Source organism: Croceibacterium selenioxidans (assembly GCF_018599195.1).
GTDB lineage: Bacteria > Pseudomonadota > Alphaproteobacteria > Sphingomonadales > Sphingomonadaceae > Croceibacterium_A > Croceibacterium_A selenioxidans.
Genome location: NZ_JAHFVK010000001.1, coordinates 1,294,152 through 1,520,222, shown reverse-complemented (window position 1 = coordinate 1,520,222; position 226,071 = coordinate 1,294,152). Strand labels below are relative to the sequence as shown.

Sequence of the window (226,071 nt, the reverse complement as noted above, 5' to 3'; positions counted from 1 at the left end):
GAGCAGCTCCCGAGTTTGGCGCTGCTGATCCGTGACCAGAGCTTCGTACGACAACTGCAGTACCCGTCCAGGAAACAGACGCTCCCATAACTGCATCAGCCCGTCGAAGCGCGCGTAATAGCAAGCCGTATCCATCAGGTCGTAGGAATAGGCGTAATAGGCGGACTGGCTGGCGAAGAGGTTCTTGTAGTTGCTCCACACCGTATCCATCGGATTGCGGCGCAGGCAGACGATACGGGCATTGGGCAAGGCGCGCGCAATGTGGCCGATATAGAGGAAGTTCGCTGGTAGCTTGTCGGTAAAGCGCGAGGTCCCCGCGGGCCGATGATGGACGGCACGCGCGAGATAGGCATCGCCAATTGCCGCCGGATCAAGGGGTCCGCTCGCCGCGATCGTGGCGGGATCGATCACCGCGCGCGACTGCGTGCCGGCGAGCTGTTTGACGGCCAAGGGCATGGCTTGGAGCTCCCCCGCCGAACCGACATCGCGGTGCGACGAGAGGATACGGTCGACCAATGTTGTGCCGGTCCGCGGCATGCCGACCACGAAGATCGGCGCCGGGTCCGGGTTGCCCGGGACGGCGGCAAGAGCGTTCCTGTCGTCCGCGAACAGCGTTTCGATCGCGTCGAATATCGCGGCGTCCAGCGCGAAGCTGTAGCCGATCGTGCGCTTGTGCGCGACATTGGCAGTCCAGAGTTGGTCGAAAGCGGCGGGATCCCCGAGATCCTCCAGTTCCTTCGCCAGGGCATAGCGAAGGCGCAACGCATCTTCTGGCTTGTCAGCCGCAGCCACCGCGGCTTGCAGTCGGGGAACGTGATTGGCCAGGGATGTCTGGCGGGAGAGAATGGCGAGCGCATAATGTGCGCGGGCATTGCCCGGGTCCTTCGCCAGAATCGTTTCGTAATGCGTGCGGGCTTCGTCCACTCGGCCGGTGAAGCCGTTGGCTGCCGCCAGATTGTAACGATACTCCAGATTGCCCGGTTCGCCTGCGACGGCGGCAGTGAACGGTGCGATCGATTCCTCATGGCGTCCCAGTCGGGCCAACACGCATCCAAGGGTGTCGAGCGTCAGGGGGTCGTCCGGCGCCAGCGCTATAGCCTTATCCGTTGCATCCGCGGCTTCGCCATCGCGGCGGAGCAAGATGAGCAGCTTGGCCAGTTGCGCCAGATGCTCCGCCTGCGGCCCGCGCTCCAAGGCGGCCTCGATGAGAGGGACCGCCTTGGCGATCTGCCCCGCTTCTGCAGCCACGATGCCTAGCACGAAGAAACCGGCGGCTTGATCTGGGGCCGCCAAGACAAGCGCTTGTGCAGCGACTGCGGCGGCCGGCAGGTCACCACGCTTGAGCGCCGCCCTCGCTTGCGCTTCCAAGCTCATCGATTGGCAGTGAAGGAAGATACGCCCAGGAATGGATTTGTCGTCAGGTCTTCCGTTGCGACAATATCCATAGGCCCATCATATGGAGCGCCACTTGCCTTGGCAAACGCAAGATCGTGGGCGGCTGTCGGCCACCTGCCTTCTCGCGCAAAGAGTGCAACGAGGTGCAGGTGGCGGTAAGACTTAGCGGGCCGAAGCGAGCTGTGTCTGGCCCGCGCGAGCGGCGACCGCTGTCCGGGCTTCGATCTCGGTCCGAATGTCCGCAAGCACTGCCGTACGGCATTCGCGCGCGCGCGCGTCCATGTTGAGATGCACGCTGGCCAAGCGATCACCGCACACGGTGCGTGCGGCCTGGTCCATGCGAATGGCAAGACGCTGCTGCCCTTGGGCGGTCGAGAGGTCGAGACCGTCGAGGCGAAGGACTGCTTCATCCCTGGCGAACGGATTGTCGGTGGCGGCGGCGGACATCGAAGTCGCCAAGGCGCACGCGCCCAACACCAGAAGGCCTTTCTTCATTATCGTCTCCTGCACAAATATTCACCGCACTTCGGCGGTCTGCAGGTGCCATAGGCCCGGGAACAGGGTCTGACAAGACTTGAAAAGGCCAATATGTCTTGGCGGAGTATTTAATATTACTACTTATATGAAGTATATTAATAGCCTTATTACTGAAGGTGCAAAGTATATTACCGATTTTCGAAGACTAGTGCACGTTGATCACCAGCGAGGCGAGAACGGTCCCGTCCGCCAGTAGGCCGATCGGCAGGTCGACGCTGGCGATAGTCTCTTGCGCCATTTCGGGGTTGCCAATCGAGACATCGATCGTGCGGGCATTTGGGGCCGACCATTCGCGCACCACATCGACTGGCAGATGGACCGTCCATTTGCTGTCACCTTCGGCGGGCACGGCATAGCCGTTGATCCGCACGATCGAAGCCGGATTGTCGCGATGCCCAGAAACCCGCAGGCAGCTTTGCTCGCCGCAGCGGACGAGCTTGGCGCTCGGCTCCCGCGCGGCGAGCGCAGGTGAAGCGACACTTCCGGCAACGATCCCCACCGCCAAGGCCAGCAAACGACCGTGAAAGCGAAGTCTATCGAGGAAGCCAGGATGCCCCTGCGTGCCTGGCGGTGCGACCTTGCGTCGGGGTTCGTGACTGTTTGAATAGCTATCCAAGCGAACTGCACTGAAGGCCGCGATACGGTCCATGAAGGTCCTCCGACAGCGCGCCGCCAATCGGCGCGTTGCTTTCAGACCTCTCCCTGTGACGTTTCTGCTCTGAGGCTGAGACTATCGAAATTACTCAAGGGGTCAAGGCTGGGCATAGAGGGTTAAAAGCCCGCTTTGGAGTTCCCATTGATTTCATCTATGCCTAAGCCGTGTCCATCAATCGACCAGGGAACAAGCATGAGCGACGAGCCGCCGATGACCGACAAGAAGTTCGCAAGTCGGGTGGATTGGAACCTAATGCGTACCTTCGTCGATATCGTGCGCGCGGGGGGGATCGGTGCCGCCGCGCGGCAACTCAATCGCCAGCAACCCAGCATCAGCGCGGCCCTGAAGCGGTTTGAGGAGCACGTCGGGACCACCCTGCTGTACCGCACTGCAACCGGCGTCGAGGTCACGGCGGCGGGCAAAGCCATCTTGGCGCTGTGCGAGGACATGCTGGAATCGGCGCGATTGATGCCGCACCAGATCGCGCAAGCAACCAAACGGGTCGAAGGCATTGTCCGTATCCAGATCGTGTCGGGCCTTGTCTCTCCCGAGCTGGACGAGGCTATCGCCAGCTTTCACCGGCGCCATCCAGCCATTCATATCGAGATACGCGTTTCGCCTTGGCGCCAAGTGCTCGATGCGCTTGAGCGAGGCGAAGTGGAGATCGGTGTAGGCTACGACAGCAGCGTTCGCGGAAGCCTGATGTACGAGCCGATGCTGGTGGAGCGACAGCAGCTCTATTGCTCGCGGAGCAGCCCCCATTTTGGCCATCGCGTCAGCCGACTGCTCGAACTCAAAGACGAGGGCTTCGTGCTTACGGGGGAAGACGAGATCGAACTGATCACTCACTTGCGTCGACGTTATCGACTGGGCACCAACGTCAGCGGATTGGCCGAGGACATCAACGAAGCGCGGAGGCTCATCGTGCAGGGGGTGGGGATCGGCTTTCTTCCAATCCTTGCTGCCGAGAACGAGGTGGCCAAGGGCCGGCTTTGGCCCTTGCTCCATGCCGACTTTGAACCATCCTACGACATCTTCCTCCTGGCCCGTTCAGAACCGGCCAGGGACACGGCGACCCAGCTGTTTTGGGACGAGGTAATTCGACGTATTCGTGCCCAACAAAGGGCATAGGTCCAATCTATGCCTTTCATTGAAACTTTGCCTCTGCCTTTATGACGCAACGCAGCGCACTGTGACCGCATTGAGCGGAGCAGGGGCATGCAAGTCATTATTAAAGACCGAATATTCAACCATATTCCCCCCGCGATGATCGCCATAGTTCTCGCCTTTTGGGCTTTCGCGCCCAAGAGCTTGCTTGAGAATCCCTGGACTTTCACCGTGGTGTCCCCGCTCATTATTATTGTCGTTTTGCTGCTTGAGTTTGTCCACGAACGGCATGCCGGCTGGCGCATGAACCGCCAGGAATTCTTCACCGACCTGTTCTACGTCGTGCTCAGCGCGACGGTGATTTCGTGGTTCACCGAACTGTTGGCTGAGGACCCGTTGAAAGCGGCCAAGGCCTCGCTCGGCATCACCACCCAGTGGGCCAAGCAATTGCCGTGGCTGGCCCAGGTCGCGCTGGTGATCTTCCTCATCGAATTCGGCCAATACTGGATGCACCGGTTGATGCACAACTGGACCCCGTTCTGGCTCACCCACGCACCGCATCACCATATCACTCAGTTGAACGCGGCAAAGGGTGCCGTGGGCAACCCGGTCGAACTGTTCCTGATCAGCCTCAGCGTGGTCGCGCTGTTCGATCTGGAGGTGACCGCGATTTTTGCTGCGATCAACACCATGGGTGTCATCTCCGTCTTCGCCCACGCTAACGTGCGTTCAGATCCGCCCAAGTGGTACTCGTTCTTCTTCACGACCATCCGGCACCACAGCCTGCATCATTCGACCGACTATGAATCCACTCGCTGCAATTTTGGCAACTCGTTGATCCTGCTCGATCGCGTGTTCGGTACCTATCGCGAGGGCGAAAGCGTGATCGTCGGTCAAGACGACCGCAAGCGGCTGTCTATATGGGAGCAGACGATGTTTCCGTTACAGCCGATGATCGACGCGTACAAAGCCAGGCGCGACAAGCGGCTATCCGGGGGAGGCGACGAGGCGACGGCAGCATGAAGATGACAGCCTCGCCAAAGTGAAACCCTCAGATCGAAGGCTGCGCCACATTCCAAGCCATCACCAACGCGAGAAACACGCTCCCCGCATTGTCCCGATAGTCGAACTTGGCTGCTACTTTTTGGATTGGTTCGAGGAGCGTTGAATGGCGAGTCCTTCGCTCGGCGGGCTGCCCGTGATCGCTTCCGCTCGTGATGAGATGCCTTCGAGAAGCCACTGCAGCGCGTTGGCGAAAGTCACGGCCAGCCACTGCGAAAGTTTGCGGTTGGAGCTTCTAGAAGTTTGCATGCCGAGTTCCCCTGAGAGTCCTCATGCTGCTCGGCAGCGCCATGTCAGGGCAGGTACAAATGCATGATGAAAGGCATAGACGAATACTATGAGCGATGCTTGGAACTAGCGGCCCATCCCGAGCGGCGTCGGCGCCGCCGAGACGTAAGGGACTGGCTTTCGCTTATACCCCCGGACGTCCCACACTTTCGCTGAAGACGGTAGAGCGCAGAACCGGTCTCGCGCGAGATGGTGTCCCCCAAGATTTGACGAACAGAACGACGGAGAAGCAAATGTCGGTTGAAATTGTTGCGAAACCAAACGGTCCATACGTTGTCAGCGGTGACTTAAGTCTTCTCGAGCTGCGAGACGGCACGGGCAAACTTTACGACCTGGAAGGGAAAAAGCGCGTCTTCCTTTGCCGTTGCGGTGCATCCACGACCAAGCCGTTCTGCGATGGACAGCACACGAAGATCGGCTTCCAAGCTGCCGAGGAAGCCTTGGCTTCGGAAGAGTAACGCATCCCGCGCCGCGCCGCTGTCATCCTGAGCGGCGCGTTTTTGTCATCCTTCCCGACGATGCTGCGCGCTGATCATCATCTAGAAAATTCGAGGAGTTGCGAGTTGTGCCTGAGGTTATCGTAAAATCCCGGGATGGGTATGAGCACCGTGTGCCTTTCCAACATGGCCTGAGCCTGATGGAAGCTATCCGCGAAGCTGGACTCGATGAGCTTCTGGCGCTTTGCGGAGGATGCTGTTCCTGCGCGACCTGCCATGTTTACGTTGACCCGGCATTTGCTGATCGCTTGCCATCGATGAGCGAGGACGAAAACGACCTACTCGACAGTTCCGATCATCGCGCACAGGTTTCGCGCTTGTCCTGTCAAATTCCCCTTTCGGACGAACATGACGGTCTATCTGTGAGCATCGCGCCCGAAGACTAATGCCCCAATTCGGCATAGTCATCATGGTCGGCACTGGTCAGGTCGGCGCACGAGCGGCGATCGTTCTGCGTCTGCAGAGCTTCGAAAGCTCGCAATATCTGCATAGAACGGAGGATTTCAGGCCCTCACGTAAGCTGACCGTTTTGGAGCAGCGACCCGTTTGTTCGTTGTGCCCAACTTGGGCGCAGAGCAGAATGGCAGACAGTGGCCGATAGCGGACGGTCCGGTTTCGGGACGATTGCGAGCGAAAGCCGACGTCAGCTTCTCGATGCCGGATCTCATTTCTCGGAGCCGTTAGATCTGAGTCACCGAGGTTCTAAATCAGCCATCGCATCCGAGTGTCCGAGGTCCCGTCCCCGTCAATTCGACATTGGCGCCAACCTGATTAAGGCGCCATTGCCCGGGCGTCATCAGATATTTGCGCTTGAAAGCCCGCGTGAAGTGGGCGGCATCCTCATACCCATTGGAGAAGGCTATCTGCGCTGCCGACAGGGTTGCCATCCGCGGGTCGTGAAGATCTGCAGCTGCCCGTTCCAGCCTGCGTTTCCAAAGTGCCGCGACGATCGACTGGCCAAGCACTTTGTGCATGATCTGGTCCAGCCTGCGCCGGCTGATGTGCTGATCCTGCGCCACACTTTCGGCCGTGAGGCCGCCAATACCCAGATTGAGTTCAATAAAGTTGAGCGCCCGACGGACTCGCCAATCGGCGGCCATTGGCGACGCTGATCGAGGCACAGCCACACCTAACATCTGAATAATGGCGTCCATCATCGAAGCGCGCTGCAATTCATCCAGGAATGCTATGTCATCGAGTAGGCGCAGGAGCGTATCCGCCAGAAGACGCGTGCCGATCTCTTTTGCTGGGAAGGTACTGGCAAACTGGCGCTCAAGCTGTGGATGGCGGTTAAGGGCCGCTGCTCTCGGCAGGCGCAAGAAGAGGATCGCACTGCATTCTTCTCCAACCAATCGGAACCCACTACCTTCGTCGAGCATGCAAACGTCACCTTCTGCCAAGCGGCAGTGACGGTCGTTCTGACTGATACTTGTAGATCCGCGTGATTGAACCATCAGAGATAAATGAGCAGGTCCGCATTTCGACGGAGACGGACGGTACGACACTTCGACCGGAGCGGACTCGATGCTGAACAACTCGCCTGTCCCCATCGGAAATCGATTGATCGAACCGATCGCGGGCACCCGGGACGATAGTTTTAGCGACAATCCCGGAAATGCGCCGGATGCGGCATCCTGCCATACGAGAGCGCGTTTCGCGCTGTCGACATTGCGCAAGTCGACCACGCGTGCGGTCGACTGGACATTTCCAAATGTGGCAAGCGACTTCGCCATCTCGGTCAACGCCCACTTCCTGCGCTAACGATATGAACCTGCGAGAGAATGAGCAAGCCGACGCATCCCGTTTCACGGGGGAACGACCGGCGAAGCGCCGAGCGTGACGAGTTGGCCCAGTCGAAAAATCGGCAGGTGTCACGGAGCGGTAAAGGGACAGGGAGAAGAAATGTCTTATTACAACGCCACGAAGCGCGCGTCGGGTGCGCGTGCATCGCTCTTGGCTCTCGCCTCGGCCGTCGCGCTGACGGCCCACCCTGTGGCCGCCCAGGACGGGCTCGACCCCGAGGCTCCTCTTCCCGGCAGTACCAACGAGATCGTGGTGACAGCGCAGTTGCGCGAGCAGAACCTGCAGGAAGTGCCGCTGTCGATAACCGCCGTAACCGGTGACCAGCTCGAGCAGCGTAGCCAGACCACCATCACCGACATTACCGCGCAAATCCCGAACCTGCTGTTGCAGAAAAACCCGGCTGGGCAGGGCAATTCGATCCGCGTGTTCATTCGCGGCGTTGGCCAGTCAGACCAGAGCCCTTCGGTCGAACCGGGCGTCGGCACCTATATCGACGATATCTACTACGGGACCGTCTTGGCGAGCGCTTTCGACTTGACAGATATCGACCGCATCGAAGTGCTGCGCGGACCGCAGGGTACCCTTTCAGGCATGAACACGCTGGGCGGGGCAATCAAGATTTACTCCCGCAAGCCAGAGGGCCAGGGTGGCTATCTCGAGGCCACGATCGGCAATCTCGGTCGACGGGACATCAAGGCCAGCGCCGATTTCACCGTCATCCCGGACGCTGTCTTCGCCCGCGTCACTGGCGTGACCCGCAACCGTGACGGCCACGTCACCCGCTATGACTATGGGTGCCTCAATCCTGACGATCCAGACGTCGTCTCCGGAGCTTTGCCGAGCGTTGCCAGTGGGGGGCATTGCAAGATCGGCGAGATGGGCAACATCCAGATGTACGGCATGCGCGGATCGCTGCGCATCGCGCCCAACGGCGGCCCGCTCGAGATCAATCTCATCGGCGACTACACCAAGGACAGCTCAGAAACCCAAGCGTCGGTACTCATCGCCAGTGCCGAATCCGCAACTGCCGGTTCCGCCAATCCGATCGACCGGTCGGGATTGTCTATCCCGTACCAGGGTGTCGCGTATGACGACCGCTTTGTGACTTACGGTCCCTACCGAAGAGCAAACGCGGTTCTCAACGACCCCTATGCAAGTTACGCCAATTTCTACGACCCCGGCGTCATGTACTCGGCCATCGGCGCGCCTCCAGGACCGCCCTCAGGCTATATCGCGGGTGAACCGCTCGGACCGTTCATTGCGCCCTCGGCCGCAGGGGCCGAAGCCTGGGGCGTGTCAGGTACGATCGACTACGAACTCAACGAAAACCTTGAGCTGAAGTCCATCACCGGCTTCCGCCACATGTTCAGCCATACGGGCTCGGACAACGATCACTCGCCCGTGGTCTTCATCCAGGACGCCTCGGATTACACGCACGAACAGTTCAGCCAGGAAGTGAGGCTGGCGGGTCAGTTCCTCGATGACACGCTCGATGTGATCGTCGGCGGTTTCTTCTACGATGCATCGACGCGCTACGACGCGCGCATTCACACGCCGTTCTCAGGCTTTTGTCCGGCGGCCACTCCCTGCTTCTCGTTCATCAACGACGATACGGCGGACCTCACAAGCTACGCCGGCTTCGTCAACGTCGCCTGGTCGGCGACCGAAGCTCTTGTCCTCGAGGGCGGCTTCCGGCTGACGCACGAGAAGAAGGAATATCTCTACAACCGCCTCAACCCGGACGGGAACGGAGACTTCCTGCCCCTGAGCAACCCGACCAACCCGCTGACCGGCTTCGTCGGCACTTACGAGGAATCCATACCCGACTACCGAGCCGTCGTTTCCTACAAGATCACGGACGATATTATGGGCTACGCCCAGTTTTCGACCGGATTCAAGGGCGGCGGCGTGGCGCCCAGGCCCTATGTCTACCAGCAAATCCGGCCGTTCGGAGCGGAGAAGGTGAAGGCCTACGAACTGGGCTTCAAGGCCGAATTGTTCGACCGCGCAATGCGACTGAACGGCAGTATCTTTCACATGGATTATACAGGTTATCAGGGCACGCCCACGACGTGCCTTGGTCCCGACGACCAGCCCCTGCCAATCGACGGTGGCGGCATCCCGGGGCTATGCGGCCAGTATCTTAACATCGGTGATGCACGGGTTCGCGGGTTCGAACTGGAAACCACGATCAATCCGGTGGAGGGCCTGACCATCGACGGGGCCATGAGCCTGACCGACTTCGAATTCACTTCGATCAACTACCCGACGACGCAGATCATCGTCGGCGCGAACCGCCCAGGCATCGGGGAGTTCAAGTGGAGCGCGGGTATCCAGTACGAAATCCCCCTTGGTGGCGATAACGGGTCCCTGACCCCAAGGTTGGACGTCGCTTACACGCCGGGTTACTGCGGCAACTTCAACTGCGATCCGAACGTGACCGTCGAAAATTATACGCTCGCCAATGTGCGCCTTACCTATCATTCGGTAAATGATGATTGGTCAGTATCTTTAGAAGCTACGAACCTGTTCGATGACTTTTACTATTTGAACAAGTTCGCCACTTTCTATGTTAACGGGCAGCCGGGCCGGCCGCGCGAGGTGGCCTTAACGGTTCGGCGCAATTTCTGAAATTGCAGAGGCTAGTCGGGTTCGAAGTCTTCTGAAGCTAGATTTTGCCCCAACGGTCTTTGGCCATGACTGGCTGAAAGCAGACGGTCCGGTTTCGGGCGTCGGTGCGATGAAAGCGGTCTAGCCTTTGGGCCGTGCGCCTAAGGCAGATATGGGTGGAAAGCGGACATGACGGTAGGATTGCGATGTCGCCCAATGTTGCCCTGACTTCGCTTAGCTGCACTCGCGCTGGGCCGCAGCAGAATAGGGCTTCCCAAAGCAGCGGACGAGCGAGTCCGTCGCCTCGATGTTCCTGGGCCACTTCATATCCTGGCCTGCCTGCTCCTTGTAGGCGCGCTGCTGCTCGGCCCAGTTTGGCGGCTCCGGCACGGCCAGAAGCCGATCGCGCGCGGCGATGAGCGCGTCCCGGTCGGAGCGGAGGAAGGCCAGCAGCGCGTCTACGTAGGCTTGGCCGGCTGGGTCAGCGAACGCAGGGCGTCCCGCCTCGATCAGCGGTATCGCGCCCGCATAGTCGCCGCCCTGGGCGCGGATCTGGCCTTCGTGGAAGGCCATGAAGCTTTGCAGGGTGGGATGAAGACCGGCGCTGTGGCGATCGCGCCACTGGGAAATCAGCATGGCCGCCGCGGCCTGGCAGCCCTCCTGGTTGTTTATTTCGCGCCAGCCCGCCTCCTGCCGCGAACCATCGGCGAGTGGACGGATACCTTGGTCAAAATCCTGGAAGGATAAAGCCAGATAGCTTTCAGGGTCCGGGACGCACTCCGAATACGACTTTTGCGCAGCACGGTCTAAAGACGAGGCGTTCGCCGGCACTTGAGCCGCCGCCGGAAGAATTGCCGCCCATGCGAGAAGAATAGCCGATCCAACCACGCGCATCCCGCTGCCTCCATCCCTGGCCCAGGCTAAGTTCGCCGGAAGTCGAAGTTGCCTCGTTTCCGGAATGTCCGCAATGGGTCGATAGCGGACAGTCTCATTGGCCAACAATCTCGAGATTGCCGTGACCGCCTGGATCGGTACACTGAGCCCATGGTCGCGCCGATTGTCTCGGAGGCCTCATGCGCGCTCTATCGATTGCCGCTCTCTCGCTGATATTCCTCGCTTCGCCTGCCTTGTCGCAGGACAAGCTGTCCAACGCCGAAAGCGCGGCGGCTTTTCGTGCGGCGGGGTTCAAGCAGGAGGGCGGGCAGTGGCGCGGTTGCGAGGACCCCGGCACCGCGAGCTACACTCCGGGGGAGATCGCCGAAGTGCGCGATCTCAACGGCGACGGGCAGCCTGAGGCGATCATCACCGAGGGGAGCGTGTTTTGCTTTGGCTCGACGGAGGTCGGCTATGTGATCGTCAGCCAGCAGCCGGACGGCGCGTGGAAGCAGGTCACCAGCGGGCCCGGGATCGTCAGCGTCTTGGAGCAAAAGGGGGCAGGGGGCTGGCCCGACCTCGAGATCGGCGGGCCGGGGTTCTGCTTCCCGGTCGAGCGCTGGAACGGCACCGCCTACGAGCTGAACCGCTTCCAGTACGAAGGGAAGCGCTGCACGCCGAACGAGTGACGCGGCGCCTTCGTACGGGAAAATCGGGGGATGGAATTGGGCGCGCGGGTGCGTCGGGCACCGTCGTCGGTTAATTGCGTTTCTCGCACCATGGACAAGCTATTCACTCATATAGCGACGCGAATTTCCGGGTGGGCCGGCCAACCGCTGGCATTCCTCCTGGCGCTGACGATTGTCGTGGTTTGGGGCGTTACCGGTCCGCTGTTCAAGTTCTCCGACACCTGGCAGCTGGTCATCAACACCGGGACGACAATCGTCACCTTCCTGATGGTTTTCCTGATCCAGAATTCGCAGAACCGGGACGCGGCGGCGATGCAGGCCAAGCTCGACGAACTGATCCGCGCGGTCGAACAAGCGCGCGGTCAGTTCATCGGGATCGAGCACCTCACCGACGTCGAGATCGAGCGTATCCGCGAGGCGCTGGAGCTAGAGGAGATCGAGATGGAAAGCGGCAAGTCAGCCACGACCAGCGAGACAGTCACCCGGCTGTTGCTGAGGCGCTAGCCAGCCTCAGCTTTCCCGCCGCTCCATCCACTCCTCAAGCCACTTGATTGAGTAGTCGCCGTTGAGCACGTCCGGATCGCGGAGTAGCGCCTGGTGGAGCGGGATCGAGGTCTTCACGCCCTCTACCACCATTTCTTCCAGCGCCCGGCGCAGGCGCATGATGCAGCCTTCGCGGGTGCGGCCGTAGACGATGAGCTTGGCGATCATGGAATCGTAATACGGCGGGATGCGGTAGCCCGCGTAGAGCCCGCTATCGACGCGCACATGCATGCCGCCGGCCGCGTGATAGGCGGTTACGAGGCCCGGGCTCGGGGCAAACGTGAACGGGTCTTCCGCGTTGATGCGGCACTCGATCGCGTGGCCCTTGAACTCGATCTCTTCCTGGCGGACCGAGAGCGGCTTGCCGTCGGCGATGCGGATCTGTTCGCGCACCAGGTCGACACCGGTGATCGCTTCGGTCACCGGGTGTTCCACTTGCAGGCGGGTGTTCATCTCGATGAAATAGAACTCGCCATTTTCCCACAGGAACTCAATCGTCCCCGCGCCGCGATAGCCCATGTCGGCCATGGCCTTACTGACGATACCGCCCATGCGGGCGCGCTCCTCGGGAGTGATGACCGGGGACGGCGCCTCTTCGAGGACCTTCTGGTGGCGGCGTTGCAACGAGCAGTCGCGCTCTCCGAGGTGGATGGCGTTGCCGTTGCCGTCGCCGAAAATCTGGAACTCGATGTGGCGCGGATTGCCGAGGTACTTTTCGAGATAGACCGTGTCGTCGCCGAACGCGGCCTTCGCCTCGTTGCCGGCCTGCTTCATCAGGGAGGCGAGTTGGTCGGGTGAGGTGCACACCTTCATCCCGCGCCCGCCGCCGCCCGACGCGGCCTTGATGATCACCGGATAGCCGATTTCATCGGCGATCTTGGCGGCTTCTTCCGGATCCGAGACAGCGCCTGCGGAACCAGGCACCAGCGGCAGGCCCAGAGCCCCGGCCGTGCGCTTGGCCTCCACCTTGTCGCCCATCGTGCGGATGTGTTCGGGCTTGGGCCCGATCCAGGCGATGCCGTGGGCCTCGACGATTTCGGCGAACTGCGCGTTCTCCGACAGGAAGCCGTAACCCGGGTGAATGGCGTCCGCACCCGAGATTTCGGCAGCCGAGATGATCGCCGCCGTATTCAAGTAGCTGTCGGTTGCCGGGGGCGGGCCGATGCAGATCGCATGGTCGGCCAGCCGCACATGCATCGCGTCGGTATCGGCCGTCGAATGGACCGCTACCGTTTCGATGCCCATCTCGTGAGCCGCACGGTGAATGCGCAGCGCGATTTCGCCGCGATTGGCGATCAGGAGCCGGGAAATAGGCATGGTATCAGGCGACCACGATCAGAGGCTGGTCATATTCGACAGGCTGGCCATTCTCGACCAGGATCTGCTTGACCGTGCCGCCCGCGGTGGCGGTGATCGGATTCATCACCTTCATCGCCTCGACGATCAGCAGCGTGTCGCCGGCCGAAACCTTGTCACCCACCTTCACGAAGGCATCGGCGGTGGGTTCCGGCGAAAGATAGGCCGTCCCGACCATCGGCGACTTGATGGCGTTGGCGGCGCTTTCGGCCACCGCTGCCTGTGCAGCCTCCGCCGCGGCGGCAGGCGCAGGAGCGGCAGCGACCGGCGCGGGAGCCGCAAAGGCCTGAACCGGGGCAACCGATCCGCGAGAAACCTTGATCTTCCGGTCCCCGTCTTCAACTTCGATTTCAGTAAGGCCGGTTTCGGACAGGAGCTCAGCTAGCTCGCGCACCAGCTTGGTGTCCACGTTCATGCCGCCTCCACGTACGCGATTGTTACTTTCGGCCATGCGATCCCTCTATGCTGGTCGAACAAGCCCGGCGCTATGCGCGCGGTGTTCGGCGCTGGCAAGTACCAGCGATATGTCTCTTTACAGCCTGGCTGCCGCTTCCAGCGCCATTTCATAGCCATACGCGCCAAACCCCGCGATCGTGCCCTTGGCCGCCATCGCGACATAGCTCTTGTGGCGATAGGCCTCGCGCGCCTGGGGATTGGAAATGTGCACTTCGATCACCGGAGTCTTGATCGACCGGATCGCATCATAAAGCGCCAGGCTGGTGTGGGTGAGGGCCCCTGCGTTGAGCAGCACGGCCTTCACACCCTCTGCCTGGGCTTCGTGCAGCCAGTCGCACAAGTGCCCTTCGTGGTTCGACTGCCGCAGCTCTACCTCGAGGCCGAGCTCTCTGGCGCGGTCTTCCAGCCGACCGGCGATGTCGTCGAGTGTGTCGGAGCCGTAGATCTCCGGCTCGCGCAAGCCGAGCAGATTGAGATTGGGTCCGTTGAGGACGAGAACTCTATTCGACATGCTGCTCCCCCTTTGGCGTTGGCCGGCCCCATAGCGCCATGGCGAGGCGAGCGCGAGAGGGTTGAGGCTTACGCATCCCTGCAGCATTGCCAAATGGCCATCTTTGCCCCATACGGTGCCATATGGAGATTAGCCATGCCCTCGCTGCAGCCGATTGATACCGGACCTTATGCGTTCATTCCCGCTCCGCTGACTCAGGATGAGGCGGCGGCCATGTTCCGCGCGGCCCTCAACCTGTTTACCAAATGGGGCCTGACCGACGAGCAAGCCGCGACCTTGCTCGACATGCCGGTACGTACCTATCGCCGCTGGAAGGCGGAGGGGCCCGGCCGGGTTTCGCGCGACGGACGGGCGAGGCTGTCCAACCTGATGGGAGTCCACAAGGCGCTGCGCATCATCTTTGCCGAGCCGCAGCGGGCTTATGGTTGGATCCGCGCCGCAAACGCAGCCTTTGGCGGGGCCAGCGCGCTCGACGTCATGCTCGGCGGCGAACTGACTGACATCATGCGCGTGCGCCGCTATCTCGACGCGGAGCGTGGCGGCTGGTGACGCTGCCGGAAATCATTCCGGTCTCGCGAGTGAATTGGGGCGGCGCGGTGCGGATCATCCGCAGCGTCTTTCCTCCGATCGACTTGTTCGAGGATATCGCGGACCCGGCCGACTGGCCGTTGCTGATCTCGGCCGAGCAGAAGACCAATCCGCGGATCATGGAGACGATCGGCCATCTCGACCTCGTGCCGGTTGAGCGGCGGGTCGGCGGGGCCGGCGCGTCGTACTTGATGGCCCCGTTCACTCATATCGCTCCAGAGAGGCGCAGCCGGTTCTCCGACGGAACCTTTGGCGTGCTCTATGCGGGGCGCGTGTTCGAAACTGCGCTGTTCGAGACAATCCACCACCACGCCCGTTTCATGGCCCGGACCGCAGAGGCGCCGGGATGGACTTCGCAGTTCCGGGAGATAGTGCTGTCGGTCCGGGCCGATCTGCACGACTTGCGCGGCCTGGAAGACCCCGCGCTCGCTCCGGACAGCTACGAAGCATCGCACGGATTGGGCAGGGCGCTTCGAGGGGGCGGCTCACAGGGAGTGGTTTATCCCAGTGTGAGGCACGCCGGTGGGGAGTGCGTTGGACTCTTCTATCCGGATTGCGCCTCTGAGCCGGTCCAGGGCCGGCATCTCGACTATCACTGGGACGGCACGAGGGTCGACCTGGTTCGTGATGCAGGGGTAGGGACCGTGTTTCGTGTGGTGGAGGCCACCTGAGAAACGCGGGCCTCAGTCGACCGGCGCGGTGGCGGTGCCAAGCTGGGGAAGCGAGACAGACCGTCTTCCGCTGAAATCGGTCCGCACCACGATGAAGCCGCTTTTTTCGAGGAATTCGAGCAATCGGCGAATTCGGCCCGGTGAGGTCGTGCCGTAGACCCGGCCCAGCTCTTCGTCTTCGGGGCAGGGCTCACCCCCCTGGGCCGCCCGGGCGAGCAGGAGGAAGGGCGCCAGCAGATCGTCGGGCACGTCCTGCGCTGCTTGCGCGATTTCGGCCCATTCGTCGTCAGGCGGACTGCCCAGGCCCGCCAGCGCAAAGGCGAAGCGGCGGCGGAAGTCGGTAAGGCCGATGGCTCGCACGCCTATCTTCTGCATACGGCAGCGCATCGAGAAATCCTGGAACAGCGCCGCCGAGTTGCGGAACGGCGCTTCCTTATCGGACGCCATCTCGGCGAAAATCCGCGCAATGGCCTGCTCGCTGTCGTTCGGTACCGCAGCCCCTGCCGGCTCGGCGGACGCGGGACCCGGTGCATCGATCGCGGCGATCTCTTCGATCCGGCCGATCAATTCTTCCGCCGCGACGACCGGCGCCGCCGGAGCGGGAGGTGGGGCGCGGGTATGGGCATCCGCTTCGTGGAGCAGCGCGTGCAACTCCTCGCTCGACACGGTGGGAGGGGGCTCCATCGCATGGGAGACCGCCTGCGAGCCCGTGCGCACGGGTCCGATCTTGACCTTTATCGGCCGGCGGCTGATCGCCGGGCCGAGGCCGAGAAAGTGTCCGCGGTCGAGGTCGCGAATCTCTTCGGCGCTGCGACGTTCCATGCCGAGAAGGTCCGCGGCGCGGGCCATGTCGATGTCGAGGAATGTGCGGCCCATCAGGAAATTGGACGCTTCGGCAGCGACGTTCTTGGCGAGCTTCGCCAGCCGCTGGGTCGCCACGATGCCCGCAAGTCCGCGCTTGCGGCCACGGCACATGAGATTGGTCATGGCTCCGAGCGAAAGGCGGCGCACCTCGTCGGTGACATCGCCCGCGGCCGAGGGCGCGAACATCTGCGCTTCGTCGACAATGACCAGGGCCGGAAACCAGTCTTCGCGGGGGGCATCGAACAAGGCCGAGAGAAACAGCGCGGCGCAGCGCATTTGCGCTTCGACCTCAAGGCTGTCGAGCGTGAGCACGACCGAAGCGCGATGCTTGCGGATGCGAGTGGCGAGGCGGGTGAGCTCGGCGCCGGTGTAAGCGCCGCCATCGACCACCACGTGGCCGAACTGGTCCGCCAGGGTAACGAAATCGCCCTCCGGATCGATCACGACCTGCTGCACCATCGCCGCACTCTCTTCGAGCAAGCGGCGCAGAAGGTGCGATTTGCCTGAGCCGCTGTTGCCTTGCACCAGCAGGCGCGTCGCCAGCAGTTCCTTGATGTCGATCGTGACAGGACGCCCGTCGGGGGCAACGCCGATTTCAACTGATGCACTCACAACCGTGCGCATAAGGGTCTGCGGAAAGGCAACAATCCCCTGGCCGCCGTTTTCCAGAGTTGTGAGATGAGGAGCCGCTCAGGCGGTGCGCTTCTCCGGAGGCCGGCGGGTCTTGAGGGCGATCATCGCACCGGACAGCGCCACGATGATCATGCCCAGGATCGTCACGCCGTCGGGCACGTCACCGAACACGATCCAGCCGAGCAGACCCGCCCAGATAAGCTGCAGGTAGTTGAGCGGCGCGATCAGCGAGGCCGGCGCGTAGCGGAAGGCGGCGGTGAACATGAAATGGCCGAGACCGCCATAGATGCCCAGGCTCGCGAACAGGACGACCTCGAACCCGGAGGGAGCCGCGTCTTCGAGATACCAGGGCAGGCCGATGCTGAAGAGAATCGAACCGACCAGGGCGGTGTAGAACAGCAGGGCGGCGGTCTTCTCTGTCGTAGCCAGAACGCGCGACAAGGCCTGGTAGCCGAGGTTGCACACTACCGCGCAGAGCACGAACACGACACCGCTCAAGGGAAGGCCGCTTCCCGGGCGGACGATCAGCATGACGCCGGCGAAGCCCCCCAGGGTCGCGAGCCAGCCGATCCATCCGACTCGCTCACCGAGAAGGGGCCCGGCAATGGCGACCAGCAGGATCGGAGCGAGAAAGGTTATCGCCGTCATCTGGGCCACCGGCATGCGTTGCAGCGCGAGGCCGATGAGCAACGACGCCATGGCGAGGCACAGCGCCCTGACCAGCACCAGCCCGGTGCGTTGGGTGCGAACCATCTCCATTTTGTGATGCGGCGCGAAGACCACGATCATCATCAGCAGGTTGCCGAGGTAGCGAACCGCCACGATCAGCGGCACCTCGTGACTGGCGGACAAATACTTTGTCGTCGCGTCCATGCAGGCGAACAGCAACAGCGCGGCTACGCATAGGAGCGCTCCGCGAACTGGGTGGGGTGCTGTCATGGGGGAACTCACGGAATTGGCCGGATTGAGGTCCAATTCGTTTGCCGATCCGGCGATGAAATCGCCGGTAATCCACTGGTCGGGACGACTGGATTCGAACCAGCGACCCCCACACCCCCAGTGTGATGCGCTACCAGGCTGCGCTACGTCCCGATCCAGTGGAGGCCGGGCCTATAGGCAAGGGTCTTCGGCAACGCAAGCGGCGCTGATTGCACCCCCTTTGCTTTGCTGCTAGCGGGACCGCCTTAGTTCGGGAGAGGGGAGTTGTAATGGGGTTTGCGCTCCACAATATCTCCGCCTTCGTTGCCGATTGGATGGGCAGAAAACATGCTTGAAATTCTTGCCGCAGGGTCAACTGCGGCCACCGCCCCCGGATGGGTCCAGTTCCTGCCGATCGTCGGCATGGTCGCCATCTTCTGGTTCCTCATCATCCGCCCGCAGATGCGCCAGCAGAAGGCCCAGCGCGAAAAGATCGCCGCGGTGAAGAAGGGCGATCAGGTCGTCACTGCCGGCGGGTTGCTCGGCAAGGTGACCAAAGTCGACGATCTCTATGTCGAGGTCGAAATTGCCCAGGGCGTGAAGGTCAAGGCGGTCAAGTCGACCATCGGCGACATCGTCCCGCCCGGCGGCACCGCCGCTAACGACTGATCCGCCAAGGTCCTGCCCAAATGCTTGAATTTCCAACCTGGAAGCGCGTTTATCTCTGGGCGATCACGCTCTTCTTCGCGCTGGCGGCGGTCCCCTCGCTGGTTTCGCTGACGAACGCTCGCTGGCCCGAATTTCTTCCCAGCCCGATGATCAACCTCGGGCTCGACCTTGCCGGCGGGAGTCACATCCTCCTCGAAGGCGATCCGCGACAGGTTGCCAAGCAGCGCCTGGAAACGATGGAAGAATCGGTTCGCACGGCGCTCCGCGATGCCAACCCGCGAATCCGTATCGGCGACATTTCCACCGCCAACGGCCGCTTGTCCTTCATGCTCGAGGATCCGAGCCAGGTCGACGCCGCCCGCGGCGTGATCGAGCCGCTGACCACGGGCGCGGGGCTGACCGGCCAGCGTGATTGGCAAATCCAGGTTGTCGACGGCAGCCGCTTCGTTCTCACGCAGACCACCGCCGGCCTGAACCTCGCGGTCAAGAATGCGATGGAAAGCGCGACGGAAGTGGTGCGCAAGCGCATCGACGCGCTCGGCACGCGCGAGCCAACAATCATCCGCCAGGGTGACAACCGCATCGTGGTGCAGGTTCCCGGACTGCAGGATCCGCAGCAGCTCAAGGAGTTGCTCGGCCAGACGGCGGAACTCGAATTCAAGCTGGTCGACCAGACCGCGCTGCAATCCGACATCCAGCAGGGCATCGCCCCGCCGGGCAGCCAGATCGTCCCTTACGCTGAAGGCACGATCGGCCAGGGTACCTCCATCGCGGTCAAGCGGTTGGGCGGCATTCGCGGCAACTCGCTGACCAATGCCCAGCAGTCCTTCAACCCGCAGACCAACGAGCCGGTGGTGTCGATCCAGTTCGACTCCGCGGGCGGTCGCCGCTTCGGCATCCTCACGCGCGAGAATGTCGGCAAGCCTTTCGCCATCATCCTCGACGGCGAAGTGCTGTCGGCTCCCAACATCAACGAGCCGATCGACGGAGGCCAGGCGCAGATCAGCGGTGGCTTCACCGTGGAGACTGCCAACCAGCTCGCCATTGCGCTGCGTTCGGGCGCGCTGCCGATCGACCTGACCGTTATCGAAGAGCGCACGGTCGGTCCGGACCTCGGCGCCGACTCGATTCAGAAGGGTGCCATCGGCCTGCTCGTCGGCCTCGGCCTGCTGATGGTCTTCATGATCGTGACCTACGGCCGCTTCGGCGTTTACACCTGTATCGCGCTGATCATTAACCTGCTGATGATCCTCGGCACCATGGCCTTGCTCGGCCCGCTGGCGGCCCTGACGCTGCCGGGTATCGCGGGCCTCGTTCTCACGGTCGGTGCCGCGGTCGACGCCAACGTGCTGATCAACGAACGAATACGGGAAGAACGGGCGCGGGGCCGGCGTGTCGTCCAGGCGGTCGAGATGGGCTACAAGGAAGCGAGCCGCGCGATCATGGACGCCAACGTCACCAACGTCATCGCGGCGGTGATCATGTTCATGTTCGGCACCGGTCCGGTCCGCGGCTTCGCGGTCGTGCTGATGATCGGTATCGTCACCTCGGTGTTCACCGCTGTGACCCTGACCCGCATGTGGGTCGCCGGATGGCTGCGCAAGAAGCGGCCGACGGACATTGTGTTGTAAGGTGCTGTCGCGATGAAACTCCTCAAGCTCATTCCCGACAACACGAACATCAAGTTCCTGCGCTGGCGCGTGCCGTTCTACGCGTTCAGCATCCTGCTGATGGCGGCGTCAGTCGGCCTGGTGTTTACCAAGGGCCTCAACCTGGGCGTCGATTTCATCGGCGGCCAGATGATCCGCGTGACCTTCACCGAAAGCCCGTCTGCTCCTCTCGCCGAAGTTCGCGAAGAGGTAGATCAGCTCGGCTACGGGGAGCCGATCATCCAGCAATTCGGCAAGCCGAACGAAATCTCGATCCGGATGAAGCTTCCGGAAGGCGAAAATCAGACGGCGCTGGCCAATGTCATGTCGGAACGGATCGTCTCCACACTCAAGTCGAACCACCCCGACGTCAGGGTCGACGGTGTCGATTCGGTCTCGGGCAAGGTTTCCGGCGAGTTGTTCCAGTCCGGCATGCTGGCCCTCGCGCTCGCGATGGTGGGTATCTCGATTTACATCTGGGTGCGGTTCGAATGGCAGTTCGGTGTCGGCGCGCTGTTCGCGCTGGTTCACGACGTGACGCTGACCGTCGGTCTGTTTGCGCTGACGCAGATGGAGTTCGACCTCAACATCGTCGCCGCGCTTCTGACGTTGATCGGCTATTCGCTGAACGACAATATCGTGGTCTATGACCGCGTGCGCGAGAACCTGAAGAAGTACCGCCGGATGCCGCTACCCGAGCTGCTCGACCTGTCGGTGAACGAGACGCTGTCGCGCACGATCGTGACGTCGACCTCGCTGCTGATCACCCTGGTCGCGCTGCTGATCCTGGGGCCGGACGTGATCTTTGGCTTCACCGCTGCGATTACGCTGGGCATCTTCGTGGGTACCTACAGCTCAATCTACATGGCGACGCCGGTGCTGGTGTGGCTCGGCGTCACGTCGGACAGCTTCGTGCCGAACGAAAGCCGTGCCGACCAGCAGGATCGCAAGGCGCGCGGAGAGGCGTAAGGTCGTCGACGGGCGAGTCTCTCGACTCGCCCGGATTTGATTCTTGCCGAGACGCAGAGGGCGCAGAGAAGGGGTGCTCGCGGTGAAGTTCGGGTTTGACCTGAGCCCCTTCCTTGCGGCTCGCTTGCGAGCAGTGACAGGTTTCGTCGCCTTCTCTCTGCGTCTGTGAATGAATCGAGATCGCGGCAACGCCGCACGAAGCCCTTAGGCCGAAACCAGCAGGCGCTCGTAGTACTCCGCCAAGGCCGCCGCATTCGCTTCCCAGCTGAAGCGGGCGGCGCCTTCGGCGACGGCCGAGCGGGGAGGGGGATTGTCGAGCAGTTCGCGCACCGCCGCGGCGATCGCCTCGGCGTCGCGAGTGACGATCCGGCCCTGATCGGCGCTGGTCAGCAATTCCCGGGCGCCACCAGCGTCGGTGATGACCAGCGGACAGCCGCAAGCCAGAGCTTCGACCCAGGCATTGGCGAGCCCCTCGCTCGCGGAAGGCAGGACCATCGCGTCGGCCGCCGAAAGGACCGCCGGAAGCAAGCCGTGATCGAGTGAGCCCAGGAAGTGGACCCGGTCGGCATAGCCGCCGCCCCTGGCCAGATCGCCCAACATACCGCGATCGGGCCCGGCGCCGACCAATAACAGGTGCGTCTCCGGAAGCCGGGCGAGTGCCCGGACCACGAATTGCTGGCCCTTACGGGGGATCAGCGCCCCGACGCTAGCCAGCAGGGGGGCCCCGGACGGTACGAGCACTCCCAGGTCGACGGCGAGGCGCGCCCGGCTCACTTCGCGGCCCAATGGCCGGAACAGGTTTCGATCGAGGCCGGTGTAATGCACGGTGATCTTCTCGCCGGGAAAGCCCTTCTGCGCCATGTCCGCTGCCAGAGCCTCGCTCACGGCGAGCAGGCCAGTTGCCTGTGCCGCGGCGCGCAACATCCGGCGCCGCGCGTAGCCTTTGGCAGCCCAGAACGAAATGTCGGCACCGCGCGCCTTGATCGACAAGGGCACGCCGAGTTCCCCGGCGATCCGCGCGGCGGCGGGGCCGTCCGGGTAGAAGAATTGCGCATCGACCACGTCGAACGGGGCGAGGGTGTGAAGCCGCCGGGCGAGCGGCAGAACTGCACGGACGATCATCGCCGGGTTCACCGGCCCGCCTACCGCGGGGACCAGTGTGAAGCGCGGCCGATGCACGGTCACTCCGCCTTCGACGTCGGTGACTGCGGCTTTCGCCAGGGATTTGTACCGGCCCATCGGCACGGGCGGCACGCCTATGGGATTGATCACCGTGACGTCCCAGTCGCCACGAGCGGCGAGGGCTTCCATCTGCCGCGCGACGAAAGCGCCAAAGCGCGGTTGGTACGCGTTTGGGTAAAGCGTCGAGATCGAAAGGACGCGCATCACAATTTGCGGACCAGCATCTCCGCCACCGCCAGCCAGGCCGGCTTGTCGACCACGATCTGCCGCTGCCCGCTTCCCGGAGGGAGCAGGCCGACGAGTGTTCCCTGCCGATCGATCAACCGGCCGAACGCGAACCGTCCGCCCGATCGCGGGACCAGCACGTCACGATTGATCAGCTTGGGCGCCTGGTCGGCATCGACTTGCCGCAGCCACAACTGATCGCCGGCGCGATATTCGCCCTGAGGCGCGTCGACCGTCAGGCAGACGAGCGCGCCCTCACCGCCAAGGTCGGTCGGCAGGATCGCGTCGCGCGGGGAGGCCAGCGGCTCCGCCCCGCTCTCGGTCAGGCGAGCGACGATCATGGTTGTCTCGGCCACGTCGCCCTTGACCAGCAGTTCCGGATCGACACCCAGCGCCGCCGCAATCCGGTTCATCCACACGAGAGAGAGGTTACGCATGCCCGTTTCAAGGCGCCCAATCGTCTGGGCCGTGGTCGGCGGATCGCAGGCAGCGGCGACTTCCGACAAAGTCATGCCCTTCTGCTTGCGAATATCTCGAATGCGATTGATCACGATCTGACCCCTATAACCATTTAGGTTTTTTCACTTTCCTACAACCATGCGGATTTGGCAAGGTCCGATTCGGCTTTGCAGGAGATTCGCATGCGTCGCAAATTGGTAGAACGAGAACTTACCCCGGAAGGTCCACGCCGCCGCAACGGTGCTGCGCGGCGCCGGCGTAGCGTCACCGTGAACGTCGGGGAATCACCGCTCGGCTGGCTTCACGCGCATGGCCACCTCGAAGACCGGCTGTTCGATGCCGGGGAAAGGCTGCGGTCCGATTATGAGCGGGCTAGTCTCTCGCCCTCGATCACGATGAGTTGGAGCCCTGTGCGGATCAAGGGTAGCGGATCTGGCGGCATGGCTCCCACTGAAAGGCAGCTCGCGGCCCGCGATCGCTTCGACGGAGCCGTGGCAGCGGCCGGCAAGGGACTTGAAGACATTCTCTGGCGCGTCGTCTGTGCTTGCGAGACCTTGCCCACCGCGGAAAAGGCCCTCGACTGGCCCGCGCGCAGCGGCAAGCTCGTCCTCAAGCTGGCGCTCGACAGGGTGGCGGACTTCTATCGTATCCGTTGACGTCGATCGAAAAGGAGCCGCGCGAGATTGAGCGACGCGCGGCAACCTGTCAGAACTCGGGGCACGGCCCTTTCTCTTCCAATTCGAATTTGGGGTGGCACATGAAAAGACGGCAATTCCTGGTCAGCACCGGCGCAGCGGCCATCGCGGCCAGCGTTCCCTGGCCGGCCTTCGCGCAGACCCAGGGCGATGCAGCCCTGCGGGATGTCATCGACCGCACGTTCCGTGGCGACATGCTGCTCAGTCCGCAAGCGATGACCTCGCTCGGGCTCGATACCGGAGTTGACGCCGCGATGCGGTCGCGGCTCGATGAGACGGGGCCCGCTTCCGAGCGCGCCGCGGCCGATCATGCGCGCAAGATGCTCGGCGAGGTCAAGGCGATCTCTCCCGAGGGTCTGTCGGAAACCTGGCAGGTGCGGCGCGAGATTGTCGAATACTTGCTGGGCAAGCGTTTGATATCCGAGCCGTTTGGCATCCAGCACGTCGGCGCGCCCTATCGCATCAGCCAGCAGGACGGGATTTACTTCCAGATCCCCGACTTTCTCGATTCCACCCATCCCGTTGAAACCGCCGCCGACGCCGAAGCCTATCTTTCGCGGCTCGAAGCTTTTCCCCAACGCCTCGACGAGCAAAGCGAGAACCAGCGGGCCGATGCGGCGCGCGGCTATCTTGCGCCCGGCTGGTCGCTCGACTTGGCGATGGGCCAGATCGAAGCGCAACTCCGGCCCGCGCCAGGCGAGAACAACATGGTCCGCTCCTTGGTCCGCCGCACCGGGGAGAAGAACCTGTCTGGTGATTGGCAGGCCCGTGCCACCAAGCTGGTCGAAGGGGAGGTCTATCCCGCCTTGCGGCGGCAGCTCGAATTGCTGAAAGGCCTGAGGCCGAGCACGCCTGCCGGCGACGGCGTATGGCGCGTGCCGCGCGGCGACGAGATCTACGCCCAGGCCCTCGACTATTTCACTACCACGCCGCTCTCGCCCGAGGAGATTCACCGGACCGGGCTGGAGCAGGTCGCGGAAATCAGTGCCGAGCTCGACAAGCTGATGCGGGCGGACGGATTGACCAGCGGTACGGTCGGCGAGCGCCTGATCCAGCTAAGCGAGCGCCCAGACCAGCTCTTCCCCAACGACGACGCGGGGCGCGAGGCCCTAATCGCGTCGCTCAACCACGGCGTGGAGGCGATGCAGGCCAAGCTGCCGAAGGCTTTCGCCACGATCCCCAGTCAGCCGCTCGTCGTCAAACGGGTGCCGGTGGAGATTCAGGACGGTGCACCCAGCGGCTATTACAATATCGCCTCGCTCGATGGTTCGCGGCCGGCGATTTACTGGATCAACCTCAAGGACACGGCCGAATGGCCGAAGTTCACTCTTCCGGCGCTGACCTATCATGAGGGCGTGCCGGGGCATCACTTGCATCTCAGCCTGCTGCAGCAGGACGAGGACCTGCCGTTGCTGCTCAAGAACTACTGGCTGTCTGCACACGGTGAGGGTTGGGCGCTTTATGCCGAGATGCTGGCCGACGAGCTGGACGGGTATACCGGAATCGAAAAAGCCGGAGCGCTGCAGAGCTGGCTGTTCCGCGCGGCGCGGCTGGTGGTCGATACCGGCCTCAACGCCAAGCGCTGGACCCGCGAGGAGGCGACCGATTACCTCGTGGCTAACACTGGTTACGCTCGGCCAATGGCCCAACGCGAAATCGAGCGGTACTGCGCTTCGCCTGGGCAGGCCTGCAGCTACAAGATCGGCCAGAACGAATGGGTCCGCCTCCGCCGTCGCTCCGAACAGGAGCTCGGCGCGAAGTTCGACCTGCGGCAATTCCACGAGATTCTGAAGGAAGGCAGCATGCCGCTCGAATTACTCGACCAACGAGTGGCGGCCTGGGCCGCGCGGGTGAAGACGGCCTAAATCTCCCCTCCCGCAAGCGGGAGGGGGACTAACCTTCGACCATCTCCGCCAGCACTAGCCACCGTTCCTCGGCTGCGTCCTTCTCCGCCCGAAGCTTGTCGAGCTTCTCGGTCAGGCGGCCGAACTGCGCCGGGTCGCGAGTGTAGAGGTCCGGGTCGGCCAGGGCATGCTCGCCCTTGAGGATCTCGGCATCGAGTTCCTCGATCCGCGCGGGGAGCAGGTCGTAGTCGCGCTGGTCCTTGTAGGTGAGCTTGGTCTTCCTGGCAGGGGCCGACGAACTTGGTGCGGCCGTGGGCGCGGTGTCGCGCACGGGTTTCTTTGCGGCGGGCGCCGCGGGCTTCTTCCGTTTCGCCTCCCAGTCCTCGTAACCCCCGGCGACGATGTCGACCGTGCCCGAGCCGTCGAGGCCGAGCGTGACCGTCACGGTCCTGTCGAGGAAGTCGCGGTCGTGGCTGACGATGAGGACGGTGCCGTCGTAGTCGGCGATCACTTCCTGTAGCAGGTCGAGCGTTTCGAGATCGAGATCGTTGGTCGGTTCGTCGAGCACCAGGAGGTTCGACTTGCGGGCAAACTCACGCGCCAGCAGCAAGCGAGAGCGCTCCCCGCCTGACAGCGAGGCGATGGGCGCGTCCACCAGCGAAGGCTCGAACAGGAAGTCCTTGAGATAGGCCTGCACGTGCTTGCGCACCCCGCGCACGTCGAGCCAATCGCCGCCTTCGGCCAGGATATCGCGCACCTTCTTGTCGGCGGCCAGCAGGCTGCGCTGCTGGTCGATCATCACGCCGTGCAGCGTCTTGGCGATCGTCACCGAGCCCTCGTCGGGCGCGAGCTCGCCGGTCAGGAGCTTGAGCAGGGTGGTCTTGCCCGCGCCGTTCGCGCCGACCACGCCGATCCGGTCACCGCGCTGGATACGCAGGGTGAAGTTGCGGATCACGGTGCGTTCGCCGAAGCGTTTGGTCACGTTCTCGGCCACGATAACCGACTTGGTGCGTACATCGGCCTCGGACTCCAGCGCGAGCTTGGCGGTACCGGCCTTGCCGATCATGGCCGCACGCTGCGCCCGCATGCGATGGAGCGCTTCGAGCCGGCCCTGGTTGCGCTTGCGCCGCGCGGTCACGCCGCGCTCGAGCCAGTGAGCTTCGAGCTTGAGCCTCGCGTCGAGCTTCTCGGCCGCGCGGGTTTCCTCGGCGTAGACCTGCTCTTCCCAGGCCTCGTAGCCGCCGAAGCCGACTTCCTTGCGCCGGATCGAACCTCGGTCGAGCCACAAGGTCGCGCGCGTGAGGCGCTTCAGGAAAGTACGGTCGTGGCTGATGGCGATGAAAGCGCCCTTGAAGCGGTTGAGCCAGCTTTCAAGCCAGTCGATCGCCGCCAGGTCGAGGTGGTTGGTCGGCTCGTCGAGCAAGAGGAGGTCGGGATCCTGGGCCAGCGCGCGGGCAATCGATGCGCGGCGTTTCTCGCCCCCGCTGGCCGTGGCTGCCGGGCGGGTCATGTCTATCCCGAGCTGGCCGGCGATGGCTTCGACCTCGTGCTGTTTCGGGGCGTCTTCGCCCGCGAGCGCGAAGTCCATCAACGTCTCGAAGGGCGCGAAGTTCGGCTCCTGCTCCATCAGCACCACGCGGGTGCCGGGCTGGATCGAGCGCTTGCCCTTGTCGGCTTCGATGAGGTTCGCGACCAGCTTGAGCAAGGTCGTCTTGCCCGCGCCGTTGCGCCCGATCAGCGCGAGCCTGTCGCGCGGGCCGATGTGCAGGTCGAGGTCGCGAAACAGCCAGCGGCCGCCTTGCTGTAGTCCCAGGCCTTCCCAGGAGAGGATCGGTGCTTCCGCCATGGGCGCGGCGCTTAGAGCCTTTCCCGCGACTTACGCAATCACGACGTTTCTCGCCCGGTGAGAAAGGCTCGGGCCGGTCGGCACCGTCTTGGGAAGGAACCCCACGGTTAAGGTGCGCGTAATCGCCAGACGCCCAGCCAAGGCGCATTCGAACGGAGAAACCCCGATGAAACAATACGTCCTGCCTGTTCTTGCTTCCGCCGCGCTCGCTGCCCCTGCCGATGCCCAGGTGCAGGTTGCTTCCAGCGGTCCGGTGGTCGAACTGACGGTCAATGAAAGCGTGGAAATCGCGCCCGACATCGTCACCGTCAGCGCCGGCGTGACGACGCAGGCGCCCACTGCGAACGAGGCCATGCGGGCGAACGCCCAGGCGATGACGGCGGTGACGGCCAGGATCAAGCAACTGGGCGTGCCGGAGCGCGACATTCAGACGACGGGGATCAATCTCGGCCCGCAATACGATTTCGACCCCGCCACGCAGCGGCAGGTGTTCCGCGGCTTCCAGGTGTCCAACCGGGTCAGCGTGAAGCTGCGCGACGTCTCGCGCACGGGAGAAGTCCTCGATGCCCTCGTAGCCGCCGGAGCCACGGACATTGGCGGACCGGAATTCTCGGTAGATGACAATACGGGCGCTCGGGCTCAGGCCAGGCAGACGGCGATGGCGACCGCGCGGACGCTGGCGCTCGACTATGCGCGCGGGGCAGGTTTCTCCGACGTCCGCCTGTTGCAGGTCCGCGAGGGCGTCTCGCAGCAACCGCCGATGCCGATGTTCCGGATGCAGGCCCAGGCAGCGGCCGATGCCTCAACGCCCGTGCAGCCGGGCATGGTCCAGGCCGGAGTCACCGTTACGGTGACTTATGAGTTGACCCGATAGCCACACTCCAACCTGAATTGCACCGCACAGCGGCATTCACACCTTGTTCAATGCCATAGCCCTAGGCACAGAGAGGTCATGCGCAAGCTCATCGCCTCTCTTGCCGCGGCTGCACTCTGCGCCGGCGGCCTTACCGCTCCTGCGGCCGCGCAACACCGCGGGGACAGGGGGAGAGGCGATTCGTCGCGCAGCGATCAGGCGACCGCGCGGGAGGAAATGAACGCCGGCCGCAATATGTCCTCGCGGGATATCGAGCGCCGTATCGTTCCACAAATGAGGGGCAGCGACTATCTTGGTTTCGAGTACGATTCCGCGGCGAGCGCTTATCGCCTCAAATTCATCAAGGAAGGCCAGGTCACCTGGGTCGACGTCGACGCCCGTACCGGCCGCGTGCTGCGCGTATCCAAATAGGCTTCCGGCACTTGCCGGAAACGGCCACCCCGTTGACGCGTTTCGTTCAAAAGCCCACATCGTGGGCCGCGTCAAAGCAGGGGAATATGAATGCGCATCCTGATCGTCGAGGACGAACCGACGCTGGGCCAGCAGTTGAAATCAACGCTGGAACAGACCGGCTATGCGGTGGATCTATCCACCGACGGCGAGGACGGGCATTTCCTCGGCTCGACCGAACAATACGACGCCGCCATCCTCGATCTTGGCTTGCCGGAGATCGACGGGCTGACTGTGCTCGGCATGTGGCGCCGGGAAGGGCGGAACTTCCCCGTCTTGGTGCTGACAGCGCGCGATTCCTGGTCAGACAAGGTGGCCGGGCTCGATGCCGGTGCGGACGATTATCTCGCCAAACCCTTCCAGACCGAGGAGCTTATCGCCCGTCTGCGCGCGCTCATTCGCCGCGCCTCGGGCAATGCGAGTTCGGAGCTGACGGCAGGGGGCGTAAGGCTCGATACTCGTTCGGGCCGCGTCACGCTGGCCGGGGAACCGGTCAAGCTCACAGCGCAGGAATACAAGTTGCTCAGCTACCTCATGCACCACAAGGGCAAGGTAGTCAGCCGCACCGAACTGATCGAGCACATCTACGATCAGGATTTCGACCGCGATTCGAATACGATCGAGGTTTTCGTCACCCGTATTCGCAAGAAGTTGGGTGCTAATGTCATCACCACCATCCGTGGCCTCGGCTACAGCCTCGACGACCCCGACGACCCTTCGCGCGGCGAATGAAGCGCCTGGTGCGGTGAAGGCCGCGCCGGCGGACGCGCCGCCGGTGGGGCCGGACAACGGGAAGGGGCCGCCACAGCACACCGGCAGTCTTGCTCGCCGGATGATGGTGATCGCGGCCGGCTGGATTTCAATCCTGCTGCTGCTTGGGGGCGTGGCGCTCAACCAGACAATTACCGGCCTGCTGACCAACGAGTTCGACGAGCGGCTCCAATACATGCTGACGGCGATGATCGCCTCGGCGGAAGTCGGGCCGGAAGGCGAGATCTACTTCAACCGCGCGCTCGGCGATCAGCGTTTCCTTGAGCCGAACAGCGGTCTTTACTGGCAGATCAACGGCAACGGGCACGAACCCATGCCCTCGCGCTCGTTGTGGGACCGCACTCTCGAAGCGAGCGGCAAGGTCTCGCGAGACGAACCGATCTATTACGATTCCAGACAGTTTCCGGACGAAACCCTGCGCATGGTCGAGCAGACCATTCGTGTGCCTGGCAGCGACAACGACTGGCAATTCATCGTCGCCGGGGATCGCAACGAACTTGACCAGCAGATTTCAGCCATCCGCTCGATCCTGGTTTGGAGCTTCGCGGTGCTCGGGATCGGCTTGTTCATCATGGCCGGGCTGCAGACCTGGTATGGCCTCGGACCCTTACGCCGCATTCGACGGGCGATAGCGCATATCCGGACCGCCAGGGCCAATCGCGTCACCGACGCTTTGCCGCTTGAGGTTCAACCGATGGTCGACGAATTGAACGCCTTGCTGGCTCACTCGGAGCGCCAGGCCGAGGAGGCCCGGACCCACGCCGGGAACCTGGCCCACGCGCTCAAGACCCCCCTGACGGTGTTGACCAACGCCGCCTCGGCTCATTCCCCGGACCTGGATGCGACAGTCCTGCGAGAAGCGGCGACCATGCGCAGGCAAGTCGATCACCATCTGGCGCGAGCTCGCGCGGTCGGCCGCCGGGCGACGGGACATTCGCGCACCAACGTCCTGCAATCAGTCGAGGGCGTGGAGCGCGCCGTGGCGCGGCTCTATCCCAAAGTGCGATTCGATACCGATGGGTCGCAAACCGCGGCGGTGGCGATGGAGCGTCAGGACCTTGACGAGGTACTCGGCAACCTCATCGAGAACGCCGCCAAATACGGTGGTGGAAGCGTATTTGTGACGGTGGACGCAGTGCCGAACGCCCGGTTGTGCGACATCTGGATCGAAGATGATGGCAACGGCATTTCGGAGACCGATCGAGCCAAGTTATTTTCACGTGGGGCTCGCCTTGACACCGAGAAGCCCGGTACCGGGCTTGGCCTCGCCATCGTGCGCGACGTGGTCGAGATCTATGGCGGCGAAGTCGAATTGGGCGAGAGCGAGGATCTGGGCGGCCTGATGGTCATGCTCAGGCTCCCGAGGGCGGGATGACCATTCCGGGCGTTGCCCCACCTGTTTCGAGTCGGTAGGATGTGTCTGTAGCTGGATGAAATTCAGCGAGAAACTTGAGCAACGACCGGCGGCAGGTGGGGCGTGTCCCTGACCTACCGGATCAGGACTCAAGGGGTAGGGGAGATAAGTTGATGCGGTATTTGGTGGCGGGTGTGGCAATCGTTGCCTTGGCTTCGGTTGGGGCCCAGGCGCAGAATTCGGCCTGGGGTTTCTTCGAGGGGGCGGACGGTTCGTTCGGTGCCGGTGTGCAGGGCGCGGACGGTTCTCAATTGATGCTGAAGTGCGACAAGCCCGGCAAGGGCACCGTCTACGCGGCGATCATTTCCAAAGAAAAGCTGGTCCCGCCCAACAACACCAAGTTCGAGATGCGCCCCATCCAGCTTCGCTTTGATACCGGAGCCACGGTCGAAGAGCGCTATCGCTTCTATGAACAGATGGCGACTGCCGTGAACCAGACGACGGAGAAGACGCTGCAACGCCTTCTCTCGGGGCTTTCCGGGGCACAAACGCTTAGCGTGCGAATGAACCCGGAACGCCGCCGTTGGGTGGAAACGTCATTCACCGTAACCGGCGGGAAGGACGCCATCGCGCAAGTCTTTCAAAAGTGTCAGGACGACATCCCGACCGCATAGTCGGAGATTGCAGAAGCGGCGGCCGAAGCGGCCGCCGCCCAGGGACCGATCACTTCTCTGCCGCGCGCCGGTGGTGGCGGATGACCTCGTCGATCACGAAGCGAATGAACTTTTCGCTGAATTCAGGATCGAGATCGGCGTCAACGGCGAGGGCCCGCAATCGCTCGATCTGGCGAGCTTCACGCGTCGGATCGCTTGCCGGAAGCCCCGACTCCGCCTTGTATTCGCCAACAGCCTGGGTGATGCGAAACCGCTCCGCCAGCATGTGGATCAGGGCGGCATCGATGTTGTCGATCGACTTGCGGTATCCCGCAAGGACCGCATCCGGTTTTGGAGTTTGCGCTTGGCTGGCCATAGGTTTGCAGGGTTAGCAGGGATTCCGCGCTTGCCAAGCGGGCGCCGGGTCGCCATCTGCGCCGCATGAGCGCAGAGGTCGTCCCCTTACCCGTCAAGGAGCCGTCGCTCACTCCCATCTTGTCGCTGACGGCGACGGCGATGAACTCCGTCAATGCCATCATCCTCGACCGCATGCAGAGTGAGATTCCGCTGATTCCCGCGCTTGCCGGTCATCTGATCGCGGGCGGCGGCAAGCGCATGCGGCCGATGCTTACGCTCGCAGGGGCCGATCTGGTGGGTTATCAGGGCGCGCGACACCATAAGCTCGCCGCTGCGGTTGAGTTCATCCACACCGCGACTCTTTTGCATGACGACGTTGTCGACGGATCGGAAACCCGCCGCGGCAAGGAAACGGCGAATATCGTGTTCGGCAATCCGGCCACGGTCCTCGTCGGCGACTTCCTTTTCGCGCGCGCGTTCGAGCTTATGGTCGAAGACGGCAGCCTCAAGGTGCTCAAGATCCTGTCCTCGGCGAGTGCGATCATTGCGCAGGGTGAAGTCGATCAGTTGACGGCACAGCGCAGGATAGAGACCAGCGAAGAGCGCTATCTTCACATCATCGGCGCCAAGACCGCGGCGCTGTTCGCCGCTGCCAGTCGTATTTCGGCGGTTGTCGCCGAATGCAGCGAGGCTGAAGAACGGGCTCTAGACGATTACGGCCGCAACCTGGGCATTGCCTTCCAGCTTGTCGACGACGCGATCGACTATGACAGTTCGGCTGCTGAAATGGGCAAGGACCGGGGTGACGATTTCCGTGAAGGCAAGATGACCTTGCCGGTCATTCTCGCTTATGCGCGCGGCGACGACCAAGAGCGGCGCTTTTGGCAGGAAGCCATTGCGGGCTTCCGTACCGAGGATGAAGATCTCGCGCATGCCGTGGACCTGATCCGTCGCCACGATTGTGTCACGGCGACACGCGAACGCGCACGCCATTTCGCACAGCGCGCTTGCGACGCCCTGTCGATCTTTCCGGACGGCAGCGCGCGCCGGGCGATGGTCGAAGCGGCCCAGTTCGCGGTCAGCCGGGGATATTGATCCCGTGGCGATGATGAAGGCGGCCGCCAATCCGGACGCCTTCATCGCTGAGCTGATTGGCTGGCAGGCCGCGCTCGTGACGGCGTTGAGAGCGGCCGTGAACTCGGCCGCGAAGTTCGATGAGATCATCAAGTGGGGCAACCTGGTGTTTGTCCACAATGGGCCGTGCATTCTCATTCATGTCGAGGAAGAGCGGGTCGTGTTCGGATTCTGGCGCGGCAAGCGCCTCACCGGGATCGAACCGCGAATCAGGCCAAGCGGGAAATATGAACTGGGGAACATCGTCTTCCGGCAGGGCGAGGCGATGGACAGCGCGATTGTCCGGCAACTGGCCAACGAGGCCGCGCGGTTGAACCGCGAGGTGGGCGATCCGACGATACTCGGCACAGACTGACCTCCAACCCACTGGGCCCGCTTTCGCGGGAAAGGCTAAGACGGTAGGGGCTTTGACGTGAGCCTGGACCTCCCCATACACGCCGTCCTGCCCGACCTTCTGGGTGCGTTGCGCTCGCGCAGCTCCGCCGTCCTTGTTGCGCCCCCCGGCGCCGGCAAGACCACCGCTGTCGCTCCGGCGCTGATCGACCAGCACTGGTGCACCGGCCAGGTCATCCTGCTCAGCCCGCGCCGCGTCGCCGCGCGTGCGGCAGCGGAGCGAATGGCCGAGATGCTGGGGGAGCCGGTTGGCCAGCGTGTCGGCTACCTCACACGGCTCGATAGCAAGCAATCATCGGCCACGCGCATTCTCGTCGTGACCGAGGCAATCTTCGTCTCCCGCATCCTCGGCGACCAGGAATTGGAGGGCGTCTCCGCGGTCCTGTTCGACGAAGCTCACGAACGTCATCTGGACAGCGACCTGGGTCTGGCGTTGGCGATCGAAAGCCAGTCCGTCTTGCGCGAAGACCTGCGTATCCTGGTCATGTCCGCTACAATCGACGGAGCCCGCTTTGCCCGCCTGCTCGGTGACGGCGCCCCGGTGATCGAGAGCGAGGGGCGGGCCTATCCTTTGACGATCAAATGGCTCGGCAGCCGGCCGGAGCTGCGCACCGACGAAGCGATGGCGAGCGCCATCCTCTCGGCCTGGCGCGAGGAGGAAGGCGATCTTCTCGCGTTCCTCCCCGGGGTCGGCGAAATCGAGCGTACCCGTGAGCGCCTGGCTGAGCGTCTGCCGCAAGTGCCGATCTTGCCTCTGCACGGCCAGGTCGAACCTACGGCGCAACGTGCCGCGATCCGCCGTGATGGGGAGGGCCGCCGCCGGATCGTGCTCGCCACCAGCATTGCCGAAACCTCGATCACCCTTGAAGGCGTCTCGGTGGTGGTCGACAGCGGGCTCTCGCGGCGGGCTGAATTCGACATTGCCGCCGGGGTCACGCACCTCGTGACCCGGCGATCGAGCCAGGCGGCGGCTGCGCAAAGGGCTGGCCGTGCGGCCAGGCAAGGGCCCGGCGTTGCCTATCGGCTGTGGGAAGAGGCCGCGCATGCGGGCAGGGAGGCTTTCGATCCCCCCGAGATAGTGGCCGCCGATCTCGCGCCCCTGTTATTGGCGTTGGCGCAATGGGGCGTGGGCGACCCGGCGACTCTGGCCTGGCTAGACCCGCCGCCGCCCGCTGCATCAAGCGCGGCTCGCGAGCGGTTGGCCAAGCTGGACGCGCTAGACGCCCAAGGGAAGATCACCGAACGCGGCCGCCGTATCGCGGCGCTGCCGATGGAGCCGTGGCAGGCTGCCATGCTCTTGTTCGGCGCCGAGCATGGGGCGGGCCTGGAGGCGGCCAAGCTTGCGCTGCTGCTGCAGGAGCGAGGGCTTGGCGGGAAGGGCGAGGACTTGGCACAGCGCCTCAGCCGGTGGGATGGCGACCGGTCGCCGCGCGCCAAGGCTTCAGTCAAGCTGGCAGAGGGGTGGGCGGCAAAGGCGCGTGGCCTTCGCAAGTCTCACGCGGAAGGAATTCCGCCACCGCTTGGCATCCTCCTCGCTTTCGCACTACCCGACAACCTCGCACGACGTCGTGACGTCACTGGCGAAAGCTGGCTCTCAGCCGGAGGGCGCGGCTACTCGCTCGATCCGGGCTCCCCACTCGCGTCGGCCGAGTGGCTGGCCATCGGCGATGCGCAGGGCAGGGCGCAGGCGGCGCGGATCACGGCCGCCTTGCCGCTGACGACTACGGATGTCGAGCAATGGCTGGGAGATAAGATCGAGCGCCGATCGGTGTTGCGCTGGACGGGTGAGCGGGTCGAGGCGCGGCTTGAGCGCAGGCTCGGCACGGTCACCCTGGTGAGCGGCCCCGATCCGAAGCCCGACGCTTCTGCCGTGACCGCGCTGCTTGTGGAAAAGGCGGTGCAAAACCTTGAGGACATCCTGCCGATAGACCTCCGCGCCCGTGCTGCTTTTGTCGGCGTCGAGGCGCTCGATCCCGCGCGACTTGCCGAAACCGCGGAGGAGTGGCTCGTTCCCTTGCTGCAAGGTCGGAGGGACCTGGACATTCCGAAGGGCAAGCTGACCGACGCCCTGTTGGCCTTGCTCGACTGGGACGCGCGCCAGCGGCTCGATAAGCTGGCCCCGCGCGAGTTTGAGACACCCGCCGGCACAACCCATCCGATCGACTACTCAGGCCCAGACGCCCCTTGCGTCGAGGTGCGGGTGCAAGCGCTGTTCGGCCTCGAGCGGCATCCGATGATCGGCGACACTCCGCTGTTGCTCAAGCTCACCAGCCCTGCGGGACGTCCCCTCCAGGCAACCCGCGACCTCCCGGGATTCTGGCGCGGCAGCTGGGCCGACGTGCGCAAGGAAATGAAGGGTCGCTACCCCAAGCATCGCTGGCCGGAGGAGCCGTGGGCCGAAGCCCCTAGCCTCAAGACGAAAAACGCCTTTCTGCGCTCTTGATTTCCCCGCCGTTCCGAAGGAAAGGCGTGATCCATGCACGCTCGTATCTACCAGCGCCCGAAGAACGCCATGCAATCGGGCAAGGCGCTCACCAGTCAGTGGATTCTCGACTTCGTTCCGGCGGAGGCGAAGAAGCCCGACCCCCTGATGGGCTGGGCCGGCAGCGGCGACACACGCCAACAGCTTTCGCTGCGCTTTCCGAACAAGGAAGCCGCGATCGCCTATGCCGAGAAGTACGGCATCGACGCCAAGCTCCACGAAACACCTCCCAGGCGCCTCAAGCTGCAGGCTTACGCGGACAACTTCCGCTAAACCTCTGCGCGCAAGCTCGCTCTAGCAGCTTGCAATCTACCAGAGTGCCCGCCATATGCCCGCCCGGGAGTCGGGTGGACGTTCGCGTCCGCCAACCTGGTCAGGTCCGGAAGGAAGCAGCCACAACGGATGGCAGCGGGTCGCCCGGCTCCTATTTCTTGAAATGTTAGTCGAATGACACGCCCAACCGGGCGGCCTCCGCAGTCATCGCGGCTTGCGACGCTTCGGTCTGTTTCAGTGTCAACGCATCGACGCGGGCGAACCAGTCCTGCAACTGCACCAAGGTGCGGCAGAGTGCGGCGGCATCGCCCGCCTCCTCGGCCTGAGCGACGGGACCTAACAGTTCGAGCATTTCCTGGATCATGCCGAACTGGGCAAATGGATCGCCGCCCGGCGTCGCGCTCCCGATTGATGCAAAGCCCAGATCGATCAGCGCTTCGGTTGAGATCTTCCCAGACTGCTCCAGCTTCCAGGTCATCCAACTCGTAAGCCGGTCGCGATAAGTGGTCCGCGCAACCATGGAGGCCATGAAGCCATCCGTTGATTCGGTCGCGAAGACCCTGGCGATTTCCGCAGCGACGTCGGGCTTTCCGCAATCGGCCTCGCTGAGCAGGGCCGGTATCGGGACTTCGGGCGCCTTGGGGCGTGGCGTACCGGGCGGCAAGTCGCCGAACGCTTCGCGTGCATGAACCTCTGCCAGGTCCCCGCGACCACAGGCGAGCGTCATGCCCAGTGGCGAATTGCTGAGGCCAAGCACCAGCTGGATCGGTCCCTGTTCCGTATCGATGGAGCGCAGCCACGTCTGATCGCCCGCGAGTGTCAGCATGTAGAGCGGGGGGTCGAAGTCCTCTGGCTGCAATTCCCAACCCTTTGGCGCGAGCACGTCGCCAAGCCCACGCGCGAACTCGGAGAACGCGTCCTCAGTCTCCTTGGCAGAGGTGGTGTATTCCATGCCGAACAAGCGATCGGACCACTCGGTCGACCACGGTTTCGCATGATCAAACGGCGCGGCCGATGCGGGAAGGGGAAAGCCCTTGGACAGCGTCCGCAGCAGGCGGTCGCCTCCAGGAACACCAGTCTCTCCGAAGGTGTATTGCAGAGCCCCGACCGACGAACACATCTGTTCAATGACTGCCGCGTCGGGCAGCGGGATCGTTTCCTGGGCCCGTGCGGGCTGCGCGATCAACGCCGGCGCGACAAGCAGGCACAATCCTCGCAAGCGCATGCGCCGTTCCCCCCTAGTGATTGAAGTGGGAGATAAATTGCCCCGGCCCCTTCGACAAGCCAGGCCTTCGGTCCTAGATTGGGTCCATGTCCGATCGACCTGAGGTGCCTGACGAGGAAGAATTCCTCGAGACCCCGCCGAGCGCAGCCGAGCTTGAGGCCGCCGGTCAGTCTTCGATGTTCGGCGCTCCTCCAGAGCCGCCGGCCGCGTCTCCGCCGACGCCCGAGAAGACTGCCACAGCTCCAGCTGCTGCACCCGAGCCAGCGCAGCCATACCGCGTCCTCGCACGCAAGTACCGTCCGCAGACTTTTTCCGAGCTCATCGGCCAGGAACCGATGGTCCGCACACTCGCCAATGCAATAGAGCGTGACCGGCTGGCCCATGCCTTCCTGATGACGGGCGTGCGCGGGGTCGGGAAGACTTCGACTGCGCGCCTGATTGCCAAGGCGCTCAACTGCGTCGGTCCCGATGGGCAAGGGGGCCCGACAATCGACCCCTGCGGCCAATGCGAGCCCTGCGTCGCCATCGCCGAGGGGCGTCATATCGACGTGATCGAGATGGACGCTGCCAGCCACACGGGCGTCGACGACGTGCGCGAGATCATCGAAGCGGTGCGTTACGCGGCGGTTAGCGCGCGCTACAAGATCTACATCGTGGACGAAGTTCACATGCTGTCCCGCAATGCTTTCAATGCCTTGCTCAAGACACTTGAGGAACCTCCAGCGCATGTGAAGTTCCTGTTCGCGACCACCGAGGTCGACAAGCTGCCGGTGACGGTGCTCAGCCGCACTCAGCGGTTCGACCTGCGGCGGATTCCCACTCCCATGCTTCAACAGCACTTCGCCAGCATCTGCCGCCAGGAAGGTGTCGAGGCTGAAGAAGAGGCGCTGCACATGATCGCGTCGGCCGCGGAAGGCTCGGTGCGCGACGGGCTGTCTATCCTCGACCAGGCCATCGCCCATGCCGACCTCGACACCGACGGCAAGGTCACCGCCGACCGCGTGCGCGACATGCTTGGCCTGGCGGACAAATCCGCTCGTCGGCGGTTGTTCGGCGCGATCCTGGAAGGTGATCCGCAGGCCATGCTCGCTGAGGTCGAGCGGCAATATTCGCTCGGCGTCGAGCCGCTGGCCTTGCTCCGCACACTCATGGACGTGGTTCACCGGGTCGCTGTGACCCAGGTCGGAGGCGCAGGGGCCGACGCGCCGACGCAAGAGGAACGGCAGGCGATCGAGGAATGGGCCGGCCGTCTATCGGCCGGCCAGGTTCATCGCCTGTGGCAGCTCCTGCTCAAGGGGCACGACGAAGTGCGTGGCGCACCGGACCCGCTGGTTTCGGCCCAGATGGCACTTCTTCGCGTGCTCCACGCCGCCGACATGCCCGATCCGGGCACTCTTGCGAAACAACTTGGCGAGCTGGTCGCGAGCGGTGTGGGGACTGGTGGGAATGGGGGTTCGGCTCCGGCGACCGCCCCCGTTGCGAAAGTCGACTGGGCCGAATTGTGCGAGACAGTCGATCGCGCGGGCATGCTTCGTGTCGCCGGCGTAATGCGCGACTGGATCCGGGTGATTGACCTCGCACCGGGACAATTGACCTTCGCCCCTGCGCCGGGTTTCTCGGACGATCCGAGCCCCGAACTGCGCGATGCCCTGCTCAAGGCCACAGGCCAGCGCTGGCTGGTGGAACGCGGATCGGGTGAGGGCACACCGACCTTGCGCGAACAGGCGGAAGCGGCAAAGGCGGCGGAAGCCGAACGCATCCGGAAGACCCCGCTCGTCGAAGCGGCGTTTGCGGCCTTTCCCGATGCCGAGATCGTCGACGAGGCCGAGATTTCCGGCCACCGCGGCGAGAAGAATTGGAGCAGAGCATCATGAAGTCGATGGAAGAGATGATGAAGGCCGCCCAAGCCGCGGCCGAGACAATTCAGAAGCAGATGGGCGAGGCGCAGGCCAAGCTTGATTCGCTTGAAGTCGAAGGCGTCTCTGGCGGCGGCCTGGTAAAGATTCGCTGCACAGCCAAGGGTCGCCTGCTAGGCGTGTCGATCGACGACAGCCTGATCGTGCCCGAAGACAAGCAGATGCTGGAGGACCTCGTCGCAGCCGCCTTCAATGATGCCCGCACCAAGGCCGACCAGGCCGCCAATGCAGAGATGCAGCGGGTTCAACAGGGCATGGGCCTGCCGCCGGGATTCAATTTGCCTGGGCTTGGGTAGCCTCAACCCGGGGGGGCCGAACTTGGCTCGGCAGATCGCGCGTGCAAGTGCGGGCCTTCTCGTGCTCACGCTCGCGAGTGTCGCTAACGCCGAGGTGGAGGTCGAGACGCTCGACCCTTCATCCAGATGGATCATGGATTACGCCGACGACAGTTGCGCTCTGCGGCGTTCCTTTGGCGATCCGACACGGTCCATGTGGCTCGAGCTTCGCCAGTTTGCTCCGGGTGACGAATTCCTGGTCACGCTCGGCAGCAGCCTGCTGACGAGCCAGAAGCGCGTCCCGAAATCGCGCTTCGGGCCGAATGGACCGTTGCGGGTACAGCACCTCGCCGCATACGGGGATTACGGATCGGATAGGCGAGCGCTGTCTTTCCCGGACAGTCTGCGCGAGCTGTTGGCCGGCGACACACGAGAACCGCTTCCCGACTGGAGTAGCGAGGACCGCGCGGCTCGCGAAGGCGCGGTGACCGATCTCTATGTCGAAGATGGCTCGGATCATGGATTCTTGCTCAAGACCGGAGAGCTAACCAAACCGATGGAGGCCATGCGCGCGTGCCTTGCGGACCTCCTGTCGTCGTGGGGTATCGATCCTCACGTCGATGCTTCTCTTTCGCAGCGCGCGCTCCCCAAGGACATGATGGGGTGGTCGCGCCCGATTCAAAGTCGGTTTCCCGCTGGGCTCCTGGCTGTAGGTCGTAACTCGCGAGTCACGTTTCGTCTGATCATCGACACGGAGGGAAAACCGGAGTCTTGCCGTGTCATGAGGCCGGTTGTGGACGAACGTTATGAAGGCGATATTTGCGGAATCCTCATGGCGCGGGCTCAATACGAGCCCGTCAAGGACGCGAGCGGAAGGCCGGTTCGTAGCTACCACCTTCTGACGGTAGCCTATCAGGTGCTCGGCTGAATCTGGATGCCTGCGTTGAGGCCCAAGACCAGCGCCTGAAGGCCGCGTTCAAAGCTCCGGTCGATATCGATGATGTCTTCAAGGAAGGCGTGCATCGGTCCGTTCGCCTCGAAGCTTGCCCAGCCAAGCGCCAGCGAGGTTACCGAGCCGATAGCTTCGAGGGCCGCTTCCGATTCCATTCCCCGCGTCGTGAGGGGCAGGGCGATAGACGACGCGGCGTCTTTCGAGCTTGGCTCCAGCGGCACGGCATTGACGCAGAGCCGCGCCGCATCGCGTTGCGTGGCGAGGCGATGGTGGAGCGCTCGGCCATAGGCGAGCAGCCAGTCGCTGGCCATCCCGCCAGACGTGACGGCGCTGCGGGCCTCGTCGTAGATGGCGCGGGTCATCAGGCTGGTCAGCTCGGCCTTGTCTGAGAAGTGCCAGTACAGCGCCGGGGCCTGCACATCGAGCCGTTCGGCCAAGGCGCGCATGCTCAGCCCGGCGAGACCGCGCTGGTCCAGCAAGACGAAAGCTTCCCGAAGCACCTCGTCTCGATTGAGCGTCTTTTCCTTGCGTCGCGCCATGGGCGCATCTTGACAATTTAACACTGTTAAAGTCAACTCGCTTCGGAGAGCCAAGGGAGTTGGCGATGAATTACGTCCGTAACGCCTGGTATGTCGCGGCCTGGTCCAGTGAGATCGAAGGCATGAAGCCGTTCGCGATCACCATTCTCGGCGAACCTATCGTGATCTACCGTGGCGAGAGTGGCCGTCTTGCCGCGCTGGAGGATCGCTGCGTCCATCGGTTGGCACCGCTGTCGCTCGGGCGCTGCGAGGGGGACCGGCTGCGTTGCATGTACCACGGGCTTCTCTATGCGCCCGAAGGGAAGGTCGTCGAGATCCCCGGTCAGCAGCAGATTCCCCCGCGTGCCGCGGTACGTAGCTATCCGATTGTCGAGCGGCACAGTTGGGTCTGGATATGGATGGGCGCGGCCGAGGCCGCGGACGAAACCCTGATACCACCGGCCGTCGGGCTCGATCACCCCGATTTCATCCTCGGCCATGGCCAGCTCGATTACGAAGCAGAAGCCAGGCTGATCAACGACAACCTGCTCGACTTCAGCCACCTGACATACGTTCACGCCGAGAGCTTTGGTGCGGGGGAGGAGTTTGCCTCGACACAGGCCAAGATCGAGCCGGTCGAGCGGGGCATCCGCTATCAGCGGTGGATCGAGAACTCGCTCGGCTCATCCTCGCGCAAGAGTGCGACGCCGATGGATAGCTACATGGTCTATGACTTCCTGATCCCGGGCGTGCTGCTGATGACGGGGGGCGTCTTTCCCCTCGGGACTGCGGCGGAGTGCGGCTACGGCACGCCGGATTTGTCGCATGCCGTCAGTGGGACGACCTTCACCAGCCAGGCCGTCACTCCCTTGACCGCCAAGACCTCGCGCTACTTCTTCTCTTGGGGGCCGCATCGCGACCATGGCGATGAAGCGGTGCGCGACATCCTGATGGGTATCGCCGGCAAGGCTTTTGCCGAAGACAAAGTCATGATCGAAGCGCAGCAACGGGTGATCGATCGCTCGCCGGGCGCGCAGATCATGCCTACCGCGCACGATAAGGGGGTCACCCTGTTCAATCGGCTGATCGAGAAGCTCTCACGGGAGGAGCGGGAGCGGGTCGGTATCGCGGCTTGATCGCGGTCCTGTCGCAAGCGGGGAAATAGCGTCGCCTCCGCGCGTTGAGGGTTCGTTCCCACCCAACAGGAGGATGCGATGGCTCTCGAAATCGTCACGCGCAAGGATGGCCCCTATCTCGTGACCGGCGATCTCAGCCAGCTCGAGCTGCGCGATGGGGATGGCAATCTCTACGACCTTTCGGGCAAGAGCCGCGTGTTCCTGTGCCGCTGCGGCGGGTCGACGACCAAGCCGTTCTGCGATGGGCAGCACAGCAAGATCGGGTTCCAGGCGGCCGAGGCGGCGGTCTCGGTCGAGGGGTAATCATCCTCCTCGATAGTGGCGCGGGCGGACTTAGCTTCCCCCGTTGTCCGTGACTCCGGCTTCCGCCAGCTTGCGCTCGTTCTCCGCGCGCCAATTAGCATAGCGGGGGCTGGTCGAGCGGATATTGGCCCAGACCAACGTGTTGCCTTCATGGCAGGCATATTCGAAAGGCTCGTAAGCGTTGTTGCGCGTCCATGGGTAGCCGATCTTGAAGGGCCCGGTGAGCACCACCGGGTCTTCGACCCAGGCTTCGTAGTAAAGACCGTTGGGGCCCGGGGTGAAATGCTCGACGATCTTCATCGAGGTGCTCGTGGGAATGCCCGAGGTCCCATTGCTCGGGCCGACGATGACCATTGGCGAGAGGCCGTTGAAATTGGTCGTCTCGACCACCAGCGTATCGCCTTCGAAATGACCGCGCGAACTGCCGAGCCAGGACTTCACATCCTCATGGGGCTGCGGCCGCCCGTCCAGCGGGATGAAGCGCTGTTCGTGGATCATCTCGTGGTTGATCACGACCCAACCGGGCGACTGAAAGATCCGCACGCCGTTGTTGTAGGGGAAGGGCAGCATCGTCGCCGGCATCCCCCGGGTGATGCAGCGGTCGAGCGAGTTGAAGTCGCCCAGTTTCTCGAACACTTCACCATTCCAGCTACTGCGCATCCTAGTTTGGAGGCGCTTGCCTTCGCCGGTCAGTGCCGGAATGCGGCCGGTGTCGGCCGGCTCGACGATCAACGCGGTCTGCCGCAGCGCGGTGCCGTATTCAAACCAGTTACCTGCACCGAGCTGGTTGTTGGCATCCTCGCGATCGGCACCCGCTTCGACATCGGCGGCGGCATCCACAGCCTTGCGGTATTCCTCGTCGGTCATCAGCAGACGGTTGCCGTATTCGGGGCGGCGCTGCATCGGCGTGCGCCCGACCTGGTCGAGGGGGTAGGTGCCGCGCAAATCGGGATCGCCCCACTCGGTTCTGGCCGCGCTCCATCCGGAAGGGGAAGGTGGAGGTACGCCCACCGCTTCCTGTGCGCCAAGCTGCGTGGACGCCGCCAGCGCCGCCAGCAGCGCCAAGGTGCGAAGGGCCTTCCTCTCCATCTCAGTCCCCCGTGTGTTCTGTTGTTTGGCGCTATCCTGACCCCTTTTGCGAGCGTCGGCAATGGGTTGCCGCGAGAAGAGAGATCTCAGGACGAGGTCTCGGCTTGCCAAGGCGATCCAGGCCGGCCGGGGTGTCACCCCGTCACCCCTTGCGCGCTCCTTCCACAACGAATCCATTCTTGGCGTTGCGAGCGGCGGACGTGGTACCCATATTCAGTTCCAAACCTCGGCGCGGCCCCACTTTTGCTAGCGCGCGTTAAGACGGACGGACACGATATTTCATGACTATTTCGTACCCTCTCCTCCCCCTCCGCGACATTGTCGTCTTTCCCGGCATGGTCGTTCCGCTGTTCGTGGGACGCGAGAAGTCGGTGGCGGCGCTCGAGGCGGCGATGGAAGGCGACAAGGACATCTTTCTCGTCGCCCAGCTCGATCCGAGCTGCGACGCTCCGGAACGCAGCGACGTCTACGACATCGGCGTGGTCGCGCAGGTCCTCCAACTGCTCAAACTGCCTGACGGCACCGTCAGGGTCCTGGTCGAAGGTCATTCCCGGGCGCGTCTCGTGGCGATGGATGAGGTGGAAGGCTTCGTCTCCGCCCTGACCGAGGCGATCGACGAAGACTCGGTGGCCGGCAATCAGGTTGCGGCGATGATGCGCTCGGCGATCGAGCAGTTCACCGACTACGCCAAGCACAACAAGAAACTGCCCGAAGATATCGAAGAAGACCTCGGCGGTATCGACGATGCGGGCCGTTTGGCCGACGCTATCGCCGGCGCGATCTCGGCCAAGGTTGCCTCCAAACAGGCGCTGCTGGCCGAGACCGACCCGCTCAAGCGGCTCGAGATGGTCTATTCGGTGATGGAAGGCGAACTTTCCGTCCAGCAGGTCGAACGCAAGATCCGCGGTCGCGTGAAGCGGCAGATGGAGAAGACCCAGCGGGAGTACTATCTCAACGAGCAGCTCAAGGCGATCCAGTCCGAGCTGGGTGGCGGCGATGACGAGGGCGGCGACGAGATCGCCGAACTCCAGACCAAGATCGAAACTCTCAAGCTTTCGAAGGACGCCAAGGCCAAGGCCACGGCGGAGCTCAAGAAGCTGAAGACCATGCAGCCAATGAGCGCCGAGGCGACGGTCGTTCGTAACTATCTCGATGTGTTGCTCGGCTTGCCCTGGGGCAAGAAAAGCCGCCTGAAGAAGGACATCGCCAAGGCGCAGGAGATTCTCGACGAGGACCACTACGCGCTCGACAAGGTGAAAGACCGGATCGTCGAGTACCTGGCCGTGCAGGCGCGTACCAACAAGCTGAAGGGTCCGATCCTGTGCCTCGTCGGCCCTCCGGGCGTGGGCAAGACCAGTCTGGGCAAGTCAATCGCCAAGGCGACCGGGCGCGAGTTCGTGCGCCAGTCGCTGGGTGGCGTGCGTGACGAGGCGGAAATCCGCGGCCACCGCCGGACTTACATCGGATCGCTGCCGGGCAAGATCGTCACCAACCTCCGTCGCGCTGGGGCGAGCAATCCGCTGTTCCTGCTCGACGAGATCGACAAGCTTGGCCAGGACTTCCGCGGCGATCCGGCCTCGGCGCTGCTCGAAGTGCTCGATCCGGAACAGAACGCCAAGTTCCAGGACCATTACCTGGAACTCGACATCGACCTTTCCGACGTGATGTTCGTGTGCACCGCGAACTCGCTCAACTTGCCGCAGCCCTTGCTCGACCGCATGGAGATCATCCGGCTCGAAGGTTACACCGAGGACGAGAAGGTCGAAATCGCCCAGAGGCACCTGATCGCCAAGCAGGTCGAAGCTCACGGGCTCAAGAAGGGCGAATTCGAGCTGACCGAGGACGGCCTGCGCGATTTGATCCGCTACTACACCCGCGAAGCCGGCGTGCGCACGCTCGAGCGTGAGATTGCGCGCCTGGCCCGCAAGAGCCTGCGGCAGATCCTCGAGAAAAAGGTCACAGGCGTAGTCATCACGCCGGAAAACCTGGGCGACTTTGCCGGTGTGCGGAAGTTCCGCCACGGCATGTCCGACGAAGAGGCCCAGGTGGGCGCCGTCACGGGCCTCGCCTGGACGGAAGTGGGTGGCGAATTGCTCACGATCGAGAGCGTCACCACTCCGGGCAAGGGCGAGATACGCACTACCGGCAAGCTTGGCGAAGTGATGACCGAGAGCGTCGCGGCGGCCTTCAGCTTCGTGAAGGCGCGGGCGCCGGCCTACGGCATCAAGCCGTCGATCTTCCAGCGCAAGAATATCCACATCCACTTGCCCGAAGGGGCGGTGCCCAAGGATGGTCCGAGCGCGGGCGTCGGCATGGTCACCTCGATCGTCTCGACCTTGACCGGCGTCCCGGTGCGTCCCGACGTAGCGATGACCGGCGAAGTGACCTTGCGCGGGCGGGTCCTGCCCATTGGCGGCCTAAAGGAAAAGCTGCTCGCGGCCTTGCGCGGTGGCATCAAGAAGGTCCTCATCCCGGTGGAAAACGAAAAGGACCTGGCTGAGATTCCGGCGAACGTGAAGGAAGGTCTCGAAATCGTTCCGGTTGCGCACGTTGACGAGGTGCTGCGTCATGCCCTCACGGACTTGCCGGAACCGATCGAATGGACGGAAGCGGACGACCTTGCCAGCCAGCCGAATCCGCATGGTCCCGGCCCAGCCTTAACGGGCGTCGCGCACTGAGGAATTGTCCGGGCCGAGTCTGCTGCATCGCAGCGACTCGGCCTTCGGAATAGGCGGGATTGAGCCGTTTTGTGTGCCATCATTGGCACGAACGGCGGTTTCATTCGAAATGTTGCGAAATTTGGCTCAATTCCGCGCCGCGCGCGGCTTTGCCCTTGCCAGTTGTCCGAAAACTCGCTCAATTCCCCGCTTCGCCCGGCGCGATTCATAACTTCGAACCTGAGAAACTGGAGGGGGGTTTTCCGGAATGAACAAAAACGAGCTAATCGGTGCAGTCGCCGATGCCAGCGGTCTGTCGCGGAGCGACGCGACCAAGGCGGTGGAAGGTGTGTTCGACACAATCACGGGAGCGCTCTCCAAGGGAGATGAGGTGCGCCTGGTTGGTTTCGGCACATTCTCGGTCGCGAAGCGCAAGGCTTCCACCGGTCGCAATCCGCGGACGGGTGAGCCGATGACGATCAAGGCGTCGACGCAGCCGAAGTTCAAGGCCGGCAAGGGCCTCAAGGATTCGGTCAACTGAGACTTTGAGGTTCGCCCCTGAGCAGAAGGGGCGCGAAGAAGGGCCGCCAGGCATCCGCCCGGCGGCCCTTTCTTTTTGGCCGTTCAATTGCCGAGCTGGATCAACGCCATCGGCGGAGACTGCGTCCTCCGGTTCACTTTCCACTCGAGTACCTGGCCCGTCGTTCCAGCCTGCGGGCCTTCGTCGGTGTTGTTGGCCAGGATCTTGCCATCGGTCACGATGCGGAAGGTACCCTGCATTTCGGGCATGTTCTCCAGCCCGGTTTCCTCGGCCGCGCCAGTGGTGCTGTAGGCGCTGGCGAGACCCGCCATGCCGGTCATCATGCTCTGCAGCGGATTACCGTTACCCTGGGTTGAGAATCCGGGCGCTTCGATCCGCAGCTGGTTGCCTTGGCGCAAGTTGGCGAGGACGAAGCTGTTCGACATCGGCAGGCGTTCGAAGGTCGGGAAATTGAAGTCGTGGCTCATGCGGCTGGTGATGGAGAACTCCACCTCGAATAGCCCGTCACCCCGATAGTCGACCCTTTTCCAGCCTTCCTGTCGGCGCAGACGTTCGGCGAGTTCTTCTGCAGCTTCCGGATCCGTCGGGTCGATGCCGCCGAGAAGGGCGCTCATCATTTCCGAATCACGCTTGGCGGCAGCGGCGCGGCTTTCGGCCTGGCTTTCCCAGACCTGGCGCTGCTCGGCTATTTCCTCGTCAGTGCAGGGCCGCTCCTCGAAATCGTCGTCGTTATAGCAAGTGGACGCGACGAACTCCTCGTTGCCCGTCTCCGCCTTGTTGGCCGCATCGGCGAGCTGGGCGAGGGCGAGAAGGTAGATTTGCCCATTGTAGGTGAAGGTGAACTCGCCGTCCCTGCGCAAGTCCAGGGTCGCATCGAAAGTACCGGGCGTGATGATGCAGGCGCTCAGGGCCAGCGTTGCAACGGCAGCCACAACACTTGCCGTGGCCACGCGCCAACGTCGCATAAATTCCATTTTGTGATCCCCCTGTAGGCGCGCCCCGTAACCCCGTGAGTACTCCCTCTATCGCGTCGCCACCGCATAGAGCGCGATCGCCGCTGCGTTGGAGACATTGAGGCTTTCCATAGCATCGCTGATCGGCAAGCGCGCCAGGGCATCGCAGTGCGCGGTGATATTGTGCCGCATGCCTTCGCCTTCGGCTCCCAGGACGAGTGCGACTTTGCCGGTTGGCAAGGCTTCGCCGAGCGTGGCCTGGGCCTCTCCGGCCAGGCCGATCCGCCAGTATCCGGCTTCGGCCATCTCCTCGAGCGCGCGCGCGAGATTGACCACTCGCACCCACGGCACGACTTCAAGGGCGCCCGAAGCTGACTTGCCCACGACACCGCCCTCGGGCGGGGCATGACGATCCTGGGTGACTATGGCTGCCGCACCGAACGCGGCGGCGGAGCGCAGAATCGCGCCCACGTTGTGCGGGTCGGTGACCTGGTCCAAGACCAGCAACAGGCCGTCGGGATCCTCGTCGAGGATTTCGGACAGGTGGACGTCCTCGAGCGGCTCGCACTCAAGAACCAGGCCTTGGTGCGGCGCATCGCGTGCAACCAGCCGGGCGAGGTCGGCGCCGTCGGCATATTCTACTGGAAAATCAGCCGGCAATTCGCCGTCGAGCGAGGCGATTCCCTCGCGTGTCGCCCACAGCTTGCGGTGCCGTCTTGCCGGATTCTTGAGCGCGGCCTCCACGGCATGTCTGCCCCAAAGTCGCACCTGGCCCTGCGAGGCGCGGCCCGAGCCGCGTCCGCCTTGCATCCGTCCCGCCCGTCCGCGCAGGTTTTTCTTGCCGTCTCGTTTGCTCATTCAGTCCCCCTGCCAGCGGCACCATTGACAGGCAAGCGTCGCTTCGCCATGGACCCCCGCACTCGGCCGGGCGGCCCCACCAAGTGGGCCAAACGATGCGGGATTTCCCGCCTTCCGGCAATCGGTGGACAGGTGGCCGAGTGGTTAAAGGCAGCAGACTGTAAATCTGCCCGTGAAAGCGTACGCTGGTTCGAATCCAGCCCTGTCCACCAGCCGGCCCTCAGCAGAGACTCAGCCCGATCCGGGCGCGTACTTTGCAATTGCTGCCCGGATAAGCTGACGCGCCGGGTTGTGGCGCACTCCGCAAGGCCTTAGATGGCTCGAATGGCCGGAGAATTAAGAGACAACCGGGGACGCGGCGAAGCCGAATGGTCCTGGCCCACCATCCATCCGGAAGGACGCAAGTTCGGCCTGATCGCGGTCGGCATCGCGCTGGTGGTGCTGCTCCTGCTCGATTGGGAGATTCTCGGCTGGCCACTGCTCGCCTTGTCCGCCGGTGTTTTTGCCTTCTTCCGCGACCCCGAACGCGTGGTCCCGCAAGGTGAGGATCTGGTACTCGCACCGGCCGATGGGCTGGTGTCGCTGATCGTGCAGGTCGCTCCGCCGCCGGAACTGCAGGGGCCCGACTCAACGGGTAACCCCGGGCTTGGGCCCGATCCGGTTACCCGGGTTTCCATCTTCATGTCGGTCTTCGACGTTCACATCAATCGAGCGCCCGTCGGCGGAACGATACGCCGGGTGGCCTATATCCCCGGAAAGTTCATGAACGCCGATCTCGACAAGGCGTCCGAAGACAACGAGCGGCAGCACATCCTGATCGAGCGGCCTGACGGGCGGGCGATCGGCTTTACCCAGATCGCTGGGCTGGTGGCGCGCCGGATCGTACCGTTCGTCAAGCCGGGTGACATAGTCGCTGCGGGCCAGCGGGTCGGCCTGATTCGATTCGGCAGCCGCGTAGACGTTTATCTGCCGCAGGGTACGGATTCGAAAGTTCTACTGGGCCAGAAGGTCATCGCCGGGGAGACCGTGCTCGCCCAGATCGGGGCACAGCAACTGATAGAGGGTGTCAGCCAGTGACGCCGTCCGACCTGGACGACGACAACGAGCCTGATCTCGCCTCCGGGTGGGTGGGCCCCAGGGCCAGCGAGGACGAGGTGGTCACGCCGTCAAAGGGCGTCAAAGGACTGACTCTTCGGGCCGTGCTGCCGAACGCGATCACCGCGGCGGCGCTTTGTTCGGGCCTGACGGGGATCAGGTTTGCCATCGACGGGAATTTCGAAAAGGCGGTTCTGGCGATCATCCTGGCAGGGATGCTCGACGGGATCGACGGCCGGATCGCTCGTCTGCTCAAGGCTCAGTCGCGTTTCGGCGCGGAGTTGGACAGCCTTGCCGATTCGCTGAGTTTCGGAACGGCCCCGGCCATCGTGCTGTTCCTGTGGTCGTTGCACGATTTGCCGCGCTTTGGCTGGTTCGCGGCGCTCGCGTTCGCCATTTGCTGCACGCTTCGGCTGGCCCGTTTCAATGCGCAGATCGACGTGGAGCATCAACCGCACAAATCAGTTGGGTTCCTGACGGGCGTACCTGCGCCAGTGGGGGCCGGTCTCGCCTTCCTGCCTATGTTCCTCTGGCTGGCCAGTGGCGAGTCCATCTTCCGTGAGCCCGCCGTAGTCGCGGTTTGGGTGGCGGCGATTGCGATCCTGATGATCTCCAACCTGGCGACACTGAGCTGGGGTTTGATCCGACCGCGAAGGAGTATCCGGCTTGGCGCGATTGCGTTTGCGGGCTTGGTCTTCGCCGCCTTGCTGACCGAACCCTGGTGGACGCTCGCCGGTGTTTGCGTCCTCTACCTTGCGCTCATGCCTTACAGCATCTTGCGGTACGCCAGAATCAAATCGCAGCGTGCTGCAGCTTTGGTCCCCGCTGCAAATGGGGCAGCCTCAAGGGTCGAGTAACGGGCGCGAAATCGACGCCCCATTGCCGTTCCAGTTCGTTCCGGATGACATGCCCCCGACGGACGCCGGTGACGATTGAATTCCGAATCGCGGCCATTGCACTCACGGCGATGATGCCAAACAGGATCGAGAAGGCGACTGCGACCATCGGATCAACCTTTCCATTGCGGTCCGCACCCACCCGAAATCCCCGGGGCGCCGCCGCCTGATAACTGCGAAACCTGGTGACGGGTTCCGCTTGAAGTGCATATGTTCGTTATTTGTTCTCAAGTCAAGGAAGTTCTTGGTCTGTTCCGATACGGATCGGATTGGGGGTGGATTTCCCCCTCATCCTCATCTAAGGGCCCGCCCGTCGAACTGTTAGCGTTCCATTCGGGGCGCGGCGATTCGGCAAATCCACATGGGAAACGCACATACCGGTGCCGCAGGCGGGATCTCCGCCGGGTTCCAGTTTCCCAGAGGCCTAACCGGAAAGGAATGACTTATGGCGGTTCCCACCGTCTCCATGCAGCAATTGATCGAGGCCGGCGCTCACTTCGGCCACCAGACCCACCGCTGGAACCCGCGGATGAAGCCGTACATCTTCGGCTCGCGCAACGGCGTTCACATCCTCGATCTGTCGCAGACCGTGCCGCTGTTTGCGCGCTCGCTCGACTTCATCGCCGCGACTGTCCGTTCGGGCGGCAAGGTGCTGTTCGTCGGTACCAAGCGCCAGGCTCAGGAGCCGATCGCCCAGGCTGCGCGCGCTTGTGGCCAGCACTTCGTCAATCATCGCTGGCTCGGCGGCATGCTGACCAACTGGAAGACCATCTCGGGTTCGATCAAGCGCCTCAAGTCGCTCGAAGAGCAGCTCTCGGGCGACACCACTGGCCTGACCAAGAAGGAAGTCCTTCAGCTCACCCGCGAACGTGACAAGCTCGAGCTTTCGCTCGGCGGCATCCGCGACATGGGTGGCATCCCGGACGTGATGTTCGTGATCGACGCCAACAAGGAAGAGCTGGCGATCAAGGAAGCCAACGTGCTGGGTATTCCGGTCGTGGCGATCCTCGACACCAACGTCGACCCGAACGGCATCGCGTTCCCGGTTCCGGGCAACGACGACGCTAGCCGTGCCGTGCGTCTCTACTGCGATGCCGTGGCCCAGGCGGCCACCACTGGGCGTAACGAAGGCGTAGTCGATTCGGGTGCCGACGTCGGCGCGCTCGACACCCCGCCGGAAGAGACTGTGGCGGCCGAAGCTCCGGCCGCCGACGAAGCTGCTGACGTCCAGGCGTAAACCGCCCGTCACATTCGTATTGCAGGGCGCCGGATCACGTTGAGCGGTCCGGCGCCCGGGATATTTCAAGAGGAACGTACAATGGCTTACACCGCCGCAGACGTGAAGAATCTCCGTGAGCGCACCGGCGCCGGGATGATGGACTGCAAGAAGGCGCTGGACGAAACCGGGGGCGATTTCGAAGCCGCGGTCGACGCACTGCGCGCCAAGGGCCTCGCTGCCGCCGCCAAGAAGTCGAGCCGCACCGCGGCCGAAGGTCTGGTTGGCGTTGCCGTGAGCGGCACCAAAGGTGTCGCGGTCGAGGTTAACTCGGAAACCGACTTTGTTGCCAAGAACGACCAATTCCAGGATTTCGTGCGCAGCGCTACGGAAGCGGCTCTGTCGCTGGCCTCCGATGAAGTCGAAGCACTCAAGGACGCGGCCTATCCGGGCGGCGGCACCGTGGGCGAGAAGCTCACCAACAACGTCGCCACTATCGGCGAAAACCAGCAGCTGCGCCGCATTAAGAGCGTCTCGGTGAGCAAGGGCGTTGTCGTGCCTTACATGCACAACGCACAGGCGCCGAACCTCGGCAAGATCGGCGTGCTCGTCGCGCTGGAGAGCGAGGCTGATGCCGCCACTCTCGAAGCGCTTGGCAAACAGCTGGCGATGCACATCGCGGCCGCGTTCCCGCAGGCCCTCGATGCTGACGGTCTCGACGCCGAGGTGATCGAGCGCGAGCGCAAGATTGCCGCCGAAAAGGCTGCCGAGACGGGCAAGCCGGCCGACGTGCAGGCCAAGATGGTCGACGGCGCGGTGAAGAAATACGCGAAGGAAAATGCCCTGCTGAGCCAGGTCTTCGTGATGGACAACAAGACCGCCATTTCCGACGTCGTCGCACAGGCTGGCAAGGCCGCCGGTACGCCGATCGTGCTGAAGGACTATGTCCGCTTCCAGCTCGGCGAAGGCATCGAGAAGGAAGTCACCGACTTCGCGGCGGAAGTCGCCGCGGCTGTTGCCGGCTGATCCCTTTCGCCTGCTTTAGGCTTTTCGAGAGGCCGCCGGACTTCGGTTCGGCGGCCTTTTTCGTGCCTCTGGATGCCAGCCGACAGATTTTGTTCGCGCCCGGGTCCAAGCGCCATCGGGACTCGGTGCAAACTGCTTCTCCAGGTAAGCCCCTTCGCCCCTTGGCACCGCTTCGCCGCGCTCTATAAGGGCGGCAAATCCCAACCTTCCGGAGAGAACCCCGCCCCATGACAATGCCCAGCGTCAAGCGCGTCCTGCTCAAGTTGTCGGGCGAAGTGCTTATGGGCGGGCAGCAGTTTGGGATCGATCCGACGATCGTCAGCGAACTCGCGCGTGAGGTGAAGGCGGCCAAGGACAGCGGGCTTGAAATCTGCCTCGTCATTGGTGGCGGCAACATCTTCCGCGGCATGGCCGGCGCGGCGCAGGGAATGGACCGGGCGCAGGCCGACTACATGGGAATGCTGGCTACGGTGATGAACGCTCTGGCGATGCAGAACGCGCTCGAGCAACTGGGCGTCCATACGCGGGTCCAGTCAGCGGTTCAGATGGATCAGGTGTGCGAACCTGTGATCCGCCGCCGGGCCGAGCGTCATTTGGAGAAGGGACGCATCGTGATCTTTGCCGCGGGGGTCGGCAGTCCCTATTTCACCACTGACAGCGGGGCGGCCTTGCGAGCGGCTGAGATGAAATGCGATGCCCTGCTCAAGGGCACCAGCGTGGACGGCGTCTACGACGACGATCCCAAGAAGAATTCGAATGCTACGCGTTTTGAAACAGTCAGTTATGACAGAGTCCTCGCAGATAACCTCAAGGTCATGGATGCCTCCGCAGTGGCGCTTTGCCGCGATAACGATATCCCGATCGTGGTCTTCTCGATCCGCGAAAAGGGTAATCTCGCGCGCGTGCTGTCGGGCGAAGGTGTACAGACGATAGTGCAAAAGGAAGCCTGAGATGCCGAAGTATGACAAGGCCGATATCGAGCGCCGCATGGTCGGCGCGGTCGAGAGCCTTAAGAGCGACCTTACGGGCTTGCGCACGGGGCGTGCCAACGTGGCCCTGCTCGACCCTGTGATGGTCGAGGTCTACGGTTCGATGATGCCGTTGAACCAGGTCGCCACTGTATCCGCACCAGAGCCGCGCATGCTGAGCGTGCAGGTGTGGGATCGGTCGAACGTGACACCGGTGGAGAAAGGCATTGCCCACGCCAATCTTGGCCTCAACCCGATGATCGACGGCCAGACCCTGCGACTGCCGTTGCCGGACCTGACCGAAGAGCGTCGCAAAGAACTGGCCAAGTTGGCTGGCAAGTATGCCGAAGGGGCAAAGATCGCCATTCGCAACGTCCGTCGTGACGGCATGGAAGCGCTCAAGGAAGATGAGAAAAAGAAAGACATCTCGGAAGACGACCGCAAGCGGATGGAAGAGGAAGTCCAGAAGCTGACCGACCGTTTCGTGGCCGAGGTGGACGCTGCCGCGGCGCATAAGGAAAAGGAAATCCTGCAGCCGTGAACGTTTCTCCCCCGTCTTCAATTGCGCCGGGCGAGGGCGGTTCGGCCTCGCTCGAGACACAAGGTTCGGTGCAAAAAGGCGGAAAATCGTACGGTGCGCGCCACGTGGCGATCATCATGGACGGCAACGGCCGATGGGCGAAGCGGCGCCACCTGCCTCGCGCCCTTGGGCATCAGCGCGGCGTAGAGGCCGTGCGCCGGCTTGTGCGCGCGATCGGGCCGTTGGGCATCGACTGCCTGACGCTTTACGCCTTCTCATCCGAGAACTGGAAGCGGCCGGATGAGGAGATCTCCGATCTCATGGGTTTGATGCGCAAGTTCATCCGCAGCGACTTGCCAGAGTTCATTGCAAACGACGTCAAGTTGAAAATCCTTGGCGATTACAAGGCCATGGCACCGGATATTGTCGAAATGCTCGAGGACGCGCTTGCCCGGACTTCGGGTGGAAGCAGGACCTTGGCGGTCGCGCTCAATTATGGTTCGCAGCAAGAGATCGCCCGTGCTGCCGGCAAGGCCGCGGCCGAAGGGGCGGTGACGCCCGAGACCATTGCGGCCAACCTCGACACGGCTGACTTGCCCCCGCTCGACTTGCTGATCCGCACCTCAGGCGAGGTGCGGCTGTCGAACTTCCTGCTCTGGCAGGCGGCGTATGCCGAAATGTGGTTTACCGACGTCTTGTGGCCGGATTTCACTCTCGCGCATTTAGAAGAGGCGCTGGCGAATTTTGCCGGCAGGGAGCGGCGATATGGCGGACGATAGGCCTGCGTCTCAATCATCGGGTGATTTTGATCCCGTGCCGCTGAACGTGCGGACGGCGGATTTGCCGCTCAGACTGGCTTCGGCGGGAATGATGCTGGCGGTGTTGGTCCTGGCATTGTGGCTTGGCGGCGCGGCGCTCGATACGTTCATTTATCTGGTGGCCTTGATTGGCTTCATCGAGTTCATGCTGCTGGTCTTCAAGGCGACGCCTCGCTTTGTGGTCCGTTTCCCTGCGGTGATTGCCGGTGCGTTCTATTTCGGTTGCGCGGCTTCGATCATGACGGGAGCCGGGACCTTCCTGCTGGTTCTGGTCATCGGCGTGACGATCGCCACGGATACCGGCGCCTATTTTGCCGGCCGTGCGATCGGCGGGCCGAAGATCGCCCCTTCGATCAGTCCGTCAAAAACCTGGGCTGGCCTGGCCGGCGGGATGATAGCGTCGGCGGGCTGGGTATTCGCCTGGGTTCTGGCGATCGATGCGCCGCTCGACGACTGGCTGGGACCCAGGTTCGAACTGGGGCTCAACATGTCGCTGCAAAATCTCCTGGGGGCGGTGCTGGTCGGGGTGGGGCTCGCAGTCGTGGCCCAAGCCGGAGACTTCTTCGAGAGCTGGCTGAAGCGGCGCGCGGGCGTGAAGGATAGTTCACGCCTGATCCCCGGTCATGGCGGCGTATTCGATCGGATCGACGGTCTGGTCCCGGTGGCGATCGTGGCCGGGTTCATAGCCACGCAGATGGTTGTTTAGGCCGGGTAGCGATGCGCGCGATCACGATACTTGGCGCGACCGGCTCGATCGGGGCCTCAACGCTCGACCTGATCCGGCGCAACCGGGCGGAATGGCGCGTTGTGGCGCTCACCGCCCATTCCCAGGCCAGTGAACTCGTTCGGCTGGCTCGGGAGTTCCGGCCCGAGATCGCGGTTATCGCGGACGAGAGCCGCTTGGCTGAATTGCGGGAAGGCCTTGCCGGAACGGGGATCGAGGCCGCGGGCGGCGGGCAGGCGCTTTGCGAGGCCGCTGGCCGTGCCTCCGACCTTACCGTGTCGGCCATCGTCGGCGCGGCGGGACTGGCCCCAACCATGACGGCGATCGAGCAGGGCGGGGTCGTCGCCCTGGCCAACAAGGAGGCGCTGGTTTCGGCCGGTGACGTGATGACCGCCGCGGTGGCCCGGTTCGGAGCCACTCTCCTGCCCACCGACAGCGAGCACAACGCGATCTTCCAATGCCTGCAAGCGGGCCGCATCGAAGATGTTCGCTCGATTACGCTTACCGCGAGTGGCGGGCCTTTCCGCGAATGGACCTGGGACCAATTGCGTACGGCAACCCCCGCCCAGGCGCTCAAGCACCCGAACTGGAATATGGGCGCGAAGATCACGATCGATTCCGCGACAATGATGAACAAGGGCCTCGAATACATCGAGGCGCACCGCCTGTTTCCGGTGGGGCTGGAGAAGATTCGCATCCTGGTGCACCCGCAAAGCGTGATTCATTCGATGGTCGAATACCGCGACGGATCGACCCTGGCGCAACTCGGTCCTTCGGACATGCGAGTACCGATCGCCTCATGCCTTGCCTGGCCGGCGCGCATGGACACGCCGTGCGCACCGCTGGACCTGGTCGGGCTCGGCACGCTGAGCTTCTTTGCGCCAGACGAGGAGCGCTTTCCGGCGACCAGGCTCGCGCGGGAGGCTGCGCAGGCCGGCGGGGCGGCCCCCGCCGTGCTGAGCGCAGCGAACGAAGTCGCCGTGGCGGCATTTCTCGCCGGTCAGATAGCGTTCACCGATATTTCGGCATTGGTGGCGCAAACTCTCGACAGTGACCTGCCACCCGCACCGCAGTGCCTCGACGACGTTCTTGCCGTCGACGCCGTGGCGAGGGTGCGGGCCGCCGAAATGCTGGAGACTACCCGAGTTGCTTGATAGCGTTCCCTGGTGGATGTGGATTGTCGGCTTCCTGCTAGTGCTGGGGCCGCTGGTGACGGTGCATGAGCTCGGTCACTACCTGGTTGGCCGCTGGTTCGGCGTAAAGGCCGAGAGCTTCTCCGTCGGCTTCGGCAAGGAACTGGCAGGCTTCACCGACAAGCGCGGTACGCGCTGGAAGCTCTCGGCGCTCCCGCTCGGGGGTTACGTGCAGTTCGCTGGCGACATGAATCCGGCAGGCCAACCGAGCGAAGAATGGTTGGCGTTGCCCGAGGAAGAGCGGGCCAAGACCTTTCAGGCCAAACCGCTTTGGCAGCGCGCGCTGATTGTGGCCGCTGGGCCGGTTACCAACCTCCTGGTGGCGATCGCGATACTCGCCAGCTTTAATCTTGCCTATGGTCGCCTCGAGATCCCTCCAGTCGTCGCAATGCTGGTGGACGATGGTGCGGCCGCGAAGGCAGGGATCAAGGTCGGCGATCGCATTCTGGCGGTGAACGGCAAGCCTATCGAAGGCTTCAACGAGGTTCCGGCCATGGTCGCGGCCTATCCGGGAGACGACATCGTTTTCGAAGTCGAGCGGGGCGGGGAGCGGCTGACATACGAGTTCGAAATTGCTGCGGTGAAGCAGCGAGATCGCTTCGGCAACGAGTTCCTGACCGGGCAAGTCGGCATAGGGTCTGGTTCGGGGCGTCTGGTTCCCGTCGGTCCAGCCGAAGCTGTCGCGCTGTCGGTCCGGCAGACGGGCGACATAGTCAGCATGATGGTGACCGGAATCCAGCAAATCGTGACAGGGCGCCGGCCCATCACGGAGCTCGGCGGCCCCATCAAGATTGCTAAGTTTTCGGGCGAGCAACTGAGCTTGGGATGGCGCGAATATGTGTGGTTCGCGGCCATGGTCTCGATTAACTTGGCATTCATTAACCTGCTGCCAATTCCGGCCCTAGACGGTGGGCATCTGGCTTTCTACGCGGCCGAAGCGGTCCGCCGGAAACCGGCCAGTCCGCGCAGTCAGGAATGGGCGTTCCGCACCGGTATAGCCTTCGTGCTGGCCTTGATGCTGTTCGTTACCATCAATGATGTCGCGTCGCTGTCGTTGTTCGGCGGCTAGGCGAAAGGTGAGTGGCTCCACCTCGCGGCAGCGGGGCGGGGATAAGGAAGGCACTGCAGCGTAAATCCCGGCAAGTTTGCTTGAACGCCTGCCTCACTTGGGGCAAGGCCGCACCTCGCGCTTTTGCGAGACCTGTCGACTTCGCCGGGATGAAGTCACTGCAGCAACAAATGGGACGTGGCGCGTTAGAATGGATGGGGACATGAGCGGTAAGGCAAAGTCGATCGGCGCCTCGCATTTCGTTGTGGCCCTCCTTGGGTGCACTGTCCTGGCGGGAGTGCCGGTTGCGGCGTTGGCTCAACAGGCTCAGTCGCCTGCCCCGCCGGCTCAGCCCGATGCGTCCGCTGCTCCGACCCCGGCGCCGGCCCAAACGCCGGCACAACCTGAAGGCGGCGTGATCCGGTCGATCGCCGTTGCCGGTGCCCAGCGGCTCGAGCCTGCGACGATCGTGTCCTACATCCAGATGCGGGTCGGGCAGAACTACACCGCCGCGCTGGCCGACCAGGCGCTCAAGGACCTTGCCGCGACCGAACTGTTTTCGGACTTCAATATCGACTTCGACCCCAATACCGGCAACGTCGTTATCACGGTCGTCGAAAGCCCGGTGATCAACCGGGTCGTGCTGGAGGGTAACAAGCGTCTCAAGGACGAGAAGATCCTTCCGGAGATCAAGCTCGCCCCGCGGCAGATATTCACCCGTTCCAAAGTCCGTGCGGACGTCGCGCGCATCATCGAACTCTACAAGCGGCAGGGCCGCTTCGCGGCGACTGTCGAGCCGCAGATGGTTCAGCTCGACCAAAATCGCGTCGACGTGATTTTCGAGATCAACGAAGGGCCCAAGTCAAAGGTCCGCCAGATCAACATCATCGGCAACGAGAAGTTCAGCGACGGCGAACTTCAGGGCGAGATGGTGACCAAGGTGGCCGGCCTGACGAAGATCTTCAGCTCGACCACCAGCTACGATCCCGACAGGCTCGCGTTCGATCAGCAGCAGCTTCGCGCGTTCTATCTCAAGAACGGGTATGTCGACTTCCGCATCGTTTCCGCGGTTGCCGAGCTGACGCCGGACAAGAAAGACTTCATCATCACGTTCGTGGTGGAAGAGGGCGAACGCTACAAGTTCGGCAACGTCGAGGTGGAAAGCCAGCTGCGCGATTTCGACAGCGCGGTCATGACCAAAGCGCTGCCGATGAAGACCGGCGACTGGTACGACGCCAAGCTGGTCGAAGATACCATCGAGAACATCACTGAGACCGCTGGCACTTTCGGTTACGCCTTCGCCGAAGTGCGCCCCCAGTACGTGCGCAATCGCGAAAACCTGACGATGGACCTCAAGTTCGTCATCAACGAAGCGCCCCGCGTGTATGTCGAGCGGGTCGACATCAACGGCAACACGCTGACGCAGGACAAGGTCATCCGCCGCGAGTTCCGCTTGGCCGAAGGCGATGCGTTCAACTCGCTAAGCGTCAAGCGTTCGACCGCGCGCATCAACTCGCTCGGTTACTTTCAGGAGAACTTTGAGATCGAACAGGTCGACGGCAGCGCGCCCGACCGGATCGTTCTCGAAGCCAATGTCCAGGAACAGGCGACTGGTGAACTCTCACTGTCGGCGGGCTTCTCCAGCCTCGAGAGCTTCGTGTTCCAGGGCTCGATCCGCCAGAACAACTTCCGTGGCCGCGGGCAGACCGTAGGGCTGCAGCTCAACTACTCGCGCTATTCACAAGCGTTCAACGTCAGCTTCACCGAGCCTTACGTGTTCGACAAGAACATCTCGGCCGGCGCCGATATCTACCGGCGTGACTACAACAACGGCTACTACAAGGATTCCACGGCAACCTACGACTCCTCGACCACCGGTTTTCAGGGGCGTCTGGGTATTCCGTTGACCGAGACGGTTTCGGCACTCGCGCGCTACACCTTCAATATTGAAGACGTCACGATCGACGAGAACATCTATTACGCCGACCTTGACGGCGATGGCGTGCGGACCTGCGAACCTCTGCTGGCAGGCCGTTACCTTTGCGACGCCATCGGCAAGCGCACCAGTTCGATTCTCGGTCTGTCCGTCATCCAGAACACGCTGGACAACGGCGCGCGCCCGACACGGGGCCAGCGGGCCATTGCCAGCGTGGACCTCGCCGGTCTCGGAGGTGATACCTATTACGTTCGCGGACGCGCGGAGGCGAAGCGGTTCTGGCAGCTTCGTCCGGGCTTCATCTTTTCGCTCGGAGCCGAGGTTGGCTACATTCACGGGTTGAAGGACAAGGGCCCGGACACCGACAATGTCCAGCTGACCGACCGGTTCTTCCTCGGTGAGCCCGATATTCGCGGTTTCGACATTCGCGGCATCGGTCCGCGCGTGGTCCGTCGCTTTTACGATACCTCCGATCCCAACAACCCGGTTCTCCTGCCGATCGACGATGACACCACCCAGGATGACTCTCTGGGTGGGCATGCCTACTATCTCGGCCGTGCGGAGCTCGAGATTCCGCTCGGCTCGGGTGCTCGTGAGATGGGTATTCGTCCGTCGATCTTCGCCGACATTGGGTCGGTCTTCGGAGTTACCGCGCCAGAGCTGACTATCAGCCCGTACCCCAACGGCATCTTCCTGCCTTCGCGCAATGCCGACGGTGACGCGCTCTACACGCAGATTAACGCGGCCGCTCCCAACACAAGTGGCGTTTGCGTGCCGACCTCCACGTCGATCGTGACAAGCCCGACCAACCCCAATCCGCCTGCCTGTCTGACGAACAACGCCAACACCGCGATCGGCACGACGTTGCCGCCGTTCGTCGAGCAGTTCCTGGGCAATTCCGCGATGCCTCGCCTTTCGGTTGGTATCGGCGTAAACTGGAATTCGCCCTTCGGACCTTTCCGTATCGACTTCGCCTATCCGATCCTCAAACAGGAAGGCGACGACACCAAGCGTTTCTCCTTCAACGTAGGGACCCAATTCTGATGAAGAACCACCTTTTTGCGACTGCCGCGTTTGCTCTGGCCGTCGTAGCAAGCCCAGCTTCCGCGCAGGTCAACGGCATCGCCGTGGCTGAACCGGCGATCGCCATCGCCGCCTCGCAGGCCCTGCAGACTGCTTTCGGGCAGATCGGCACAACCTACCAGGCACAGCGCACCCAGCTTGAGCAGCTCCAGGTGCAACGCCAGACTGCCCTGAAGCAGTTCGATACCAACAACGATGGCCAGCTGAACGAAGCGGAAGCGACCGCGGCCCAAAACAACGCCGCCGCCCGGAGCCAGATTGAAGGCCTCGATCAGCAGATCAATCAGGCTCAGGCGCCGATCACGCAGGCGCGTGTCTATGCTCTTGAGCAAGTGGCGCAGCAGTTCGGCCCAGCGGTTCAGCAGGTCGTCACGCAGCATAGCCTGCAGCTGATCCTCTCGCCCGGTCAGGCCGTTTACGCCAGTCAGGCGGCGGATGTGACCGACGAGATCGCGACGGCGTTGAATACGCTTGTCCCGACGGTGTCGACCACCGTGCCGGCGGGCTGGCGCCCGCAGCAGCAGACGGTTTCTCTGTACCAGGAAGTGCAGCAGGTCCTGGTTCAGGCGGCGATGGCCCAGCAGGCTCAGCAGCAGCAAGCCGCTCAGCCGCAAGCCGCGCAGCCGCAGGGTCGCTAAGCGGGCGTCCGGGGGCAGGGCATGACAGAGGCAAGTACGGCCGTGGATGAGCGCGCTTACGACATCGCGCAAATCCTCAACGCCCTGCCGCACCGCTATCCGCTACTCCTCGTCGATCGGGTCAAGCGCCTGAAGATCGACGAGGAGATTCACGCGGTAAAGGCGGTCAGCTTCAACGAGCAGTTCTTCCAGGGCCACTTTCCTGGCCGGCCGATCATGCCGGGCGTGCTGCAAATCGAAGCGCTGGCCCAGGCGGCGGCGATCCTGGCCATCGAAACGCTTCAGCTCGCCGGTTCGGGCAAGCTGGTCTATTTCATGGCCATCGAGGAAGCGAAGTTCCGCGCCCCTGTGGAGCCGGGCTGCTTGCTCGATCTCAATGTCGGTTTCGTCCAGAAACGGGCCCGCGTGTGCAAGTTCTGGGGCAAGGCCAGCGTCGAGGGCAAGGTGACTTGCGAGGTGCAATTCACTGCGATGGTCGCAGATCCGCCCAGCGCGGCCTGAGCCAGGTTGCAATTACTCGCGCCCATCTGTAAGGGCGCGCCTTTCCCGATATTGCAGGGCCGGTCGGAACCGGTCAAACGCGCGAAGGACTAATGCGATGAAGGCCGATACCCATCCCGATTACCACATGATCAAGGTGCAGATGACCGACGGCACCGTGTTCGAAACGCGCTCCACCTGGGGCAAAGAAGGCGACACGCTGCACCTCGACATCGACCCGACCAGCCATCCGGCATGGACCGGCGGTCAGCGCCAGGTCGACCAGGGCGGCCGCGTTGCGCAGTTCAACAAGCGCTTCGGCGGGCTCACCCTCAAGAAGAGCTGAGCAAAGCCTCGAATTCGAGACAAGCGAAGGGCGGTCCACTGGGCCGCCCTTTTTCGTTCGTCCCCAAGCTTGTTTCAGGGGGAAGATCTAGTCTTCCGAAGGTTCGAACTTCAGCCGGCCGGCGAGCCTGGCCTTGCCGGTGTCGCGCACATGATGTCGACCATCGACCACTGCGACGTTCGGAAAGTCATGGTACGGATTGAGGCCGAGGCAAGCCACGTTGACGCCGTAGGTATCCGGGTCGGATCGGCGTTGATGGAAGGTGTAGGTACCGCAGTTCGAGCAGAAGTAGTGCTTCGCGACTTTCGTGTTGAACTGGTAGCAGCTGAGCCGGTCTTCACCCTCGACGATCCGCAAGCCTTCGAGCGGGGTCCCTACCGTCACCGCGCCTTTGATCGAACAAATCGAGCAATCACAGCGAGCGCCACGGAGCGGCTCCTCCACCCGGACGGTGAACCTAACCGCCCCGCAGTGGCACGATCCCGATCGTTCAACCCCAGCCTCGCTCACCATCCCCAGGGCCTTTCACGATACCACTTGGTAATCACGTACTTCACGCCCTTGCGTACCTTCATGCCATGATGGAGTGTCGCTGGGTTGAGGCTGCCGTCGGGGCGATGGTTATTCCAGCATAGCAGCTTGCCTTCCTGCGGCCGGAAGATCTTGTCGATCACCTTGAAGCGCGTCGCACCACCTGCCTCGACGTCGTTGAGATAGATCATGAAAGTCCAGGTTCGCTGGCCTGAGACCGAACAATACTTCTCGAAGTCCTGGCCCGAAGGCTCGAAATAGTCCGTGTGGTTCTTGAACTCTTGGCCGATTTCGTAGCGCTGGCCCTGTACCGGCTCCCCATAGGCGGCATCGATTCCGTTCAGGGCGAAGAGCAGCGCCTCAAGTTCCTGTACGGCCGGCTCCTCGGGGCTGAGGTCGCAAGTCTCGCTAGTGCGGAAGTAGTGGTCGCCGTTGGGGTCGGCGATGGTCGAAGGTCGCCGATCCTTGTCGATCAGGGCGATCAGGCGTGCGCATAGTTTCGGCGGGAGGAAGTCGGGTAAGTCGTACACCTCTGCCCTCGGAGTCGGAACGCGTCGCAGCCCGGGCCAGGCAGACAGGTGATCGCCAGTTGTCTCTCCAGGATTCGCCATGAGCTCGAGATAGCCGGGGAGCTTGAGGTAATAAAGTTGCGTTCGTCTTCCCCAAACGAAGTTTTCACTTTGCTTGGCAGGTGACCTGTGCAACAGGCTCGCGCCCGCGCCGATCTGGCTTGACCGGTTGGTGCGACTGCCTGACAGCCACCTCGACACAGCGTAAGGTGGCAGAGGCTGTGGCGATTGTAGCTCAGTTGGTTAGAGCGCCGGTTTGTGGTACCGGAGGTCGCGGGTTCAAACCCCGTCAATCGCCCCATTCCCCTTCATGCCCTGGCGCTTTTGCAACCCATTGCGCGAGGCCTTTCGCATGGCGGCTTTCTGGACAGAGGCGGACTGGGACGATCACGAGCTCGTCCAACTGGTGCACGACAAGGCCTCGGGCCTGACGGCGATCCTCGCGCTTCATTCTACTCATCTTGGCCCCGGTGCGGGGGGGACGCGCTTCTGGCACTACGCCGATCCGCAAGGCGCGATGCGCGATGCCCTGCGACTGTCGCGGGGAATGAGTTACAAGAACGCCATGGCCGGCCTCCCGATGGGCGGCGGCAAGGCAGTGGTCCTCCTCGACAAGGACCGGACCAAGACCGCCGCGATGCTGGCCGCCTTCGGTGATGCGGTGAACGCGCTCGGCGGCCGGTACGTAACGGCGGAAGATGTCGGCGCAAGCGAGGCTGACATGGTCGCGATCTCCAAGCGGACGCCGCACGTTTGCGGTCTGCCGGCGGAAGAAGGGCAGTTGGGGGGCGATCCGGGACCCTTCACGGCCATGGGCATATTCCTCGGCATCAAAGCGGCGGTGGCACACAAGCTCGGGCGCCAAGACCTCGACGGCGTTCGCGTGGCCCTGCAAGGTTGTGGAAGTGTCGGCGGCGGGGTGGCCCGGCTCTTGGCGGAGGAAGGCGCGCGGCTGACCCTCGCCGATATCACCGCCGCGCGCGCGAGGGCTTTGGCCGCCGAACTGGGCGCCGAAGCGGTGACCGCTGACGAAATCATGGCGACCTCTTGCGAGGTCTTCAGCCCCAACGCGCTCGGAGCGATTCTCGATGAAGAGGGGATCGGCCGCCTCGACTGCCGGATCGTTGCGGGCGGGGCGAACAACCAGTTGGCGCGGCGCGAGCACGGCACCCTGCTGGCGGAACGCGGAATTCTCTATGCCCCGGACTATGTCATCAACGCCGGCGGCATCATCAACGTGAGCCTCGAGTACCTGTGCCGCCAGCATGCCGAGCCCTGCGACTTGAATGAAGTCCGGGCACGCATCGAACAGATTCCCGAGCGGCTGCAATCGATCTGGCGTGAGAGCGACGAGAGCGGACTATCGGCGGACGTCGTGGCCGACCGCATGGCGCAACGGTTGATCGGGCGCGGATAGGCGATGGGTCTAGGCGTGGTGGTTCGACAAGCTCACCACGAACGGGTTCGGGGACACTGGCGCTCCAGAGCGAGTATTCGCTTTGTTGATTTTGTCCGAAACGCCGCGTGTCGCCCCTTGCTCGCGGAACCCTGACCTGCCAAAGCCGCGCGCGGACCATGCACGGCTTCGCTAATCCTGCCCGCTTCCTGCGGATCGCCCGCTGGCTGACCCCGGCTTTGCTGGTGGCCGGCCTGGCGTTGACTGCGGGTTCGCTGGCCTGGGGCCTGTTCGCCGCTCCGGCCGAACGGTTGCAAGGCGACACCGTCCGCATCGTTTTCATCCACGTCCCGTCAGCCTGGCTCGGCATGGGGGGCTGGACGGCCATTGCCGTCGCCAGCCTGGTCGAGCTGGTCTGGCGTCACCCGTTGGCGGCGATTGCCGCCCGGGCAACGGCTGTTCCCGGCGCGGTATTCGCAGCTATCTGCCTTGCGAGCGGATCGATCTGGGGGCGTCCGGCCTGGGGAACCTGGTGGGTCTGGGACGGGCGCCTGACGAGCATGCTCGTGCTGCTGTTCCTCTATCTCGGCTACATCGCGCTCGCCCAGGCGTCCGACCGCGAAGGGGCATCGAGCCGCATTGTCGCCATTTTCGGCCTCGTCGGCGCGGTGAACATTCCGATCATCCATTTCTCGGTTCTCTGGTGGAACTCGCTCCACCAGCCTCCGAGCCTGACCACCGGCGGCTCGGCCATGGCGGCAGAGTTCCTCATTCCCCTCGCCGTGGCGACCTTGGGGTTCTCGTTCATCTTCGGCGGGGTAGTGCTCGCGCGGATGCGGGCGATCCTGGCCGACGTCCAGGCAGAAGCGCGGCTGCGTCGGCGCGCGCTGGAGGATTAATGCGCGAAGCACTCAACCATTGGGATTTTGTGATCGCAGCCTATGCCGTCGGCGTGCTGGGCACCCTCGCACTGGTGGCGTGGAGCTGGCTCTCCATGCGCGCGGCGGAAAGCCGGCGAGACAAGGCACGCGGCCGATGACCAGCGCGCTTAAGCCCAAACATCAGCGGTTGGTGCTGATCCTGGTTGCGGTCGCAGCGTTGATCGCTGCGGCTCTGCTCGCTGCCTGGGCGTTGCGCAACCAGGCGAGCTATTTCTACGTGCCGAGCGATATGGCCGCCAATCCGCCCGAGGCGGGCCAAGCGGTCCGTCTTGGCGGAATGGTAGAGGCCGGCTCCCTCAAGACCTTGGCCGATGGCGTGACGATCGAGTTTGTCGTCGGAGACGGCACGGCCCGAGTTCCGGTCATCTTCTCGGGTATCGTGCCGGACTTGTTCGTGGAAGGATCGGGCGTGGTCGCCGAAGGCTCGCTGCGGCCTGACGGTACTTTCAAGGCCGACAACCTGCTCGCCAAGCACGACGAGAACTATATGCCACGCGAACTCGAAGACATGTCTGCCGCTCAAAAGCGGGAAGCGGTCGCGGAAACCCAATGATCGCTGAATTCGGCCTCGCCGCCCTGTGGCTTTCGGCGGCTCTTGCCGGGCTGCAGTTGCTCGCCGGCTTCCTGGGTCTGCGGCAAAGCGGATCCGAACTCTCCGCGCTGGTGCGGCCCGCGGCGGTAACCCAGGCGCTGCTGTGCGCTCTCTCTTTTGGCGCGTTGCTTTTGCTGTTCGCGCGCACCGACCTGTCGGTCGCACTGGTCGCGAAGAACTCCCACTCGGACAAGCCCTTCATCTTCAAGCTCGCCGGAGCATGGGGCAATCATGAAGGCTCGATGCTGCTGTGGGTGACCGTGATGGCGCTGGCTGGCGGGCTTATCGCCTTCCTCGAACGCCGCCTTCCGGAACGGACAATGCTGGCCACGCTTGCCTCGCAGGCGTTTGTCGGGCTCGGCTTCTATGCTTTCCTGCTGATTTCCTCGAATCCGTTTGAGCGGCTCGTGCCGGCAGCAGCGGAAGGGGCGGGGCTCAATCCGCTGCTACAGGATATCGGCCTCGCGCTGCATCCACCGACGCTCTACTTCGGCTATGTCGGACTTTCGATCGCGTTCAGTTTTGCGGTCGGCGCCCTGCTGACACGGCAAGTGACGCCCGACTTCGCCAAGGTCATGCGCCCCTGGGTGCTGGGCGCCTGGATATTCCTCACGCTCGGTATCACCGCGGGCAGCTACTGGGCCTATTACGAACTCGGCTGGGGCGGCTGGTGGTTCTGGGATCCGGTCGAGAATGCGTCTCTGATGCCCTGGCTGGCGGCCACGGCGCTGCTCCATTCGGTAAGCGTGCTGGCCTCGCGCGATGCGCTGCGGGCCTGGACCATCATGCTCGGCGTGGTGGCCTTCTCGATGAGCATGATTGGCACCTTCCTGGTGCGATCGGGTATCCTCACCAGCGTCCACGCCTTCGCGGTCGATCCGGAGCGCGGGACGTTCATCCTCGTCCTGCTTGCGATTTATATCGGCGGCGCGTTGGCGCTGTTCGCGTTCAGGGCGGGCACGATTGCCGAAGGTGAGCGCTTTTCGGTGCTGAGCCGCGAGGGCGCATTGGTGGTGAACAACGTGGCCCTTTCGGCGATCCTGGGGATCGTGCTGCTGGGTACGCTCTATCCTCTGCTGACCGAAGCGTTCGATGTGCGGGTCTCGGTCGGGCCTCCGTACTTCAACCCGGTCGGGGCGATCTTCTTCCTGCCGATGCTGGTCGTGCTGGCTATCGGGCCGTTGCTCCGATGGCGGCGCGACAGCTTCGCCCGCATTCGCCTGCCGGTGATCGCGATTGCCGTCGTGGGCTCGGCCGTGCTCCTTGCCGGATGGCTCATTGCCGGGATCGCGCTGATGCCGCTGCTGGGCATGTCGCTTGCCGCGGCCGTAGCGGTCGGGAGTTTTCTCCCATTGCGCGGGCGGTCGCTGCGTCGTTTGCCACTGCCGGTCTGGGGCATGGTGATCGCACACTTCGGGATTGCAGTGGCGCTGTTCGGAATGGCGGCGGACACCGCCTTTACGCGCGAAAAACTGGTAGCCGCACAAGTGGGGGAAACGGCTCGGGTGGGTCCCTGGTCGGTCAAGCTGGCCTCGGTAGATCCTGTGGCGGGACCCAATTGGACCGCGCTCGAAGCGCGCTTGCTGGCGAGCTATCGCGGCGGCGGCGAACACGAGCTCAAGCCTCAGGCGCGCAGTTTCTGGACGCCGCCACAGCAGACCAGCGAGTCCGCGTTGCTGACCCGCTGGAACGGCCAGCTCTACGCCGTGATCGGCGGAGAGGCTGAAGGCGGGCGCTGGCAGCTGCGCCTGTGGTGGAAGCCGTTCGTGACGTGGATCTGGTACGGTGGTGTGCTCATCGCATTGGGCGGTTTCCTGGCGTTGCTTGGCCGCCTTTCAGGCGACCTGCGGCGCCGTTCGGCCCAGGCCAAGATCGCAGCTCGCCGGGCACCTGAGACAGTGAGCGAGCCGGTAGAGGTGGTGGCGTGACCTGGCTGCGTTGGGTCCTGTTGGCGCTTGTCGCCGCCTTGTTCGGGCTGTTCGCCTGGCAGCTCTCGCAGCCGAAGGACGAGTTCGTCCACAGCGCGATGATCGGGGAGCCGATTCCCGAGTTCGATCTGCCTGCCGCGGTGACGGAGAGGCCGGGTCTGTCGAGCGCCAATCTCGCCGACGGTCAGCCCAAGTTGCTCAACATCTTCGCCAGCTGGTGCGTCCCCTGCCGGGCCGAGGCGCCGCAACTGGCGCAACTGGAGGCCAGTGGCGCAAACATCGTCGCAGTCGCCATCCGCGATCGTCCCGAAGACGTCGCGGCTTTCCTCGAAGCCTATGGCAATCCGTTCAGCCGTATCGGCAAGGACGACATTAGCGCCGTTCAGCTCTCGATCGGTTCGTCCGGGGTGCCCGAAACCTTCGTCATCGATGGTCAGGGCGTGATCCGCTACCAGCACATCGGCGACATCCGGGACAGCGACATTCCAAAGCTGCTCGAAGAGTTGCGGAAGGCTGGCGCATGAGCGTGCGACTGATCCTTGCGGCGCTACTGCTGGTCTTTGCCGGGCCTGTGGCAGCGCAGGATACGCTTCCGCCCGCGCCCTACGCCTATCGTCAGCTCGACGACCCCGCGCTCGAAGCCAAGGCTCAGGCGCTGATGGAGACGCTGCGCTGTCTCAAGTGCCAGAGCCAGTCGATCGCCGACAGCGACGCACCGATGGCCGGAGACATGCGTCACCAGGTCCGCACTCGCATTGCCGCGGGTGAGGACCCCGAGCAGGTCCGCGCCTGGCTGATCGAACGTTACGGCGACTACGTCAGCTACAAGCCCGAGATAAGCGCGACCACTTGGCCATTGTTCGCCATTCCCGTAGCGCTGCTGGCGCTTGCGGTTCTCATCATTGTGCGTCGGCTGAGGAAAGCGAAATGACCTGGCTGGTCGCCGTTGCCATCGCCCTTGCGGCATTTGCCCTGGCCGCTTTCGTTCTCGGGGTCCCTAGGCAGGGATGGACTTCCTTTGCCGCCGCGCTCGCCCTGGGCCTCGCAGGCTACGCCCTGCAGGCAAGCCCCGGCGTTCCCGGCGCTCCCGCGGCGCCGCGCGCTGCGGGAGAGATCGATTCCGGCTTTTCCTATGTCGATGAACGCAAGGAAATGATCGGATCGGCCGCCAGGTCGGGAAGCGACAAGCTGTTGATTGCCGATGCGCTCGCACGAAAGGGCCAGTTCGCCAACGCGGCCGCGATGCTGCGCGGGGCCGTGCACGACAACCCCCGGGACGCCGAGGCCTGGTTGGCGCTGGGCAATGCCCTGGTCGAACATTCTGGTGGGGTACTGACCGAACCGTCCCTGGTCGCCTATCGCCGCGCTTCGGAACTTGATGCCAAGGGAGTTGGCCCGGGCTATTTCCTCGGTCTGGCCCTGATCCGGCAAGGCCAACTGATGGAGGCGCGTGGCGTTTGGCAGGCGACTGTCGAAAATGCCCCTGAAGATTCAGCCGGCCGTGCCCTGCTTGAGCAGCGGCTCGCCCGGCTCGATGCACTGATCACCCAGATTTCCGGTCAAGCACCTGTCCCGCAACAGGAATGACCGCTGGCCGCGGATTGCGGCGTCATGGGACCGCTGCTAAACGCCGCGCTCCGCACGACTGAGTCGTGCAGGGGGCCTTAATTCCCGATGACTGACGTCTCGAATTCTCACCACTCCGACAGTTCCAAAGCAGGATTGGCCAAGCTGGCTGTGGGCGCCGTCGGCGTCGTCTTTGGCGATATCGGCACCAGCCCGCTTTACGCGATGAAGGAGACCTTCGTCGGCCATCATCGCCTGGCCGTCGACCTCGTCCATGTATTTGGGGTGGTGAGCGTCATGTTCTGGTCGCTGGTGATCCTGGTGACCGGCAAGTACGTGTTCCTGACCTTGCGAGCGGACAACAAGGGCGAAGGCGGCAGCCTGGCGCTTCTGGCCCTGATCCAGCGCAAGACCGGCAGTGGGGGTCGATGGAGCAATGGCCTCGTGCTGCTCGGGATCTTCGCCACGGCGCTGTTTCTCGGCGACTGCATGATCACGCCAGCGATTTCGGTGCTGTCGGCCGTGGAAGGCCTGACCGTCGTCCAGAGTCACTTCGCTCCTTACGTTTTGCCGGCGGCCGCCGGGATTCTGATCGGGCTGTTCCTGATCCAGAAGCGGGGGACGGATCGTGTGGGCAAGTTGTTCGGTCCGGTCATGATTGTCTACTTCGCGACACTGGCAGTGCTGGGCGTGTCGAGCATCGTGCATCGGCCCGACGTGCTCCAGGCCCTCAATCCGGTGTGGATTTATCACTTCTTCGCCAACGACCCCTACCGCGCTTTCCTCGCGCTGGGCTCCGCCGTCCTGGCCCTGACGGGAGCGGAGGCGCTTTACGCGGACATCGGACATTTCGGGCGCAAGCCCATCCAGCTCGCCTGGCTTTACCTGATCTTCCCGGCGCTCCTGCTCAACTACCTGGGGCAGGGGTCGCTGTTGCTCCGCAATCCGGCCGCCGCCGAAAACCCGTTCTTCCTGCTTGCCCCTGAAGACCTGCGCCTGCCGCTCGTGCTGTTGGCGACGGCGGCGACAGTGATCGCCAGCCAGGCCGTGATTACCGGTGCCTATTCCGTCATGCAGCAAGCGGTGCAACTGGGCGTGATGCCACGCCTGCGCATCAGCCACACTTCGGCAAGCGCGCACGGGCAGATCTACATTCCCGTCGTCAACTGGAGCCTGATGCTGCTGGTCATCCTGCTCGTGGTGAGTTTCGGTGAATCGTCCAACCTGGCTGCGGCCTATGGCATCGCCGTCACCGGCACGATGATCTGCACCACGATCATGTTGACGGTCCTCGTTCGTCGTGTCTGGAACTGGCCGTTACCGCTGGTCATCGGCGTGATTTCGGTCTTCTTCCTGCTCGACGGCGCCTATTTCGCGGCGAACCTCACCAAGATACCGGACGGGGGCTGGTTCCCGCTACTGGTCGGCGCAATTACCTTCACGATGCTCACAACCTGGGCCAAGGGCCGCCGCCTGATGCGTGAACGGATGAGCGAAGTCGGCCTGCCGCTCGACATCTTCGCGAAGTCGGCGCGCAACAGCACCGCCAAGGTGCCGGGGACGGCGATCTTCATGAACTCCGGCTCGCACGGGACGCCTTCGGCGCTGTTGCACAACATCAAGCACAACAAGGTGCTGCACGACAGGGTCGTGGTACTGACGGTGCAGATTGCCGACGTGCCTTACGTCCAGCCGCAAAACCGATACGAAATCCACGACATGCGTGACGGTTTCTACCGAGTAGTGCTGCACTACGGTTTCATGGAAGAGACCGACATTCCGGCCGCGCTCAAGGAAATGGAGATGTGCGGCGGGAAGTTCGAGATGATGCAGACGAGCTTCTTCCTCTCGCGCCAGACCTTGCTGTCGGCAGACAAGCCGGGGATGGCCATCTGGCGCGAAAAGCTGTTCGCCTGGATGATGCGAAATGCCGCGACACCGATGGAGTTTTTCCGTTTGCCGACCAACCGGGTCGTCGAACTGGGAAGCCAGGTCGAAATCTGAGAGCTAGCGGGCCAGCGCCTTTCCGTCAGGATCGACCGGTGAGAGCCGTTTGAGTTCAGCAAGACCGTTGGCGCTGGCCTTGGCCCAACGCTCGAAGATCTGCTCGAAATCGTGCCGGTTGGTAACGCGGTTGCGGATCCAGGGGCCGTTGTCACCGGCGACGCGACGCTCGATCGCCCGCCCGAGCACGGCACCGGTCATCGAATCCCGGGCCTCGATGACGATTGTGGCTGCCCCTGCTTCGTCCGAATAGATGCGGGTCCTGCCCGAGGTCGGAGTGTCAGGGGCGACCACGTCGATGTCGATAGCGCCAGTGACCAGTTCCATGACGTCTGGCCCCGGGGTGGTCACGATAGTGTAGCCGGCGTCGGCAAAGGCCTTCCTGAAGATGGCTTCGAATTCGACGGTGGCCTTGTCGAGAGCCTCGCGAACAAAGGACTCGCTGATCCGCAGGCCCTGCGTGCTGCTGCGCCGCTGGTCGCGGATCCAGTTCGCGCGCATGGCCAGGTGTGGCGTGGCGAACATGACCTTGGTGTAGGGGCGAAAGTCGGCACCCGGCGCGAGGTAGACCATGTCGATCTTGTCGGATTTGACCCGAACGAGGTTTTCCCACTGGTCTTCGTTCACTTGCCCGGCAATGGGTACCGGACCAAGCAACGCGAGGGCCGCAATCGCGGCGATGAGGCTACGCTTCATCATGCTTTTCCTCTCGGGGCGTGGCGTGATGGTAGATCGCCCGACTTGCCTCGAACCATCCGGGAAAACCCCACTCCACTGGCTTACCTGGCGCCTTTGGGCCCCAATCATCCGCGGGAGATGCCGTAAAATTCGGCGATGCCGCCCAGCAGGAATTCCATGCTTATGCACATGAGCAGAAATCCGAATATCCGGGTCATGGCGTCGATACCGTGATGTCCAAGCAGGGTGACCAGCGAACTCGCGCCTCGCAGGACGATGAAGGCGATCACGAACGTCACTGCTAGTCCGGCCGCGACCCCGGCATAGATCATCGGCAGGTCTTCAACCGGGAAAGATCGGATCCGCGTCGCTCCTGCCAACACCACCGAGATCGAGCCCGGGCCCGCGAGGCTCGGCATGGCGATCGGCGCAAAGGCGATCTCCAGGTTTTGGGGCGGCGCGCCATCGAGCTCTCCCGGAATTCTCGGTCGAGGGAAGAGCATCCGAAAGCCCACCGCCGCGATGATCAGGCCGCCGGCTACGCGTATACCTGGGACGGTGATGCCGAAGAAGTTGGAAATGCGCGCGCCCAGGAGGAGGAAGACCAGCAGTATCGAGAAGCCGTAGATGCATCCCTTGAGCGCTTGCCGCCGCGCCTGCTCCTTGCTCATTCCGCCGGTCAGCGAAACGAACAAGGGCGCAGTGCTGAACGGATTCACGATCGGGAACATGGCCCCGAACGAGATAGCCAGCGCTTGCAGAAACAATTCTATCGCGTTCCTCCCTGAAGGAGCGGATGGCGGTCAAGCCGCGGGACTGATGGCTTACGGATTCGCGAGCCGGGCTTTGCTCGTGACGACCCGGGCCGTCACGCGACGGGCTTCGGCATTGGACGTTGGTGTCGCCGAAGCACCCGTATCGACCTCTCCCATGGCGGATGCGGCGATGACTCGACCGGGTTGGATCCCGGGACGCTGCTTGAGGTAGTCGATCACGTTCTGCGCGCGGCGGCTGCTCAGGCGCTGGTTGGCCGCAGCGTCGCCCGTGGGGTCGGCATAGCCCAGAACCGAGATGGCATAGCCTTCAATGGACTGCGCCTGGGTTGCGAGATCGTTGAGCGAACGCTTGCCTTCGGCGTTGATGGTTGAGCTGCCGCTGGCGAAGTAGACGTTCGCCTCTGCCCGCACGTCGAATTCGCCGGTCTGCGCCAGTGCCTCGCGGGTTTCGGCCTGTCCGGCCCTGATCTGGACCGCGGTGCGATAATCGCTTTGCTTGAATTCGATCTCGTCGGCCGCGAACGAACCGCCGTTGTTGGTGCCTTGGACCTTGATCGGCAGGCCCGGCAGCAAATCGGATGCCGCCTTGTCTTCCTTGCGGACATTCAGCGCACCCGCGGTCGAGCGGATGCGAGTGTCGGAATCGAGCGTGACGGTCTGTTGCGTGTTGCCCGTCTGAAGCACGACCTGACCGTCGCCCGAGCGGACGATCACGCCTTCCAGCTTGTCATCCTGGGCGAGGGCGGGGGTGGAAGCCAGCAGTGCCAGGCTGGCGGCAAGCGCAAATCTTCTACCCATGGTCACGGGCGTTCTCCCCTGTGGCAATCGACGGGAGTACACGTAACGGAGTGGCGACCCCCGTCAGGAGCGGTGGGTCTAGACCTATCGCGGCCGGTCGCTGATCGGGGCAAACACTGAGTTCGCCCGGGACGAGTCCCTAATTGTGTGCGTAAGGCGCAAAAAAGGGGCGCCGCGACCGATCGCGGCGCCCCGGTAATTGCGAACGGTCTTAATTAGCCCAGATTGGCGCTGACCATCGCGTAGAACATCGGCAGCGACAGGATCACGTTGGTCCGGCTGGCGATAAGCGCGACAGGAGCGGCCTTGGCCTTGGCTTCGTCGGTAGCTTCGACCAGGCCGAGGATCTTTTTCTGCGCCGGCCAGATCACGAACCATACGTTAGAGGCCATGATAATTGCTAGCCACATGCCAAGGCCGATCAGGTTGATCCCATCGGCACCCACGCCCCGAAAGGTCAGGGCATCGGCGCCGTATCCGTTGTGGAACGCGATCGCGAGGCCGGTCAAAACCGTGAACAAGGCGCCGTAGCGGAAGAAGAACAGCACCGACGGAGCGATGTAGCCCGTGACGCCCTTCTTCAGTTCGGCCGGAATCTTCGGCATGGCCGGGACCTGCACGAAGTTCAGGTAGTAGAGCAGGCCAATCCAGACGACGCCGAAAAACAGATGTAGCCAGCGCATGACGTCGTCAGCGACATCGCGTGCGCTTTCGCCGGTCCAGCCGGTAAAACTGGCGATTACCGCAATCGCCAGCACCAGGCCGATGAGCAGCACAAGATGCAGATTGCCGAATAGTTTTGCCATGGAGGTTCCCCCTTCTTCCCAATTGCTGGCGTGGTCTAACGCCAAGCAGCCTGCCGGGAAAGGGCACAACTTGGAGATTAGCCAGTCGGCGGGGGATTGGCCTTCTCGTCTTCGGAACCTTCAGTCGAAAGCCCGTGCTTCAACAGCATCGGAAGCTGCGTGAAAGTGAAGGCGAAGCTCAGCGGCAGGAACACCCACAACTTGGCTGCGAGCCAGGATTCGAAGCTCAGCGCGTTGGCGAGTATCTCGTTGAGGACCGCCAAAAAAATGAAGAAGAAGCCCCAATTGCGCGACAGCTTGAGCCAGCCTTCGTCATTCAATCCGTCGAATGCGGCCTCAAGCAGATACTTTAGCAGAGCCTTGCCGCTAAGCCAGCCGACGATAAGGGCGACCGCAAAGAGCGTATAGATGGCAGTCGGTTTGCGCTGAATCCACCACTCGTTACCCGTGTAGATCGTCAACGTGCCGAACCCGACGATCAGGACCGTCGAGAGCCACAACATCGGCGAAATACGGCCGAGCCGCCATTTGGAAATGGCCAAGGCGACGAGCGAGGCCGCGATGAACGCTCCGGTGCTGCGGACCACGGCGAAAATCTCGCCCGCGATGTCCTCTCCGTCAGGGCGGAAATAGCGATAGGTCAGAAAGAACGCGAGCAGCGGGCCGTAATCGACCGCCACGTTGATCCAGCCTGACTTCGGCTTCTTGGTTTGGACTTCGGACATCACGCCACTCCCGCAATCACGCGCGCGACCAGGTCCGGGTCGAACGGGCGCAAGTCGTCTATTTTCTCACCTACGCCGATCGCATGGATCGGCAGCCCGTACTGCTCCGCCGCGGCCACCAGAACGCCGCCGCGCGCCGTTCCGTCTAGCTTGGTCATGATCAGGCCCGTGACTCCCGCGACCTCCCGGAACACGTCGATCTGGGCGAGGGCGTTCTGGCCGTTCGTTGCGTCCAGCACCAGAACGACGTCGTGTGGCGCTTCCGGATTGAGCCGGCCGAGGACGCGCCTGATCTTGGCCAGTTCGTCCATCAGCTCGCGCTTGTTTTGCAACCGTCCGGCAGTATCCACGACAAGGGCGTCGATGCCGGTGTCGGTCGCCTGCTTCACCGCGTCGAAGACGATACTGGCGGGATCGCCGCCCTCCGGCCCGCGAACGATGTCCACCCCGATCCTGTCCGCCCAGACGGCCAGTTGCCCGATCGCTGCGGCGCGAAACGTGTCACCGGCGGCCAGCAGCACGCCGTAGTCTTCTTCCTGGAAGAGGTGGGCGAGCTTGGCGATTGTCGTGGTCTTGCCGCTGCCGTTGACCCCGATAACCAGGATCACCTGGGGGCGGGGGAAAGCGGTAATCTCGAGCGGTTTTGCCACCGGGCGCAGGATCGCGGCGATCTCTTCGGCCACGGCTTCCCGCAGTTCACGCTCCGTCATCGAGAGGCCGAAGCGCTTTTCGGCCAGCTTGTTGCGGATGCGCGCGGCGGCACTCGGGCCGAGGTCCGATAAGATCAGCGCGTCTTCGACTTCATCGAGCGTGCGGTCATCCAGTTTCGCGGTGCCAACTACTCCAGTGAGGTTTTCGGACAAGCGCTCGGAAGTTTTGCGAAAGCCGCCGAACAGGCGTTCGCTCCAGGTAGCCTCGCTCATTGCAGCAGGCCCCCATCGAGAGATTGCGGTCGGATCGAGACGAGCCGGCCCCGCTGGGTCCCGGACGGAAGTGCAACGCGCGCGAAATTCTCGGCGTGTCCAGTGCCATCGGCTTCGGCCAGCACTGTGAGCTCGCTACCCACGAGGCCGGTGAGCCAGTCAGTGCGTACGACTTCCGCTTCGGCCCGCAGTTCGCCTGCGCGCCGGCGGATGAGGCTCTTGTCGACTTGCGGCATTCGCGCCGCGGGCGTGCCGGGGCGCGGAGAATACGGAAATACGTGGCAGTGAACCACCTGGAGCTCCCGAATGATCGAGCGATTGGCTTGGTGCATGATTTCGTCTTCGGTCGGAAACCCCGCGATGAGATCGGCCCCGACGGCCAGGTCGGGCCGCTTCGTGCGTAAGCCCTCGACCAGGCTTACAGCGTCGGCGCGAGTGTGGCGCCGCTTCATGCGCTTGAGGATCAGGTCGTGGCCGTGCTGCAACGAGAGATGGATGTGCGGCATGATTCGTGGCTCGCCCTCGAACAGTTCGAGGAGTTCAGGATCGATCTCGACCCCATCGAGCGACGACAGACGAAGCCGGGCGAGCTCGGGAAAGGCTGAAAGTACTGCGCTAACCAAGCTGCCAAGACGGGGCTGCCCGGGCAAGTCGTGGCCCCAGCTTGTTACGTCGACCCCAGTCAGGACGACTTCCGACGCCCCACACTCAAGGTGGCGCCCCACTTCCTGCAGCACGCCAACGACGGGCACGGACCGGCTCGACCCGCGGCCTTGGGGGATGACGCAAAAAGTGCAGGCGTGGTCGCAACCGTTCTGGACCGCGATAAAGGCCCGGGTGTGGAGCGGGGTGACGAGCGCCGTATTGCCTGGGACATTCCAAACGCGCGGGTCGAGCTTGTGCGCGTTGGCAATGAGGCCGTCGACTTCGGGCATTGAGCCCAAGGCCTCACGCTCGATTTCGGCGGCGCACCCCGTCACCAGCAGGCGCGCATCGGGATGGGCGCGGCGGGCTTTGCGTATGGCCTGACGTGTCTGCCGGACCGCCTCTGCCGTCACCGCGCAGCTGTTGACGACCACGACATCGCGTTCGTTCGCCAGAAGCGCCCGGATTGTTTCGCTTTCGGCAAGGTTGAGGCGGCAACCCAGCGAAATGACTTCAGCCGTCACGCAAAGTCGCCCCAGTCGAACGTGCCGCGAAAGCTTTCGGAAGCCGGGCCGGTCATGGTTATGTGGCCGTCTTCGCCCCATTCGATCAGCAGCGATCCGCCTGGCAGATCGACCGTAACCTCACGATCGACCAGTCCACGACGGATGGCGGCGACCGCGGCCGCGCAGGCCCCGGTGCCGCAGGCGCGGGTCAGGCCGGCCCCTCGTTCCCACACGCGAAGCCGCAGCCGGTCGCGCCCCGCCACCGTGGCCACGCCGACATTGACCCGGTCCGGGAACAGCGGGTCGTTTTCGATCACCGGACCGAGCCGATCGAGCTCGACGGCGTCGCAGTCCGCTACAAAGAACACCGCGTGCGGATTACCGAGGTTGACCGCCGTCGGCTGCTCCAGCTCTTCCCATCCCACTGGGAGAGATGCCGTGTCCATCGCGTAGGCCAGCGGGATGGCATCCCACTCGAAGCGCGGCTCTCCCATGTCCACGGCGGCGCCACCATCGCTCGGTTGGACGGCGAGTATCCCCGCCAGCGTCTCGATCCGGGCCGGTGAACCGTGGAGCAGGGCGACGGCGCGCGTCGCATTGCCGCAAGCCTCCACCTCGCTGCCGTCCGCATTGAAGATGCGCATGCGAAAATCGGCGTTATCGGAGGGTTCCAGGAGGATCATCTGGTCGCAGCCAATGCCGGTGCGGCGGTCGGCCAGCGCACGGGCGAGCGAGGCCGTTATGGGCGGCAGCGCATGAACGCGAGTATCGAGGACGACAAAGTCGTTCCCGAGTCCGTGCATCTTGGTGAAGGCAGCGCGCATGGCTGTCACCTAGGAGCCGCGCGGCGTCAGGGCAATGGGCGGATAAAGCTTAACCCGCCTTGCGGTCGGCCGTTTCGTTCTCGTCTTTTGTCTCGCCGACCGGCGTGGGCTCTACCCCAGGCTTCCCGTTGACCAGCAAGTCGAGCCGCGCGAGGCGCGCACGGGTGGCGATGGCATCTTCGGGAAAACCATAGAGATAACCCTGGCCCTTCAGCTGGCCGAAGCTTCGCAGCTTCGCCAAAATCTCGTGCGACTCAACACCTTCCGCCGTCATCGGCAAGGACAGGTCTCGCCCCAGCGATACGATGGCTTCAACCAGCTCGTGCCCCATGCCTTCATTTGCCAGCTCGCTAACGAAGCTGCGGTCGATCTTGAGGCGGTCGAAGGGGAGCGCCCGCAACTGGGAGAGGCTCGAATAGCCGGTACCGAAATCGTCGAGACTGATGCGAATGCCCTGGTTCTTGAGGCTGGTCACCATGGCCCGAACGGCGCCCAGGTTTTCATGCAGGCAGCTCTCGGTAATTTCGACTTCCAGGCGGCTGGGAGGAAATCCACTTTCGATCAGGAGACGCAGCAACTTTTGCGCAAACCACGGATCGCGCATCTGCATGGGCGAGACGTTGACCGAAAGCGTGAGCTTCTGATGCCATTCCTTGGCATCGTCCAGCGCCTGGCGAATAAGCGATTCCGACAGGGCACCGATCTGGTCGATTTCCTCGGCGATCGGAATGAACGTATCCGGATTAACCAACCCAAAGACGGGCGATTGCCACCTCGCGAGCATTTCGAAGCCGACAAGCTCGCCGGTCTCAAGGTCGATCTGCTGCTCATAGAACGGCACGAACTCGCCCGCTGGAATACCGCGGCGGATGCCAGTCTCGAGATCGTTGCGGTGGCGCAATTCGCGTTCCATCGCAGGTTCGAACCAGAAGTACCGGTTTCGGCCGTGTTTCTTGGCGTGGTACATGGCCATGTCGGCGTGATGAATCAGCGCCTCGGCATCGGGCTCTGTCGCATCAAAGTGTTCACCGCTGCTGGCCATGCCGATCGAGACGGCTGCTTCGAGCTGCATCTCATAGGCATTGATCGGAGCCGAGACCGAGGCGATCAGCTGGAGCGCCAGGCGATCGATATCTCCGCTGTCGCGGGCGTCATAGGGCAGCGCACATACGAATTCATCACCGCCAATGCGCGCCAGGATGCCCTCACTGGGAAGCAATTCTCCGATCCGGCGAGCGATCTCGACCAGGACGGCATCACCCATCTTGTGCCCGTTGAGGTCGTTGATCTGCTTGAACTTGTCGAGATCGACCATCAGCAGCGCCACCTCGCGGCGGCTTGCGCGGGCATCTTCGAGCAACTTGTCGATTGCCGGACCACCGCTGCGGCGGTTGAGACTGCCCGTAAGGGGGTCCATTGCCGCGAGCTGGTTGGCTCTCTCTTCTGCCCGGCGGCGTTCGGCCACCTCCTGGTGAAGGTCCGAGTAACGACGCCACCCGAAGATCAGCAGCGCGATGTTCAGCAGTACGGTGGCCGTGAGGGCCGAATCCGGCTGAGGTCCAAGGCCGAGGGAAGAGCGGACGATCTTGTGCATGATCGTGCCACCGGTGCCGACAAACAGAATAATCGCCGCTACCGCCACCCCGAGGGCGACGATATCCCTTTCCGCCTTGGCGGTGCCGGGGAGGCTCGACCTGAATTTGTCGACTGTTTGCTTCACAAAGACTTGAGATCCCAAACCCTTTCGGCATCAATGGCTGAACTCATTCAAAATTCCGTTAATTGCTCCAAATCAGTGATTGGATGACGGAAAACAGAGGAATAATTCGTGCAACACTATTGGCTGATCAAATCCGAGCCCGCTGCTTATAGCTGGGACGATCTGGTCAAAGACGGCGAAACCCTGTGGGATGGTGTCCGCAACCACCGGGCTGCCAATAACCTCAGGTCGATGAAAGTGGGCGACCAGGCCTTCTTCTACCATTCGGTTACCGGCAAGGAGATCGTCGGTATTGTTGAGGTCAGCGTGGCGGGATTGACCGATCCGAAGGACGCCGCCTGGGCGGCTGTGAAGGTGAAGCCCGTTCGGGCGCTCGAGCGTGCGGTTTCCCTGGCTGAAATCAAGGCCGACAAAGACCTGCCCGAGATCGAGCTGGTGCGGCTTTCACGCCTGTCCGTGGCGGAAATCCGTCCGGTGGAATGGAACCACATCATTTCGTTGGCAAAGGCCTGATTTCAGGAACCTAAGCCGGCGAAAGTGCCTTTGTTTCTTGTGAGGTGGCGCGAGGTGCGCCCCCGATAGGAGAGAAACCATGGGCGAGTTTGTCAGCAAAGCCAAAGGTGTGGCCAACGAAGCCATCGGCAAGGCGAAGCAGGGCTCGGACGATCCGGCCAAGCGCGCCGAAGGCCGCGCTCAGGAGCGTAAGGGCGAAGCTCAGAACCTGAAGGGCAGCGTCCAGGGCGCACTCGGCAACAAAGTCTAAGCTCTGCCAATATTTTGCTCAGGGCCGTCCTCGCGGGCGGCCCTTTGCTTGTCAGGCGCTGCCCCGTAATCCGCTGACGGTCGCGCCGCCCGCGCTGAGTTGTTCAACCTCTACGAGGCAATGGATAAGGCGCATGCCCTTGAGTGGGATCGCCTCGACGAGCGCCGCTTCGAACTGTCCGGTTGTTTCGACCCTTCTCGTCCAGGCGCCAAAGGCGGCACCGAGCGCGGCGAAGTCGGGATTGGCGAGGTCGGTGCCCGACACCCGGCCCGGATAAGTCCGCTCCTGATGCATGCGGATCGTTCCGTATGAGCCGTTGTCGACAACGATGACCAGCACGTTGCAGCCGTACTGGGCTGCCGTGGCCAGTTCCTGAGCATTCATCAGGAAATCGCCGTCGCCCGCCACGGCAAGGACTTGGCGTTCCGGATGACGCAAGGCGGCCGCAACCGCTGCCGGGACACCGTAACCCATGGCCCCTGCCGTTGGCGCAAGCTGCGAAGGATAGCCCGCGTAAGGCCAGTACCTGTGCCACCAGCCAGAGAAGTTGCCCGCTCCGTTGCACACAATCGTATCGCCCGGCAGTTCGCGCCTCGCGAGGGCGAGGCAAGAGGCGAGGTCGAGCCGATAACCCCCATCTCCGGGCGTCGACCACTCAACCCATTCGCCATGCGCCTCTGCCCCGGCGTCAAAGGGGATCACGTCGCCTTCCTCCCACAGCGCGGCACTTTCGGCGAATTCGTCCACGTCGGCACAAATCGCGAGGTCGGTGCGATAGACGCGGTTCAGTTCATTCGGGTCGGGATGGACATGGATCAGGGTCTGTCCGGGATGCTCGAGCGTGACCAGCTCGTACCCGTCGGTCGTAGCCTCGCCGAGCCGGGCGCCAACGACGAGGACGACATCGGCCGCCTTGATCCGCTCAACCAGCTTGGGATTGGGCCCATAGCCTAGGTTTCCCGCGAAGACCGGTGAAGCCGGCGGGATGGCATCCTGCCGGCGAAACGCCGTGGCGACCGGAATGCCGATCCGCTCGGCAAAAGCGGTGAAATATTGCCGGGCCTTGGCATTCCACCCGCCGCCGCCGATGATCGCGACCGGTGCGGCTGCATCGCCGATCAGGTCGAGCATCGTCGCCATGGCATCCGGGCAGGGAGCCTGTGCGGGTCTGCACACGTACGGGCGCGGCGAGTTCGTAAGGCCGCTTTCATGCAGCATGTCTTCCGGCAGCGCGAGCACGACCGGGCCCGGGCGGCCCGAAATCGCCGTGGCGTAGGCGCGGGCGACGTATTCCGGAATGCGCGCAGCGTCTTCGATTCTGGCAGACCATTTGGCGATCGGCGCGAAGAAAGCCGGGAAATCGACTTCCTGGAAACCCTCGCGATCGCGCATCGACCGGTCGACGTCGCCGATAAACAGAATCATCGGTTGCGAGTCCTGGAACGCGACGTGGACGCCGATGCTGGCGTTGGTCGCGCCCGGCCCGCGGGTGACGAAGCAGATACCAGGGCGACCGGTCATGGCGCCGTCGGCACAAGCCATGAACGCCGCGCCGCCTTCCTGCCTGCAAGTAACTGTTTGAATTTCGCTCGTTTCGCCGAGCGCATCGAGCACCGGAAGGAAGCTTTCCCCGGGCACGTTGAAGACGCGGTCGCAGCCCTGTTCGACCAGGCAGTCGACAAGCAGCCTGGCAGCCGTTGAAGTCATGGAAGAGGAGTAGCGAGGCCCCGCGTCGGTAGCAACCTCTGTGCAATCCCGGGACATACCCGAATAGGCGGATACCAATAGGTTACTAAAACGTTACCCAGCATGACTATGCGCCGTTCACTGGTCCTCACCGACGAGTCCGCCCGACATCCGTTTCGGGCTTCCCTGCCACCTCACTGGCGGGAGTTCCGCCATGAATATGCCGAGCCCCGCGCGCCTTGGCGAAGTCGGTTGGCACTGGACGTTCGCGGCTTTGCGCAGACTTATTGTGCCTGCTTCCTGGCGGTAATGGCCTTCATCATCTGACTTCCACCTGCGCTGAGACAAGAGCATGGCGTTCCGCCTGGTAAAGGCGAGCGCCCAGCCAGGCCGAGATCAGGCACATGGCCGCGCTGAGCAGCAGTTGTTCGACAATCGCGATACCAACCGCGCTCAGGCCCGCGGCGATGAGCGATCCCATGACCATGGCACCCGAATTGACGATATTGTTCGCGGCGACGGTACGCGCCGCACGGGAAGGATCGCACTTGGTCGTCAGAAAGGCGTAAAGGGGGACCACGAACATGCCGCCAGAAATGGCGATCAGCAGCAGTGTAAGCAAAACCATCGGCGCGAGCGGCTGGGTCAGGAACTCCCCCACATTCATGAGTTCGGTGGGCCGCACTTCGGCTTTCCACTCGTGGCAGACGAACCAGAATGCCGCAACGAAGGCTCCCATGAACAGCACCGAGATCGGCGCATAGCGGGCTGATACCTTACCCTTGAGCAGGGCGTTGATGGCGACCGATCCGATGGCCACCCCGATCGAGAACACCACCAGGAACAGGCTCGCGACCTCCTTGCTCGCCATCAAGACGTTTTTGGCGAGCGGCGGGAACTGGATGAACAGCACCGCCCCGATGGTCCAGAAGAAGCTGATAGCGAGGATGGCGTAGAAGACTTCGCGCAAATGCATCGTGTCCCGTACGAGTTCGATCGAGGCGCGGATGATGTGGCGATCGATCGGCTGACCGGTCTCATACGGAGGTGCAGGGGGCACCTGGAGGCTCGTGATATAGCCGGCAACGGCCGTCAGGACGACGGCGAGGGCGGCCCATTCCACGTCGATATATCCGGCCACGATCGTCCCGGCGAGAATGGCAATGTAAGTGCCGGCCTCAACCAGCCCGGTGCCGGCCAGTACTTCGTCCTTTTCCAGATGCTGCGGGAGGATGGCGTATTTGATCGGCCCGAAGAAGGTCGAATGGACCCCCATGGCGAACAGGGCGAGCAGCATGAGCGGGATGGCCGCGATTTGCGTCAGCATGCCCTGCCAGGCCATGACAAGTCCCGCGCCGCCGACGAACATGATTCCGATCTCGGCCGCCTTGATCCAGCGAATGATCATGGCCTTGTCGCGCATGTCGGCGAGCTGCCCGGCGAGGGCCGAGAGCACGAAGAAGGGCAGGATGAAGAGGCCGGAGGCTATGGCGCTGAACTGCGCCTCGGCCTCTTCGGAATTGTAGACGCTGTACACGACGAACAGCACCATCGCGTTCTTGAACAGGTTGTCATTGAAGGCGTTGAAGAGCTGGGTGGCAAAGAGCGGCAGGAATCGCCGCTGTTTCAGCAGATGGGTAGAGGTCAGCATGTGCCAGCCCGTTTAGCCCCCTTAAGCTTAACGACAATCCTATCGGTGGACTTTTCCGACGCACGCCGACCGCCTAGAACCCTCATGATGCTTACGCTGCCCAACCTGCTCACCTTGTCGCGAATCGTGGCTCTGCCACTGCTTGGCTTCCTCTTGTGGTGGCCCAACTGGCAGCTTGGCTATGCACTGGCGTTCGCGCTCTATTGCCTGATGGGTATCACCGACTATTTCGATGGCTATCTCGCCCGGTCGAGCGGTGCCGTTTCCCGGCTCGGTATCTTCCTCGATCCCATCGCTGACAAGATCATGGTCGCGGTCGTCATACTTGTCCTTACCGCGCAAGGTTACCTGCGGGGGCCGATCGTCGGGGACATGCACGTCATTGCCGGTCTGATTATCCTGGTGCGGGAGATCGCCGTTTCCGGCCTGAGGGAATTCCTCGGTGGCCTCCAGGTCTCCGTACCCGTGTCAAAGCTGGCGAAGTGGAAGACGACCTTCCAGCTCGTGGCGCTGGGCGCCTTGATTTTGGGCGGGGCTGTTCACGGCCAACCGTGCGACGCCGCGGGAGTATGCGAATCGCTTCGCGAACAGTGGATCCATCTGGTGGGCCTCGCGAGCCTGTGGGGCGCGGCCATCCTGACGCTCGTCACCGGCTGGGATTATCTGCGAGTCGGCATCAAGCACATGGACTGACGCCTTAGCGGGCCGATCGGCACAGAACTTGGCGCATTCCGGAAAGCATCCGGGACCAGTCCATTGCAGTAGCCGCGCAATCCCGGGATTGGCGGGCGCGGAGGTGCCGGGACCGGAGGGAAAGCCCTTCGGGTCGCTTTTAGCCAATTGGATGTTCGGCTCGGTTTCCCGCCGGAACTCCAGTCTCCGCGCTCGCCTCCGCCCAAGAGGCGTCGGTGATCAGCCCGCCCGCAGCTCCTGAGCGAGCAGCCGGAATTCTTCGGCGCGCGGGCTGTTCTTGCGCCAGATCAGCGCGATCTCTCGGCTCGCCTTGCGCGCCTTTAAAGGCCGCGCGATCACGTGGGTATCGTTGAGGATTCCCGCGTCGATCGCCATTTCCGGCAGCATCGTCATCCCGAGGCCGTTGTCGACCATCTGCACCAGGGTATGCAGGCTGGTGCCGATCATGGTCGCGGACGCCCGCAGCTCAGGTCGGTTGCAGGCCGAAAGCGCATGCTCTTTCAGGCAATGCCCGTCTTCCAGCAGCAGCAGGTGATTTTCGTCAATCATGGCCGGAGGAATCGTTTCCGGCGGATCGCGCGGATCGTCCTTCGGGAAAGCGACGAACAGCCGGTCATCGCTGATATGCGCCTTGTCCACCTCGCCCGTGGCGAAGGGCAGCGCCAGCAGCACGCAATCCGCCCGACCGTGGTGCAGCGATTCGACCGCGTCTCCGCTCGTTTCCTCGCGCAGGAAAAGTCGCAAGTTCGGGCGTTCCTTGCGCAGACGGGGCAGAATGCGGGGAAGGAAGAAGGGCGCAATCGTCGGGATCACACTCATCCGCAGTTCGCCCTGCAGAGGTTTTCCCGAAGCTTGCACCAGGTCGCTCAGCTCTTCAGCCTCGCGCAGCAGCCGGTGAGCTTTTGCCACCACCGCGTTACCTAACGGAGTGAAGCGCACGACTCGGCGGCTTCGCTCGACCAGCGTGACCCCGAGAAGCGATTCGAGCTCGCGAATTCCCGCCGACAAGGTCGACTGCGAAACGAAGCTGGCTTTCGCGGCCTGGCCGAAATGGCCATGCTCGTGAAGCGCAACCAGGTACTGCAGCTGCTTGATGGTGGGGAGGTAAGTGCTCACTCGGCCGCCTGCGACTCCGTGTCCTCGGATGCGACGGTCTCTCCGGCGTCATCGATCCGGGTCATCTTGAGTCGACCGTTCTCGACACCGAAGCCGAGTCGGCCTTCAACCAGCTCCAGCGCGTCGCGCCCGAACACCTCGTAACGCCAACCCTCCAGCACCGGGAGCTTGCGCACGCCAGCCGCGAGCGCCTCCAGCTCGTCGGACCGAGTGAGCAACCGTGCGGCTACGTCGATTTCGCGCGTGCGAATCTTGAGCAGAAGCTTCAGCAAGTCGGCGACCAGCGCGCCTTCCTTGCCGAGGGGCGCCCCGCGCTTCGGTTTGTCGGGCATCTCGTCGGCGGGCAGAGGCTCCACGTCGCGAAGCACGCGCATCAGTCGCTTGCCTATGTCGTTTTCCTTCCATGCCTGGCTGAGTCCACGGACCTTGGCGAGGTCGTCTTGCTTGGTTGGCGGATGGCTGGCGAGATCTGCCAGAGTCTCATCGCGCATGATTCGCCCGCGAGGGATGTCCTTGGCTTGCGCCTCCGTCTCCCGCCATGCGGCCAGGGCCTTGAGCCGTCCGAGCACCAACGCGTTGCGGCTGGGCGCCCGTATGCGATGCCAGGCGGTTTCCAGATCGTTGGCGTAGTTCGCCGGATCGGCGAGCTTTTCCATTTCGGCGTTGAGCCATTCGCCGCGTTCGGACTTGATCAGTTTCTTGAGGATCTTGGGGAAAATCCGCGCGAGATAGGTGACGTCGCCGATCGCGTATTCGATCTGCCGCTCGGTCAGCGGACGGCGGCTCCAGTCCGTAAAGCGGGCGCCCTTGTCGATTGTCTTGCCGAGCCATGATTCGACCAGATTGGCATAGCCGATCTGCTCCGACTGGCTGACCGCCATCATCGCGATCTGCGTGTCGAAGATCGGGTGCGGCGTCCGTCCGGTGAGGTTGTAGACGATCTCCACATCCTGTCCGCCGGCATGAAAGACCTTGAGCACTTCCTCGTTGTTGGTGAGAAGTTCCAACAGCGGCGTGAGGTCGATTCCGGCGGCAAGCGGGTCGATAGCCGCGGCTTCCTCCTCGTTGCCGATCTGCACGAGACACAGCAGCGGGTAGTAGGTGTTCTCGCGCATGAACTCGGTATCGACTGCGATGAAGTCGGATTTCGCCAAGCGCGTGCAGAGGTCCGCCAGTTCCTCTGTGGTCGTTATGAGCGGGTGTATTTTCATCATGACTTTTCTATAGGGCCCGGATGCTGCCGGGCGGGACGCTTGACAAACAGGGCTCAAGCCCCGTTAGCGCCGGCTCCTTAGCCCCATAGACTGCAAGAACGGAAGAGTCAGCGATGCATGCCTATCGTACCCACAATTGTGCCGGACTAGACGCCGGAAATGTCGGGGAAACCGTGCGCCTGTCGGGCTGGGTACATCGCAAGCGCGACCACGGCGGCGTGCTGTTCGTCGATTTGCGCGACCATTATGGAATCACCCAGATCGTCACCGACGCGGATTCGCCGGCGCTTGAAGTGCTCGACGGTTTGCGTGCCGAAAGCGTCGTCACCATCGACGGCACGGTCAAGGCTCGGGCCGAAGGCACCGCCAATCCGAACCTGCCCACGGGCGCGATCGAGGTCTATGCCCGTGCAGTGACCGTGCAAAGCCGGGCGGAGGAACTGCCGCTGCCGGTCGCCGGTGAGCAGGACTATCCGGAGGAAATCCGCCTCAAGTACCGTTTCGTCGATTTGCGTCGCGAATCGATGCACCGGAACATCATGTTGCGCAGCCAGGTGATCGCCAGCCTGCGCCGCCGCATGATCGAGCAGGGCTTCAACGAATTCCAGACGCCGATTCTCGGCGCTTCGAGCCCCGAAGGCGCGCGCGACTACCTGGTCCCGAGCCGTCTGCATCCGGGCACCTTCTATGCGCTCCCGCAGGCGCCGCAGATGTTCAAGCAACTGCTGATGGTCGCCGGGTTCGACCGCTACTTCCAGATCGCGCCCTGTTTCCGTGACGAAGACTTGCGCGCGGACCGGTCGCCGGAGTTCTATCAGCTCGATTTCGAGATGAGCTTCGTTACGCAGGACGACGTCTTCAACGCGATCGAGCCGGTCCTGGCCGGTGTGTTCGCCGAGTTCGCGAACGGCAAGAGCGTGACGCCTGCCGGTGAATTCCCGCGCATTCCCTATCGCGAGTCGATGCTTAAGTACGGCACCGACAAACCGGACCTGCGCAATCCGCTGATCATCACCGACGTCTCCAGGCATTTCGAGCAGTCGGGCTTCGGCCTGTTCGAGAAGATCGTCGGGTCGGGCGGCGTCGTGCGCGCTATCCCGGCGCCGGGGACGGCGGAAAAGAGCCGCAAGTTCTTCGACGACATGAACGACTGGGCACGCCGTGAAGGCTTCGCCGGCCTGGGTTATGTCACTCGCAAGAGTGGCGAGTTCGGCGGACCGATTGCCAAGAATCACGGACCCGAGAACATGGAAAAGCTCTACGCCGAGCTGGGCCTCGGCGCGGATGACGGTCTGTTCTTCGCGGCCGGCAAGGAAAAGGACGCGGTAAAGCTGGCCGGTGCGGCGCGCACACGTGTCGGCGAAGAGCTCGGCCTGATCGAGCAGGGCTGCTTCAAGTTCTGCTGGATCGTCGACTTCCCGATGTTCGAGTACGACGAAGAGCAGAAGAAGGTCGACTTCAGCCATAACCCGTTCTCGATGCCGCAGGGCGAGCTCGAGGCGTTGGAGTCGCAGGATCCGCTCTCGATCCTCGCCTGGCAGTACGACATCGTCTGCAACGGCTATGAACTCAGTTCGGGCGCGATCCGGAACCACCGTCCGGAAATCATGTACAAGGCGTTCGAGATCGCCGGATATTCGCAGGCCGAGGTCGACGCGAATTTTTCCGGCATGATCGAGGCGTTCAAGCTAGGCGCTCCGCCGCACGGCGGCTCGGCGCCGGGTATCGACCGCATCGTCATGTTGCTCGCCGACGAGCCGAACATCCGCGAAGTCATCGCTTTCCCGCTCAACCAGCGGGCGCAGGACCTGATGATGGGGGCGCCGAGCCCAGTCAGCACGCGTCAGTTGCGTGACGTGCACATTCGTCTCGCGGAGCCGCCGAAGGCCGCTCCGACGGAAGCCGCGAGCGCGGAAGGCTGATCCAGTCCCCTCACGCGAGGGGGAGGGAACGCCTCGAAAGGGCTGTCAAAAGTCGGAATCGATCAACACAGAGTTAGGGGAACTGAACGCCGGGCACTTGCCAGTGCCCGCGCCGTTCATTAGGGCGACAGGAAATTCCAACCCTGCATAGTTCGAGAGGGCATTACATGAGCGACACCGCCGATCGCGTGAAGAAGATCGTTGTCGAGCATCTTGGCGTCGAAGAAGACAAGGTCACGCCGGACGCGAGCTTCATCGACGATCTGGGCGCAGACAGCCTCGACATCGTCGAGCTCGTCATGGCCTTCGAAGAAGAGTTTGGGGTCGAGATCCCGGACGACGCTGCCGAGAAGATCAATACGGTTGGCGACGCCAACAAGTATATCGAAGAGCACAAGGGATAATTACCATCCCTGCCGTCGTGAGCCCTGAGGTTTTCAAGGGGCGCGCGGCGCAACCCTAACGGGTTCGACAGGCTCAGCCCGCACAGGGGTTGGGCCTGTTGCATTTTATGGCGGAAGTTCCGCACGGTTTTCGGAGATTAGTTATGCGTCGAGTGGTCGTAACCGGATTGGGGCTAGTCACCCCTCTTGGCAGCGATGTCGAGACGACCTGGGCGAACATTCTCGCCGGGAAGAGCGGTGCGGGACGGATCACGCACTTCGATGCGTCCGAGTACAAGTGTCAGATCGCCTGCGAAGTGAAGCCGAAGGACCACGAATACGGCTTCGATCCCGACAAGCGTGTGGATCACAAGGTCCAGCGTCAGGTTGACCCGTTCATCGTCTACGGCCTCGACGCCGCGGGCCAGGCTATCGAGGACGCCGGACTGTTGGACATGGACGAGGCCACGCGCTTGCGGGCCGGCGTTTCGATCGGCTCGGGCATCGGTGGTCTTCCGGGAATCGAAAGCGAGAGCCTGCTGCTGGCCGAGAAGGGGCCGGGCCGGGTCAGCCCGCATTTCGTCCACGGCCGCCTGATCAACCTCATCTCCGGCCAGGTTAGCATCAAGTATGGCCTCAAAGGCCCCAACCACGCAGTCGTCACCGCCTGTTCCACGGGGGCGCATTCCATCGGCGACGCGGCCCGCATGATCCGCGACGACGACGCGGACATCATGCTGGCGGGCGGGGCGGAAGCGACCATCTGCCCGATCGGCATCGCCGGTTTCGCCCAGGCGCGTGCGCTCAATATGTCCTATAACGACCGCCCGGAGCAGGCGAGCCGTCCCTATGACCGCGACCGCGACGGCTTCGTCATGGGCGAGGGCGCGGGCGTGGTCGTGCTCGAGGAATATGAGCATGCCAAGGCTCGCGGGGCGAAGATCTACGCCGAAGTGGTCGGCTATGGACTTTCGGGCGATGCCTATCACGTGACCGCGCCTGATCCGGAGATGGACGGCGCTTTCCGCTCCATGAGCGCGGCGCTGAAGAAGGCGGGCATGACCCCGGCGGACATCGATTACATCAACGCGCACGGCACCTCGACCATGGCCGACACCATCGAACTGGGCGCGGTCAAGCGTCTGTTCGGGCCGGAGATGGCGAACGTTTCGATGAGCTCGACGAAATCCGCCATTGGCCACTTGCTCGGTGGCGCGGGCGCGGTCGAATCGATCTTCTGCATCCTCTCCATCCGTGACCAGATCGTCCCGCCCACGCTCAATCTCGATAATCCCGACGAAGGCACCGAAGGCGCCGATCTTGTCCCGCATGTCGCCAAGAAACGCACCGTACGCGCAGCGCTCAACAACAGCTTCGGTTTCGGCGGCACGAATGCCAGCCTCATAGTGAAACGCGTCGACTAGCGCGGACGATGAACCGCAAAGGTTGTCTGGTCGCCGTTATCCTCGGCGCGTTGCTGGTTGGAATTGCCTCCGCTTCGACATGGGGATGGTGGGGCGCGTCGAAGATCGATGAGGACACGACGTTCGTGGTCCCCGCGGGTTCGTCGCTCACCTCCGTCGCCGCGAAGCTCGAAGAGGAAAACCTGATCGCTTCGAGCGAGTCCTTCCTCCTCTGGGCGAAGTTCCTCGGCAGCGGCGATCCGATCAAGGCCGGCGAATTCCTGCTGCCCGCAGGGGCGAGCGGGGCGGACATCCTAGACACGTTTCAGCACGGTGAAGTGATCCGCCGCTACGTCACGGTCCCCGAGGGCATGCCTTCGATCCTGGTGTACGAAAGGCTGATGGGCGAGTCTTTGCTGACCGGCGCGATCCCCGTTCCGGAGGAAGGCTCCGTCCTTCCCGAGAGTTATGACTTCGAACGCGGAGAGGCCAGGACAGCGGTACTGGCCCGGATGCAGAAGGCCATGCGCGACACCGTGGCCGAGTTGTGGCCCAAGCGCGCGCCGGGCATCGCGGTCAAGACGCCCGAAGAGGCTGTCATTCTCGCCTCGATCGTTGAAAAGGAAACCGGCAAGGATAGCGAGCGCCGCATGGTGGCCGGGCTCTACTCCAATCGCCTGAGACAGGGGATGATGCTGCAGGCGGACCCCACGATCATCTATCCGATCACCAAGGGCAAGCCGCTCGGGCGACGGATCCGGCAGTCCGAGATATCCGACGTGAACGACTATAACACTTACTCGATGGTCGGCTTGCCGAAGGGGCCGATCACCAACCCCGGACGCGCTTCGATCGAGGCCGTGCTCAATCCGGCGGATACCGATGCGCTGTTCATGGTTGCGGATGGCACCGGCGGTCACGCTTTCGCCAGCACCTTGGCCGAACACAACGCCAATGTGGCCAAGTGGTTCGCCATCCGTCGCGCCCGCGGGGAGATGTAGCGACGCCGCCGTTCGAGCCAGCCCGCGGTGCGCCTCTGATCGTTACGGCGGTCCTGCCAGGCGACCTGCAGGCGTTAGCGGACAAGCTACGCCGGCAGCACTACCCGCCGGATCGTAACAGGGTGCCCGCCCACGTCACGCTGTTCCATTCTCTGCCGCCCTCTAGTGCAGAGGAAGTGCGGGAGCTCCTGAAAGAGAGGGCACGCCACAGCCGGTCGCCGCAGGCCAGGTTATCGGGTGTGTCGAGGCTCGTCGGCGGGACGGCGCTCGAAATCACCTCCCCGCAAATGCAGTCGTTGCGGGAAGACCTCTCGGAACGGTTGCATGGGCTGCTAAGTGCGCAGGATTTGGGCGTCCCGAAACTCCACATCACGATCCAAAACAAGGTGACGTCTGCGGAAGCGAGGACGCTTCAGACGAGGTTGGAAAGCGAGTTCAGCCCGCGAGATTTCACCTTTGCGGGCCTCGCGCTCCACGCCTGGCGAGGCGGTCCCTGGCAACTCCTGAAATCTTGGTCATTCCGCGGTTGACCGCGCCGCAGGTCGGCCCTAAATGCGCCGCCTTGCCGCGGTTCAACCGCGACCGAAGGCCCTTGGGGCGGAGTAGCTCAGCCGGTTAGAGCAGCGGAATCATAATCCGCGTGTCGGGGGTTCGAGTCCCTCCTCCGCTACCACCTTATTCAGCGTCTTCCGTGATCGAACCCCAGGCACTTATGCGGCGGTTCCTTTCAGCCATGCGCGGCTCAGCCACCCGCGGCCTCTTTCAGCAATCCTGATCAAGGGTCGCGATGCCCGTGGGGCTTGGCGTGCCCGCCGTGACGGAGAAAGGCTTCATCGAGTTCGGCTTGCAGCCGCTCTCCTTCCTGGCCGCCGACGAACTTCATGAGGGCATCGATCTTGGCTTCGAGGCGATCGTCGTTCTCCTTCGATGATGGTGAGCCGATGTAGAGAAAGTAGGCGAGCCCCACGACCTGCCAGAGCAGCTGCAGAAACTCCGATTGCCAGTTCTCGAAAGTGTCGCGGCCCATGACCGTGAGATATTCGGAGATCACGGGGTCCTGGCTGTGCTGGCGGGCTTCGTCGACAAATGCCAGCCACCCGAACCACCAATGTAGGGCAAACGACCCGGCGAAGAAGGCCAGTGTTAGCCACGCGTAGGCATATTTCCCCAGAACGCCGTACTTGGCCGCCTTGCTCTCGGTGCTGGCCATCGCTCAGACCCGGACAGCCGCAAGGGTAAGGTTTTCAGACATCTGCATAACTCCTCTCTTCCCTCTCCCCAAATGGGAGAAGGGCAACAGCGTTCCAGCGGGTTGGGGGTTATGGCGCCGGGAGGCGGTTGCGATTGAGCCAGTGTCCGCTCAGGCGGGTGTAGAAAACGGGCATTCCCCCCTCCCGCTCTCTAGGTGGCGACGTGCAGGTCTGACGGTGCCTGGGTCCGGGGGAGATCGTCTTTGAACTGCGCATCCTGTTTGATGCGGAGGATCTTTCCTTCGATTTCCTGCACGAAACGGGCGTGGACGGCACGCAGATGTTCATCGTCTTCTGCCTCTGCCCGCGCGCGTTCTTCGGCCAGGCGTTTCTCGTAATAGCGAATGTCCTCTTCGCTCATCGCACCTCTCCTACTTACCTGGTTTCCTTCCTTCGTCTTGGGTCTTGCGTACGTGAGTGGCCTTGTGGGCCGATGCCGCGAAGCGGCATCTCAGCAACTGACGGGCGGCCCGAACGGAGCCAAATTTAACGTCCATCAACAGGGCTGGCGGCCGTTGAATTGTCGGCCCAGTGACAAGGATGACGGGGCCAAGTTGGGGTGCCTTGAAAAGCCCGCGTTCGCTCCCCACATTCGCTTCGGACGCAAAGCTCCGTACTCATTTCGGATTCGTCCTCACCCCCAAATCGATCAACGCGCAGGCACTCTGCCGACCTTCGATTCAGCTAGGGGTCCATCGATAGACATAAGAATTGGCGGCATCAGGCCGCCCACCAGGATATAATGACAAATCAGACTATCGGCGCGCTCAGAAGCGCCAGAACCGCCCCGGCCCTAGTCGGGGCATACCGCCCGAGGGCCCATGCCCGTAACCGGCCCATCTCAAACATTCCGGTCGAGGAGTTGCGACGCCTCGTTGCCGATATGGTGGACTAGCCACTCGCCGGCGAGTGGTTTGCGTGTGGCCGCATCGGGTTGGGGGGAGCGAAAACACTTTCCTACAAGCCCGCGCCTGCTTCATTGTGGCGACGGCTCTTTGATTTTGTGGGTTTCTCCTCCTTCGCGAACTGACGCAAAGTGTAAACTTGCGGGGGCGGCTTGGACGCGGAAGGTGACACCCTTCGCTGTAAGTTGACGCAAAATTTGGCGGTTTTCCGCGGAAAAACCGCAAGTTGGCACTATGGCGCAAACGCCGCGCCACAGTGTCACCCCGTCACCCTTAAAGTGTCGACCTGACGCACCGCTGGCGCGTCAGAACATCGGACGGCCGCAGTTGTAGGCCGGAACCGCTCCCTTTCCGGAACCATAGATCCCGTAATAGCGAAGGTCGTCCTGGGCGAGGAAGTTGAGATATTCCTCGATGTTCGGATAGCCATCGCCGTCGGGGTCCGCATTGGCGTCCCAGACGTTGGGGTTGGTGTTCCTGTACTTCTGCTCCCACTCGTCAGGCATGCCGTCGTTGTCGCGATCTGGCTTTGCCGCTCCGGTGGAAGTCAGCATTGCATATCCGCCCGAGGTGGCGACGGTCGACGTCCAGTTGCTCTGGAACAAGTAAGGGCTCTTGTCGCAGGTTCGAAGGTCGTCGATGTAGTAAGCGTCGACGTTGTCCCGGCACGATCCGTCGCGACACCGCTCGGCACCGGCAAAGGCCATGACGTCGAGCATGGCCTGCATCGGCGTCCCGATCATCCATGATTCCGATTGCAAAGCGCCAACGCCCGGCGCGGTGGCGGCCGCTGTGCTTTGAACCACGTTCATTCCGCTAATGGAGCAGTTCTGCAGTCCCGCTGCGGTCAAACCGCAGGCTGATGCGGGGGTGGCCGTCGAATGGAAACCTGCGGCGTTCCGGTGAGGGTCGGTAACGGTCTGGCCGAACTGGCCTGCCACCCGCGTGCGCGGCGTCACATTATCCTTCATGTAGATATTGAAACCGTACTTGTTGCGCGCTGCGGCCGTATAGAGGGCCGCGAGGTAGTTTCCGTCCGATGCATTATAGCGCGGACCGCGGAAGTAGACGTTGCCGATATAGTTTACGAAGGGGCTGCCGAATTGGTTCGATACGAGTCCCCCTTCCGCGATGAAGTCGTACAAGACGTTGTTGAAGATATCGGCCTGGGCGAACCCACCTACTTTTTCGGGGTACGTTCCAGGAGCGATATTAATGCCTCTCTGCTCGCCATGTTGGCTGAGGTTATAGGCCAGAGTGACATTGCCGGCCGGCTTGAGGAAGAACGTCTTGCAATGGAGTGCTGATGAATGTCCTGAATTGCGGCAGATGTTCGGACCGATGATCGACCATTGCACAGTACAGTTGAAGCAATCAGCCTCGAGGCTTTCGTCCGTCCCGAACATGGTCGAGACGTGGTCCAGAATCTGGTAATTCGTGGCGTTGAGGCGGATGGAATCGCCATTGTCGGACTTGCGGGTCGGGTGCTCGCCCAGTCTGGTCCTGACGTGCCGCAGGATCATGTTGTCACCGCCGCGCCTGGTGTCGATCAAGGAGTCGACGGGAGAGTAGTTCGCGCCGAGCCTGAACTCGATCCCTCCCGGTGAGGTCTGACCTGCGATGTAGATCTTAGGTACTGTGATCTGGGCTTGTTTCTGGAGAATGATCGCACCGGAGACGTCGAACACGCAGTAACGGGGTCGGCCAGCCGGTATCGCGTAAGGCGTCGTGACCGCCAGGGCCAAGGCGCATTCCCGATAGGTTATCTTGCCGTCGGCGGGGCCGGCTGTGTCTTCCAGCGAGTTTATCTTGTAGACCACGGCGTTGCTGGCTCTAACACTGGTGGAGCGGCCAAAACCAATGGCGGTAGGAAAGGCGATCGGGTGCTTGGCCCGATCGGGGATCGCTCCGTCATCGGGATTTGTGAACGCGCTCACTTTCCCGGTCGTTGGCGTAGGTGCCGCCGCGGCGGTGGTGACGACAGCTGCCGGCGTTGCCGATGCAGCCTGCGATGTCTTGCTCATCACCGCACTTCCTGAGCCGCTCCCGTCGCAGGCAGAAAGTGACAGAAGTGCGCTCGCGGAAGCGAGTAGCCGAATTTGGATGCGGCCCATGATTGAATAAATCCCAACAAAGCCAATGGACAGACAATGTGAATTGGGACTCGCCGCACTTATCTATCGCAGCGATCACTCTACCCGTTCTTTTCTTGCCAAAGCGGGCGCTATCAGCACAACATGTTTCAGCGAAAAGTAGACGAACCGTGGTCTAATTTGGCTGGAATGAGGATTTGTGAGGCGCGAAATTCCGGTCTGATTTGGTAGTCGGCGACCAGTCGGGACCGTAAACAACATACAATCTATCTGTTTTATTTTATTTTTTCCAGATTTCGCCACAATTGCACAGAAGATGTGCGGAAGCGCTATCGAACGAGCCCGATAGGTTAGGAAGGCGGCTTGGACTCGCCAGTTTCGCCCCAATGCACGGGCTATGACAGGCGAGCGACACGCTGCGCTGGCGCAACAGCTCAGAACATCGGGCGACCGCAATTATACGCGGGGAGCGCACCCGTGCCGGAGCCGTAGATGCCGCGATATCGCAAGTCGTCCTGAGCGAGGAAGTTGAGGTATTCCTCGATATTCGGATAGCCATCTCCGTCAAGGTCGGCGTTGGCGTCCCAGATGTCCGGATTCGTGTTGTTGTATTTCTGCTCCCACTCGTCTGGCATGCCGTCGTTGTCGCGATCGGGCTTGGCTCCTCCGGTGGAAATGAGGTTGGCCCAACCGCCGGAAGCCGCGACTGTCGAGGTCCAGTCGGTTTGCATCAGGTATGGGCTGGCGTCGCACGTGCGAACGTCGTTGAGGTAGAGGCTGTCGACATTGTCCCGGCATGATCCATCGCGGCACCGCTCCGCTCCGGCGTAAGCCAGCACATCCCGCATGGCCTGCATCGGCGTCCCGATCATCCAGGACTCATATTGCAGGCCATTGACGTTCGGCGCCGTGGTGTAGGCGATGTTTTGCACGACGCTCAAGCCGCTGAGCGCGCAGTTCTTCGTCCCCGTCGCAGTTACCCCGCAAACTTCAGCTGGATTCGCAGTGGAGTGGAAGCCGGCTCCGTTTTGGAATGGATCAGTGACAGTTTGGCCAAACTGGCCCGCGACCCGCGTACGAGGCGTGACATTGTCCTTCATGTAGACACTGTAGCCAAAGTCATATTGCGCGCCGTCGGTGTAGAAAGCGGCCAGGTAGTTTCCGTCTGAAGCGTTGTATCTTGGGCCGCGCAAATAAACGTTGCCTATATAGTTGGCATAGGGGCTACCAAACTGGTTCGACAGCAAACCCCCCTCGGCCACAAAGTGATAGAGCACGTTGTTGAAGATGTCTGCCTGAGCGTAGCTGCCGGCGCCTTGGGGATAGGTCCCGGGGGCAATGTTGATGCCGCGCTGTTCACCATGCTGGCTAAGATTGTAAGCGATCGTTACGTTGCCCGCAGGCTTCAGAAAGAATGTCTTGCAATGGAGCGCGGCCGTATGCCCTGAGTTGCGGCAGATATTCGGACCGATAATGGACCATTGAATTGTGCAATTGAAGCAATCGGCCTCAAGGCTCTCGTCAGTTCCATACATGGTCGAGACATGGTCGAGTATTTGATTGCTCGTCGCATTTAGCCGGATGGGATCGCCATTGTCCGAGGTTCGGTTCGGGTGTTCGCCCAGACGGGTCCTGACGTGCCTCAGGATCATGTTGTCACCGCCGCGCCTAGTATCGATGAGGGAATCGACCGGATCGTAGTTCGCCCCGAGTCGAAACTCGATCCCACCCGGCGAAGTCTGGCCCGCGATGTAGATCTTGGGTGTGGTGATCTGGGCCGGCGACTGGAGAATGATCGCTCCCGATACGTCGAAAACACAGTAACGGGGGCGGCCCGCGGGTATCGAGTAAGGTGATGTAACAGCCAAAGCGAGCGCACACTCGCGATAGGTTATCTTGCCGTCGCCAGGGACGGCAGAATCCTCGAGGGAGTTGATCTTGTAGACCACGGCGTTGCTGGCACGCACGCTGGTGACACGACCGAACCCAATCGCCGTTGGGAAAGCGATCGGGTGCTTCGAGCGATCGGGGATCGCCCCGTCATCCGGATCTGTGAACGCGCCCACGTTTCCTGCGCTCGGCGTCGGCGTTGGCGTGGAGGTCGGGGTTGGGGAGGGGGCTGGTGTGGGCGACGGCGTTGCCGTGGGAGTAGGCGAGGGCGCAGGGGTCGGGCTCGGACTTGGAGTGGGTGACGGAGCGGAAGTGGGGGCCGGAGTAGGAGTGGGCGCTGGTGTTCCGCCCGACCCTCCCTCGCAAGCCGATAGGGTCAGAAGAATAAGGCTCGCAGACGCCAAGAGCCCCCCGCCGTACCTGTGCATACGCGAACAAATCCCCCAACAAAACCAATGGATAAGATAAAATGTGCTGAGGGAGCGTTGCAATAAACTTACTGCAACGACGACCCGTCGCATGCTTATTGCCAAATCAGGTGGGGAGCGCACAACACGGTCAAGCCGAAAGGAGACGAGCCGTGGTTCATTTTGGTCAAGCGGACGAATTATCAACTGCTTGGATTTGATGGTTTCGACTGAAATTCCGAATTAATTACTCTTTTCAAGATATTATATTGGTGAAAGCTGGGCTGGTTTCGGCGAGCGCCGACGCGATAGCGACACTACTCTCGGGCTGTGCCGAGTCGCGAAAGCCGGTCAGGTCTTCCGGGCTATTTCTCTTACGAGAACGAAGGCTTCGGCTGCGCGAAGATGAACCGCGGCTCCACGAATGCGCGCAAGGGATTCTATGGCTTCGATTGAGCGTTCGTCCGGGAACGGGCGAACCTGGCTGGCGAAGGCTGCGAACGCCCTGACCTTCGTCTCCAAGGTATCGGAGATATCGATAAAGACGTTAGGCACGAACGCAGGTGTGACTGGCGCCGCGTACCAGTTCGTTTCGGATAGCGTTTCGTAACAGAATATCCGGGATGGCGCCTTGTCGTGCCGCGGGCGGGCGGCAACCATGGAAGCGAGAAATATCAGCTGATGATCGCCGTGGATGTCTCCGACGAAGGGAAGGAAGAGGGTGTCTGGAGCGACATCTTTCACAAGTTGTTCCAGCTTCGCGTTGAGCTGGGAAGCGGGCACCTGGTCCAGCGCGGCGGCGGGTAAGTCGAGGACGTGGGTTTGCGAGACGCGCACGATTTCATGAGCGCTCGTCATCTCGCGCCTGACCTGGGCGACACTCTCTTCCGAAAATGCGGGCGGGTAGCCCTGGGTCGTGACCGCAACGTGGACCTCTTGCCCCTCGGCTGAGAGCCGGGCGATGGTTCCGCCACAACCAAGTATCTCATCGTCGGGATGAGGCGCTATCACCAGCACGCGCCCGAAATGCTTCAGGTCGCTCATCGGTCAGCGTCCCAATATCGCATGGATGCGCAGCAGTGACGGACCCTCAAGTTCCCAATCATCGACTTTGAGTAATCCATCTCCGGTTTGAATTACAAACGATCGCTCGTCACACTGCACGATCTGCCCTGGCAAGGCATGGTGACGTCCGTCGCCGGAAACCGGGACCGTGTTCCAAAGGGTGAGCTTCTCGTCTCCGAGGTAACTGAAAGCGCCCGGATACGGGCGGCCCACCGCCCGCACCAGACGATCGATCTCTCTGGCACCGGAGGCCCAGGAAATGAGCCCCTCCGCGGGCGTCCGCTTCGCTGCGTAGGTCGCGTAGCGCTCGTCCTGCGGAATCCTTGGCTGCAGTCCATCGGCGAGTTGCGGAAGCACTCGTGCCAGCATCGTGTCGAGCGCCCTCATGTGACGGTCATAGAGGCTCGCTGCCGTCTCGTCCTGCGCAACATGGAAGAATTCTTGTGCAATCAGATCGCCGTCATCGGTCCCTTCGCCCAACCAAAAGAGACTCCCCGCAGTGATCTTTTCTTCGAGCAGAATGGTCCACGGTATCACGGCCCTTCCTCGCAGCCGAGGAAGGGCGGCGGGATGGTAACCCACAACTCGACCGGGATTCAGCGCGAGAAATTCTGGCCCGCAAAGCTGTGACCAGCCGACCACGAAGATGTAGTCGGCGGCTGCTCGTCGCACCGCGCCAAGAGTCTGTTCGTCATTGGTACGGGCCGTGAAGTGCAGCGCAGCTCCAGCTGTCTTCGTGAGTTCGGCCAGGTCAACGATATCCGAATGCCGACCGTGCAATTCGGTAGGAACGGTAACCACCAGCACCAAGTCCCAATCCGGACTGGCGATCAGGCTGTTGATCAGGACCTCCGTGCTGCCGACGGCACCCACCACTACCGCACGCACGTCAGGCTACCCTTGCCGGAAACGCGGGAAGCCTGGGTACGCAGTCAGCTTGCTGCACGGGCAGGTCTGTCGAGTTTGCCGGATTGCGGTTTGGCCAACGCGGGCGCCCCAAGCGATGATCGTCTTGCGGTGGCTAGCCTGGCCGTATTCTCGTAGCCAAAGGGTGACTCGAGATCCATTTCGTTGAGCAGGAGGCGATTGACCTTCCTGACGTCATAGACCTCCTCGGCCAGTTCCCTTGAGCGCCGGCCCATTTCCTCGACCAGTGCGGGCCGGTTCACGAAACGGGCCATGGCTTCGGCAAGTGCTTGTGAATCACGCGGCGGAACGAGAAAACCATTGTCTCCCTGCACGATGGGGTCGCGGCATCCCGGCATGTCGGTCGTGATGACCGGGCGCCCCATGGCCATGGCCTCAAGAATGGTGCGAGGCAGCCCCTCTCGATAGTAGGACGGAAGTACGAAAACCGACGCGCCTGAAAGGTAGGGGCGGATATCGTTGGTGCCGGGAATGAAGCGAACCGGATACCGTTGAGCCAATTTCTCGCAATCCGCCACCGTAAGTCCCGTGGGATTTTCGGAATCGAGGTGGCCAAGAATGCTGAAGCTGCATTTCGGATGATCGGCGCTCACTCGCTGCGCGGCCTCCGCGAACTCATAGATCCCTTTGTCGCGCATGAGCCTGGCGATCAAAATAAAGGATATCTGCGATTGCGGGGGCGGGGCGAACGCGAAATGATCGATGTCCACCCCTGACCCCGGAACCTGGATCACGTTCTGCTCGGGCGAAATTATCCCCAAGCGAAGCATGTCTTCGCGATCGTTGGCATTGAAGACGAAGATGGCGCGCGCCCAACGGACGGCTTCTCGATAGAGTTTGGCGACGATCAGCCTGAAGACGGTGTCTACCTGCCCCGACGAGCCAAAGACGTGGCCAAGACCCGACATGAGCGCGTAAAACCGCGGGATGCACAGGATACGGGCGGCAAGTCCCCCGTACACTATCGGTTTCTGTGTATAGGCAAGGACCAGGTCCGGCCTCTCGCGGATCATGAGCCAGAGATAGTTCGACAACAGCCAAAGATCGCTGAATGGGTTTTTCCCGGCTCGCTGCATTGGGATGACACGGAAATCGATTCCGTCCGCCGCAAGCTTTTCCCTGACCTCCGGATTATCGTCCGGCGCCACGGCAATGACCTTGTGCCCATTGCGCCGCATGTCCGCGAGGAGAGCCCCGCGGAAATTCGTCAACGAATAGGCCAGGCTCGATAAGATTAGTGTTTTCACGAGGTTGTACCGTGCTCTACTCGGGTCACGGTCAAGCGAGCCGGTTTTCCGGCACCCCCGTTCACCCAGACCAAGTGGAAGCCGTATAGTTGGCTTGACGATGCCGATCGGCAACCCGGTCATCGGTTTGATAACCCTTAGGATAGGATGGCCGTGCCAAATGGGTGCTGTGGAACGCGCTCAATAGCGAAGAGAGCTAGGGGAGCAGATCAGGCATCCCAAAGGCTATGTGCTTGCCATTATGGCTGATGGCTAATTGCACCTGTGTCTGTTGGCGGCCGATAGATTATCGCTGCTCCATTCTAAGTCCCAATTGTTCTGTTCTTCTGGCGATCGATCGATCGGGGGCGAGAGGAAGGGCGCACCACCCATGACAAATGTCATTGCCGGGCACGAAGGGGAATTGGCCTCTCATCCGCAGGTGCAGGACCAACGGATCACGCTTATCGGCCAGAAGGCCGGTCCTCCGCGGCGCCCGTTTAGCGTCAGGCGCGCGACGCGAACCCTGGCTCTTGTCATGGTCGATTACCTCGCCGTTGTCTTCGGACTGGTAATCATGGCCAGTCAGTCGAACTCTCCGGACGTAGCGCGCGTGATGACGCAATGGTGGATAGCGCTGCCATTCGGATCGATTGTGGTCGGCGTACTCTACGTCTCCGGGATTTATCGTCGCAGTTGGCGCTACTACGGCTTCTGGCATGCGCTTACTCTGGTTGGCGTGCTGATTGTCGGATTGGGGCTTGCCTGGGCAGGATCCTTTGCGATCCCCGTCGTTCGCGCTCTCGGCCGTGGTGTCGTGCCATTGGCCTTCGATCACATGATGTTCACCACCGCGGCGCTTATGGCTCTGCGTGCGTCCCGCAGAATTGTCCGCGAGTGGCTGTCGGGTGCCGGACCGAGCGTTGCTCTCAGGAGCAACGCGGACGGCACAAGATGGGCGATCCTGGTGGGTTCGCCGCAGTGGGCCTTGTCCGTCATTCAGCTACTCCGCGCTGAAGAGGAACCCTCGTTCCGTATTGCCGGGGTGCTTTTACCTTCGATCAGCGACACCCTTAACCGTCTTGCCGGTGTCCCGGTGCTCGGCAGTCATGACATGCTGGTGGAAGTGGTCGCCGCCCTTGAGCAGCGCGATCAACGCCCATCCCTCGTGATTGCCTGTGATGACGGTACCCATTTGAGCCATCGAGAAATGGCTCGATTGTCGCACCGGGCCCGTCAACTGGGTCTCGATCTGTCGCGGATCCGCGATTGCTGGAGCCATATTCTTCAATCCCCCAGTACCTCGGGCCCTGGAGAGATCTCGGTCAAAAAGCTTCTGGGCCGCAACGAATACGAAATGGATGGCGAGCTGATCTCTCGGGAGGTCGGAGGCAACCGCGTACTGGTTACCGGTGCCGGAGGAACCATCGGTGGTGAACTCTGCTGGCAGCTCGCCAGCTTCCGGCCCTCGAAACTGATCCTGCTCGAGCACAGTGAGTATCAGCTCTACACGATCGAGATGCGTCTGCGTGAAGCGTATCCGGACGTCGAAATCCACGCGGAACTATGCAGCGTATACGACCAGGACGAGGTGCGCCGGGTCTTCGCCAAGCACCGTCCCGATATCGTCTACCATGCTGCGGCGCTGAAGCACGTGCCCATTGTCGAGATGAACCCGTGCGCCGGTGTGCAGACCAACATCATCGGCACGAAGACCATCGCCGACGCTGTCTGCGAGTTTTCCGCCAAGGCGATGATCCAGATATCGACTGACAAGGCCGTCAATCCCGTGGGCATGATGGGGGCGACCAAGAGGGTCGGTGAACTGTATTGCCAGGCACTGGATATGTGCGGAGCGGACGACGAGGAAGCGCCGCGTTTCATGACCGTGCGGTTTGGCAACGTCCTGGGATCGAGCGGATCGGTCGTGCCGCTCTTCAGGCGTCAGCTCGAAGAAGGAAAGCCGCTCACCGTAACGCATCCGGACATTGAGCGCTTCTTCATGACGGTTCGCGAGGCTGTCCAACTGATTTTGCAGAGCAGCTCAAGTTCGCTGAATTACGAAACGCCGAGAGGCACCATCTTTGTCCTAGACATGGGCAATCCCGTAAAGATCGTGGACCTCGCCTGCCGAATGATCCGGCTTTACGGCCTCGAGCCGGAAACCGACGTTCCCATAGAATTTGTGGGTGTTCGACCGGGAGAGAAACTGTTCGAGGAACTGTTCGACAACTGTGAAGAGCAAGTCGAGTCAGGCATCAAGGGCATTTTCGAGGCGCTGTCGCAGCCCATTCCACTTCCCTTCATCACCAAGAGCATCGACCGCCTGGCGCGGGCAGTTGCTCAAGGAGACCAGGCGGAAGCGCGGACGATCACCCACAATCTCACGAAGATCCCCGCCAGCGGGGCGACTTTCGACATCTTTACTGCGCCGGCGGGCGGCCGCTCGCCCAACTCGAATGAGAAGGCGATCCCCCTATGAAGGAAGCGAGCGCTGCTCATTTCCGTTCGGAACTCCCGTCGGACTTCGTCGATGATCTGCCGGCGGCAGATGAGGCGTCGCCGCCGGTCCGAAGCAAGTGGCCGCGCTACGAGGACGATGACATCGAGGCTGTCGCCGAAGTATTGCGAACCGGCCAGGTGAACAGCCTTGTTCACGGCAAACAGAACGCTCTCTTCGCGCGCGAGTTTGCGAGCTACATCGGTATGGAGCACGCCTTTTGCGTGGCCAACGGGACCGTCTCGCTCGAACTGGCTCTGCGTGCGCTGGACGTCGGACCCGGAGACGAGGTCATCGTCCCAGCGCGCAGCTTCTTTGCAACAGCGAGCTGTGTACTGGCTTCGGGCGCGATGCCGGTCTTTGCCGACGTCTTGCCCGAGAGCCAGAATATCGACCCGATTTCGGTCGAGCGTCTGATTGGCGCGCGAACGAGGGCCATTATCTGCGTCCATTTGGCCGGTTGGCCTTGCGACATGCGTGCCCTCGTGGGGTTGGCTGAGAAATACGGACTGTTCCTGATCGAGGATTGCGCCCAGGCCCACGGCGCCGAGATCGATGGGCGTCGGGTCGGTTCCTTCGGCGACATTTCCTCGTTTTCCTTCTGCACCGACAAGATCATGTCGACGGGGGGGGAGGGGGGCATGGTTCTGTTCAAGGACCGCCGGCACCATGACATCGCCTGGTCATACAAAGATCATGGCAAGAACCCTGCGAAGCTTTCCGACGGAAAGGGCATTCCAGGAGAGTTTCGGTACATTCACGATGGGCCGGGTTCGAATTACCGTCTGACGGAGATGCAGGCTGCGATTGGCAGGCGGCAATTGCGGCGTTTGCCGGGCTGGCTCGAATGCCGCACCCGTAACGTCGCGGTCCTCACGGAAGCGTTGGGAGACCATCCTGGACTGATGGTGTTCCAGCCCCCGGCATCGGTACGCAGCGCCTGGTACAAGTTCTATGTTCAGCTGCGCGACCGTCCAGACGAGCCAGTCGAGCAAACCCGTGCCCGCATAATCGGCAAGCTGACGGCCAGCGGCATTCCTGTTGCCACCGGCTCCTGTCCCGACATGAGTAAGGAGCAGGCCTTTGCGGGACTACCGATCCGGAGGGATGGCGCACTGAGTTCGGCAGCGGAACTCGCCGGACGCACTCTCATGTTCCCAGTCGATCACACGCTCGACGAAAGCGACATGACCCGGATCGCCAACAGCCTGGTAGAGGCCATGGCATGACAACGCATTCGATTGGCAGCGACTGGCACCCGGAATTCATCGTGATCGGCGCCGCGAAGGCGGCCACGACCTGGATTCAAATGCAACTGCAGGCGAATCCGGTGATCTTCATGCCTGATCCCGAACCGCACTACTTCAGTCGCGAATTCGGGCAGGGCGAAGCCTTCTATGCGAGCTTCTTTTCCGGGAGGCCTGCAGACGGCGCCCTGATCGGCGAAAAGTCGGCCGACTACTTGTCGTACGATCAAGCGCCAGCGCGCATAGCCGCCATGCTGCCAAAGGTGAGGCTGGTCGTCCAACTGCGCGATCCGGTGGAACGGGCCTATTCCGACTACAAGATGCTTTTCCGTCGAGGCACTGTGCGGGGGCAGCCTGAAGAATACCTCAGCTCGCTGGATAATCCCCAACCTCGCTTCCTTAACGACGGCCTGTATGGAAAGCACCTTTCGCGCTGGCTCGACCATTTCGAACGAGAGCAGCTGTTTGCCTTTCGTTTCGAAGATGTGGCGCGCGATCCCGAACAAGTGGTGCGATTGACCTCTGAGCATATCGGCGCGCCGGTTCTCTTCGATCCAGGGCTGGCCAACAAGCACGAGAACAGCAGCAAGTCGCCGTTGCTTCCGCTACCCCTACGCAAGGCTCTGGCGCCGCTGAAGGACACCGTCAGGCCGGTTCGGGGCACTCGCCTGTTCGAAGGCGCGCGATCGCTCCTGGCGAGGCAGGTGGCCTATCCGCCCCTGAGGCCAGATCTGCGTGAACGGCTGACCGAATTCTATCAGAAGGACATCGATCTGGCCGAAAAATTGCTCGGCCTGGATCTTTCGCACTGGAAGGTTCCGGCATCCGAGATTGCCGCCTGAAAGGAATGGTGCGATAACCCCTTGGTATTAGAGGCATAGCCAACCGAACCTGTCGGCTGGAAGAAAGAGGGTGGGGCTACTCGCCATCGTAGAAGGCGACACGCGGCCTGAAAACGCTAGGTTTTCAGATGCCGGAATCCGTAAAAAGCGTTCGGGAAACCGTCACAATGATGATGGAGGTGAGAATGAACTCCTGGAGGAAATCGCTCCTTGTCTTCGCCCAGGTACTCCTTGCGGCGATGGTGCTTCAGGGGTGCAGCTCTGGCCTTAAAGGCATTCCTGAGATGCCGGCGGACGCCGCCGAATACCGCGCCGGTGCCGGCGACAAGATTCGGATCGCGGTGCAGGACCTGACGGCCGCAGACGGAGAGTACGAAGTCGACGATAGCGGTTCGATCTCGCTCCCGCTGGTCAAGGCCATCCCGGTCGACGGCCTGACGCTTCGAGAGATCGAAAGCAAAGTCGAGGCCGCCTATCTCCAGGCCGGGATTCTCAATCAACCGGTCGTCAGCGTGCAGCCTGTCGAGCTTCGTCCGTTCTATGTGATGGGCGAGGTCAATCAGCCGGGCGAATTCAAGTACCGGCAGGGAATGACCGTTCTCGCCGCGCTTTCTGCCGCTGGCGGCTACACTTACCGGGCCAAGACGGGCGAAGTGGCGATCACCCGCACGATCCAGGGTCAAGAAGTCACCACGCGAGCCGATGAAGACACCCGTATATTGCCAGGTGACAGAATTCGAGTTCTCGAGCGCTGGTTCTGACCGTGAAGTTGCGCCTTTCGATCATCTTGTTGTGCAACTGCGCCGCCTATGCCGCGCTACCGGCCCACGCCCAAACCATGGTGCAGACAGCGCCTGCGGTGCGGGGCGATGATCCGGAGTACCGCGTTAGCCCGACGACCATTGGCGGGTTGGCCGTGGCGGTCGGCAGCGAGATTCATATTGGCTACGATGACAACATCTATGCCATTCCGGCCGACCCCATTGCGGACGAGATCGCCCAGGTCGACGTCAGGGTCGACGCGAGTCACCGGTCGGGTCCATTCGATTTGAACTTGCACGGCGTGTACGGGGCCCGTCGGTACTTTACCTACCGTACCGAGAACGCCGACACCTATCGCCTCGCAAGCGATCTGTCATGGCGGCCCTCCGAGGCTGACGCCCTTCGCCTGAACGTCGGATATGAGCGAGCGATCGAAGATCGTGGGGATCCCGAAGCCCGCGACATCAGGGCGATAGGGCCACGCGAAATCGACGTCGCCACTGCGATAGCCGGATATCGCCGGACTTCCGGCACGCTGCTTCTGGATATCGAGGGATCCGCCATCAAGAACGACGCGGTGTCGATCATCGACGCGGATCGCGATTTTACGTCCTACTCGGGAAGAGCGACGGCGGGCTATCGGATCGGTGGTTCCACGTTTGCCACGGCGACGGGCTTTATAACCGCGCGTGACTTTCGCCTGGATACCTCTCCTGCCGGTTTGCTGAGAAACTCAACTACTTATGGCGGACGGGTAGGCATCGAGGTGACGCCCGGCGGCGTCCTTGAAGGCAATCTTTCGATCGGTGTCTTCAAGTTCGAGCCGGACGAACCTACGAGCGACAGTCACACGGGTCTTTCGGCCGCCGGACAGCTCGTCTACCGGCCCACACAACGGGCCGCGATTATTCTGGATGCCTTCAATGGCGACGTGGTCACCTTCCGAAACGGCGCGAGCGGGAGGACCGATACAAGCGTGCAACTCACCTGGCAGCACGAAATCCGCCACAATCTCTACTCCAATGTCGGCGCTGCCTATCGCCAAAGCAAGTACCGGGGCAGCGGTGTGACCGAAGAAACGGTCCAGGGCCGTTTCGAGCTCGAGTATCTCATCAACCGCAATTTTTCCGCGGTCGCAGACGCATCCTTTGGCAAGCGCACCAGCGACCTGCCCTTCGACGAGTTTGAGCGGTTTCGTGGCGGGGTGGGCGTTCGCTTACAAATCTAATGTTCGGCGAGATTGAGGTAGATTCCCTCGATCGACTGGACGTGGCGTTCTTGCGAGAACTCGTCGGCAGCTCTGACCCTAGCGCGGGCAATCATCTGCGCCATCTGTTCAGGATTATCCAGCAGGTCGCGAGCCTTGCGGGCCATGTCAGCCGGATCGTCACCCTCGCAAAGGACGCCGCAGGCGTTTGCGAGCGCTTCCGGGTTTCCGCCAGAATTCGTTGCCACGACCGGTGTGCCTACAAGCATGGCTTCGACCAGGGTCCGTCCCAAGGGCTCGTCGATCGCGGGAACGAGGAGCAGATCGCACCCCGCCAGCCAATCGTGCCCCGGCGTTCGATACCCCATGAGCTGGACCCGGGCATTGGCCGGAAGCTGCGCGATCTTAGCGCTCATCGCATTCAGGATCCCCTCTTCGAGCGCTTCGCCGAACATGACCCCGGCCACCGGACCATTCGTCAGTCGAGCTAGCTCTCCGACAGCTTCGACGAATTTGATCGGTCGCTTGCGTTCGATGAAGGACCCGAAATAGCCGCATAGGACCGTATTCGGATCCAATTCCAGTTCGTCGACGATCTTCGCTCGGGACGCGGGTCGATCGAACGAGATGGAGCTGTCGAACGGGCTGTGGACCACCCGGGCCGTTCGGGCGGCCCCTATGATTCCGCCGGGTAGCGCAAACGACGACACGGCGACAATCTGGTCAGCGAGCAGCGGAGCGACGTAGCGAATACCGCGCGCAGTGGGATCGCCGCGATGATGCCAGACCAGGGGAACGCCGGCCAGCTTCGCGGCCAGGGCCCAGCTAGCATGGGTGCGGCCATCGTTCGTATGGACAATATCCACCTTGTGGCTCTTCAGAAATCGCGCGCGTTTCGCAATCGCCGGGAAGGTCCGCAGCCAATTCAAAAGCCCGAACTGTCGGCCGGCAACGAACGATGTGCGGGGCGGTGCCGGATCGGCGAGTTGCCGAAATCCCCCATAGTGCAACGCCAGGCGGCCGTCGGTGATTTCGGGAACGATCAGGACCTTGAACCGAGAGGTATCGAGACGGTCGAGGAGCCCGCGCAAGGAGACATGGCTGCCGCCGATGGTATCGCCTGCCAAGGGATAGCAGACGGTGAGCTGGCCGCGTTGAGTTCTCGAAAATTCGCTACCGCTTGGCTCTGCCGCGGCAGGTTGGTCAAAAGTCGATGGCCGGGCACTCAAGGAGCGAGTTGCTTTTCGCGATACGCGAGGAATTCTTCGAGGTTCGAAGTTCCGTTGCCGTTGGAGTCCTTCCACGCGTCGTTTGTCGTCGGGTCAGCGCCTGCAGTGCGTTCCCAGCCATCGTCCATGCCGTCGTTGTCCTGGTCCGGATAGGGTTCGCCCGGAGCGATGGTTGGAATAATCCGGGTCATGGCGCCGATGCGTCCGGATCGATTCTTGACGTCGTCGACAACCTGTCCGTCGATCTCATCGCGCGGCCAGGCACCGGCCTGTGCGAGCACGGCATCATAGGCCTCATCGACCGTCTGAGGATGGACCGTGAGCGGGCAGGGCGAAGTCGCGCTCAGCGCTTCTCGCGCATTGGGACCGAGGTGGATAAAGGAACCGAAGAACCGATTGTCCCACAGATAGATCGTCGCCTGGCCCAGTGATTCTGTGCGATCGTTCTGGATGCCTACCGTTTCGGAATGCGTATTCCGGCCGGCGATATAGGTGTTTCCAACGATCGAAATCGGTGTGCCGCCTTCGCTTTCCCAGACCTCGGTAAACTCCGACTGGCCATTGTAGAACACATTGTTGACCACCTCGACACAGGATCGAACCGGGAAGTTCGCGTCCGGATTACGATCGCCGTTGTGTGCGCAGATATTACCGATGAAACTCACATTCTGACGGTTTGTCGGGTCGCTCGCGAGCAGGGCGCATTTGTCGTGAGGCGGAATTCCGAGAGCGAAGATCGAATTGCTGATCGTCAGATCGTCATTGTCCGCATAGCCGTTGATCAGTTCGTCTCGCGCCCAGGTGGCGCTGACATGATCGATGATCACGCGGCTGCTGTTCTCGATCGTGATTCCGTCTTCGGACTCGCGATTCTCTCCGAAGATGTTCGGCCTCACCCGGATGTGCTGCACGATGACGTCGTGGGTCCCCTTGAGGACCAATGGCGTGCGGCCGTTCGGACCTCCCGCGTGAGCCAGGGTTATCCCGCCGCCTGGGGCCGTCTGCCCGGCGATGGTCAAATAGGGCTCGCGAATGATAGGCGGGCGGTCGGTGAACCGGATGACACCGCTCACCCGGAACACGCAAACGCGCGGTCCGGTCGCCATGACGCAGGCTCTAAACGAACCCGGCCCGCTGTCGTCCAGAGTAGTGACGGGAATGATGCGTCCGCCGCGCCCGCCCACGCTCACGGCGCCGTAACCCACGGCTCCCGGAAAGGCGGGGGTGTCCGTCACGGACTTGAACGTAGGAGGTTTTGGTTCCTGAGAAGCGTCAGCGCCTGCGGAGTTCGAACAACCAAAGCAAAGGAACGTAAGCGCGCTGACGGGAATCCATGCCAGTTTGGCGATGCGAGTGTGGACTGGGGCGCGCTTCATCCATTCGTCTCCCAGGAGGTTCCAGCTCTTGTAGTTCTAATGCCCGCCAAGGCGCCGAATGGGCGTGAATAACTGAGCGGAATCTTCAACATACCTGGGCTGCGAAGATACGAACGGCGCGGTTATACCGAAAGCTATCATTTCGAGATGCCGCGGGACCATGGCCTTGACCTTTAGGGTACCAACAATGCGTAGCTGGTCTGGCCATTCTTGAATTTGCGCAAGGAGGGCCCGCGCGCCATCATCCGGGCATGCAAGTCGCGAGAGGACGACATCCCGTTGCGGAACGCGGCCCGCTTGATCCGGCGCCTTCGCGGCCGGTTCGCGACCGCTATGATCCCTACCGTACATCGATGGCCAATCGGCTCATCGTCATTGCCGCCTGCTTCTTCCTGCCTTGGCAATTGGTGCGACTGCCCCAGAACAATCTGAGCGTCTCCGACATCTTGTTCGCTTCGGCCTGCGTCATTCTCCTCCTGTCCGGCAAGCTCCGTGTCGACGTCTTTGGAAAGCTGACGCTCTTCTGGATCGGAGGCCTGGCGCTGATGCTAGGAGCCTTGTTGGTCAGTTCACTCGTCAGCGGCGACCCGGACCGCTGGATGCCGGTGGCCGCGCAGTACCTCTTTGCGCTCCTGGTCATACCGATGGTCCTTCGCAGCTGCGATCGATTGACACTGCAGACGGCGGTAACGGCCTTTGTCGTTGCCGTCGCCATTTCCCAGCTCATCGGACTGCTGATCATTCAGTTCCTAACTTACGACCAGATCGCGCCATATGTCGGCCAGACCGTCCTGTCGGGCAACGGCCGGCTCGGGACATTGACGGGCGAGCCGAATTCGAATGGCGCTGTGTGCGTTTACGCCCTGATAATGTTGCTTCACTGCACGATGGATCGCCGGATGCCGATCCGCGTAGCTGTCGTGTGCGGCGGATTGATTATCGCCGGTCTCATAGCCAGCGCCAGCTTTTCGGCGGTGGCGTCCGGGGTTCTGGCGATTTCGCTTTTTCTGGTGCTCGGGAGGTTTGCGAACTTTGTCCGGTTCGCCGTGCCCATGGCCCTTTTTGCGGTGGCCTATGTCTGGGCGGGCGGACCCTTGCCCAAACCGTTCGAAGAACGCGTGGTGGCCGCGATCGCCACCGGTGACATGGACAAAGCCGGGACTTTCACCGGCAGAACGCATCTTGTTGCCGAGGCCTGGCAGATGGCAAACGACAACATGCTGATCGGGCTGGGCACCGATCGGTATCGTGAAGTGAACCCGGAGGGCCTGCCGGTTCACAATCTGCACCTCCTGGTCCTGAACGAGGGCGGGGCCGTTGCCAGCCTGGGGCTGAGCGCAATGCTGATCAGCATGGGTCTTACGAGCCTCTTGATCTGGCGGAACCATCGGCTGGATGGGGCGGCTTGCGCAGCCATCACCTTGGCCTTCCTGTTCTATACGATGTCGATCCCGCACATGTTCGCGCGCATTTGGATCGGCCCTGCGCTCATCGTCTTCGCGCTCGCGTTTGCGAGATATGAACGCGCAACTCGACTGGATAGTTCGCTCATGGTGGGCAGCCGGTCGGCCAGGGATGCGCAGCGCGCGACGGAATAAGCACCATGGCCGCCACCCGATCGACCGCGAAGAATTCGCTTAGCGCTCTGCATCCAAGAGAGCTGGCGCGAAGCCTGTCTGCTTCGCTGAACCAGAACGCCCTCCTGAGGAGCCGCATCGGCAGCGTGTTTCATCTGCTGACCGGAAATTTCGGTGTAGCGATTACGATGTTGGCCAGCACCGCCGTCGCGGCTCGTACGCTCGGGGCTGCCGACTTCGGGGCCCTTGCGCTAATTCTCGCACTGGGCCGCGTCTGCGAACGGCTGGTGAGGTTTGAATCCTGGCAACCGCTGATCCGCTTCGTGGCTGCCGAGGAGAACGCCGCCGATCCCCAGCGGCTGTCGCAACTTTACGCTTACGGCTTGCTGCTCGACGTCTGCAGCGCGTTCCTCGCCGCCGTCATGTGCGTCGTCACCGGATGGCTCGCGGCAAGCCATGTCGGCCTCACTCCCGATCAAGGCAAGCTGGTCGCGGTCTATGCTGCCGCGATTGCGATCAATTTCCGGGGTATGGCCAGTGCCGCGCTTCGAATGTCGGGCAAATTTCGCACCATTGCCTATATCCAGTTTGTCGGTGGCCTGACCCGGCTCGCGCTGGCGCTCCTTGTGTACCTGACGGGCGGCAGCCTGCTTGAATTCATCGCCGCCTGGACCTTCGCACAGGCGCTGGACTCCCTTGTGTTCAACTGGATCGGGTTGCGCACCTTGGCGCAGAACGGAATACCCAGTCCGTTCAAGGCAAGCTGGCGCAAACTGTCCGACAAGTTCCCCGGCTTCCTCGGCTTTGCCTTCTCCACCAATCTCTCGTCGGCCCTGCGTACCCTGACCCATGAAGCGGACACTTTGCTCGTCGGGTTCTTCGCAGGCCCGGCCGCGGCGGGCCTTTATTTTCTGTCACGCAGGGTGGCGAAGATTGCCCAGCAAGGTGGCGACCTAATCCAGACGGTGGCCTATCCCGACATGGCGCGGATGTGGACCGGCAAGGGAATTGCCAATCTCGCCCAGACCGTCAAATGGCTGCAGATCATCCTTGCAGTGGGTGCGACGGTCGCGATCACCTTGTGTTGGTTTGCGGGTGAGTGGGCACTGCATCTCGTGTTCGGCCCGGACTTCGTCGACGCGTTTCCGATGCTGCTCGCGCAATTGCTTGCCGTTGCGCTGGTGCTGCACGCGGCGCCTTCACGCTCAGCCCTGCTCGCGATGAACCGCCCGACTTACGTTCTCGCTGTCGCTGCCGCCGCAACGGTGATCTTCTTTGCGACTGCACTGGCAGCTTTGCCGAGCCTCGGCGCGGTCGGGGTGAACCTCGCCCATATCGCATTTGGCCTCTTTACCGCCGTCTCGCTCGACGTCGCGATGTGGCGAGGGCTGGGCCGAGTTCGCGCTGAAATGGCCGAGGAGCGACTGGAAGAGGGCAAGGCATGAACGACATGCGGTCAATCTCTCAGGGAAACGACACAGTCGATCCGGCGCATAGGTCCCTGGTTGTTTGGTCGATCGTCACAAGCCTGACTTCCGGCGGAGCGGAAATGCTTGTGTCCAACCTGAGCGCGGCGCTCTCCGCTCGCGGGGTGACGAACCGCGTGATTGCCCTTTGCGATGCGTCGGTACTGGGCAACACAGCCGAAATGGAAGCGCACCTCGCCGCCCAAATCGACAAGGGCGGTGGAGACTTCGTCTCGCTCGAACTCAGCAGAAAGCGCGGTCCGTTAGAGGGAGCGGCGGCTCTCCGGAAGCTATTGGTTGCTAGCGCCCCGGACGTGATCCATTGCCACACCGCAAGGGCAGTGGCCATGGTCGCGCTATCCGGATTTCGGGGTCCGGTCGTGCTGACTCATCACAACACACGGCTCTCGTTTCCCAGCTACCTGTTCCGCCTCTTTGACCTGGTCGTAGACAGGTATGTTGCGATTTCACCCGAACTGGAGGCCACCTATCGCAAGCTCACGAGGCGCCCGATAACGGTCATTCCAAATGCGGCAGCGCGCGAATTTGGGGTAGGGGCTCCGCGAACGGCAGTTGGAAAACCTTGTCGAATCCTCAGCGTCGGGACGATCTCCGATCAGAAGAACTACGGTTTGCTTCTGGAGACCGCGGCTGCACTGCGCGAGAGCCATCGCGACGCCGTCATGCCAAGGTTCATGATTGCCGGCGGTGGAGCAGGCCTCGAGGAGCTCAGGCAAAGATCTGAGAACATGGGTCTTTCCAAGGCGGTAGAGTTTCTCGGTGAACGATCCGACGTGCGGGAGTTGATGGCGTCCGCCGATATCCTCCTCAACACCTCGACCTATGAAGGGCTACCCATCGCCATCATCGAGGCGATGGGCATGGGGCTTCCGATCCTGGCGACGGACGTAGCAGGCAACCGGGACCTGGTGGTTGACGGCGTGAATGGCCTGTTGGCTCGGCCCGGTGATCCGAAGTCTCTCGCTCAGGCTATCGGTCGCGTGATCGGCAACGCCGAACTTTACCAGTCTCTCTCCCAAGGTGCCGTTCAGAAGAGCGGGCAGTTTTCGATCGATGGTTCTGCGGACCAGCATCTCGCCCTGTACCGTACCGCTCGTCGCTAAGAGCCCTGCGGCCCATCCTTTCGAGCTACCCTTTATGCCCCGCCCGGCGAGACGGATGCCCGTTTCAAAAACCCATTGAAATTGCCCATAACCGTCTTTGCGTCGGCGGCGAGTGACGCAAGATTTGCCGGCGCATCTGCTCACAGGGGTGTACGATGCAAACTGCCTTGGCATCTTATGGAGGCAACAGCCTCAGTACGAATTCGCAGTCACCCTATTACCCCAGTGGTGCGCCGCCGCACGCCGGCTCGGCGATATCGCTCAAAGACCTGCTGCGTGTGGCCATTCGCTACAAGTACATGATCATGGCGATCATTGCCGCCATCACGTTGCCGGTTCTGGCCCATCAGTTACTGTCTCCGACCATCTATCGGTCGACGGCGCATGTGCAGGTCGAACTTATCGACCAGGTGGGAACCAACCAGGCAGACGTCATCGCGCAGAACGCGCAACGCGTGGCGAACGCCGTCCGGCTCCACAGTTCCCGTTCGGCGGCGGAGCACGTGATCGAGGATCTGGACCTGCTCAACGATCCGCATTTCCAGAAAGACATGGGCAATATCAGCAAGGGTAGCGACGACTACATCTACCTCGCCATCAACCGACTGCTGAGCATGGTCACGGTGGCGGCGGAGCCGAACTCGGACTTGTTGGCCATTTCAGTCTCCTCGCGCTCGCCCGAGCTGGCTGCGCGAATTGCCAACCAGATTCCCGCGTCGGTTCGTGCCGTTCGCGCCTCCAAGAACAATGAACTCCGCGCCCAGCTGCTAGCCTCTCTTGAGACCGAGCAGCACGAGCGTGGCGAGATTGCCGCCGCCACTGCCCAGAAAGTGGCAGAATTCCGGCAGAATCACCGGATGCTCGTCGGCGCGGGTGGTGCTGAAGATCTGGCTCAGCTCAATAGAATTGCGGCTCAGGCCGCCGCAGCCAGTGCGTCGCGCGAAGGCTCGGCTGCACGCAGCGGTGGGATCGCCGCAGCGGGATCGATGCAGAGCACCGCCATGGCGAGTTCGGCTGGTCTCGATCAGCTCGAGCGTCGCCATGCCGATCTCGTGGCAGAGAGCTCAAAGCTCACGTCGAGCTATGGCCCAAACCATCCGGACGTGAAGCGCATCTCGTCGCAAATCGATGCGGTTGAGGGCGCAATGGCTGTCGAACGCAACAACGCGCAAGCAGCAGCCAGAGCGGTGGCGGCTGCCGACGCGGCCAGAATGGCGCAGATGGCGCGCAGCGACGCCGCCGGTGACGCGGCCGCGGCTTCGCGTCTGAACGGGATCCTCGCCAGCGTCGAAAGCAAGTCTTACGAAAACGTGAGCAACTCGGTCGAACTTGAGAACCTGGTGCGAGAATCCACGCTCGCCGATGAATCGTACAAGGCCATTGCCGCCCGCGTGGAACAAGTACGCGCCCAGATGCAGGAAGAGGGTGTCTCCTCCTCCATCGTTTCGCCGGCTGTCCCGAACCTTGACGCGATCGCCCCGGCGCCACTCAAGTATACGATCATCGCCTTTTTCGGCTCAAGTATCCTGGCCTTCCTGCTCGCGTTCCTGCGCGACTTCCTCGACGATCGCCTGAGGACCTCTGCCCAAATCCGGAAGTACTTCGGGCTCCCGACCTTCGGCATGCTTCCGCTCCTGGCTCAGGACCAACCGGCCGACGATCCGAGCGACAGCCCGGTGATCGCCGATCCGCAGTCGCTGTTCGCGGAGGTCTCCAGATCCATGTACTGCGAGATCCGCTCTTTGCGACAGAAGCCGGGTTCCCAGGTGGTGCTGGTGAGTTCGCCTTTGCCCGGAGACGGCAAGTCGACGGTTACTCTGACGTTGGCGGCGGCAGGCCTGGCGATGGGCGATCGGACCCTGGTGCTCGATCTGGACTTGCGCAAGCAAGGTTACCTGCAACGCTTGCAGAACAATATCGATTCACCCGACCTGATCGATATCATCACCGGTCAGGCCGATATCGATGGATTGCTTCCGCTGCCGCATGAAGGGGTCACGGAAGACGGCGACGAATATGTCCACGCCCCGAGGATCGGCCTCCTGAGCGCGCACAACCCGGTAGAAGAGCCTGCGGTGCTCCTCTCTTCGCCCAAGCTGGCCAAGCTTCTCCGTGACCTGCGCGAGAAGTTCGATTTCATCGTCATCAACGCCCCCGCCACGCTCGCCGTGCGGGACGCGCGGGCGATGGGCCAGTTCGCCGACCAGACCATCATGGTGGCCCGTTGGGGGCGCACGACCATTGAGCAAATGGATGCGTCCCTCGACCTGCACCATTACGCTGTGTCCGGAGTGATCTTCGATCACGTCGACTATGCCGAACATGCCCGGTTGCGGTACGGGGATTCCGTCCAGTTCTACGTCGACTCTTCGGATTACTACTCGGACGACTTCCAGCATCCGCAGGGTATCGTAACTCGGGCCCGCAACTGGATGCGGCGCAGGCGGCGGCAATCGTGGACCCAGCCTGAAATGGCTTGATCGGTCGCGCCCGATGGCTTTGGCGTTCTCGAGATTGCTGGGCGCGGGCGCGGGGGTCATTTCGTCCCCGGTCCAGGTGCTGCTCGGCCTGCTGGTGTTGTCCTCGTTAGGGAGACCCATACTCTTCAGGCAGGTTCGTTGCGGACGCCTGGGCCAGCCGTTCGTGCTCTACAAGTTTCGCACCATGCGCGACGATCGCGATGAAGCCGGACGATTGCTGCCCGATGAGGAGCGAGTCACGGCAGTGGGCGCATTCCTGCGCAGGACGCGCCTGGATGAATTGCCTGGCTTCCTCAATATCGCGAAGGGCGAAATGGCCTTCGTCGGGCCTCGCCCGCTGCTTCCTGAGACTATCGAGGAGCTTGGTGACAAGGGGCGACGGAGAAGCCTCGTAAGGCCAGGCATGACGGGCTGGGCCCAAGTGAACGGTAACACGCTGTTATCTCTCGATGAAAAGGTCGCGCTCGATCTTTGGTATATCGGTCACGCTGGACTCTGGCTCGATCTGACAATCCTGCAGAGGACGCTGCTCGTCATGATAGGCGGCGAACGGCGAACCAAGACTCTCCGCGAGGAACTGTCGCGCTAGCGTGAGCCCGCGAGGGCGTGGCGCAGGCGAATATCGTCGAGGCTCGCTATCCGGAATTGCGCTTCATGCTCCACCGTTGGGGCAAGCCCGTCATGCACGCGACCGGGCCGTAGTATCTGGACCGTTTTCCAGCCCAGGGTCTTTGGTGCGATGAAATCCTTGGAGGCATTGTCCGCGATGTAGACGTGATCCGCCCCGGGGCGGCCCGACCACTGCATGACTTCACCATAGGCTCTGGGGTGAGGTTTCCCGTAGCCATCCGGCCACTCGCCCGTCAGGATGATCTTGTCGATCAGTCGGTCGAGGCCAAGGCGAACGACTTTGTTTCTTTGCATAGCGCCCGGCCCGTCGCTGATGAGGGCCGTCGGCATGCCGGCGATGTGTTCGAGGAACGCCACGGTGTCATCGGGCAGGCGGATCGAAGGTTCATGCGAACGATAGACCTCGACAAGTTCGGCGATCAACGCAGCGTCTGGATGGTGTCCGCATTCTGCCAGGGCTTGATCGAAGATATGCCCTCGCGAGCCGGCCTTGAGCAGTCGTTCGCAATGAGATGCAAAGTTGGAGATTCCGAACCGGGACTCCAGGTGGGCGCCAACGGCGCCAAAGCCGCTGCGCGCGAAGTCACTCTCGTGGAAGAGCGTATCGTCCAGGTCGAAGACGACGACGGAGGCGTCGATCTCAACCATCGAATACCGCCGCATCGTATCGAAGCATCGTGACGCCGTCCCGCCATTCGTTGGACGCGCATTCGGGCTGGCCCAGCAGATCAGCCAACAGGCTTTCCGCGAACCTGGCTCCGGCGTGATCAGCAAGGGGGTAACCGCCGCCGAACCGAGCGTTGATCTCGAACACGCGCGGCCCCTTCTCGGGGTCGACGATCAGCTGGAAGCACATCGCGCCCCTCGGTCCCGGCAGGGCCGAGACTACGCGCTCGGCTATCTCCCAGAACGCCGGGTTCCGTTCGGTGCGACCTTTCTCGACCTCTCCCGCCCGCACCGAAAGACGAATGTGAGGTACCGCGGACAAGAGCTTGCCGTTTCGATCGACGTAGACATTGACCGTGTATTCGGGACCGCGAAGGAATTCCTGCACGATCATGGGCTCATCGTACTTGCCCCGAAAATCCTCCGGTCCCTGGAGTATTCCGATTCCGCGGCTCGCGCTGCCTCCCGATGGCTTGATGAAGGCGGGGAAGGGCCATGCGCCCGATGAGTGACGGGCCTCCTCGACCGAGGCGGTCCGGGGCACGGGAACCCCCGACGCGGCAAGTGCCTCGATGGTCTTCTGCTTGTCGCGGACGATATCGATCGTCTCAGCACAGCTCACGTGAACGAACGTGCCGGCCTCGGCGAAATCGTCGCGGGCCGCCGCGAGGGGGGGAAGTTCGGGATCGATCGTCGGTACCAGCAGGTCGATTGACCGAGTCCTGCAATACTCCTGCAGGATGCCGACGTAACTCGGGTCAGTGCATTTCGGGACGACAAACCGGGCGTCGGCCGTTTGGCATGCCGGGCTCAGCTCCGGGTCGAGATCGCAGGCGTGTATCTCACAACTTACGTCCCGTCTCGAGGCGGCCGCGCGGAAGCACTGCGCGAGTTCGACCCGGCGTCCGGCGGACGTGAACAGAATGCGCAGCGGTCCGTTCCTCATTCGGTGACTTGGACCCCCAACGAGCGTGCCCGCCTTGCCTCCGCAGTGGCTGGCTCTTCCTTCGATCCGAGCAGCAAGTCCCTCACCAGACTATCCCACTGCCTGAACACGACAGTCGGCGCATAGCGTTCGACCGCTTTCGCCGCGCCGTCCCCTAGCCTGGCGCGCAGAGCGTCGTCTGACATCAGTTGCTTCAGGCCGTCAGCGAGAGCGGCCGGATCCTCGTTGCGGACCAGCCATCCGCTCTTCCCGTGCTCCAGCATCTCTGCGGGGCCAAAATCACAAGCCGTGGCGACGATTGGCAATCCCGCCGCCATCGCCTCGCCAAGCGCATTGGGAAATCCCTCATATCGCGAAGAAAGGACAAACAAGTCGGCATTGTCGAGCCAGCCACCAGGGCGCGGACTGATGCCGAGCAGGAAAACACTCTCGCTCAAGCCAAGGTCGAGAACTTGCTGCTCGAGTGCGGGCAAATCGTTTCCGGAGCCCCAGATATTCAGCTTCCAACCCGGAAAATCCGGGAGGACCCGGGAAAAAGCATCGATCAACAGGTCGAAGCCTTTTTGGTCGGTCAGCCGCCCTACGGCGCAGATAGTCTTGCCGTTGGTTGTCGGCGCGGTCCTATCGATACGAGCAAAGGGGTTGGGAATGACCACAAGTCTGTCTGCGACCGAAGCGGGGAAGCACCGTTTTACGCCTTCGGTCTGGCAAACGATCGCATCCGCCCGCCGATAGGCGGCCGGAAGGAACAAGTTCCACAGCGGATGCACCTTCTGGCGCTCGGGATTGTTTCGTTCGCAGCACACCAGGCCTGTCGGGACCCCGATCGAGGCAATCGCCGCAAGGAGATTGTTTTTCGTCAGGAAGGAGACCAGCAAATCGGGCGGGTCCCGGCGCAAGGCCTTGCGTAGAGCAAATACCTTGTGGATTGCTCCTATCAATCCGCTTCCGCTGGCGTCGCCGAGCCGCTCGATCGCGACATTCGCGGGAAGTGGATGGAACACGTCGTCGTCGGCGTGATCGAAGGTGATTATCGTCAGGCGATAGGGCGTGTCGCACCAATGCGCGGCAAGCTGGGCGATGACACGCTCAGCTCCGCCGGCGCCAAGGCCGGTTGTCAGGATCGATATGTGGTGCGACGGCACAGCTGAAACGTTGTCTCTCCGTTTCGAACGATGACGCTTCTAGCATGGGAGGGAACACCATGAGGATGGTATTTCTGGTCTAACCCTTCTTAGAGAGGAGCGATCGTTGCTTGCGTCCATCGCGGCTCACTTCACGGTTGACGGTAGGCCACGGGGATCGCGTAACCATCCAGAATGATTACATCGTTATAGCGCTCGCCAGTTGCTCGTGGCCGCCTCAACATCGGATGATTTGGAACAGGCGCGCGACCGATGAGCAACGTTGAGGGCAAGGGCGAGGACCTACGCACCAGCACATTCGTGAAGGCCGGACTGGTCGTCCTTGGCGTGATGCTCGCCGGAATTGCCGGACGGGTCCTGTCCTATCCGCTCAATCGTGACGAAAACCTGTTCGTTTCGGTCGCGAGCCAGCTGGGGAAGGGCGATATCTACCGCGACTTCGGCTACAATCACCTGCCCAACATGCCCTATCTGCTGGGCTCGGTATATTCGCTGACCGGTGCGGGCGCCTACCTCTTTACCGGACGCTTGGTCGTAGTGAGCGCCTGGCTGGCTTTGATAGCGATGCTGTGGCTCATCGCCCGCCGCCTTAACGCCGGAATGCCCGCGTTCCTGACTTGCGCCTTCCTGCTGACCGGCTGCGTTCTGCTACTCGGTCCCTCGGGCATGCTGGTAAGCAACACCTTCCTGCCGCTGCCCTTCGCTTTTGCATCGTACTATTTCCTGCTGGGAGCGATGGATGAGCGGCGGCCCTCGCCGGTGTCCGCCTTCTGGGCAGGCCTCTTCGCCTCGCTCGCGGTAGGCTTCAAGGTTAACTACTTCTTCCTCGCGCCGCTCATCGCGATCACAACCCTCATCGCCCCGCAAGCACGGCCGTTCGTCGACAGGATCGTGAAAGGTCTCCTTCCCCTGGCTATCGGCGGAATTGTCGGCGGATTGCCCGCCTTGATCCATCTTGCTCGCGACCCCGACGCGTTCCTTGCGCACACTTTCCGCTACTTTACCGAGTTGCAGAGGGCCTACTGGGGTAGTTCGACCGACCCGTTGGTCACGGGGCTGGCCCAAAAGACACTCCTGGCGGAAGAGATCTGGCTCTCGAATACCTTTCTCCTCGCCATTGCTGGCGTGATCGTTCTCGTCGGCACGGTGCTGTGGGAGAGAGGATTATGGGTAGGGATCAGGCAGATGGCATCGTGGAAGGTGCTTCTGCCCGCCGCATGTGCCGCTTTCGGTTTCATTGTCGCCTTCGTGCCCGATCCGGCATTTCCGCAGTACTTTGCCCTGCCTTTGCCCTTCCTTGTCCTGACGATGGCCGCGCTGGCCGGTTCGCTTGGCGAAGGGGAGCGTAGGGCTGCAATGCCGCTCTGGTTGGCTCTTTCGCTGGTTGCGATACTTGGATCGGTGACGCGGATCGGCCCGGGTCTACTCCAGCTCGCTCGGCCCGGACATTGGGAGCCGCTCGCGCTTCACCGTGACATGCGCAAGCTTGCCGGTACAGCCGGACTGGACGATCGGGCGCATGTGGTCGCCATGACGCCGGTAATGGCGCTCGAGGCAGGCTGGCGGATCTATCCGGAGTTCGCGGCCGGCCAGTTCGTCTATCGCGTCGCGCCGTTCATACCCGCAGATGATAAACCCTATTACAGGACGACCTCTGCAACGGATTTGCCCGAGTTTCTCGCGAGCAGCCGGCCGGACGCGATCCTGGTGAACGATGAGGAGCCGATGGAGGCTCCTCTCGCGACCTTCGCCTTGACCCACAATTATCGCGAAATTCCAGCGCCGAAGGGGCGGCAACTGCGCTTGTTCGTTCGCCGCGACTGACTGACGATTTAGGACCGACGCTAGCCCGTTGGTACACCGATTGTCTAAAGCTGCCTAACCCCGATGCCCATTTCGAAGCCTTGGTCCTGTTCCGTAAAATCGAGGGGTATTTAACCACGCGGCGCGCGGGCGACTTCCGTGCATCGGAGGGCCAAATGAAAGTAGTCTTGCTGGCTGGCGGACTTGGTTCACGCCTCGCGGAAGAAACTGTCCACATTCCGAAGCCCATGGTCGAAGTGGCTGGGCGGCCCATCATGCTTCACGTGATGGATATCTACGATCACTGGGGTCACGCCGATTTCATCGTGGCTTGCGGCTACAAGGCCCTCTCGATCAAGAGCTTCTTCCAGGGGCTGCACTTGATGACCAACGATTTCACCGTTGGCATCGGCAATGGCGAAATGGCGCTGCGCCCGACGTCGAAGGTGGATTGGCGCGTGTCGGTTGTCGATACGGGTGTCGCGACCATGACCGGAGGTCGCATTCGCCGCTTGCGGGACTGGCTGGACGACGAGACTTTCATGGTCACTTACTCCGACGGTGTGGGCAACATCGACATCGAGGCACTGCTCGCGTTCCACCGCTCCCACGGCAAGCTCGCCACGGTGACGGCCGTGCAGCCTCCTGCCAGGTTTGGTAATCTCGAGCTCGACGGCAACCAGGTCGTCGAATTCACCGAGAAAGTGCGCAAGCACGAAACCTGGATCAACGGGGGCTTTTTCGTCTTCGAACCGGGCGTGCTCGACTATCTGACCGGGGACGAAGAGCCACTGGAGCAGGCCCCTCTGACGAACCTGGCGCGCGACGGTCAGCTGATGGCGTTCATGCACAAGGGGTTCTGGCACCCGATGGACACGGTGCGCGATCGCGACACCCTGAACAAGCTCGGATCAGATCCACTGCCCCCATGGATGGATTTCGAGAACGGCCAGGCGATCATGTCGACGGACTGGCAGGCGAAGGTCGTCAATGCCTGAACAATCGATCTGCCATGACGCTCTGGCAGTTCAATTTGCCGGCAAACGGGTGCTCGTTACCGGGCATACCGGCTTCAAAGGTGGCTGGCTTTGCCTCTGGCTGAAGGAGTTGGGGGCCGAAGTTACAGGGATCGCCCTACCTCCCCCTGGAGGCCCAACTCTCTTCTCCGCTGTCGGTTTGGCCCAGGTAATCGATCACCGGATCGGTGATATCCGCGAAGGAGCTGACTTCGCACGGGCCTGTGAAGGACTGGAGCCAGACCTGGTAATCCACATGGCCGCGCAATCGCTCGTGCGCCCTTCTTATGCCGATCCTGTGGACACGTTTCGGACCAATGCGGTCGGAACGGCCGTGGTGCTCGATCAAGTGCGTCGCATGCCCTCGGTTCGCGGCGTGGTCGTCGTCACCAGCGACAAGTGCTACGAAAACAACGAGTGGCCCTGGCCCTATCGCGAGACCGACCCGATGGGCGGGGCGGACCCTTACAGCGCTTCCAAGGGATGCACGGAGCTGGTTGCCAGCTCCTTCCGGCGGTCCTTCTTCTCCGATCCCAAGGGTTGCCAGATCGCAACGGTGCGCGCGGGGAACGTCATCGGCGGTGGTGACTGGGCCGTGGATCGGCTTGTCCCCGACATCATCAGGGCGACGATCGCCGGCACCGCGGTCGCCATTCGCAATCCCGCCAGTGTGCGCCCTTGGCAGCATGTGCTCGAGCCCTTGTCGGGGTACCTGACGATAGCCGCCTTGCTGCTTAGCGATGCCGCGCACGACTTCGCGGAAGCGTGGAACTTCGGTCCGAGCCCGGATGCCTTCGTGGACGTCGAAACGATCGCCCGGATTCTCCAAAAGACATGGGGGCCCGGCGCTGCGGCGATCGCCTTTGGAAAGCGGACCGACGACCCTCACGAAGCTGGAATGCTGACACTCGATAGCAGCAAGGCGCACGCCCGGCTCGGCTGGAGGCCCAGGCTGACCACCGAGCAGGCGATCGCCATGACCGCCAACTGGTATCGCGTTTTCGCGGACGGTTCCGAAGACATGCGGTCCCTGACGATCGGGCAGATCGCCAGCTTTGCGGCATCCGCAGAATTGTCCTCTCGGGTTCAGGAGAAGATCCAGGCATGCGCGTGAACTACGGCCAGACGGTCCATGGTGAAGAGGAAATAGCCGCTGTCGTGGAGGTGTTGCGCACATCCACGCAGATGGGGCCAAGAGTCCGCGAAATGCAGGAACGCGTCGCGGCGCTGTTCGCCAAGAGCCACGGCATCATGGTCAACAGCGGCTCGAGCGCGAATTACCTCGCGATGGAGTTGCTCGATCTTCCCGAAGGAAGCGAGGTCATCACTCCCGCTTTGACCTTCGCGACAACGGTGGCGCCGATAGTTCGGGGGCGGCTCGTGCCGGCCTTCATCGACGCGGCAGAGGGCACCTACAACGTCGACGTCGACAAGATCGAGGAACTGATCGGCCCGAAGACCAAGGCCATGATGATCCCCTCCTTAATCGGCAATCTGCCTGACTGGGATCGCATCCGACAGATCGCCGATGCTCACGGCCTGATGGTGATCGAGGACAGCGCGGACACGCTTGGCGCGACCTTGCGGGGCACCAGCACCGGAACACGCTCGCACATCAGCACGACCAGCTTCTATGGTTCGCACGTCATCAACGCGGCCGGCAACGGTGGCATGTTGTGCGTGTCGGACGAAGAGCTGGGGCGCCGCGCCCTGTTGCTTCGATCATGGGGCAGGACCTCGTCGCTCTACGTGGATTCCGAAAGTATCGAGAAGCGCTTCAACGTGTCCCTCGACGGGATCAGCTATGACGCGAAGTTCCTTTTCGAAGAGCTGGGCTACAACGTCGAGCCTTCGGAAATGGGCGCTGCGTTCGGACTGATCCAGCTCAACAAGCTGGAAACGAACATCGCCGCCCGGGAGCACAACTTCAAGCGCCAGTACGAGTTCTTCAAGGCGTACGAAGAGTGGTTCATCCTCCCCAAGCAGATGCCGGAATCACGGACCGGCTGGCTGGCATTCCCCATGACGATCCGGGCGGACGCGCCATTCACCCGTCGGGAGCTGCAGATCTGGCTCGAGGAGCGCGATGTGCAGACCCGACCGGTCTTTACCGGCAATATCCTGCGCCAACCCGCGATGAAGTCAGTCACTTCGACGACTTCGGCCGATGGATACCCGGTGGCCGATGATGTCATGCGCGGCGGTATCCTGCTCGCGTGCCATCACGGTCTCGAGGAAGCGCAGCTCGATTACATGCACGAATGTTTCGAGGCGTTCGTCCGAGATCGCCTTACCCGTCCCATACAAGAGGCCGCCAATGCTTGATCCGCACTCCATCGAACGCGCCGACAACGCCACGCTTTCGAGCTGCCGCGCCTGCAAAGCGCCGGACCCATACCTGTTCCTGCAATATGGATCGCATTCCCCGGCTCAGATGCTCATCCGGCCCGAGGACATGGAACGGGATCAGCCGTCCTTTCCCCTGAATGCGCACGTGTGCCTCGAATGCGGCCTCATCGCGGTGGCTGACCAGATTCCGGAGAACTTCTTCTCCCATTATCTCTACGTGCCTTCAGGCGCGGCCACTATGCAGAGTCATTTCGAAGGCTTTGCCCGCGTCATCGCCGAAAGGGCGGGGAGCGACGGGCTTGTCGTCGATATCGGCAGCAATGACGGATTGTTGCTCGCCGCCTGTAACGCACTTGGCTGCAAGACCCTGGGCGTCGATCCCGCGGCGAACATCGCCGAGCTGGCGAAGGCGAGGGGGGTCCAGACCCACATCGACTATTTTCATCGGCAATCGGCGAACGAAGTGAAGGCTGCACACGGGAGCGCCAAGGTCATCGTAACGACCAACACCTTCAATCACATCGGCGACTTGCACAGTTTCATGGATGCCGTCTGCATCCTGCTCGCGGCGGATGGCACCTTCATCATCGAGGTTCCACGGGCGAAGGAAATGCTGGAGCTGGCCGAGTTCGACAACATGTATCACGAGCATGTGTCCGAGTTCAGCCTGCTGTCGATTGCGAAGCTTGGCGCGTTCTTCGGACTCGAAGTCTCCGATGCGCAACGCCTGCCCAACATCCACGGCGGTTCGATGCGCGTGTTCCTGACCCGGCAGTCGGCGGGGTTCGCGACCAATCCGGTCGTGAACGAAATGCTGGCTGAGGAGGCCGCGGGCGGCATGCTCGACCAAGCCACTTATGACGCTCGCGTCGAACGCTTCGACGAGACCGGGATGCGGCTGCGCGAGATGCTCGACGACCTTAAGGTGCAGGGTCTGCGGATCGCAGGATACGGCGCTTCAGCCCGTGGCAACACCATGATCACCTATTACGGGATCGGGACGCAATATCTCGACTTCCTGGTCGACAAGAACCCGCTCAAGCATGGCCTGTTCTCGCCGAATTTACGGATCCCCATCAAACCGGTGGAGGCGATCGAGGAAGAGCAGCCAGATATCCTCTTCATGCTCGCCTGGAACTTCTTCGACGAGATCAAGGAACAACAAGCTGCCTTCCGGGCGCGCGGGGGAAAATTCCTTGTCCCGTTCCCGGAGCCGCGGCTGGTCTAGAAAACCCCTCGGGGGCGGGATTGCGAAATGGAAGGGTCAATCTGTCTCGTTACAGGTGCTGCGGGCTTTATCGGCTCGCATCTGACCCACCGGCTGGTCCGCGAAGGGGCCATTGTGCATGCGGTCCTGAGGCCCGGGTCGCCCGTGGCTCGAATCGCCGGCGATGCCGACAAGATCGTCATCCACCGCGCGAATCTCGAAGATCGGGAGGCGGTGAGAGCCTGTGTGGAGCAGGTCCAACCGGCGATGGTCTTCCATCTCGGTGCTGAAACCCGGGCGGGTACGCAGCGATCGCCCGCCGCGGCGCAACTCTCCGTGAAGCAGCTTCTCGATCCGCTGATCGGTCTTGTCGACGCGCTCGATGACCTCCCTCGACCGCCGGCGGTGCTTGTGCGTGCGGGCAGCATCGCAGAGTATGGTAACGTGCCGCTCCCATACCGGGAGGGTGTTCGCGAAGCTCCGCAAAATGCGTACGGCGCGGGGCTGCTCGCTGGCACTCAATTTCTCGAGATGCTGGCGGATGAGCTTGCATTTCCGACCATCACCGCGAGGCTCGCCCTCACCTATGGGCCAGGTCAGTCCCACAATTTCCTGCTTCCCGCCTTGATCGACGCCTGCCGCGCGGGGCGCGACTTTGAGATAAACCGCCCTGACGATCGGCGAGACTTGATCCATGTGGACGATGTGGTCGAGGCCTTGCTCGTCCTCGCCAGGCCGCATGTCCGAACCTGCAGTCTGGTGAACATCGGCAGCGGTTTTGCTCCCACGATGCGGCAAGTGGCCGAAAGGATAATGGCCCTCACGGATTGCGGCCCTGACCGTGTGCACTTCGCCGCGGCACAGTCGACACCGACGGAGCTGCGATGTGACGCATCGCTCGCCAAGCAAATTTTCGGGTGGGAAGCGTCGCTGTCGCTTGAAGACGGCCTGGCCAGACTGTTGTCGGTCGGGGAAGGGCATCACTTAAGAGCGGGGCACGCCGGTGGCTGAGCGCAAGACTCTCGTATCGGTTCTCGTACCGGCCTATAACGAAGAGGCGACCGTCGAGCGCGCATACGCGGCGATCGTGAGCACATTCAGCAAGCTGTCCGATTACGACTATGAGATAATCGTCACCGACAATCACTCGACGGACCGGACCTTTGAGTTGCTCGAGGGTCTCGCCAAGCGCGATCCGAAGCTGAAGGTCATCCGTTTCTCCCGCAATTTCGGCTACCAGCGCTCGTTGCTGTGCGCCTATAAGGCGGCTGCGGGCGACTGTTCGGTGCAGATCGACTGCGACCTGCAAGATCCGCCGGAGCTTATACCCGACATGTTGCGGCTCTGGGCGCTGGGCAACCAGGTCGTCTACGGTATCCGCCGATCGCTGGCGGACGGCTTCCTTGTCGCCGCATCGAGACGCTCCTTCTATCGCTTTATCTCATGGATCAGTGAGGACGATCTCCCGGTCAATGCCGGCGAGTTCAGGCTGGTCGACCGGCGTATCCTGAACGAACTGCGCAAGGTGGAAGATACCACCCCCTATTTGCGCGGCTTGATCAGTTCGATGGGCTTTTCTCAGATCGGTCTTGAATACGACCGAGCGGACCGGATCGCCGGGGAAAGCAAGTTCCCCATCAAGTCGATGATATCGCTGGCGATTGATGGCGTTCTGAACCATTCCCTTCTGCCATTGCGATTGGCGTCGATCGCCGGGATCGTCATCGGGATGCTCAGCCTCGTGCTGACGTTTGTCTACATCGTCGGGCGGTTGGTGCTCGGTCAGGAATGGCCGGCTGGTTTTGCGACAACCACCATTCTTCTGCTCATGTCGATTTCCATCAACGCAATCTTCATGGGCATCATGGGCGAATACATCGGCCGGCTTTTCCTTCAGGCGAAGAATGAGTCTCAACCAATTATAGAAACGAAAATCAATTTCGCCGAGACAGCGACGCTGGTGCCTTTCCGCGAAAGACAATAAGTCTTGTTAGAACGTAGAATACGCCTGAGTAAATGCAGATCGCAGCAAGTTGCACGAGCGCGTTTTCCTCATATCCCAGCTGACGACCGGCCGTAATTACGGCCAGATTTGCTCCGTACGCCATCAGGAAGCAAAGGGCGTAAAGCCCGGCTTCCAGAAAGGTCGCCCTGGAATTCGTTCGGAATGTCCAGCGACGCTGTAACGTGTAAGCGATCGGGAAGCCGAGGATGAAACCTACGAGGTTGGCGGTATAGTCGCCCAGACCTGCGACCAGCGCTGTGAGAATGATCGCGTAGCCGATCGCGGTGTTGAGCAAGCCGACCAGAATGAACCGGCCAATGGCTGCAAGCTCGTTGCGAAGTTCATCACCGTCGATTTGCAGCAAAGACATGCTTTCCAGGTCCCGGTAGCGGCAAACGAGAAAGACTAACGTCTGCGTTCAGCCGTTCAATTCGTTTGCGCCACCGGGGCTGGAGACTGGCACGATCCTGGGGGGCTGGGCGCCCTGCTTCAGGAAGCAATGGCAATCAGGCTGTCGGACTTAGCCACCTCAACGGCGCGCCGGGCAGAGCTCGGCGCCGCAGCAATCGTCGCGCAGACCGCATTAGCGTCCAGGCCATGATTGACCGCCCAGATCGCCGCCTGGGTCCGGTTCTGGACCATGAGCTTCCGCAGGATCGCCTTGACGTGGACCTTCACCGTCGCCTCGCTGATATCGAGCCGATAAGCGATCACCTTGTTCGGGTAACCCATGATCAGGCAGCGCAGCGTCTCAATCTCTCGTTCGGAGAGCAGTGAGGCCAAGTCTGCTTCAACTTTGTTGTGGCTGTTGGCTATCATGCTGCCGTGGGGCAGATGCTCGATCAGTTGGCCGGGGAGAACCTTTTCTCCCATGGCAACGAGTTTGAGCGATTCCAGCAGGCACTCACAGGCGATCTCTTTCAAGATGTAACCGTCCGCCCCGGCCCGGACAGCTTCGATCATGCTGTCGAGCTCGAAAGTGTCGCTGAGCAACACCAATCTGGACTTCGGAAAAGCCTTGCGTAGTGCGACGACTTCGTCGCGCAACTCCGTGGCGGCGCTTACATCAAGAAGGATAAGTTCTGACTTGGTGGCAAAGAGTATTTCTCCCCCATCACCAAGTAAAGCGTGGCTGCTTTTAAAAGATCCCTCAACGGTGAATTCTCGTTCGTCCAATATCCTTCTGAGACCTTCGCTCACAAGTGATGTCGAACAAATAAGTGAGATGCTGATATTTTTAAGCTCTTGCATACCGGGTACCTTCTCTCGGTAAAAAGAAGTACGCGACCCAGAATACAGTAGACGTTTCTTGCTCTCGTTCGGCTAGCCGGGTGACCGGAACCGTTGAAGTCTTTATAAATTATTGACGCCCCCGGTGTCGAGAAATTTGCGGCATCGCAAAAAACCTGTGCAGAACGGTCGAATGGCTCCCTTTTGGCTAGGCGCAAAAAAATCATTCATTCCATGAGTATGCTTGGCGAAAGGCGGTAGGGGTTTGTGGCGCAAACTATACTAAAGGGGTAGCCGAGGGAGCGCTACCCCCGTTGTACATTTGTTAATTCGTTGTATATTTGCGACACTTAATGGTGCCATTCTGGCACACAAGCGTCGTGTCTGACCAAAATGGCGCAATTCCCATCTCGGAGGTGATTCGTTTCACCTGAAAGCTTGATGCCTTTGGTTAATCATCGGGCACCTGGGCTAATACCTATCGAGCTTTTCGTCAGAGAACCTCGGCAAACTTGGCAGGGTCAACGTTGCCGCCGGTTACCATAATCGCCGTTCGCCCATCGAGCGCGACTTTTCCGGACAGGGCGGCGGCAAGGGCGGCCGCTCCACCGGGTTCGACCACCAGGCGCAAGTGAGCGAAGGCAAAGCGCTGGGCTTCGGCCACCTCGGCCTCACTGACGCGCAGACCGAATGGACAGCGCTCTTTCAGAATCGCGAAATTGATCGGCCTGGTCGCGGGTGTCTGCAGGGCGTCGCATGTGGTGGGCGGCGCATCCGAATCGACACGTTGGATCGAGCCGATTTCCAGGCTGCGGCAAACGTCGTCCCAGCCTTCTGGTTCGACGGGTACGATCTCGGCCGAGGGGCAGGCGAGGGCAAGGCCCGCAGCAAGACCGCCCCCGCCACAGGGCGTGATGATCCGCGTGGGTTCGGCTCCTAGCTGCGCCATTATCTCGATGGCACAGCTGCCTTGCCCTTCGATCACCCAGGGATCGGCGTAGGCATGAACCAGCGTCGCGCCGCGCTCCGTGACGAGGGCTTCAGCGATTTCGTCCCGGTCCTGCTCGTAACGATCGTAAAGCACGATCTCAGCACCCATGGCGCGGGTCCGCTCGAGCTTAACGGATGGTGCGTCGCTGGGCATGACGATCGTCGCGGCGATGCCGAGCCTTTGCGCGGCCCAAGCGACGCCTTGCGCATGGTTTCCGCTTGAGACTCCAACCACACCTTGAGCGCGTTCTTCGTCTGAAAGATCGGTCAGGCGATGCCACGCTCCCCGAATCTTGAACGCGCCGATGGGTTGCAGGGACTCTGCCTTGACCCAAACCGGTGCGCCGCCAATCTCCGCCCGAAGCAGCGGCGTCTGTGGTAATATGTCCGCGACTTTCGCGGCAGCGCGAAGCACGCCCTCTCTGGTTGGCGTGCGCATGTTGGTCGTCTCCGTCACAACCAAGCCACGTGGCATATTTACTAGCGAGCCTCCAGCCTCTAACGGGCCCGTTTTTCACGGGGAACCGCTGTTCGACGCGACCCGTTGCCTCACCGACAAGACCGGAGGACTCTTCATGACCGACGCCGCGATCAACGACACTCGCAAGGCCGAACTGCTTTCGACCGAGGTCGAACACATCGACATTACCAAGTTCGACTCCCGTCCGTTGATCGACGCAATGGGCAAGATGAGCTTTACCAGCCGAGATCTTGCGCGCGCCACGCGCATTTACAACGAGATGCTGGGCGACAAGGATTGCACGGTGTTCCTGGTCATTGCCGGTTCCACCTCGGCGGCGGGCTGCATGGATCTATATGCGGAACTGGTGCGCAACAACATGGTGGACGGCATCGTCGCCACCGGCGCCACAATCGTCGACATGGATTTCTTCGAAGGGCTTGGCCACAAGCACTATCAAGCGCTCGAGATTCCCGACGATGACACGCTGCGTTCGCTCTACATCGACCGCATCTACGACACCTACATCGACGAGGAAGACCTCCAGAACGTCGACCACACGATCTTCGAGATCGCCGAGACGCTGGCGCCCAAGGCCTATTCCAGCCGCGCCTTCATCAGGGAGATGGGCAAGTACCTCGTCGAGCATGGCAAGAAGGAGAACAGCCTGGTCAAGCTCGCTTACGAGCATGACGTGCCGATCTTCTGCCCCGCCTTCACCGACAGCTCGGCGGGCTTTGGCCTCGTAAAGCACCAGGTCGATGCGATGAAGGCAGGCAAACCCTACCTCACGATCGACTCCATCGCCGACTTCCGCGAACTGACCGAGATCAAGATCGCGGCCGGTACCACCGGCTTGCTGATGATCGGCGGCGGCGTGCCGAAGAACTTCATCCAGGACACGGTCGTCTGCGCCGAGATCCTCGGCCACGAGGACGTTGCGGTGCACAAGTACGCGGTGCAGATCACCGTCGCCGACGTACGCGACGGTGCTTGTTCTTCCTCGACGCTGCAGGAGGCTGCAAGCTGGGGCAAGGTCAACACGGGTATCGAACAGATGGTCTTCGCCGAAGCCGGTTCGGTGATGCCGCTGCTGGCCTCGGACGCGTACCATCGCGGATTGTGGAAGGACCGTGAGAAGCGCCGCTGGGCCAAGCTGTTCGGCTGAGGCTTACCTGGCGGGCTCGTTCAGGGCCTCGCACAGGTCGACGAGCGTCATGAACTGATCGATGCAGCGAGTGACCCTGACTGGGTCCTCGCTCGCGTCGAGCGAGCCGCTTTCGAACAGGTTCTCGCTCTCGACGACGATCACCAGCTCGCCACCCTTGAACAGGGTGCGGACGTCCCGGCCGCTGAACGCCTTTTCGACATCGAGCAGGCGTTCGACGTAGCGCGGGTGGACCAGGTAGCGCGCCTCCACCTGGTCGTCCGACCAGACCGAGAAGCTATCCTGGAAATCAGGGTGGACCATGTCGACGTAGCCAAGTTCCAGCCCGTCGAGCTCAACTGAGTCCCTGGCTCCGCCGAACAGCTTGCGGTGCTTGGTCGACCGCTCGACGATCGTCGTTCCGAGAAATCTTCTGCCGAAGCTGATCGTCAAGATCGCCCCGCGAAAAACGGTGACGTAGCTGCGGTTCTTTCCGCTACCTCGTTCCTCCTCGAGGTGAGCTTCGTGCAGGGTGAAGGCGCGTTGACCAAGAGGGCCGCTCCATAGGTCCTCGAACTTCGACCGGTCATAGCTGGGCAAGAGGGCATAGCGCCTGGCGAGTTCGAAACCTTCGCTCGGTTGGAATTCCATCTCGTACGAAAGCCCGAGCGACTCGGCGATCGCCTTGTTGATGCCGTTCTTCGTGTCCTCGATCGCCTTGGCGCGAGGTGCGTAAGCCCAGGCCGCACCGACCAGCGCTATGGCCAGCGTGCCGAATGCCTTGATCTCGTCGACGACGGGAAGGGTTGTCCAGCCGACCAAGACCAGCCCCGCCGCGATAAGTCCGGCCATGACGAACCGCTTATTCGACTTCGCCTTGGCCTCGGCGCGGACTTGAACCTGCAGTTCCAGCCAACGGCCAAGGGGTCCCGCCAGCAAGGCTTCCACGTTCGGACGTTCGATCATTGCCAGATGCCCCCCGTTGCGCTTTGATAACGTTCGGGGGCCCGGGGGCAAGCGGGCGAAGCTGGGGGGAATTCTCGATGGAATGGGTGCTGCTCGCAGTAGTCGTCGTGTTGCTGGTTTTCGTGATCGGCATCTACAATCGGCTTGTCGCCCTTCGGCAGAACGTGAACCAGGGCGTCGCGGACATCGACGCGCAGCTGCGCCAGCGACACGATTTGGTGCCCAACCTCGTCAACACGGTGAGAGGTTACGCGACTCACGAGCGCGCCACGCTCGACGCAGTCGTGGAAGCGCGCAATCGCGCAGCGCAAAGTACAAACTCGGCCAGCGAGGCGCAGCTGCGCGTGACGCTGGGCAAGCTGCTCGCACTCGGCGAGGCCTATCCCGAGCTAAAGGCCAGCGCGAACTTCCAGGCCTTGCAGAGCGAGCTTGCCGACGTGGAGGACAAGCTGGCGGCTGCGAGACGGGCGCTTAACGCCGCCGTCTCGCGCTTCAACAGCGCAATTCAGTCGTTTCCCGCGATTCTCTTCGCGGGGACGCTGGGCTTTCGCGAGGCGGATTTCCATCGTCTCGACGCCAGCGAACTGGGGACTGTCGATCAGGTCCCGTCCGTAAGTTTCTAAGGGTGTGGACAACTGATCGCACTCATCGCGCGGCTGGCACATTTTAACTTGCAGTTCAGCCGCCCCCGCATATATGCGCGCCACTCCGCTGCCCCATGGGGACTTCCAACCGCAAGGCAGCTTTTAAACCGAACGTTTTTGTTGGGGGTCCCTTGAGTTGCACATCTATCCTGACGCCAAGGCTGTAGTTCGCGCTCTAGCGCCGGACGAACCCGTGATCTGCAACCGCCCGCAAGCCGCGGCGCGGGCCGCACGTTTCTTTGCCGAGAACTTCCCCGGGAAGTCGATGTATGCGGTGAAGGCGAATCCATCGCCTGAGCTGCTGCAGATCCTTTGGGATTCGGGAATCACTCACTTCGATGTGGCCTCGATTGCCGAGGTGCGACTCGTCCGCGGGCTGCTGCCCGAAGCGACGCTGTGCTTCATGCACCCGGTCAAGACGAAGAGCGCCATTGCCGAGGCCTACAAGGTTCACGGCGTTCGCACCTTCAGCCTCGACACGCACGACGAGCTCGCCAAGATCGTCGAAGCGACCGAAGGCGCTCAGGACCTGAACCTTCTGGTGCGCCTGCGTGTGTCTTCCGAGCATTCGGAGCTCTCTCTCGCAGCGAAGTTCGGCACCGATCTGATAGACGCCGGCTCGCTATTGCAGGCGACTCGCCAACATTGCGACGCTCTGGGCATCTGCTTCCACGTGGGCAGCCAGGCGATGACCCCGTTCGCCTACGTTCAGGCGCTGGAGCGTGTTCGCGTCGCGATTGTCGAGGCGGCGGTTACGGTCGACATCATCGACGTCGGCGGCGGCTTCCCCAGCTCGTACCCGGGCATGGAGCCTCCACCCCTCGAAGATTACTTCGCCTTGATCCACCGCCACTTCGAGGCGCTGCCGATCTCCTATTCGGGCGAGCTGTGGGCCGAGCCGGGCAGGGCGCTCTGCGCCGAATACAGCTCGATGATCGTCAAGGTTGAAAAGCGCCGCAGCGACGAGCTCTACATCAACGACGGCGCCTATGGGGCGCTGTTCGATGCCGCGCACGTGGCTTGGCGATTCCCCGTTCGCGCGCTGGAGGATGACCTCACCCAGCCGCTCGAGGAGTTCGCATTCTACGGACCGACTTGCGATGACGCCGATTACATGAAGGGACCCTTCATGCTGCCGGCCGATATCCAGGCGGGCGACTTCATCGAGATCGGCATGCTGGGCGCCTACGGTGCGGCGATGAAGACGCGGTTCAATGGATTCGGCGTGGCCGAAGCTGTCGTTGTTGCGGATGAGCCGATGGCGAGCCTTTATACAGGCGAGCGCAAGGATCCCCGTGCCAGCGACAATGTGGTGAGCCTGCGCTAGGAATCGCGTCGCGCTCATTTTGAAGATTCGAACAAGAAAGTCCTGCACAATGCGTAAAGCTGCCGTCGCCGTTCTCGTCGTCGCCACCCTGGCGCTGGGCGCCTGCAACACCGTCAAGGGCGCCGGACGGGATATCCAGTCCGTCGGCCAGGCCGGCGAAGACGCTCTCAAGTCCTGACGAGCTTAGCGGAGCCGCGGCGCAATGCCGCGGTCCCGTGCCGCGCGCGCTGGCGCTGGGGACTCAGCGGAAGATGCTTTCCCCACGCGACTGCCGCTCGGTCGACCCCTTGAGGATGCCCTCACTGGGAATTTCCGGTTTGAACTTCTCGTGACACTGCAGGCAGGTCTGGACCAGCCGGTCGCCGAGTGCTTGCCATTGCTCGACATTGGTTGACCTCGCCTCCGCCAGCTTGAGCGCCTCTGCTCCGTGTGCGGTCAGCTGTTTGGCAAGGGTTTGCCACTCCGAATTGCTGGTCCACTGCTCGTCGAAAGCTCCGGTGCCCGGGATTTGGGTCACCGCTCCTGCGAGCATCATCTCGTAAGCCGAGTTACGCACCAGAAGCCAATCGCGATCGGTCCGCGGCAGGTCATCGTTACCTAGGGCAAAGATGTAGTCGGCCGAATGGTCGACCATGCTGACCATCGCCGCGTTGAGGCTGACCGGAAGCTTGAGGGTGGGGGCAGTCGGGCTGGCCACTGCTGTAGTCGCGTCCGGTGCCGGTTCGCTCGCCTGATTGCACGCCGCGAGAGCGAGCGGGAAAAGTCCGATCGTCGAGATGCGAAGAAGTGTCTTCATGCCAACCTCCGAGATGTTGGCGACCCGTTGGTAGACTCTCACTTCTTATGTGGACGCCGACGATGCGCCGCTGGGCAACGCGGATCAACTCAGGTTTTCTCTGGAGTTTTAACCGGATGCAGACGCGACAGTTAGCGCGACCGGGCCGACAGGCAACGATCAACGATGCGTCGGCGTTTTTGCCGCGACCTCAAGCCGCCTTGCGGAACTCAAGTTCCAGACGATCCCAGATCTCAACCAGGGCCGACGTCAACTCCGCCATCATCGCTTCGGTGTGAGCGGGACCAGGCGTGAAGCGCAGACGCTCCGTGCCGCGCGGCACGGTCGGGAAATTGATCGGCTGCACGTAGACGCCGTATTCGGCGAGCAGAATGTCGCTGATCTTCTTCGCCCGCACGGGATCGCCTACCATCAGGGGGACGATGTGCGTGGTCGAATCCATCACCGGCAGGCCGGCTTCGCGGAACATGCGCTTGAGCGTGGCCGCAGCCGCCTGCTGAGCTTCGCGTTCCGCAGAGCTCTCCTTGAGGTGCTTCACCGCCGCGAGGACGCCGGCAACGAGTACGGGAGAGAGCGAAGTGGTGAAGATGAAGCCCGGGGCGTAGCTGCGAATGCAATCTATCACCTTGGTGTCGGCGGCGATGTAGCCACCCATCACACCGAACGCTTTGCCCAGCGTACCTTCGATAATGTTGATTCGGTGCGCCGCCTCGTCGCGCTCCGAGATGCCGCCACCCCGCGCGCCGTACATGCCAACGGCATGGACTTCGTCGATGTAGGTAAGGGCGTTGTATTTGTCCGCCAGGTCGCAGAACGCGTGGATCGGGGCGACGTCGCCGTCCATCGAATAGACGCTTTCGAACGCGATCAGCTTGGGGACGTTCGGGTCCTCAGCCGCCAGCAATTCTTCAAGGTGCGCCGCATCGTTGTGGCGGAAGATGCGCTTCTCGCAGCCCGAATTGCGGATACCGGCGATCATGCTGGCGTGATTCATCTCGTCCGAGAAGATCACGCAGCCGGGAAGCAGCTTCGCGAGAGTGGATAGCGTCGCGTCGTTCGAGACGTAGCCGCTCGTGAACAGCAGTGCCGATTCCTTGCCGTGGAGGTCGGCAAGCTCGCGCTCAAGCTCAATGTGATAGTGCGTATTGCCGCCGATGTTGCGGGTGCCGCCGCTGCCCGCGCCGACATTATGCAACGCCTCTTCCATCGCCGCGGTGACTTTGGGGTGTTGGCCCATCGCGAGGTAGTCGTTTGAACACCAGACCGTGATCGGCTTCGGACCGTTATGACCCGCGAAACAGCGCGCATCCGGATAAGCGCCCTTGTTGCGCAGGATGTCGATGAAAACGCGATAGCGCCCCTCTGCATGGAGACGCTGAATGGCTTGGTCGAATATAAAATCGTAGTTCAACGGATGTGTCCGTTCTGCGCCGCGATCCCAGCGGCCGATTGAGTCTCGCGCGACTTAGGCGAAGGTGGGCAGGGTTTAAAGCATAGAGTTTGCGAGGGATTCGCAACTAGATTGATTCTGTCCGTTCCAGTCCATATCGCCCGAGGGCCTCGGTCAACTGACTGAATTGGGCTGCATCTCCGGTGAACAAAGCCAAATCAGGGACTTCGCGCTCGAAGCCTTGTCCTCGCGTCAGGAATTCGATGCGCCTGGCGATGCCTTCGGCGCCATGGACGAAGGTGACACCCGGTCCAAAGGCGTCGGAAAGTTCGCCTTCGACCAGCGGGAAATGGGTGCAGGCGAGGACGACTGTATCGATCTCCTCGCCGCCGGGCTGAGCCCGCAAGCCCTGTGCCGCCGCCACGAACACCGACCCGTCGGGCGATCCTCCGCGCAGCATGATTTCCGCCGCTTCGACCAGTTCAGGGGCGGCATGGCGGATCAGTCGTTTGCCATTGGCAAACTCCGCCTCCAGCCTGTCGACATAGCCCTGGCGGATCGTCGCGGCAGTGCCGAGCAGGCCGATCGAGCCGGTTTGAGTGAGCGTAGCAGCAGGCTTGATCGCCGGCACGGTACCGACGATCGGCACGTGCAGCACGTCGCGCACCATACCCAGGGCAATGGTCGAGGCGGTATTGCAGGCGATCGTGATCAGGCGCGGCCTGTAACGCTCGCCCAGGCGGCCGAGCAGGCCCGCAACTCGGGCGGCAATTTCTGCCTCGGTCTTCTCCCCATAGGGCAGTCCCGCCGTGTCGGCAGCATAGATGACCGGTGCCTGGGGAAGCAGCTTGCGCAGCTCGGCCAGCACGGTCAGGCCTCCCACACCGGAATCGAACAGCAATATCGGGGCAGCGGGATCCATCAGCGCGGGATGGCTAAAGGTCGCTTCGCCGTCAACGATAGTTCCCTGTTAGTAGGCGCTTTCGATATCTTCGCGCCATGCAGCCGGGATTCCCGTTCGCGCCACATTGGATTTCATCCACTCGCGGTACTCCGCGAAACTCCACTTTCCGTCTCCGTCCCTGTCGCCCTGCGCGATGTATTCGGATCGGGCCTCATCCGCGCGCACGGTTCGAACCTGGCCAGTCTCCCGGACGTTTCCTTGCTCATCGCGAGCGTAAATCTTCTGCGAGACGGTGCCGCGGCCAGCGACCGGAGTTTCGGCAGGCTCGATGAAGCCTGACTTGTCCTGGTCCAGCTTTCCGAACGTCGCCACCACCACCATGTGGAGTTCAGCAGCAGTCGGTTGGACCATGATGCCGGTGGGCAGAGCGGTGGCCGCCTGACCGTTCGGATAAGGCGCTATGTTCCCCGAATCCAAGGACGTTACCCCGTCCGATGAGGGACCCTGGGTGGCCAATACGATCAAGGTTACTGCAAGAAGGCTCACGACAATTACTCCCCACGCCGCTTGTCTGATTGCGCCTTTATCGACTGAGGCCGCGGTGAGCGCGAGGTCCGGTGAGCGGGGTGCCGTTTGTTGGTACCATTCAGAGTCGGCCAGCAGACGAGCCGCTTCTAGGGACGACGACAGCCCAAGCTTAGCGCGAGCCATCTTCAGTCGCTTCTCGACGGCGTGCGGCGACACACCGAGTTCGATCGCCATTTCCTTCGCGGACTGGTGGCGCAGCCGGCGATGGAGGCACTCTTTCTCTCCGGCCGTCAGGCGACCCAGAGCGGCGCGTGTCTTTTCGTCGATCTCGGGGACGTTCATGACCCAAGGTTCTAGATTAAGGTCATTTGGTACCCAAGTCCGTAAGATTGGTACCCCAAGATCTGGTCCGCAACGGATTGTATTCCCTTTGTCGAAGTGCAAGGGCTTGCGCTAGTTCGGCAGCAATGGACGGGGAGGATATGGACTGGCTTCTGGCTCTGCTGGGCGGTTATCTTCTCGGATCGGTGCCGTTCGGGCTCCTGCTGGCGTTGGTCGCCGGCAAGGGTGACATCCGCAAGATCGGCTCGGGCAACATCGGCGCCACCAACGTGCTGCGCACCGGAAGCAAGGGTTTGGCGGCGGCCGTCCTGCTGCTCGATGCGGCCAAGGGTTTTGCGGCTGTATATCTGGCTTGGCGCTGGCTGCCTGAGGTCGCCACGCTAGCGGCACTCGGCGCCGTCCTTGGCCACTGTTTTCCCGTATGGCTCAAGTTCAAGGGCGGCAAGGGCGTGGCGACGACCTTCGGGGTGACACTGGGTCTCGCCCCGATTCTGGGCTTGGTTTACGCCGTGGTGTGGCTGGCGATGCTCGGGATCACGCGCATTTCCTCGCTCGGCGGCATCAGCGCGGCGGTGGCGGCTCCGGTTGCCGCGGCGATCCTGGGGCGCATGGAGTTCGTGCCGGTCCTTGCGGCAATCGCCTTGATCGTGACCTGGCTTCACCGCGAGAACATCGCTCGCCTTCGTGCCGGGACTGAACCGAGAGTCGGCCGCAAGACATGAATGCACCGGTCACGCTGGGACAGGAAGAGGCCTTTGCCCGCATCCGGTTGCTGCGTTCGCCTAACATCGGGCCGGTCAGCTACGCCCAACTGCTGCGCCGGTTCGGAAACGCCCAGGCTGCGGTCGAGGGGCTGCCGCAACTGGTTGCGCGCGGAAAGAAGGATTACCGGCCTGTGCCGCGTGACCGGATCGAGCGCGAGGTTGCCGCGGTCCGGGCGTCCGGGGCACGGTATCTGTTTCACGATATGCCGGGTTATCCCGCACTGCTTCGCGAAATTGAAAGCGCTCCGCCGATTCTCACGGTGCGCGGAGACACCCACCTCGCCGCAAGACCCTGCGTGTCGATCGTCGGTGCACGCAATGCCTCGGCGGCGGCGGTCAAGCTGGCGCGCGAATTCGCCTATGCTCTGGCGCGCGAGGGCTTCGCGGTCGTTTCGGGTCTCGCTCGAGGGATCGACGGCGCGGCGCACGAAGGCTCACTGCCCGCGACGATCGGCGTGATCGCAAGCGGCATCGACATCGCCTACCCACCGCAACATTCGAGCCTGCAGGAGAGGATCGCCAACGAGGGCCTCCTCTTGGCCGAACAGCCCCCTGGTACCGAACCCCGCGCCAGCCATTTCCCGAGCCGCAATCGCATCATCGCCGGGCTCTCGCTGGGCACGCTAGTTGTAGAGGCCGCACCAAAGAGCGGTTCGCTGATCACGGCGAGGCTGGCCGGCGAAGCGGGACGCGAGGTCATGGCTGTTCCCGGCAGCCCTCTCGACGCGCGTAGCCATGGATGTAACCAGTTGATCCGGGACGGCGCGGTCCTGGTGCAGACGCCCGAGGACGTGATTGAATTGTTGCAGGGGTTCGACGGCCATCCGAGATCGAGATTTCGCGAGGCACAGCCCCATTTCGTTGCGGCCGATGACGAGGTCCTCGCCGATGAGCCAGCTGATATTTGCGGATTGCTGACGACGGTGCCGGTTGGCGTGGACGAGCTGGTGCGCCAAAGTGGCGAGAGTGCGGGCGCCGTCCAAATGGCCCTGCTCGATCTCGAAGTCGCCGGAAGATTGGTCCGACACGCCGGTGCACGGGTTTCGCTGGCTGGGTTGGCGGATCGCCGGGCTGAATGAGATGTGATTTTCTAGCTGATCTAACGCAAGGGGTGCGGTGATCACACGAACGATCGATGGGGGGAATGATGAGGAACGCAGCCACTTTTTCGGGAATATTTCAGGAGCTGGTCTCGCTCATCGGCGATGCCAGGCGGGACGTGGCCGTTTACACGCTGGTGGTGGGTGGGCTCACCGCGATCGGTGTAGTGTTGGGTCTGACAGAAACCTCAAGCGGTACGATCAGCTATGGATTTTCGGTGGACGCGAACGACACTCCGGCAAGCGCGTTGTTCGAATTAGTCGCCGCGGTGGTGAGCATCGTCGCCACCTACGTCCTGCTCACCCGTTACCTTGCCGCAAGGGGGCAGCTCCAGAGCGAGGAAGGCCGCTTCTGGCCCTATCTCGGCATGGCCATAGTCTCGATGATCGCGGCGTTCATTGGCCTCATTTTCCTGATCATACCCGGCGTCATCTTGTTGGTTCGCTGGTCGGCCGCATCTGGCTACCTGATTGGCGCTCGACGCGGCGTTTTCGAGTCATTGTCAGCGAGCTGGCACGCCACCAAGGGGAATGGCTGGGCCATCTTCTTCGTGTCTCTCGTCCTGCTTTTCGGCTTCGGCGTGATTGTCGTCCTCGTCTCAGGGGTCTTCACGCTCGCCGGCGAAACTGTCGGGGGTATCATCTCGTCCTTTGTCGAGGCCGCAGTCAGCGGGGTTTACGCTGGCCTGGGTATCGCCATCTACTCCTTGGTGCATGACGAGGCAGGCGAGCTTGACGAAGTCTTCGCCTGAACGCGCGGCTTGACGAACCCGGTCACGCCCCATCACCCTCGCGCGTGTACGCGTAAGGAATGCCAATAACCCATGCAACTTGTCATCGTTGAATCCCCCGCCAAGGCGAAAACCATCGAGAAGTACCTCGGCAAGGACTACAAGGTCCTCGCTTCCTATGGCCACATTCGCGACCTGCCGCCGAAGGACGGTTCGGTGCGGCCTGAAGAAGGTTTCGCGATGGATTGGGAGACCTATCGCGACAAGGTCTCGCGAGTGAAGGAGATTTCCGACGCGGCGAAGAAGGCCGACCGTCTGATCCTGGCCACCGACCCTGACCGCGAAGGCGAGGCGATTTCCTGGCACGTTCGCGAGCTGCTGGCGAAGCGCAAAGCGCTGCCCAAGGAAGTCGAGCGCGTCACTTTCAATGCCATTACCAAGGACGCCGTCACCCAGGCGATGGCGCATCCGCGTCAGCTCGATACCGATCTTATCGACGCTTACCTCGCGCGGCGCGCGCTGGATTATTTGTTCGGCTTCACTCTCAGCCCGGTGCTGTGGCGCAAGCTTCCCGGAGCCAAGAGCGCGGGCCGCGTGCAATCGGTGGCGCTGCGCCTGATCGTCGACCGTGAGCGCGAGATCGAAGCTTTCGTGCCGCAGGAGTATTGGTCGGTCGTTGCAAAGATGCAGCACGACGGCACCGAGTTCGACGCCCGCCTTGTCACCTTCGACGGCCTGAAGCTCGATCGCCTTTCGATCGGCGACAAGGGCACCGCAGATAAGGCGAAGGCCGCCGTCGAAGCGGGCCGTTTTACGGTTGAGGGTGTCGAGACCAAGCCGCTTAAGCGCAACCCCGCGCCTCCGTTCACCACTTCCACCCTGCAGCAAGAGGCCGCGCGCAAGCTCGGCTATTCGGCCAGTCATACGATGCGCCTGGCGCAGAACCTCTACGAAGCGGGCGCGATCACCTACATGCGTACCGACGGTGTGCAGATGGACGGCAGCGCCATCAGCGCCGCTCGAAAAGCGATTACGGAGCGCTTCTCAGGCCACTTCCTGCCGGAGAAGCCCCGTCTCTATCAGACCAAGGCCAAGAACGCTCAGGAAGCGCACGAGGCGATCCGTCCGACCGACTTCAACCGCGATCGCGCCGGTTCGGGCGACGAGGCCAAGCTCTACGACCTCATCTTCAAGCGCGCGATGGCGAGCCAGATGGCCGCGGCGAGCCTTGAGCGCACCACGGTCACGCTGCGCGATCCGACCGGTCGCCACGAACTGCGCGCCACCGGCCAGGTGGTGAAGTTCCCGGGTTTCCTCGCAGTCTACGAGGAAGGCCGCGACCAGAAGGGCGATGACGATGAGGATGAAGGTCTGCTGCCGGTAATGCGGCAGGGCGATGCCCCGGCCAAGCTAGGCGTCGAGGCCGATCAGCATTTCACCCAGCCGCCGCCGCGCTTTTCGGAGGCGAGCCTGGTCAAACGGCTCGAGGAACTCGGCATCGGCCGCCCGTCGACTTATGCCTCGACCATTCAGACGCTGCGCGACCGCGAATATGTCCGCACCGAAAAGAACCGCTTCTTCGCGGAGGACTCCGGCCGCCTGCTCACTGCGTTCCTCGAACGCTTTTTCCCGCGCTACGTCGGCTACGACTTCACCGCCGAGATGGAGGAAGAGCTCGACGACGTCTCCGGCGGCCGCGCCGAGTGGAAAGCGGTGCTCGAAGAGTTCTGGCGCGACTTCAAGCCCAAGAGCGACGAGGTCATGGAGCGCAAGCCCTCGGAAGTGACCGAGGTGCTCGACGAGTTCCTGTCCGACTACTTATTTCCCCCCAAGGCGGACGGTAGCGATCCTCGCGCTTGTCCGAAGTGTCTGGCAGAGGGCCGAACCGGTGGTCACTTGTCCTTGCGCGGGGGCCGTTTTGGCGCCTTCATCGCCTGCTCGAACTACCCTGAATGCAGCTTCCGCAGGAAGTTCGGCCAACCTGCCGAAGACGGTGCAGAAGACGACGTCATGGGTACCGACCCTGAAAGCGGCCTACCGGTCACTCGGCGATCCGGTCGCTTCGGGCCTTATATTCAGCTGGGAGAGGGCAAGGACGCCAAGCGTGCTTCCATTCCCAAGGACTTGCCGGACTTCGATCTCGACTGGGCGCTGCGCCTGCTCAGCCTGCCACGAGAGGTGGGACTGCATCCGGAGACGGGCAACCCGATTACCGCGAGCATTGGCCGGTATGGACCCTACCTCGCGCATGATGGCAAATACGCCAAGCTTGGCGGCACCCGTGAGGTGTTCGAGACAGGCATGAATGCAGCCGTGACCTTGCTCGCCGAAGCCGCCAATCGCGGCGGCGCGGCGCGCGGCAGCGGGGCCAAGGCAGAGCCGATCAAGACGCTCGGTGCTCACCCGACCAGCGGTGGAGAGATCAAGGTCATGCCGGGCCGTTACGGTCCTTATGTCACCGACGGGACGACCAACGCCACCTTGCCCAAGGATGTGAAACCGGAGGACGTGACCGAAGAGCAGGCCATCGCCCTGATCGACGCTCGCGCTGCCAAGGGACCGGCGAAAAAGAAAGGCGCGCGGAAGAAGGCACCCGCCAAGAAAGCGCCCGCGAAGAAATCGACAAAGGCCAAATCATGAGCGAACGATTCGAGCGTCATCGCCAGCCCTGGACTTCAGAGGAAGTCGGTAAGCTCAAGACCCTTGCCGGGAAAGGCAAGGGTTTGAAGGAGATCGCCAAGGCCCTTGGGCGCACCGAGGAGTCGACCAAGGAACGCGCCAAGATTGATGGGATCGGGATCGCCTAGAAGCGGTAGGGCTTCGGCTTCGTCGCCGTCAGGATTGTGGCAAGGGGTTGAATAGGCTCGGCCATACGGTCAAATGGCTGCGATGCCCACCGAGCCCGACCTTCACCAGCCCGACGGCCTCCCTAAACCTCGGCGCTGGTGGGCGATTGCGGCGATAAGCTTCGGGACGGCACTGCTGGTGCTCGACGGGGCGATCGCCAACGTTGCTCTCCCCACTATCGCGCGCGACCTTGGGGTCAGCAACGCGGCGGTGACCAATGTCGTGGCCATTTACCAACTGGTCCTCGTCATGGTGCTGCTGCCGTTCTCCAGTCTGGGCGACCGGATGGGCCACAGGCGGCTCTACCAGTACGGGCAGGCGCTTTTTCTCGTATCGTCGGCGCTCTGCCTCTTCGTCGGCGATTTCCTCGTCCTGCTGGCGCTGCGTGGGCTGCAGGCGATTGGGGCGGGAATGGCCTTGAGCGTTTCGGCGGCGATGTTGCGGCAGATTTACCCGGCGCGGCAGCTTGGCAGCGGGATGGGCGTGAACAGCGTGATCGTCGCCTCCTCTTCGGCCCTGGCGCCTACACTGGGCGGGTTCATCGTCGGGCATGCGCCCTGGCAATGGGTGTTCGTCGCCGCGGCACCCTTGGCGCTTGTCTCGCTGCTGCTGGGAAGGGCGCTCCCCGAACCCGTGCGCAAGCCTCATCCGCCCGAGTGGCTCAGCGGACTATGGAGCGCCGGGACCATGCTTCTGCTGATCGGCGGAATGCAGCTGGCGACGCACGAGAACGCGGTTATCGGCACATCTCTGGCGATTGCAGGTGCGGTCTCGTTGCTGCTGCTAGTGCAGCGGGAGAAGTCCCGCAAAAACCCAGTCGTCCCGGTGGACCTCTTGGCGAAGCCCGTCATCGGCCTGTCGGCGCTAGGCGCGATAGCCTGCTTCATTGCGGCGGGGTCGCTGATGCTTTCCCTCCCGTTCCGGCTCGAGGAGGGCATGGGCTACGCGCCGGAGGAAGTCGGCCTGCTATTGCTGCCCTTTCCGCTCACGATGCTGGTCGTTGCTCCCCTGGCAGGCTGGATGAGTGACCGCATCGCCCCGACCAAGCTCGGTGTCACAGGTATGGCTATCGCTATCGCGGGCCTCCTGCTGGTAGCCTTCATGCCCGACAGGCCGGGCGAGTTCGGCATCGGTTGGCGCCTCAGTTTCACGGCGCTGGGCTTCGGCCTGTTCTTCGCCCCCAATTCTCGCCTGCTGATCGGCCAGGCCCCGCGCGAACGGGCGGCGGCGGCGGGCGGTCTGCTCTCCACCTCGCGCTTGCTGGGGCAGACGATGGCCGCCGTGACTGTCGGCATCCTGTTGGCCAGTGGGGCAGGGCTAGGACCTACGCCGTTGTTCGTGAGCTGCGCGCTGGCAGTGGTCGCGGCGTTGTGCAGTTTGGCCCGGTTCGTCAGCGTGACCAAGTCCGGTGGGACGATGGCGACGCTGCGCAAAACCTAGCGGACCCAGTCGAGCCCGATCTCCTCGAAGATCTCCCGGCTCTCGGCCCATTTTTCGTCCACCTTCACATGAAGGAAGAGGTGGACTTTCACTCCCAGAATCTCGCTCAGCTCCGTGCGCGCAGCTTCACCGATGGCCTTGATGCGTGCGCCCCGCTTGCCGAGCACGATCGCGCGCTGGGTTTCGCGGCCGACGACGATCTGCTGGTGGATCTCCACGCTGCCGTCCTTGCGGACCTGGTAGCTCTCCGGGCGTACTGCGCTGTCATAGGGTAGTTCCTCGTGAAGCTGGCGGTAAAGCTGCTCGCGAGTGACCTCGGCGGCGAGGAGGCGTTCGCTGGCGTCGGAGACCTGATCTTCGGGATAGTGCCACGGGCCGTCGGGCATCAGGCCCGCCAGGTGGGCTTTAAGCTCGGGCACACCGTCGCCAGTGAGGGCCGAGACGAAAAAGATCTCGGCGAAATCGACCTTGCCGGCGAGATCCTGGGCCAGGGCCAGCAGCGGCTCCTTGGCGCTGGCATCGACCTTGTTCACCACAAGCAGCTTGCGCTCCGGACGGTCCCTGAGCGCTTCGAGCAGAGGCTCCAGCTCGTGCCGACGCTGCTTGACCGGGTCGACCACCAACAAGACGGCGTCGGCTGAGACGGTGCCCTCCCAGGCAGCGCTGACCATCGCGCGGTCGAGCCTGCGCCTGGGCTCGAAAATGCCCGGCGTATCCGCGAGGATAATCTGCACTTCGCCTTCCAGAGCGATGCCGAGCAGGCGGGCGCGGGTGGTCTGCGCCTTGGCGCTGGTGATCGCGACCTTCTGGCCCACGAGCTGGTTGACCAGCGTGGACTTGCCGGCGTTCGGTGCGCCGATGACCGCCACCACTCCGCACTTCTGACTCACCCGTATCTCTCCATGAATTGCCGTGCCGCCTCGGTCTCGGCTTCCTGCTTGCTGCTGGCGGTCGCTTCCACCTCGCCCACGTTCCTTACGCTTACCCGAACGGTAAACCTCGCCGCATGATCCGGGCCCGAGCGGCCGACCAGCTTGTATTCGGGAGGCTTGCGCTGGTTACCGGCCGCCCATTCCTGCAGCGCGCTCTTGGGATGCTTGGATCGACCCGCGCGCCCTTCGATCACCGGTTGCCACAATTGGTGGACCTTGTCGCGGGTGGCCTGAAAACCACTTTCGAGAAAACTGGCGCCAAGCAGCGCTTCCATGATGTCTCCGAGGACGTTGTCGCTGTCGGCTGCGCCATCATCTCGCGCTTGCTTGCCGAGGAGGACGTGGTCCGGGACGCCGATGGTGCGGGCGACCTTGGCGCAGGACAAGCGGCTGACCAGAGCATTGAGGCGCTGGGCCAGTTCGCCCTCGGAACCCTCGCTGTTGCGGTAGAGCCACTCGGCAATCGAGAGGCCGAGCACCCGGTCACCGAGGAATTCGAGCCGCTCATACTTGCGCGCGGCCCCGGTGCTGCCGTGGGTCAGGGCTTCGAGCCACAAATCCGGATTCTTGACCTCGAAACCAAGGCCATCCAGCCATCCACGCGCTTCGTCGGCTAGCGAACTCAAATCGCGCGCCCTATCCGGTCCCAGCGGGCGGCGGTGAACCACGTCCAGGGCTTGAGCCACTCCGCCGTGCCGTCGGTCGAGAAGAACATGAAGCTCGCCCGGCCGACCAGGTTTTCCTGCGGCACGAGGTCGATCCCGCGCTGCGCGATGGCGGGGAAGCGGCTGTCGAGCGAGTTGTCGCGGTTGTCACCCATCAGGAAAAGGCGGTCCTCGGGCACGACCACGGGCGGCGTGGTGTCCTGCGGCTTGAGGCCAAAATCGAGCACATTGTAGCTGACGCCGTTCGGAAGCGTTTCACGGTATTGCGGATAGCGGCAGGCGAAAGTGCCGTCGGCCTGCCGTTCGGTGAAGCGCACTTCGGCGCAACCACCATTCGGGCGGACCGGGATCACGAAGTCCGCAACCTTCTGCTTCTTCACCGGGACGCCGTTGATGTGGAGCACGCCGGCGACCATCTGCACCTGATCGCCCGGCAGGCCGATGACGCGCTTCACGTAATCGGTGCGATCGATCGGGTGCTTGAAGATCACGACGTCGCCACGCTCGGGCTGGCTGCCGAAGATACGTTCGCCGTTGTTCCAGTCGATCGGGAGCGACGCTCCGGAATAGCCATAGGGCCACTTGGCCGCGAACAGGTAGTCGCCGACGAGAAGGCGCGGCATCATCGACTCGCTGGGAATTGAGAAGCTGGTGAACAGAAACGTCCTGAAGATCAGGACGACCACCACCAGCTTGATCAGGAAGACGAGGAAGCTGTCCTCTTTCTTTTCCTTCTTCGTCTTGGCCGGCCCAGGCGCGGTTTCGGCAGGTTCAGTCGTGACGGTGGGGGCGTTTTCGCTCATTGGCCTGCTACCGAAGTTGACACAGATGGCACAGTCCGGCGCAATGGCTGCCAGTCCTGGCTAGGATCGATGCGATTGCGTTGGCCTGTCATGGGGCGAGGCCTTAGCCGCTAAGCCCGATTTTAGGAAAGGGGAAACACCGTTGAGTGACAGCCGCAAGCAGGCCTGGCAGGCGCTGAGGGAGCAAACCGTGGAAACGCTGGCAACGCTTTTTGCCGCTGACCCGGGCCGCCTGGCCAAGCTATCGGCTCGGTTGGAGATCGGCACGGGCGGGGTGCTGTTCGATTGGTCCAAGACCCATCTGACCGACGGTCTGCTCGACGGCTTCGAAAGTCTCGCAGAAGCCTCCGGTTTCAGCGAAATGCGCCGGAAGCTGTTTGCCGGCGAAGTGGTCAACCCGACGGAAGGCCGGGCTGCTGAGCACTCGTCGCTGCGCGGCGTGGGCAAGGAAGCCAGCACAGAGGAGGCCGCGGCCTTGCGCGCGCGGATGCAGTTGCTGGTCGAGGCGATCCACGAGGGAGCTCTGGGCGAGGTCCGGCACCTGATCCATATCGGCATCGGCGGTTCCGCCCTTGGCCCGGCCCTGGCGGTGGACGCGCTGGCGCGCGATTTCGCGCTGGTTGACGTTCATGTCGTCTCGAATATCGACGGCGTCGCGCTTGAGGCGGCCTTCGCGGCGTGCGATCCCGCGACCACGCTAGTGGCCGTCGCCAGCAAGACCTTCACCACGATCGAGACGATGACCAATGCCACCAGCGCGCTCAAGTGGCTGGCCGACAATGGCGTGATCGACCCTTATGGCCGGGTGATCGCGCTCACAGCGGCGCCCGAGAAGGCGGTCGAATGGGGGGTCGACGAAACGCGCATCCTACCTTTCGCCGAAAGCGTCGGCGGGCGCTATTCGATCTGGTCGTCAATCGGCTTTCCTGTGGCTATGGCCGTGGGCTGGGAGGACTTTCAAGCGATGCTCGACGGTGCGGCGGCCGTCGACGTGCACTTCCGCGATACCGACGGGCGTGCCAACCTGCCGCTTCGCGCTGCCTTTGCCGACCAGCTTTATTCGCGCCTGAGGGGCGCGCAGACCCGTGCGGTTTTCGCTTATGACGAGCGTCTGCGATTGCTGCCAAGCTACCTCCAGCAGCTTGAGATGGAGTCCAACGGCAAAAGCGTGACGGCAGAGGGCAAGCCCGTTGAGGGCCCGACGGCGCCGATAACCTGGGGCGGGGTGGGTACGGACGCCCAGCATGCGGTGTTCCAACTGCTCCACCAGGGCACGCACCTGGTGCCGGTGGACTTCATCGCCAGCATTGCGCCCGGCGACGAGCTCGATCCGGCCCATCATCGGATCCTGCTGATGAATTGCTTCGCCCAGGGAGCTGCGCTGATGGCCGGAAAGGACAGCGATGACCTAGCTCGCGCCTATCCCGGCGACCGCCCGAGCGCGACGATCCTGGTCGACGACCTCGACGCGGCCACGCTCGGCGCGCTGATCGCGTTTCACGAGCATCGCACCTTCGCCAATGCCGTCCTGATGGGGATCAACGCCTTCGACCAATTCGGCGTAGAATTGGGCAAGGAGATCGCCCGAAAGATCGAAAAGGGCGGCGAAGGCTTCGACGCTAGCACCGAAGCGCTGCTGGCGGCGGCGGGTTTGGGCTGACGCACCGTGAACCTTCCGCCGGTCATCCTGTCCCTTCTTCTGGCCGGATGCTCGGCGGCGGCTCCCGCGCCGAACGAAAATCCCCTCGTTGGAGCCTGGGACCTTCACGAGTACTCCGACACTCCGGAAGGCGGGGCGCCGATTCACGCCTTCGGCAATCCGCCGGTCGGTCTGTTCGTGTTCACGGACGACGGACACGTGTCGATCAGCTTCATGCGAAATCCGCCCGGAGAGGATGAAGCCTTCGTCGATCCCGACCCGGACACATGCATTCCCGCCTGGTACTGCTCGTACTTCGGAACCTACGAATACGATCCCGCAGGCCAGAGTTGGACCGCGCATGTGATGGGGGGCAACATCCCAAGTTACGTCGGTACCGACCAGACCCGCGACTTCGTGATCAAAGGTGATACGATGACGATCGCCGATACCTACGAGGTCAATGGAGTGAGATACCAAGCCAAGCGGGTGCTGCGGAGACGGTAAAGGTCGCGCGGACGTGCCCGATGTCAAAAGCGCGCTAGCTGCAGGGGAGATGGACATGAAACGTGTATGGCTCACCGGAGCCCTGGCCGCCGGCTTGCTCCAGGCTTCACCGGCGACGGCGCAGGACGTCGCTCCTATCTTGGGAACCTGGGCCGTCGACGTGACCAAGCTGCCTGTTCCGCCCGACGCGAGGCCGAAAAGCGTCATGATCACGTTCAGCGACGTGGGCGATGGCAAGTACCGCTCCAACGTCGACATCATCCTCGCCGATGGCAGCGAGAGCCATGGCGTGGCGATCTATCCGCTCGACGGATCCGCCGCACCGGCGACCGGAAGCAATGAGGCTGACACCGTGGCCGTGCGAACTCCGGAGCCCAACGTGTTGGTCATGGCCCTGAGTAAGGGCGGAGTGCCCGGTTCGATCCGCATTTACACCGTCGCTCCAGACGGCAACTCGCAGACCGAAACCGCGGTCCACTACAACGAGAACGGCATCCCGGTGATGCGGACGAACTACTTCACGCGCGTGCGTTAGGCGCTCGGCTGAGGTGCCTCGTGGGCGGGCATCGGGAGCAGCAGGCCGATCAGCGGCAGGATGACCATTCCAGCGCCCGAAGCCATCAACGCGCTCGCCACGCCGTGATCCTCGGCGAAGTGGCCCCAGAGCCAGCTACCGAAAGCGATCCCGCCAAAGGTGACCGCGCTCGCCAGGGCTACGATTCGTCCGACCACTTCGCGCGGCGCCCATAGCTGGGCGGCGACCGAGAAGCCGGATAAGGCCTGGACCCATCCCGCACCGGCGAGGACCAGTAGCGCGACCATGGCGCCTAGGCTCGGTTGCAGCGCTACTCCCACGCACGCGAGGCCGTAGATCAGCCCGGCCGTCCGGGTGATGGCCTCGGCGGAATAGCGGGCCCGGAAGAAGGTGGCGCTTGCCGCCCCTATGACGGCACCGGCGCCAAGCGATCCGAGAAGCACGCCGTAGACGGTCGAACCGCTGTGCAGGATGTCCTTCGAGACCAGGGGCATGAGTGCCCAGGCGGCCGCACCTGTCATGGTGAAAGTCAGGGCGCGCAGCAGGATTGTGCGGATCTGTGGCGTGGTCGCCGCATGGCGCAGTCCCTCGGCGATCATCGAGCCCAATCGACGCCGGTTTTGCGGCAGGACCTGCGTTGGGCGCCAGCGTAAATAGATGGCGATCGCGAGCAGGTAGCTCGCGGCATTGACCAAGAATGCCGCCGTCGAACCTCCAAACGAGACAATCGCGCCGCCCATGGCGGGGCCAACCGTCCGGGCGGTGTTGAAGATCAGGATATTGAGCGCCACGGCAGCGGCCAGCTCGGTGCGCGGGACGGTGCTGCCGATCGATGCCCCCATCGCCGGGCTGAAACAGGCGATCCCGCAGGCGAGCAGCGCGGTCAAGATAAGTACCGGTGCAGCCGGAGCGTTGCCCGACAACGCCAGCCAGGCGAGTACTAGCGAGATCATCAGCATGGCAACCTGCGCGGTCAGGATGATCCGGCGGCGGTTGTGCATGTCTGCCCAGGCTCCAGCGGGGAGGGCGAGCAGCATGATAGGCAAGTTGATCGCCGTCTGTACTAGCGCCACGATATCGGCAGGCTCACCGCTTGCGGTGAGCAGCCAGGACGCACCGACCGACTGGATTGCGTTACCGAGATTGGTCAGCAACACCCCCGCCATGGCGAGCGCGAACATGCGATGGGCGAGCGGACTGAACGTGGCGGATTTGGTCATCGGCCGAAGCGGATAAACGGGACGATCATCGGCACGCGAGCGCGATATTGTTCGTAGCCGCCAAGCTGGCCTTCGAGGAAACGCTCCTCGACCCGGGCCTTGAGCGCGAAGCCGAGCGAGAACAAGACTACGCCAAACAAGGCCCAAGGCGTTCCACGCAAAACAGCCATGGCCAGCACTGCCGCGATGAGGCCGGTATAGATCGGATGCCGGACGAGCGCGTAGGGACCACTCTCGACCACGCGATGATCGGCCATGCGCTCGACGCCCCCAGACCACAGCTTCCCGAGATGTATCCGCGCCCACCAAGCTAACAGGAAGCCGCCGGCCGTCAGGGCTATCATCGACCAGCCCAACATCGGATTGACGGGCCACCAGATTGGACCGGACAGACGCGGCAGCCCATTGAAGATCAGAAAAAATCCCAGGACGATGACAGCGAAGTGAAGGCGGTATTCGCGGCGCGGCGCCTTGACCGTGGGTCGGCTTCGCCAGAGCGCGGCGATGTGCCAGGAAACGAGCCAGACGGCCCATAACCCGAGGGCGATTTTGATGAAGTCCCCACGCATTTCCCCGGGTCATAGACCGCTCGCCGTTCCCGGGAAAGCCTTCGAAGATTACCAGTTGGCGCAAGATTCGATTGACATTTCGCAACTGCGAAACCATATGGCCGCCATCGAAGCGCCTCGGCAGCGTGAACTGGCGGAAAAATCCGCCCCGGCCGCGCTTCGTTTTTAGCCAAAGAGCTTCCCTTTTCACGCGGGTCGTTCAGCCACCCGCTGACGCGCGCCGTTACGGCTGCGCGCCGACGCAATATATTGCGAGTTTAGAACTTAACATGACATTCGAAACACTCGGGCTCTCGCAGCCCGTACTCCAGGCGCTCGAGCTCAAGGGCTACGGGCAGCCTACCCCGATCCAGGAACAGTCGATCCCCTACGTGCTCGACGGCCGCGACCTTCTTGGCATCGCGCAGACCGGTACCGGCAAGACCGCAGCTTTCATGCTGCCCTCGATCGACCGCCTGATCGCGTCCGACAAGCGGCCCAAGCCTCGCTGCTGCCGCATGCTGGTGCTTGCCCCGACGCGCGAGCTGGCCGGCCAGATCGCCGAGAGCGCTCGCGAATACGGCCAGTTCTCGCACCTCAAGGTCGTCACCGTGTTCGGTGGAACCTCGGTCAACAAGAACCGTCAGGACGTGGCGCGTGGCGTCGACATCCTGATCGCTACTCCGGGCCGCCTGGTCGACCTGACCGAGCAGAATGCGCTGGACCTGTCGCAGGTCGAGATCCTCGTGCTCGACGAAGCCGACCAGATGATGGATCTCGGCTTCATCCACGCCCTGCGCGCTATCGTGAGGCTCCTGCCCAAGCAGCGCCAGACGCTGTTCTTCTCGGCGACGATGCCCAATGCGATCAAGCAGCTGGCCGGCCAGTACCTGACCGATCCGGCCCAGGTCTCGGTGACTCCGGCCGCCACGACCGCTGAACGCGTCGAGCAATACGTCTGCTTCGTCGGCCAGCCCGAAAAGCAAGGCCTGCTCACGCTTACGTTGCGCGCCGGGTTCAAGGCCGGCGAGATGGACCGCGTGCTAGTGTTTACCCGCACCAAGCATGGCGCCGACCGGGTGGTGAAGAAGCTCGTCCAGAGCAACATTCGCGCCAACGCGATCCACGGCAACAAGAGCCAGCCCCAGCGCGAACGCGCGCTCGACGAATTCAAGCAGGGCAGCGTCAAGGTGCTCGTGGCGACCGATATCGCCGCGCGCGGCATCGACATCTCCGGTGTCAGCCACGTGGTCAACTTCGAGCTGCCCAACGTTGCCGAACAGTACGTCCACCGCATCGGCCGCACCGCGCGTGCCGGGCGTGAAGGCGTGGCTATCAGCTTCTGCGCCAACGACGAGCGCGATTACCTGCGCGACATCCAGCGCCTGACCAAGGTCACCCTCGATCAGGTGCCGCTGCCGGAAGGTCTGCGTGACGAAGTCGCGATCGTGGCCAAGCACGCCGAGCCGGTCCGCGGTCCGCGTCGTCAGCCAGGCCGCGGCCAGCCGCCGCGCCGCGACACTCGCACGGAAGCTCAGCGCGACGCGCGGGGAGAGGTCCGCGTCGAGCCCCGCGGTCAGCAGGGCGAGCGCCGTCAGGGCCAGTCCAACGGACAAGGAGAACGCCGTCCCGCTCATGGTGGCGGCCAGGGCGAACGTCGTCCCGCCCACGGCGGTGGTCAGGGCGAACGTCGTCCGGCACACGGTGGGGGTCAGGGCGAACGTCGCGAGCATAACGGTGGTGCCCAGGGTGAGCGTCGCCAGGGTCACGGCGGAGGCCAGGGCCGACCGGGCGGTAAGCCCGGCGGTAACGGCGGCAATGGCGGCAACGGTCACCACCGGCGCCGCAATCGCGGTAGCCGTCCCGGCGGCCAGCGAGCCGTCCAGGCCTAATTCTCCTGCGCCGTAGTTGGCAAACCCGCTCTGCACGGCCATATCGCGCCGCGCAGAGCGGGAGCTATTCATGGCCGACTACGATTACGATCTCATCACCATCGGCGCCGGTTCGGGCGGCGTAAGGGCCAGCCGCATCGCGGCCAGTTATGGCGCCAAAGTCGCCGTGGCGGAGGAATATCGCGTTGGCGGCACCTGCGTGATCCGCGGCTGCGTGCCCAAGAAGATGCTGGTGTACGGCGCTCATTTCGCTGAAGACCTGCAGGACGCGAAGAATTTCGGCTGGACCGTCGACAACTGCACCTTCGACTGGAAAGTCCTGCGCGACAACGTGCTCAAGGACGTCGATCGGCTCAACGGGCTCTACACCCAGACGCTCGAGAACAACAAAGTCGAGATCATCCCCCAGCGCGCCACCGTTACCGGGCCGAACGAAGTGACTCTGGGCGACGGAACCAAGCTCACCGCGAGATACATCCTCATCGCGGTCGGCGCCCGACCGCATGTCCCGAGTTGCCCCGGCCATGAGCACGGCATCACCTCCAACGAAGCGTTTCATCTCGACGAGTTGCCCAGGCGCATCCTGATCGCCGGCGGCGGCTACATCGCCAACGAGTTCGCCGGCATCTTCAACGAGTTCGGGACGCACGTGACCATCATCAACCGCAGCGACAAGCTGCTGCGCGGCTATGACGAGCAATTGCGCGACCGCCTGCTGCAGATCTCGCTCACCAAGGGCATCGACTTCCGCTTCAATGCCGAGTTCCGCGGGATCGAGAAGCTGGAGAGCGGCGCGCTCAAGGTCTCGATGACCAACCACGATCCGCTAGAAGTCGATGCGGTAATGTATGCGACCGGTCGCTTGCCCAACACCGAAGGGCTCGGGCTCGCCGAGATCGGTGTCGAACTGGGCGAAAAGGGCGAGATCAAGGTCGATCGCTTCAGCAAGACCAACATAGACAGCATCTACGCCGTCGGCGACGTGACCGACCGCGTGCAGTTGACGCCCGTGGCGATCCGAGAGGGCCATGCTTTCGCCGACACCGTGTTCGGGAACAAGCCGACCGCGGTCGATCATTCCTGCGTGCCGAGCGCCGTTTTCAGCCATCCGCCGATGTGCGGCGTCGGCATGACCGAGAGCGAGGCGCGCAATAAGCTCGGCTCGGTCAAGGTCTACACCTCCGACTTCCGCTCGATGAAGAATGTCCTCGCCGGCCGTAACGAGCGGAGCCTCTACAAGATGGTCTGCGACGATGCCGACAAGGTCGTCGGTATCCACCTGCTCGGACCCGACGCTCCTGAAATCCTGCAGGGCGCGGCGGTCGCCGTGAAGGCGGGCCTCAGCAAGGCTGATTTCGATGCGACCGTGGCGATCCACCCGACCATGGCCGAAGAACTGGTGCTGATGCGGTAAATGCCAAATCCTCCCCGTCGCGAAGCGATGGGCGGGGACCGCGCGAAGCGTGGGGAAGGGGCAAGCGGTGCCACAAGCCCCTCTGTCAGCCGCCTTCGGCGTCTGACACCTCCTATGACTACCGCGCAGTCACAGGGAGGAACTTGGCAAGTCCGGTGCGCGGCTCTACCCCTGCACCAGGGCAGCAGGGAGAGCGTATTGTCCGCCAACATTCCCGAACTCGAACGTCGCCGCGCCGCCGCCTTGCTGGGCGGCGGCGAAAAGCGAATGGCGGCGCAGCATGCCAAGGGCAAGCTGACCGCGCGTGAACGGGTCGAGGTGCTGCTCGATGCCGACAGCTTCGAAGAACTCGACATGTACGTCGAACACAACTGCACCGACTTCGGGATGGAGGCACAGCGCGTTCCGGGCGACGGTGTGGTCACCGGCAGTGGCACGATCAACGGACGGTTGGTTTTCGTATTCAGTCAGGACTTTACCGTGTTTGGCGGCTCACTCAGCGAACGCCACGCGGAGAAGATCTGCAAGGTCATGGATATGGCGATGAAGGTCGGCGCGCCCGTGATTGGCCTCAACGACAGCGGTGGCGCGAGAATCCAGGAAGGGATCGCCAGTCTGGCCGGCTATGCCGAGGTGTTCCAGCGCAACGTGCTTGCGAGCGGGGTCATCCCGCAACTTTCTCTCATCATGGGACCCTGCGCGGGCGGTGCGGTCTATTCGCCGGCGATGACCGACTTCATCTTCATGGTGAAGGACACCAGCTACATGTTCGTCACCGGCCCCGATGTCGTGAAGACGGTCACCAACGAGGTCGTGACTCAGGAGGAGCTGGGCGGGGCGGTTACGCATACGACGCGCACCGGCGTCGCGGACCTGGCGCTTGATAACGACATCGAGGCGCTGATGGCGGCGCGCGAGTTCATCTCGTTCCTGCCGGAAAACAATCGCAGCGGGGTTCCGGTCTTGCCCACCGAGGATCCCTGGGATCGGGAGGAGGACAGCCTCGACACTCTGATCCCCGCCAGCGCCAACCAGCCCTACGACATGCACGAGCTGGTGCGGAAGGTGCTCGACGACGGGGAGTTCGTCGAAATCCAGCCCGCCCATGGCGCCAACATCATCTGCGGATTCGGTCGGGTGGAAGGGCGCACGGTGGGAGTGGTCGCGAACCAGCCGATGGTGCTTGCAGGTGTGCTCGATATCAACGCCTCGAAAAAGGCCGCGCGGTTCGTGCGCTTCTGCGACGCGTTCGGCATCCCGATCCTGACGTTTGTCGATGTGCCGGGCTTCCTCCCAGGTACAGCCCAAGAGCATAACGGCATCATCAAGCATGGCGCCAAGCTGCTGTTCGCCTTTGCCGAGGCGACCGTGCCCAAGATCACCGTCATTACCCGAAAGGCCTACGGCGGCGCCTATGACGTCATGGCATCCAAGCATCTGCGCGGGGATTTGAACTATGCCTGGCCCACGGCAGAGATTGCGGTGATGGGGGCAAAAGGCGCCGTCGAAATCATCTTCCGCGGGCTTTCGGGGGAAGGGATCGCGGAGAAGACCAAGGAATACGAGGACCGGTTCGCCAACCCGTTCGTGGCCGCGTCACGCGGGTATATCGACGAGGTGATCTATCCGCATTCGACACGGAAACGGATTGCGTTGGGGCTGAGAAAGCTGCGCAACAAGCAGCTCGAGAACCCATGGAAGAAGCACGATAATCTGCCGCTGTGAACTGGTACTTCCCCCTCATCCCTGCGATCCTCATCGCGATTCTCTTCTGGGCCACGCGTGAGACCCTTCGCACGGGCAGAGTGGAGAAGATGGGCATGGTGGTGCGGCGCTCGGAAAAGCCGGTGACCTTCTGGGCCTTCGTCGTCACGCAGTGGTTCTGGATCGCGATGATGCTGATCGTGCTGGGCATGTGGGGCGTCGACTTCAACGGGCTGCGGACCGGTTAGCGCGATGCCCACGATCTTCACCATCGGCTACGAACAAGTGACCCAGGCCGCGGTGGTCGCGACGCTGAAGGAGGCCGGGGTCGAGGTGCTGGCGGATATCCGCTACCTCCCGCTGTCGCGGAGGCCGGGGTTCTCCAAGAGCTCCCTCAAGGCGGCCGCCGAAGAGGCGGGGATCGGCTACAGGCATTTCAAGCAACTCGGCACGCCGGCAGAGGGTCGCGCGGCGGCGCGCAGGCACGACCATGCCGAATTGGCACGGGTTTATGCCGGACAATTGGAACTGCCCGAAGCCATGGCCCAGATGGCGGAGCTCAGGACATTGGCGGAAGAGAAGCAGGTCGCGCTGCTTTGCTATGAGCGCGATGCGGCCGAGTGCCACCGCTCGCTGTTGTTCGATGCCCTGTTTCCGGACTTTGCGAGGGTCGATCTGGAGCCGGTTCTTCCCTGACCCTCCGGCTCAGGGGCAGTGATAATTGTTTTCCGGATCCTCGCTACGTTTTGATATTCAACAAGAATCCGCTTTCCTACAGGCCCAATGATGCTGCAGGGTTCCGGCTGTGGATGCTTCCTTGTCGGTCGCAGTTTAAATGTCCGGCGTCGCGCCCAAGTTGACACTTTTCGAGCAAGGCCAGAAGGGTGTACCGCTACTGACGCTCACGCCAAAGCCACGTCTTCCGGTTGGGCAGAGTGCATCAGGCGGGGTGCAAGCAGGAGCTTGAACAGGACGAACACCAGACCCGCGGTGGCCGCAAAGCCCATGTGGATGATCCAGAACTGCGTAGTCGGCATGGTCTCGAACCAGCCGCCGACCCATCCGACCAGCGAGTTCGCGCCAAAGAAGGCGAGGTAGTACAGCCCGATCACGGTGGCGTTGATCTGCTTGGGCGCCAATCGCGCGAAGAGCGCGAGGCTGACCGGCAGCATATGGGCAAAGCCAATCGAATTCAGGACGTGGAACATGACGGGCCAGAACAGCCCGATCTTGCTGCCCGCCGGAGTGGTCTCGGCCGCAAGGTAGAGGCAGAACATGCCAAGGACCGAAAAGGCCGAGCCGATAATCAGCTTGGAAAGCTCGTCCGGCTCTGGGCGCCGCTTGCCGTACCACCGCCAGAACAGGGCGACGATGGCGAGGAAGCTGACCGAGACCACAGCGTCGAGCGAGACCAGCCAACTGGTCGGCAGCTTGGTGCCGAAAAACACGAGGTCGAAATCGCGGTCGGCCCACACGAGGTAGGCGTTGAAGATCTGGTTGTTGGGCACGATGGCGATCGCCATCACCGGGATCAGGAGGATCAGCGCCAGCGTCGCCAGCCAGTCCGCACCGGTCATGGGCTCGCGCGGTTCGGCCGATTTATCGGGCACATCGAAGTGCTCTTTGGGCAAGTATTTCTGCCCGGAGATGTAAATGACGAGGCCGATCAGCATGCCCACGCCCGCGGCGCCGAAACCCCAATGCCAGCCGACGGTCTCGCCTAGCGTCCCAACGATCAATGGCGAAGCGATAACGCCAGCGTTGATGCCAAGGTAGAAGATCTGGAACGCGTCCGCCCGACGTAGGTCATCGGGTTTGTAAAGCGCGCCGACCTGGCTGGCGATGTTGCCCTTGAACATGCCAGAACCGATGATCAGGCACAGCAGCGCGAACAGGAAGGTGACATTGAAAGCCATCAGGAAGTGGCCCAGCGCCATGGTCACCGCACCGAGCAATACGGTGCGCCGCTTGCCCAGTACCCGGTCCGCCAGCCATCCGCCGAAAATCGGCGTCAGGTAGACGCTTGCCGCGTAAGTGCCGAAGATCGCCGAGGCGAAAGCCTGCCCCTCGAGCCCGCCGTACAGCGCACGCAATTGCTCGATGCCGGCGACATATTCGATCTGCCCCGGCTTGAGCAGGAAGTTGACCATGTACAGCACCAGCAAGGTCTGCATGCCGTAATAGGAGAACCGCTCCCACGCCTCCGTGAAGGCGAGGTAGCCCAGACCCTTCGGATGTCCAAGAAACGCGCGGTCGTGCCGGGTCTCGATGTCGAGGTCTGGCGTGGCTTCGGCTGTGGTCATCGACTCTCCCCGACCGGTTACGAATGCAACTGGCTAGGCCCGCTTCAACGCCGCTGCAATTGCCCGTCGAGAAATTCCCCCACGTCGTCGAGCGAGACCTGCCGATCGAGAAAGGCTTCGCCGATTGCGCGCAGCAACACGAAGGGCAGGGTGCCGGCGTCCATTTTCTTGTCGTGCAGCATATGGGCGACCAGCGCGCGTCCATCACAATTGAGACCGAGCGGGGCAATTTCGGTGGGTAGGCCCGAGGCGCCAATGGCCCCCGCTACGCGCTCGGCGTCGCTGTGAGAGATGTAGCCCTGCCGCGCTGAATAGCGTGCGGCGAGCACCATCCCCAGTGCCACGCCTTCGCCATGCAACAGGCGTTCGGAAAAACCGGTCTGAGCTTCGAGTGCATGGCCGAACGTGTGCCCGAGGTTGAGCAGCGCGCGCATGCCCGTGGTTTCGCGCTCGTCTTCCGCCACAATGCGGGCCTTGGCTTTCACGCTTTCGGTGACGGCATAGTCTTGTGCGGTCACCACGCCACCGACGACATCGGCGCCGTTTGCCTCGCACCAGTCGAAGAAGGCCCGGTCGCCCAGGATGCCGTACTTGATCACCTCTGCATACCCGGCGCGCATTTCGCGAACCGGGAGCGTGGTGAGTGCGCCGAGGTCTGCCAGCACCAGGCTCGGCTGATGGAACGCGCCAACCAGGTTCTTGCCGGCTGCGGTGTTGATCGCCGTTTTGCCGCCGACGCTCGAATCGACCTGAGCCAGCAGCGTCGTCGGTAACTGGATGAAGCCGCAGCCTCTCTTGAGGATGGCCGCTGCGAAACCTGTCAGATCGCCGATCACGCCGCCGCCGAGCGCGAGGACGTGGTCACCGCGTTCAACTTCCTCGGCCAGCAGCCAGTCCATCACTTGCTCGAGCCCGGCCCAGCTCTTCGCGCTTTCCCCAGGGGAAAGCACGAGCCAGCGCGGCTCGAACCCGCCTGCGTGCAGCGAGCCATCGACGGTATCGCGCCAGTGCGCCGCCACGTTCGAGTCCGTCACGATTGGGACGCGACTCTTGCGCAATAGCTTGCCGCACTGCGCGACGATGTCGGCAAGCAGGTTCCCGCCGACGCGAACTTCGTAGGAGCGGCCAGCAAGCTCGACCGGAATTACAGCCATTCGGATATTCCCCACAGGATACGATTGACCGTCTCGCCATGCGGTCCGGCGTCGCTCATTATCTTGATTGGTGCTTGCGCATAGGAGGGTTCGCGCTCCACCTTGAGGCGGGCGAGAATTTCCCTGCGATCGCCGCCTCGCAGCAACGGACGGTTGTCCTTCCGACCGACACGTTCGATCAGGGTATCGACTTCGCTATCCAACCAGATGGCGATTCCCCGATCGAGGATAAGGGCCCGAGTATCCGGCTGCACGAATGCGCCACCGCCGGTCGCGAGCACGGACGGGCCACGTTCGAGCAGGCGCGCGATCACTCTCCGCTCCCCGTCCCGAAAATGCTCTTCGCCAAACTTTTCGAAGATTTCGGAGACGCTCATCTGCGCCGCCTGCTCGATTTCATCGTCGGCGTCCGCGAAAGGAAGATCGAGAAGCTGCGCAATCTTGCGGCCGACTGTTGACTTGCCCACGGCCATCATACCCACGAGCACGAGTGGGCGATCGACACGGGCGGCGAGAATCTTGATCTCGGTATCGGTAAGGCTTGGCGTTTCGATGGTCATTGCCGCATGCGCTATAGATGGGCTAACCGCCCGTGCAAGTTTACGGAAGGTTCGGTTTTTGGTCGCGATGCGCGTCAAGAAGATTTGGCTGGGGTTGCTGGCGCTGTTAGTGCTCTTCCTCGCGGTTGCCTGGTATGATGGCGGGCGAGAGCCTCAACGGATGATCGAGCAGCCGATTGAGCTGCCGGAAGGAGTGAAATGAGGCGCGCTGTCCTGCTAGCGGGCGCTGCTCTGGCGCTATGTTCAACGCTGGCCCTTGCCGCGCCCGAATCGCTGCTTCCGCCCAGTTTCGACAATCCGGCGCCAACGCCCGCGCCGCGGCCCGCACCCACTCCGTCGCCTGCTCCTGCGCAGAACGCGCCCGCGGCGCCTCCCGTGTCCGAGCCGGTTATCCAGCCTCTTCCGGGAATTACCGACCCCGGTGCCATCGCTCTTCCAGACATCCCGCTCCCGGCGAATTTCCCCTCGCTTGCCGAGCTCGAGGCGATGGATCCCGATCAGATCGACGAGCTTCTCGGACTCAAGCCCAAGTTCGATATTCCGCCCGCGGCGCGGCGCGCCCTGCGCGAAGTCGGCGTGATCGGCCAGGACGAAGGCGGCTTCGACAGTACTTCTCTGGCCGCTCAGCCACCCGCGCTGGTCCAGGCCGCACTTCAGGCGACGCGAGGTCCGCTAGTTTCCCGTTGGGGCCACATTCTGTTGCGGCGCGCCTTGGCGAGCCGGCTCGACGCACCTCAGGGCATGGATCCGGCTTCATTTATCGCTTTGAGGGCCTCGTTACTCAATCGAATAGGGGAAGGGCTGGCGGCTCGGGCTCTTGTCCAGGATGTCGATTCGTCCAACTATAACGCTGCACTCGCGAGCGCGGCGTTCGACGCCTATCTCGCGACGGGCGACCTCTTGGGCATATGCCCGGTCGCTCGACTGAAAGGCACGCTGATCGAAGACGCCGAGTGGGATATGGCGCGGGCGATCTGTGCCGCCTACGCCGGAGAAGCTCGGCAGGCCGAGCGTGATCTGCAGCGCATGCTCTATTACGGGGAGGCGCCGCGCATCGATGCGCTGTTGGCACAGCGCTTCGCTGGTGCCGCGGGCGAAGGGCGGCGGGCCGTCAACATCGAATGGAACAATGTCGATGAATTGACCCCGTGGCGTTTCGGTCTGTCGCGTCAGCTTGGGGTGGAGCTGCCGGCTGGCCTCAGGAACGGGGCGGGGCCTACGTACGATATCTCAGATGTCCTGATCCCTGCCGTGCCGCTGCCCGAACGCGTGGCGGTGATGGATGTGGCAGGGGAACGCGGGATCCTGTCGTCCGCGGCCATGGTCGATCTTTATTCGCAATTGTGGAGTGAGCAACTCGAGGGCGAGGCTCGTACTCGCGCCAGCACATTGCGCGAGGCTTACGTGGCGAGTGACCCTGCGGATCGCCTCGCGGCCATGCAGCAGCTTTGGGGTGATGGAACCAGCTATGGGCGCTGGGTGCTCACCGCCTACGCAGCGGCTCGGCTTCCGGTTTCCGAGCCGTTGGTGGACGATGCCCCCCGAATCATCGGCTCGATGCTCGCCGCCGGTCTCGACAGGAATGCCATGCGCTGGGGTTCGGCCGTGGCAGAGGGTAGCGAAGGCTGGGCCCTGCTGGCGGTCGGTCAGCCCGGTGGTACCGGGCAGGTGGGACGGGGTGCCGTCAGTCAATTCATCGACGACGATTCTAGCGAGAATCAGCGCAAATCGCGGTTCCTTGTGGCGGGTCTCGCCGGGCTCGGACGGCTCGACTTCTCGACCGCCGTAAGCCTCGGCAACGATCTTGGCGTCAATCTCAACCGCGAAAGTCCCTGGAGCCGCAAGATCGATCGCGCGGGCGAACTTCGCAATCAGACGCTCGTCGCGCTGCTGGCGGGACTGGGGATGCAGGGTTCGGGATGGGACAAAATGACCGCCCGTCACCTCTATCACATCGTGCGCGCGCTCGATCAGGCGGGCCTCAACGCGGAGGCTCGCATGATTGCAGCCGAAGCCGTGGCGCGGGGATGAGGCCATCGTCGGAGCGATAGACGCTTTCCTTGCCATGCTGGCGGCCGAACGGGGTGCTGCGGCCAACACGCTCGCTGCCTACCGCCGAGATCTGGAAGGCGCTCAAGAGATTGTCGGCGATCTAGCGTCCGCTGATCGTGCCGCGCTCAACGGACTAGGGCAAGCGTGGGCTGACCTTGCTCCCTCGACGGTCTCCAGAAAAGCGTCGGCCTTACGCCAGTTCTACGGCTTCTTGTTGGACGAAGGGGAACGCGAGGACGATCCCTCACCGGCGCTGCCGCGGCCGGCGGCGCGACGCCCGCTCCCCAAGATATTGTCCCATGGCGAGGTGGAAGCCCTGTTCGCTCGGGTCGAACAGGAAGCAGGGAGTGATCGCCCTGACGCGGTACGCCTGCTTGCGCTTCTCGAGCTGCTTTATGGATCCGGGTTGAGGGCGACCGAGCTGGTGTCGCTGCCCTTATCCGCCGTACCGCGTGATGCGCCGTTGCTGACAGTCACAGGCAAAGGCTCGCAACAAAGAATGGTTCCGGTTTCAGCACGGGCTAGACAGGCGCTTTCCCGCTGGCTGGCTGTGCGTCCTCAGGGCGGTGGATATCTCTTTCCGTCCCGCGGCAAGCATCTGACCAGGATACGGCTGTTCCAGCTCGTCAAGGACCTGGCGATCAGGACCGGGATAGATCCCGCGAAAGTCAGCCCGCATGTGTTACGCCATGCTTTCGCCACGCATTTGCTCGAAGGTGGTGCTGACCTCAGGGTGCTGCAGATGCTGCTCGGACATGCCGATATCGCGACAACTCAAATCTACACGCACGTCGATGCCGCCCGACTGGTTGCGTTGGTCAATCAACGCCATCCTCTTGCGAGCGGCGAGCCGGACGGTTAGCGCGTCCAAATGATTTCTTACCTCGACTTCGAAAAGCCGGTTGCTGAGCTGGAAGCTCGCATCGCTGAACTGCGCGCCGCGTCCGAAGGGGGCGACGTGGATTTGTCCAGTGAGCTCGCAAAGCTGGAGCGCAAGAGTGCCGACTTGCTCACGACAACGTACGCCGCGCTGACGCCATGGCAGAAGACCCAGGTTGCGCGACATCCGTCCCGGCCGCATTTTCGTGACTATGTCGCGATGGCCTTCGAGGAATTCGTCCCGCTTGGCGGCGATCGATATTTCGGAGACGATCAGGCGATCATGGGTGGGCTTGCCAGGCTCAACGGACGCAAGGTCATGCTGATCGGGCACGAGAAGGGCAACGACACCGAAAGCCGGCTGCGTCATAATTTCGGTATGGGAAAGCCTGAGGGTTACCGCAAGGCGATCCGCTTGATGGAGATGGCCGGCCGCTTCGGTTTGCCCGTCGTGACGCTCGTGGATACTTCCGGCGCATTCCCGGGCGTCGAGGCTGAAGAGCGGGGGCAGGCGGAAGCGATCGCTCGCTCGACCGAAGCCTGCCTCGCGCTCAGGGTGCCGATGGTTTCGGCGATCGTGGGCGAGGGGGGATCCGGCGGCGCCGTTGCGTTGGCTAGCGCGGAACGGGTACTAATGTTCGAGCATGCGGTCTATTCGGTGATCTCTCCGGAAGGGTGTGCTTCAATCCTTTGGCGCACCGCGGAAAAAGCCCCGCAGGCGGCTGAAGCCATGAAGATGACCGCACAGGACCTCGTGCAACTCGGCGTTATCGATCGAATCGTACCAGAGCCAACCGGTGGTGCTCATCGCGATCCACAGGCCGCGGCCGTGGCTCTTGGTGGCGCGATTTCCGAAGAGTTGGATGCCCTGTCGCAGAAGACGCCGCAGGAGTTGCTCCGTCTTCGCGAGGAACGTTTCCTTACGATGGGCGCCGAGGGTTAGTCCCGATTTTTGGTGAGGCAAAACGGGAACATTGCCTTTTTGAGCGGGTTCGTGTGGCGTGAATGCGCGGCATAAGCTGCACACTGCCCCAATAAGGAGCCCGATAATCGTGAAATTCAAACCTGGCTTCAGGCGCGCTGCGCTAGCCGGTGCGGCCGCTATTTCAATCTGCGCCACCCCAGTTGTAGCGCAGCGCGCCGGCAGCGCCATTACTCCGGCCGAAGCCCAGCAAGGCGCCGAGTATCACCCGGAACTCCTACGTGAATTCGGCGGAGAGATGACCGGGCCTCAAGCTGACTACATCAAGCAAGTGGGTCAAAACATCGCGGTCCAATCCGGCCTGTCGAACTCGGCGTCGGCGTTCAACGTCACTTTGCTCAACAGCTCGGTCAACAACGCCTTCGCCATTCCAGGCGGTTACGTTTACGTCACCCGCCAGCTCGTTGCCTTGATGAACAACGAAGCGGAATTGGCCGGCGTGCTCGGCCATGAGGTTGGCCATGTTGCCGCTCGCCATTCGAAACAGCGCCAGAACGCCGCTACGCGGAATAGCGTGCTTGGAGCGCTCGGTTCGATCCTGTCGGGCGTTCTGCTTGGGAATAACGCGCTCGGTCAACTTGGTCAGCAGGTGTTCTCGACCGCGCCGCAACTGCTGACGCTTAAATATTCGCGCAAGCAGGAAACCGAGGCCGACCGCCTCGGTGTGCAATATCTGCGCAACGCTGGATACGATCCGCACGCTATGGCGACGGTGCTGCAAAGCCTTGCGGCTCAGGAAGCGCTCGATGCGCGCCTCGCAGGACGCGATGCAACCCTTCCCGAATGGGCCTCTAGTCACCCTGATCCGGCAAGCCGAGCCCAGGGGGCCAATAGCTTGGCGGGCAACCTCACGGGCGTGACCAATCGGGACACGTTTTTGACCCGCATCGATGGCGTGATTTACGGAGACGATCCCCATCAGGGCGTTGTTGAGGGAAATACTTTCATCCATCCGGACCTAAGGCTGACCTTCACCGTTCCGCAGGGCTATTACATGGTCAATGGATCGACTGAGGTTTCGGTGAACGGCCAGAGTGGTCAGGCTCAACTGACGACGGCAGCGTTTGACGGAAATCTCGAGAACTATGTCAGACAGGCGTTCCAGACGATCGGGGGGCGAAATCAACTCGCACCTCAAAATTTGCAGCGGACCCGCATAAACGGTCTCGAGACACTTATCGGAACATCGCGAGTGAATTCCAGCCAGGGTGCGGTGGACGTGACCGTCGTGGCCTATCAGTTCGCAAACAATCAGGCCTACCATTTCGCCTCGATTGCTCCGGCCGGACAAGCGGCCGTGTTCAACCCGATGTACAATTCGATGCGTCGCATTTCGGCGCAAGAAGCGGCGCAAGTGATTCCGAGGCGGATCGATGTCGTCACCGCGCGCAGCGGTGATACGGTTCAGTCGCTTGCTAATCGAATGGCCTATTCCGATGCCCAGATGGATCGCTTCCGCGTGCTGAACGGCCTGTCAGCCAATGCGCAGGTCGTGCCGGGTGAGAAGTACAAGATCGTCGTCCGCGGCAGCTGAGCTAAAGACCGGCGACAATAGAAAAAGGCGGCAGGTCGCCCTGCCGCCTTAATCTCGCGAGCCGAAGCTCGACTTTTGCGATTACTTGTTCGCGTTCTCGAGCTGACCGCCAACCTTGGTGAAGGTGCTGTTCAGCTGAGTGCCGATGGTGCCCATGGCGGCCATCGCGGCAACCGCGATCAGAGCAGCGATGAGGCCGTATTCGATGGCGGTGGCGCCCTGCTCGTCACGGAGCAGCTTGTTGAAGAACTTCATGATCGTCTCCTAAGTTAGGTCTTCGGTACCCAACTTGACCTTACCCATTTCGACCCAAGGTAGAGATCAAGTGTCTCAGCATTACTTCGCATTCGTTGACAAAAGCCTAAGATCTAGGTTGTTGCGAACACCACCTTGTCCTTGACGACGGCCCAAAGGCCGTTGCCGCTGTCGGAAAGAGAGCTAAGCGAAACCATGATGGCAATGACAATCAATGCGACGATCAGGCCATATTCGATGGCAGTTGCGCCGCGGTTGTCCCGCAATACTCTGCAGTATAGTTCGCCCCTGAACATCGATAGTTACCCCACGACATCGGTCTGATCGAACGGCGTTATCGCGCCGCTGTCCTAACAAATGATGGATTGGATTGGTTAACGTGGAAAATTGTCCGACATTCATGCCCGTGGTGGCGGCGGCTATCCGCGATGAATCGGGCGGATTGCTGTTGCAGCAGGCCTTGTCCCACAAACGTCATGGGGGCCTCTGGGAGTTCCCCGGGGGGAAGGTGGAAAATGGCGAAACTCCGCGATTTGCGGTTCGTCGTGAGGTCTACGAGGAGCTCGGGATTCAGCTTGATCTGGAAGGCATGAAACCGGCGGGCTTTGCGGAGGAGGCAGCCGAATCCGTTCGCCCTGGAATTGTCCTGTTCCTTTACAATTGCCCCGTGTGGGAGGGCGATCCAGTAGGCCGCGAGGGTCAGGCGTGGGGTTGGTTCAGCCCCGCGCAGGCCGCTGAACTGGCCATGCCCCCGATGGATCGCGCACTACTTGAAGGATTGTGTCCCGAAGTCCGATCATAGCTATTGCCAAGCCAGAAAGGCCTCCCTATGTGGCGCCCTCCAAGCGCGCCCGTAGCTCAGCTGGATAGAGCACCAGACTACGAATCTGGGGGTCAGAGGTTCGAATCCTTTCGGGCGCGCCAATTCTCAAACGTCGTCACAGACCTGAGGCCGCGCGGCATTTTGTCGGGCGCGATGTCGCTACGTATCCGTCTTGAACGCGCTCATGGCGCCCGGGAATGGCGAACCCTTCGCACAAAGCGGAAAAGCGCTGATGGCGCGCAAACCCGGTGTGGAAGCTACGAACAGCGCAGATGCCGTCAGGCCCGGTGGACTCGCAGCGGCGTGACGTCCTGGCCCAGCAGCACCATTGGCACGGCCTCGGCGGGCATGGCCTTTGAATAAAGGAAGCCCTGGCAGACGTCACAACCAAGGGCGATCAGGGCAGACTCCTGCGCCAAGGTCTCAACGCCCTCGGCGACGATCTGCATTCCCAGACAGTGGCCCAGATTGATGACTGCGGCGGAAATCGCCCCTGCTTCCGGACTTTGCCCTAGCTGTTGGACAAACGTGCGGTCGATCTTCAGCAAGTCGATCGGAAACTGACTGAGGTGTGAGAGCGACGCATAGCCAGTTCCGAAGTCGTCCAGCGCGATCAAAATGCCACTTTCGCTCAATGATCTGAGCGCGGCCTCCACGTATCCGGCTCCACGCCCAAGGAAGACGGTCTCGGTCACCTCAATCTGGAGACAAGAAGGCGGAATTCGCTTGCGCTTCATTCGGGTCAGCAGGCTCTCGACGAACCCCTCCCGGCGGAAATCGGCGGCCGTAAGGTTTATGGCGACGTGGCCGAAGGGCACTTCGGCCGCCAACCAGCTTTCGATCTGTGCCAGCGTGCGTTCGATCATACGCTCGCTCAGGACGGCGCATAGCGCTGGATCGTCGAAGGCTGCCTTGATGTCCTCGGCGCCCAGGACCTGATTATCGACCCCAGTGCAGCGTAGCAGTGCCTCGAAGCCAACTATCCTTGAGGTGCCAAGCGAGATCTTCGGCTGGAAAAAAGGCATCACACGGTCGCGCTTCAGCGCCGTGAGCGCGGCAGCCACCATCGTCTCTCGACCTTCCACCTCCGCCTTCATGGAGGACTCAAAAAGTTTGAGCTGACCACGTCCGGCGGTTTTCGCGGCGTAAAGGGCAATGTCGGCGGCCTTCATGATTTCGGAGCGATTCCCGCCATCCAACCCCAAACGGCTGGCTCCGATGCTTGCGCCGCAAGCGAGCAGTCTTCCCTGATATTCGAAAGGCTCGCAAAGCCCCGAGTAGATTCGCGCGCCCGCGCTCCAGACATCGGCGTCCGACCGTGCCGAGATCAGAATGGCAAACTCGTCCCCGCCGAGGCGAACGACGAGTTCGTCCTCGCCCAGAGCCGCCTGCAGTCTCGCCGCGAAGGTCGAGAGCATGCGGTCCCCCGCGTCATGGCCGAGCGTGTCATTGATTGTCTTGAAGTTGTCGATGTCGAGCATCAGCAAAGCCGCCGCCGGCTGGTCTGTCTCCAGAATCGCGTCGAGTTGATCCTGCAGTACTGCTCGGTTTGGCAAACCGGTGAGCGGGTCGTGCCTTGCCATCCACAAGGCGCGCTCCTCCGAGCGCTTCTGGTGGGTGATGTCACGCGCGACGATCAAGATCCGACCGGACTCATCGGAGATGCGGCTGGCGATAACGTCGAACCAGCGCATTCTGCCGTCGGGATCGATGCGCCGTGTCGTTAGATTGGCCGACCCATCGCGTACCACAGCTGCAAGAGCCTTTTCGCCGAGCGCTTGATCCGACGGGTGGAGCAAGGAAAGCCAGGCAATCCCGATCAGATCGTCGCTGTCGCGTAGGGCGGAGTTCGGACGATTACAGAAGATGATGTCATGCTGCTCGTTGAGGATGAGCGTGTAGTCGGGGCTCGATTCAAGAATGATCCGATTGAAGAACTCGCTCTTCTCGAGATCGTTCAGCGCCGTCATCTGCGAAACCATCATCCTGTGGAGGACGAATGAAGCCGAGAAGATGGTGAGGATGAAGACCGGTAGCTGGACGGAAATGATCGCAATGCCCGGCTCCGACGCGATCAAACCCGCGATGGTCGACGGGGCGAGGGCGAGAAACACCATGAGTGCGGCCAATCTCGGCGTCCCGAAGTTGCGCAAGCAGATACCGCTGACCATTGCCGCGGCGGACAAGCAGACAATGGTGGACAGGACCCAGTCGTGATTCGTCAGCGAGAAATAGGCCCCAAAGCCGATCGAGGCGGCCCAAGCAGAGGAAAGGAGGGCCGCCGTGGTCTTGGGTGGAGTTCTGCCATTCCTGAGCGCTCGACGCCCTGCCAGCAGGACAGGAAGGCGAACAATGCCCAGGCCGATCTCGACCGCCAACCAGATGAAGAACGGAGTGGTGGGCTGCCGCCACACGGCGATCCCTGCAACAGCGATGCTGTTGAATATTCCACCGAGGAAAATGGGTACCGAACCAAACAGCCCCGCCTCGAGTTGAGTGCGGATGGCAGGTGAAACCTGCATCCTTGCACCCAGAAGCGAATCGGTCGCACGGTCGATGTACTGATTTAGCGTGCGCACTCGGGCGGGGGCCTTGGTAACTTCTTGAGTTCCCTCAGGGTTAACGAGGTAAAGTTAAGATTACCCAACCTGGGTGGTAGGTCATTCCAGCAGGTCGAAGATGCGAGGCGGGAAGATTTGAAGCTGCGGTGCGGTGATACCTTGTTGCCCGAGCCGGAACCGGGAACCGTTATCGCTTGTTGCCGCCGTGGAACTTAGAGATGACACAAGCGGAGGGGCCTTGGACGCCGGGAAGATCGATCCTGAATTCGACGACAGTTCCATCGAGCCCGGCGTGTGGCGCTATGCGATGGCATCGCGCGTGCGGCTCATCGTCGATGCGGAGGTCTATTTCGATCTCGCTCAGCAGGCGATGCTCAAAGCACGGCAACGGATTCTACTCATCGGATGGGACGTGGACACCCGCGTTCACCTCACCCATGGCAGGCGCTGGTGGCAAAGAGCCTGGAAGCGCGACTATCCGGCGCGGTTGGGCGGCTTCATCCCTTGGTTGACCCGCCACCGGCCAGGCTTGGAGGTTCGGATCCTGAAGTGGGGCGTGGGCGCCCTCAAGTTTGCGGTGCGCGGATCGATGGTGCTGGACTTGATCCGCTGGTTCCCGAATCGGAGGATCGACTTCAAGTTCGACACGATTCATCCGATTGGATGCAGCCATCACCAAAAGATTGTCGTGGTCGACAAAGCCCTTGCCGTGTGCGGTGGGATCGACATGACGGTGGGGCGCTGGGACACCTGCGAACACCTTGAACAGGATCCGCGGCGAACGACGCCCAATGGAGCTTCCTACGCCCCCTGGCACGACATGACGATGATGCTCGAGGGCCCCATCGCGGGGGAGCTTGAAGAACTCGGCCTGAACCGTTGGCTACGGGCTGGGGGAAAGCGTCTCACACCCTCCAAGCCCGCAGATGAGAGCGCTTGGCCCGACGGGCTCGATCCTCATTTCGAGAATGTTGAGGTAGGGATCGCGCGGACGAGGCCGGAGTACGACGGCGATCCGGGCGTGCGCGAGATCGAAGAACTGTTCAAGCAGCACATCGCCCGGGCCCAGCGCTTCATCTATGCCGAGAGCCAATATTTCGCCTCACGCGTCATTGCCGAGGCAATCATAGCGCGAATGGCAGAAGCCAATGCGCCGGAGGTGGTGATCGTCCAGCCTGTCACCGCGCATGGGTGGATCGAAGCGGCTGCGATGGATCCCGCAAGAGCGCAACTCGTGGCCGCCATTCGCGAGATCGACCGGCAGGGCCGCTTTCATATCTACACGCCTTATTCAGGAGAAACGCCAATCTACGTCCATGCCAAGGTTCTGATCGTGGACGACCGAATCCTGCGGGTCGGATCGGCGAACTTCAACAATCGCTCCATGGGGCTCGATAGCGAATGCGATGTCTTCATCGACTGCGAGCGTCCCGCCAATGGGCATTGCGGTGACGTGATTCGCGATTTGCGGCATTCGCTGCTGGCCGAGCATTGCGGTATCTCGGCTGAAAAGGTGGCGGAGTTGATCGAACGAACGGGTTCGATGGCTGAAATGATCGCATGGCTTGGAAGGGATTCGGACCGACACTTGCGACCGTTTCATCCAGAGCCTCTCCCGGAATTGCCGATGAAGCTGGCGGCGAATGAGGTGCTCGATCCCGAGGAACCGGCAGACATGTTCCAGATACGCCGCCCAAGGCGTGGCCTTTTGCGCAAGGGCGGACTATTGGCCCGTGGCATGACCAGGGTGAAGAGGAAGTACCGCCCCCAATGAGCAGTTTGGACGGTCCCGATGAGGACGATCCGCGTGGCAAGCCGCCAGTACCGGAGGACGTGCAGGAAGCCGTCCGCACCCTGATTCGCTGGGCTGGGGACGATCCCGAGCGCGAAGGCCTTCTCGACACGCCGAAGCGCGTGGCGCGCGCGTGGAAGGAATATTGCCAGGGTTACACCGAAGACCCGGCCAGCCACCTTTCCCGCATGTTCGAGGAAGTCGGAGGGTACGATGAAATCGTGCTGCTCAAGGACATACCGTTCCAGAGCCATTGCGAGCATCATATGGCTCCGATCATAGGCAAGGCGGCCATCGCCTACCTGCCTACGGACCGGGTCGTGGGTATCTCGAAGCTGGCTCGGGTGCTGCACGCCTATGCGCGCCGCCTGCAAATCCAGGAACGCCTGACGGCCGAAGTCGCGCAGTGCATCTGGGATGAGCTGCAGCCCAAGGGCGTGGCCGTGGTGATCGAGGCGAGCCATGCGTGCATGACCGCGCGTGGGGTGCGGACACCGGGGGTGAACATGGTAACAAGCCGGGTGATGGGAATCTTCCGCCGCGACGACAAGAGTCGCCAGGAAGTCCTCAAGCTGATGGGATACTGATTTGACCGCTCTACTCGTGCGGGGCGGCAAGCCCCTTACTGGCCGTATCGAACCGTCGGCCAATAAGAACGCCGTGCTTCCGGTATTGTGCGCCACCTTGCTCACTGATGCGCCGATCACCTTGCGCAATGTTCCCGAGATCACCGACGTTTCCCGGATCGTGGAGTTCTTTGGCACGCTCGGTTCCAAGGTGAATTGGGACAAGGCAGTCAAGATCCTCGAGATCGACCACTCGACGGTGGCAAAGGGGACGGATGCCCGCTTGCCGCAAGCCATGCGCGCCTCGATCATGATGATCCCTGGCCTGATCGTCCGGCTGGGCGAGGCCCGCCTCGAGCACGAGGTCAAGGGCTGCACCCTCGGTGCGCGCGAGATCGATCCTCACGTCGCCGTGTTTCGTGCGTTCGGAGCCGAAGTCAGCCAGAGCGGGCACGACATCGTGTTCCGCGCATCCGGCAAGGGACAGGCCGCGCGTATGTGGCTCGAGTATGCTTCCGTAACCACGACCGAGAACTTCATCCTCAGCGCCCTTACCGTTCAGGGGACCTCGCAGATCGTCAACGCTGCTTGCGAGCCTCACGTGCAGGAAATGTGCACCTTCCTCGAGCTCTTAGGCGCGAAGATCATCGGCAAGGGAACGTCGATGGTTTCGGTCGAGGGCGGGACGAAGCTCGGCGGGGCTGACTACACCTTCATCGACGATTTTCACGAGATCGCCACGTTCCTGGCACTGGCGGCGGTAACCGGTGGTGACATCCAGGTGCGCAACAATCACCCGGAACACTTCGACCTGATCGACCGCACGTTCGGCAAGTTCGGAGCTGAGGTGAAGCACGAAGGAGGCTGGTCGCGACTGGCGGCGCCGAAACGGCTGGTAGTCGAGGAGAACTTCACCTCGCACCTCATCACGAAGGTCGAGGCGGCGCCGTGGCCCTACATTCCGGCCGACCTTTTGCCGATCTTCATTGCGCTTGGCGTAAAGGCGCAAGGTTCGGTGATGTTCTGGAACAAGGTCTACGAGGGCGGGCTCACCTGGCACACCGAACTCTCGCTGTTCGGCGCCCATACGCTCCTGTGCGACCCACATCGCCTGATCACCTTCGGCGGAGATGAATTGGCGCCGGCGACGGTTACGAGCCCGTACATCATCCGCGTCGCTATCGCGCTGCTGATGGTCGCATCTTCGATCAAGGGTGAGTCGACCATTCTCGATGCAGACCCGATCCGCCGTGCGCACCCTGGGTTCATCGACAACTTCGTGTCGCTCGGCGCGGACGTGCAGTGGGTGCAAAACGCCTGAACGAAAGGTGAGGGGCGCTCCGCAGAGCGCCCCTGCATTGACTTAGAGCTGTCCGAGCATGTGCTCGGCGCTGCTGACTTTGAAGTCGCCCGGAGCTTCAACGTTCAGCTCTTCGACCACACCATCGTTGACGATCATCGAATAGCGCTGGCTACGCTTGCCCATGCCGAAGCCGCTGCCGTCCATCGTCAGGCCCAGCGCTTCGGCAAAATCGCCGTTGCCGTCCGCCAGCATGGTGATGTCCGACGAACCGGAGGCCTTGTTCCATGCACCGAGCACGAAGGCATCGTTCACCGCGGTGCCGACGATCTCGTCGACGCCCTTGGCCTTCAGTTCGGCGGCCTTCTCGACGAAGCCGGGAAGGTGCTTGACCGAACAAGTCGGTGTGAACGCGCCCGGCACAGAGAACAGGGCGACCTTCTTGCCGGCGAAGTACTCGCCGCTCTGGACCTTCTCCGGCCCGTTCTCGGTCGCCTTGACCAGTGTCACGTCAGGCAGCTTGTCGCCCTTGGAAATTGTCATCTGAACCGTTCTCCTGTGTGAGTGCGCCTGCGTACATAGGTTCTGCCGCCCGGGGCGCAACCGCGAACGAATTAGCGCCTAATGAAGTGCACCTTCCAGATGCTGGAGCTTGTCGGGGTTGCGCATGACGTAGATTGCCCGGACCTTGCCTTCTTCGATCACGAGCGCGGTGGTCTGCAGCACGCCGTCCGCCTCGCGCGTTATGTATCCGGGAAGACCGTTCACATACGCATAGCGGATCAGTGATCCCCTGTGCCCGCGCGTCAGCCGGGCGAGTGCGGCGTAAGTCCGAGCCACCTCATCGGCTCCTCGCATCACTCTGGCCACGGCTGGCCGCTTGCCGCCACCGTCCGAATAGAAACCGACGTCGCTGGCCAGCATCGTCCCGAGCCGCGCGGTGTCGCCTTCGCGCGAGGCGGCAAAGAAGGCCTCGGCCATTTCCATCCCGTGGGCGTGGTCGACAGGAAAGCGCGGCTTTTCCGTTCTCACATGCTCGCGGGCCCGGCGGGCGAGTTGGCGGCAGGCGGCGGGATCACGTCCAAGCGTCTCTGCGATCTGCTCGAAGCTCTCGCCGAAGACATCGTGAAGCAGGAAGGCCGCGCGTTCCAGCGGGGAGAGCCGTTCGAGGGCGAGCATGAGCGGAAGTGTCACGTCGTCCTCTTCCTCCGCTTCCACCACCGGATCGGGCAGCCAGGTTCCAACGTAGTCCTCCCGCCGCGCCCGCGCCGATTTGAGCTGATCTAGACACAGCCGCGTGACCACGCGGCGCAGGTACGCCTCTGGCGTGCGCACGACGGCACGATCTGCCGCCTGCCAGCGTAGCCACGCGTCCTGCACCACGTCTTCGGCATCGCCCATCGACCCGAGCATGCGGTAGGCAACGCGGAGCAGCCGCGGCCTTAATGCTTCGAACTGAGCGACCGTCTCGTTCATGCCTTCCAGCCTAACCCCGGATCGAACAATTCGAAAGCAACCGCGAGGCGGTTCCAGCCGTTGATCACGTTGATCATTAGCGTGAGTTTCACTTGTTCTTCCTTGCTGAACAGCTCGTCCAGTCGGGCATAGACGGGGGCGGGGGCGCGCTTGGTGGCAACCAGTGTGAGGTGATCGGTCCAGGCCAGCGCGGCGCGTTCGCGGTCACTGTAGCAGGGCGCTTCCTCCCATGCGTTTAGCAGAGCGATCCGCTGTTCGGTCTCCCCAGCCTGACGCGCTTCAAACGTATGCATATTGAGGCAATTGGCGCAGCCGTTGATCTGCGAGGCCCGAATTTTTACCAGCTCGACCAAGGGCTTCTCGAGACCGCTCTCGGCAACCTGATTCGAATGATCGAGCCAGGCTTTTATGAGTTCCGGCGCGGCGGTGTAGGGATTGAGGCGCATCGTCATGATGATCACATCCATTTCATTTTGAGGGACGATGCCTTGACGAGGCAGCCAACGCGGATGTGACATCGCGGGCGAAAATTCTTCGTTCTACCCGTTCAGCGGGTGGATCGACCAAGGCGTGTTTGCCATGCGCGGCGCGACGGACTATGTGCGTTCGCGATACCGGCGTCGGCATGGAGCCCCGGCTGCGCCTTCACCCCAAAGCACAGGAGTGTTGCACCGTGGCTACCGCTGCCGTCGTAGAAAAAGACTATATCGTCCGGGACATCTCGCAGGCCGACTACGGCCGGGCCGAGATTGCCATTGCCGAAACCGAGATGCCGGGCCTGATGGCACTGCGCGAGGAATACGGCCCATCGCAGCCCCTCAAGGGCGCGCGCATCACTGGCTCGCTGCACATGACGATCCAGACCGCCGTTCTGATCGAGACGCTCGTTGCTCTCGGGGCGGAAGTACGCTGGGCCACTTGCAACATCTTCTCCACCCAGGACCACGCCGCCGCCGCCATCGCCGCGCGGGGCATTCCCGTGTTCGCGATCAAGGGCGAGAGCCTGGCCGAATACTGGGACTACGTCGGCAAGATCTTCGAATGGGGTGACGATACCACTTGCAACATCATCCTCGACGACGGCGGCGACGCCACGATGTTCGCGCTGTGGGGCGCGCGTGTCGAAGCCGGTGAGGACCTGTTCGAACCTTCCAACGCCGAAGAAATCGAGTTCGTCCGCGCGCTCAAGGCCTTCCTCAAGGCCAAGCCGGGCTACCTGACCAAGACGGTCCAGGCGATCCACGGCGTGTCCGAGGAAACAACCACTGGGGTTCATCGTCTCTACAGCCTGGCCAAGCAGGGCAAGCTGCCGTTTCCGGCGATCAACGTGAACGACAGTGTCACCAAGTCGAAGTTCGACAACCTCTACGGTTGCAAGGAATCGCTGGTGGACGCGATCCGTCGGGCGACCGACGTGATGCTGGCCGGCAAGGTCGCCTGCGTCGCCGGTTTCGGTGACGTCGGAAAGGGTTCTGCCGACAGTCTCCGCAATGGCGGCGCTCGCGTCATGGTGACTGAGATCGATCCGATCTGCGCTCTCCAGGCCGCGATGGAAGGCTATGAAGTCGTGACGATGGAAGAAGCGGTGAAGCGCTGCGACATCTTCGTCACCGCGACTGGCAACGAAGACGTCATCACCGCCGAGCACATGAAGGCGATGAAGCCGATGTCGATTGTCTGCAACATCGGCCACTTCGACAGCGAGATCCAGATCGCCGCCCTCGACAACTACGACTGGGCGGAAGTGAAGCCGGGCACCGACCTGGTCACCTTCCCGGATGGCAAGAAGATCATCATTCTCGCCAAGGGCCGCCTGGTGAACCTCGGCTGCGCCACCGGTCACCCGAGCTTCGTGATGAGCTGCAGCTTCACCAACCAGGTGCTGGCGCAGATCGAGCTCTACACCAAGGGTGAGCAGTACCAGAACGACGTTTACGTGCTGCCCAAGCACCTGGACGAGAAGGTCGCCGCTCTGCACCTCGACAAGCTCGGCGCCAAGCTGACCAAATTGAGCCAGCGCCAGGCCGATTACATCGGCGTGCCAGTGAGCGGTCCCTTCAAGGCCGACCACTACCGCTACTAAGGGTTCTGCGAGAAACCCCATCCTCCCTGTCGCGAAGCGATGGGGAGGGTGGACACGCGGAATGGGTGAAGGAGCTGCGATTACGCAACGGCCCTCCGTCACTCCCTCAACACGCGCACCACCTTCCTTTGAGGTTCGCTCTCAGGCAGGATTGCGCGCTCATCCGGTCCGAATAGTCGTGCAGGAGCGGGCTTCAGGCATTGCATCCCCCCCTCGGCGCTAATAGCTGACAGGTCATGGAATTATCTCCTGTCGCGCTGGTCATGCTGGGCCTCCTTCTGGCGGCATGGACTTTTGGTGCGGTCTGGCTGGTGCTGGCGGCGCAAAGCCGCGCCCGGCACGCCCGCACGGCCCGGTCGACGGCGCGGCGGCTTACGCGCATGATAGACGATTCTCCGGCTATTCCGCTGTTGGTGAGGTCGGACGGCAAGATCGAGGGCCCGGAACGGCTCGCGGCATGGCTTGGGCTGGCAAAATTGCCGGGATACCTGAGCGAACTCGATGGCGGGGAGGCCGGCGGTCTCGAGGCCGATGACCTCGATCAATTGCGCGACGCGGTCCGCAAGACGCAAAAGACCGCGGCGCCCTTCAGCATGGTCGCCACGCCGCGTGGTTCGGGCAAGAGCCTGGCGATACGCGGTCACCTGGCCGATCCCGTCATCGCCCCGAACGGAGCGGCTTTGCTTTGGTGGTTCGACTTCTCCGAAAGCCAGGGAGAATTGGCACGCCTGCGCAGCGAAACCGCAAGGGCCAAGACTGACTTCGCCGCGCTTGTCGGTCTGATAGAGGCGGCGCCCACGCCGATGTGGTTCCGCGGTCCGGACATGAAGCTGCGCCTCGTGAACAGTGCTTATGTCGAAGCGGTCGGGAGCGAGAGCGCCGAGGACTGCGTCAAGAATCAGGTCGAATTGATCGAGGTGGTCGATGGGCTCAGCGCGGCCCAAGTCGCGCGGCAGGCAGCGGACAAGGATCTGCCGGTGGAGCGCATCGTCCAGGCCACGGTCGGGACCCAGCGCCGCACGTTGCGGGTCAGCGATCTTCCGCTCGGTAAGGAAGGCGTCGCCGGCTACGCCATCGACATCGAGGAGATGGAAGAGCAGGCTCGCGAATTCCGCGCATTCCGCGAAGCTCAGCGTTCGATCATCGACCAGCTTTCCGTGGGCGTGGCACAGTTCGACGCGGACCGGGTGCTGACCTTCGCCAACCAGCCCTTCCAGCGCATCTTCGCGATGCCGCCTGCCGCGCGTCTCGATCCGCTGAAGTTCGATCGCTTCCTCGACACCGCGCGTGAGGCGGGCCGCTTGCCCGAGGTGCGCGACTTCCCGGTCTGGCGTCGTGAGCTTGGGGGCTGGTTCACGGCCGGTGAGGCGAGCGAAGATGCCTGGACGCTATCGGACGGAACCCACCTCAGGATTGTCGCCCAGCCTTTGCCCGACGGCGGGCTGTTCATGGTTGCCGAGGACCGCTCCGAGCAATTGGCGCTTTCAGCCGGGCGCGATACGCTCCTGCGTACGCGAACCGCGACATTCGACAGTCTGTTCGAATCTCTCGCCGTGTTCGCGCCGGATGGCCGGATGCAGCTATGGAACCGCCGCTTTCCCGAAATCTGGGGGCTTCCGGAGGAATGGTTCGACGAACATCCGCGGATCGAGTCCCTGCTCGAGCGTATTGGATCGAGGCTCGCGCGGCCGGGCCAAAGGGAAGCGATCGGCGAGGTCGTGCGCGCCGCCACCCTAGACCGCAAGCAGCGGGGTGGGCGGGTGCAACTCTCGAACGGACGCACCCTGGAGTTTGCAGGTGTGCCGCTTCCCGATGGCAACGGGTTGCTTACCGTGCTTGACGTCACCGACAGCAAGAAAGCCGAGGATGCCCTGCGCGAACGCAATACGGCGCTGGAAGAAGCCGATGCGGTAAAGACGCGGTTCCTCGCCAACATGTCCTACGAGTTCCGCACCCCGCTAACTTCGATCGGTGGGTTCGCCGAACTCTTGCAGACCGGCGTCGCGGGGCAGCTCAGCGATCAGGGGCAGGAATATGTCGCAGCAATCCTCGCCTCTGTAGGGCGGTTGAGTGCCCAGATCGAAAGCGTGCTCGACCTGACGCAAAGCGAGGCCGGGCTGCTGCCGATCGCGACCGAGGAAACCGACCTGCTCACTTTCGTGACCCAGATCGTGCGCGAACGCGAAGATGCCATCGAGGACAAGAGCCTGACGCTCGACTTGCGCGGTGACCGCTCGGCAGGGACGATCATGGCCGATATCCGTCAGCTGAAACGCGCCATCGGCAATTTGCTCGACAACGCAATCAAGGCAGCACCGACGGGCGGGCGCATTCTCGTCGCTCTTTCCCGTCGTAAACAAGGTGTGCGGATCGTGGTATCGGACAACGGCCCGGGCATGAAGCCGAGCGAGCTCGCGCGCGCGCTCGATGGTTATCGGATGGGCGCGGACGGCAAGCCGGAAAGCCGGCGTGGCGGCCTTGGCCTGCCGCTGGCCCGACAGCTGATCGAAGCGCATGGCGGCCGGCTGGAACTCCAGTCGGAAAAGGGCTCCGGAACAACCGCGACGATCGTGCTGCCGTGACCGTTGACTTACCGGACCTCGTTTCGATGGAGCAATGGGGCCAGCGGATCGCGGCGACCTTGCGACCGGGGGACGTCATTGCGCTCACAGGCGGTTTGGGCGCTGGCAAGACTACCCTCGCCAGAGCGATCATCGCCGGGCTCGGTCACAAGGGAGAGGTCCCGTCGCCGACTTTCACCATTCTGGAGACCTATGATCCACCAGCCGTGCGTTTGCCGCTGGTCCATGCCGACTTCTACCGGCTGAAACGGCCGCAGGAAGCGGAGGAGCTGGGTCTTGATGACTATCGCGAGGGGGCGGTGTTGATTGCGGAGTGGCCCGAACAGGCGGGCGGATTTGCCCGCGAGCCGGGCTGCCTCTCCATCACGCTGGAAATTGCGGGTAGTGGCCGCAGGGCGATTGTCGAACCCGGGGCTGATTGGCTAGGGCGCCTTCCATGAATTCAGAACTGCCGGATGGTCTCGAGGCGTTTCTAGAGGATGCAGGGTGGAGCGGCTCGATCGTCGAGCCTTTGCCCGGCGACGCCAGTTTTCGCCGCTACTTCCGCATCCGAAGGGATGCCGGAAGTGCGATGCTGATGGATGCGCCCCCTCCGCACGAAGATCCTGGTCCATTCCTCCACGTGGGCAAGTGGCTGACCGCAAATGGTCTGCGAGCGCCGGTAATTTACGCTGAACAGCCCGAGCGGGGGCTGGTCCTGATCGAGGACTTCGGTGCCGACCGGATGCGCGACTGGCTCGACGTCAATCAAGAGGCGGAAGAGGCGATCTACTCGCGCGCCGTCGATGCGCTGGTCGAGTTGCACGGCTGCCCGCCGGGGCCTTTCGAGCCCTATGACATGGCTGTTTATCAGCGCGAAGTCGGGTTGTTTACCGAGTGGTACTGCCCCGCCATGAAACTGTCGGTCGACGACGGGGGCTGGCGCGAAGCGTGGAACGAGGTGCTCGAACCGATGCTCCCGCGTCAGCGGCCGGGCGTGACGGTACTGCGAGATTATCATGCCGAAAACATCATGCTGCTTCCCGATGGCGGGCAAGGGCTGATCGATTTCCAGGACGCGTTGGTGGGCCACCCTGCCTACGACCTCGTCTCACTGCTTCAGGACGCGCGGCGCGACGTTTCGCCTGCGCTCGAACGCAGGATGCTGGACCGCTATCTGGCCAAGGTGGATGCGGGACCGGACTTCGAGGCAGACTACGCCCGCCTTGGTGCGCAGCGGAACGCCAAGATTGTCGGCATTTTCGCCCGCCTGTGGCTACGCGATGGGAAGCCGCGCTATCTCGCGATGATCCCCCGCGTGTGGGAAGCGATGGAACGGGACTTGAAGCATCCCGCACTGGCACCCGTGGCGGACTGGTTTGCCGCCAATGTGCCGCAGGGGTTACGTGATACAGGCGGTGGTGAAATCCTGTGACCGGGCTGGCCGCCGATAGCGCAATCGTGCTTGCTGCCGGGCTTGGAACCCGCATGCGTCCGTTGACCAACGATCGGCCCAAGCCACTGGTGGAAGTGGCTGGCAAGCCCCTGATAGATCACGCGCTCGATCGCCTGGCCGAAGCCGGGGTCGAGCGGGCGGTCGTCAATGTCCATTATTTTCCCGAGGCCATCGAAGCTCATCTCGCGGGACGTCGCTCGCCGCGGGTGACGTTCTCCGACGAGCGCGCCCTGTTGCTCGAAACCGGTGGCGGTTTGGTTAAGGCCCAAGGGCAGTTGTCGGACCCGTTCTTCTGCGTGAACAGCGATAATGTCTGGCTGGATGGACCAGCCAACGCGTTTGCCGAGCTTTCGCGCGTATGGGATGGGGCGCGGATGGACGCTCTGTTGCTCTTGGTCTCGCATACGCGGGCCTCAAACTATAGCGGCAAGGGCGACTTTCATATGGACGGTACGGGCAGGCTGAGCCGCCGGCGCTCAGGCCGGATCGCTCCGTTCATCTACACCGGCGTGCAACTGGTTTCGAAGCGATTGCTGCGCGACGCGCCGGAAGGCCCGTTCTCGACCAACGTGCTGTGGAGCCGCGCGATTGAAGAGGGCCGTTTGTTCGGCATGGCCTTCACCGGCGAGTGGTTCGAGGTAGGCGACCCCGAGGCGATCGCACCGACGGAGGCGGCCTTGGCCGGTGCCTGACCGTCCAGGACCCAACGTCTATTCGATAGCCGCGCATCGCGGGTTCGCCGATGCGCTCGTCGCGGGCCTGGTGCCGCGCTATGCCGATTCCGAGTTGGGTCTGGCCCGGCTGACGCTCCTGCTGCCGAGCGGCCGCGCGGTGCGGACAATGAGCGAAGCCTTCATCCGCCATTCCGGCTCCGGCCTGCTGATGCCGCGAATGGTCGCGGTCGGCGACCTCGACCTCGACGAGACGCTGGGACCTTTGCTCGACCCGCTGGGAGCTGGCGATGGGATTCCCCCGGCTGCCGATCTAACCCGTCGTTGGCTGCGCCTGGCCGAGATGATCCGCGAGGTGCGCGGAGCCGATGCCCCCAAGGGCAGCGCCTTGTTGCGGCTTGCTTTCGAGATGGGGCGGGCCATGGACCGCTTGCTCGTAGAGGAAATCGGTCCGGAGGAACTCTACCAGGAGCGCGTCATGGGCCTGCTGGGCGACATGGCCGACAACTGGAAGCGCAGCCTGGCGCTGTTCATGATCGTGCAGGATCGCTGGTATCAGGAGTTGATGGCGCGCGGCGAGGTCGATCCGGCCGACCGGCGCAATCGGCTGTTCCGCTTTGCCGCCAAGCGCTGGCGCGCCGATCCGCCGGCCACGCCGATCGTCGCGGCGGGGGTGACTAGCGCGGCCAAGGGCGTCGCCGCGCTCCTGCGAACCGTGGCGCGGCTGCCGAACGGTGCCGTCGTGCTGCCAGATCTCGACCTGTCGATGAGCGCGGACGTGTGGGACGAGCTTGGCGCAGCGGGCGCTCCTGATGCCGAGCAGCCGATGATGCGTGGCGATGCGGTTACCCACCCGCAATATCACCTCAAGCTGCTTCTCAACCGCATGCGCATCTCTCGCGATGAAGTGCAGCCTTGGCACCGCGCTGGCCTTGGCAAAGGGCCGCCCGAACGCAGTCATGCGATCTCCAGCTTGTTCCTCCCGCCAGAGGCAAGCAAGGAATGGGCCGGGCTGCCTCCCGAAAGACGCAGGCTTTCGGACGTGCGCCTAATGCTGACCGATCATCCGGAGGAGGAAGCCCAGGCCATCGCTCTTCTCGTGCGGGAAGCGCTGGAGGAACCCGAGAAGCGGGTCGCGGTGGTCACCCCGGATCGTGGGCTAGCGGGCCGGGTGGCGCAGCACTTGCGGCGCTGGAATATCGAGGCCGACGATTCCGCCGGGCGAGCCCTGTCGCAGACCGCGGCCGGGCGGTTGCTGCTGCTATTGGCTGAGGTGGGCGCAGAACAGGCGGCCCCGGTTTCGTTGGTCGCGCTGCTCGAGCATCCGCTCGTTCGCGCTGGGGAAAGGCGCGCAGACTGGCTCGAAGCTGCCCGTGCGTTGGAGCTGGAGCTACGCGGCCCCCGGCCGGCTCCGGGTATTGCATCAATACGAGAGCCAGCGCAGGCAGCACAGGTCAGGCCGTGGTGGGACGAGGTGGAAGCGATACTCGCGCCGCTGATCGAGCCGGGAGAGGCGCTGCTTGCCGACCAACTCGACCGCTTGGTCCTCGCGGGCGAAGAGTTATGTGGAGAAGGATTGTGGGCGCGCGAGGACGGTCGCGCCCTGGCAGCCCTGGTGGAAGACCTGCGATTGCAAGCGCGCGATGTCGGCACCCTGCTGGACTCCGCCGACTTACCGGCGGTCTTGCGCGACGCGATGGACCGGGTCGCGGTGCGGCCTCCCTATGGTGGCCATTCACGCGTGGCGGTTTACGGTTTGCTGGAATCGCGCATGACGCGGGCCGAACTGGTGATCTGCGCCGGGCTCAACGAGGGCGTGTGGCCGGCCACTCCGGCCCCCGACCCCTTGCTCGCTCCGGCGGTCCTGCGCGCTCTCGGCGTGCCGGGCGCGGACTTCCGCATTGGTCTCGCCGCCCATGATCTGGCCGGCCTCCTGGGCGCGCCCGAAGTCGTGCTCAGCCGGTGCCGCCGCGATGCCGCTGGTCCGGCGATCGCGAGCCGGTTCTGGCTGCGCGTGCAGGCGATGCTCGGCGAGGATCTTCTGAAGAACCATCTCGAAACGGCAATTCCCGAACTCGCTCGCTCATTGGACGATGGCAAGCCCGCTGCTCCTCACGCCCGGCCGCAACCCAAGCCTTCACCAGAGCAGCGCCAGGTCCGCCTCAGCGTCACCGCGCTCGATCGTCTGCGCTCGGACCCGTTCCAATACTATGCCAACTCGATCTTGCGTCTGAAGGAACTGGAGCCGCTCGACGCCGAGCCGTCTCCGGCTTGGCGCGGAGAAGTCGCGCACAAGATCCTCGAGCGGTGGCACAAGGGCGAGGGCACGCTGGAAACGCTCGCCGCCGATGAACTTCGCCAAATGAACGCGCACCCGCTGATGCGCGCGCTATGGCGGCCTCGACTGCTCAAGGCCCTAGAATGGATCGAGGGACAGATCGCCGCCAACCCCGCCCGAGTCCCGACGGTCATTGAAGACTGGGGCAAGATGGAGGTCCGTGGGGTCGAGATCTTCGGTAAGGCCGACCGAATCGACCGTTTCGAAGACGGCACGCTCGCCATCGTCGACTACAAGACCGGCGCACCGCCGAGTGGCCGCGAAGTTGAGGCGGGCTACGCCTTGCAGCTGGGCACTCTCGGGCTGATGGCCGAACGGGGCGCCTTTGAGAAAGTGCGGGGCGAGCCGGTGAGGTTCGAGTACTGGTCGCTCGGATCCAGCAAGGACAGCGAGACGGGGTTCGGATACGTCACCACGCCGATCCTTGAGGGCAACAAGCGGGTCGGCATCCCGCCTGAAGCATTCCTCCCCGAGGCTTCGCGTTATTTGAACGAGGCACTCGATCGCTGGATTTTGGGTGACGAACCTTTCACCGCCCGGCTCAATCCCGACGCACCCGGATACGACACTTACGACCAGCTCATGCGTCTCGACGAATGGATGGGGCGCGAATGAGCCAGGTCCATCCCCTCAAGGGCGACCAGGCCCGAGCGGTCGACCCTTCGGACAGCGTCTGGCTGTCGGCCTCTGCCGGAACGGGCAAGACGCAAGTGCTCTCGGCCCGCGTGTTGAGGCTCCTGCTGACACCGGGTGTGCGCCCAGAGAACATCCTTTGCCTGACCTTCACCAAGGCCGGTGCGGCAGAGATGGCGGAGCGCGTGAGTTCGGTTCTCGCGCGCTGGGTGCGGCTTGAGCGGACCAGACTGTTCGCAGAGCTCGAACACATCGGGGCCGACCCGACTTCCGAAGTCATCGAGCGCGCGCGGACCTTGTTCGCCAGCGTGCTCGATTGTCCCGGCGGGGGACTGCGTATCGATACCATCCACGCGTTTGCCCAATGGTTGCTCGGCGCCTTTCCCGAGGAAGCGGGTCTCATTCCTGGCACTCGGGCGATGGAAGACCGTGATCGGGAGTTGCTGGCGCACCAGGTCCTGGCGGATTTGCTGATCGAGTGGGAAAGTCGGCGCGAGACCGACTTGATCGCCGCGCTCGAAGGACTCTCGCTCAGGTTTGGCCCCGACAAGGCGCGGAGCTGGCTGATGCGGTGCGCCGAAGCTCGTGAGGCGTGGTTCGGTCCGGGTTCCTGGCAAGAGCCGCTCCGCCATCGCGTCGAAGCGCTTCTTGGTCTTGAATCCGGCACGGGGCCCGTGAACGTTGCGGCCTTGTGCGAGGACGCGATGTTCGACACGATCTCGTTACGGCGCTGCCTTACCACGCTCGAGGCCTGGGACAGTCAGACAGGTCGTGACGGGGCCGGGGTCGTGCGTGCCTGGCTCGCGCTGGATCCGGCCGGGCGAGCCGAAACGATCGAAACGTTCTACGGTACGGTTCTCAACAAGACCGACGGTCAGCCCAAGCAGCTCAACAACATCCTCAAGCGAGACCCGGGCTATGGTGACGCCATCGCCCAGGTGATGCAGTGCCTCGAGCGGGTGCAGCGGCAAAAAGCCCTGCTATCCCTTGCCGACCTGCTCACACCTGCGCTTACAGTCGGTCGCCGGTTCGCTCTGGCGTGGGAAGAGGCGAAGCAGCGGGAAGGGCTGGTCGATTTCGACGACCTGATCCGCCGCGCGGCGGGGCTGCTGAAGTCCGAGAGCCAGGGGCGCTGGATCGCCTACAAGCTAGACCGGCAGTTCGATCACATCCTCGTCGACGAAGCGCAGGATACCAACGAGGCGCAGTGGGAGATCATCCGCGCGCTGACCGGTGAGTTCTTTACCGGGGAGGGGCAACGCGACAACAAGCTGCGCACGATCTTCGTCGTCGGCGACTACAAGCAGGCGATTTTCGGTTTCCAGGGCACTAGCCCCGAGAATTTCGAAGCCGCCAAGAACGCCTATGCCCGGGAGATGGCAGAACTGGCGCGCAACACTGCCGAGCTGCGCCAGCCGATCGAGGCGCGCGAGTTGGTCGAGCTTGGCCTCGGCCGATCTTTCCGGACTTCTCAGCCCGTGCTCGATTTCGTCGATATGGCCATTGAGGCGATCGGTCCGGAAAACTTCGGCTTGAAGGACTTGCCGGAGCGCCATGTTGGTCATGCGCGGCCGGGCCTCGTCACCCTTTGGAACCCGGTCAACTCGCGTCCCGACGATGAAGACGATGGTGAGGGGCCGGAGACCTGGCTCTCGGCCCCCGAAAGGCGGATGGCGGATAAGATCGCGGACCAGATCAAGTCTATGATTGGCCGCTTTACCCTTGCAAAGGAGGGTGGACGGACCGCCGCTCCGGGCGATTTCATGGTGTTGGTGAGGAAGCGCCGCGAACTCGCCGGATTGATCGTAGCCCGGCTTCACGCGGCGGGCGTGCCGGTGGCCGGGGTTGACCGTTTGCGACTGGGCGCGCCGTTGGCGGTCAAGGACCTGATGGCCGCGCTACGCTTTGCAGCCCAGCCGCGCGACGATCTCAGCCTTGCAGCGCTATTGGTGTCCCCGCTCGTCGGATGGAGCCAGGAGCAACTTCTCGAACACGGTTACCGCTCTCCGAAGGTGCCTCTGTGGGATCATCTCAGGCGGTCGCGTCACGCCGAAGTTGCCGCTCTGCGCGATTTGCTCGATCCTCTGCTGGCCCGCGCCGACTTCGAGCCGCCACAAGCTCTGCTGCAGTGGCTCCTGGTTGGTCCGTGGCAAGGGCGGCGCAAGCTCGTCGCCCGCTTGAGCCGCGAAGCGAACGATCCGATCAACGAACTGCTCAACGCTGCGCTGGCCTATTCATCTTCTAACACACCGAGCCTCCAGGGCTTCATCCAGTGGTTCGACGCGGGCGAGGGCGAGTTGAAGCGCGAGGCCGGCGGAGCCGAGAACCTTGTGCGCGTCATGACGGTCCACGGCTCCAAGGGACTGCAGGCGCCGATAGTGATCCTGGCCGACGCGACAGGCGATCCCGACCGTTCGCAGCAGCGCGGCCTGTCGCTCAAGGAGCCGCCGGGTGAACGAACGATCCCTATCCTCGACCTGGGCAAGGACTTGCGCGTCGGCCGCGTCGCCGAAGCGGCGGAAGTTACGAAGAAGGCCGAGCGCGAGGAGCACTGGCGTCTGCTCTATGTCGCCATGACACGCGCAGAGGAGGCGCTGTTCATCGGTGGTGCGCTGGGGAAGCGAGAGAAGGAGCCGGCAGCGGATAGCTGGTACGCCCGGCTCGACTTGCTGGTGCAGAGCGATCGCGTGGCCGATCCGATCTGGGGCGAGCTTCGAGAACTCGGAGAGCGGGCACCAGCGGCTCTCAAGCCGGTGCAGGAGGAACTCGCCATTCCGCTTGCGCCTCCTGCATGGGCGCTGCGAACCGTCGGGCCGGAGCCACGACCGCCGAGGCCTCTTGCTCCTTCTTCGGTTGGAGAAGACCAGGGCGCCGATCCGCCGTTGCCGGCCGAAGCTCTCGCCACTGCGGCCCAGCGCGGGGTGTTGATCCACCGACTGCTCGAACGCCTGCCCGATATCGCACCAGACGAGCGGGAGTTATTGGCCGTCTCCTGGCTGGCGCGCAACGCTGCGACGCTGTCCGAGGATGAGCGCACCGGCATGGTTTCGCGGGCGCTGACCGTCCTCGCGGAGCCGAAGTGGGCGGAACTGTTCTCGCCGGACACGCTAGCCGAGGTGCCGTTGGCCGCCGTAGTCGAGGGACAGGTCATTTCCGGTACGGTCGACAGATTGCTGGTCCAACCGGACCGGGTACTCGTCGCCGATTTCAAGACGGCTCGCCGGCCGCCGCGCTCAATCGAAGAAGTGCCGCTTTCAACTCTGCGCCAGATGGCGGCCTATGCTGCTGCGCTCGCCGCGATTTATCCGGGGCGCAGGATCGAGGCGGCGATACTCTATACCCAGACCCCGCAACTGATCCCGATACCAGCCGATCTGCTCGCCGCGCATCGGCCGGGTCTCAACGCCGGCTTGACCCCGGAGCAGGAAAGCTTTGTGAATTGAGCCGTTGCCACTTGGATCAGGCTGCCTAGATAATCGGTCCAAGAACAGGAGCTAAGACATGGCCACCAAAAACGTTACCGATGCCAGCTTCCAGGCGGACGTCCTCGATTCCGAGACTCCGGTGCTGGTCGATTTCTGGGCGGATTGGTGCGGCCCCTGTAAGATGATCGCTCCTGCGCTGGAGGAAATCAGCGAAGAATTGGCCGGTCAGGTGACCATCGCCAAGATGGACATCATGGAGAATCCGGAAGTGCCCGGCCAGATTGGCGTGCAGTCGATTCCGCTGATGATCCTCTACAAGAACGGTCAGCCCATCGCGCAGAAGCTCGGCGCTGCACCGAAGAGCCAGCTCAAGGGTTGGATCGAAAGCGTCATCTAAAAGTTACTCCCCTCCCGTTGGCGGGAGGGGACTCACTCCGGCGGCAGGTTTGCCAGCCGGGTGGCCATTTCATCCCACAAAGCGGGTGACGCTGCGCCGACCAGGCCTTTGCGAGCCCACTCGTCGACCCGGTACGGTGAGCCATCGAGGCGCGCGACCTTTCCGCCTGCCTCATTGAGCCACAGCACCCCTGCGGCATGGTCCCAGGCGAGCGTGCGTTCGAAGATGGAAACGTCGTTCACTCCCAGGGCCAGGCGCGGATATTGCTCCGCGGCGCAATAAGGGACGTCGACCAGGCGATAGCCAGCGGCGGCTTCCTTGACCGCCTCGCGCCGGGCACCCTCCATGAAGATAAGCGAGATGGCCGCGACCGGCGGGCTCTCGCCGGTCGGGCGGGCGCTGATTTTCTCGCCGTTGACGAACGCGCCCTTGCCGCGATGGGCCACGCAGAAGCGATCGGTCAGGCAGTCGTAAATCCATCCGGTATGGGCCTCACCGCCCGAGGCCATGGCGATGAGGATGCCGAACGGAGGCTGGCCCTTGGCGAAATTGCGCGTGCCATCGAGCGGGTCGACGATCCAGCAATCGCTGGAAAGACGGTCTTGCACCGAAGCGTCGGCATGCGCCGCTTCCTCGCCGACGATAGGAAGGCCGGGAATGATCTTGGCCAGGCCTTCGGCAAGCATCTCCTCGGACAGGTTGTCGGCCACCGTTACGACGTCATCGGCAGCCTTGGCCGTGACCTCGTCAGCAGCGAGCTTCTGATAATAAGGGGTGATCGCCCGTCGCGTGACATCGCGCAGCAGCTCATGCATCGCGCTATGAAGCGCGTTGGGCGTCACGAGCGGTAGTCCGCGTTTATCGCAATGTAGCCGTGGGTCAGGTCGCAGGTCCACACCGTGGCGCTCCCTTCACCAAGACCAAGGTCGACCTCGATGTCGATCTCCCGGCCCTTGAGATGCGCCGCAACCGGCGTTTCGTCATAGTCGGCGAGTGGCAGGCCCTCCTTCGCGGCCCAAACCCCGCCAAAACCGATCGAGAGCTTGTCGCGGTCAGCCGGCTCGCCCGCCTTGCCCACAGCCATGACTACGCGGCCCCAATTGGCGTCCTCGCCGGCGATGGCTGTCTTGACCAACGGGGAGTTTGCGATGGCGAGACCGATCCGGCGCGCGCTGTCATCGGAAACAGCTCCGGAGACCTGAACCTCGATCAACTTCTGGGCGCCTTCGCCATCGCGCACGACCAGCATGCCCAATCTCTTGCACACGTCGTGCAGCGCGGCGGCGAAGGCCTCGCTTCCGATATCCTCCAACGAGGCGAGCGGGACATTTCCGGCTTTGCCGGTGGCGAACGCCAACACCGTGTCGCTGGTCGAGGTATCGCTATCGACCGTAATGCACGAGAAGGTGCTTTCATTCGCGGCAGAGAGGCACTGTTGCAAGAACCCGGGCTCGACCGCGGCGTCGGTGAAAATGTAGCCGAGCATGGTGGCCATGTCTGGCGCAATCATGCCGGAACCCTTGATGATCCCGCCGATCGTGACCGTCCTATCTCCGATAACCGCCTTGGCTACCGCGCCTTTTGAGAAAGTATCGGTCGTTCCGATGGTTATGGCGGCATCTTCCCATGAACAGGCAGGAGCCTGCAGCACTGACGCCACGCCTTCGCGCGCCTTGTCCTTCGGCAAGGGCACGCCGATCACGCCGGTGGACGACACGAAGACGTCGCTTGGCTGGCAATCGAGATGGGCGGCGACCTGGGCCATGATCTGCTCGACCGCTTCCCGTCCTCGATAGCCGGTAAAGGCGTTGGAGTTCCCCGCGTTCACCACAAGGGCCCGTGCACGTCCAAGCCGTACCTGCTCGCGCCCCAGCTCAACCTCGCTCGAACAGCACACGTTCTTGGTGAATACCCCGGCAACCGTGGTTCCTTCCGCCAACTCGACGTACGTCAAATCGCAGCGATCCCAGGACTTGTAGTGGGCACGGGCAATGCGCAGTGTGACACCGTCGATCGAGGGAATCTCGGGAAAGGGCTGGGCGAGCGGAGAGCGTTCGAGGTCCATGGGCAAGCGCCTGTAATACCCAGCTGTGCCCGCGTAAACGCGCATTGCTGCTGGACCTTTGCCAGAGCACGAACTATCTTTCTCCGCGATGCTTCGGAAGCTAGCCGCTCTTCTGTTCCTCCTCACGGGTCTGGCCGTCCTCGCGCAGCCTGCGCAGGCGCGGATTTTCGACGTCGAGAGCGTGCGGACAGTCGATGTTGGTTACGCCTGCTCTGCGCAAGTGGGAGCTTCGGCTGCGCGTCTCGCCGTCCGTCAGGACAGGGACGCGGCCCAGCCCAAGATGTGCCCGCGGCCGCCGAAGATCGTACTCATCGTTCCCACGGTGATGCTCCAGGCTGACCGCGCGCGCGAATAGCGCGGCGACATCCCAATTCCGTTCGGTAACTCCGGCCACGCGCTGGCGCGCGGCCGCCTTAGCTTCATACAGACAGGATTCGCCTCATGATCGGCGCGCTCGCCAAGGCCGTTTTCGGCTCCGCTAACGACCGTTACGTCAAGTCTCTCGACAAAATTGTCGCCACTATCAATGCTCTCGAGCCACAGCTCGAAGATTTCTCTGACGCCGAGCTGTCGGCCCAGACCGCCAAGTTCCGCCAGCAGCTTGAGGGCGGTAAGACGCTCGACCAGATCCTGCCCGAAGCCTTCGCGACCGTTCGTGAGGCTTCGAAGCGCGTGCTCGGCATGCGTCACTTCGACGTGCAGCTGATCGGTGGCATTGTCCTCCATCGCGGCGAGATCGCCGAAATGCGGACGGGCGAAGGCAAGACCCTTGTGGCCACGCTCGCCACCTACCTCAACGCGATCGAGGGCAAGGGCGTCCACGTCGTCACCGTCAACGACTATCTCGCCCGCCGCGACGCGGAATGGATGGGCCGGATCCACCAGTTCCTGGGCCTCACCGTGGGCGTGATCGTGCCCAACCTTCCCGAGCATGCCCGGCGCGACGCCTATGCGGCCGACATCACCTACGGCACCAACAACGAATTCGGTTTCGACTACCTGCGCGACAACATGAAGCAGGAGCGCACGCAGCAGGTCCACCGTCCCTTCAACTACGCCATCGTCGACGAGGTGGACTCGATTCTGATCGATGAGGCCCGGACTCCGCTGATCATCTCCGGCCCGACCGAGGACAAGTCGGACCTCTACATTGCCCTCGACCAGCTGGTGAAAACCCTTCCGGCCGATCTCTACGAGGCTGACGAGAAGACCAAGAACATCTCGTTGACCGAAGAAGGTGTCGAGCATGTCGAGCAGCTGCTGATCGCCAATGGGGTGATCTCAACCGACAATCTCTACGACGTCGAGAACACTCTGGTCGTCCACCATCTCGATCAGGCGCTGCGCGCGAACGTGATGTTCAAGCGCGACATTGATTACATCGAGAAGGACGGCAAGATCGTCATTATCGACGAGTTCACCGGCCGCATGATGGACGGGCGTCGCTGGTCGAACGGTCTGCACCAGGCTGTCGAGGCCAAGGAGGGGGTAAAGATCGAGCCCGAGAACCAAACGATGGCCTCGATCACCTTCCAGAACTACTTCCGCATGTACCCCAAGCTTTCCGGCATGACCGGCACCGCCGCGACTGAAGCAGCCGAATTCTGGGACATCTACAAGCTCAACGTCGTCGAAATCCCGACCAACCTGCCCGTGCAGCGGATCGACGAGGAAGACGAGTTCTACAAGAACACCGCCGACAAGTTCCAGGCGATCGCCAAATCGATCCGCGAGAAGCAGGACCTGGGGCAGCCGGTTCTGGTCGGCACCGTGTCGATCGAGAAGTCGGAACTCCTCTCGGGCTATCTCAAGAAGGAGGGCGTGGAGCACGCCGTGCTCAACGCGCGTTTCCACGAGCAGGAGGCTCACATCGTTGCGCAGGCGGGACGCCTTCGCGCCGTGACGATCGCCACCAACATGGCGGGCCGCGGCACCGACATTCAGCTCGGCGGCAACGTGGAGTTCCGGATCGAGGACGAGCTGAAGGACCTTGAGGAAGGCCCCAAGCGCGATCTGGAGATCGATCGCATCAAGGCTGAAGTCGCTGCCGAACGGCAGAAGGTGAAGGACGCGGGCGGCCTCTTCGTACTCGGCACCGAACGCCATGAAAGCCGCCGCATCGACAACCAGCTGCGCGGCCGCGCTGGCCGCCAGGGCGACCCTGGCCTGAGCCGCTTCTATCTCTGCCTGGAGGACGATCTCCTGCGCATCTTCGGGCCGGACACGCTGTTTGCCAAGATGATGAACTCCAACCTCGCGGACGGCGAAGCGATCGGATCGAAGTGGCTTTCCAAGGCCATTGAGACCGCGCAAAAGAAGGTCGAGGCGCGCAACTACGAAGTGCGCAAGCAGGTCGTCGAATACGACAACGTCATGAACGACCAGCGCAAGGTGATCTACGAGCAACGCTCCGAGGTCATGGACGCGGATGCCGTCGACGATGTCGTTACCGACATGCGCGTGGATGCGATCAACACCATGGTCGGCACAGCTTGTCCGCCAGAGTCCTATCCCGAACAGTGGGACATCCAGACCCTTAAGGCGAGAGTCGCCGATGTGCTCGGCATGGAGCCGCCGATCGACGCGTGGATGGAAGAGGAAGCGCTCGAGCCCGACATCATAGAGGAACGCCTGGTTACGCTCGCGGAAGAGAAGATGGCCGCCAAGATCGGCGAAACCGATCCGAGCATCTGGCGTCAGATTGAGAAGAGCATCCTGCTCGATCGGCTCGATCACCACTGGAAAGAGCATCTCGCGACCCTCGATGCCCTGCGCCAAGTCGTGTTCCTGCGGGCCTATGCACAGAAACAGCCGATCAACGAATACAAGCAGGAGGCGTTCGGCCTGTTCGAAAACATGCTCGAAGCGATCCGCGAGGACGTGACCCGCGTGTTGATGACGGCCCAACTTCGCATGGCCGAACCTCCGCCGCCGCTACCCGAACTGCCGGAGTTCCTGACCGGGCACATCGACCCGTTCTTCGGCACGGACGATGCGGAAGGCGTCGGCCGGATTGCCGGGGCGGAAGCGATCCTGGGTTCACTTGCGGGCGCACCCCATCCGACCGTTGGACCGGGCGGCGCCGAAGGCGATAGCAATCCTTACGCAGGCCTCGACATCAGCCGCAACGCGCCGTGTCCCTGCGGTTCGGGGCAGAAGTACAAGCACTGCCACGGGGCAGCCTGAACGCTGGATTCTCCCCGAGACCCTAGCTCGGGGAGGATCAGCGGCTGAGCGAGCCTCGGCCTTGCCCCCATTGTAACACCTGTTAGTAATGTCGCCGGGAAAGGAAGCCGGCGATGAAGATCACGCGCTTGCCGCTCCCTCGCTGCTCGGTGGGCGAGGGTCCGGTTTGGGATGAGGGCGAGCAAGCGCTCTATTACATCGATATTCTTGAAAAACGGGTCTTTCGTTGGGACCCGGCGTCCGGCGATCACCGGAGTTGGGCCGTCCCGGCGATGATTGGATCAATGGCTTTGCGCGAACAGGGCGGTGCGATCGTGTCGCTGCCCGATGGGATCCACGCTCTCGATTTCGAGAGCGGCGAAGTCACCCCGTTCGCCCTTTTCAACCCGCCAGACCCTGCGACGCAGCTGGCCGACGGCAAAGTCGACCGGGCCGGGCGCTTCCTGTTTGGGACCAGCCATCGTCAGGCGAAAGACCCCATTGGCGGTCTCTACACATTGGGTCCGGACGGCAGCATCACCCAACTCGACGACGGCGTAACTTTGGGCAACGGCCCGTGTTTTTCGCCCGATAGCCTTATCCTCTATCATGCTGACTCAATGCGCCAGGCGATCTACGCTTACGACTACGACCTCGCGCGGGGCACGGCGTCGAACCGGCGAGTATTCTTCGATACCACCGATTATGGCCCCATTCCCGACGGGGCGACGATCGACGCCGACGGCAACATGTGGGTAGCGATCTGCGAAGGAGGGGTGGTCCTGTGCCTATCTCCTGCCGGTGAAGTCAAACAGGTGATCGAGATGCCGACCAAGCTGCCCGCCAGCTGCATGTTCTTCGGCCCTGATCTCGATCGACTCTTCGTTCCCAGCATCGACCCTTCATTCCTCGGTCGCGAGCCGGCTGTGGGTGACGGATGGTGTTACGTTATTGACGGCCTCGGTGTGCGCGGCCTGCCGGAGCCAAGATACCGTGGATAAACGCCTTCCACCGCTGCTGGTCGCGGTCTTCATCAACATCGCGGGATTCAGCCTGATTCTGCCGCTGTTGCCCTTCTACGGGCAGGTGTTCGACGCGCAGCCCTACGAAATCGCCATGCTGTTCGCGGCTTATAGCTTCGGCAACGTGTTCGGAGAAATCCATTGGGGCCGGCAGTCGGACGTTTGGGGACGACGCAAGGTCTTGGCGCTCACAACCTTCGTTGCCGGGCTGAGCTATTTCGCTTTCGCTTATGCGCCCACACTTTGGGCCGCTATCCTCATCCGCATTGTGAGCGGGTTCTTTTCCGGAACCCTGAGCGTCGCGCAGGGCTTCATCGCCGATGTCTCCACGCCTGAACGCCGGGCCAAGACCATGGGTCTGTTCGGCGCGGCCTTCAGTCTCGGCTTTGCCTTCGGGCCGGTCATCGGCGGCTTGTTTGCTGGTGAAGAGGCCGTGGCCGCCAGCTTCCGCTTGCCGATCTTCATTGCCGGCGGGTTTTCGATCCTCGCCTCACTCTGGTGCCTTGCCGTCCTCCGTGACGCGGTGCCACCCAAGGGAAAGGGCGCGCCGCTGCCCAAGTACAGCGAGGCCTTCGCCTTCGTCGGCGGTCAACCGCTGTTGCTAAGACTGTTTGTGATCTCGTTCTTCGGCATCGCCCTGTTCGCCTCGATGGAGGCGATCTACGGGCTTTGGAGCGAGGAGAACTTCGGTTGGAACGCCAAGGATCTCGGCTTCGCGTTCCTCGCCATCGGCGGAGGCGGTTTGTTAAGCCAGTTGTTCCTGATCGGCCCGCTTGCGGCGCGGTATGGCGAAGCGCGGGTGATCGTGATTGGGCTTTCGCTTCTGGCGCTATCGATGGCGCTGCAGCCCATCATCCGTATGCCGATCTCCGGTGTGCTGCTGATGGGGCTGCTGATGACGGGCCACAGCCTTGCGTTTCCTTCGGCCGGTGCGCTGCTGTCGCGCAATACGCCTCCTGAACGGCAGGGTAGCACTATGGGGCTGATGATGGCTTCGAACGCGGTCGGCCGTATCGTCATGCCGCCGTTGTTCGGTCTGATCTACGGCCAGGTTGGCCATGACGCGCCCTGGTACGTGGGTGCGGTAATGATCGGGCTGGTGGCGCTCGTCGCGTTGCAGGCGGTGCGGATCACAGACAAGGCGCGGGTGGTGGCGGCTTAGGCCGGTTTCTTCTTCGGTAGCACGTGAAGCACCGCGATAATCGCGCTGCCGACGATGAGACCGACCACCGCCGCTCCGAGCGCTTCGACGACCCATTGAAGCACGGCGGGAGCGAACGAGACGGTCTCGCTTACGGCAACGGCCAGGTCGTGGATGGTGTGCGGGATCACGCCGAGGCCGAATTGCTCAAGCCCATGGACGAAGATTCCGCCGCCAACCCATAGCATCGCCGCAGTGCCAATGATCGAGAGCGCCTGGAGGAGGTAGGGCATCGAGTTCACCAGACCATGTCCGATCTTGCGCAGGTAGGCCTGGGGCCGCGCGGACAGGTGCAATCCCAGGTCGTCCATCTTCACCAGCAGGGCCACGGCTCCATAGACGCCAAGGGTGATTACGACCGCCACAGCCGCCAGCACCGCTGCCTGCATCGGCAGCGACAAGGGGGGCAGGCTATTCAGCGCGATGGCCATGATCTCCGCGGACAAGATGAAATCGGTGCGGATTGCGCCGCCCACCTGGCGGTCCTCGAGTTCCTTTGCGTCGGTGATCTCGGTCACTTCCTCCGCGTGACTGGTGTGGGAGAGGGATTCCCAGATCTTCTCGGTCGCTTCGAAGGCGAGATAGGCGCCACCGACCATGAGCAGGGGGGTTATCGCCCAAGGGGCGAATGCGCTGAGCAGCAGCGCCGCAGGCAGAAGGAACAGCAGCTTGTTGCGCAAGGAGCCCAGAGTGATCTTGGCGATGATCGGCAACTCGCGCTCGGGCGAGAGTCCCACGACGTATTTCGGCGTAACTGCCGTGTCGTCGATCACGACCCCGGCCGCTTTTGTGCCTGCCTTGCCAGCTGCTCCGGCGACGTCGTCTATCGACGTCGCAGCAAGCTTCGCCAACGTGGCGATGTCATCGAGCAGCGCGACCAATCCCCCGGGCATGCAAACTCCTGATCCCTGCGCACTGGCGCAATATGCTGGCAGTCCATGACTTGCGATGGCATTGCAAGCCAAACAACAGCGCGTGGGAGAAAGTCGATGAAGCGAGTGGCGTTGGCCTTGGTGGTTTCCGGCTTGGCCTTGTCGGGCACGGCAATCGCTCAGGGAGCCGATCCTGTCGCGGCAATCGCGGCTGCTGTGGCCGATGCTCAGCGTCCCGAGACCGACACAGCGCGGGACGCGGCGCGCAAGCCGGCGGAAATCGTGGCCTTTGCCGGGGTGAAACCGGGTGCAATCGTGGCTGAGATGGCACCGGGCGGGGGATATTACACCCGCATCCTCGCCAAGGCGGTGGGACCTGAAGGCAAGGTCTACGCCATGGTGCCCGCGGCCTTTGCCAACCGTCCCGGCGCGATGGACGCCATCAACGCGCTGGCGGCGCAATATCCCAACGTGAGGGTCGTCACCGTCGACTATGCTGACATAAAGTTGCCCGAGCCCGTCGACCTTGTCTGGACGACCGAGAATTATCACGACTTCCATAACGGTCCGACGGCGAACGTCGCCGCGATCAATAGCTCGGTTTTCTCGGCCTTGAAGCCGGGAGGCATCTTCTTCGTCGAAGACCACGCGGCGGCGGACGGTGCGGGAACGACGGTCACCTCGACACTGCATCGCATCGAACCGGCCGCGGTGGTGCGGGAAATGACCGCAGCCGGCTTCGCGCTCGATGCTCAGTCCGACCTGCTCAAGAATCCGGCCGATCCGAAGACCGCCGGCGTCCGGGACCCCTCGGTACAGGGTGAAACCGAAAAATTCGCCATGCGTTTCCGCAAGCCCGCCTGAGGGCGGAACTCGCGCAAATTCGGCTATTTAGTGTTGAAGAGTGGCTCCCCGAGTTGGACTATAACTAACGTCCGGCGTCGTTCATTATTGTTCAAAAAGACGCGCAAATCCTAGGTGTTAGGCAGTTGGGTGTCCGTATCTGTTCGTTGACAGTCGCTCAAAGTCGCGTCAAGATGTGGGAACCAACGAGGGTTCCCGCGCGTGGGCAAGCTTACCGAACTGAAGGTCAAAAATGCAAAGCCCGGCACTTATGGTGATGGTGCTGGGCTATACCTTCGTGTGAAGCCGAGTGGTGCGAAATCCTGGGTCTTGCGTGTGCAGTTCCAGGGTCGTCGCCAGGATATTGGCCTAGGAGGATATCCCGCCGATCGTTCGCTCGCAGAGGCCCGTGAGGAGGCCGCGAAGCTGCGTAAGCTCGCTCGTCGTGGTGCCAACGCGATAGCTGAACGGGATCGTGAAAAAGTCTCCATTCCGACTTTTACGGCGGCGATGGAGGCCACCCATCGTGAAAAGAAGAAGGGGTGGACTGACAAAGCGGCGAAGAGCTTCGAGCAGTCTTTGAGAGATCACATCGTACCGCGGATCGGCGCGAAACGCGTCGACGATGTCGACGCTGCCGCCGTGATAGCTGCGCTGTCATCAACCTGGATTGCCAAGCCGCAGATTGCGAAAAAGCTCAGAGCACGCGTCATGCAGGTGCTCCGCTACGCCAAGGCACAGGGTTGGCGCGGACCTGTACCAGAATCCAAGGACATCAGTGACGGCCTCGCGAAGCAGCCCAAAGGTGGAAACTTCGCGGCCATGCCGTTTGCTGACGTACCTGCCTTCATGACCGACCAGCTGGGTAAGGAGGATACCTCGGGCCGGCTCGCGCTTCTGTTTACCATCCTGACCGCCGCGCGGAGCGGGGAAGTGCGAAATGCTGAATGGACGCAAGTCGATTTGGAAGCGCGCACCTGGACCAGGCCTGCTGTGATGATGAAGATGCGCGACAAGCATGTCGTGACGCTCAATGAGGCTTCGATCGCGATCTTGAAACGAGCTGGTGAGCTATTCGGCAAAGTGGGTCTCATCTTCCCGGGTTCGCGTCCCAAAAGCACACTTAGCGATATGACGCTTTCCAAAATCATGCGCGCGTCAAAGCAGACTGCCACCGTGCATGGCTTTCGTTCGAGCTTCCGCGATTGGGCGGCAGAGATGATGCCGACCATTCCGGCCATGGTTGCCGAGATGGCGCTGGCTCACAAGGTCGGTACGGCCACCGAGCAAGCCTATCTGCGGTCGGATCTGCGGGACATGCGCCAATCACTGATGGATGCGTGGGGTCGCTTTGTGGCCCCGTCGCTCTCTGGTGAAGGAGACAATGTCGTGTCGTTAGACGCGGCGAAGAAATCGACCGGATGAGCCGGCGATAAAGCGGCCGAACGAGGGTGCGCTAACACCCTCGCCGGCCTGACCATCAACGCCTTTCGTGGAGGCATCAATGGCTAAGGACCGTTTACGGGCGGAATCTGTACCCGCCAATCAATCATCGTCGTTAACAACTTCCTCCCGCTCCGCGGAGCCTCGGGTCGACCGGAGTATCCTGTGCGAAGCCGGCGATACCGCCGGTGAGCATCAGGAGAGGAGTGACGACATGAACATGATGACTGCGATCCACTCGACCACCGCTTTGACCGGCCTGGGTGGAATTCACTCGCCTTTGAACAAGGACGATTGGGGAGGCCTTATGGCTTCCTATCTCGCTGCGAAGAAGGCGGAGGACGGATATGACGTTGAGGTTTGGACCCCCGCTTATGAGCGGGAGAAGAAATTCGTAAAGGTCTGGGGTGGCGACAGGCGGCAGCTCTTCGAGGAGCATCCAGAGGAGTTCGTTCCGTCTGAGGTAGATGACGAGATGGAACGCCTGCAGGACGTGCGCTGCGACCTGGAGGACGCCCTTGTAGCTATGCCCGCGCCGGACGGCGAAGCGCTGCTATGGAAGTTGGATCACCTGCTAGCTGATCGCAATGGTGACGGTTGCGTGTCTGCCTGGAGCCTCGAATTCGTCGCGCAGACAGTTGCGGATTGTCGGCGAATACTTGGCGACGACCAATACGGACTGAGTGTGATGGCGGCAAAGCAGACGCGAGAGCCAGATCTCGTGGGTCCCGACCTTGGGTCGGCCGAGCCCATCGAAAAAGTAATCAAGAGCCTGGCCGCGCTTCGCAACAATTACCCCACGGCCTTTATCAAAGCCTGCAAGGATTCCGGCATTGATGTCACGGTAATGCGGGAAGCCGATGGCGTGGACCATCTGATGCTAGGTTGCCCTTGTGACGGGCAGGAGAAACTCCGTCTTCATCGCCTGGACGCTCTGAGGGCTCAATTGCGCCGCGGGAAGTCCCGCCGACAGGACGTCATAGACACGCTAAATCTATGCGGGCGGTTCGCGGACAATCAACCGTTCGGATCGATCGAGGAAGCGGCTGAAGCTTACCTAGGATTCGGCGGACGCATCTATGTCCTACCCGATGGCCAGTGTGAGGAGACCACGCCGTACGACGAAGAGCGCATCGAGGCAGAGCACTATGATGGGTATCCAATGCGTAGGATGCTCCAGCGCTATCAGCTTACTCTAGGCCGGCGCGGCGCCCGCGAAGCAATGGCAGCGTACGTACGGCAACACGGCGCCTTAGATGAAAAGAGCAAGGCCCACGTTCTTGAAAGAGAGGGCCAGGCCAATGGCTAATAGCTCCCTCACCGTTGCAGCGCCTTCGTTGCGTGCCGTGGAACAAGACGACGACTTCGACCTTCACGATCTTCGTGTGTTCGGCCGTATTCCGCCCGACGACAACTATGACATCGTCAAATTGAACGGCGGCGTGATTGTTTACGACCGAGTGTCCATCCACGTTGAAGGCTTCCTTGAGGGATATCTCTACGTCCGCGAGAGCCAGCATCCGTCGGCGTGCATGCCCTGGGAGGACTGGCTTAGGTACGAACTTGACGACGGTCATGTTCGCCGACGCGCTCAGCCTACAAGCCCTTTGAAAACCCGCCGAGAGGTCGTTCAAGCAATCCGCTGGCCACTGGGAGACCGCCCGAAGGACAACTGGGCTGTTCGCCTGGCGAGCGGACACGTCGACGGGCCATACTACGACTGGGCCTTTGGTCGCGACTTTGTCGGAAAGGTGGTCGGGATATACCGACAAAACTGAGTGCCCCAGGATGCCGATTTGTGGCTAGCGGAGCAATTGAGTAGCATTGGGCAGGGGATAGGCCGGCCAGCCGACAAGCGCGCATCCCACGCGCTTCCCCTGCCACCACTTGGGAGCCGCTGAGGGAGGCGGGCAGGTGACATGACGACCTGGATCACACCATCCGAAGCAGAACGGCATGTCGCCGGGGCGCTAGGCAGCGGGGCGCTGCTCAGTGGCGCGGCTCGCCAGCGTCTCTACGGCTGGTTCTGGCAAGGAAAGGTCAGACTCATTGCCCTAGAGGTTGAAAAGTGGGTTGATAAAGCCCGGCCGGCAATGTCGCCGGTCGATGCTAAGCCTGGGGGCGACCCGGTTCGTGCCGCATTGAAACTGGGCATCCTCAATGCCTCCGAGCTTCCGCTGGAGCACTCGATGGTAACCGAGGTGCAGGTTTCCGCTTCAGATTGGCTAGCGGCAGCTGAGGCGGGCTTTGATGAGCAAGATTTTTGGCAGGCCAGCGAGCTATCTCACCGCCTTGCGACGCAGCGCCACCCTCTGGCCCGTATTGTGTATTCCGGGGTCCGCATAGCCATGGAAGATGTTGAACGCAGGCTGCAGATTGACGGACTGACACCGCTTGGAGTCGCCCACTCCAACGTACGCGACGAGGCGCATGTCCCGCCATTCAACGATGATGAGCGGCGCGAGTGGATGGAAACCTGCGAGATTGCCGACGGTGATGAAGCGCACCGCGAGTACAAGCGCCACCCGCGCTTTGACGGCACGAAACAGTCCGCTTGGCGCATCGAATGGCGCAGCGTGCACGGGCGCCCGCGGGGGCGCCCCCCAAAATCGTGAGTTAATTCGTCGGGAAATCGTTCTTACGATTTTGGCGCACGAATATCAGAGGGATAACTGAACTGCCGGACCCCAACGAACGGAGCCGGTAGCCCATGAATATCCCAACCCCCGCGCCGCTTGCTTACAGTGTCGCCGACGCGTGCCGCGTTACGTCGATCGGCCGAACCAGACTTTACGAGCTGATTGGCCAAGGCAAGATTGCCACCCGTAAGATCGGCCGTCGCACGCTGATTCCGGCAGACGCACTTCGCGCCTTCGTGGAAGGCGAGGCCGCGTAATGGAGCGGCAAAGCCCCCGCCCCGGGCAAGGGCGCGAGGGCTGGAATGTCCATTGCGGCGGACGTCTCAGCCCCACACCGTATCGACCGATCATCCAATCGACCCTGCGCATGGCTCTGCAGTTGCGGGCATTGACGTGGCCGCCGGCCTGGCAGTGGCGTCCGCGCCGGGCTGTGCGGAGGGCCGCATGACGCGCCGTTTCGCAAACAAGACGCCCAACAAGGCCCATCAGCGCGCTGCACTCACGGCGCTCCTGACCATGCGAGACAAGCCATTGTCGGACAGCGACAAGGTCTCGCTCTCACGCAGCTACGGGATGCCCGTCAGCGAGATCGAGAGCATCGCGGCCAACGTTTGCCGGGGTGCGGCATGACCTGGGCAGACGAACTCGAAACCTCGCTAAGTCCCAAACCGCAGTTCCTTGTCGAAATGCCCGACGGCATCAGGGATTGGACGGAGATAGGCCGCCAAACCACGCTGTTCAGCGTCATGCGAATGGCAGCGCCGAAGGTCTTCGGTATGGCCGTCCCCAACGCCGGAAAGCGCAATCCGATGCAGGCTCGCCGAGAAGGCATCCGGAGCGGTGCATTCGACACGGTCTGGCACTCTTACCCGCGCCTCATCGCCTATGTGGAAATGAAGGGATACGACAGCCGCGGCCGAGCTGGATCTCTGAGCACCAATCAGATCGAGTTCGGCAACCGCATGACCGCGCTAGGCATCCCGTGCGGCTGCTTCTTCGATCCCTGCAGCGCCGTTTCATGGCTGCGCGAGCAGGGCTTTCCGGTGACTGAGGTGCGCAATGGTCGCTGAGATCGTCGATCTTCATCGCTATCGCGAAGCGCGCTCTCGCAGAACAGGCAGTCTCGACAACCCTGCACGCGTCGCCATCCTTTGGTCCCGTATCGTCGATGCTCAGTCCCATGGGCAGCTCGACGCTATGCGGGGGGAGATACTGATCGTCGGCCGGACGTTGTTGGACTTCGAGCGTGACGATCTCGAGGCCTTGCTCGCGCAGCGCCGCAGGGAATTGGGCGAGCATAAATCGCTGGCGAGGTTGGCATGACCGATCTGCGTTTCATCATCCACGAGCACGTGCCGGGAGCCGATGGCTCCGAGCTCGAAAACCGGCTGGCGTTACTGAAGGCTCGGGACTTCGCGGCCGGCATGCTGGCCAAGGCCACTCACCCCGACGCTTACAACCTGGCTCAGCTCGCTCATGAAACAGCGGGCAAGACAGTTTTTGCGGATCTGACCGAGCGAGAGTTGAACGACGCTGTGACCCTGTGTCGCTGCTGCGTTCAGGCCTCCCTTTGCGCCGACCGTTTGCTTGGAGATGCCGCATGACGTCGCTTCCCGAAGGCGAGGGCGCGCCTGGCTGGATGGGTCGGGCCCCAAAAGGCGACCGAAAGCAGAACGGTGAGGCTCAAGGCTGGGCGTCCGTCGCGAGCCAGTTCGTAGATTTGGAGGATCCAGGGCCTGACGAGTGTGACGTTGAAGCAAGGCCGCGGAACTACGACGCCAACGATGTTGCCTCGCTGCAGGGCTTCGACAAGGTGCGGGAAGAGTTTGCGCATCGAACGGAGCCGGCCTTACTTCCCGTGATCGACATGTCCGGATGGAACGAGGAACCTCCTCCGCGCCTGTCGGCTTGGGGTGATTGGCTCCCATTCCATCAAACGACGATGCTCACAGGCCAAGGCGGGGTGGGAAAGAGCCTATTTGAACAGGCGTTGTTCACTCACATCGCACTCGGCCTCCCATTCCTCGGAATGAAGACGGTCCAGATGAACACGCTCTACATCACCTGCGAGGATGATGAGAGCGAGTTGTGGCGTCGGCAGAAGGCCATCTGCGCAGCGATCGGCGTTCCTATTTCTGCAGTTGTGGGGAAGCTCTTTTTGGTCTCGCTGGCGGGCGTCCAGGACACGGCTTTACTGGCGTCGGACGAACACGGCACATTGAATCCGACGTCGCGATGGCAACAACTTCGGTCAACCTGCACGACCCACCGTATCCGGATCTATGGTTTCGACAATGCTACTGACGCCTTGGACGCTGACCACAACGACCTTCATGAGGTTGCCAGCTTCATGAACTTACTTACCGGTCTAGCGATCGAGATGGATGGCGTCTCGATGATCATTCACCACCCGAACAAGGCCGGTGACGATTGGCTCGGGTCTGTCGCGTGGCATACCAAGGTCCGCTCGCGTTTGATCATTAAGGCCGACGAAGATCGTGACGCTGACGCCAGGATGATCGAAAATCCCAAGGCAAACTACGGGCCCAGCGGCGGAAAGATCCACTTCCGCTGGCATCACGGCACCTTTGTTCGCGATGAAGACTTGCCATCTGACTATGCAGCAGATCTCGCAGATTCCATTCGGGTCACCGGCGAGAACGCGGCCTTCCTAGCGTGCTTGCAGGAGCGCGTTGCACAAGGTGATGGAAGAGCCGTCGGCCCATCGCCCGGCCCGAATTATGCACCGGCCCAGTTCGAAGGAATGGCGGCTGCCAAGGGCTTCAAGAAGGCCGTGCTCAAACGTGCCATGGACCGCCTGTTCGCGATCGGAGCGATCGAGTCAGTGGAGGTGAAAAACAAGAAGAGTGGGCGCTCTGGCTTCATCATCCAGGAGGTCGATGGAGGGTTGCACAACTCGCCGCACATCCCTCGCACATCACTGTCGCACAACCGCGCACATGTCCCTGCACAACTCGGCACACCACACACTGTAGATACTACGTATCTTATGGGCGCGGCCACTGAGGCCGCCGCGCCTGGTAAAGAGGAGGGGGGGAATGAGGTACTCCAGCCGCTCATCCAAGCGGTACGCGCGCGTGCGCGGGCCGATGTCGGATCGGCGAAAGGCAGCGGTTGATCCTATTGCAGGAGCCATGCACCGTTCTGAAATTCATGGTATTGCGCCATTATGGTAAAGCGGATTATCAGTGAGTCCACACCAGTTCCCACATTTGGAGGCCGATGAGGTGGAAACAGCCGTTCAAGTGGACACACCTGTCGTCGCACGTTCTGGCTCTGCCCATCGCCACAAGCCCGCTCCGCCAGCATTCGCCGAGGTCTTTATCCGCGTCGGCTGGCGCGGGGTCGAAGAAGCCTACGGCTCACGCACCGGCTGCAATCGCCGCTGGATCGATGATTGCGGCGGCGAGACGCTGTTCGCCCTGCGACGAGAGTATCGTCAGCGCCTCCGCCAATTGAGGGCAGGGCAGCGGAGCGCCCGCGCATGATCCGAGTTCAGGGAGTGGTGCATGCTCGGCACAGCTGCGGACAGGTGCTCGCATTGCCGATCAACGAACTAGACTTGATCCGAAGGTGTCCAGGTTGCGCTGAGGAGGTGCAAATCGAGCCGCATCAAGTCGAAGAGGCGCGGCGGGCCTATGCCCTTGCCTTGGGAGAGGCCGAGCGACAGGCAAGCACCGGAGCAACCCACGCTCACGTTGTCGTCGAAGCCGGCTCAGCCGAGCCGCAAAGGGTGCACTGATGTTAGTCGACTCCCCGCTTCTACGAGGCCCGGTTCCCTGGCAACCGCGTAGTGTTCGACCTGGCCGACGGCCGCGCGATCGAAACGCCGATCGACTGGTTCCCGATGCTGCAGGCGGCGCCGAAGGAGGCACGGGAAGAGTACGAGATCGAGGACGACGGCAAGGTGATGTGCTGGCCGGTACTTGGGGAACGCGTGTCGGTCGAGGCAGTGTTGCTTTTGCGCTACCCTACGTCAGCTTAATTGGCGCTGGACTTGTCATTCAGCGGGCCGCTTCACCATATCGCTACAATGCAGCGACGGTGACACTGCGGTCCCGAATACCACAAGCGCCAATGTTCTGGGTCCGCTCAGATACGCGCTAGATAGGAATGACCAGCTAGGCCGAGGTTAACCCCGGAGGGTTGCTGCAGTCTCCCTCGCTCATCTGGGCGAAAGAAGGAACTGCGTTAGCAATGTGTGACAATATGGTCGAACGCGTGGCCCGCAAATTGCGCGAACTCACGAAAGCAAATGGCGGAGTGTGCCGGGGCAACGATGAAACGGGTTGGAACGACTACGTCGGCGATGCCCGTCAGATCATCGCGACCATGCGCAGACCGTCAATGGCGATGAACGACGCAGTCTTCGACATCGGTGACGAAGCCCTTCACCCAAGTCGCGACCGAGCACAGTCAGAATCGGTCTGGCAAACGATGATTGACGCGGCGTTGACCCCCAACTGAGTTCAGCCTGGCAGAGCGTTTGGAGCGGCAAGCAGTCTTGCCTTTGCAGCAGTGAATTCATCATCGGTCAGCGCTCCGCTTTGCCGTAGACCCCAGAGCTGCTCGATCTGAGCCGGAGTGTTGTTCGGCAACGCTGGCGCCTCCGAAACGACCTGACGGGCGCGTTCTTCGGCGCGGATCGCGTTCGAGATAAGCGCGTGGAAATGCTCGAGGCGATCGGCGAGCGGCTTGATCAGGGCATTGTCTGGCTTCAAACCATTGCCCGTAATCTTGAAGAAGGACACTCGGTGTACGGGCATCGTGTGGTCATCGATGACCACCTTCAGACTGAGCTCGTTCACTAACTGCACATTGCGTTTTGAGCCGGTCAGGCCGCCGAGCAGTAAGCCCGCCGGACCGAGCAGCAAGCCGCCAACTGCAGCGCCCATCACCTGGGATCCGCGGTTCGTCTGCGAAAGGGATTGACCGTTTCTCTCGATTTCGACGCTGGCGATTTGTTCCCACGCGACCTGGATCGGACTTTCCATGGTTCCGAGTGCGATCCGGCGCGCCGTCTGATCAACAGCAATAACCGAATTCTCATATGACGAGACGTAGACGTCCCATCCCTTGTACTGGGCCATGAAGGAATCTCTCAGGGCCGCCTTGGCTTTGCCCTTTTGGATTCCATTGACGATCATCCAGCCAATCCCGCCGATGATGATAATCCAGATTAGCACGCCCATGCTTCGCCCCCCAAAGTCCCGCTTCCCGTGCCTGTTTCGGTTTCGATGCGGCGTGAGTCAATCGCGCGGAGTCTCTGATGCATCAGAATTCAGCGATCAGAGCGGAGAGAAAAAATGTTGTAATCTACAGAACCGGAATTCTTCGATTGCATAACAAAATAGTATATCTGTTTCTCGTCGGGAGATATAATAATGTGACGATTAAGCAGGGAGATGACCTTTTCAAGCCAAGATTTTACAGTTGACAACGATAAGTTGTCATCTTTTGCTAAAATATTCTTGACGCTGCCGCGATGAAGCTTGGAGCCCGCCTCTCTATTCCAGAGTTTACTAAGGTCCTGTCGTGTCAAAAAGCCGGATTTCTTGTGGCGCCAGGATGGAATCGCGTCGGAATGGTCATCCTCGTTTTCAAGCGGAGTGGGATAGAACTGTGGATGTAGTTTCTCGAGTTCGCTAATGATCCAGTCTGCTTTGTACGTCCGATACAGTTTGGCCTTAGGCTTGAGATCGCCGTGGATGACTAGGCAGCCAAGCGCGATCAACTCGCAGATCATTCGAAGTTGGAGGTAGCAAAGTTCCTCGCCGATCTTCGCTCGAACAGGCAACTGACCTGCTAAGAGCGACTGGATCGCTTCGGTTCGGTATTTAATCTCCTCCAGCAAACCGCAGTAGGTCGTGATCGATGCTTCGTTCATAATTCCCCCTCCCAGGTACGCGCTGTTCCATCGTTCGGTACCTGGATCATTTGCTCTGACCCGTCCGTAGTAAACTCTCGGCATGACAGACACTTTCTCCCCGATCGGCACAACGCAGGTCGCGCCGCCCTTCGCCAGACTGAGGGCATCGGAGTGAGAGAATGACGTTTCTAGCCCCTCTAAATCACGTCAGCGACGAAGAGCGCCGCCGTCGGAGCCGCGTCCTCGAAGATGGCGAATATGCCCGCTTCGACGTCACCATGCGTGACGGAGCGTCGCGTAGCTCAGTTTTCCTTACCGACACGCAAAAGACGGCCATCGAGTCGAACCGCGCTCTCCGCGATATGGTTCGCGATGCCCAATACACGCTTCCGGATAGGTGCGTGCTCCAGGACGGCGGCGTTTCCACGGCCCCATCAAGCGGCACTGTTCTTGGGGACAGCAGCTCGCGCGTTCGCGATCTGGCGCGCGCCCAGCAGTACGGCGGGTGACGCGCCATGGCCAAACCGCTGGATGAACGCATCGCCTCGGCGCTGTCCACTGACCGCGTCACCATCACAACTCTCGAGGAACTGATCCCCGAAGCTGAAGCCGAGCACAAACGGCTTGTTGTAGCCCATGCGCGCAACTCAGCCGACAGTCTCGATTTCGCCCTGTCGGAGGACGATCGCGAAGATGCGGCCAGGAAGTCCGAACGCGCCAATCGCAACGCTATTGCGCTTGCCAAGGCACTCGAACAGCTACGCACAAAGTTGGCGACGAAGCGCGAAAGCGACAGCCGTCGAGCGGCCGAAGCAAATCGGACTGCCGCTCTGGCTGAGCGCGACGAACTCGCTGATCGGTTTCGAGATCTCGTGCCCCAAGCCGTCGCTGACCTGGTCCAACTGTTTGCAGCTATCGCCCAAAATGCCGAACGGCTGAAAGCCCTGGGGCTTCACGTGCGAGACGCCGAGGCAGAGGCTCGTGATGTGCCGGGCAACTGGTACATGAACTCCTCGCCGGTCGATCGCTTCGCGGAGATGAAGATTCCGCGTCTTGATGGACCAGGCCGGATTTGGCCGGCGGCGCCTCGGTCAATTCCGCCTGCGCACCAGGATCAGTACGGAATAGCGATCCAGCGCGCGAGAGAGGAACGGGCTCGCTGGAAGCGGTATTTTGTCACGCCTCCGGAAAAGGGCGAACCGACCATCGCAACGCACAGCGGCGAGAGCGTGGTCCTTTCCCCGGCGATCTTCCTCATGAATTCCGAACAGGTCGCCGAGGCTAAAAAGGCTGGCTGCGAAGTCGAGCTAGCAGCAGCCAATCAGCGCATTGGCCTCCCGTCCGGGGGGAGCTTCTAATGATCCCCGCGGCCGTTTCACTGTCGGCCGTCGAGGACGCGGGGCGGGCGTTCTGTGCGGCGCGCCCGCCCCGCAACAGTTCCAGAGGGACACCATGGCATTCCGCGAATTTGAAGACGACATCATCGAGGAGCTGCTCGAGCGACTTTCGAAGGGTGAGTCCATTCGTTCGATTTGCCGGGATCAACGGATGCCCAACGCCTCAACGATATGGGCTTGGTCCAACGCCGACGATCAGCTCGCCAAGCGCATCCTTGAGGCGCGGGAAATCGGCTATCACGACCTCGCGGAGCGTACCCTTGCCGACGTCGAGAAGTGCAAGGATCCAATCAAGGCTCGGCTCGTATTCGATTCAAGGCGCTGGTTTCTTGGAAAAATCTCGCATTCCTATCGCGATAGACCGGTCGCGATTGGGGCGCTGGTAAGTGGAAGTGATGATGCCTTCGCCGCCGTCGCAGAAGCTCTTAACAGAGCTAGCGCCACCATTGCGAGCAGCAGCCACAGCACGCAGCCGGTGGTTATCGCAGGCGAGACCGGATCAGGTGACGCCGCCGGGCGACTGGAGAACATGGCTTCTCCTCGCCGGCAGGGGCTTTGGCAAGACGAGGGTGGGAAGTGAAGAGTCCGCTTGGCTCGGAGTTCAGAATCCCGGAGCGCGCATAGCTGTCATTGCGCCGACATTCCAGGATGCGCGGGACACTTGCATAGAAGGCGAGAGCGGGCTTTTGGCGGTCCTGCCAAAGACTTGCGTTGAGACCTACAATCGCAGCCTTGGCGAACTGATCCTGTTCAACGGGACGCGCTATAAGCTCTTCAGCGCCACCGAGCCGGAACGCCTCCGAGGCCCGCAGCACCATTTCGCGTGGTGCGATGAGCTCGCTGCGTTTCCCGATCCAGCGGCGTGGGACCAGATGCTGTTCGGCTTGCGTCTCGGTCAGCATCCACAAGTCATTGCCACCACGACGCCGAAGCCGACACCGCTGATCCTCAAGCTTGTCCGGACCGAGGGCGTGATGATCACGCGGGGATCCACGTTCGACAACGCCGCCAATCTCCCTGAAGGAACGCTCGCGCACCTCCGTGACCGTTATGAGGGCACCCGGCTGGGCCGCCAAGAACTGTTCGCCGAGCTGCTCGAGAACGTCGAGGGCGCGCTCTGGACGGCCGACATGATCGATGGACAACGGGTTCGCTCAATGCCCGATCTGCAGCGCGTCGTGGTCGCCGTCGACCCGAGCGGCACGAAGGGCAACGGCGGTGGTGACGACATTGGTATCGTGGCGGCCGGCAAGGGCAGGGATGGCCGTTTCTATGTCCTTGAGGATGCCAGCTGCAATCTGAGCCCGGATGGCTGGGCACGCCAGGTTGCCCGGACATACGACAAGTGGAGCGCAGATCGGGTCGTCGCCGAGGCTAATTTTGGCGGTGCCATGATAGAGAGTGTACTGCGCACTGCGGCGCCTCACCTCCCAATCAAGATGGTGACGGCCTCGCGCGGAAAGGTCGTTCGGGCGGAGCCGATCGCCGCGCTCTACGAGCAAGGCAAGGTGTCGCACGTCGGCGAATTCGGCCTGCTCGAAAGCCAGATGTGTTTCATGACCGGCGCCGGTTTCAAAGGCGAGGGCTCGCCTGATCGAGTTGATGCCCTGGTGTGGGCGTTGACCGAGTTGAGCGGCGCCGGTCGATCGGTGTTCGACGTGCTATGAAGGGCCGCGATCGCTACCTCGCCCGTCTCAGGCGCCTTCCGGAGAAGCACCGCCGTGCCTTGAAACTTGCGGTCTACGCTGCAGCCGACATGGTGGCCAGCGAGGCTGCGATATCCATCACGAACGGAGCGGTCGGGGGCAAGAACCACATCCCTTCGCCCCCAGGGGAGCCGCCCAACGCCGACACCGGCCACCTCGCTTCGTCCATCCGTGTCGACCAGATCGATGAGCTCTCTGCTCGGGTGGTTGCCGGTGCTCGTTATGCCGCAGCACTTGAGTTCGGAACCTCGAAGATGGCCGAGCGCCCCTTCATGCGGCCCGCGGCAAGGAAAGTCGCGGCGGAGATGAAATCGCTGGTCGTGGCGACGATGCGGCGGTCAGGAGAAGCCGAATGAAGGTCGACGAGATCGCGGTCGAACTGAGGGCCGACATCGCAGAATACGAGCGCAGGATGAGGGGCGCAGCCAGTCTGGCCGAGCAAAGCCTTGGCAGGGTCGACAGGTCCTTCATGGAGGCGGAAAGGACTGCCACGAGGTCGAGCGCCGTGATTGGCCGATCCTTTGATCAGGCGGCGCAGCGCTCCCGCCTGTTGGGCTACCAGATCAGCGACATTGGTACGCAACTGGCCTCAGGACAAAGCCCCTTCCTGATCCTGGCGCAGCAAGCGCCTCAGGTCGCGAATGCTCTCGAAGGCGTGGGCGGTGTAGCTGGCCGCCTCGCCGCGTTCTTCAGCGGTCCGTGGGGTGCAGCACTGCTCGCGGCCACGTCCATTGCCGGTGTGTTCGTCAGCAAGCTCTGGGATACGGCGGATGCGGCGGACGCCGCTGCCGGGGCAACCACTCGTCTGGCGCAGGCGACCGAGAACCTCCGAAATCTGAAGTTTGGGACCGAAGACCTCGATCTCAAAACGAAAGAGATGCTGCAGTTGGAAGGCCGGGCGGCTGCACTGGAGCGGCGTGCTGCGCAGGCCGGCGCAAATCGAGGCGCCGGTGGTCTCTATTACAAGCAACAGGCAGAAGATCTCCGTCGCCAAATCGCTGTGATCCGCCGCGATCTGGAATTCGCGACCAACCCAACCAACCCCGTTCGCACCGTGCGGGACCGCAACCAGGCCATTTTTGACGCGCGTCCGGATCGCGGTGGCGGCTCGACGCGAGCGAACAGGGCTAGCCAGGGAGACGCACAGGCCGCCCAACGTGAGAGTGAGCGCATCGCCCGCGAAGCCGCAGCACTAGACAAGCGCTATGAGAGCACGCGGGAGCAGCTGCAACTCGAGCGCCAACTCCAGGAACTGCGCGATCGGGGAACCGACTCGGCGAAGATGGAAGCCGACATCCTTGAGGCAAACCACCGCATCGAGTCGCAGTTTCCCGAGCTGGCGGAATCCGTGGCGCAGGCCGACAAGGACCGTCTCGCCATCCTCAAGGAGATCGCGCGCGCGACGATCGAGGAAGCTTATGGGCGTAAGGCCGCCAAGGACGCGCTCGACGAGTGGTTCGCCGAAGCAGAGAAGCGCCAGAAGGAGCAGGCCGAGCAGCGTAAGACACTGGAGGCCGAAGCGGCCCGACAGCAGGAAATGCAAATTCGCACCCTGGCGCAGCTCTACTACGATGCGTTCCAGGGCGGCACCGATGCGATCTGGGACAACTTCAAGCAGATCGGCTTTGCCGTCGTAGCGGAGGTCCTGGCGCGGTTCACGGCCGCCAAGCTTGGCGGAGGCGGTTTCAACCTTGGCGATGCCCTCGGGATGGCCATTGGTTCGGTGCTGCCGGGCTTCGCGACCGGCGGCTCGATGACAATCGGCGGCCGTGGCGGCGTGGACCGCAACGTCTTGTCTCTCAACGGTCGGCCCATAGCCAAGGTCTCTTCGGGCGAGACGCTCAACGTGACGAATCCCAGCCTGTCGAAGGGCGGGAATGGCGGAACGATGGTCGCTCAGACGTTCCAGGTGGACGCGCGCGGCGCCTGGCTCGCAGACGACTTCGGTCGGATGCTGCTCCAGGAAGCCGGTCGACAGGCCATGGCGATGGATGTCCACGCAGCAAAACAGACGCTCAGGGTCGTGCCGGCCCGGATGGCACAGTTCCAAAAGGACGGCACCTGATGCTGAGCCCGGTTCGTATGGATTGCGATCCTGTCTCGCTGGGGGCCTTCCTTCAGGCCGCGGCAAAGGACCGGGGGCCGTGGAACTGCTCCACTCTCGCAGCGGATTGGTGCGTGGCGCTGGGCCACCCGGACTTCGCGGCCAAGTGGCGGCATATCGTCGGCGAAGTGGAGTGCGAGGAAGCCGCCTCTGACGGACTGATCGAGCTCTGGCGTGAAGGTATCGGCGAGACGCTGCCTCAAGTCCCCATTGATGGGCTTGAAGTTGGTGACATCGCGATACTCTCTCTCTCGGCCCGTTGGAGGCCGGTGCGATCTGGACCGGCGAGCGCTGCGCCATCAAGCGGCCGAAAGGGCTTCATTTCGCCGGTAAAGATCATCTCAATGTCATTGCAGCATGGAGACCCTGAACATGGGTAAGACCCTAAGTCGTGTTCTGACGATAACCGCCATGGCCGTCGGCGCCGTGCTCGTTCCTCAGCTGGCTTTGCCATTTGCGGCGATGGCACTTTCGGAAGGGGCGGGCCTATTGGGCCTCGGTGCCTCGGCACCAAAGGTCGAAACCGGTGAGACAGCGATTAAGCCACGGCGCGCTGGATCGACTCTCACGTTAGATGGAGAAACCGCGTGACTGCGATGAACCTTATCGTACAGGCACGGGCTCGGGCGGCGTTCCTGCTCACCGACACCGCCTCAATATGGTCGCGCAGCGGGAAGGTGGCGCACTTCGGTTCAAAGGTAATCCCGGTCTACATCGATGGCCGGGCCGTTGCAGCAGTTGCCGTATCGGGACGGCTGGAGCCAAGCGATCTTGCCGAGCGGATGGACGAGATATCTCCACAGTCGCTATCCGGATTTCTGGAGGAGTTCCCGGAGGTATTCCGCGCTACCGAGCGGGCACTCAAGAAGCGAGACGCGGCGGGCTCAATGGCAGCTGTGATAGCGGCTTTTGACCATGAGCGAAGCCGGCCGATCGGATATCGAATTGCGAACGACAATCTGCTCTTCCCGCCAGGCTATCGACCATACGAACTGAAGCAGACCTCGCGACATTTGACCGAGTTCAATCCCGATAACGTCACACTGCTTCAATCCGATTTCTGTGATCCGCGACACTGGGAGCCGGATCGAGACGCCGAAAAGCTGATCGAAGCCCAGCGCCGCGATCCGGATATTCTGCATGGCCGCCACAGCATTGGCGGGGAGGCGGTGCTGACTAGGGTCGATGCGAGCGGCGTTTGCAGCAAGGTGCTCAAGGCTTGGCCAGACAGGGTCGGACGTCGGATCAATCCCGAAGCTTCGGTTCGGTCGACAACTTTGGGCAGTCGGCTAGCCGAGATTGCCTCGAAGTGGGATACGGCAAGACAAATTTTCAACGCGGCGGTTGGTCGCGTGCTGGGCTAAGGGGGGCGTGTGGACGATCTGAAGAAGCAACTCGTTACCGCTCATTTCCTCGCTGAGGCACTCGGTCATGCGAAAGGCGAAGTCATGGGCGAGATTGATGCCAAGATCGGTCTCGTGCTTTCCCTTCTGATCAAAGCAAGATTGCTTGATCGCGAGTCAGTTATTGAGACCATCCGCGAGCATATTCATTTTCATGATAATGAATACATTCGCGATCGCTTGTCGCTTATGCTCCAGATTTGGGAGCAGGGTCCGCCGACCTTCACGGTCATCGACGGGGGCAAAACCGACTAACTTCGACTGCTGCTGGCGTAGGCTAAATCGTGCGTAAGAGGGCGATTAGTGCGACCAGGAGTGCGGGGTGCGCAAGGCGCACATCACTGCCGAGCCAATGGAGAAGCCTCAGAAGCCTAAGTGGATCATTGCGCGAGAGATGCCCGAGGATTGATGATGTCGGTGCCTCGGGCGTTTGCCGCCGCGGCATAGGCTAGGCCTCTCAACTGCACGTTCAGCCCCTCCGCCTCAAATGCCTCCACGATGTTCGCTGCCTCGCGGGGCTCAAGGTGAGTATCGTGGTAGACGAATACGCGACCAGGGAAAGCTTGAGCCGAACTCGTTGAAGACCGAACGTCGCCTGGGCCTATTGTGACAACGCCCACATCTCTGACCAGCTCTCGGTACAAGCGGCGCGCATGGCGGGCGAAGACTGTAATGACGCCTACTGTAATGGGAGTCGGCGGGACATAGATGGACAGAAAATCCACCTGAGTTTCGAAGTCCCGATGGCATTCGATTTCGACTGCTATAATCTCCTCAGGGGGACCGCACTCGAAGGTCGAACTAACCTTTAGCGTGGTGGAGAAATCTGTTTCGAAGAACTCCCTCACATTCTTCCATGTCCGCGCAGCGGGCGGCGAAGCTTCTTTGGGTTTATGGAAGAATAACCATCCGCCAACAACAAGTGCGGCGGCGCACACGATCCACGCCCCCCAAAGCGGCCAACCCGATAAGCGAGGAAAGGTAAGGGGCAGCAAAAACGCCACGACGATGGCCGCTGCCGAACCAATAAACCCACCAATCTCCCTCTTTACCATTGCTGCGCCGTATCACGAGGGCTTTGAGTTTGTAAGACTTGCGAATGCCTGAGGTTAACGGCGGGCGCGCCGCGATGCTGGCTCCAACAGGCACGACGCGCCCAGGGCAATCGTAGCGCCGGCCGCGCCGAATGCCTTAACCTGGATCGATCGATGGCGATGGTGGACGCGCCGAGTGGTGAGGGCCGCGACGCGTCCAGGCCGGAAATGCTGCGATCGCGGAGCTGTTCCGTTTTTGACGTGTGATAAGGCCGGTCGCTATTGGGCTGCGCCCTTGCCGGTTTCCGCGAACGGATCGAGAGGGATGTGCTCGAGCCTCTCCCGATCTTTGCGCTCCTGTTCAACGTCAGCGGCCAACTCCCGCCGGCAACGCTCGAGCACAGCCAGCGCTGCGCCACTGCCATCTAACGAGAGATCGTCTATTAGGGCCTCACCACGCATTATCGTGAGGCCGCTTGCCTTCGCCATGTCCCCGAGAAATTTCGCGTTGACGACGGTCCCAAAGCCCTTGCGAAAGCTGGTTTGCTCGATGCCAAGTGACTCCAGAGTGTAAACCCAGTCGCCGAGGTAATACTTCAGCTCGTAGCGCTCACCGTCCTTGGCGGACCAGTTGCTGTTCGTGATCATGAGAACAGTGCTAGCGGGATTGTCCTTGATCATCAGGACGACTTCCGTGGAACCTTCGCCCTCGTAATCGTCAAACATGACGCAGGAGTTGCCATTTCGTCCAACGTCCCACCCGCTGATGTCGCGAGACCAATCCTCAGCAGATGCCGGACTGGCAGCGATCGCTGTGAGTGTGAAAATAGCGAGTGGCCACGAGCGCATGTGAGATCCCCCAAGGACCGCAATGGTGGCGCAAATTTCTCACCAGGACAATGCGACGACCTCGCGACGGCCCGTCGAGCGAATGCGATGGCTACATCGTCCGCAGAAGTGCTGTCAGCGCCACCAGGAACGATGCCAAGGAAATGATCACCGCCCAACGCGCCGGAGTCCGCCAACTTTCGCGTCGTCGCATCTCGCTAGCAGCCAACTGACCATCTTTGGTGCGTTCGCCACGAGCCAGCAATTCGGCAAGCTCTTCGTCCGTCAGCCGCGCAATCTGGCGTCGTCCGGGATTTAGTATCTCTTCGACCGAATCCTGAGGCCGTTCCCGAGGGTCGAGGCTGTCGATCCAGTAGCTAGTGCGGGCGTCGTCGATCTTCGCCAGCAGTCCAGGTTTGCGAGCCAACTGATTCCCCTATGTCTTCGAGCGCTGCACTAGTCCCTATGGGCGCTGTTCCTAGTCACTACGCCTGGGATCTCGCGCACAATGCTATCAACTGATCGACCCACCACTTCTCTGCAAAGGCGGACGCGATTTCGGCCTCCGCAAAGTCGACAGCCAAGCGATCTCTAATCGCGTCGATGTCCTGGAACTCGCCGGTGCCGGCGTAGTGGATCGCGCGCAGTCGAATTCGGTTCTTTTCGTTGTCAGTCACAGAACCTCCGCTTCGGTTGGCTCAGATGAAGTGAATGATGCCGTCACCCTCGGGTTTGTGGGAAGACAAGGCGTTAACGAAGAACTCGGATTCGCGGATGAAGGCACTTACCTTCGAGGCAATGGCTTGCATGGCATCCAGCTCTGGCAAATCGGAATAGCCTTGGAGTGATGATCCGAGCACAGGCAAAGTGAAGTACTCCAGTCCTTTCGCCTTGAAGTGGACAGTGGCGGCGGCCAGGTGAGCATTATCTTGCGTGTCGAACATTCTCTCGCCGTAGATTTCCTCAAACCTGCCCACCACTTTGCAAAGGTCGTGCGCTAGCGTTGGCAACTCCGCCTTGCGCTCCGGGGTGCAGTCGTCTGCGAGGATGGCTGCTTTCAGACCTATCTCGATTGACGCGCAAAGGACGTACATCCGCGCCAAAAATGCTCCGTCGCAATCGTAGCTCGCTGCCATGGAAAACAAATCGTTCGAGATCTTGGCCATCGCCACTGGCGTAATGACCGCAAGCGCCGGCTCGACGGTAATGGTAACATTAGTCGCCAAGATCGAGCCCCCGCATTTTCCAGTGGTGCACCGGAATCGCGGTCGGAGCAATCAAACTACGTGTGGGCCAACGTGTGGGAACGCCCCAATCGGCACGACAGAAAATCGTGCTTTTACAATATATTGGAGCGGAAGAGTGGCTCCCCGAGTTGGATTCGAACCAACGACCAAGTGATTAACAGTCACCTACTCTACCGCTGAGCTATCGGGGAGCAGCCGCGCGGGCAGGGGTGCGCCTATATGGGCGACCTGACGCTTTGACAAGCCCGACTTGTGGGAAATTGTTCAGTAGGCGAATTGCTCCGCGACAATGCGGTCGTCGAGCGCATGACCTGGGTCGAACAGCAGGGTCATTTCACGCGAATTGTCGATTTCCAGTCGCACTTCCGCGACGTCGCGCAGCTCTTTCTGGTCCGCCACGACGGATACGGGACGCTTCTTGGGATCGAGCACGCGAAAGGTCACGCGGCTGCGATCGGGGAGGACAGCACCTCTCCAGCGCCGCGGCCGGAACGGGCTGATCGGCGTAAGAGCCAACATCTGCGAATCGAGCGGAAGAATCGGCCCGTTCGCTGAATAGTTGTACGCGGTGGAGCCGACGGGTGTCGCCAGCAGCACTCCATCGCCCGCCAGCTCGGCAATTCTCACCCGCTCATTGACGCTGATCTCGATCTTCGCTGTCTGCCGCGTTTCGCGTAGCAACGACACTTCGTTGATGGCGTAAAAGCTCTCGGTTTCGCCCGACTGTGTCACGGCTTCCATCCGCAAGGGAGAAACGGCAATGGGCCTAGCTTTCGCCAACCGGTCGAGCAGGCGGCAGCCTTTTGTGTAGCGATTCATCAAGAAACCGACCGTGCCGAGGTTGAGTCCGTAGACGGGCCGCAGGGCATCGTCCTCGATCATACGGTGCATGGTTTCGAGCATGAAGCCGTCGCCGCCGAGCACGACCGCGGCATCGGCTTCTTCCAGCGCGACCCAGTCAGTGCAACCGGCGAGATCCGCGGCCGCTTCCTGGGCGCGATCCGTTGGCGAGGCCAGCAGCGCGAGTTTCTCGTAAGTTATGGCAGCATCCCCCTTGCTAGTGTTCCACAGCCTATGGTCGGCCGTCCCGATTTGCAACGCGGGCTGCAAGACGGGAGACGGGCCGTCACATATCGGTCAGACGCGCCGGAATGGAAAACTTGGTCTTGGGACAGGATCGTCGAAAGAAGCCGGACCGGCGCGAGGATGCGGCGCAGCAATCCGGTGCCGCAATCGAGGCGGCGATGCAGCGCGGCGAGATCGAGGTGCTTTTCCAGCCTGTGTTCGCTGCCGCTAGCGGCGAGTTGATCGGGGCCGAGGCGCTCGCGCGATGGCAACATCCCGAACATGTCGTAATTGGCGGCGCAGAACTTTTCGAAATGGCCGAGCGAGCCGGAATCGTAGGGCCCTTGTCGCGCCATGTAGCCAAGACGGCGCTGGCCGCGGCCGCCTGCTGGGATCCCGAATTGCGGATGTCGCTCAATGTCACGGCGGCGGACTTGGCAGATCCAAGCTTTGCCGACTCTCTCGCAGCGACAATCGCCGAGGCGGGATTTGCCTGCGAAAGGCTGACCATCGAAATTACCGAGCAGGTGCTGGTCGCCAATCTCGAAGTCTCCGCCCTACAACTTCAGCAACTGGTCGAGCGTGGCATCAGGATCGCGCTCGACGATTTCGGTGCCGGGTTCTGCAACTTCCGCTATCTCCAGCGTTTGCCGCTACAAAGTCTCAAACTCGACGCCAGCTTGATCGAGGGAATCGACACGAGTTCGCGAGACCTGGCTGTCCTGAGAGGCATCCTGGCTATGGCAAGTGCGCTGGATCTGGAGGTGATCGCCGAAGGAATCGAGCGGGAGGAGCAGCTGGATGCCATTGCCCGTGAAGGCTGTATGGCGTGGCAGGGCTTTTTGCGTGCCAAACCGCTAACGGCGGCAGAGTTCGCAGAGTTCGCTAGGCTACAGCCTTTTCCCGCTTCGCCGCCTTCTTGACGATCCCGCTTAGCCCCTTGGTCAGTTGGATCAGGCCATTCAGCCGGCTTTGCGGGTCGCCCCAGGCCCGATTGATGACGAGCTTCATGTCAGGACGCAGCCGCGCCGTGTCCTTCAGGCGCTCGACGTAGGCGATCAGGCCGACGGGATCGGGGAACCTGTCGTTGTGGAAGCTGACCAGCGTGCCGCGCGCGCCGACTTCGATCTTGGAGATGCAGGCTTCGATCGCCTGGTGCTTGATCTCGATCAGCTTGACCAGGTTGGAGGTGGCATCGGGCAACGGTCCGAAGCGATCGATCATTTCGGCGGCCATGGCCTCGATTTCCGCCTTGTCCTTGGCATCGTTGAGACGGCGATAGAGGGCCATGCGTACGGCAAGGTCGGGCACATAGTCGTCCGGGATCATGATCGGTGCGTCGACGGTGATCTGCGGGCTCAGTCCTTCACGTTCCCGTTCGAGGCCCACGTCGCCGGCCTTGGCCGCCAGGATCGCGTCCTCGAGCATCGATTGGTAGAGCTCGAAGCCGACCTCACGAATGTGGCCCGATTGCTCATCTCCCAGGAGATTGCCGGCGCCCCGAATGTCGAGATCGTGGCTGGCCAACTGGAAGCCGGCGCCCAAGCTGTCGAGGTCGCCCAATACCTTGAGCCTTTTCTCCGCCACCTCCGATAGCTGCCGATCTTTCGGCGTCGTCAGATAGGCGTAAGCGCGCAGCTTCGACCGCCCGACACGGCCGCGCAGCTGATAAAGTTGGGCGAGCCCGAAGCGGTCGGCGCGATGGATAATGATCGTATTGGCGCTCGGGATGTCGAGGCCACTTTCGACGATCGTGGTCGAGAGCAGCACTTCGTAGCGTTTCTCGTAGAAGGCGCTCATGCGCTCCTCGACTTCGCTGGGTGACATCTGACCATGCGCGGTCACCGCCTTGATCTCGGGGACGTACTTGTGGAGCCACTCGGCAACCTGCTCCATGTCGGCGATCCGGGGGACGACGATGAAGCTCTGTCCCCCGCGGTGATGTTCGCGCAGCAGAGCCTCACGCATCACCATGTCGTCCCATTCCATCACGTAAGTCCGCACGGCGAGACGGTCGACCGGGGGCGTCTGGATGGTGGACAGCTCGCGCAAGCCGCTCATCGCCATTTGCAAGGTGCGCGGGATTGGGGTCGCGGTGAGTGTCAGCACGTGAACGTCGGCACGCAACTGCTTTAGAGCTTCCTTGTGGGCGACGCCAAAGCGCTGTTCCTCGTCGACGACGACCAGACCAAGACGCTTGAACTTCGTCGTCTTGGACAAAATCGCGTGAGTGCCCACGACAACGTCCAATGTCCCGTCGGACAGGCCCTCGCGCGTGGACTTCGTCTCATTGGCCGGAACCAGTCGAGACAAGCGCCCGACACGCAGGGGAAAGCCGTTGAACCGTTCGGCAAAGCCCTGGTAGTGCTGGCGTGCGAGCAGGGTCGTCGGCGCAACCACGGCGACCTGCTGACCGTTCATCGCCGCAACGAAGGCGGCGCGCAGGGCAACTTCGGTCTTGCCGAAACCGACATCGCCACAGACGAGGCGGTCCATGGGCTTGCCTTCGGATAGGTCGCGCAACACGTCCTCGATGGCTTGTTCCTGATCCTCCGTCTCCTGCCAGGGGAAGCGTTCGACGAACTGGTTGAAGGCATTTTCCTCGGGCTCGAGCACGGGAGCCCTTCGCAGCGCTCGAGCGGCAGCCGTGCGCAGCAGCTCGTTGGCGATCTCGCGAATGCGTTCCTTGAGCCTCGCCTTGCGTTTCTGCCAGCCTTCGCCGCCGAGGCGGTCGAGCACCGCGCCTTCCTCGCCGCTGCCATAGCGACTGAGGACGTCGATGTTTTCTACCGGGATGTAGAGCTTGTCGCCCCCGGCGTACTCCAGCATCACGCAGTCGTGCTGGCTCTTGCCGACGGTGATCGGCTCGAGGCCGAGGTATTTGCCGATACCGTGGTCGAGATGGACGACGAGATCGCCGCGATTGAGCGCCGAAAGCTCGGCCAGGAACGCGTCGGCATCCTTCTTGCGCTTGCGCCGGCGCACCAGACGATCGCCGAGAAGGTCCTGCTCGGTGATGAGTTCGAGTTCGTCGTTGGAGAAACCGGTGTCGAGCGGCAGTACCATCGCCACCGACGCGCCCTTGGCCGACAGACCAAGGGCTTCCTGCCAGCTTTCCGCGAGCTTCATCTCCGCGCCGCTCTCGCTCAGGATCGAGGCGATGCGGCTGCGTGAACCTTCAGAGTATGCGGCGAACAGCGGACGTTTGCCGGCCTTGCCCAACGCCTTGAAATGGGCCGCTGCCGCTTCGTATACGTTCACGCCCTGCGAGCGTTCGGGCGTAAAGTCACGCGCAGAGCGGAAGCCAAAGTCGATAACCTTGGCGCTCTCCGGCTCGGCGAAGATCACCGCGCGGTGGACCGGGCGTGCCTCCAGCGCTTCGGCGAACTCCGAACGGGTCAGATAGAGCGCGTTCGCGGGCAGCGGGCGATAGCTTCCGGCCGCCTGGCCTGCGGTCTCCATGCGCTGGCGGTGGTAGTCCTCGACATCGGTCAGTCGCTCTTCCCCTGCCGCAACGGCGGAAGAGTCGATTATAATCAGGTCGTCGGCCGAGAGGTGATCGAACAGCGTCGCCAGCCTGTCCTCGAACATCGGCAGCCAATGCTCCATTCCCGCCAGACGCCGGCCGTCGCTCACCGCCTGGTAAAGCGGGTCTTGCGTGGCGTTGGCGCCGAAGCGCTCGCGGTAGTTGCTGCGGAAGCGCTTGATCGTGTCCTCATCGATCAGAGCTTCGCTGGCGGGCAGGAGCAAGTGGCTATCGACGAGGCTGGTGGTGCGTTGGGTGTTCGGATCGAACAGGCGCAGCGACTCAAGTTCGTCGCCAAAAAAGTCGAGGCGAAGGCCTTGATCGAGTCCGGCGGGGAACACGTCGAATATCGACCCGCGTACTGCGAACTCCCCGGTGTCGATAACGGTGTCGGTGCGGCTGTAGCCCTGCCGCTGAAGCAGCGCCGTCAGGCTCTCGTAGCCGATCTGGACTCCGGGCTTGAGTTCGCGAACCGCCTCGCGGATCCGGAAGGGGGTCAGGACGCGCTGGAGCAGGGCGTTCACGGTAGTGACGAGCAACTGGCTGCCGGTCTTGCCTGCCTGGAGCTGATGCAGGGCCGAAAGACGCCGTGAGCTGACCGAGAGGGCAGGGCTGGCGCGGTCGTAGGGAAGGCAATCCCAGGCCGGGAACTCGATCACCTGTAGCTCGGGCGCGAACCATTGAGCGGCATCGGTGACCGCGCGCATCGCCTGTTCGTCCGGGGCCACAAATACCGCCCGTCCCTTTGCTGCGCGAGCCAGGTCTGCGAGGACGAGAGGCTGCGATCCGCGAGCCACGGAGGTCAGCGTCAAGGGCTGTTTGGCGGCTAGAATGCGGGAGAAATCGGCCATTGTGATGTCCAAGCTTTCGGCGGTCTGTCAGTTCCGGGCACGCAGCAAAGCCCGGCCGCGCATTCGACGTAGCTGCGCTGCCGGGTCGTCTTTGATGGCCGCTGCCCTATGCGATGGACAACGGAGCGCAAGTCATATGGTTACGTAGTCGAGCTTTTGCAGGGCAAGCATTTGCGCCCCGGCGAACTGCTCTGGCGCGGACTGCGACTGCAGGGCCCACGCCATCACGTCCACGTCTTCCTCATCGAGCAGCGCTTCGAACCAGGCCAGCGCGGTCTCGTCCCAGGAGGTGTGATATCGGTCGAAGAAGCCGCCGAATATATAGTCCGCTTCACGCGTGCCGCGATGCCAGGCGCGGAACTTGGCGCGGGCGAGACGGGGGGAGAGGACCGGCATGAGGCTCCGGTAGGATGAGAAAACCCCAAGCTCAAGCGCTGCGCACAAAAGAAGCGAGACAATCCAGGGCTGCAGGGCGCGCTGGATTGTCTCGCCGCTCCTCCACGAAGTGCCGCCAGCTTAAGCTTAGGCGGCGCGTGGGTTGACGACAGCCGGTTCTGCCGGAGGCAAGCCCCGGCTCTGGGCCAGTTGCTTGAGCTCCTCTTTGCGTGTCATCATCTGGTCCCGCAACGCAACGAGATCGACGTCCGTCTTACGGGCTT

Annotated in this window: 225 protein-coding genes, 6 tRNA genes and 1 other RNA gene (2 of these 232 running past the window's edge); 147 read left to right on the top strand and 85 right to left on the bottom strand. The window is 62.3% G+C overall.

All coding sequences use genetic code 11. The features are described 5' to 3' along the window. The 3 genes from KK137_RS07420 to KK137_RS07410 all read right to left on the bottom strand — a co-directional run. Positions 1-1,374, bottom strand: the 5' portion of a protein-coding gene (locus tag KK137_RS07420) for a tetratricopeptide repeat-containing sulfotransferase family protein (protein WP_214535505.1). Its footprint begins 192 nt before the window's first position; only the first 1,374 of its 1,566 coding nucleotides appear in the window; its start codon is at positions 1,372-1,374; its stop codon lies beyond the left edge, outside the window. A gap of 183 nt (positions 1,375-1,557) precedes the next feature. Then, positions 1,558-1,890: a UrcA family protein gene (locus KK137_RS07415; protein ID WP_214535504.1), complete on the bottom strand. Its 333-nt coding sequence runs from the start codon at positions 1,888-1,890 to the stop codon at positions 1,558-1,560. 187 nt (positions 1,891-2,077) lie between these two features. Beyond that, positions 2,078-2,581 (bottom strand): hypothetical protein, encoded by a 504-nt coding sequence (locus tag KK137_RS07410; RefSeq protein WP_250893614.1) that lies wholly within the window; start codon positions 2,579-2,581, stop codon positions 2,078-2,080. A 198-nt stretch (positions 2,582-2,779) separates the two neighbouring features. On the opposite strand from KK137_RS07410, the gene KK137_RS07405 reads away from it, so the two are divergent. Next, on the top strand, positions 2,780-3,718 hold the full coding sequence (locus tag KK137_RS07405; protein WP_214535503.1) for a LysR family transcriptional regulator: 939 nt from the start codon (positions 2,780-2,782) through the stop codon (positions 3,716-3,718). Between the two features lie 87 nt (positions 3,719-3,805). After that, the gene (locus tag KK137_RS07400; RefSeq protein ID WP_214535502.1) at positions 3,806-4,717 is read left to right on the top strand and encodes a sterol desaturase family protein; all 912 of its coding nucleotides are present in this window, start codon (positions 3,806-3,808) and stop codon (positions 4,715-4,717) included. 114 nt (positions 4,718-4,831) lie between these two features. Here KK137_RS07400 and KK137_RS07395 read toward each other — a convergent pair whose 3' ends face one another. Continuing rightward, entirely contained in the window at positions 4,832-5,005 is a 174-nt protein-coding gene (locus KK137_RS07395; protein WP_214535501.1) for a hypothetical protein, read from the bottom strand. Positions 5,006-5,277: 272 nt separating this feature from the next. On the opposite strand from KK137_RS07395, the gene KK137_RS07390 reads away from it, so the two are divergent. Together KK137_RS07390 and KK137_RS07385 are read left to right on the top strand one after the other, a co-directional pair. Further along, positions 5,278-5,502: a CDGSH iron-sulfur domain-containing protein gene (locus tag KK137_RS07390; protein WP_214535500.1), complete on the top strand. Its 225-nt coding sequence runs from the start codon at positions 5,278-5,280 to the stop codon at positions 5,500-5,502. A gap of 107 nt (positions 5,503-5,609) precedes the next feature. Then, positions 5,610-5,927, top strand: coding sequence for a 2Fe-2S iron-sulfur cluster-binding protein (locus tag KK137_RS07385; protein ID WP_214535499.1), 318 nt, complete (start codon positions 5,610-5,612; stop codon positions 5,925-5,927). 321 nt (positions 5,928-6,248) lie between these two features. Here the strand turns inward: KK137_RS07385 and KK137_RS07380 are convergent, their stop codons facing one another. Continuing rightward, complete coding sequence (locus KK137_RS07380; protein ID WP_338028029.1) at positions 6,249-7,124, bottom strand: helix-turn-helix domain-containing protein; 876 nt, start codon at positions 7,122-7,124, stop codon at positions 6,249-6,251. Here KK137_RS07380 and KK137_RS16570 point away from each other — a divergent pair. Both KK137_RS16570 and KK137_RS07375 read left to right on the top strand, forming a co-directional pair. After that, positions 7,102-7,302 (top strand): hypothetical protein, encoded by a 201-nt coding sequence (locus KK137_RS16570; RefSeq protein ID WP_250893805.1) that lies wholly within the window; start codon positions 7,102-7,104, stop codon positions 7,300-7,302. The two genes, KK137_RS07380 and KK137_RS16570, sit on opposite strands and share 23 nt — an antisense overlap. Positions 7,303-7,443: 141 nt before the next feature. Further along, positions 7,444-9,975 (top strand): TonB-dependent receptor, encoded by a 2,532-nt coding sequence (locus tag KK137_RS07375; protein ID WP_214535497.1) that lies wholly within the window; start codon positions 7,444-7,446, stop codon positions 9,973-9,975. A 213-nt stretch (positions 9,976-10,188) separates the two neighbouring features. On the opposite strand, the gene KK137_RS07370 is transcribed toward KK137_RS07375, so the two are convergent. After that, the gene (locus KK137_RS07370) at positions 10,189-10,848 is read right to left on the bottom strand and encodes a hypothetical protein (RefSeq protein WP_214535496.1); all 660 of its coding nucleotides are present in this window, start codon (positions 10,846-10,848) and stop codon (positions 10,189-10,191) included. A gap of 179 nt (positions 10,849-11,027) precedes the next feature. On the opposite strand from KK137_RS07370, the gene KK137_RS07365 reads away from it, so the two are divergent. Then, complete coding sequence (locus KK137_RS07365; RefSeq protein WP_214535495.1) at positions 11,028-11,516, top strand: hypothetical protein; 489 nt, start codon at positions 11,028-11,030, stop codon at positions 11,514-11,516. A 90-nt stretch (positions 11,517-11,606) separates the two neighbouring features. Further along, positions 11,607-12,020 (top strand): low affinity iron permease family protein, encoded by a 414-nt coding sequence (locus KK137_RS07360; protein ID WP_214535494.1) that lies wholly within the window; start codon positions 11,607-11,609, stop codon positions 12,018-12,020. Positions 12,021-12,026: 6 nt separating this feature from the next. Here the strand turns inward: KK137_RS07360 and accC are convergent, their stop codons facing one another. The 3 genes from accC to aroQ all read right to left on the bottom strand — a co-directional run bounded on the left by accC (position 12,027) and on the right by aroQ (position 14,382). Continuing rightward, positions 12,027-13,376, bottom strand: a complete 1,350-nt coding sequence (gene accC / locus KK137_RS07355) for an acetyl-CoA carboxylase biotin carboxylase subunit (RefSeq protein WP_214535493.1) — start codon at positions 13,374-13,376, stop codon at positions 12,027-12,029. Positions 13,377-13,380: 4 nt separating this feature from the next. Continuing rightward, on the bottom strand, positions 13,381-13,830 hold the full coding sequence (accB, locus tag KK137_RS07350; protein WP_250893613.1) for an acetyl-CoA carboxylase biotin carboxyl carrier protein: 450 nt from the start codon (positions 13,828-13,830) through the stop codon (positions 13,381-13,383). A 117-nt stretch (positions 13,831-13,947) separates the two neighbouring features. Beyond that, on the bottom strand, positions 13,948-14,382 hold the full coding sequence (aroQ, locus tag KK137_RS07345) for a type II 3-dehydroquinate dehydratase (protein ID WP_214535491.1): 435 nt from the start codon (positions 14,380-14,382) through the stop codon (positions 13,948-13,950). Between the two features lie 135 nt (positions 14,383-14,517). Here aroQ and KK137_RS07340 point away from each other — a divergent pair, with 135 nt between their 5' ends. Beyond that, the gene (locus KK137_RS07340; protein ID WP_214535490.1) at positions 14,518-14,931 is read left to right on the top strand and encodes an MbcA/ParS/Xre antitoxin family protein; all 414 of its coding nucleotides are present in this window, start codon (positions 14,518-14,520) and stop codon (positions 14,929-14,931) included. Beyond that, positions 14,928-15,641: an RES family NAD+ phosphorylase gene (locus KK137_RS07335; RefSeq protein ID WP_214535489.1), complete on the top strand. Its 714-nt coding sequence runs from the start codon at positions 14,928-14,930 to the stop codon at positions 15,639-15,641. Before KK137_RS07340 ends, KK137_RS07335 begins: the two co-directional genes overlap by 4 nt. Before the next feature lie 12 nt (positions 15,642-15,653). Here the strand turns inward: KK137_RS07335 and KK137_RS07330 are convergent, their stop codons facing one another. The 3 genes from KK137_RS07330 to KK137_RS07320 form a co-directional block, all read right to left on the bottom strand. After that, on the bottom strand, positions 15,654-17,117 hold the full coding sequence (locus KK137_RS07330) for a helicase HerA domain-containing protein (protein WP_214535488.1): 1,464 nt from the start codon (positions 17,115-17,117) through the stop codon (positions 15,654-15,656). A 78-nt stretch (positions 17,118-17,195) separates the two neighbouring features. Then, positions 17,196-18,077, bottom strand: a complete 882-nt coding sequence (locus tag KK137_RS07325; RefSeq protein WP_214535487.1) for a DMT family transporter — start codon at positions 18,075-18,077, stop codon at positions 17,196-17,198. 76 nt (positions 18,078-18,153) lie between these two features. Further along, positions 18,154-18,230: transfer RNA gene (locus KK137_RS07320), tRNA-Pro, on the bottom strand. A gap of 174 nt (positions 18,231-18,404) precedes the next feature. Between KK137_RS07320 and yajC the strand changes: the two genes are divergently transcribed. From yajC to secF, 3 genes are read left to right on the top strand one after another with little or no spacing between them, the layout of a single operon-like run. Beyond that, positions 18,405-18,725: a preprotein translocase subunit YajC gene (gene yajC / locus KK137_RS07315; protein WP_214535486.1), complete on the top strand. Its 321-nt coding sequence runs from the start codon at positions 18,405-18,407 to the stop codon at positions 18,723-18,725. Positions 18,726-18,745: 20 nt separating this feature from the next. After that, a complete protein-coding gene (gene secD, locus KK137_RS07310; protein ID WP_214535485.1) occupies positions 18,746-20,356 on the top strand; it encodes a protein translocase subunit SecD in 1,611 nt (536 codons plus the stop codon). Between the two features lie 12 nt (positions 20,357-20,368). After that, positions 20,369-21,343 (top strand): protein translocase subunit SecF, encoded by a 975-nt coding sequence (gene secF, locus KK137_RS07305; protein WP_214535484.1) that lies wholly within the window; start codon positions 20,369-20,371, stop codon positions 21,341-21,343. Between the two features lie 204 nt (positions 21,344-21,547). On the opposite strand, the gene KK137_RS07300 is transcribed toward secF, so the two are convergent. Both KK137_RS07300 and KK137_RS07295 read right to left on the bottom strand, forming a co-directional pair. Next, on the bottom strand, positions 21,548-22,729 hold the full coding sequence (locus KK137_RS07300) for a glycosyltransferase (protein ID WP_214535483.1): 1,182 nt from the start codon (positions 22,727-22,729) through the stop codon (positions 21,548-21,550). Continuing rightward, entirely contained in the window at positions 22,729-23,301 is a 573-nt protein-coding gene (locus tag KK137_RS07295) for a helix-turn-helix domain-containing protein (RefSeq protein WP_214535482.1), read from the bottom strand. The genes KK137_RS07300 and KK137_RS07295 overlap by 1 nt, the downstream gene beginning before the upstream one ends. Positions 23,302-23,391: 90 nt before the next feature. On the opposite strand from KK137_RS07295, the gene KK137_RS07290 reads away from it, so the two are divergent. Further along, positions 23,392-23,865, top strand: coding sequence for a DUF6456 domain-containing protein (locus KK137_RS07290; RefSeq protein ID WP_214535481.1), 474 nt, complete (start codon positions 23,392-23,394; stop codon positions 23,863-23,865). A 101-nt stretch (positions 23,866-23,966) separates the two neighbouring features. Then, positions 23,967-25,769, top strand: a complete 1,803-nt coding sequence (locus KK137_RS07285) for a DUF885 domain-containing protein (RefSeq protein WP_214535480.1) — start codon at positions 23,967-23,969, stop codon at positions 25,767-25,769. Positions 25,770-25,797: 28 nt separating this feature from the next. Here KK137_RS07285 and KK137_RS07280 read toward each other — a convergent pair whose 3' ends face one another. Further along, positions 25,798-27,594 carry an ABC-F family ATP-binding cassette domain-containing protein gene (locus KK137_RS07280; RefSeq protein WP_214535479.1) on the bottom strand — a complete coding sequence of 599 codons (1,797 nt, stop codon included), beginning with the start codon at positions 27,592-27,594 and terminating at the stop codon, positions 25,798-25,800. Positions 27,595-27,760: 166 nt separating this feature from the next. On the opposite strand from KK137_RS07280, the gene KK137_RS07275 reads away from it, so the two are divergent. The 5 genes from KK137_RS07275 (at position 27,761) to KK137_RS07255 (ending at position 31,717) form a co-directional block, all read left to right on the top strand. Then, positions 27,761-28,468: an SIMPL domain-containing protein gene (locus KK137_RS07275; RefSeq protein ID WP_214535478.1), complete on the top strand. Its 708-nt coding sequence runs from the start codon at positions 27,761-27,763 to the stop codon at positions 28,466-28,468. A gap of 78 nt (positions 28,469-28,546) precedes the next feature. Then, entirely contained in the window at positions 28,547-28,879 is a 333-nt protein-coding gene (locus KK137_RS07270; RefSeq protein ID WP_214535477.1) for a PepSY domain-containing protein, read from the top strand. Positions 28,880-28,969: 90 nt separating this feature from the next. Next, positions 28,970-29,650 (top strand): response regulator transcription factor, encoded by a 681-nt coding sequence (locus tag KK137_RS07265; RefSeq protein ID WP_055920224.1) that lies wholly within the window; start codon positions 28,970-28,972, stop codon positions 29,648-29,650. Next, positions 29,580-31,064, top strand: coding sequence for a sensor histidine kinase (locus KK137_RS07260; protein ID WP_214535476.1), 1,485 nt, complete (start codon positions 29,580-29,582; stop codon positions 31,062-31,064). The genes KK137_RS07265 and KK137_RS07260 overlap by 71 nt, the downstream gene beginning before the upstream one ends. A gap of 152 nt (positions 31,065-31,216) precedes the next feature. Next, complete coding sequence (locus tag KK137_RS07255; protein WP_214535475.1) at positions 31,217-31,717, top strand: hypothetical protein; 501 nt, start codon at positions 31,217-31,219, stop codon at positions 31,715-31,717. 49 nt (positions 31,718-31,766) lie between these two features. Here the strand turns inward: KK137_RS07255 and KK137_RS07250 are convergent, their stop codons facing one another. Beyond that, positions 31,767-32,072 (bottom strand): chorismate mutase, encoded by a 306-nt coding sequence (locus KK137_RS07250; RefSeq protein ID WP_214535474.1) that lies wholly within the window; start codon positions 32,070-32,072, stop codon positions 31,767-31,769. Positions 32,073-32,137: 65 nt separating this feature from the next. On the opposite strand from KK137_RS07250, the gene KK137_RS07245 reads away from it, so the two are divergent. The 5 genes from KK137_RS07245 (at position 32,138) to ffs (ending at position 36,493) form a co-directional block, all read left to right on the top strand. Continuing rightward, positions 32,138-33,148 carry a polyprenyl synthetase family protein gene (locus KK137_RS07245; protein ID WP_214535473.1) on the top strand — a complete coding sequence of 337 codons (1,011 nt, stop codon included), beginning with the start codon at positions 32,138-32,140 and terminating at the stop codon, positions 33,146-33,148. Between the two features lie 10 nt (positions 33,149-33,158). Beyond that, positions 33,159-33,542, top strand: coding sequence for a DUF1801 domain-containing protein (locus KK137_RS07240; protein ID WP_214536057.1), 384 nt, complete (start codon positions 33,159-33,161; stop codon positions 33,540-33,542). A gap of 57 nt (positions 33,543-33,599) precedes the next feature. Then, positions 33,600-36,023 (top strand): ATP-dependent helicase HrpB, encoded by a 2,424-nt coding sequence (hrpB, locus tag KK137_RS07235; RefSeq protein WP_214535472.1) that lies wholly within the window; start codon positions 33,600-33,602, stop codon positions 36,021-36,023. 33 nt (positions 36,024-36,056) lie between these two features. Beyond that, positions 36,057-36,335, top strand: coding sequence for an ETC complex I subunit (locus tag KK137_RS07230; RefSeq protein ID WP_214535471.1), 279 nt, complete (start codon positions 36,057-36,059; stop codon positions 36,333-36,335). A gap of 63 nt (positions 36,336-36,398) precedes the next feature. Beyond that, an RNA gene (gene ffs / locus KK137_RS07225) (signal recognition particle sRNA small type) lies at positions 36,399-36,493 on the top strand. An 8-nt stretch (positions 36,494-36,501) separates the two neighbouring features. Here ffs and KK137_RS07220 read toward each other — a convergent pair. Further along, on the bottom strand, positions 36,502-37,560 hold the full coding sequence (locus tag KK137_RS07220) for a hypothetical protein (RefSeq protein ID WP_214535470.1): 1,059 nt from the start codon (positions 37,558-37,560) through the stop codon (positions 36,502-36,504). An 86-nt stretch (positions 37,561-37,646) separates the two neighbouring features. On the opposite strand from KK137_RS07220, the gene KK137_RS07215 reads away from it, so the two are divergent. The 3 genes from KK137_RS07215 to KK137_RS07205 are packed head-to-tail and all read left to right on the top strand — an operon-like array spanning position 37,647 to position 40,679. Beyond that, positions 37,647-39,434, top strand: coding sequence for a DNA polymerase III subunit gamma/tau (locus KK137_RS07215; RefSeq protein WP_214535469.1), 1,788 nt, complete (start codon positions 37,647-37,649; stop codon positions 39,432-39,434). Next, entirely contained in the window at positions 39,431-39,772 is a 342-nt protein-coding gene (locus tag KK137_RS07210; RefSeq protein WP_214535468.1) for a YbaB/EbfC family nucleoid-associated protein, read from the top strand. The genes KK137_RS07215 and KK137_RS07210 overlap by 4 nt, the downstream gene beginning before the upstream one ends. Positions 39,773-39,794: 22 nt before the next feature. Beyond that, positions 39,795-40,679 (top strand): hypothetical protein, encoded by an 885-nt coding sequence (locus KK137_RS07205; RefSeq protein WP_214535467.1) that lies wholly within the window; start codon positions 39,795-39,797, stop codon positions 40,677-40,679. Here KK137_RS07205 and KK137_RS07200 read toward each other — a convergent pair. After that, positions 40,664-41,242 (bottom strand): TetR family transcriptional regulator, encoded by a 579-nt coding sequence (locus KK137_RS07200; RefSeq protein WP_214535466.1) that lies wholly within the window; start codon positions 41,240-41,242, stop codon positions 40,664-40,666. The genes KK137_RS07205 and KK137_RS07200 overlap by 16 nt on opposite strands. Before the next feature lie 65 nt (positions 41,243-41,307). Between KK137_RS07200 and KK137_RS07195 the strand changes: the two genes are divergently transcribed. Next, positions 41,308-42,357 carry an aromatic ring-hydroxylating dioxygenase subunit alpha gene (locus KK137_RS07195; RefSeq protein WP_214535465.1) on the top strand — a complete coding sequence of 350 codons (1,050 nt, stop codon included), beginning with the start codon at positions 41,308-41,310 and terminating at the stop codon, positions 42,355-42,357. Between the two features lie 78 nt (positions 42,358-42,435). Continuing rightward, complete coding sequence (locus KK137_RS07190; RefSeq protein ID WP_214535464.1) at positions 42,436-42,660, top strand: CDGSH iron-sulfur domain-containing protein; 225 nt, start codon at positions 42,436-42,438, stop codon at positions 42,658-42,660. 30 nt (positions 42,661-42,690) lie between these two features. Here the strand turns inward: KK137_RS07190 and KK137_RS07185 are convergent, their stop codons facing one another. Continuing rightward, on the bottom strand, positions 42,691-43,749 hold the full coding sequence (locus tag KK137_RS07185) for a hypothetical protein (RefSeq protein ID WP_214535463.1): 1,059 nt from the start codon (positions 43,747-43,749) through the stop codon (positions 42,691-42,693). A gap of 281 nt (positions 43,750-44,030) precedes the next feature. Between KK137_RS07185 and lon the strand changes: the two genes are divergently transcribed. Both lon and KK137_RS07175 read left to right on the top strand, forming a co-directional pair. Continuing rightward, positions 44,031-46,427 (top strand): endopeptidase La, encoded by a 2,397-nt coding sequence (lon, locus tag KK137_RS07180; protein WP_214535462.1) that lies wholly within the window; start codon positions 44,031-44,033, stop codon positions 46,425-46,427. A 247-nt stretch (positions 46,428-46,674) separates the two neighbouring features. Continuing rightward, the gene (locus KK137_RS07175) at positions 46,675-46,947 is read left to right on the top strand and encodes an HU family DNA-binding protein (protein WP_055920184.1); all 273 of its coding nucleotides are present in this window, start codon (positions 46,675-46,677) and stop codon (positions 46,945-46,947) included. 83 nt (positions 46,948-47,030) lie between these two features. Here the strand turns inward: KK137_RS07175 and KK137_RS07170 are convergent, their stop codons facing one another. Beyond that, positions 47,031-47,921, bottom strand: a complete 891-nt coding sequence (locus KK137_RS07170; RefSeq protein WP_250893611.1) for a hypothetical protein — start codon at positions 47,919-47,921, stop codon at positions 47,031-47,033. Between the two features lie 48 nt (positions 47,922-47,969). Continuing rightward, positions 47,970-48,758, bottom strand: a complete 789-nt coding sequence (gene rlmB, locus KK137_RS07165; protein WP_214535461.1) for a 23S rRNA (guanosine(2251)-2'-O)-methyltransferase RlmB — start codon at positions 48,756-48,758, stop codon at positions 47,970-47,972. Positions 48,759-48,884: 126 nt separating this feature from the next. On the opposite strand from rlmB, the gene KK137_RS07160 reads away from it, so the two are divergent. The 15 genes from KK137_RS07160 to rpmE all read left to right on the top strand — a co-directional run bounded on the left by KK137_RS07160 (position 48,885) and on the right by rpmE (position 62,745). After that, positions 48,885-48,970: transfer RNA gene (locus tag KK137_RS07160), tRNA-Tyr, on the top strand. 112 nt (positions 48,971-49,082) lie between these two features. Then, the gene (locus KK137_RS07155; RefSeq protein WP_214535460.1) at positions 49,083-49,835 is read left to right on the top strand and encodes a phosphatidylserine decarboxylase; all 753 of its coding nucleotides are present in this window, start codon (positions 49,083-49,085) and stop codon (positions 49,833-49,835) included. A 50-nt stretch (positions 49,836-49,885) separates the two neighbouring features. Further along, positions 49,886-50,710 carry a CDP-alcohol phosphatidyltransferase family protein gene (locus tag KK137_RS07150; protein ID WP_214536055.1) on the top strand — a complete coding sequence of 275 codons (825 nt, stop codon included), beginning with the start codon at positions 49,886-49,888 and terminating at the stop codon, positions 50,708-50,710. Positions 50,711-51,194: 484 nt separating this feature from the next. Then, a complete protein-coding gene (gene rpsB / locus KK137_RS07145; protein WP_214535459.1) occupies positions 51,195-51,986 on the top strand; it encodes a 30S ribosomal protein S2 in 792 nt (263 codons plus the stop codon). Between the two features lie 81 nt (positions 51,987-52,067). Continuing rightward, positions 52,068-52,991, top strand: coding sequence for a translation elongation factor Ts (gene tsf / locus KK137_RS07140; RefSeq protein ID WP_214535458.1), 924 nt, complete (start codon positions 52,068-52,070; stop codon positions 52,989-52,991). Between the two features lie 227 nt (positions 52,992-53,218). Then, the gene (gene pyrH / locus KK137_RS07135; protein WP_214535457.1) at positions 53,219-53,941 is read left to right on the top strand and encodes a UMP kinase; all 723 of its coding nucleotides are present in this window, start codon (positions 53,219-53,221) and stop codon (positions 53,939-53,941) included. Between the two features lies 1 nt (position 53,942). Beyond that, positions 53,943-54,500, top strand: coding sequence for a ribosome recycling factor (gene frr / locus KK137_RS07130; RefSeq protein ID WP_214535456.1), 558 nt, complete (start codon positions 53,943-53,945; stop codon positions 54,498-54,500). A gap of 116 nt (positions 54,501-54,616) precedes the next feature. Beyond that, entirely contained in the window at positions 54,617-55,258 is a 642-nt protein-coding gene (gene uppS / locus KK137_RS07125) for a polyprenyl diphosphate synthase (RefSeq protein ID WP_214536054.1), read from the top strand. Beyond that, complete coding sequence (locus KK137_RS07120) at positions 55,245-56,003, top strand: phosphatidate cytidylyltransferase (RefSeq protein WP_214535455.1); 759 nt, start codon at positions 55,245-55,247, stop codon at positions 56,001-56,003. The genes uppS and KK137_RS07120 overlap by 14 nt, the downstream gene beginning before the upstream one ends. A gap of 11 nt (positions 56,004-56,014) precedes the next feature. Next, positions 56,015-57,175, top strand: coding sequence for a 1-deoxy-D-xylulose-5-phosphate reductoisomerase (locus KK137_RS07115; protein WP_214535454.1), 1,161 nt, complete (start codon positions 56,015-56,017; stop codon positions 57,173-57,175). Then, entirely contained in the window at positions 57,168-58,283 is a 1,116-nt protein-coding gene (gene rseP, locus KK137_RS07110) for an RIP metalloprotease RseP (protein ID WP_338027999.1), read from the top strand. The genes KK137_RS07115 and rseP overlap by 8 nt, the downstream gene beginning before the upstream one ends. A 202-nt stretch (positions 58,284-58,485) precedes the next feature. Continuing rightward, complete coding sequence (bamA, locus tag KK137_RS07105) at positions 58,486-61,242, top strand: outer membrane protein assembly factor BamA (protein WP_214535453.1); 2,757 nt, start codon at positions 58,486-58,488, stop codon at positions 61,240-61,242. Next, positions 61,242-61,919, top strand: coding sequence for an OmpH family outer membrane protein (locus KK137_RS07100; RefSeq protein ID WP_214535452.1), 678 nt, complete (start codon positions 61,242-61,244; stop codon positions 61,917-61,919). The genes bamA and KK137_RS07100 overlap by 1 nt, the downstream gene beginning before the upstream one ends. 21 nt (positions 61,920-61,940) lie before the next feature. After that, positions 61,941-62,420, top strand: a complete 480-nt coding sequence (gene fabZ / locus KK137_RS07095) for a 3-hydroxyacyl-ACP dehydratase FabZ (protein ID WP_214535451.1) — start codon at positions 61,941-61,943, stop codon at positions 62,418-62,420. A 97-nt stretch (positions 62,421-62,517) separates the two neighbouring features. Further along, positions 62,518-62,745, top strand: a complete 228-nt coding sequence (gene rpmE, locus KK137_RS07090; RefSeq protein ID WP_214535450.1) for a 50S ribosomal protein L31 — start codon at positions 62,518-62,520, stop codon at positions 62,743-62,745. Between the two features lie 87 nt (positions 62,746-62,832). Here rpmE and KK137_RS07085 read toward each other — a convergent pair whose 3' ends face one another. Both KK137_RS07085 and KK137_RS07080 read right to left on the bottom strand, forming a co-directional pair. Further along, positions 62,833-63,258, bottom strand: coding sequence for a GFA family protein (locus tag KK137_RS07085; protein WP_214535449.1), 426 nt, complete (start codon positions 63,256-63,258; stop codon positions 62,833-62,835). Next, a complete protein-coding gene (locus KK137_RS07080; RefSeq protein WP_214535448.1) occupies positions 63,252-63,887 on the bottom strand; it encodes a prolyl hydroxylase family protein in 636 nt (211 codons plus the stop codon). Before KK137_RS07080 ends, KK137_RS07085 begins: the two co-directional genes overlap by 7 nt. A 182-nt stretch (positions 63,888-64,069) precedes the next feature. Here KK137_RS07080 and KK137_RS07075 point away from each other — a divergent pair. The 10 genes from KK137_RS07075 to KK137_RS07030 all read left to right on the top strand — a co-directional run bounded on the left by KK137_RS07075 (position 64,070) and on the right by KK137_RS07030 (position 72,272). Then, positions 64,070-64,146: transfer RNA gene (locus KK137_RS07075), tRNA-His, on the top strand. A gap of 51 nt (positions 64,147-64,197) precedes the next feature. After that, a complete protein-coding gene (locus tag KK137_RS07070; protein WP_214535447.1) occupies positions 64,198-65,262 on the top strand; it encodes a Glu/Leu/Phe/Val family dehydrogenase in 1,065 nt (354 codons plus the stop codon). A gap of 158 nt (positions 65,263-65,420) precedes the next feature. Beyond that, on the top strand, positions 65,421-66,140 hold the full coding sequence (gene ccmC / locus KK137_RS07065) for a heme ABC transporter permease CcmC (protein ID WP_214535446.1): 720 nt from the start codon (positions 65,421-65,423) through the stop codon (positions 66,138-66,140). Beyond that, positions 66,140-66,280 carry a hypothetical protein gene (locus tag KK137_RS07060; RefSeq protein WP_214535445.1) on the top strand — a complete coding sequence of 47 codons (141 nt, stop codon included), beginning with the start codon at positions 66,140-66,142 and terminating at the stop codon, positions 66,278-66,280. The genes ccmC and KK137_RS07060 overlap by 1 nt, the downstream gene beginning before the upstream one ends. Next, positions 66,277-66,735 (top strand): cytochrome c maturation protein CcmE, encoded by a 459-nt coding sequence (gene ccmE / locus KK137_RS07055; RefSeq protein WP_214535444.1) that lies wholly within the window; start codon positions 66,277-66,279, stop codon positions 66,733-66,735. Before KK137_RS07060 ends, ccmE begins: the two co-directional genes overlap by 4 nt. Further along, positions 66,732-68,702, top strand: a complete 1,971-nt coding sequence (locus KK137_RS07050; protein WP_214535443.1) for a heme lyase CcmF/NrfE family subunit — start codon at positions 66,732-66,734, stop codon at positions 68,700-68,702. The genes ccmE and KK137_RS07050 overlap by 4 nt, the downstream gene beginning before the upstream one ends. Next, a complete protein-coding gene (locus KK137_RS07045; protein WP_214535442.1) occupies positions 68,699-69,226 on the top strand; it encodes a DsbE family thiol:disulfide interchange protein in 528 nt (175 codons plus the stop codon). The genes KK137_RS07050 and KK137_RS07045 overlap by 4 nt, the downstream gene beginning before the upstream one ends. Continuing rightward, entirely contained in the window at positions 69,223-69,633 is a 411-nt protein-coding gene (locus tag KK137_RS07040; protein ID WP_214535441.1) for a cytochrome c-type biogenesis protein, read from the top strand. The genes KK137_RS07045 and KK137_RS07040 overlap by 4 nt, the downstream gene beginning before the upstream one ends. Further along, complete coding sequence (locus KK137_RS07035; protein ID WP_214535440.1) at positions 69,630-70,289, top strand: tetratricopeptide repeat protein; 660 nt, start codon at positions 69,630-69,632, stop codon at positions 70,287-70,289. Before KK137_RS07040 ends, KK137_RS07035 begins: the two co-directional genes overlap by 4 nt. A gap of 87 nt (positions 70,290-70,376) precedes the next feature. Further along, a complete protein-coding gene (locus tag KK137_RS07030; protein ID WP_214535439.1) occupies positions 70,377-72,272 on the top strand; it encodes a potassium transporter Kup in 1,896 nt (631 codons plus the stop codon). A 3-nt stretch (positions 72,273-72,275) separates the two neighbouring features. Here KK137_RS07030 and KK137_RS07025 read toward each other — a convergent pair whose 3' ends face one another. The 9 genes from KK137_RS07025 to KK137_RS06985 form a co-directional block, all read right to left on the bottom strand. Further along, the gene (locus KK137_RS07025; protein ID WP_214535438.1) at positions 72,276-72,968 is read right to left on the bottom strand and encodes a DUF3313 family protein; all 693 of its coding nucleotides are present in this window, start codon (positions 72,966-72,968) and stop codon (positions 72,276-72,278) included. A 107-nt stretch (positions 72,969-73,075) separates the two neighbouring features. Further along, positions 73,076-73,717, bottom strand: a complete 642-nt coding sequence (locus tag KK137_RS07020) for a MarC family NAAT transporter (RefSeq protein WP_214535437.1) — start codon at positions 73,715-73,717, stop codon at positions 73,076-73,078. A 57-nt stretch (positions 73,718-73,774) separates the two neighbouring features. After that, positions 73,775-74,524 (bottom strand): OmpA family protein, encoded by a 750-nt coding sequence (locus tag KK137_RS07015; protein ID WP_214535436.1) that lies wholly within the window; start codon positions 74,522-74,524, stop codon positions 73,775-73,777. Positions 74,525-74,739: 215 nt separating this feature from the next. Continuing rightward, positions 74,740-75,330 (bottom strand): urate hydroxylase PuuD, encoded by a 591-nt coding sequence (locus KK137_RS07010; protein WP_214535435.1) that lies wholly within the window; start codon positions 75,328-75,330, stop codon positions 74,740-74,742. Positions 75,331-75,407: 77 nt separating this feature from the next. After that, on the bottom strand, positions 75,408-76,055 hold the full coding sequence (locus KK137_RS07005) for an inner membrane-spanning protein YciB (RefSeq protein WP_214535434.1): 648 nt from the start codon (positions 76,053-76,055) through the stop codon (positions 75,408-75,410). Beyond that, positions 76,055-76,978: a signal recognition particle-docking protein FtsY gene (ftsY, locus tag KK137_RS07000; protein WP_214535433.1), complete on the bottom strand. Its 924-nt coding sequence runs from the start codon at positions 76,976-76,978 to the stop codon at positions 76,055-76,057. Before ftsY ends, KK137_RS07005 begins: the two co-directional genes overlap by 1 nt. Next, positions 76,975-78,147: a MiaB/RimO family radical SAM methylthiotransferase gene (locus KK137_RS06995; protein WP_338027998.1), complete on the bottom strand. Its 1,173-nt coding sequence runs from the start codon at positions 78,145-78,147 to the stop codon at positions 76,975-76,977. Before KK137_RS06995 ends, ftsY begins: the two co-directional genes overlap by 4 nt. Then, positions 78,144-78,953, bottom strand: a complete 810-nt coding sequence (gene dapF / locus KK137_RS06990; RefSeq protein ID WP_214535431.1) for a diaminopimelate epimerase — start codon at positions 78,951-78,953, stop codon at positions 78,144-78,146. Before dapF ends, KK137_RS06995 begins: the two co-directional genes overlap by 4 nt. Before the next feature lie 49 nt (positions 78,954-79,002). Next, complete coding sequence (locus KK137_RS06985; protein WP_338027997.1) at positions 79,003-80,673, bottom strand: putative bifunctional diguanylate cyclase/phosphodiesterase; 1,671 nt, start codon at positions 80,671-80,673, stop codon at positions 79,003-79,005. A 108-nt stretch (positions 80,674-80,781) separates the two neighbouring features. Between KK137_RS06985 and KK137_RS06980 the strand changes: the two genes are divergently transcribed. Further along, a complete protein-coding gene (locus KK137_RS06980) occupies positions 80,782-81,186 on the top strand; it encodes an EVE domain-containing protein (RefSeq protein WP_214535430.1) in 405 nt (134 codons plus the stop codon). A 79-nt stretch (positions 81,187-81,265) separates the two neighbouring features. Next, a complete protein-coding gene (locus KK137_RS06975; RefSeq protein ID WP_214535429.1) occupies positions 81,266-81,436 on the top strand; it encodes a CsbD family protein in 171 nt (56 codons plus the stop codon). 51 nt (positions 81,437-81,487) lie between these two features. Here the strand turns inward: KK137_RS06975 and KK137_RS06970 are convergent, their stop codons facing one another. Continuing rightward, entirely contained in the window at positions 81,488-83,143 is a 1,656-nt protein-coding gene (locus tag KK137_RS06970) for a thiamine pyrophosphate-binding protein (protein ID WP_214535428.1), read from the bottom strand. A 298-nt stretch (positions 83,144-83,441) separates the two neighbouring features. Further along, a complete protein-coding gene (locus KK137_RS06965; protein ID WP_214535427.1) occupies positions 83,442-84,773 on the bottom strand; it encodes an MFS transporter in 1,332 nt (443 codons plus the stop codon). Positions 84,774-84,860: 87 nt separating this feature from the next. On the opposite strand from KK137_RS06965, the gene pgsA reads away from it, so the two are divergent. Next, positions 84,861-85,466 (top strand): CDP-diacylglycerol--glycerol-3-phosphate 3-phosphatidyltransferase, encoded by a 606-nt coding sequence (pgsA, locus tag KK137_RS06960; RefSeq protein ID WP_214535426.1) that lies wholly within the window; start codon positions 84,861-84,863, stop codon positions 85,464-85,466. A 219-nt stretch (positions 85,467-85,685) separates the two neighbouring features. Here the strand turns inward: pgsA and KK137_RS06955 are convergent, their stop codons facing one another. Further along, positions 85,686-86,582, bottom strand: coding sequence for a hydrogen peroxide-inducible genes activator (locus KK137_RS06955; RefSeq protein WP_214535425.1), 897 nt, complete (start codon positions 86,580-86,582; stop codon positions 85,686-85,688). Continuing rightward, positions 86,579-87,793 carry a ribonuclease D gene (gene rnd / locus KK137_RS06950; protein ID WP_214535424.1) on the bottom strand — a complete coding sequence of 405 codons (1,215 nt, stop codon included), beginning with the start codon at positions 87,791-87,793 and terminating at the stop codon, positions 86,579-86,581. The genes KK137_RS06955 and rnd overlap by 4 nt, the downstream gene beginning before the upstream one ends. A gap of 116 nt (positions 87,794-87,909) precedes the next feature. Between rnd and aspS the strand changes: the two genes are divergently transcribed. The 6 genes from aspS (at position 87,910) to KK137_RS06920 (ending at position 93,178) form a co-directional block, all read left to right on the top strand. Then, positions 87,910-89,718, top strand: coding sequence for an aspartate--tRNA ligase (gene aspS, locus KK137_RS06945; RefSeq protein ID WP_214535423.1), 1,809 nt, complete (start codon positions 87,910-87,912; stop codon positions 89,716-89,718). Positions 89,719-89,885: 167 nt separating this feature from the next. Beyond that, the gene (locus KK137_RS06940) at positions 89,886-90,122 is read left to right on the top strand and encodes an acyl carrier protein (protein ID WP_039094202.1); all 237 of its coding nucleotides are present in this window, start codon (positions 89,886-89,888) and stop codon (positions 90,120-90,122) included. 143 nt (positions 90,123-90,265) lie between these two features. Then, positions 90,266-91,525 carry a beta-ketoacyl-ACP synthase II gene (gene fabF, locus KK137_RS06935; protein WP_214535422.1) on the top strand — a complete coding sequence of 420 codons (1,260 nt, stop codon included), beginning with the start codon at positions 90,266-90,268 and terminating at the stop codon, positions 91,523-91,525. A gap of 8 nt (positions 91,526-91,533) precedes the next feature. After that, positions 91,534-92,505 (top strand): endolytic transglycosylase MltG, encoded by a 972-nt coding sequence (gene mltG, locus KK137_RS06930; protein WP_214535421.1) that lies wholly within the window; start codon positions 91,534-91,536, stop codon positions 92,503-92,505. Beyond that, positions 92,469-93,035, top strand: a complete 567-nt coding sequence (locus KK137_RS06925; RefSeq protein ID WP_214535420.1) for a 2'-5' RNA ligase family protein — start codon at positions 92,469-92,471, stop codon at positions 93,033-93,035. The genes mltG and KK137_RS06925 overlap by 37 nt, the downstream gene beginning before the upstream one ends. 66 nt (positions 93,036-93,101) lie before the next feature. Next, positions 93,102-93,178: transfer RNA gene (locus KK137_RS06920), tRNA-Met, on the top strand. Positions 93,179-93,280: 102 nt separating this feature from the next. Here the strand turns inward: KK137_RS06920 and KK137_RS06915 are convergent. The 7 genes from KK137_RS06915 to KK137_RS06885 all read right to left on the bottom strand — a co-directional run bounded on the left by KK137_RS06915 (position 93,281) and on the right by KK137_RS06885 (position 102,412). Continuing rightward, the gene (locus tag KK137_RS06915; RefSeq protein ID WP_250893610.1) at positions 93,281-93,715 is read right to left on the bottom strand and encodes a DUF6766 family protein; all 435 of its coding nucleotides are present in this window, start codon (positions 93,713-93,715) and stop codon (positions 93,281-93,283) included. A gap of 191 nt (positions 93,716-93,906) precedes the next feature. Next, positions 93,907-94,116: a hypothetical protein gene (locus KK137_RS06910; RefSeq protein WP_214535419.1), complete on the bottom strand. Its 210-nt coding sequence runs from the start codon at positions 94,114-94,116 to the stop codon at positions 93,907-93,909. Between the two features lie 849 nt (positions 94,117-94,965). After that, positions 94,966-96,684 carry a hypothetical protein gene (locus KK137_RS06905; protein ID WP_214535418.1) on the bottom strand — a complete coding sequence of 573 codons (1,719 nt, stop codon included), beginning with the start codon at positions 96,682-96,684 and terminating at the stop codon, positions 94,966-94,968. A gap of 503 nt (positions 96,685-97,187) precedes the next feature. Further along, the gene (locus KK137_RS06900) at positions 97,188-98,819 is read right to left on the bottom strand and encodes a hypothetical protein (protein ID WP_214535417.1); all 1,632 of its coding nucleotides are present in this window, start codon (positions 98,817-98,819) and stop codon (positions 97,188-97,190) included. Between the two features lie 582 nt (positions 98,820-99,401). Beyond that, on the bottom strand, positions 99,402-100,094 hold the full coding sequence (locus KK137_RS06895) for a PIG-L deacetylase family protein (RefSeq protein ID WP_214535416.1): 693 nt from the start codon (positions 100,092-100,094) through the stop codon (positions 99,402-99,404). 3 nt (positions 100,095-100,097) lie between these two features. After that, the gene (locus tag KK137_RS06890; protein ID WP_214535415.1) at positions 100,098-101,003 is read right to left on the bottom strand and encodes a methionyl-tRNA formyltransferase; all 906 of its coding nucleotides are present in this window, start codon (positions 101,001-101,003) and stop codon (positions 100,098-100,100) included. 44 nt (positions 101,004-101,047) lie between these two features. After that, positions 101,048-102,412 (bottom strand): glycosyltransferase family 4 protein, encoded by a 1,365-nt coding sequence (locus tag KK137_RS06885; protein ID WP_214535414.1) that lies wholly within the window; start codon positions 102,410-102,412, stop codon positions 101,048-101,050. A gap of 394 nt (positions 102,413-102,806) precedes the next feature. Between KK137_RS06885 and KK137_RS06880 the strand changes: the two genes are divergently transcribed. From KK137_RS06880 to KK137_RS06860, 5 genes are all read left to right on the top strand, one after another. After that, positions 102,807-104,750: a polysaccharide biosynthesis protein gene (locus KK137_RS06880; RefSeq protein ID WP_214535413.1), complete on the top strand. Its 1,944-nt coding sequence runs from the start codon at positions 102,807-102,809 to the stop codon at positions 104,748-104,750. Beyond that, positions 104,747-105,997 carry a DegT/DnrJ/EryC1/StrS family aminotransferase gene (locus tag KK137_RS06875; protein WP_214535412.1) on the top strand — a complete coding sequence of 417 codons (1,251 nt, stop codon included), beginning with the start codon at positions 104,747-104,749 and terminating at the stop codon, positions 105,995-105,997. The genes KK137_RS06880 and KK137_RS06875 overlap by 4 nt, the downstream gene beginning before the upstream one ends. After that, entirely contained in the window at positions 105,994-106,857 is an 864-nt protein-coding gene (locus KK137_RS06870) for a sulfotransferase family protein (RefSeq protein WP_250893609.1), read from the top strand. Before KK137_RS06875 ends, KK137_RS06870 begins: the two co-directional genes overlap by 4 nt. Before the next feature lie 185 nt (positions 106,858-107,042). Then, positions 107,043-107,618, top strand: coding sequence for a polysaccharide biosynthesis/export family protein (locus KK137_RS06865; RefSeq protein WP_250893608.1), 576 nt, complete (start codon positions 107,043-107,045; stop codon positions 107,616-107,618). Positions 107,619-107,620: 2 nt separating this feature from the next. Then, positions 107,621-108,847: an outer membrane beta-barrel protein gene (locus KK137_RS06860; RefSeq protein ID WP_214535411.1), complete on the top strand. Its 1,227-nt coding sequence runs from the start codon at positions 107,621-107,623 to the stop codon at positions 108,845-108,847. Here KK137_RS06860 and KK137_RS06855 read toward each other — a convergent pair. Together KK137_RS06855 and KK137_RS06850 are read right to left on the bottom strand one after the other, a co-directional pair. Then, the gene (locus tag KK137_RS06855; RefSeq protein ID WP_214535410.1) at positions 108,844-109,953 is read right to left on the bottom strand and encodes a glycosyltransferase family 4 protein; all 1,110 of its coding nucleotides are present in this window, start codon (positions 109,951-109,953) and stop codon (positions 108,844-108,846) included. The two genes, KK137_RS06860 and KK137_RS06855, sit on opposite strands and share 4 nt — an antisense overlap. Before the next feature lie 98 nt (positions 109,954-110,051). After that, positions 110,052-111,290: a pectate lyase family protein gene (locus tag KK137_RS06850; RefSeq protein ID WP_338027995.1), complete on the bottom strand. Its 1,239-nt coding sequence runs from the start codon at positions 111,288-111,290 to the stop codon at positions 110,052-110,054. Positions 111,291-111,682: 392 nt separating this feature from the next. Between KK137_RS06850 and KK137_RS06845 the strand changes: the two genes are divergently transcribed. The 5 genes from KK137_RS06845 to KK137_RS06825 all read left to right on the top strand — a co-directional run bounded on the left by KK137_RS06845 (position 111,683) and on the right by KK137_RS06825 (position 118,667). Continuing rightward, on the top strand, positions 111,683-113,029 hold the full coding sequence (locus KK137_RS06845) for an O-antigen ligase family protein (protein WP_214535409.1): 1,347 nt from the start codon (positions 111,683-111,685) through the stop codon (positions 113,027-113,029). A 5-nt stretch (positions 113,030-113,034) separates the two neighbouring features. Next, positions 113,035-114,453, top strand: a complete 1,419-nt coding sequence (locus tag KK137_RS06840) for a lipopolysaccharide biosynthesis protein (RefSeq protein WP_214535408.1) — start codon at positions 113,035-113,037, stop codon at positions 114,451-114,453. Between the two features lie 5 nt (positions 114,454-114,458). After that, positions 114,459-115,598, top strand: a complete 1,140-nt coding sequence (locus tag KK137_RS06835; RefSeq protein ID WP_214535407.1) for a glycosyltransferase family 4 protein — start codon at positions 114,459-114,461, stop codon at positions 115,596-115,598. A 155-nt stretch (positions 115,599-115,753) separates the two neighbouring features. Next, positions 115,754-118,078, top strand: coding sequence for a GumC family protein (locus KK137_RS06830; protein ID WP_214535406.1), 2,325 nt, complete (start codon positions 115,754-115,756; stop codon positions 118,076-118,078). A gap of 13 nt (positions 118,079-118,091) precedes the next feature. Continuing rightward, on the top strand, positions 118,092-118,667 hold the full coding sequence (locus KK137_RS06825; protein WP_214535405.1) for a sugar transferase: 576 nt from the start codon (positions 118,092-118,094) through the stop codon (positions 118,665-118,667). Here the strand turns inward: KK137_RS06825 and KK137_RS06820 are convergent. The 3 genes from KK137_RS06820 to KK137_RS06810 are packed head-to-tail and all read right to left on the bottom strand — an operon-like array spanning position 118,664 to position 121,465. Next, positions 118,664-119,356: an HAD family hydrolase gene (locus tag KK137_RS06820; protein WP_214535404.1), complete on the bottom strand. Its 693-nt coding sequence runs from the start codon at positions 119,354-119,356 to the stop codon at positions 118,664-118,666. The genes KK137_RS06825 and KK137_RS06820 overlap by 4 nt on opposite strands. Then, the gene (locus tag KK137_RS06815) at positions 119,349-120,320 is read right to left on the bottom strand and encodes an ATP-grasp domain-containing protein (protein ID WP_214535403.1); all 972 of its coding nucleotides are present in this window, start codon (positions 120,318-120,320) and stop codon (positions 119,349-119,351) included. Before KK137_RS06815 ends, KK137_RS06820 begins: the two co-directional genes overlap by 8 nt. After that, positions 120,317-121,465: a glycosyltransferase family 4 protein gene (locus tag KK137_RS06810; protein ID WP_214535402.1), complete on the bottom strand. Its 1,149-nt coding sequence runs from the start codon at positions 121,463-121,465 to the stop codon at positions 120,317-120,319. Before KK137_RS06810 ends, KK137_RS06815 begins: the two co-directional genes overlap by 4 nt. A 252-nt stretch (positions 121,466-121,717) precedes the next feature. Here KK137_RS06810 and KK137_RS06805 point away from each other — a divergent pair, with 252 nt between their 5' ends. The 7 genes from KK137_RS06805 to KK137_RS06775 all read left to right on the top strand — a co-directional run bounded on the left by KK137_RS06805 (position 121,718) and on the right by KK137_RS06775 (position 129,824). Next, positions 121,718-123,289 carry a glycosyltransferase family 39 protein gene (locus tag KK137_RS06805; RefSeq protein ID WP_214535401.1) on the top strand — a complete coding sequence of 524 codons (1,572 nt, stop codon included), beginning with the start codon at positions 121,718-121,720 and terminating at the stop codon, positions 123,287-123,289. A gap of 155 nt (positions 123,290-123,444) precedes the next feature. Then, entirely contained in the window at positions 123,445-124,266 is an 822-nt protein-coding gene (gene rfbF, locus KK137_RS06800) for a glucose-1-phosphate cytidylyltransferase (protein ID WP_214535400.1), read from the top strand. Further along, positions 124,259-125,398 carry a CDP-glucose 4,6-dehydratase gene (gene rfbG / locus KK137_RS06795; protein WP_214535399.1) on the top strand — a complete coding sequence of 380 codons (1,140 nt, stop codon included), beginning with the start codon at positions 124,259-124,261 and terminating at the stop codon, positions 125,396-125,398. Before rfbF ends, rfbG begins: the two co-directional genes overlap by 8 nt. Next, entirely contained in the window at positions 125,389-126,609 is a 1,221-nt protein-coding gene (locus KK137_RS06790) for a DegT/DnrJ/EryC1/StrS family aminotransferase (RefSeq protein WP_214535398.1), read from the top strand. The genes rfbG and KK137_RS06790 overlap by 10 nt, the downstream gene beginning before the upstream one ends. After that, positions 126,602-127,861 carry a class I SAM-dependent methyltransferase gene (locus KK137_RS06785; RefSeq protein WP_214535397.1) on the top strand — a complete coding sequence of 420 codons (1,260 nt, stop codon included), beginning with the start codon at positions 126,602-126,604 and terminating at the stop codon, positions 127,859-127,861. The genes KK137_RS06790 and KK137_RS06785 overlap by 8 nt, the downstream gene beginning before the upstream one ends. 27 nt (positions 127,862-127,888) lie before the next feature. Beyond that, positions 127,889-128,851 (top strand): NAD-dependent epimerase/dehydratase family protein, encoded by a 963-nt coding sequence (locus tag KK137_RS06780; RefSeq protein WP_214535396.1) that lies wholly within the window; start codon positions 127,889-127,891, stop codon positions 128,849-128,851. Continuing rightward, positions 128,844-129,824, top strand: a complete 981-nt coding sequence (locus KK137_RS06775; RefSeq protein WP_214535395.1) for a glycosyltransferase family 2 protein — start codon at positions 128,844-128,846, stop codon at positions 129,822-129,824. Before KK137_RS06780 ends, KK137_RS06775 begins: the two co-directional genes overlap by 8 nt. Here KK137_RS06775 and KK137_RS06770 read toward each other — a convergent pair. The 3 genes from KK137_RS06770 to KK137_RS06760 all read right to left on the bottom strand — a co-directional run bounded on the left by KK137_RS06770 (position 129,775) and on the right by KK137_RS06760 (position 132,504). Further along, a complete protein-coding gene (locus KK137_RS06770) occupies positions 129,775-130,215 on the bottom strand; it encodes a GtrA family protein (protein WP_214535394.1) in 441 nt (146 codons plus the stop codon). The genes KK137_RS06775 and KK137_RS06770 overlap by 50 nt on opposite strands. Before the next feature lie 119 nt (positions 130,216-130,334). Beyond that, a complete protein-coding gene (locus tag KK137_RS06765) occupies positions 130,335-131,096 on the bottom strand; it encodes a LuxR C-terminal-related transcriptional regulator (RefSeq protein ID WP_214535393.1) in 762 nt (253 codons plus the stop codon). Positions 131,097-131,568: 472 nt separating this feature from the next. Then, complete coding sequence (locus KK137_RS06760) at positions 131,569-132,504, bottom strand: threonine ammonia-lyase (protein ID WP_250893607.1); 936 nt, start codon at positions 132,502-132,504, stop codon at positions 131,569-131,571. A 136-nt stretch (positions 132,505-132,640) separates the two neighbouring features. Here KK137_RS06760 and KK137_RS06755 point away from each other — a divergent pair, with 136 nt between their 5' ends. Continuing rightward, entirely contained in the window at positions 132,641-133,693 is a 1,053-nt protein-coding gene (locus KK137_RS06755; RefSeq protein WP_214535391.1) for a 1,9-bis(guanidino)-5-aza-nonane synthase, read from the top strand. 3 nt (positions 133,694-133,696) lie between these two features. Here KK137_RS06755 and KK137_RS06750 read toward each other — a convergent pair whose 3' ends face one another. Then, positions 133,697-134,638, bottom strand: coding sequence for a DUF3137 domain-containing protein (locus KK137_RS06750; RefSeq protein ID WP_214535390.1), 942 nt, complete (start codon positions 134,636-134,638; stop codon positions 133,697-133,699). A gap of 77 nt (positions 134,639-134,715) precedes the next feature. Here KK137_RS06750 and KK137_RS06745 point away from each other — a divergent pair, with 77 nt between their 5' ends. The 3 genes from KK137_RS06745 to KK137_RS06735 all read left to right on the top strand — a co-directional run bounded on the left by KK137_RS06745 (position 134,716) and on the right by KK137_RS06735 (position 136,787). Then, positions 134,716-135,261 (top strand): LemA family protein, encoded by a 546-nt coding sequence (locus tag KK137_RS06745; protein WP_214535389.1) that lies wholly within the window; start codon positions 134,716-134,718, stop codon positions 135,259-135,261. Between the two features lie 157 nt (positions 135,262-135,418). Continuing rightward, positions 135,419-136,609, top strand: coding sequence for a type III PLP-dependent enzyme (locus tag KK137_RS06740; protein WP_214535388.1), 1,191 nt, complete (start codon positions 135,419-135,421; stop codon positions 136,607-136,609). A 49-nt stretch (positions 136,610-136,658) separates the two neighbouring features. Then, positions 136,659-136,787: an entericidin A/B family lipoprotein gene (locus KK137_RS06735; RefSeq protein ID WP_214535387.1), complete on the top strand. Its 129-nt coding sequence runs from the start codon at positions 136,659-136,661 to the stop codon at positions 136,785-136,787. 63 nt (positions 136,788-136,850) lie between these two features. On the opposite strand, the gene KK137_RS06730 is transcribed toward KK137_RS06735, so the two are convergent. The 4 genes from KK137_RS06730 to KK137_RS06715 form a co-directional block, all read right to left on the bottom strand. Next, on the bottom strand, positions 136,851-137,405 hold the full coding sequence (locus tag KK137_RS06730; RefSeq protein WP_214535386.1) for a DcrB/PsbP domain-containing protein: 555 nt from the start codon (positions 137,403-137,405) through the stop codon (positions 136,851-136,853). A gap of 190 nt (positions 137,406-137,595) precedes the next feature. Next, positions 137,596-138,816, bottom strand: a complete 1,221-nt coding sequence (gene hemA, locus KK137_RS06725) for a 5-aminolevulinate synthase (protein ID WP_214535385.1) — start codon at positions 138,814-138,816, stop codon at positions 137,596-137,598. A gap of 106 nt (positions 138,817-138,922) precedes the next feature. Beyond that, complete coding sequence (murI, locus tag KK137_RS06720) at positions 138,923-139,717, bottom strand: glutamate racemase (protein WP_214535384.1); 795 nt, start codon at positions 139,715-139,717, stop codon at positions 138,923-138,925. A 48-nt stretch (positions 139,718-139,765) separates the two neighbouring features. Beyond that, a complete protein-coding gene (locus KK137_RS06715; protein ID WP_214535383.1) occupies positions 139,766-140,569 on the bottom strand; it encodes a sigma factor-like helix-turn-helix DNA-binding protein in 804 nt (267 codons plus the stop codon). 140 nt (positions 140,570-140,709) lie between these two features. Between KK137_RS06715 and plsY the strand changes: the two genes are divergently transcribed. The 6 genes from plsY (at position 140,710) to KK137_RS06685 (ending at position 147,451) form a co-directional block, all read left to right on the top strand. Continuing rightward, the gene (plsY, locus tag KK137_RS06710) at positions 140,710-141,291 is read left to right on the top strand and encodes a glycerol-3-phosphate 1-O-acyltransferase PlsY (RefSeq protein WP_214535382.1); all 582 of its coding nucleotides are present in this window, start codon (positions 140,710-140,712) and stop codon (positions 141,289-141,291) included. Next, positions 141,288-142,412, top strand: a complete 1,125-nt coding sequence (dprA, locus tag KK137_RS06705; protein WP_214535381.1) for a DNA-processing protein DprA — start codon at positions 141,288-141,290, stop codon at positions 142,410-142,412. Before plsY ends, dprA begins: the two co-directional genes overlap by 4 nt. A 68-nt stretch (positions 142,413-142,480) precedes the next feature. Then, positions 142,481-143,185 carry a hypothetical protein gene (locus KK137_RS06700; RefSeq protein WP_214535380.1) on the top strand — a complete coding sequence of 235 codons (705 nt, stop codon included), beginning with the start codon at positions 142,481-142,483 and terminating at the stop codon, positions 143,183-143,185. Between the two features lie 72 nt (positions 143,186-143,257). Further along, the gene (topA, locus tag KK137_RS06695) at positions 143,258-145,804 is read left to right on the top strand and encodes a type I DNA topoisomerase (protein ID WP_214535379.1); all 2,547 of its coding nucleotides are present in this window, start codon (positions 143,258-143,260) and stop codon (positions 145,802-145,804) included. Beyond that, positions 145,801-145,971, top strand: coding sequence for a hypothetical protein (locus KK137_RS06690; protein ID WP_214535378.1), 171 nt, complete (start codon positions 145,801-145,803; stop codon positions 145,969-145,971). Before topA ends, KK137_RS06690 begins: the two co-directional genes overlap by 4 nt. A gap of 73 nt (positions 145,972-146,044) precedes the next feature. After that, positions 146,045-147,451 carry an MFS transporter gene (locus tag KK137_RS06685; protein WP_214535377.1) on the top strand — a complete coding sequence of 469 codons (1,407 nt, stop codon included), beginning with the start codon at positions 146,045-146,047 and terminating at the stop codon, positions 147,449-147,451. On the opposite strand, the gene era is transcribed toward KK137_RS06685, so the two are convergent. The 3 genes from era to lepB are packed head-to-tail and all read right to left on the bottom strand — an operon-like array spanning position 147,448 to position 149,851. Next, entirely contained in the window at positions 147,448-148,341 is an 894-nt protein-coding gene (era, locus tag KK137_RS06680) for a GTPase Era (protein ID WP_214535376.1), read from the bottom strand. The genes KK137_RS06685 and era overlap by 4 nt on opposite strands. Continuing rightward, positions 148,338-149,009, bottom strand: a complete 672-nt coding sequence (gene rnc / locus KK137_RS06675) for a ribonuclease III (protein ID WP_214535375.1) — start codon at positions 149,007-149,009, stop codon at positions 148,338-148,340. Before rnc ends, era begins: the two co-directional genes overlap by 4 nt. Continuing rightward, the gene (lepB, locus tag KK137_RS06670; RefSeq protein WP_214535374.1) at positions 149,006-149,851 is read right to left on the bottom strand and encodes a signal peptidase I; all 846 of its coding nucleotides are present in this window, start codon (positions 149,849-149,851) and stop codon (positions 149,006-149,008) included. The genes rnc and lepB overlap by 4 nt, the downstream gene beginning before the upstream one ends. A 142-nt stretch (positions 149,852-149,993) precedes the next feature. Here lepB and pgi point away from each other — a divergent pair, with 142 nt between their 5' ends. Genes pgi through KK137_RS06655 form a run of 3 tightly spaced genes read left to right on the top strand, consistent with a single transcriptional unit; the run spans position 149,994 to position 152,532 of the window. After that, positions 149,994-151,511 carry a glucose-6-phosphate isomerase gene (gene pgi / locus KK137_RS06665; protein WP_214535373.1) on the top strand — a complete coding sequence of 506 codons (1,518 nt, stop codon included), beginning with the start codon at positions 149,994-149,996 and terminating at the stop codon, positions 151,509-151,511. Between the two features lie 6 nt (positions 151,512-151,517). Continuing rightward, positions 151,518-151,997, top strand: coding sequence for a lipocalin-like domain-containing protein (locus KK137_RS06660; protein ID WP_214535372.1), 480 nt, complete (start codon positions 151,518-151,520; stop codon positions 151,995-151,997). Between the two features lie 55 nt (positions 151,998-152,052). Further along, positions 152,053-152,532: a hypothetical protein gene (locus KK137_RS06655; protein WP_214535371.1), complete on the top strand. Its 480-nt coding sequence runs from the start codon at positions 152,053-152,055 to the stop codon at positions 152,530-152,532. On the opposite strand, the gene KK137_RS06650 is transcribed toward KK137_RS06655, so the two are convergent. Both KK137_RS06650 and KK137_RS06645 read right to left on the bottom strand, forming a co-directional pair. After that, positions 152,529-153,752, bottom strand: coding sequence for an MFS transporter (locus tag KK137_RS06650; protein WP_214535370.1), 1,224 nt, complete (start codon positions 153,750-153,752; stop codon positions 152,529-152,531). The genes KK137_RS06655 and KK137_RS06650 overlap by 4 nt on opposite strands. After that, positions 153,749-154,321 (bottom strand): methyltransferase family protein, encoded by a 573-nt coding sequence (locus KK137_RS06645; protein WP_214535369.1) that lies wholly within the window; start codon positions 154,319-154,321, stop codon positions 153,749-153,751. Before KK137_RS06645 ends, KK137_RS06650 begins: the two co-directional genes overlap by 4 nt. A gap of 269 nt (positions 154,322-154,590) precedes the next feature. Between KK137_RS06645 and KK137_RS06640 the strand changes: the two genes are divergently transcribed. The 5 genes from KK137_RS06640 to KK137_RS06620 all read left to right on the top strand — a co-directional run bounded on the left by KK137_RS06640 (position 154,591) and on the right by KK137_RS06620 (position 160,006). Continuing rightward, positions 154,591-156,192: a DEAD/DEAH box helicase gene (locus tag KK137_RS06640; RefSeq protein WP_214535368.1), complete on the top strand. Its 1,602-nt coding sequence runs from the start codon at positions 154,591-154,593 to the stop codon at positions 156,190-156,192. A 70-nt stretch (positions 156,193-156,262) separates the two neighbouring features. Beyond that, positions 156,263-157,606 carry a glutathione-disulfide reductase gene (gene gor / locus KK137_RS06635; RefSeq protein ID WP_214535367.1) on the top strand — a complete coding sequence of 448 codons (1,344 nt, stop codon included), beginning with the start codon at positions 156,263-156,265 and terminating at the stop codon, positions 157,604-157,606. A gap of 198 nt (positions 157,607-157,804) precedes the next feature. Beyond that, entirely contained in the window at positions 157,805-159,331 is a 1,527-nt protein-coding gene (locus KK137_RS06630; RefSeq protein WP_214535366.1) for an acyl-CoA carboxylase subunit beta, read from the top strand. Further along, on the top strand, positions 159,328-159,558 hold the full coding sequence (locus tag KK137_RS06625) for a hypothetical protein (RefSeq protein WP_214535365.1): 231 nt from the start codon (positions 159,328-159,330) through the stop codon (positions 159,556-159,558). The genes KK137_RS06630 and KK137_RS06625 overlap by 4 nt, the downstream gene beginning before the upstream one ends. A 4-nt stretch (positions 159,559-159,562) precedes the next feature. Then, positions 159,563-160,006, top strand: coding sequence for a DUF488 domain-containing protein (locus tag KK137_RS06620; RefSeq protein ID WP_214535364.1), 444 nt, complete (start codon positions 159,563-159,565; stop codon positions 160,004-160,006). Between the two features lie 206 nt (positions 160,007-160,212). Here the strand turns inward: KK137_RS06620 and KK137_RS06615 are convergent, their stop codons facing one another. Genes KK137_RS06615 through KK137_RS06605 form a run of 3 tightly spaced genes read right to left on the bottom strand, consistent with a single transcriptional unit; the run spans position 160,213 to position 163,327 of the window. Further along, entirely contained in the window at positions 160,213-161,613 is a 1,401-nt protein-coding gene (locus tag KK137_RS06615; protein ID WP_214535363.1) for a peptide MFS transporter, read from the bottom strand. 44 nt (positions 161,614-161,657) lie between these two features. Beyond that, complete coding sequence (gene aroB / locus KK137_RS06610; protein ID WP_214535362.1) at positions 161,658-162,767, bottom strand: 3-dehydroquinate synthase; 1,110 nt, start codon at positions 162,765-162,767, stop codon at positions 161,658-161,660. Next, positions 162,758-163,327, bottom strand: a complete 570-nt coding sequence (locus KK137_RS06605) for a shikimate kinase (RefSeq protein WP_214535361.1) — start codon at positions 163,325-163,327, stop codon at positions 162,758-162,760. Before KK137_RS06605 ends, aroB begins: the two co-directional genes overlap by 10 nt. A gap of 67 nt (positions 163,328-163,394) precedes the next feature. Between KK137_RS06605 and KK137_RS16735 the strand changes: the two genes are divergently transcribed. The 5 genes from KK137_RS16735 (at position 163,395) to KK137_RS06585 (ending at position 168,774) form a co-directional block, all read left to right on the top strand. Beyond that, on the top strand, positions 163,395-163,529 hold the full coding sequence (locus tag KK137_RS16735; RefSeq protein WP_275950680.1) for a hypothetical protein: 135 nt from the start codon (positions 163,395-163,397) through the stop codon (positions 163,527-163,529). After that, complete coding sequence (locus KK137_RS06600; RefSeq protein ID WP_214535360.1) at positions 163,526-165,358, top strand: hypothetical protein; 1,833 nt, start codon at positions 163,526-163,528, stop codon at positions 165,356-165,358. Before KK137_RS16735 ends, KK137_RS06600 begins: the two co-directional genes overlap by 4 nt. A gap of 4 nt (positions 165,359-165,362) precedes the next feature. After that, positions 165,363-166,241 (top strand): tyrosine recombinase, encoded by an 879-nt coding sequence (locus tag KK137_RS06595; protein ID WP_338028028.1) that lies wholly within the window; start codon positions 165,363-165,365, stop codon positions 166,239-166,241. A 9-nt stretch (positions 166,242-166,250) separates the two neighbouring features. After that, positions 166,251-167,201, top strand: a complete 951-nt coding sequence (locus tag KK137_RS06590) for an acetyl-CoA carboxylase carboxyltransferase subunit alpha (protein ID WP_214535358.1) — start codon at positions 166,251-166,253, stop codon at positions 167,199-167,201. Between the two features lie 109 nt (positions 167,202-167,310). Further along, positions 167,311-168,774: a M48 family metalloprotease gene (locus KK137_RS06585; RefSeq protein WP_420829313.1), complete on the top strand. Its 1,464-nt coding sequence runs from the start codon at positions 167,311-167,313 to the stop codon at positions 168,772-168,774. Positions 168,775-168,855: 81 nt separating this feature from the next. Here KK137_RS06585 and KK137_RS06580 read toward each other — a convergent pair whose 3' ends face one another. Both KK137_RS06580 and KK137_RS06575 read right to left on the bottom strand, forming a co-directional pair. Beyond that, positions 168,856-169,029: a Flp family type IVb pilin gene (locus KK137_RS06580; RefSeq protein ID WP_214535357.1), complete on the bottom strand. Its 174-nt coding sequence runs from the start codon at positions 169,027-169,029 to the stop codon at positions 168,856-168,858. A gap of 113 nt (positions 169,030-169,142) precedes the next feature. Continuing rightward, positions 169,143-169,295: a Flp family type IVb pilin gene (locus KK137_RS06575; RefSeq protein ID WP_250893606.1), complete on the bottom strand. Its 153-nt coding sequence runs from the start codon at positions 169,293-169,295 to the stop codon at positions 169,143-169,145. A gap of 134 nt (positions 169,296-169,429) precedes the next feature. On the opposite strand from KK137_RS06575, the gene KK137_RS06570 reads away from it, so the two are divergent. Continuing rightward, entirely contained in the window at positions 169,430-169,831 is a 402-nt protein-coding gene (locus KK137_RS06570) for an NUDIX domain-containing protein (protein WP_214535355.1), read from the top strand. A 45-nt stretch (positions 169,832-169,876) separates the two neighbouring features. After that, positions 169,877-169,953: transfer RNA gene (locus KK137_RS06565), tRNA-Arg, on the top strand. A gap of 177 nt (positions 169,954-170,130) precedes the next feature. On the opposite strand, the gene KK137_RS06560 is transcribed toward KK137_RS06565, so the two are convergent. After that, a complete protein-coding gene (locus KK137_RS06560) occupies positions 170,131-172,431 on the bottom strand; it encodes a putative bifunctional diguanylate cyclase/phosphodiesterase (RefSeq protein WP_214535354.1) in 2,301 nt (766 codons plus the stop codon). Positions 172,432-172,651: 220 nt separating this feature from the next. On the opposite strand from KK137_RS06560, the gene KK137_RS06555 reads away from it, so the two are divergent. From KK137_RS06555 to KK137_RS06545, 3 genes are read left to right on the top strand one after another with little or no spacing between them, the layout of a single operon-like run. Next, entirely contained in the window at positions 172,652-174,187 is a 1,536-nt protein-coding gene (locus KK137_RS06555; protein WP_250893605.1) for a phospholipase D-like domain-containing protein, read from the top strand. Continuing rightward, complete coding sequence (gene folE, locus KK137_RS06550; protein WP_214535353.1) at positions 174,184-174,792, top strand: GTP cyclohydrolase I FolE; 609 nt, start codon at positions 174,184-174,186, stop codon at positions 174,790-174,792. Before KK137_RS06555 ends, folE begins: the two co-directional genes overlap by 4 nt. Before the next feature lies 1 nt (position 174,793). Further along, positions 174,794-176,092, top strand: coding sequence for a UDP-N-acetylglucosamine 1-carboxyvinyltransferase (locus KK137_RS06545; RefSeq protein WP_214535352.1), 1,299 nt, complete (start codon positions 174,794-174,796; stop codon positions 176,090-176,092). Between the two features lie 42 nt (positions 176,093-176,134). Here KK137_RS06545 and KK137_RS06540 read toward each other — a convergent pair whose 3' ends face one another. From KK137_RS06540 to KK137_RS06530, 3 genes are all read right to left on the bottom strand, one after another. After that, positions 176,135-176,614: a peroxiredoxin gene (locus KK137_RS06540; protein WP_214535351.1), complete on the bottom strand. Its 480-nt coding sequence runs from the start codon at positions 176,612-176,614 to the stop codon at positions 176,135-176,137. Between the two features lie 78 nt (positions 176,615-176,692). Beyond that, on the bottom strand, positions 176,693-177,547 hold the full coding sequence (locus KK137_RS06535; protein WP_214535350.1) for a sigma-70 family RNA polymerase sigma factor: 855 nt from the start codon (positions 177,545-177,547) through the stop codon (positions 176,693-176,695). Further along, on the bottom strand, positions 177,544-177,999 hold the full coding sequence (locus KK137_RS06530) for a carboxymuconolactone decarboxylase family protein (protein WP_214535349.1): 456 nt from the start codon (positions 177,997-177,999) through the stop codon (positions 177,544-177,546). Before KK137_RS06530 ends, KK137_RS06535 begins: the two co-directional genes overlap by 4 nt. A gap of 221 nt (positions 178,000-178,220) precedes the next feature. Here KK137_RS06530 and ahcY point away from each other — a divergent pair, with 221 nt between their 5' ends. From ahcY to trxA, 8 genes are all read left to right on the top strand, one after another. Continuing rightward, positions 178,221-179,630, top strand: a complete 1,410-nt coding sequence (ahcY, locus tag KK137_RS06525) for an adenosylhomocysteinase (protein ID WP_338027992.1) — start codon at positions 178,221-178,223, stop codon at positions 179,628-179,630. A gap of 236 nt (positions 179,631-179,866) precedes the next feature. Then, a complete protein-coding gene (locus tag KK137_RS06520) occupies positions 179,867-182,212 on the top strand; it encodes a PAS domain-containing sensor histidine kinase (RefSeq protein ID WP_214535348.1) in 2,346 nt (781 codons plus the stop codon). Beyond that, entirely contained in the window at positions 182,209-182,652 is a 444-nt protein-coding gene (tsaE, locus tag KK137_RS06515; RefSeq protein ID WP_214535347.1) for a tRNA (adenosine(37)-N6)-threonylcarbamoyltransferase complex ATPase subunit type 1 TsaE, read from the top strand. The genes KK137_RS06520 and tsaE overlap by 4 nt, the downstream gene beginning before the upstream one ends. Further along, complete coding sequence (locus tag KK137_RS06510; protein ID WP_214535346.1) at positions 182,649-183,626, top strand: aminoglycoside phosphotransferase family protein; 978 nt, start codon at positions 182,649-182,651, stop codon at positions 183,624-183,626. Before tsaE ends, KK137_RS06510 begins: the two co-directional genes overlap by 4 nt. After that, positions 183,623-184,339 carry a nucleotidyltransferase family protein gene (locus tag KK137_RS06505; protein ID WP_214535345.1) on the top strand — a complete coding sequence of 239 codons (717 nt, stop codon included), beginning with the start codon at positions 183,623-183,625 and terminating at the stop codon, positions 184,337-184,339. Before KK137_RS06510 ends, KK137_RS06505 begins: the two co-directional genes overlap by 4 nt. Further along, the gene (locus KK137_RS06500; RefSeq protein ID WP_214535344.1) at positions 184,332-187,271 is read left to right on the top strand and encodes a PD-(D/E)XK nuclease family protein; all 2,940 of its coding nucleotides are present in this window, start codon (positions 184,332-184,334) and stop codon (positions 187,269-187,271) included. Before KK137_RS06505 ends, KK137_RS06500 begins: the two co-directional genes overlap by 8 nt. Beyond that, a complete protein-coding gene (addA, locus tag KK137_RS06495; RefSeq protein ID WP_214535343.1) occupies positions 187,268-190,732 on the top strand; it encodes a double-strand break repair helicase AddA in 3,465 nt (1,154 codons plus the stop codon). The genes KK137_RS06500 and addA overlap by 4 nt, the downstream gene beginning before the upstream one ends. 58 nt (positions 190,733-190,790) lie before the next feature. Next, entirely contained in the window at positions 190,791-191,111 is a 321-nt protein-coding gene (trxA, locus tag KK137_RS06490) for a thioredoxin (protein WP_214535342.1), read from the top strand. Positions 191,112-191,143: 32 nt separating this feature from the next. Here trxA and KK137_RS06485 read toward each other — a convergent pair whose 3' ends face one another. Together KK137_RS06485 and argJ are read right to left on the bottom strand one after the other, a co-directional pair. Then, a complete protein-coding gene (locus KK137_RS06485; RefSeq protein WP_214536036.1) occupies positions 191,144-191,926 on the bottom strand; it encodes an inositol monophosphatase family protein in 783 nt (260 codons plus the stop codon). Positions 191,927-191,949: 23 nt separating this feature from the next. Continuing rightward, the gene (argJ, locus tag KK137_RS06480) at positions 191,950-193,176 is read right to left on the bottom strand and encodes a bifunctional glutamate N-acetyltransferase/amino-acid acetyltransferase ArgJ (protein WP_214535341.1); all 1,227 of its coding nucleotides are present in this window, start codon (positions 193,174-193,176) and stop codon (positions 191,950-191,952) included. A gap of 88 nt (positions 193,177-193,264) precedes the next feature. Between argJ and KK137_RS06475 the strand changes: the two genes are divergently transcribed. The 4 genes from KK137_RS06475 to KK137_RS06460 all read left to right on the top strand — a co-directional run bounded on the left by KK137_RS06475 (position 193,265) and on the right by KK137_RS06460 (position 198,525). Then, complete coding sequence (locus KK137_RS06475; protein WP_214535340.1) at positions 193,265-193,531, top strand: hypothetical protein; 267 nt, start codon at positions 193,265-193,267, stop codon at positions 193,529-193,531. An 86-nt stretch (positions 193,532-193,617) separates the two neighbouring features. Continuing rightward, on the top strand, positions 193,618-196,362 hold the full coding sequence (secA, locus tag KK137_RS06470) for a preprotein translocase subunit SecA (protein ID WP_214535339.1): 2,745 nt from the start codon (positions 193,618-193,620) through the stop codon (positions 196,360-196,362). A 113-nt stretch (positions 196,363-196,475) separates the two neighbouring features. Then, on the top strand, positions 196,476-197,342 hold the full coding sequence (locus KK137_RS06465) for an SMP-30/gluconolactonase/LRE family protein (protein ID WP_214535338.1): 867 nt from the start codon (positions 196,476-196,478) through the stop codon (positions 197,340-197,342). Next, complete coding sequence (locus KK137_RS06460; RefSeq protein ID WP_214535337.1) at positions 197,335-198,525, top strand: MFS transporter; 1,191 nt, start codon at positions 197,335-197,337, stop codon at positions 198,523-198,525. Before KK137_RS06465 ends, KK137_RS06460 begins: the two co-directional genes overlap by 8 nt. On the opposite strand, the gene KK137_RS06455 is transcribed toward KK137_RS06460, so the two are convergent. After that, complete coding sequence (locus KK137_RS06455; RefSeq protein WP_214535336.1) at positions 198,522-199,457, bottom strand: DUF808 domain-containing protein; 936 nt, start codon at positions 199,455-199,457, stop codon at positions 198,522-198,524. The two genes, KK137_RS06460 and KK137_RS06455, sit on opposite strands and share 4 nt — an antisense overlap. Positions 199,458-199,553: 96 nt before the next feature. On the opposite strand from KK137_RS06455, the gene KK137_RS06450 reads away from it, so the two are divergent. From KK137_RS06450 to KK137_RS06385, 14 genes are all read left to right on the top strand, one after another. Next, a complete protein-coding gene (locus KK137_RS06450) occupies positions 199,554-200,300 on the top strand; it encodes a class I SAM-dependent methyltransferase (RefSeq protein ID WP_214535335.1) in 747 nt (248 codons plus the stop codon). 201 nt (positions 200,301-200,501) lie between these two features. Beyond that, complete coding sequence (locus KK137_RS06445) at positions 200,502-201,704, top strand: tyrosine-type recombinase/integrase (RefSeq protein ID WP_214535334.1); 1,203 nt, start codon at positions 200,502-200,504, stop codon at positions 201,702-201,704. 232 nt (positions 201,705-201,936) lie between these two features. Beyond that, positions 201,937-203,031: a hypothetical protein gene (locus tag KK137_RS06440; protein WP_214535333.1), complete on the top strand. Its 1,095-nt coding sequence runs from the start codon at positions 201,937-201,939 to the stop codon at positions 203,029-203,031. Beyond that, positions 203,024-203,500, top strand: a complete 477-nt coding sequence (locus KK137_RS06435) for a hypothetical protein (protein ID WP_214535332.1) — start codon at positions 203,024-203,026, stop codon at positions 203,498-203,500. The genes KK137_RS06440 and KK137_RS06435 overlap by 8 nt, the downstream gene beginning before the upstream one ends. 141 nt (positions 203,501-203,641) lie before the next feature. Then, positions 203,642-204,337: a hypothetical protein gene (locus tag KK137_RS06430; RefSeq protein ID WP_214535331.1), complete on the top strand. Its 696-nt coding sequence runs from the start codon at positions 203,642-203,644 to the stop codon at positions 204,335-204,337. Positions 204,338-204,432: 95 nt separating this feature from the next. Continuing rightward, positions 204,433-204,618, top strand: a complete 186-nt coding sequence (locus tag KK137_RS06425) for a helix-turn-helix domain-containing protein (protein ID WP_214535330.1) — start codon at positions 204,433-204,435, stop codon at positions 204,616-204,618. 187 nt (positions 204,619-204,805) lie between these two features. Beyond that, positions 204,806-204,991 (top strand): hypothetical protein, encoded by a 186-nt coding sequence (locus tag KK137_RS06420; RefSeq protein ID WP_214535329.1) that lies wholly within the window; start codon positions 204,806-204,808, stop codon positions 204,989-204,991. Then, entirely contained in the window at positions 204,988-205,431 is a 444-nt protein-coding gene (locus KK137_RS06415; protein ID WP_214535328.1) for a hypothetical protein, read from the top strand. The genes KK137_RS06420 and KK137_RS06415 overlap by 4 nt, the downstream gene beginning before the upstream one ends. Continuing rightward, positions 205,421-205,684, top strand: coding sequence for a hypothetical protein (locus tag KK137_RS06410; RefSeq protein ID WP_214535327.1), 264 nt, complete (start codon positions 205,421-205,423; stop codon positions 205,682-205,684). Before KK137_RS06415 ends, KK137_RS06410 begins: the two co-directional genes overlap by 11 nt. After that, positions 205,681-205,965 (top strand): hypothetical protein, encoded by a 285-nt coding sequence (locus tag KK137_RS06405; RefSeq protein WP_214535326.1) that lies wholly within the window; start codon positions 205,681-205,683, stop codon positions 205,963-205,965. Before KK137_RS06410 ends, KK137_RS06405 begins: the two co-directional genes overlap by 4 nt. Further along, entirely contained in the window at positions 205,962-207,500 is a 1,539-nt protein-coding gene (locus KK137_RS06400; protein ID WP_214535325.1) for an AAA family ATPase, read from the top strand. The genes KK137_RS06405 and KK137_RS06400 overlap by 4 nt, the downstream gene beginning before the upstream one ends. Before the next feature lie 109 nt (positions 207,501-207,609). Beyond that, a complete protein-coding gene (locus tag KK137_RS06395; RefSeq protein ID WP_214535324.1) occupies positions 207,610-207,870 on the top strand; it encodes a hypothetical protein in 261 nt (86 codons plus the stop codon). 305 nt (positions 207,871-208,175) lie between these two features. Beyond that, on the top strand, positions 208,176-208,367 hold the full coding sequence (locus KK137_RS06390) for a DUF2442 domain-containing protein (protein WP_214535323.1): 192 nt from the start codon (positions 208,176-208,178) through the stop codon (positions 208,365-208,367). Positions 208,368-208,591: 224 nt separating this feature from the next. Beyond that, complete coding sequence (locus KK137_RS06385; protein WP_214535322.1) at positions 208,592-208,849, top strand: hypothetical protein; 258 nt, start codon at positions 208,592-208,594, stop codon at positions 208,847-208,849. Positions 208,850-208,851: 2 nt separating this feature from the next. Here KK137_RS06385 and KK137_RS06380 read toward each other — a convergent pair whose 3' ends face one another. Beyond that, complete coding sequence (locus KK137_RS06380) at positions 208,852-209,574, bottom strand: SHOCT domain-containing protein (protein ID WP_214535321.1); 723 nt, start codon at positions 209,572-209,574, stop codon at positions 208,852-208,854. Between the two features lie 89 nt (positions 209,575-209,663). Then, positions 209,664-210,269 carry a hypothetical protein gene (locus KK137_RS06375; protein ID WP_214535320.1) on the bottom strand — a complete coding sequence of 202 codons (606 nt, stop codon included), beginning with the start codon at positions 210,267-210,269 and terminating at the stop codon, positions 209,664-209,666. Positions 210,270-210,430: 161 nt separating this feature from the next. On the opposite strand from KK137_RS06375, the gene KK137_RS06370 reads away from it, so the two are divergent. From KK137_RS06370 to KK137_RS06330, 9 genes are all read left to right on the top strand, one after another. Beyond that, on the top strand, positions 210,431-210,760 hold the full coding sequence (locus KK137_RS06370) for a hypothetical protein (protein ID WP_214535319.1): 330 nt from the start codon (positions 210,431-210,433) through the stop codon (positions 210,758-210,760). Between the two features lie 6 nt (positions 210,761-210,766). Continuing rightward, complete coding sequence (locus KK137_RS06365) at positions 210,767-211,609, top strand: hypothetical protein (RefSeq protein WP_214535318.1); 843 nt, start codon at positions 210,767-210,769, stop codon at positions 211,607-211,609. A gap of 94 nt (positions 211,610-211,703) precedes the next feature. Continuing rightward, the gene (locus KK137_RS06360; protein ID WP_214535317.1) at positions 211,704-212,228 is read left to right on the top strand and encodes a terminase small subunit-like protein; all 525 of its coding nucleotides are present in this window, start codon (positions 211,704-211,706) and stop codon (positions 212,226-212,228) included. Next, on the top strand, positions 212,152-213,315 hold the full coding sequence (locus KK137_RS16815; RefSeq protein WP_338027990.1) for a DNA-packaging protein: 1,164 nt from the start codon (positions 212,152-212,154) through the stop codon (positions 213,313-213,315). The genes KK137_RS06360 and KK137_RS16815 overlap by 77 nt, the downstream gene beginning before the upstream one ends. Beyond that, positions 213,312-213,710 carry an HK97-gp10 family putative phage morphogenesis protein gene (locus KK137_RS06350; protein WP_214535315.1) on the top strand — a complete coding sequence of 133 codons (399 nt, stop codon included), beginning with the start codon at positions 213,312-213,314 and terminating at the stop codon, positions 213,708-213,710. The genes KK137_RS16815 and KK137_RS06350 overlap by 4 nt, the downstream gene beginning before the upstream one ends. Further along, a complete protein-coding gene (locus KK137_RS06345; RefSeq protein WP_214535314.1) occupies positions 213,707-215,419 on the top strand; it encodes a phage tail length tape measure family protein in 1,713 nt (570 codons plus the stop codon). Before KK137_RS06350 ends, KK137_RS06345 begins: the two co-directional genes overlap by 4 nt. Beyond that, the gene (locus KK137_RS06340) at positions 215,419-215,838 is read left to right on the top strand and encodes a hypothetical protein (RefSeq protein WP_214535313.1); all 420 of its coding nucleotides are present in this window, start codon (positions 215,419-215,421) and stop codon (positions 215,836-215,838) included. The genes KK137_RS06345 and KK137_RS06340 overlap by 1 nt, the downstream gene beginning before the upstream one ends. Before the next feature lie 207 nt (positions 215,839-216,045). After that, positions 216,046-216,822: a hypothetical protein gene (locus KK137_RS06335; protein WP_214535312.1), complete on the top strand. Its 777-nt coding sequence runs from the start codon at positions 216,046-216,048 to the stop codon at positions 216,820-216,822. Positions 216,823-216,831: 9 nt separating this feature from the next. Beyond that, positions 216,832-217,116 carry a hypothetical protein gene (locus tag KK137_RS06330; protein ID WP_214535311.1) on the top strand — a complete coding sequence of 95 codons (285 nt, stop codon included), beginning with the start codon at positions 216,832-216,834 and terminating at the stop codon, positions 217,114-217,116. A gap of 125 nt (positions 217,117-217,241) precedes the next feature. Here the strand turns inward: KK137_RS06330 and KK137_RS06325 are convergent, their stop codons facing one another. The 7 genes from KK137_RS06325 to KK137_RS06295 form a co-directional block, all read right to left on the bottom strand. Then, the gene (locus KK137_RS06325; RefSeq protein ID WP_214535310.1) at positions 217,242-217,916 is read right to left on the bottom strand and encodes a hypothetical protein; all 675 of its coding nucleotides are present in this window, start codon (positions 217,914-217,916) and stop codon (positions 217,242-217,244) included. Between the two features lie 258 nt (positions 217,917-218,174). Further along, on the bottom strand, positions 218,175-218,621 hold the full coding sequence (locus KK137_RS06320; RefSeq protein ID WP_214535309.1) for a hypothetical protein: 447 nt from the start codon (positions 218,619-218,621) through the stop codon (positions 218,175-218,177). 214 nt (positions 218,622-218,835) lie between these two features. Further along, on the bottom strand, positions 218,836-219,150 hold the full coding sequence (locus KK137_RS06315; protein ID WP_214535308.1) for a hypothetical protein: 315 nt from the start codon (positions 219,148-219,150) through the stop codon (positions 218,836-218,838). Between the two features lie 58 nt (positions 219,151-219,208). Beyond that, entirely contained in the window at positions 219,209-219,400 is a 192-nt protein-coding gene (locus KK137_RS06310; protein ID WP_214535307.1) for a hypothetical protein, read from the bottom strand. 21 nt (positions 219,401-219,421) lie between these two features. Further along, positions 219,422-219,889, bottom strand: a complete 468-nt coding sequence (locus tag KK137_RS06305; protein WP_214535306.1) for a hypothetical protein — start codon at positions 219,887-219,889, stop codon at positions 219,422-219,424. A gap of 197 nt (positions 219,890-220,086) precedes the next feature. After that, positions 220,087-220,161 (bottom strand) — tRNA-Asn (locus tag KK137_RS06300). Between the two features lie 73 nt (positions 220,162-220,234). Continuing rightward, positions 220,235-221,062 (bottom strand): NAD kinase, encoded by an 828-nt coding sequence (locus KK137_RS06295; protein WP_338028026.1) that lies wholly within the window; start codon positions 221,060-221,062, stop codon positions 220,235-220,237. A 74-nt stretch (positions 221,063-221,136) separates the two neighbouring features. Here KK137_RS06295 and KK137_RS06290 point away from each other — a divergent pair, with 74 nt between their 5' ends. Next, positions 221,137-221,958 (top strand): EAL domain-containing protein, encoded by an 822-nt coding sequence (locus KK137_RS06290; RefSeq protein ID WP_214535305.1) that lies wholly within the window; start codon positions 221,137-221,139, stop codon positions 221,956-221,958. On the opposite strand, the gene mfd is transcribed toward KK137_RS06290, so the two are convergent. From mfd to KK137_RS06275, 3 genes are all read right to left on the bottom strand, one after another. Then, positions 221,921-225,412 (bottom strand): transcription-repair coupling factor, encoded by a 3,492-nt coding sequence (gene mfd / locus KK137_RS06285; RefSeq protein WP_214535304.1) that lies wholly within the window; start codon positions 225,410-225,412, stop codon positions 221,921-221,923. The two genes, KK137_RS06290 and mfd, sit on opposite strands and share 38 nt — an antisense overlap. 132 nt (positions 225,413-225,544) lie before the next feature. Beyond that, positions 225,545-225,808 (bottom strand): succinate dehydrogenase assembly factor 2, encoded by a 264-nt coding sequence (locus tag KK137_RS06280; RefSeq protein ID WP_214535303.1) that lies wholly within the window; start codon positions 225,806-225,808, stop codon positions 225,545-225,547. A gap of 126 nt (positions 225,809-225,934) precedes the next feature. Continuing rightward, a protein-coding gene (locus KK137_RS06275) for a hemerythrin domain-containing protein (RefSeq protein WP_214536030.1) crosses the window boundary here: on the bottom strand, positions 225,935-226,071 show its final stretch. The gene runs 376 nt beyond the window's last position; the window shows 137 of its 513 coding nt (coding positions 377-513); its start codon lies off the right edge, out of view; the stop codon is at positions 225,935-225,937.

What these genes read in the sequence shown, in the direction of transcription:
- KK137_RS07415 (WP_214535504.1), bottom strand. Translation starts at nt 1,890, where the DNA reads ATGAAGAAAGGCCTTCTGGTGTTGGGCGCGTGCGCCTTGGCGACTTCG.
- KK137_RS07410 (WP_250893614.1), bottom strand. Translation starts at nt 2,581, where the DNA reads ATGGACCGTATCGCGGCCTTCAGTGCAGTTCGCTTGGATAGCTATTCA.
- KK137_RS07405 (WP_214535503.1), top strand. Translation starts at nt 2,780, where the DNA reads ATGAGCGACGAGCCGCCGATGACCGACAAGAAGTTCGCAAGTCGGGTG.
- KK137_RS07400 (WP_214535502.1), top strand. Translation starts at nt 3,806, where the DNA reads ATGCAAGTCATTATTAAAGACCGAATATTCAACCATATTCCCCCCGCG.
- KK137_RS07395 (WP_214535501.1), bottom strand. Translation starts at nt 5,005, where the DNA reads ATGCAAACTTCTAGAAGCTCCAACCGCAAACTTTCGCAGTGGCTGGCC.
- KK137_RS07390 (WP_214535500.1), top strand. Translation starts at nt 5,278, where the DNA reads ATGTCGGTTGAAATTGTTGCGAAACCAAACGGTCCATACGTTGTCAGC.
- KK137_RS07375 (WP_214535497.1), top strand. Translation starts at nt 7,444, where the DNA reads ATGTCTTATTACAACGCCACGAAGCGCGCGTCGGGTGCGCGTGCATCG.
- KK137_RS07370 (WP_214535496.1), bottom strand. Translation starts at nt 10,848, where the DNA reads ATGCGCGTGGTTGGATCGGCTATTCTTCTCGCATGGGCGGCAATTCTT.
- KK137_RS07365 (WP_214535495.1), top strand. Translation starts at nt 11,028, where the DNA reads ATGCGCGCTCTATCGATTGCCGCTCTCTCGCTGATATTCCTCGCTTCG.
- KK137_RS07360 (WP_214535494.1), top strand. Translation starts at nt 11,607, where the DNA reads ATGGACAAGCTATTCACTCATATAGCGACGCGAATTTCCGGGTGGGCC.
- accC (WP_214535493.1), bottom strand. Translation starts at nt 13,376, where the DNA reads ATGCCTATTTCCCGGCTCCTGATCGCCAATCGCGGCGAAATCGCGCTG.
- accB (WP_250893613.1), bottom strand. Translation starts at nt 13,830, where the DNA reads ATGAACGTGGACACCAAGCTGGTGCGCGAGCTAGCTGAGCTCCTGTCC.
- aroQ (WP_214535491.1), bottom strand. Translation starts at nt 14,382, where the DNA reads ATGTCGAATAGAGTTCTCGTCCTCAACGGACCCAATCTCAATCTGCTC.
- KK137_RS07340 (WP_214535490.1), top strand. Translation starts at nt 14,518, where the DNA reads ATGCCCTCGCTGCAGCCGATTGATACCGGACCTTATGCGTTCATTCCC.
- KK137_RS07325 (WP_214535487.1), bottom strand. Translation starts at nt 18,077, where the DNA reads ATGACAGCACCCCACCCAGTTCGCGGAGCGCTCCTATGCGTAGCCGCG.
- yajC (WP_214535486.1), top strand. Translation starts at nt 18,405, where the DNA reads ATGCTTGAAATTCTTGCCGCAGGGTCAACTGCGGCCACCGCCCCCGGA.
- secD (WP_214535485.1), top strand. Translation starts at nt 18,746, where the DNA reads ATGCTTGAATTTCCAACCTGGAAGCGCGTTTATCTCTGGGCGATCACG.
- secF (WP_214535484.1), top strand. Translation starts at nt 20,369, where the DNA reads ATGAAACTCCTCAAGCTCATTCCCGACAACACGAACATCAAGTTCCTG.
- KK137_RS07300 (WP_214535483.1), bottom strand. Translation starts at nt 22,729, where the DNA reads ATGCGCGTCCTTTCGATCTCGACGCTTTACCCAAACGCGTACCAACCG.
- KK137_RS07290 (WP_214535481.1), top strand. Translation starts at nt 23,392, where the DNA reads ATGCGTCGCAAATTGGTAGAACGAGAACTTACCCCGGAAGGTCCACGC.
- KK137_RS07285 (WP_214535480.1), top strand. Translation starts at nt 23,967, where the DNA reads ATGAAAAGACGGCAATTCCTGGTCAGCACCGGCGCAGCGGCCATCGCG.
- KK137_RS07280 (WP_214535479.1), bottom strand. Translation starts at nt 27,594, where the DNA reads ATGGCGGAAGCACCGATCCTCTCCTGGGAAGGCCTGGGACTACAGCAA.
- KK137_RS07275 (WP_214535478.1), top strand. Translation starts at nt 27,761, where the DNA reads ATGAAACAATACGTCCTGCCTGTTCTTGCTTCCGCCGCGCTCGCTGCC.
- KK137_RS07270 (WP_214535477.1), top strand. Translation starts at nt 28,547, where the DNA reads ATGCGCAAGCTCATCGCCTCTCTTGCCGCGGCTGCACTCTGCGCCGGC.
- KK137_RS07265 (WP_055920224.1), top strand. Translation starts at nt 28,970, where the DNA reads ATGCGCATCCTGATCGTCGAGGACGAACCGACGCTGGGCCAGCAGTTG.
- KK137_RS07260 (WP_214535476.1), top strand. Translation starts at nt 29,580, where the DNA reads ATGTCATCACCACCATCCGTGGCCTCGGCTACAGCCTCGACGACCCCG.
- KK137_RS07255 (WP_214535475.1), top strand. Translation starts at nt 31,217, where the DNA reads ATGCGGTATTTGGTGGCGGGTGTGGCAATCGTTGCCTTGGCTTCGGTT.
- KK137_RS07250 (WP_214535474.1), bottom strand. Translation starts at nt 32,072, where the DNA reads ATGGCCAGCCAAGCGCAAACTCCAAAACCGGATGCGGTCCTTGCGGGA.
- KK137_RS07245 (WP_214535473.1), top strand. Translation starts at nt 32,138, where the DNA reads ATGAGCGCAGAGGTCGTCCCCTTACCCGTCAAGGAGCCGTCGCTCACT.
- KK137_RS07240 (WP_214536057.1), top strand. Translation starts at nt 33,159, where the DNA reads ATGATGAAGGCGGCCGCCAATCCGGACGCCTTCATCGCTGAGCTGATT.
- KK137_RS07230 (WP_214535471.1), top strand. Translation starts at nt 36,057, where the DNA reads ATGCACGCTCGTATCTACCAGCGCCCGAAGAACGCCATGCAATCGGGC.
- KK137_RS07220 (WP_214535470.1), bottom strand. Translation starts at nt 37,560, where the DNA reads ATGCGCTTGCGAGGATTGTGCCTGCTTGTCGCGCCGGCGTTGATCGCG.
- KK137_RS07215 (WP_214535469.1), top strand. Translation starts at nt 37,647, where the DNA reads ATGTCCGATCGACCTGAGGTGCCTGACGAGGAAGAATTCCTCGAGACC.
- KK137_RS07210 (WP_214535468.1), top strand. Translation starts at nt 39,431, where the DNA reads ATGAAGTCGATGGAAGAGATGATGAAGGCCGCCCAAGCCGCGGCCGAG.
- KK137_RS07200 (WP_214535466.1), bottom strand. Translation starts at nt 41,242, where the DNA reads ATGGCGCGACGCAAGGAAAAGACGCTCAATCGAGACGAGGTGCTTCGG.
- KK137_RS07195 (WP_214535465.1), top strand. Translation starts at nt 41,308, where the DNA reads ATGAATTACGTCCGTAACGCCTGGTATGTCGCGGCCTGGTCCAGTGAG.
- KK137_RS07190 (WP_214535464.1), top strand. Translation starts at nt 42,436, where the DNA reads ATGGCTCTCGAAATCGTCACGCGCAAGGATGGCCCCTATCTCGTGACC.
- KK137_RS07185 (WP_214535463.1), bottom strand. Translation starts at nt 43,749, where the DNA reads ATGGAGAGGAAGGCCCTTCGCACCTTGGCGCTGCTGGCGGCGCTGGCG.
- lon (WP_214535462.1), top strand. Translation starts at nt 44,031, where the DNA reads ATGACTATTTCGTACCCTCTCCTCCCCCTCCGCGACATTGTCGTCTTT.
- KK137_RS07175 (WP_055920184.1), top strand. Translation starts at nt 46,675, where the DNA reads ATGAACAAAAACGAGCTAATCGGTGCAGTCGCCGATGCCAGCGGTCTG.
- KK137_RS07170 (WP_250893611.1), bottom strand. Translation starts at nt 47,921, where the DNA reads ATGGAATTTATGCGACGTTGGCGCGTGGCCACGGCAAGTGTTGTGGCT.
- rlmB (WP_214535461.1), bottom strand. Translation starts at nt 48,758, where the DNA reads ATGAGCAAACGAGACGGCAAGAAAAACCTGCGCGGACGGGCGGGACGG.
- KK137_RS07155 (WP_214535460.1), top strand. Translation starts at nt 49,083, where the DNA reads ATGGCCGGAGAATTAAGAGACAACCGGGGACGCGGCGAAGCCGAATGG.
- rpsB (WP_214535459.1), top strand. Translation starts at nt 51,195, where the DNA reads ATGGCGGTTCCCACCGTCTCCATGCAGCAATTGATCGAGGCCGGCGCT.
- tsf (WP_214535458.1), top strand. Translation starts at nt 52,068, where the DNA reads ATGGCTTACACCGCCGCAGACGTGAAGAATCTCCGTGAGCGCACCGGC.
- pyrH (WP_214535457.1), top strand. Translation starts at nt 53,219, where the DNA reads ATGACAATGCCCAGCGTCAAGCGCGTCCTGCTCAAGTTGTCGGGCGAA.
- frr (WP_214535456.1), top strand. Translation starts at nt 53,943, where the DNA reads ATGCCGAAGTATGACAAGGCCGATATCGAGCGCCGCATGGTCGGCGCG.
- uppS (WP_214536054.1), top strand. Translation starts at nt 54,617, where the DNA reads ATGGACGGCAACGGCCGATGGGCGAAGCGGCGCCACCTGCCTCGCGCC.
- KK137_RS07120 (WP_214535455.1), top strand. Translation starts at nt 55,245, where the DNA reads ATGGCGGACGATAGGCCTGCGTCTCAATCATCGGGTGATTTTGATCCC.
- KK137_RS07115 (WP_214535454.1), top strand. Translation starts at nt 56,015, where the DNA reads ATGCGCGCGATCACGATACTTGGCGCGACCGGCTCGATCGGGGCCTCA.
- bamA (WP_214535453.1), top strand. Translation starts at nt 58,486, where the DNA reads ATGAGCGGTAAGGCAAAGTCGATCGGCGCCTCGCATTTCGTTGTGGCC.
- KK137_RS07100 (WP_214535452.1), top strand. Translation starts at nt 61,242, where the DNA reads ATGAAGAACCACCTTTTTGCGACTGCCGCGTTTGCTCTGGCCGTCGTA.
- fabZ (WP_214535451.1), top strand. Translation starts at nt 61,941, where the DNA reads ATGACAGAGGCAAGTACGGCCGTGGATGAGCGCGCTTACGACATCGCG.
- rpmE (WP_214535450.1), top strand. Translation starts at nt 62,518, where the DNA reads ATGAAGGCCGATACCCATCCCGATTACCACATGATCAAGGTGCAGATG.
- KK137_RS07085 (WP_214535449.1), bottom strand. Translation starts at nt 63,258, where the DNA reads ATGGTGAGCGAGGCTGGGGTTGAACGATCGGGATCGTGCCACTGCGGG.
- KK137_RS07080 (WP_214535448.1), bottom strand. Translation starts at nt 63,887, where the DNA reads ATGGCGAATCCTGGAGAGACAACTGGCGATCACCTGTCTGCCTGGCCC.
- KK137_RS07070 (WP_214535447.1), top strand. Translation starts at nt 64,198, where the DNA reads ATGGCGGCTTTCTGGACAGAGGCGGACTGGGACGATCACGAGCTCGTC.
- ccmC (WP_214535446.1), top strand. Translation starts at nt 65,421, where the DNA reads ATGCACGGCTTCGCTAATCCTGCCCGCTTCCTGCGGATCGCCCGCTGG.
- KK137_RS07060 (WP_214535445.1), top strand. Translation starts at nt 66,140, where the DNA reads ATGCGCGAAGCACTCAACCATTGGGATTTTGTGATCGCAGCCTATGCC.
- ccmE (WP_214535444.1), top strand. Translation starts at nt 66,277, where the DNA reads ATGACCAGCGCGCTTAAGCCCAAACATCAGCGGTTGGTGCTGATCCTG.
- KK137_RS07050 (WP_214535443.1), top strand. Translation starts at nt 66,732, where the DNA reads ATGATCGCTGAATTCGGCCTCGCCGCCCTGTGGCTTTCGGCGGCTCTT.
- KK137_RS07040 (WP_214535441.1), top strand. Translation starts at nt 69,223, where the DNA reads ATGAGCGTGCGACTGATCCTTGCGGCGCTACTGCTGGTCTTTGCCGGG.
- KK137_RS07035 (WP_214535440.1), top strand. Translation starts at nt 69,630, where the DNA reads ATGACCTGGCTGGTCGCCGTTGCCATCGCCCTTGCGGCATTTGCCCTG.
- KK137_RS07030 (WP_214535439.1), top strand. Translation starts at nt 70,377, where the DNA reads ATGACTGACGTCTCGAATTCTCACCACTCCGACAGTTCCAAAGCAGGA.
- KK137_RS07025 (WP_214535438.1), bottom strand. Translation starts at nt 72,968, where the DNA reads ATGAAGCGTAGCCTCATCGCCGCGATTGCGGCCCTCGCGTTGCTTGGT.
- KK137_RS07015 (WP_214535436.1), bottom strand. Translation starts at nt 74,524, where the DNA reads ATGGGTAGAAGATTTGCGCTTGCCGCCAGCCTGGCACTGCTGGCTTCC.
- KK137_RS07010 (WP_214535435.1), bottom strand. Translation starts at nt 75,330, where the DNA reads ATGGCAAAACTATTCGGCAATCTGCATCTTGTGCTGCTCATCGGCCTG.
- KK137_RS07005 (WP_214535434.1), bottom strand. Translation starts at nt 76,055, where the DNA reads ATGTCCGAAGTCCAAACCAAGAAGCCGAAGTCAGGCTGGATCAACGTG.
- ftsY (WP_214535433.1), bottom strand. Translation starts at nt 76,978, where the DNA reads ATGAGCGAGGCTACCTGGAGCGAACGCCTGTTCGGCGGCTTTCGCAAA.
- dapF (WP_214535431.1), bottom strand. Translation starts at nt 78,953, where the DNA reads ATGCGCGCTGCCTTCACCAAGATGCACGGACTCGGGAACGACTTTGTC.
- KK137_RS06975 (WP_214535429.1), top strand. Translation starts at nt 81,266, where the DNA reads ATGGGCGAGTTTGTCAGCAAAGCCAAAGGTGTGGCCAACGAAGCCATC.
- KK137_RS06970 (WP_214535428.1), bottom strand. Translation starts at nt 83,143, where the DNA reads ATGACTTCAACGGCTGCCAGGCTGCTTGTCGACTGCCTGGTCGAACAG.
- KK137_RS06965 (WP_214535427.1), bottom strand. Translation starts at nt 84,773, where the DNA reads ATGCTGACCTCTACCCATCTGCTGAAACAGCGGCGATTCCTGCCGCTC.
- pgsA (WP_214535426.1), top strand. Translation starts at nt 84,861, where the DNA reads ATGCTTACGCTGCCCAACCTGCTCACCTTGTCGCGAATCGTGGCTCTG.
- rnd (WP_214535424.1), bottom strand. Translation starts at nt 87,793, where the DNA reads ATGAAAATACACCCGCTCATAACGACCACAGAGGAACTGGCGGACCTC.
- aspS (WP_214535423.1), top strand. Translation starts at nt 87,910, where the DNA reads ATGCATGCCTATCGTACCCACAATTGTGCCGGACTAGACGCCGGAAAT.
- KK137_RS06940 (WP_039094202.1), top strand. Translation starts at nt 89,886, where the DNA reads ATGAGCGACACCGCCGATCGCGTGAAGAAGATCGTTGTCGAGCATCTT.
- fabF (WP_214535422.1), top strand. Translation starts at nt 90,266, where the DNA reads ATGCGTCGAGTGGTCGTAACCGGATTGGGGCTAGTCACCCCTCTTGGC.
- mltG (WP_214535421.1), top strand. Translation starts at nt 91,534, where the DNA reads ATGAACCGCAAAGGTTGTCTGGTCGCCGTTATCCTCGGCGCGTTGCTG.
- KK137_RS06915 (WP_250893610.1), bottom strand. Translation starts at nt 93,715, where the DNA reads ATGGCCAGCACCGAGAGCAAGGCGGCCAAGTACGGCGTTCTGGGGAAA.
- KK137_RS06910 (WP_214535419.1), bottom strand. Translation starts at nt 94,116, where the DNA reads ATGAGCGAAGAGGACATTCGCTATTACGAGAAACGCCTGGCCGAAGAA.
- KK137_RS06905 (WP_214535418.1), bottom strand. Translation starts at nt 96,684, where the DNA reads ATGAGCAAGACATCGCAGGCTGCATCGGCAACGCCGGCAGCTGTCGTC.
- KK137_RS06895 (WP_214535416.1), bottom strand. Translation starts at nt 100,094, where the DNA reads ATGAGCGACCTGAAGCATTTCGGGCGCGTGCTGGTGATAGCGCCTCAT.
- KK137_RS06885 (WP_214535414.1), bottom strand. Translation starts at nt 102,412, where the DNA reads ATGACCGGGTTGCCGATCGGCATCGTCAAGCCAACTATACGGCTTCCA.
- KK137_RS06880 (WP_214535413.1), top strand. Translation starts at nt 102,807, where the DNA reads ATGGTCGATTACCTCGCCGTTGTCTTCGGACTGGTAATCATGGCCAGT.
- KK137_RS06875 (WP_214535412.1), top strand. Translation starts at nt 104,747, where the DNA reads ATGAAGGAAGCGAGCGCTGCTCATTTCCGTTCGGAACTCCCGTCGGAC.
- KK137_RS06870 (WP_250893609.1), top strand. Translation starts at nt 105,994, where the DNA reads ATGACAACGCATTCGATTGGCAGCGACTGGCACCCGGAATTCATCGTG.
- KK137_RS06865 (WP_250893608.1), top strand. Translation starts at nt 107,043, where the DNA reads ATGAACTCCTGGAGGAAATCGCTCCTTGTCTTCGCCCAGGTACTCCTT.
- KK137_RS06845 (WP_214535409.1), top strand. Translation starts at nt 111,683, where the DNA reads ATGCAAGTCGCGAGAGGACGACATCCCGTTGCGGAACGCGGCCCGCTT.
- KK137_RS06840 (WP_214535408.1), top strand. Translation starts at nt 113,035, where the DNA reads ATGGCCGCCACCCGATCGACCGCGAAGAATTCGCTTAGCGCTCTGCAT.
- KK137_RS06835 (WP_214535407.1), top strand. Translation starts at nt 114,459, where the DNA reads ATGCGGTCAATCTCTCAGGGAAACGACACAGTCGATCCGGCGCATAGG.
- KK137_RS06830 (WP_214535406.1), top strand. Translation starts at nt 115,754, where the DNA reads ATGCAAACTGCCTTGGCATCTTATGGAGGCAACAGCCTCAGTACGAAT.
- KK137_RS06825 (WP_214535405.1), top strand. Translation starts at nt 118,092, where the DNA reads ATGGCTTTGGCGTTCTCGAGATTGCTGGGCGCGGGCGCGGGGGTCATT.
- KK137_RS06820 (WP_214535404.1), bottom strand. Translation starts at nt 119,356, where the DNA reads ATGGTTGAGATCGACGCCTCCGTCGTCGTCTTCGACCTGGACGATACG.
- KK137_RS06815 (WP_214535403.1), bottom strand. Translation starts at nt 120,320, where the DNA reads ATGAGGAACGGACCGCTGCGCATTCTGTTCACGTCCGCCGGACGCCGG.
- KK137_RS06805 (WP_214535401.1), top strand. Translation starts at nt 121,718, where the DNA reads ATGAGCAACGTTGAGGGCAAGGGCGAGGACCTACGCACCAGCACATTC.
- rfbF (WP_214535400.1), top strand. Translation starts at nt 123,445, where the DNA reads ATGAAAGTAGTCTTGCTGGCTGGCGGACTTGGTTCACGCCTCGCGGAA.
- rfbG (WP_214535399.1), top strand. Translation starts at nt 124,259, where the DNA reads ATGCCTGAACAATCGATCTGCCATGACGCTCTGGCAGTTCAATTTGCC.
- KK137_RS06790 (WP_214535398.1), top strand. Translation starts at nt 125,389, where the DNA reads ATGCGCGTGAACTACGGCCAGACGGTCCATGGTGAAGAGGAAATAGCC.
- KK137_RS06785 (WP_214535397.1), top strand. Translation starts at nt 126,602, where the DNA reads ATGCTTGATCCGCACTCCATCGAACGCGCCGACAACGCCACGCTTTCG.
- KK137_RS06780 (WP_214535396.1), top strand. Translation starts at nt 127,889, where the DNA reads ATGGAAGGGTCAATCTGTCTCGTTACAGGTGCTGCGGGCTTTATCGGC.
- KK137_RS06770 (WP_214535394.1), bottom strand. Translation starts at nt 130,215, where the DNA reads ATGTCTTTGCTGCAAATCGACGGTGATGAACTTCGCAACGAGCTTGCA.
- KK137_RS06765 (WP_214535393.1), bottom strand. Translation starts at nt 131,096, where the DNA reads ATGCAAGAGCTTAAAAATATCAGCATCTCACTTATTTGTTCGACATCA.
- KK137_RS06760 (WP_250893607.1), bottom strand. Translation starts at nt 132,504, where the DNA reads ATGCGCACGCCAACCAGAGAGGGCGTGCTTCGCGCTGCCGCGAAAGTC.
- KK137_RS06755 (WP_214535391.1), top strand. Translation starts at nt 132,641, where the DNA reads ATGACCGACGCCGCGATCAACGACACTCGCAAGGCCGAACTGCTTTCG.
- KK137_RS06750 (WP_214535390.1), bottom strand. Translation starts at nt 134,638, where the DNA reads ATGATCGAACGTCCGAACGTGGAAGCCTTGCTGGCGGGACCCCTTGGC.
- KK137_RS06745 (WP_214535389.1), top strand. Translation starts at nt 134,716, where the DNA reads ATGGAATGGGTGCTGCTCGCAGTAGTCGTCGTGTTGCTGGTTTTCGTG.
- KK137_RS06735 (WP_214535387.1), top strand. Translation starts at nt 136,659, where the DNA reads ATGCGTAAAGCTGCCGTCGCCGTTCTCGTCGTCGCCACCCTGGCGCTG.
- KK137_RS06730 (WP_214535386.1), bottom strand. Translation starts at nt 137,405, where the DNA reads ATGAAGACACTTCTTCGCATCTCGACGATCGGACTTTTCCCGCTCGCT.
- murI (WP_214535384.1), bottom strand. Translation starts at nt 139,717, where the DNA reads ATGGATCCCGCTGCCCCGATATTGCTGTTCGATTCCGGTGTGGGAGGC.
- KK137_RS06715 (WP_214535383.1), bottom strand. Translation starts at nt 140,569, where the DNA reads ATGAACGTCCCCGAGATCGACGAAAAGACACGCGCCGCTCTGGGTCGC.
- plsY (WP_214535382.1), top strand. Translation starts at nt 140,710, where the DNA reads ATGGACTGGCTTCTGGCTCTGCTGGGCGGTTATCTTCTCGGATCGGTG.
- dprA (WP_214535381.1), top strand. Translation starts at nt 141,288, where the DNA reads ATGAATGCACCGGTCACGCTGGGACAGGAAGAGGCCTTTGCCCGCATC.
- KK137_RS06700 (WP_214535380.1), top strand. Translation starts at nt 142,481, where the DNA reads ATGAGGAACGCAGCCACTTTTTCGGGAATATTTCAGGAGCTGGTCTCG.
- topA (WP_214535379.1), top strand. Translation starts at nt 143,258, where the DNA reads ATGCAACTTGTCATCGTTGAATCCCCCGCCAAGGCGAAAACCATCGAG.
- KK137_RS06690 (WP_214535378.1), top strand. Translation starts at nt 145,801, where the DNA reads ATGAGCGAACGATTCGAGCGTCATCGCCAGCCCTGGACTTCAGAGGAA.
- KK137_RS06685 (WP_214535377.1), top strand. Translation starts at nt 146,045, where the DNA reads ATGGCTGCGATGCCCACCGAGCCCGACCTTCACCAGCCCGACGGCCTC.
- lepB (WP_214535374.1), bottom strand. Translation starts at nt 149,851, where the DNA reads ATGAGCGAAAACGCCCCCACCGTCACGACTGAACCTGCCGAAACCGCG.
- KK137_RS06655 (WP_214535371.1), top strand. Translation starts at nt 152,053, where the DNA reads ATGAAACGTGTATGGCTCACCGGAGCCCTGGCCGCCGGCTTGCTCCAG.
- KK137_RS06650 (WP_214535370.1), bottom strand. Translation starts at nt 153,752, where the DNA reads ATGACCAAATCCGCCACGTTCAGTCCGCTCGCCCATCGCATGTTCGCG.
- KK137_RS06645 (WP_214535369.1), bottom strand. Translation starts at nt 154,321, where the DNA reads ATGCGTGGGGACTTCATCAAAATCGCCCTCGGGTTATGGGCCGTCTGG.
- KK137_RS06640 (WP_214535368.1), top strand. Translation starts at nt 154,591, where the DNA reads ATGACATTCGAAACACTCGGGCTCTCGCAGCCCGTACTCCAGGCGCTC.
- gor (WP_214535367.1), top strand. Translation starts at nt 156,263, where the DNA reads ATGGCCGACTACGATTACGATCTCATCACCATCGGCGCCGGTTCGGGC.
- KK137_RS06620 (WP_214535364.1), top strand. Translation starts at nt 159,563, where the DNA reads ATGCCCACGATCTTCACCATCGGCTACGAACAAGTGACCCAGGCCGCG.
- KK137_RS06615 (WP_214535363.1), bottom strand. Translation starts at nt 161,613, where the DNA reads ATGACCACAGCCGAAGCCACGCCAGACCTCGACATCGAGACCCGGCAC.
- aroB (WP_214535362.1), bottom strand. Translation starts at nt 162,767, where the DNA reads ATGGCTGTAATTCCGGTCGAGCTTGCTGGCCGCTCCTACGAAGTTCGC.
- KK137_RS06605 (WP_214535361.1), bottom strand. Translation starts at nt 163,327, where the DNA reads ATGACCATCGAAACGCCAAGCCTTACCGATACCGAGATCAAGATTCTC.
- KK137_RS16735 (WP_275950680.1), top strand. Translation starts at nt 163,395, where the DNA reads ATGCGCGTCAAGAAGATTTGGCTGGGGTTGCTGGCGCTGTTAGTGCTC.
- KK137_RS06600 (WP_214535360.1), top strand. Translation starts at nt 163,526, where the DNA reads ATGAGGCGCGCTGTCCTGCTAGCGGGCGCTGCTCTGGCGCTATGTTCA.
- KK137_RS06590 (WP_214535358.1), top strand. Translation starts at nt 166,251, where the DNA reads ATGATTTCTTACCTCGACTTCGAAAAGCCGGTTGCTGAGCTGGAAGCT.
- KK137_RS06580 (WP_214535357.1), bottom strand. Translation starts at nt 169,029, where the DNA reads ATGAAGTTCTTCAACAAGCTGCTCCGTGACGAGCAGGGCGCCACCGCC.
- KK137_RS06570 (WP_214535355.1), top strand. Translation starts at nt 169,430, where the DNA reads ATGCCCGTGGTGGCGGCGGCTATCCGCGATGAATCGGGCGGATTGCTG.
- folE (WP_214535353.1), top strand. Translation starts at nt 174,184, where the DNA reads ATGAGCAGTTTGGACGGTCCCGATGAGGACGATCCGCGTGGCAAGCCG.
- KK137_RS06540 (WP_214535351.1), bottom strand. Translation starts at nt 176,614, where the DNA reads ATGACAATTTCCAAGGGCGACAAGCTGCCTGACGTGACACTGGTCAAG.
- KK137_RS06535 (WP_214535350.1), bottom strand. Translation starts at nt 177,547, where the DNA reads ATGAACGAGACGGTCGCTCAGTTCGAAGCATTAAGGCCGCGGCTGCTC.
- KK137_RS06530 (WP_214535349.1), bottom strand. Translation starts at nt 177,999, where the DNA reads ATGACGATGCGCCTCAATCCCTACACCGCCGCGCCGGAACTCATAAAA.
- KK137_RS06520 (WP_214535348.1), top strand. Translation starts at nt 179,867, where the DNA reads ATGGAATTATCTCCTGTCGCGCTGGTCATGCTGGGCCTCCTTCTGGCG.
- KK137_RS06510 (WP_214535346.1), top strand. Translation starts at nt 182,649, where the DNA reads ATGAATTCAGAACTGCCGGATGGTCTCGAGGCGTTTCTAGAGGATGCA.
- addA (WP_214535343.1), top strand. Translation starts at nt 187,268, where the DNA reads ATGAGCCAGGTCCATCCCCTCAAGGGCGACCAGGCCCGAGCGGTCGAC.
- trxA (WP_214535342.1), top strand. Translation starts at nt 190,791, where the DNA reads ATGGCCACCAAAAACGTTACCGATGCCAGCTTCCAGGCGGACGTCCTC.
- KK137_RS06485 (WP_214536036.1), bottom strand. Translation starts at nt 191,926, where the DNA reads ATGCATGAGCTGCTGCGCGATGTCACGCGACGGGCGATCACCCCTTAT.
- argJ (WP_214535341.1), bottom strand. Translation starts at nt 193,176, where the DNA reads ATGGACCTCGAACGCTCTCCGCTCGCCCAGCCCTTTCCCGAGATTCCC.
- KK137_RS06475 (WP_214535340.1), top strand. Translation starts at nt 193,265, where the DNA reads ATGCTTCGGAAGCTAGCCGCTCTTCTGTTCCTCCTCACGGGTCTGGCC.
- secA (WP_214535339.1), top strand. Translation starts at nt 193,618, where the DNA reads ATGATCGGCGCGCTCGCCAAGGCCGTTTTCGGCTCCGCTAACGACCGT.
- KK137_RS06465 (WP_214535338.1), top strand. Translation starts at nt 196,476, where the DNA reads ATGAAGATCACGCGCTTGCCGCTCCCTCGCTGCTCGGTGGGCGAGGGT.
- KK137_RS06455 (WP_214535336.1), bottom strand. Translation starts at nt 199,457, where the DNA reads ATGCCCGGGGGATTGGTCGCGCTGCTCGATGACATCGCCACGTTGGCG.
- KK137_RS06450 (WP_214535335.1), top strand. Translation starts at nt 199,554, where the DNA reads ATGAAGCGAGTGGCGTTGGCCTTGGTGGTTTCCGGCTTGGCCTTGTCG.
- KK137_RS06440 (WP_214535333.1), top strand. Translation starts at nt 201,937, where the DNA reads ATGAACATGATGACTGCGATCCACTCGACCACCGCTTTGACCGGCCTG.
- KK137_RS06435 (WP_214535332.1), top strand. Translation starts at nt 203,024, where the DNA reads ATGGCTAATAGCTCCCTCACCGTTGCAGCGCCTTCGTTGCGTGCCGTG.
- KK137_RS06430 (WP_214535331.1), top strand. Translation starts at nt 203,642, where the DNA reads ATGACGACCTGGATCACACCATCCGAAGCAGAACGGCATGTCGCCGGG.
- KK137_RS06425 (WP_214535330.1), top strand. Translation starts at nt 204,433, where the DNA reads ATGAATATCCCAACCCCCGCGCCGCTTGCTTACAGTGTCGCCGACGCG.
- KK137_RS06420 (WP_214535329.1), top strand. Translation starts at nt 204,806, where the DNA reads ATGACGCGCCGTTTCGCAAACAAGACGCCCAACAAGGCCCATCAGCGC.
- KK137_RS06415 (WP_214535328.1), top strand. Translation starts at nt 204,988, where the DNA reads ATGACCTGGGCAGACGAACTCGAAACCTCGCTAAGTCCCAAACCGCAG.
- KK137_RS06410 (WP_214535327.1), top strand. Translation starts at nt 205,421, where the DNA reads ATGGTCGCTGAGATCGTCGATCTTCATCGCTATCGCGAAGCGCGCTCT.
- KK137_RS06405 (WP_214535326.1), top strand. Translation starts at nt 205,681, where the DNA reads ATGACCGATCTGCGTTTCATCATCCACGAGCACGTGCCGGGAGCCGAT.
- KK137_RS06400 (WP_214535325.1), top strand. Translation starts at nt 205,962, where the DNA reads ATGACGTCGCTTCCCGAAGGCGAGGGCGCGCCTGGCTGGATGGGTCGG.
- KK137_RS06385 (WP_214535322.1), top strand. Translation starts at nt 208,592, where the DNA reads ATGGTCGAACGCGTGGCCCGCAAATTGCGCGAACTCACGAAAGCAAAT.
- KK137_RS06380 (WP_214535321.1), bottom strand. Translation starts at nt 209,574, where the DNA reads ATGGGCGTGCTAATCTGGATTATCATCATCGGCGGGATTGGCTGGATG.
- KK137_RS06375 (WP_214535320.1), bottom strand. Translation starts at nt 210,269, where the DNA reads ATGAACGAAGCATCGATCACGACCTACTGCGGTTTGCTGGAGGAGATT.
- KK137_RS06370 (WP_214535319.1), top strand. Translation starts at nt 210,431, where the DNA reads ATGACGTTTCTAGCCCCTCTAAATCACGTCAGCGACGAAGAGCGCCGC.
- KK137_RS06365 (WP_214535318.1), top strand. Translation starts at nt 210,767, where the DNA reads ATGGCCAAACCGCTGGATGAACGCATCGCCTCGGCGCTGTCCACTGAC.
- KK137_RS06360 (WP_214535317.1), top strand. Translation starts at nt 211,704, where the DNA reads ATGGCATTCCGCGAATTTGAAGACGACATCATCGAGGAGCTGCTCGAG.
- KK137_RS06350 (WP_214535315.1), top strand. Translation starts at nt 213,312, where the DNA reads ATGAAGGGCCGCGATCGCTACCTCGCCCGTCTCAGGCGCCTTCCGGAG.
- KK137_RS06345 (WP_214535314.1), top strand. Translation starts at nt 213,707, where the DNA reads ATGAAGGTCGACGAGATCGCGGTCGAACTGAGGGCCGACATCGCAGAA.
- KK137_RS06340 (WP_214535313.1), top strand. Translation starts at nt 215,419, where the DNA reads ATGCTGAGCCCGGTTCGTATGGATTGCGATCCTGTCTCGCTGGGGGCC.
- KK137_RS06325 (WP_214535310.1), bottom strand. Translation starts at nt 217,916, where the DNA reads ATGGTAAAGAGGGAGATTGGTGGGTTTATTGGTTCGGCAGCGGCCATC.
- KK137_RS06320 (WP_214535309.1), bottom strand. Translation starts at nt 218,621, where the DNA reads ATGTTTGACGATTACGAGGGCGAAGGTTCCACGGAAGTCGTCCTGATG.
- KK137_RS06305 (WP_214535306.1), bottom strand. Translation starts at nt 219,889, where the DNA reads ATGGCCAAGATCTCGAACGATTTGTTTTCCATGGCAGCGAGCTACGAT.
- mfd (WP_214535304.1), bottom strand. Translation starts at nt 225,412, where the DNA reads ATGGCCGATTTCTCCCGCATTCTAGCCGCCAAACAGCCCTTGACGCTG.
- KK137_RS06280 (WP_214535303.1), bottom strand. Translation starts at nt 225,808, where the DNA reads ATGCCGGTCCTCTCCCCCCGTCTCGCCCGCGCCAAGTTCCGCGCCTGG.